General features: G+C 59.3%; 194 protein-coding genes, 3 tRNA genes, 1 other RNA gene and 2 pseudogenes (1 of these 200 running past the window's edge). 110 read left to right on the plus strand and 90 right to left on the minus strand.

Annotated features, from left to right (window positions below):
- Positions 1–6 precede the first annotated feature (6 nt).
- From purF to hisP, 6 genes are all read left to right on the plus strand, one after another.
- A complete protein-coding gene (gene purF / locus ACJ8HB_RS05710) occupies positions 7–1,524 on the plus strand; it encodes an amidophosphoribosyltransferase (protein WP_033653751.1) in 1,518 nt (505 codons plus the stop codon).
- Positions 1,525–1,655: 131 nt separating this feature from the next.
- A complete protein-coding gene (locus tag ACJ8HB_RS05715; RefSeq protein WP_033635347.1) occupies positions 1,656–2,228 on the plus strand; it encodes a UbiX family flavin prenyltransferase in 573 nt (190 codons plus the stop codon).
- 304 nt (positions 2,229–2,532) lie between these two features.
- Positions 2,533–3,315 (plus strand): histidine ABC transporter substrate-binding protein HisJ, encoded by a 783-nt coding sequence (hisJ, locus tag ACJ8HB_RS05720; RefSeq protein ID WP_033635346.1) that lies wholly within the window; start codon positions 2,533–2,535, stop codon positions 3,313–3,315.
- An 82-nt stretch (positions 3,316–3,397) separates the two neighbouring features.
- Positions 3,398–4,084, plus strand: a complete 687-nt coding sequence (locus ACJ8HB_RS05725) for a histidine ABC transporter permease HisQ (protein WP_033635345.1) — start codon at positions 3,398–3,400, stop codon at positions 4,082–4,084.
- Positions 4,081–4,785, plus strand: coding sequence for an ABC transporter permease (locus ACJ8HB_RS05730; protein ID WP_047571193.1), 705 nt, complete (start codon positions 4,081–4,083; stop codon positions 4,783–4,785). Before ACJ8HB_RS05725 ends, ACJ8HB_RS05730 begins: the two co-directional genes overlap by 4 nt.
- A 21-nt stretch (positions 4,786–4,806) precedes the next feature.
- Complete coding sequence (hisP, locus tag ACJ8HB_RS05735) at positions 4,807–5,580, plus strand: histidine ABC transporter ATP-binding protein HisP (RefSeq protein WP_004936098.1); 774 nt, start codon at positions 4,807–4,809, stop codon at positions 5,578–5,580.
- 7 nt (positions 5,581–5,587) lie between these two features.
- On the opposite strand, the gene ACJ8HB_RS05740 is transcribed toward hisP, so the two are convergent.
- The 3 genes from ACJ8HB_RS05740 to yfcG all read right to left on the minus strand — a co-directional run bounded on the left by ACJ8HB_RS05740 (position 5,588) and on the right by yfcG (position 7,629).
- Complete coding sequence (locus ACJ8HB_RS05740; protein ID WP_033648057.1) at positions 5,588–6,502, minus strand: TIGR01777 family oxidoreductase; 915 nt, start codon at positions 6,500–6,502, stop codon at positions 5,588–5,590.
- Positions 6,503–6,518: 16 nt separating this feature from the next.
- Positions 6,519–6,890, minus strand: coding sequence for a dihydroneopterin triphosphate 2'-epimerase (gene folX, locus ACJ8HB_RS05745; RefSeq protein ID WP_033635340.1), 372 nt, complete (start codon positions 6,888–6,890; stop codon positions 6,519–6,521).
- Between the two features lie 109 nt (positions 6,891–6,999).
- A complete protein-coding gene (gene yfcG, locus ACJ8HB_RS05750) occupies positions 7,000–7,629 on the minus strand; it encodes a GSH-dependent disulfide bond oxidoreductase (RefSeq protein ID WP_033653754.1) in 630 nt (209 codons plus the stop codon).
- A gap of 233 nt (positions 7,630–7,862) precedes the next feature.
- On the opposite strand from yfcG, the gene yfcE reads away from it, so the two are divergent.
- Together yfcE and yfcD are read left to right on the plus strand one after the other, a co-directional pair.
- Positions 7,863–8,414 (plus strand): phosphodiesterase, encoded by a 552-nt coding sequence (gene yfcE / locus ACJ8HB_RS05755; protein ID WP_047571196.1) that lies wholly within the window; start codon positions 7,863–7,865, stop codon positions 8,412–8,414.
- 99 nt (positions 8,415–8,513) lie between these two features.
- Positions 8,514–9,059: an NUDIX hydrolase YfcD gene (gene yfcD / locus ACJ8HB_RS05760; protein ID WP_004936086.1), complete on the plus strand. Its 546-nt coding sequence runs from the start codon at positions 8,514–8,516 to the stop codon at positions 9,057–9,059.
- A 54-nt stretch (positions 9,060–9,113) separates the two neighbouring features.
- Here yfcD and ACJ8HB_RS05765 read toward each other — a convergent pair whose 3' ends face one another.
- Complete coding sequence (locus ACJ8HB_RS05765; protein WP_004936083.1) at positions 9,114–10,133, minus strand: LacI family DNA-binding transcriptional regulator; 1,020 nt, start codon at positions 10,131–10,133, stop codon at positions 9,114–9,116.
- 310 nt (positions 10,134–10,443) lie between these two features.
- Between ACJ8HB_RS05765 and ACJ8HB_RS05770 the strand changes: the two genes are divergently transcribed.
- From ACJ8HB_RS05770 to ACJ8HB_RS05810, 9 genes are all read left to right on the plus strand, one after another.
- Entirely contained in the window at positions 10,444–10,887 is a 444-nt protein-coding gene (locus ACJ8HB_RS05770) for a PTS sugar transporter subunit IIA (RefSeq protein ID WP_047571198.1), read from the plus strand.
- 92 nt (positions 10,888–10,979) lie between these two features.
- Positions 10,980–11,261, plus strand: coding sequence for a PTS sugar transporter subunit IIB (locus ACJ8HB_RS05775; protein ID WP_025303676.1), 282 nt, complete (start codon positions 10,980–10,982; stop codon positions 11,259–11,261).
- Positions 11,262–11,284: 23 nt separating this feature from the next.
- The gene (locus ACJ8HB_RS05780) at positions 11,285–12,664 is read left to right on the plus strand and encodes a PTS ascorbate transporter subunit IIC (RefSeq protein ID WP_004936074.1); all 1,380 of its coding nucleotides are present in this window, start codon (positions 11,285–11,287) and stop codon (positions 12,662–12,664) included.
- 13 nt (positions 12,665–12,677) lie between these two features.
- Positions 12,678–13,529, plus strand: a complete 852-nt coding sequence (locus tag ACJ8HB_RS05785) for a transketolase (protein WP_047571200.1) — start codon at positions 12,678–12,680, stop codon at positions 13,527–13,529.
- Positions 13,522–14,481, plus strand: coding sequence for a transketolase family protein (locus ACJ8HB_RS05790; RefSeq protein WP_033635335.1), 960 nt, complete (start codon positions 13,522–13,524; stop codon positions 14,479–14,481). Before ACJ8HB_RS05785 ends, ACJ8HB_RS05790 begins: the two co-directional genes overlap by 8 nt.
- A gap of 223 nt (positions 14,482–14,704) precedes the next feature.
- On the plus strand, positions 14,705–15,244 hold the full coding sequence (locus ACJ8HB_RS05795; RefSeq protein WP_033635334.1) for a hypothetical protein: 540 nt from the start codon (positions 14,705–14,707) through the stop codon (positions 15,242–15,244).
- A complete protein-coding gene (locus ACJ8HB_RS05800; protein WP_041036067.1) occupies positions 15,241–15,663 on the plus strand; it encodes a putative T6SS immunity periplasmic lipoprotein in 423 nt (140 codons plus the stop codon). Before ACJ8HB_RS05795 ends, ACJ8HB_RS05800 begins: the two co-directional genes overlap by 4 nt.
- Before the next feature lie 133 nt (positions 15,664–15,796).
- Positions 15,797–16,189: a polymorphic toxin type 44 domain-containing protein gene (locus tag ACJ8HB_RS05805; protein WP_072008404.1), complete on the plus strand. Its 393-nt coding sequence runs from the start codon at positions 15,797–15,799 to the stop codon at positions 16,187–16,189.
- Positions 16,167–16,613 (plus strand): hypothetical protein, encoded by a 447-nt coding sequence (locus ACJ8HB_RS05810; protein WP_047571758.1) that lies wholly within the window; start codon positions 16,167–16,169, stop codon positions 16,611–16,613. The genes ACJ8HB_RS05805 and ACJ8HB_RS05810 overlap by 23 nt, the downstream gene beginning before the upstream one ends.
- 111 nt (positions 16,614–16,724) lie before the next feature.
- On the opposite strand, the gene pta is transcribed toward ACJ8HB_RS05810, so the two are convergent.
- Entirely contained in the window at positions 16,725–18,884 is a 2,160-nt protein-coding gene (pta, locus tag ACJ8HB_RS05815) for a phosphate acetyltransferase (RefSeq protein WP_033653759.1), read from the minus strand.
- Positions 18,885–18,958: 74 nt separating this feature from the next.
- Positions 18,959–20,161: an acetate kinase gene (gene ackA, locus ACJ8HB_RS05820; RefSeq protein ID WP_025303669.1), complete on the minus strand. Its 1,203-nt coding sequence runs from the start codon at positions 20,159–20,161 to the stop codon at positions 18,959–18,961.
- A gap of 358 nt (positions 20,162–20,519) precedes the next feature.
- Between ackA and yfbV the strand changes: the two genes are divergently transcribed.
- The 4 genes from yfbV to ACJ8HB_RS05840 all read left to right on the plus strand — a co-directional run bounded on the left by yfbV (position 20,520) and on the right by ACJ8HB_RS05840 (position 24,215).
- Complete coding sequence (gene yfbV / locus ACJ8HB_RS05825; RefSeq protein ID WP_004936061.1) at positions 20,520–20,975, plus strand: terminus macrodomain insulation protein YfbV; 456 nt, start codon at positions 20,520–20,522, stop codon at positions 20,973–20,975.
- 141 nt (positions 20,976–21,116) lie between these two features.
- Positions 21,117–21,611, plus strand: a complete 495-nt coding sequence (locus ACJ8HB_RS05830) for a YfbU family protein (RefSeq protein ID WP_016926898.1) — start codon at positions 21,117–21,119, stop codon at positions 21,609–21,611.
- A 17-nt stretch (positions 21,612–21,628) separates the two neighbouring features.
- Positions 21,629–22,285: a sugar phosphatase gene (locus ACJ8HB_RS05835; RefSeq protein ID WP_047571204.1), complete on the plus strand. Its 657-nt coding sequence runs from the start codon at positions 21,629–21,631 to the stop codon at positions 22,283–22,285.
- A 79-nt stretch (positions 22,286–22,364) separates the two neighbouring features.
- The gene (locus ACJ8HB_RS05840) at positions 22,365–24,215 is read left to right on the plus strand and encodes an SLC13 family permease (protein ID WP_071883829.1); all 1,851 of its coding nucleotides are present in this window, start codon (positions 22,365–22,367) and stop codon (positions 24,213–24,215) included.
- A 27-nt stretch (positions 24,216–24,242) separates the two neighbouring features.
- On the opposite strand, the gene yfbR is transcribed toward ACJ8HB_RS05840, so the two are convergent.
- Together yfbR and ACJ8HB_RS05850 are read right to left on the minus strand one after the other, a co-directional pair.
- A complete protein-coding gene (gene yfbR, locus ACJ8HB_RS05845) occupies positions 24,243–24,842 on the minus strand; it encodes a 5'-deoxynucleotidase (protein ID WP_025303666.1) in 600 nt (199 codons plus the stop codon).
- Between the two features lie 107 nt (positions 24,843–24,949).
- Positions 24,950–26,164: a pyridoxal phosphate-dependent aminotransferase gene (locus tag ACJ8HB_RS05850; protein ID WP_004936047.1), complete on the minus strand. Its 1,215-nt coding sequence runs from the start codon at positions 26,162–26,164 to the stop codon at positions 24,950–24,952.
- 855 nt (positions 26,165–27,019) lie between these two features.
- Here ACJ8HB_RS05850 and lrhA point away from each other — a divergent pair.
- The 14 genes from lrhA to nuoN all read left to right on the plus strand — a co-directional run bounded on the left by lrhA (position 27,020) and on the right by nuoN (position 43,738).
- Complete coding sequence (gene lrhA / locus ACJ8HB_RS05855) at positions 27,020–27,964, plus strand: transcriptional regulator LrhA (protein WP_033653761.1); 945 nt, start codon at positions 27,020–27,022, stop codon at positions 27,962–27,964.
- 707 nt (positions 27,965–28,671) lie between these two features.
- A complete protein-coding gene (gene nuoA, locus ACJ8HB_RS05860; protein WP_033648046.1) occupies positions 28,672–29,109 on the plus strand; it encodes an NADH-quinone oxidoreductase subunit NuoA in 438 nt (145 codons plus the stop codon).
- A gap of 15 nt (positions 29,110–29,124) precedes the next feature.
- On the plus strand, positions 29,125–29,799 hold the full coding sequence (locus ACJ8HB_RS05865) for a NuoB/complex I 20 kDa subunit family protein (protein ID WP_004936039.1): 675 nt from the start codon (positions 29,125–29,127) through the stop codon (positions 29,797–29,799).
- 96 nt (positions 29,800–29,895) lie between these two features.
- Complete coding sequence (nuoC, locus tag ACJ8HB_RS05870; protein WP_004936036.1) at positions 29,896–31,692, plus strand: NADH-quinone oxidoreductase subunit C/D; 1,797 nt, start codon at positions 29,896–29,898, stop codon at positions 31,690–31,692.
- Between the two features lie 2 nt (positions 31,693–31,694).
- Entirely contained in the window at positions 31,695–32,246 is a 552-nt protein-coding gene (gene nuoE / locus ACJ8HB_RS05875) for an NADH-quinone oxidoreductase subunit NuoE (protein ID WP_033635327.1), read from the plus strand.
- The gene (gene nuoF, locus ACJ8HB_RS05880) at positions 32,243–33,589 is read left to right on the plus strand and encodes an NADH-quinone oxidoreductase subunit NuoF (RefSeq protein ID WP_015378579.1); all 1,347 of its coding nucleotides are present in this window, start codon (positions 32,243–32,245) and stop codon (positions 33,587–33,589) included. The genes nuoE and nuoF overlap by 4 nt, the downstream gene beginning before the upstream one ends.
- A 76-nt stretch (positions 33,590–33,665) precedes the next feature.
- Complete coding sequence (gene nuoG / locus ACJ8HB_RS05885; protein ID WP_049234003.1) at positions 33,666–36,404, plus strand: NADH-quinone oxidoreductase subunit NuoG; 2,739 nt, start codon at positions 33,666–33,668, stop codon at positions 36,402–36,404.
- Complete coding sequence (nuoH, locus tag ACJ8HB_RS05890) at positions 36,401–37,378, plus strand: NADH-quinone oxidoreductase subunit NuoH (RefSeq protein WP_004936022.1); 978 nt, start codon at positions 36,401–36,403, stop codon at positions 37,376–37,378. Before nuoG ends, nuoH begins: the two co-directional genes overlap by 4 nt.
- Positions 37,379–37,392: 14 nt before the next feature.
- Positions 37,393–37,935: an NADH-quinone oxidoreductase subunit NuoI gene (gene nuoI / locus ACJ8HB_RS05895; protein WP_025160170.1), complete on the plus strand. Its 543-nt coding sequence runs from the start codon at positions 37,393–37,395 to the stop codon at positions 37,933–37,935.
- Between the two features lie 13 nt (positions 37,936–37,948).
- Positions 37,949–38,506 (plus strand): NADH-quinone oxidoreductase subunit J, encoded by a 558-nt coding sequence (nuoJ, locus tag ACJ8HB_RS05900; RefSeq protein WP_019453717.1) that lies wholly within the window; start codon positions 37,949–37,951, stop codon positions 38,504–38,506.
- The gene (gene nuoK, locus ACJ8HB_RS05905) at positions 38,503–38,805 is read left to right on the plus strand and encodes an NADH-quinone oxidoreductase subunit NuoK (RefSeq protein WP_004936014.1); all 303 of its coding nucleotides are present in this window, start codon (positions 38,503–38,505) and stop codon (positions 38,803–38,805) included. The genes nuoJ and nuoK overlap by 4 nt, the downstream gene beginning before the upstream one ends.
- A complete protein-coding gene (gene nuoL / locus ACJ8HB_RS05910; protein ID WP_047571209.1) occupies positions 38,802–40,649 on the plus strand; it encodes an NADH-quinone oxidoreductase subunit L in 1,848 nt (615 codons plus the stop codon). Before nuoK ends, nuoL begins: the two co-directional genes overlap by 4 nt.
- 95 nt (positions 40,650–40,744) lie before the next feature.
- Positions 40,745–42,274, plus strand: coding sequence for an NADH-quinone oxidoreductase subunit M (gene nuoM / locus ACJ8HB_RS05915; protein ID WP_033648043.1), 1,530 nt, complete (start codon positions 40,745–40,747; stop codon positions 42,272–42,274).
- 6 nt (positions 42,275–42,280) lie between these two features.
- Positions 42,281–43,738 carry an NADH-quinone oxidoreductase subunit NuoN gene (nuoN, locus tag ACJ8HB_RS05920; RefSeq protein WP_033635324.1) on the plus strand — a complete coding sequence of 486 codons (1,458 nt, stop codon included), beginning with the start codon at positions 42,281–42,283 and terminating at the stop codon, positions 43,736–43,738.
- Between the two features lie 59 nt (positions 43,739–43,797).
- Here the strand turns inward: nuoN and ACJ8HB_RS05925 are convergent, their stop codons facing one another.
- Positions 43,798–44,673, minus strand: a complete 876-nt coding sequence (locus ACJ8HB_RS05925) for a LysR family transcriptional regulator (RefSeq protein ID WP_041036055.1) — start codon at positions 44,671–44,673, stop codon at positions 43,798–43,800.
- A 288-nt stretch (positions 44,674–44,961) separates the two neighbouring features.
- Here ACJ8HB_RS05925 and ACJ8HB_RS05930 point away from each other — a divergent pair, with 288 nt between their 5' ends.
- Together ACJ8HB_RS05930 and ACJ8HB_RS05935 are read left to right on the plus strand one after the other, a co-directional pair.
- Positions 44,962–46,197, plus strand: a complete 1,236-nt coding sequence (locus tag ACJ8HB_RS05930) for an MFS transporter (protein ID WP_047571211.1) — start codon at positions 44,962–44,964, stop codon at positions 46,195–46,197.
- 130 nt (positions 46,198–46,327) lie between these two features.
- Positions 46,328–46,837, plus strand: coding sequence for a DUF1097 domain-containing protein (locus tag ACJ8HB_RS05935; RefSeq protein WP_047571213.1), 510 nt, complete (start codon positions 46,328–46,330; stop codon positions 46,835–46,837).
- On the opposite strand, the gene ACJ8HB_RS05940 is transcribed toward ACJ8HB_RS05935, so the two are convergent.
- Entirely contained in the window at positions 46,817–47,800 is a 984-nt protein-coding gene (locus tag ACJ8HB_RS05940; protein WP_047571215.1) for a LacI family DNA-binding transcriptional regulator, read from the minus strand. The genes ACJ8HB_RS05935 and ACJ8HB_RS05940 overlap by 21 nt on opposite strands.
- A 268-nt stretch (positions 47,801–48,068) precedes the next feature.
- On the opposite strand from ACJ8HB_RS05940, the gene idnO reads away from it, so the two are divergent.
- The 8 genes from idnO to menE all read left to right on the plus strand — a co-directional run bounded on the left by idnO (position 48,069) and on the right by menE (position 56,329).
- The gene (gene idnO, locus ACJ8HB_RS05945; protein ID WP_033648038.1) at positions 48,069–48,833 is read left to right on the plus strand and encodes a gluconate 5-dehydrogenase; all 765 of its coding nucleotides are present in this window, start codon (positions 48,069–48,071) and stop codon (positions 48,831–48,833) included.
- Positions 48,834–48,855: 22 nt separating this feature from the next.
- Positions 48,856–49,887, plus strand: coding sequence for an L-idonate 5-dehydrogenase (gene idnD / locus ACJ8HB_RS05950; RefSeq protein WP_039565013.1), 1,032 nt, complete (start codon positions 48,856–48,858; stop codon positions 49,885–49,887).
- 81 nt (positions 49,888–49,968) lie between these two features.
- Positions 49,969–50,280, plus strand: a complete 312-nt coding sequence (gene elaB, locus ACJ8HB_RS05955) for a stress response protein ElaB (protein ID WP_025303653.1) — start codon at positions 49,969–49,971, stop codon at positions 50,278–50,280.
- Between the two features lie 380 nt (positions 50,281–50,660).
- Entirely contained in the window at positions 50,661–52,337 is a 1,677-nt protein-coding gene (gene menD / locus ACJ8HB_RS05960) for a 2-succinyl-5-enolpyruvyl-6-hydroxy-3-cyclohexene-1-carboxylic-acid synthase (RefSeq protein ID WP_047571217.1), read from the plus strand.
- Entirely contained in the window at positions 52,334–53,104 is a 771-nt protein-coding gene (gene menH, locus ACJ8HB_RS05965; protein ID WP_047571223.1) for a 2-succinyl-6-hydroxy-2,4-cyclohexadiene-1-carboxylate synthase, read from the plus strand. The genes menD and menH overlap by 4 nt, the downstream gene beginning before the upstream one ends.
- Positions 53,105–53,115: 11 nt before the next feature.
- Positions 53,116–53,973: a 1,4-dihydroxy-2-naphthoyl-CoA synthase gene (gene menB, locus ACJ8HB_RS05970; protein WP_033635308.1), complete on the plus strand. Its 858-nt coding sequence runs from the start codon at positions 53,116–53,118 to the stop codon at positions 53,971–53,973.
- Positions 53,973–54,956 (plus strand): o-succinylbenzoate synthase, encoded by a 984-nt coding sequence (gene menC / locus ACJ8HB_RS05975; protein WP_047571224.1) that lies wholly within the window; start codon positions 53,973–53,975, stop codon positions 54,954–54,956. The genes menB and menC overlap by 1 nt, the downstream gene beginning before the upstream one ends.
- On the plus strand, positions 54,944–56,329 hold the full coding sequence (gene menE, locus ACJ8HB_RS05980) for an o-succinylbenzoate--CoA ligase (RefSeq protein ID WP_060427559.1): 1,386 nt from the start codon (positions 54,944–54,946) through the stop codon (positions 56,327–56,329). Before menC ends, menE begins: the two co-directional genes overlap by 13 nt.
- 43 nt (positions 56,330–56,372) lie before the next feature.
- On the opposite strand, the gene katA is transcribed toward menE, so the two are convergent.
- Positions 56,373–57,809 carry a catalase KatA gene (gene katA / locus ACJ8HB_RS05985; protein ID WP_047571225.1) on the minus strand — a complete coding sequence of 479 codons (1,437 nt, stop codon included), beginning with the start codon at positions 57,807–57,809 and terminating at the stop codon, positions 56,373–56,375.
- A 338-nt stretch (positions 57,810–58,147) separates the two neighbouring features.
- Here katA and ACJ8HB_RS05990 point away from each other — a divergent pair, with 338 nt between their 5' ends.
- Positions 58,148–58,687 (plus strand): YfaZ family outer membrane protein, encoded by a 540-nt coding sequence (locus ACJ8HB_RS05990; protein ID WP_004935943.1) that lies wholly within the window; start codon positions 58,148–58,150, stop codon positions 58,685–58,687.
- A gap of 47 nt (positions 58,688–58,734) precedes the next feature.
- Here the strand turns inward: ACJ8HB_RS05990 and tyrP are convergent, their stop codons facing one another.
- Positions 58,735–59,943 carry a tyrosine transporter TyrP gene (tyrP, locus tag ACJ8HB_RS05995; RefSeq protein WP_033653776.1) on the minus strand — a complete coding sequence of 403 codons (1,209 nt, stop codon included), beginning with the start codon at positions 59,941–59,943 and terminating at the stop codon, positions 58,735–58,737.
- A 245-nt stretch (positions 59,944–60,188) separates the two neighbouring features.
- Here tyrP and ACJ8HB_RS06000 point away from each other — a divergent pair, with 245 nt between their 5' ends.
- Both ACJ8HB_RS06000 and ACJ8HB_RS06005 read left to right on the plus strand, forming a co-directional pair.
- Positions 60,189–61,385, plus strand: a complete 1,197-nt coding sequence (locus tag ACJ8HB_RS06000; RefSeq protein ID WP_047571228.1) for a nicotinamide mononucleotide deamidase-related protein YfaY — start codon at positions 60,189–60,191, stop codon at positions 61,383–61,385.
- Between the two features lie 489 nt (positions 61,386–61,874).
- Positions 61,875–62,027: a Hok/Gef family protein gene (locus tag ACJ8HB_RS06005; RefSeq protein WP_033648029.1), complete on the plus strand. Its 153-nt coding sequence runs from the start codon at positions 61,875–61,877 to the stop codon at positions 62,025–62,027.
- Positions 62,028–62,086: 59 nt separating this feature from the next.
- Here the strand turns inward: ACJ8HB_RS06005 and yfaE are convergent, their stop codons facing one another.
- From yfaE to ubiG, 4 genes are all read right to left on the minus strand, one after another.
- Complete coding sequence (gene yfaE / locus ACJ8HB_RS06010; RefSeq protein WP_047571230.1) at positions 62,087–62,347, minus strand: class I ribonucleotide reductase maintenance protein YfaE; 261 nt, start codon at positions 62,345–62,347, stop codon at positions 62,087–62,089.
- A gap of 3 nt (positions 62,348–62,350) precedes the next feature.
- The gene (nrdB, locus tag ACJ8HB_RS06015) at positions 62,351–63,481 is read right to left on the minus strand and encodes a class Ia ribonucleoside-diphosphate reductase subunit beta (protein WP_047571232.1); all 1,131 of its coding nucleotides are present in this window, start codon (positions 63,479–63,481) and stop codon (positions 62,351–62,353) included.
- A 67-nt stretch (positions 63,482–63,548) separates the two neighbouring features.
- Positions 63,549–65,837, minus strand: coding sequence for a class 1a ribonucleoside-diphosphate reductase subunit alpha (nrdA, locus tag ACJ8HB_RS06020; RefSeq protein ID WP_033635301.1), 2,289 nt, complete (start codon positions 65,835–65,837; stop codon positions 63,549–63,551).
- 438 nt (positions 65,838–66,275) lie between these two features.
- Positions 66,276–67,001 (minus strand): bifunctional 2-polyprenyl-6-hydroxyphenol methylase/3-demethylubiquinol 3-O-methyltransferase UbiG, encoded by a 726-nt coding sequence (gene ubiG, locus ACJ8HB_RS06025; RefSeq protein ID WP_004935909.1) that lies wholly within the window; start codon positions 66,999–67,001, stop codon positions 66,276–66,278.
- 212 nt (positions 67,002–67,213) lie between these two features.
- Between ubiG and gyrA the strand changes: the two genes are divergently transcribed.
- Positions 67,214–69,856 (plus strand): DNA topoisomerase (ATP-hydrolyzing) subunit A, encoded by a 2,643-nt coding sequence (gene gyrA, locus ACJ8HB_RS06030; protein WP_060388057.1) that lies wholly within the window; start codon positions 67,214–67,216, stop codon positions 69,854–69,856.
- A 163-nt stretch (positions 69,857–70,019) separates the two neighbouring features.
- Complete coding sequence (gene rcsC, locus ACJ8HB_RS06035) at positions 70,020–72,881, plus strand: two-component system sensor histidine kinase RcsC (RefSeq protein WP_047571234.1); 2,862 nt, start codon at positions 70,020–70,022, stop codon at positions 72,879–72,881.
- A gap of 61 nt (positions 72,882–72,942) precedes the next feature.
- On the opposite strand, the gene rcsB is transcribed toward rcsC, so the two are convergent.
- The 4 genes from rcsB to ACJ8HB_RS06055 are packed head-to-tail and all read right to left on the minus strand — an operon-like array spanning position 72,943 to position 77,925.
- Complete coding sequence (rcsB, locus tag ACJ8HB_RS06040) at positions 72,943–73,593, minus strand: response regulator transcription factor RcsB (protein WP_004935900.1); 651 nt, start codon at positions 73,591–73,593, stop codon at positions 72,943–72,945.
- Positions 73,586–76,288: a phosphotransferase RcsD gene (gene rcsD, locus ACJ8HB_RS06045; protein ID WP_094859989.1), complete on the minus strand. Its 2,703-nt coding sequence runs from the start codon at positions 76,286–76,288 to the stop codon at positions 73,586–73,588. Before rcsD ends, rcsB begins: the two co-directional genes overlap by 8 nt.
- A 20-nt stretch (positions 76,289–76,308) precedes the next feature.
- Positions 76,309–77,463: an MFS transporter gene (locus ACJ8HB_RS06050; RefSeq protein WP_033653783.1), complete on the minus strand. Its 1,155-nt coding sequence runs from the start codon at positions 77,461–77,463 to the stop codon at positions 76,309–76,311.
- Positions 77,464–77,517: 54 nt separating this feature from the next.
- Positions 77,518–77,925 (minus strand): DUF4186 domain-containing protein, encoded by a 408-nt coding sequence (locus ACJ8HB_RS06055; protein ID WP_094859988.1) that lies wholly within the window; start codon positions 77,923–77,925, stop codon positions 77,518–77,520.
- A 238-nt stretch (positions 77,926–78,163) separates the two neighbouring features.
- Here ACJ8HB_RS06055 and ACJ8HB_RS06060 point away from each other — a divergent pair, with 238 nt between their 5' ends.
- From ACJ8HB_RS06060 to ACJ8HB_RS06070, 3 genes are all read left to right on the plus strand, one after another.
- Positions 78,164–78,349, plus strand: a complete 186-nt coding sequence (locus tag ACJ8HB_RS06060; RefSeq protein ID WP_125460720.1) for a hypothetical protein — start codon at positions 78,164–78,166, stop codon at positions 78,347–78,349.
- A 272-nt stretch (positions 78,350–78,621) separates the two neighbouring features.
- Entirely contained in the window at positions 78,622–79,752 is a 1,131-nt protein-coding gene (ompC, locus tag ACJ8HB_RS06065) for a porin OmpC (RefSeq protein WP_033635297.1), read from the plus strand.
- Positions 79,753–79,904: 152 nt separating this feature from the next.
- Entirely contained in the window at positions 79,905–80,321 is a 417-nt protein-coding gene (locus ACJ8HB_RS06070) for a VOC family protein (protein WP_047571241.1), read from the plus strand.
- Here ACJ8HB_RS06070 and ACJ8HB_RS06075 read toward each other — a convergent pair.
- On the minus strand, positions 80,315–80,893 hold the full coding sequence (locus ACJ8HB_RS06075) for a TetR/AcrR family transcriptional regulator (protein ID WP_047571243.1): 579 nt from the start codon (positions 80,891–80,893) through the stop codon (positions 80,315–80,317). The genes ACJ8HB_RS06070 and ACJ8HB_RS06075 overlap by 7 nt on opposite strands.
- 107 nt (positions 80,894–81,000) lie before the next feature.
- On the opposite strand from ACJ8HB_RS06075, the gene ACJ8HB_RS06080 reads away from it, so the two are divergent.
- The 4 genes from ACJ8HB_RS06080 (at position 81,001) to ACJ8HB_RS06095 (ending at position 82,252) form a co-directional block, all read left to right on the plus strand.
- Positions 81,001–81,468 carry a nuclear transport factor 2 family protein gene (locus ACJ8HB_RS06080; protein ID WP_025303631.1) on the plus strand — a complete coding sequence of 156 codons (468 nt, stop codon included), beginning with the start codon at positions 81,001–81,003 and terminating at the stop codon, positions 81,466–81,468.
- 127 nt (positions 81,469–81,595) lie between these two features.
- On the plus strand, positions 81,596–81,925 hold the full coding sequence (gene osmE / locus ACJ8HB_RS06085; protein ID WP_033635291.1) for an osmotically-inducible lipoprotein OsmE: 330 nt from the start codon (positions 81,596–81,598) through the stop codon (positions 81,923–81,925).
- Positions 81,926–82,082: 157 nt separating this feature from the next.
- Positions 82,083–82,170: transfer RNA gene (locus tag ACJ8HB_RS06090), tRNA-Ser, on the plus strand.
- A 6-nt stretch (positions 82,171–82,176) separates the two neighbouring features.
- A tRNA-Thr gene (locus tag ACJ8HB_RS06095) sits at positions 82,177–82,252 on the plus strand.
- Between the two features lie 133 nt (positions 82,253–82,385).
- On the opposite strand, the gene ACJ8HB_RS06100 is transcribed toward ACJ8HB_RS06095, so the two are convergent.
- The 4 genes from ACJ8HB_RS06100 to ttrS all read right to left on the minus strand — a co-directional run bounded on the left by ACJ8HB_RS06100 (position 82,386) and on the right by ttrS (position 86,539).
- Entirely contained in the window at positions 82,386–83,534 is a 1,149-nt protein-coding gene (locus ACJ8HB_RS06100) for an acyltransferase family protein (RefSeq protein WP_094859987.1), read from the minus strand.
- Positions 83,535–83,912: 378 nt separating this feature from the next.
- Positions 83,913–84,155: a DinI family protein gene (locus tag ACJ8HB_RS06105; protein WP_004935803.1), complete on the minus strand. Its 243-nt coding sequence runs from the start codon at positions 84,153–84,155 to the stop codon at positions 83,913–83,915.
- Positions 84,156–84,246: 91 nt separating this feature from the next.
- On the minus strand, positions 84,247–84,846 hold the full coding sequence (ttrR, locus tag ACJ8HB_RS06110) for a tetrathionate respiration response regulator TtrR (protein ID WP_047571245.1): 600 nt from the start codon (positions 84,844–84,846) through the stop codon (positions 84,247–84,249).
- Positions 84,821–86,539 (minus strand): tetrathionate respiration histidine kinase TtrS, encoded by a 1,719-nt coding sequence (ttrS, locus tag ACJ8HB_RS06115; protein ID WP_202394186.1) that lies wholly within the window; start codon positions 86,537–86,539, stop codon positions 84,821–84,823. The genes ttrR and ttrS overlap by 26 nt, the downstream gene beginning before the upstream one ends.
- A gap of 229 nt (positions 86,540–86,768) precedes the next feature.
- Here ttrS and ttrB point away from each other — a divergent pair, with 229 nt between their 5' ends.
- From ttrB to ttrA, 3 genes are read left to right on the plus strand one after another with little or no spacing between them, the layout of a single operon-like run.
- Complete coding sequence (ttrB, locus tag ACJ8HB_RS06120; protein ID WP_047571248.1) at positions 86,769–87,506, plus strand: tetrathionate reductase subunit TtrB; 738 nt, start codon at positions 86,769–86,771, stop codon at positions 87,504–87,506.
- Entirely contained in the window at positions 87,503–88,528 is a 1,026-nt protein-coding gene (gene ttrC, locus ACJ8HB_RS06125) for a tetrathionate reductase subunit TtrC (RefSeq protein ID WP_047571250.1), read from the plus strand. Before ttrB ends, ttrC begins: the two co-directional genes overlap by 4 nt.
- Positions 88,521–91,592 carry a tetrathionate reductase subunit TtrA gene (ttrA, locus tag ACJ8HB_RS06130; RefSeq protein ID WP_094859986.1) on the plus strand — a complete coding sequence of 1,024 codons (3,072 nt, stop codon included), beginning with the start codon at positions 88,521–88,523 and terminating at the stop codon, positions 91,590–91,592. The genes ttrC and ttrA overlap by 8 nt, the downstream gene beginning before the upstream one ends.
- A 47-nt stretch (positions 91,593–91,639) precedes the next feature.
- Here the strand turns inward: ttrA and ACJ8HB_RS06135 are convergent.
- The 4 genes from ACJ8HB_RS06135 to ACJ8HB_RS06150 form a co-directional block, all read right to left on the minus strand.
- Positions 91,640–91,769, minus strand: a non-coding RNA gene (locus tag ACJ8HB_RS06135) — RtT sRNA.
- Positions 91,770–91,803: 34 nt separating this feature from the next.
- Positions 91,804–91,880: transfer RNA gene (locus ACJ8HB_RS06140), tRNA-Pro, on the minus strand.
- Positions 91,881–91,958: 78 nt separating this feature from the next.
- On the minus strand, positions 91,959–93,740 hold the full coding sequence (yejM, locus tag ACJ8HB_RS06145; RefSeq protein WP_047571252.1) for an LPS biosynthesis-modulating metalloenzyme YejM: 1,782 nt from the start codon (positions 93,738–93,740) through the stop codon (positions 91,959–91,961).
- A 9-nt stretch (positions 93,741–93,749) separates the two neighbouring features.
- Positions 93,750–93,977 (minus strand): YejL family protein, encoded by a 228-nt coding sequence (locus ACJ8HB_RS06150; protein ID WP_004935782.1) that lies wholly within the window; start codon positions 93,975–93,977, stop codon positions 93,750–93,752.
- 210 nt (positions 93,978–94,187) lie between these two features.
- Here ACJ8HB_RS06150 and yejK point away from each other — a divergent pair, with 210 nt between their 5' ends.
- Complete coding sequence (gene yejK, locus ACJ8HB_RS06155) at positions 94,188–95,195, plus strand: nucleoid-associated protein YejK (protein ID WP_039565050.1); 1,008 nt, start codon at positions 94,188–94,190, stop codon at positions 95,193–95,195.
- A gap of 84 nt (positions 95,196–95,279) precedes the next feature.
- Here yejK and rplY read toward each other — a convergent pair whose 3' ends face one another.
- Positions 95,280–95,564: a 50S ribosomal protein L25 gene (rplY, locus tag ACJ8HB_RS06160; protein WP_004935776.1), complete on the minus strand. Its 285-nt coding sequence runs from the start codon at positions 95,562–95,564 to the stop codon at positions 95,280–95,282.
- 162 nt (positions 95,565–95,726) lie between these two features.
- Entirely contained in the window at positions 95,727–97,484 is a 1,758-nt protein-coding gene (locus ACJ8HB_RS06165) for a DEAD/DEAH box helicase (protein ID WP_047571255.1), read from the minus strand.
- Positions 97,485–97,801: 317 nt separating this feature from the next.
- Between ACJ8HB_RS06165 and rsuA the strand changes: the two genes are divergently transcribed.
- The 3 genes from rsuA (at position 97,802) to ACJ8HB_RS06180 (ending at position 100,692) form a co-directional block, all read left to right on the plus strand.
- Positions 97,802–98,515 carry a 16S rRNA pseudouridine(516) synthase RsuA gene (gene rsuA / locus ACJ8HB_RS06170; protein WP_033648013.1) on the plus strand — a complete coding sequence of 238 codons (714 nt, stop codon included), beginning with the start codon at positions 97,802–97,804 and terminating at the stop codon, positions 98,513–98,515.
- Between the two features lie 41 nt (positions 98,516–98,556).
- Positions 98,557–99,753, plus strand: a complete 1,197-nt coding sequence (locus ACJ8HB_RS06175; protein ID WP_025303559.1) for a Bcr/CflA family multidrug efflux MFS transporter — start codon at positions 98,557–98,559, stop codon at positions 99,751–99,753.
- 594 nt (positions 99,754–100,347) lie between these two features.
- A complete protein-coding gene (locus ACJ8HB_RS06180) occupies positions 100,348–100,692 on the plus strand; it encodes a YejG family protein (RefSeq protein ID WP_004935763.1) in 345 nt (114 codons plus the stop codon).
- A gap of 8 nt (positions 100,693–100,700) precedes the next feature.
- Here the strand turns inward: ACJ8HB_RS06180 and yejF are convergent, their stop codons facing one another.
- From yejF to ACJ8HB_RS06225, 9 genes and pseudogenes are all read right to left on the minus strand, one after another.
- Positions 100,701–102,311, minus strand: coding sequence for a microcin C ABC transporter ATP-binding protein YejF (gene yejF / locus ACJ8HB_RS06185; protein WP_047571257.1), 1,611 nt, complete (start codon positions 102,309–102,311; stop codon positions 100,701–100,703).
- Between the two features lies 1 nt (position 102,312).
- A complete protein-coding gene (locus tag ACJ8HB_RS06190; RefSeq protein WP_015378535.1) occupies positions 102,313–103,338 on the minus strand; it encodes an ABC transporter permease in 1,026 nt (341 codons plus the stop codon).
- Positions 103,335–104,426: a microcin C ABC transporter permease YejB gene (locus ACJ8HB_RS06195; protein ID WP_094859985.1), complete on the minus strand. Its 1,092-nt coding sequence runs from the start codon at positions 104,424–104,426 to the stop codon at positions 103,335–103,337. The genes ACJ8HB_RS06190 and ACJ8HB_RS06195 overlap by 4 nt, the downstream gene beginning before the upstream one ends.
- A gap of 9 nt (positions 104,427–104,435) precedes the next feature.
- On the minus strand, positions 104,436–106,244 hold the full coding sequence (locus ACJ8HB_RS06200; RefSeq protein ID WP_039565061.1) for an extracellular solute-binding protein: 1,809 nt from the start codon (positions 106,242–106,244) through the stop codon (positions 104,436–104,438).
- Between the two features lie 89 nt (positions 106,245–106,333).
- A pseudogene (locus ACJ8HB_RS06205) lies at positions 106,334–107,919 on the minus strand (cyclic di-GMP phosphodiesterase).
- A gap of 151 nt (positions 107,920–108,070) precedes the next feature.
- Positions 108,071–108,319 carry a hypothetical protein gene (locus ACJ8HB_RS06210; protein WP_125460721.1) on the minus strand — a complete coding sequence of 83 codons (249 nt, stop codon included), beginning with the start codon at positions 108,317–108,319 and terminating at the stop codon, positions 108,071–108,073.
- 12 nt (positions 108,320–108,331) lie between these two features.
- Positions 108,332–108,907, minus strand: a complete 576-nt coding sequence (mepS, locus tag ACJ8HB_RS06215; RefSeq protein WP_033635277.1) for a bifunctional murein DD-endopeptidase/murein LD-carboxypeptidase — start codon at positions 108,905–108,907, stop codon at positions 108,332–108,334.
- Positions 108,908–109,317: 410 nt separating this feature from the next.
- Complete coding sequence (locus tag ACJ8HB_RS06220; protein WP_033653795.1) at positions 109,318–110,028, minus strand: phosphatase PAP2 family protein; 711 nt, start codon at positions 110,026–110,028, stop codon at positions 109,318–109,320.
- Positions 110,029–110,105: 77 nt separating this feature from the next.
- The gene (locus ACJ8HB_RS06225) at positions 110,106–111,080 is read right to left on the minus strand and encodes a CobW family GTP-binding protein (RefSeq protein WP_033648007.1); all 975 of its coding nucleotides are present in this window, start codon (positions 111,078–111,080) and stop codon (positions 110,106–110,108) included.
- A 318-nt stretch (positions 111,081–111,398) separates the two neighbouring features.
- Between ACJ8HB_RS06225 and ACJ8HB_RS06230 the strand changes: the two genes are divergently transcribed.
- Complete coding sequence (locus tag ACJ8HB_RS06230) at positions 111,399–111,707, plus strand: type 1 fimbrial protein (RefSeq protein ID WP_033635274.1); 309 nt, start codon at positions 111,399–111,401, stop codon at positions 111,705–111,707.
- A gap of 62 nt (positions 111,708–111,769) precedes the next feature.
- On the opposite strand, the gene ACJ8HB_RS06235 is transcribed toward ACJ8HB_RS06230, so the two are convergent.
- Positions 111,770–113,242, minus strand: coding sequence for a mannitol dehydrogenase family protein (locus ACJ8HB_RS06235; RefSeq protein WP_047571264.1), 1,473 nt, complete (start codon positions 113,240–113,242; stop codon positions 111,770–111,772).
- Positions 113,243–113,535: 293 nt separating this feature from the next.
- Here ACJ8HB_RS06235 and uxuA point away from each other — a divergent pair, with 293 nt between their 5' ends.
- A complete protein-coding gene (gene uxuA / locus ACJ8HB_RS06240) occupies positions 113,536–114,726 on the plus strand; it encodes a mannonate dehydratase (RefSeq protein WP_033635272.1) in 1,191 nt (396 codons plus the stop codon).
- A gap of 43 nt (positions 114,727–114,769) precedes the next feature.
- On the opposite strand, the gene yeiP is transcribed toward uxuA, so the two are convergent.
- Together yeiP and mtr are read right to left on the minus strand one after the other, a co-directional pair.
- Positions 114,770–115,342, minus strand: coding sequence for an elongation factor P-like protein YeiP (gene yeiP, locus ACJ8HB_RS06245; RefSeq protein WP_033635271.1), 573 nt, complete (start codon positions 115,340–115,342; stop codon positions 114,770–114,772).
- Between the two features lie 126 nt (positions 115,343–115,468).
- A complete protein-coding gene (mtr, locus tag ACJ8HB_RS06250; RefSeq protein ID WP_047571265.1) occupies positions 115,469–116,713 on the minus strand; it encodes a tryptophan permease in 1,245 nt (414 codons plus the stop codon).
- Between the two features lie 262 nt (positions 116,714–116,975).
- On the opposite strand from mtr, the gene ACJ8HB_RS06255 reads away from it, so the two are divergent.
- On the plus strand, positions 116,976–117,230 hold the full coding sequence (locus tag ACJ8HB_RS06255; RefSeq protein WP_015378527.1) for a YkgJ family cysteine cluster protein: 255 nt from the start codon (positions 116,976–116,978) through the stop codon (positions 117,228–117,230).
- Here the strand turns inward: ACJ8HB_RS06255 and ACJ8HB_RS06260 are convergent.
- From ACJ8HB_RS06260 to ACJ8HB_RS06275, 4 genes are all read right to left on the minus strand, one after another.
- Positions 117,227–118,402, minus strand: a complete 1,176-nt coding sequence (locus ACJ8HB_RS06260) for a sugar efflux transporter (protein WP_047571267.1) — start codon at positions 118,400–118,402, stop codon at positions 117,227–117,229. The two genes, ACJ8HB_RS06255 and ACJ8HB_RS06260, sit on opposite strands and share 4 nt — an antisense overlap.
- A gap of 155 nt (positions 118,403–118,557) precedes the next feature.
- Positions 118,558–121,032, minus strand: a complete 2,475-nt coding sequence (torA, locus tag ACJ8HB_RS06265) for a trimethylamine-N-oxide reductase TorA (protein WP_033648002.1) — start codon at positions 121,030–121,032, stop codon at positions 118,558–118,560.
- Positions 121,033–121,044: 12 nt separating this feature from the next.
- Positions 121,045–122,205, minus strand: coding sequence for a NapC/NirT family cytochrome c (locus ACJ8HB_RS06270; RefSeq protein WP_033648001.1), 1,161 nt, complete (start codon positions 122,203–122,205; stop codon positions 121,045–121,047).
- A gap of 232 nt (positions 122,206–122,437) precedes the next feature.
- Positions 122,438–122,860, minus strand: coding sequence for a nucleotide triphosphate diphosphatase NUDT15 (locus ACJ8HB_RS06275; RefSeq protein ID WP_033635266.1), 423 nt, complete (start codon positions 122,858–122,860; stop codon positions 122,438–122,440).
- 247 nt (positions 122,861–123,107) lie between these two features.
- On the opposite strand from ACJ8HB_RS06275, the gene fruB reads away from it, so the two are divergent.
- From fruB to fruA, 3 genes are read left to right on the plus strand one after another with little or no spacing between them, the layout of a single operon-like run.
- Positions 123,108–124,241 carry a fused PTS fructose transporter subunit IIA/HPr protein gene (gene fruB / locus ACJ8HB_RS06280; RefSeq protein ID WP_033635264.1) on the plus strand — a complete coding sequence of 378 codons (1,134 nt, stop codon included), beginning with the start codon at positions 123,108–123,110 and terminating at the stop codon, positions 124,239–124,241.
- A complete protein-coding gene (fruK, locus tag ACJ8HB_RS06285; RefSeq protein WP_004935702.1) occupies positions 124,238–125,179 on the plus strand; it encodes a 1-phosphofructokinase in 942 nt (313 codons plus the stop codon). Before fruB ends, fruK begins: the two co-directional genes overlap by 4 nt.
- A gap of 11 nt (positions 125,180–125,190) precedes the next feature.
- Entirely contained in the window at positions 125,191–126,876 is a 1,686-nt protein-coding gene (gene fruA, locus ACJ8HB_RS06290; protein ID WP_060427530.1) for a PTS fructose transporter subunit IIBC, read from the plus strand.
- 60 nt (positions 126,877–126,936) lie between these two features.
- Here the strand turns inward: fruA and nfo are convergent, their stop codons facing one another.
- Together nfo and ACJ8HB_RS06300 are read right to left on the minus strand one after the other, a co-directional pair.
- Positions 126,937–127,776, minus strand: coding sequence for a deoxyribonuclease IV (gene nfo, locus ACJ8HB_RS06295; protein ID WP_033635262.1), 840 nt, complete (start codon positions 127,774–127,776; stop codon positions 126,937–126,939).
- Positions 127,777–127,875: 99 nt separating this feature from the next.
- Complete coding sequence (locus tag ACJ8HB_RS06300; protein WP_047571270.1) at positions 127,876–128,949, minus strand: YeiH family putative sulfate export transporter; 1,074 nt, start codon at positions 128,947–128,949, stop codon at positions 127,876–127,878.
- A gap of 193 nt (positions 128,950–129,142) precedes the next feature.
- On the opposite strand from ACJ8HB_RS06300, the gene ACJ8HB_RS06305 reads away from it, so the two are divergent.
- The 3 genes from ACJ8HB_RS06305 to ACJ8HB_RS06315 all read left to right on the plus strand — a co-directional run bounded on the left by ACJ8HB_RS06305 (position 129,143) and on the right by ACJ8HB_RS06315 (position 132,010).
- Entirely contained in the window at positions 129,143–129,340 is a 198-nt protein-coding gene (locus ACJ8HB_RS06305; protein WP_033647996.1) for a hypothetical protein, read from the plus strand.
- Positions 129,341–129,446: 106 nt separating this feature from the next.
- Complete coding sequence (gene yieE / locus ACJ8HB_RS06310) at positions 129,447–130,313, plus strand: DNA-binding transcriptional regulator YeiE (RefSeq protein ID WP_047571272.1); 867 nt, start codon at positions 129,447–129,449, stop codon at positions 130,311–130,313.
- Positions 130,314–130,531: 218 nt separating this feature from the next.
- Positions 130,532–132,010: an amino acid permease gene (locus ACJ8HB_RS06315; RefSeq protein WP_033635259.1), complete on the plus strand. Its 1,479-nt coding sequence runs from the start codon at positions 130,532–130,534 to the stop codon at positions 132,008–132,010.
- A gap of 45 nt (positions 132,011–132,055) precedes the next feature.
- Here the strand turns inward: ACJ8HB_RS06315 and ACJ8HB_RS06320 are convergent, their stop codons facing one another.
- On the minus strand, positions 132,056–133,156 hold the full coding sequence (locus tag ACJ8HB_RS06320; RefSeq protein WP_039565091.1) for a GGDEF domain-containing protein: 1,101 nt from the start codon (positions 133,154–133,156) through the stop codon (positions 132,056–132,058).
- Between the two features lie 355 nt (positions 133,157–133,511).
- Here ACJ8HB_RS06320 and ACJ8HB_RS06325 point away from each other — a divergent pair, with 355 nt between their 5' ends.
- Together ACJ8HB_RS06325 and ACJ8HB_RS06330 are read left to right on the plus strand one after the other, a co-directional pair.
- On the plus strand, positions 133,512–134,594 hold the full coding sequence (locus ACJ8HB_RS06325) for a FecCD family ABC transporter permease (RefSeq protein ID WP_047571274.1): 1,083 nt from the start codon (positions 133,512–133,514) through the stop codon (positions 134,592–134,594).
- A complete protein-coding gene (locus ACJ8HB_RS06330; RefSeq protein WP_033647994.1) occupies positions 134,591–135,379 on the plus strand; it encodes an ABC transporter ATP-binding protein in 789 nt (262 codons plus the stop codon). The genes ACJ8HB_RS06325 and ACJ8HB_RS06330 overlap by 4 nt, the downstream gene beginning before the upstream one ends.
- Before the next feature lie 33 nt (positions 135,380–135,412).
- On the opposite strand, the gene ACJ8HB_RS06335 is transcribed toward ACJ8HB_RS06330, so the two are convergent.
- The 6 genes from ACJ8HB_RS06335 to ACJ8HB_RS06360 all read right to left on the minus strand — a co-directional run bounded on the left by ACJ8HB_RS06335 (position 135,413) and on the right by ACJ8HB_RS06360 (position 142,354).
- Positions 135,413–136,366 carry a siderophore ABC transporter substrate-binding protein gene (locus tag ACJ8HB_RS06335; protein WP_047571276.1) on the minus strand — a complete coding sequence of 318 codons (954 nt, stop codon included), beginning with the start codon at positions 136,364–136,366 and terminating at the stop codon, positions 135,413–135,415.
- 55 nt (positions 136,367–136,421) lie between these two features.
- Positions 136,422–138,410: a ligand-gated channel protein gene (locus ACJ8HB_RS06340; RefSeq protein ID WP_033653805.1), complete on the minus strand. Its 1,989-nt coding sequence runs from the start codon at positions 138,408–138,410 to the stop codon at positions 136,422–136,424.
- Between the two features lie 243 nt (positions 138,411–138,653).
- The gene (locus ACJ8HB_RS06345; RefSeq protein WP_060427528.1) at positions 138,654–139,649 is read right to left on the minus strand and encodes an ABC transporter permease; all 996 of its coding nucleotides are present in this window, start codon (positions 139,647–139,649) and stop codon (positions 138,654–138,656) included.
- Positions 139,646–141,157, minus strand: a complete 1,512-nt coding sequence (locus ACJ8HB_RS06350; RefSeq protein WP_094859984.1) for a sugar ABC transporter ATP-binding protein — start codon at positions 141,155–141,157, stop codon at positions 139,646–139,648. Before ACJ8HB_RS06350 ends, ACJ8HB_RS06345 begins: the two co-directional genes overlap by 4 nt.
- 157 nt (positions 141,158–141,314) lie before the next feature.
- A complete protein-coding gene (puuR, locus tag ACJ8HB_RS06355) occupies positions 141,315–141,872 on the minus strand; it encodes an HTH-type transcriptional regulator PuuR (protein ID WP_016927000.1) in 558 nt (185 codons plus the stop codon).
- Positions 141,873–142,069: 197 nt separating this feature from the next.
- A complete protein-coding gene (locus ACJ8HB_RS06360; protein ID WP_164146184.1) occupies positions 142,070–142,354 on the minus strand; it encodes a hypothetical protein in 285 nt (94 codons plus the stop codon).
- On the opposite strand from ACJ8HB_RS06360, the gene ACJ8HB_RS06365 reads away from it, so the two are divergent.
- Both ACJ8HB_RS06365 and ACJ8HB_RS06370 read left to right on the plus strand, forming a co-directional pair.
- Complete coding sequence (locus tag ACJ8HB_RS06365) at positions 142,268–143,686, plus strand: glutamine synthetase family protein (RefSeq protein ID WP_047571280.1); 1,419 nt, start codon at positions 142,268–142,270, stop codon at positions 143,684–143,686. The two genes, ACJ8HB_RS06360 and ACJ8HB_RS06365, sit on opposite strands and share 87 nt — an antisense overlap.
- A gap of 534 nt (positions 143,687–144,220) precedes the next feature.
- Positions 144,221–145,588, plus strand: coding sequence for an APC family permease (locus tag ACJ8HB_RS06370; RefSeq protein WP_033647989.1), 1,368 nt, complete (start codon positions 144,221–144,223; stop codon positions 145,586–145,588).
- 70 nt (positions 145,589–145,658) lie between these two features.
- On the opposite strand, the gene sbcB is transcribed toward ACJ8HB_RS06370, so the two are convergent.
- Both sbcB and ACJ8HB_RS06380 read right to left on the minus strand, forming a co-directional pair.
- Positions 145,659–147,086: an exodeoxyribonuclease I gene (gene sbcB / locus ACJ8HB_RS06375; RefSeq protein ID WP_033635248.1), complete on the minus strand. Its 1,428-nt coding sequence runs from the start codon at positions 147,084–147,086 to the stop codon at positions 145,659–145,661.
- Between the two features lie 90 nt (positions 147,087–147,176).
- Positions 147,177–147,365 (minus strand): DNA polymerase III subunit theta, encoded by a 189-nt coding sequence (locus tag ACJ8HB_RS06380; protein WP_033635247.1) that lies wholly within the window; start codon positions 147,363–147,365, stop codon positions 147,177–147,179.
- Positions 147,366–147,884: 519 nt separating this feature from the next.
- Here ACJ8HB_RS06380 and ACJ8HB_RS06385 point away from each other — a divergent pair.
- Entirely contained in the window at positions 147,885–148,994 is a 1,110-nt protein-coding gene (locus ACJ8HB_RS06385; RefSeq protein ID WP_047571760.1) for an SDR family oxidoreductase, read from the plus strand.
- Positions 148,995–149,028: 34 nt separating this feature from the next.
- Here the strand turns inward: ACJ8HB_RS06385 and ACJ8HB_RS06390 are convergent, their stop codons facing one another.
- Positions 149,029–149,775, minus strand: a complete 747-nt coding sequence (locus ACJ8HB_RS06390; RefSeq protein WP_004935623.1) for a S24 family peptidase — start codon at positions 149,773–149,775, stop codon at positions 149,029–149,031.
- A 176-nt stretch (positions 149,776–149,951) separates the two neighbouring features.
- Here ACJ8HB_RS06390 and ACJ8HB_RS06395 point away from each other — a divergent pair, with 176 nt between their 5' ends.
- The 3 genes from ACJ8HB_RS06395 to tmaR all read left to right on the plus strand — a co-directional run bounded on the left by ACJ8HB_RS06395 (position 149,952) and on the right by tmaR (position 152,359).
- Positions 149,952–150,719, plus strand: coding sequence for an N-acetylmuramoyl-L-alanine amidase (locus tag ACJ8HB_RS06395; RefSeq protein WP_033647986.1), 768 nt, complete (start codon positions 149,952–149,954; stop codon positions 150,717–150,719).
- A 94-nt stretch (positions 150,720–150,813) separates the two neighbouring features.
- Complete coding sequence (locus ACJ8HB_RS06400; protein ID WP_047571282.1) at positions 150,814–151,881, plus strand: FUSC family protein; 1,068 nt, start codon at positions 150,814–150,816, stop codon at positions 151,879–151,881.
- A 160-nt stretch (positions 151,882–152,041) separates the two neighbouring features.
- Positions 152,042–152,359 (plus strand): PTS system regulator TmaR, encoded by a 318-nt coding sequence (gene tmaR, locus ACJ8HB_RS06405; RefSeq protein ID WP_004935612.1) that lies wholly within the window; start codon positions 152,042–152,044, stop codon positions 152,357–152,359.
- 158 nt (positions 152,360–152,517) lie between these two features.
- Here the strand turns inward: tmaR and ACJ8HB_RS06410 are convergent, their stop codons facing one another.
- Together ACJ8HB_RS06410 and ACJ8HB_RS06415 are read right to left on the minus strand one after the other, a co-directional pair.
- The gene (locus ACJ8HB_RS06410) at positions 152,518–153,306 is read right to left on the minus strand and encodes an ABC transporter substrate-binding protein (RefSeq protein WP_033655109.1); all 789 of its coding nucleotides are present in this window, start codon (positions 153,304–153,306) and stop codon (positions 152,518–152,520) included.
- Positions 153,307–153,328: 22 nt separating this feature from the next.
- Positions 153,329–154,510: a M20 aminoacylase family protein gene (locus tag ACJ8HB_RS06415; RefSeq protein ID WP_094859983.1), complete on the minus strand. Its 1,182-nt coding sequence runs from the start codon at positions 154,508–154,510 to the stop codon at positions 153,329–153,331.
- A gap of 138 nt (positions 154,511–154,648) precedes the next feature.
- Between ACJ8HB_RS06415 and ACJ8HB_RS06420 the strand changes: the two genes are divergently transcribed.
- The 8 genes from ACJ8HB_RS06420 to araD all read left to right on the plus strand — a co-directional run bounded on the left by ACJ8HB_RS06420 (position 154,649) and on the right by araD (position 163,577).
- Positions 154,649–155,602 carry a LysR family transcriptional regulator gene (locus ACJ8HB_RS06420; RefSeq protein ID WP_094859982.1) on the plus strand — a complete coding sequence of 318 codons (954 nt, stop codon included), beginning with the start codon at positions 154,649–154,651 and terminating at the stop codon, positions 155,600–155,602.
- Positions 155,603–155,887: 285 nt separating this feature from the next.
- Positions 155,888–156,955 carry an erythritol/L-threitol dehydrogenase gene (locus ACJ8HB_RS06425; protein ID WP_019453591.1) on the plus strand — a complete coding sequence of 356 codons (1,068 nt, stop codon included), beginning with the start codon at positions 155,888–155,890 and terminating at the stop codon, positions 156,953–156,955.
- Positions 156,956–157,090: 135 nt separating this feature from the next.
- A complete protein-coding gene (locus tag ACJ8HB_RS06430; protein ID WP_015378502.1) occupies positions 157,091–158,008 on the plus strand; it encodes an ABC transporter substrate-binding protein in 918 nt (305 codons plus the stop codon).
- Between the two features lie 54 nt (positions 158,009–158,062).
- Positions 158,063–159,553, plus strand: coding sequence for a sugar ABC transporter ATP-binding protein (locus ACJ8HB_RS06435; RefSeq protein WP_049200535.1), 1,491 nt, complete (start codon positions 158,063–158,065; stop codon positions 159,551–159,553).
- Positions 159,550–160,539, plus strand: coding sequence for an ABC transporter permease (locus ACJ8HB_RS06440; RefSeq protein ID WP_094859981.1), 990 nt, complete (start codon positions 159,550–159,552; stop codon positions 160,537–160,539). Before ACJ8HB_RS06435 ends, ACJ8HB_RS06440 begins: the two co-directional genes overlap by 4 nt.
- A gap of 8 nt (positions 160,540–160,547) precedes the next feature.
- A complete protein-coding gene (locus ACJ8HB_RS06445; RefSeq protein ID WP_047571291.1) occupies positions 160,548–162,035 on the plus strand; it encodes an FGGY-family carbohydrate kinase in 1,488 nt (495 codons plus the stop codon).
- Positions 162,022–162,891: an L-ribulose-5-phosphate 3-epimerase gene (locus ACJ8HB_RS06450; RefSeq protein ID WP_047571294.1), complete on the plus strand. Its 870-nt coding sequence runs from the start codon at positions 162,022–162,024 to the stop codon at positions 162,889–162,891. Before ACJ8HB_RS06445 ends, ACJ8HB_RS06450 begins: the two co-directional genes overlap by 14 nt.
- Positions 162,885–163,577: an L-ribulose-5-phosphate 4-epimerase gene (araD, locus tag ACJ8HB_RS06455; protein WP_033632583.1), complete on the plus strand. Its 693-nt coding sequence runs from the start codon at positions 162,885–162,887 to the stop codon at positions 163,575–163,577. The genes ACJ8HB_RS06450 and araD overlap by 7 nt, the downstream gene beginning before the upstream one ends.
- 6 nt (positions 163,578–163,583) lie before the next feature.
- On the opposite strand, the gene ACJ8HB_RS06460 is transcribed toward araD, so the two are convergent.
- The 4 genes from ACJ8HB_RS06460 to ACJ8HB_RS06475 form a co-directional block, all read right to left on the minus strand.
- Complete coding sequence (locus tag ACJ8HB_RS06460) at positions 163,584–164,588, minus strand: LacI family DNA-binding transcriptional regulator (RefSeq protein ID WP_047571297.1); 1,005 nt, start codon at positions 164,586–164,588, stop codon at positions 163,584–163,586.
- Between the two features lie 420 nt (positions 164,589–165,008).
- Entirely contained in the window at positions 165,009–165,434 is a 426-nt protein-coding gene (locus ACJ8HB_RS06465; RefSeq protein ID WP_047571300.1) for a cupin domain-containing protein, read from the minus strand.
- 10 nt (positions 165,435–165,444) lie between these two features.
- A complete protein-coding gene (gene grxB / locus ACJ8HB_RS06470) occupies positions 165,445–165,939 on the minus strand; it encodes a glutaredoxin 2 (RefSeq protein ID WP_223307187.1) in 495 nt (164 codons plus the stop codon).
- A 133-nt stretch (positions 165,940–166,072) separates the two neighbouring features.
- Entirely contained in the window at positions 166,073–166,372 is a 300-nt protein-coding gene (locus tag ACJ8HB_RS06475; protein WP_047571301.1) for a putative quinol monooxygenase, read from the minus strand.
- Between the two features lie 124 nt (positions 166,373–166,496).
- Here ACJ8HB_RS06475 and ACJ8HB_RS06480 point away from each other — a divergent pair, with 124 nt between their 5' ends.
- Together ACJ8HB_RS06480 and ACJ8HB_RS06485 are read left to right on the plus strand one after the other, a co-directional pair.
- Entirely contained in the window at positions 166,497–167,081 is a 585-nt protein-coding gene (locus ACJ8HB_RS06480) for a TetR/AcrR family transcriptional regulator (RefSeq protein ID WP_052133492.1), read from the plus strand.
- Positions 167,082–167,411: 330 nt separating this feature from the next.
- Positions 167,412–167,801 (plus strand): hypothetical protein, encoded by a 390-nt coding sequence (locus tag ACJ8HB_RS06485; RefSeq protein ID WP_047571303.1) that lies wholly within the window; start codon positions 167,412–167,414, stop codon positions 167,799–167,801.
- 249 nt (positions 167,802–168,050) lie between these two features.
- Here the strand turns inward: ACJ8HB_RS06485 and ACJ8HB_RS06490 are convergent, their stop codons facing one another.
- A complete protein-coding gene (locus ACJ8HB_RS06490; protein ID WP_047571305.1) occupies positions 168,051–168,962 on the minus strand; it encodes a LysR family transcriptional regulator in 912 nt (303 codons plus the stop codon).
- A gap of 107 nt (positions 168,963–169,069) precedes the next feature.
- Here ACJ8HB_RS06490 and ACJ8HB_RS06495 point away from each other — a divergent pair, with 107 nt between their 5' ends.
- Complete coding sequence (locus tag ACJ8HB_RS06495; protein ID WP_047571307.1) at positions 169,070–170,377, plus strand: serine hydrolase domain-containing protein; 1,308 nt, start codon at positions 169,070–169,072, stop codon at positions 170,375–170,377.
- Between the two features lie 91 nt (positions 170,378–170,468).
- Here the strand turns inward: ACJ8HB_RS06495 and ACJ8HB_RS06500 are convergent, their stop codons facing one another.
- From ACJ8HB_RS06500 to ACJ8HB_RS06565, 14 genes are all read right to left on the minus strand, one after another.
- Positions 170,469–171,242: an ankyrin repeat domain-containing protein gene (locus ACJ8HB_RS06500; protein WP_047571308.1), complete on the minus strand. Its 774-nt coding sequence runs from the start codon at positions 171,240–171,242 to the stop codon at positions 170,469–170,471.
- Positions 171,243–171,390: 148 nt separating this feature from the next.
- Positions 171,391–172,149 (minus strand): ankyrin repeat domain-containing protein, encoded by a 759-nt coding sequence (locus ACJ8HB_RS06505; RefSeq protein WP_047571310.1) that lies wholly within the window; start codon positions 172,147–172,149, stop codon positions 171,391–171,393.
- Complete coding sequence (locus ACJ8HB_RS06510; RefSeq protein ID WP_047571311.1) at positions 172,146–173,648, minus strand: hypothetical protein; 1,503 nt, start codon at positions 173,646–173,648, stop codon at positions 172,146–172,148. Before ACJ8HB_RS06510 ends, ACJ8HB_RS06505 begins: the two co-directional genes overlap by 4 nt.
- Before the next feature lie 528 nt (positions 173,649–174,176).
- The gene (locus tag ACJ8HB_RS06515) at positions 174,177–174,524 is read right to left on the minus strand and encodes a DUF3088 domain-containing protein (protein WP_047571313.1); all 348 of its coding nucleotides are present in this window, start codon (positions 174,522–174,524) and stop codon (positions 174,177–174,179) included.
- A gap of 165 nt (positions 174,525–174,689) precedes the next feature.
- A complete protein-coding gene (locus tag ACJ8HB_RS06520) occupies positions 174,690–176,105 on the minus strand; it encodes a Na+/H+ antiporter NhaC family protein (RefSeq protein WP_047571315.1) in 1,416 nt (471 codons plus the stop codon).
- Positions 176,106–176,126: 21 nt separating this feature from the next.
- Complete coding sequence (locus ACJ8HB_RS06525) at positions 176,127–177,287, minus strand: trans-sulfuration enzyme family protein (RefSeq protein ID WP_047571317.1); 1,161 nt, start codon at positions 177,285–177,287, stop codon at positions 176,127–176,129.
- A 22-nt stretch (positions 177,288–177,309) separates the two neighbouring features.
- Complete coding sequence (locus tag ACJ8HB_RS06530) at positions 177,310–178,620, minus strand: L-cysteine desulfidase family protein (protein WP_047571762.1); 1,311 nt, start codon at positions 178,618–178,620, stop codon at positions 177,310–177,312.
- A gap of 602 nt (positions 178,621–179,222) precedes the next feature.
- On the minus strand, positions 179,223–180,302 hold the full coding sequence (gene lptG, locus ACJ8HB_RS06535; protein WP_047571319.1) for an LPS export ABC transporter permease LptG: 1,080 nt from the start codon (positions 180,300–180,302) through the stop codon (positions 179,223–179,225).
- The gene (lptF, locus tag ACJ8HB_RS06540; protein ID WP_047571321.1) at positions 180,299–181,369 is read right to left on the minus strand and encodes an LPS export ABC transporter permease LptF; all 1,071 of its coding nucleotides are present in this window, start codon (positions 181,367–181,369) and stop codon (positions 180,299–180,301) included. The genes lptG and lptF overlap by 4 nt, the downstream gene beginning before the upstream one ends.
- 28 nt (positions 181,370–181,397) lie before the next feature.
- Positions 181,398–181,964: a YtfJ family protein gene (locus ACJ8HB_RS06545; RefSeq protein WP_033635227.1), complete on the minus strand. Its 567-nt coding sequence runs from the start codon at positions 181,962–181,964 to the stop codon at positions 181,398–181,400.
- A gap of 20 nt (positions 181,965–181,984) precedes the next feature.
- On the minus strand, positions 181,985–182,854 hold the full coding sequence (locus tag ACJ8HB_RS06550) for a hypothetical protein (protein WP_047571323.1): 870 nt from the start codon (positions 182,852–182,854) through the stop codon (positions 181,985–181,987).
- Entirely contained in the window at positions 182,851–184,188 is a 1,338-nt protein-coding gene (locus ACJ8HB_RS06555) for a lipopolysaccharide biosynthesis protein (RefSeq protein ID WP_047571325.1), read from the minus strand. The genes ACJ8HB_RS06550 and ACJ8HB_RS06555 overlap by 4 nt, the downstream gene beginning before the upstream one ends.
- 72 nt (positions 184,189–184,260) lie before the next feature.
- Entirely contained in the window at positions 184,261–185,055 is a 795-nt protein-coding gene (locus ACJ8HB_RS06560) for a hypothetical protein (protein WP_047571328.1), read from the minus strand.
- A gap of 30 nt (positions 185,056–185,085) precedes the next feature.
- Entirely contained in the window at positions 185,086–185,811 is a 726-nt protein-coding gene (locus tag ACJ8HB_RS06565; RefSeq protein WP_047571331.1) for a lipoprotein, read from the minus strand.
- Positions 185,812–186,185: 374 nt separating this feature from the next.
- Here ACJ8HB_RS06565 and ACJ8HB_RS06570 point away from each other — a divergent pair, with 374 nt between their 5' ends.
- Entirely contained in the window at positions 186,186–186,917 is a 732-nt protein-coding gene (locus ACJ8HB_RS06570; protein WP_041035915.1) for an ATP-binding protein, read from the plus strand.
- A 69-nt stretch (positions 186,918–186,986) separates the two neighbouring features.
- On the opposite strand, the gene spt is transcribed toward ACJ8HB_RS06570, so the two are convergent.
- Genes spt through ACJ8HB_RS06590 form a run of 4 tightly spaced genes read right to left on the minus strand, consistent with a single transcriptional unit; the run spans position 186,987 to position 191,088 of the window.
- Positions 186,987–188,159 (minus strand): serine palmitoyltransferase, encoded by a 1,173-nt coding sequence (gene spt, locus ACJ8HB_RS06575; protein ID WP_047571334.1) that lies wholly within the window; start codon positions 188,157–188,159, stop codon positions 186,987–186,989.
- Positions 188,146–188,406, minus strand: coding sequence for an acyl carrier protein (locus tag ACJ8HB_RS06580; RefSeq protein ID WP_015378483.1), 261 nt, complete (start codon positions 188,404–188,406; stop codon positions 188,146–188,148). The genes spt and ACJ8HB_RS06580 overlap by 14 nt, the downstream gene beginning before the upstream one ends.
- Before the next feature lie 31 nt (positions 188,407–188,437).
- Entirely contained in the window at positions 188,438–189,352 is a 915-nt protein-coding gene (locus ACJ8HB_RS06585; protein WP_047571336.1) for an NAD-dependent epimerase/dehydratase family protein, read from the minus strand.
- Positions 189,349–191,088, minus strand: coding sequence for a fatty acyl-AMP ligase (locus ACJ8HB_RS06590; RefSeq protein ID WP_047571338.1), 1,740 nt, complete (start codon positions 191,086–191,088; stop codon positions 189,349–189,351). The genes ACJ8HB_RS06585 and ACJ8HB_RS06590 overlap by 4 nt, the downstream gene beginning before the upstream one ends.
- A 737-nt stretch (positions 191,089–191,825) precedes the next feature.
- On the opposite strand from ACJ8HB_RS06590, the gene ACJ8HB_RS06595 reads away from it, so the two are divergent.
- From ACJ8HB_RS06595 to ACJ8HB_RS06605, 3 genes are all read left to right on the plus strand, one after another.
- Positions 191,826–192,950: a hypothetical protein gene (locus ACJ8HB_RS06595; protein ID WP_047571340.1), complete on the plus strand. Its 1,125-nt coding sequence runs from the start codon at positions 191,826–191,828 to the stop codon at positions 192,948–192,950.
- A 219-nt stretch (positions 192,951–193,169) separates the two neighbouring features.
- Positions 193,170–193,535: a diacylglycerol kinase gene (locus ACJ8HB_RS06600; protein ID WP_033635218.1), complete on the plus strand. Its 366-nt coding sequence runs from the start codon at positions 193,170–193,172 to the stop codon at positions 193,533–193,535.
- A gap of 92 nt (positions 193,536–193,627) precedes the next feature.
- Positions 193,628–194,527 (plus strand): LysR family transcriptional regulator, encoded by a 900-nt coding sequence (locus ACJ8HB_RS06605; RefSeq protein WP_047571342.1) that lies wholly within the window; start codon positions 193,628–193,630, stop codon positions 194,525–194,527.
- Here the strand turns inward: ACJ8HB_RS06605 and ACJ8HB_RS06610 are convergent.
- Positions 194,502–195,308: a substrate-binding domain-containing protein gene (locus ACJ8HB_RS06610; RefSeq protein WP_043147694.1), complete on the minus strand. Its 807-nt coding sequence runs from the start codon at positions 195,306–195,308 to the stop codon at positions 194,502–194,504. The genes ACJ8HB_RS06605 and ACJ8HB_RS06610 overlap by 26 nt on opposite strands.
- A 27-nt stretch (positions 195,309–195,335) precedes the next feature.
- The gene (locus ACJ8HB_RS06615) at positions 195,336–196,631 is read right to left on the minus strand and encodes an MFS transporter (protein WP_047571345.1); all 1,296 of its coding nucleotides are present in this window, start codon (positions 196,629–196,631) and stop codon (positions 195,336–195,338) included.
- A 439-nt stretch (positions 196,632–197,070) separates the two neighbouring features.
- Between ACJ8HB_RS06615 and ACJ8HB_RS06620 the strand changes: the two genes are divergently transcribed.
- Both ACJ8HB_RS06620 and ACJ8HB_RS06625 read left to right on the plus strand, forming a co-directional pair.
- Positions 197,071–197,424, plus strand: a complete 354-nt coding sequence (locus ACJ8HB_RS06620; protein ID WP_047571347.1) for a type II toxin-antitoxin system RelE/ParE family toxin — start codon at positions 197,071–197,073, stop codon at positions 197,422–197,424.
- A 4-nt stretch (positions 197,425–197,428) separates the two neighbouring features.
- Positions 197,429–197,731 (plus strand): XRE family transcriptional regulator, encoded by a 303-nt coding sequence (locus ACJ8HB_RS06625; protein WP_033635213.1) that lies wholly within the window; start codon positions 197,429–197,431, stop codon positions 197,729–197,731.
- Positions 197,732–197,993: 262 nt separating this feature from the next.
- On the opposite strand, the gene ACJ8HB_RS06630 is transcribed toward ACJ8HB_RS06625, so the two are convergent.
- From ACJ8HB_RS06630 to ACJ8HB_RS06640, 3 genes and pseudogenes are all read right to left on the minus strand, one after another.
- Positions 197,994–199,346, minus strand: a complete 1,353-nt coding sequence (locus ACJ8HB_RS06630) for a salicylate synthase (RefSeq protein WP_223307188.1) — start codon at positions 199,344–199,346, stop codon at positions 197,994–197,996.
- A pseudogene (locus tag ACJ8HB_RS06635) lies at positions 199,344–200,852 on the minus strand ((2,3-dihydroxybenzoyl)adenylate synthase); the annotation flags it as partial. The pseudogene ACJ8HB_RS06635 and the gene ACJ8HB_RS06630, both read right to left, overlap by 3 nt.
- 135 nt (positions 200,853–200,987) lie before the next feature.
- A complete protein-coding gene (locus ACJ8HB_RS06640) occupies positions 200,988–203,174 on the minus strand; it encodes a TonB-dependent siderophore receptor (RefSeq protein ID WP_060427494.1) in 2,187 nt (728 codons plus the stop codon).
- Positions 203,175–203,329: 155 nt separating this feature from the next.
- Between ACJ8HB_RS06640 and ACJ8HB_RS06645 the strand changes: the two genes are divergently transcribed.
- The 4 genes from ACJ8HB_RS06645 to ACJ8HB_RS06660 are packed head-to-tail and all read left to right on the plus strand — an operon-like array spanning position 203,330 to position 208,977.
- Positions 203,330–204,874, plus strand: a complete 1,545-nt coding sequence (locus ACJ8HB_RS06645) for an ABC transporter substrate-binding protein (RefSeq protein ID WP_080298857.1) — start codon at positions 203,330–203,332, stop codon at positions 204,872–204,874.
- Positions 204,871–205,842, plus strand: coding sequence for an ABC transporter permease (locus ACJ8HB_RS06650; RefSeq protein WP_047571351.1), 972 nt, complete (start codon positions 204,871–204,873; stop codon positions 205,840–205,842). The genes ACJ8HB_RS06645 and ACJ8HB_RS06650 overlap by 4 nt, the downstream gene beginning before the upstream one ends.
- Positions 205,835–208,231, plus strand: a complete 2,397-nt coding sequence (locus tag ACJ8HB_RS06655) for an ABC transporter ATP-binding protein/permease (RefSeq protein ID WP_052133495.1) — start codon at positions 205,835–205,837, stop codon at positions 208,229–208,231. Before ACJ8HB_RS06650 ends, ACJ8HB_RS06655 begins: the two co-directional genes overlap by 8 nt.
- On the plus strand, positions 208,228–208,977 hold the full coding sequence (locus ACJ8HB_RS06660) for a thioesterase II family protein (RefSeq protein WP_072021619.1): 750 nt from the start codon (positions 208,228–208,230) through the stop codon (positions 208,975–208,977). Before ACJ8HB_RS06655 ends, ACJ8HB_RS06660 begins: the two co-directional genes overlap by 4 nt.
- Here ACJ8HB_RS06660 and ACJ8HB_RS06665 read toward each other — a convergent pair.
- Positions 208,962–210,494 carry an MFS transporter gene (locus ACJ8HB_RS06665; RefSeq protein WP_052133497.1) on the minus strand — a complete coding sequence of 511 codons (1,533 nt, stop codon included), beginning with the start codon at positions 210,492–210,494 and terminating at the stop codon, positions 208,962–208,964. The genes ACJ8HB_RS06660 and ACJ8HB_RS06665 overlap by 16 nt on opposite strands.
- A 190-nt stretch (positions 210,495–210,684) precedes the next feature.
- Here ACJ8HB_RS06665 and ACJ8HB_RS06670 point away from each other — a divergent pair, with 190 nt between their 5' ends.
- The 8 genes in view from ACJ8HB_RS06670 to ACJ8HB_RS06705 are tightly spaced (each overlapping or abutting the next) and all read left to right on the plus strand, a layout consistent with a single transcriptional unit that may run on beyond the window.
- Entirely contained in the window at positions 210,685–218,133 is a 7,449-nt protein-coding gene (locus ACJ8HB_RS06670; protein WP_094859979.1) for a non-ribosomal peptide synthetase, read from the plus strand.
- Positions 218,130–219,170, plus strand: coding sequence for a hypothetical protein (locus tag ACJ8HB_RS06675; RefSeq protein ID WP_094859978.1), 1,041 nt, complete (start codon positions 218,130–218,132; stop codon positions 219,168–219,170). Before ACJ8HB_RS06670 ends, ACJ8HB_RS06675 begins: the two co-directional genes overlap by 4 nt.
- Positions 219,167–221,389, plus strand: a complete 2,223-nt coding sequence (locus ACJ8HB_RS06680; protein WP_094859977.1) for a bifunctional Gfo/Idh/MocA family oxidoreductase/class I SAM-dependent methyltransferase — start codon at positions 219,167–219,169, stop codon at positions 221,387–221,389. Before ACJ8HB_RS06675 ends, ACJ8HB_RS06680 begins: the two co-directional genes overlap by 4 nt.
- The gene (locus tag ACJ8HB_RS06685; RefSeq protein WP_052133504.1) at positions 221,382–222,092 is read left to right on the plus strand and encodes a VOC family protein; all 711 of its coding nucleotides are present in this window, start codon (positions 221,382–221,384) and stop codon (positions 222,090–222,092) included. Before ACJ8HB_RS06680 ends, ACJ8HB_RS06685 begins: the two co-directional genes overlap by 8 nt.
- The gene (locus ACJ8HB_RS06690) at positions 222,092–223,492 is read left to right on the plus strand and encodes an FAD-binding oxidoreductase (protein ID WP_060422555.1); all 1,401 of its coding nucleotides are present in this window, start codon (positions 222,092–222,094) and stop codon (positions 223,490–223,492) included. The genes ACJ8HB_RS06685 and ACJ8HB_RS06690 overlap by 1 nt, the downstream gene beginning before the upstream one ends.
- A complete protein-coding gene (locus ACJ8HB_RS06695) occupies positions 223,489–228,900 on the plus strand; it encodes a non-ribosomal peptide synthetase (protein WP_094859976.1) in 5,412 nt (1,803 codons plus the stop codon). Before ACJ8HB_RS06690 ends, ACJ8HB_RS06695 begins: the two co-directional genes overlap by 4 nt.
- Positions 228,897–230,663 (plus strand): ABC transporter ATP-binding protein, encoded by a 1,767-nt coding sequence (locus ACJ8HB_RS06700; protein ID WP_047571354.1) that lies wholly within the window; start codon positions 228,897–228,899, stop codon positions 230,661–230,663. Before ACJ8HB_RS06695 ends, ACJ8HB_RS06700 begins: the two co-directional genes overlap by 4 nt.
- Positions 230,660–230,686: the 5' portion of an ABC transporter ATP-binding protein gene (locus tag ACJ8HB_RS06705; RefSeq protein WP_072265211.1), read on the plus strand. 1,707 nt of this gene lie beyond the right edge of the window; 27 of the gene's 1,734 nt are visible here — the first part of the coding sequence; it begins with the start codon at positions 230,660–230,662; its stop codon lies beyond the right edge, outside the window. Before ACJ8HB_RS06700 ends, ACJ8HB_RS06705 begins: the two co-directional genes overlap by 4 nt.

The following is a 230,686-nucleotide window of genomic DNA, read 5'->3' on the forward strand; positions in this document are numbered from 1 at the left end:
GACAACATGTGCGGTATTGTCGGTATCGCCGGTTTCATGCCGGTAAACCAGTCGATTTATGATGCGCTGACGGTGCTTCAGCACCGTGGCCAGGATGCCGCAGGCATCGTCACCATTGACGCCCACAACGGGTTCCGTTTGCGCAAAGCCAACGGCCTGGTGAAGGATGTGTTTGAGGCGCGCCATATGCAACGCTTGCAGGGCAACATGGGCATTGGCCATGTGCGTTACCCGACGGCCGGCAGCTCGAGCGCCTCTGAGGCCCAGCCTTTCTACGTCAACTCGCCGTTCGGCATTACGCTGGCCCACAACGGTAACCTGACCAACGCCCATGAGCTGCGCCAAAAGCTGTTCGAAAGCGGCCGCCGCCATGTCAACACCACCTCCGACTCGGAAATCCTGCTGAACGTGCTGGCCAGCGAGCTGGACCGTTTCCCGCACTACCCGCTGGAGGCCGACAACATCTTTACCGCGGTCGCCGCCATGCATCAGCAACTGCGCGGCGCTTACGCCTGCGTGGCGATGATCATCGGCCACGGTCTGCTGGCGTTCCGCGATCCGAACGGCATTCGCCCGTTGGTGATCGGCAAGCGCACGCTGGAGGATGGCCGCAGCGAGTACATGGTGGCTTCCGAAAGCGTGGCGCTGGATACCCTGGGCTTTGAGTTCCTGCGCGACGTGGCGCCGGGCGAAGCGGTGTATATCACCACCAAGGGCCAGCTGTTCACCCGCCAGTGCGCAGAGAATCCGAAAACCAACCCGTGCCTGTTCGAATACGTTTATTTCGCGCGCCCGGACTCCTTTATGGACAAGATCTCGGTCTACAGCGCCCGCGTGCGCATGGGCCAGAAGCTGGGCGAGAAGATTGCCCGCGAGTGGGAAGATCTGGACATCGACGTGGTGATCCCGATTCCGGAAACCTCCTGCGACATCGCGCTGGAGATCGCGCGCATTCTCGAGAAGCCCTACCGCCAGGGCTTTGTGAAGAACCGCTACGTCGGCCGCACCTTCATCATGCCGGGCCAGCAGGCGCGTCGTCAGTCGGTGCGCCGCAAGCTGAACGCCAATCGCGCCGAGTTCCGCGACAAGAACGTGCTGCTGGTGGATGACTCCATCGTGCGCGGCACCACGTCGGAACAGATCGTCGAAATGGCGCGCGAAGCGGGCGCCAAGCGGGTGTACCTGGCTTCCGCCGCGCCGGAAGTGCGTTTCCCGAACGTTTACGGCATCGACATGCCGAGCGCCAACGAACTGATCGCCCACGGGCGCGAAGTGGATGAAATCCGCCAAATCATCGGCGCCGATGGGCTGATCTTCCAGGATCTGGACGATCTGATCGAAGCGGTGCGCGAAGAGAACCCGGACATCACCCAGTTCGAATGCTCGGTGTTCAACGGCATCTACGTGACCAAAGACGTCGATCAAAGCTATCTGGAATACCTGGAGTCGCTGCGCAACGACGACGCCAAGGCGCTGCGGGTGCAAACCGAAGCGGAAAATCTGGAACTGCATAACGAAGGCTAACCGCCTGCGTTGATCCATCAGGGTGCATCGCCGCGTCTGCGGCGGTGCGCCTTGCTCCTCTGACTTGCTTATCCCTCGCCATTGCGGCAAAGTCTGCCTGATCTTACTTTTTACGGCAGAGGCCATTTTCCATGAAACGACTCATCATCGGCATTTCCGGCGCCAGCGGCGCTATCTACGGCGTGCGCCTGTTACAGGTTTTGCGCGACGTCGCAGAGGTGGAAACCCATCTGGTGATGAGCAACGCGGCAAGACAGACGCTGGCGCTGGAAACGCCGTACAGCCTGCGGGAAGTGCAGGCGCTGGCCGACGTGGTGCACGATGCGCGCGACATCGCCGCCGGCATCTCCTCCGGCTCCTTCAAAACCCTGGGCATGGCGATCCTGCCATGCTCAGTCAAAACGCTGTCCGGCATCGTCAACAGTTACAGCGACGGGCTGCTGACTCGCGCCGCCGACGTGGTGCTCAAAGAGCGCCGCCGTTTGGTGCTGTGCGTGCGGGAAACGCCGCTGCATTTGGGTCACCTGCGGTTGATGACCCAGGCGGCGGAGATGGGGGCGGTGATCATGCCGCCGGTGCCGGCGTTTTACCACCAGCCGAAAAGCGTGGAAGACATCATCGATCAGACCGTCAATCGGGTGATCGATCAGTTTGATATCGAACTGCCGGCCGATCTGTTCACCCGTTGGCAGGGCGTTAGTTAACATTTTAATCCCCAAATTGGTACATTTGTGCAACACCGCACTGAATTAGGGCGGCGCATGCACCATAATGATCCTACTTCATCACGTTCACTGTTTCATGGCGCCGCCTTGTCGCGGCTGCCAGTGGCGCGGCCCCGAGCGGCCGATTTAATTTTGCGGTTATCGTCCCAGGAAACAGTATTGTGAAGGCCGGAGCCGTTCCCTCCGCCCGTAGCACCTAATGTGGCACGATTACTGCAAATTGATTTGGTGGGGAAAAGTAATGCCCGTAGTGGCATCAAAAAAATCAATTTGAGGGTAATTTATGAAAAAGCTGGTTAAGGTTCTTCCTTTAGTCTTGGCTTTGGCGGCCGCAAACAGCGCATTCGCCGCTATCCCATCGACATTGAAGATCGGCACCGATCCGACTTATGCGCCGTTTGAATCCAAAAACGCCAAAGGCGAGCTGGTCGGCTTCGATATCGATTTGGCCAAAGAGCTGTGCAAACGCATAAATACCCAATGCACCTTCGTGGAGAGCGACTTTGACGCGCTGATCCCATCCCTCAAGGCGAAGAAAATCGACGCCATCATCTCTTCGCTGTCCATCACTGAAAAACGCCAGCAGGAAATCGCCTTTACCGACAAGCTGTATGCCGCCAACGCGCGTCTGATCGCGCCGAAGGGCTCCAAGCTGTTGCCTACCGTGGACGCCCTGAAAGGCAAGAGCGTGGGCGTGCTGCAGGGCACCACCCAGGAAGCCTACGCCAACGCCATGTGGCAGCCGAAGGGCGTCACCGTGGTGCCTTACCAGAACCAGGATCTGGTCTACGCCGATCTGGCGTCCGGGCGCATCGACGCCGCCTTCCAGGATGAAGTGGCGGGCAGCGACGGCTTCCTGAAACAGCCGCCGGGCAAAGACTACGCGTTCGCCGGCGAATCGGTGAAGGATGACAAATTCTTCGGCGTCGGCACCGGCATGGGGCTGCGCAAAGCCGATACCGAGCTGAAAGCGGCGCTGGACAAAGCCTTCGCCGAAATGCGCAAAGATGGCACCTACGATAAATACGCGAAAAAGTACTTCGACTTTGACGTCTACGGCGGGTAATCCGCTAACCGTTCCATGCTGTGACTGCGGGGCCGGTGTGCCGGCCCCGATGGTTCGGATCCTAGACCACAGGGTGAAGTAGATGCTGCAAGGCTATTCCCAACTGATTTTCGAGGGGGCTCTGGTGACGCTGGAGTTGGCCCTCAGTTCCGTATTGTTGGCGGTGGTGATCGGGTTGATCGGCGCCGGCGGCAAACTCTCCCACAACCCCCTTATTTCCGGCCTGTTCGGCGCTTACACCACGCTGATCCGCGGCGTGCCCGATCTGGTGCTGATGCTGCTGATCTTTTACGGTCTGCAAATCGCGCTGAACAATATCACTACGCTGCTGGGCTTCTCGCAGATCGATATCGATCCGCTCGGCGCCGGCATCATTACCCTCGGTTTTATCTACGGTGCTTATTTTACCGAGACCTTCCGCGGCGCTTATCTGGCGGTGCCGAAAGGGCAGATCGAAGCGGCGACGGCCTACGGCTTCAGCGGCGCGCAGATCTTCCGGCGCATTCTGTTCCCGGCGATGATGCGTTTCGCCTTGCCGGGCATCGGCAACAACTGGCAGGTGATCCTGAAGGCGACGGCGCTGGTGTCGATCCTCGGCCTGAACGACGTGGTGAAAGCCACGCAGCTGGCGGGGAAAGGCACCTATCAGCCGTTCTTCTTCGCCATCGTGGCCGGCGTGGTGTACCTGATCTTCACGACCGTTTCCAACGGCGTGCTGCTGTGGCTTGAACGGCGTTACTCACTGGGCGTCAAGAGGGCCGAGCTATGATCGAGATTTTGCAACAGTATTGGCAGTCGCTGCTGTGGAGCGACGGCTACCGTTTCACCGGCGTGGCGGTAACGCTGTGGCTGCTGATCGCTTCGGTGGTGATGGGCGGGCTGCTGGCGATCCCGATGGCGGTGGCGCGCGTCTCTTCCATCCGCTGGGTGCGTTTCCCGGTGTGGCTCTATACCTACGTGTTTCGCGGCACGCCGCTGTACGTGCAGCTGCTGGTGTTCTACTCCGGCATGTACAGCCTCGAGATCGTGCGCGGCAGCGAGTTTCTCAATGCGTTTTTCCGCAGCGGGCTCAACTGCACCATCCTGGCGCTGACGCTCAACACCTGCGCCTATACCACCGAGATCTTCGCCGGGGCGATCCGCTCGGTGCCGCACGGTGAGATCGAGGCCGCCAACGCCTACGGTTTCTCGCGCTTCAAGATGTATCGCTGCATCATTTTGCCTTCGGCGCTGCGCACCGCGCTGCCGGCCTACAGCAACGAAGTGATCCTGATGCTGCACTCCACCGCGCTGGCGTTTACCGCCACCGTGCCGGATCTGCTGAAGATTGCGCGCGACATCAACGCCGCGACCTATCAGCCGTTTTACGCTTTCGGCATCGCGGCGGTGCTGTACCTGATCATCTCCTACGTGTTAATCAGCCTGTTCCGCAAGGCTGAAAAACGCTGGATGGCACACGTTAGTCAATGATAAATGACGGGAAGAAAAACCATGTCTGAGAATAAATTAGCCGTCACGGAACTGCACAAACGCTATGGCGACCACGAAGTGCTGAAGGGCGTCTCGCTGGCGGCCAACGCCGGGGATGTGATCAGCATCATCGGCTCCTCCGGCTCCGGCAAAAGCACCTTTCTGCGCTGCATCAACTTCCTCGAGAAGCCGAGCGAGGGCTCGATCAGCCTGAACAACGAAGACATCCGCATGGTGCGCGACAAAGACGGCCAGCTGAAGGTGTTCGACAAGAAGCAGCTGCAGCTGCTGCGCACCCGCCTGACCATGGTGTTCCAGCATTTCAACCTGTGGAGCCACATGACGGTGCTGGAGAACGTGATGGAGGCGCCGGTGCAGGTGCTGGGGCTGAGCAAGGCCGACGCGCACGAGCGCGCGGTGCGTTATCTGGATAAGGTGGGCATCGATGAGCGGGCGCGCGGCAAATACCCGGTGCACCTGTCGGGCGGCCAGCAGCAGCGCGTCTCTATCGCCCGCGCGTTGGCGATGGAGCCGGAAGTGCTGCTGTTCGACGAACCGACGTCGGCGCTGGATCCCGAGCTGGTGGGCGAGGTGCTGCGCATCATGCAGAAGCTGGCGGAGGAGGGGAAAACCATGGTGGTGGTGACGCACGAAATGGAGTTTGCGCGCCACGTTTCCAACCACGTGATCTTCCTGCATAAAGGGTTGATTGAAGAACAGGGGCCACCGGCCGAGCTGTTCGGTAACCCCAAAAGCCCGCGCCTGCAGCAGTTCCTGTCCGGCGCGTTGAAGTAACGTCAGATCAGCGGGCTTCGGCCCGCTGATTAATCACGTCATCCAGCGCCTGCTCCAGCTCCAGATAGCGGAAGTGGAAGCCGGCCTCCTCCAGCCGCTTCGGCACCGCCCGCTGGCCGCCGAGCACCAGCACCGCCGCTTCCCCCATCAACAAACGCATGACGAACGCCGGCACCCGCAGAAACGCCGGGCGATCGAGCACGTTGGCCAATTGGGCGGCGAACTGCTCGTTATGCACCGGGTAGGGAGCGACCATGTTGAACGGGCCGGTGAGCGTGGCGTGATCCAGCAGATAAATAATGCCGTTGACCATGTCGTCGAGATGGATCCACGGCAGGTATTGGCGGCCGTCGCCGATCGGGCCGCCCAGCCCGAAGCGGAACGGCGGCAGCATTTTGGCCAGCGCGCCGCCCTGCGGCGCCAGCACCACGCCGGTGCGCAGCAGGCAGACGCGGGTGGCGTCGCTCTGCGCCTGCAGCGCCAGCGCTTCCCAGCGTTGGCACAGCTGGTGGGTGAATTCGTCGTGCGGCGGCTCCTCTTCGGTGACCACCGCCTGCCCCTGATCGCCGTAGTAGCCAACGGCGGAACCGGAAATCAGCACGCCGGGCGGCGTGCTGCCGGCCTTGATCAACTGCGCCAAGCGTTCGGTCAGATCCCAGCGGCTATGACACAGCCGCTGCTTCTGCTGTGCGCTCCAGCGCTTGTCGGCGATAGGTTCGCCCGCCAGATTGATCACCGCATCGAAGTCATCCAGCGACTGCCGGTCGTCCAGCGTGCGCCAATAGCTCGGCTGGTCGCCGAGCCGGGCCCGGGCCCGCCGTTCGTCTCGCGTCAGTACCGTAATATGGTGAGAAAGCGCCAGCAGCCTAGCCGTCAGGCTGCTGCCGATCAATCCCGTTGCGCCGGTGATCAGGATCCGCATGGTCGACCTCCCTGAGTTAGTCCCTGCGATAGCTCATGGTCATGGAGACAGAATCGGCGTAGCGCAGAGCCAGAAGTTTATCTATCTCCACTTCAGCATAGGTCACCCAGGCGTGTTCTTTTACGATATCGAGCACATCCTGCGTTAATTTTTCCAGCAACGCGAAACGGTTATCTTCCACATGGCGGATGATCGCTTTGGTGATGGTGCGGTAGTTGAGCGCATCGGCGATGTCTTCGCTGTTGCGCGCCTTGTCCGCCGGGTAGTGGATCACCACGTTGATCAGGATGTCCTGTCGGTTGTTGATTTCCTCTTCCTTGATACCGATGAACGTGCGCAGCCGCAGATTTTTAATGCGAATAACGGCGTCGGGTTGACTGAAAGACATCAGAGATTCTCCATAGGTCTGATTATTGGCGTTCAGAATACACGGAAAGTAGGGAAATGATAACGCAGGGACGATGTGACTCCCCGGTGGCGGGGAGTCGGGGAGGCACTTAGCCCTGTTCGGCCAGCTTATAGGCGCGCTCGGTCGCCGGGCGGTTGCTGATGCGTTCGAACCAGTTGCGCACCGCCGGGTAATCTGCCAGATCGATGCGCTGGCGCGGATGCGACACCACCCACGGGTAGGTGGCGATATCGGCGATGCTGTAGTTGTCGCCGCCCAGGTATGGATGTTTTTGCAGTTCGGCTTCCAACACGCCATACAGCCGTTTGGTTTCCAGCTGGTAGCGCTCAATGGCGTAAGGCACCGGCTGCGGCGCGTAGTGGTTGAAGTGATGATTCTGCCCGAGCATCGGCCCGAACCCGGCCACCTGCCAGAACAGCCACTGCAGGGTGGCGGCGCGTTCGCGCAGGCCCTTGCTCAGCAGTTTGCCGGTCTTCTCCGCCAGATACAGCAGGATTTCACCGGACTCGAACAGGCTGATCGGCTCGCCGCCGTCCACCGGTTGCTGATCGACGATCGCCGGGATTTTGTTGTTGGGAGAAATGCTCAGAAAGTCCGGTTTGAACTGCTCGCCGGCGCTGATGTTTACGCGATGGATACGGTAGGGTAAGCCGACCTCTTCCAAAAACAAGGTGATCTTGTGACCATTGGGAGTAGGCGCGTAATACAGGTCAATCATGTTGCCTCCTGCGGTAAGGTGATCTGTAATTCATTACACGTTGCTGCGGTCTTCGCCGCGCACAAAGGTATATCAGAGATCCAACAATAGCAGCTAAGGATAGCAGGCTATGTGGGATTCGTCCGATGCTATCTGCGCGGCTGGATCACAATTCTCCATCGGGGCGGGCGGCGGTTTGCCGCACGGCGCCGGCGCGGTAAAATGGCGCTTATTTCCCTCTATAGGACAAGGTTATGAAGCTGATGTTCGCCTCGGATATCCACGGCTCGCTGCCGGCCACCGAACGCGTGCTGGAATTGTTTGAACAAAACGGCGCCGACTGGCTGATTCTTCTGGGTGATTTGCTGAATCACGGCCCGCGCAACGCGCTGCCGGCCGGGTATCAGCCTGCTCAGGTTGCCGAACGATTGAATCGCTATAGCGACAAGATCATCGCCGTTCGCGGCAATTGCGACAGCGAGGTCGATCAGATGCTGCTGACGTTTCCCATCGAGGCGCCCTGGCAACAGGTTTTACTGCAAAAAAGACGATTGTTTTTGACCCACGGTCACCTTTATCATCCCTCGGCACTGCCGCCGTTATCCCGCGGTGACGTCCTGGCCTACGGCCATACGCATCTGCCGCAGGCGGAGCGGCAGGGTGAGATCTATTGCTTCAATCCGGGCTCGGTCAGCATCCCCAAAGGGGGCTTTCCGGCCAGCTACGGCATGTTGGATCGGGGCACTTTGAGCGTGCTGACGCTCGACGACGGCAAGGTCGTCGCGGAGGTGGCGTTAACACGCTAAACGCACTAATTTATACACACACAATAAAAATCTTTGAAAAGCACTCATTGATTAACCAGCGCGCGGGATGCATCGCGCCAAAATAGAAGGTTTTAGAGGATGGCGGAACAGGGTCAGGCTGCAGATACCGAATGGGTTGATATCGTCGACGAGCAAAACGAGGTGATTGCGCAATCCAGTCGTCAACAGATGCGGGCGGAGCGGCTGCGTCATCGTGCTACCTATATTGTGGTGCATGATGGGATGGGAAAAATTCTGGTGCAGCGTCGCACCGAGATCAAAGACTTCTACCCGGGCTGGCTGGACGCGACGGCGGGCGGCGTGGTGCAAAGCGGTGAAAACGTGCTGGACTCGGCGCGCCGCGAGGCGGAAGAAGAGCTGGGCATCGCCGGCGTGCCTTTCGCCGAACACGGTCTGTTCTACTTCGAAGAAGAGCAGTGCCGGGTGTGGGGCGCGCTGTTCAGCTGCGTATCGCACGGCCCGTTCGCGCTGCAGGAAGAAGAAGTGGCCGAGGTGTGCTGGCTGACGCCGGAAGAGATCACCGCGCGCTGCGACGAGTTTACTCCGGATTCGCTGAAGGCGCTGTCGCTGTGGCTGACGCGCAACAACGAACAGGATTACGGCAAGCCGCTCGACAATCACTGAGACGCCAACGCGTAAGAAAGCCGGTCATCGACCGGCTTTTTTTATGGTGCGGATTCAGCAGCTGTCGCGGCGGCACAGCGTGGCGGGCAGGGAGCCTGCCGGCTGCCAGGGCTGCTCGTTCAGCCGCGCCAGCAGCGCCTGGCCGGCTTGAATGCCGATGTCGCGATGCGGAATGGTCATGGTGGTCAGCGGCGGCTGGCACACCCGGCTGAACTCGCTGTTGCCGAACCCCACCACCGCCAGATTGTCCGGCACCTTGATGCGCCGCCGCTGGCATTCATACAGCGCGCCGCCGGCCAGTTCGTCCGAGGCGCACACCAGCGCGTCCAGCTCCGGCCAGGCCAGCAAGAATTCCGGCAGCTGCTGCGCGCCGGTGCTGAAGCTGGCGGGCTGCGCGGCGTTGATCACCCGATGCGGCGACATATGATTCCGCAGCAGCGCCTTGTGCCAGCCCTGCAGGTGCTGCTGGAAGATCCACTGTTCCTGGTTGGCGCACAGCAGCCCGATGTTCTGATAGCCGCTGGCGATCACCGTTTGCGTCAGCTGATACATCGCCGCCACGTAGTCGATGCCGATGCTCATGTCGATCGGATCGGCGCGTACGGCGCCGATCTCCACCACCGGAATGTTGGCGGCGATCAGCGCGTTGCGGGCGTTTTGCGAATGCTCGACGCTAAGCAGCACCGCCGCCGCCAGGTTGTAGGAAAGCAGGGTCTCCAGCAGCTTCTCTTCGCGCTCCAGATGGTGCTGCGATTCCGCCAGCATGATGTGATAACCGGCCGGCTGCAGCACTTTCTGCAGGCCGGCGAACATCTCGGCGCAGCCGGATTCGGACAGGCTGGGCACCACCATGGCGATGGTGTAGGACGAGGCCGACGCCAGCGAGCTGGCGGCCAGGTTGGGCAGATACCCCAGTTCGCTTACCGCGGCTTCAATCTTCTCGCGCAGTTTGTCTGAAACCTGCTCCGGCGTGCGCAGCGCGCGCGACACCGTCATGGTGCCGACGCCCGCCAGCTGCGCTACGTCAGCCAACGTCACCCTGCCCGTGCTGCGTCGTTTTTTACCGATCGACATGCCTAATCCCGACTGAAATGCGCGCGCGGCGCATAAAAATGGTGAGGGCGGGAAGCCGACGGCGCGGCTTCGACGATCCCCGTATGCGGCACATTCTACCCCGTTACCCGAAAGAGCGAGAAAAAATTGTGGTTAACCCCATGCCGCGCCGCGGCGTTTTGATAGCGCTATCACAGATCTGCATGATAGCGCTTTGGTAGCGCTATCTTTGTGATATCCATCACTGTGTGGACGGGAGGGGTTGATTAAAGTTTTACCGTCGTCGGTGAATTAATCACCGGCCGAAACCATCAACCTTTAGGAGGGTAACGTGCTGAAAGAGTGGCTGACCGCCGATCATATACAGCTGTGCGAACGGGTGGAGGACTGGCGCCAGGCGGTCACGCTGAGCGCGCAGCCGCTGCTGCAAGACGGCGTGATTACGCCGAATTACCTGACGGCCATCTTTGATCAGCAGGAGAAGCTCGGCCCTTACTTCGTCCTGGCACCGGGCATTGCCATGCCGCACGCCCGGCCCGAAGAGGGTGCCAACGCGTTGGGATTATCGCTGTTGAAGATCCATCAGGGGGTGAATTTTCATTCCGCAGATAACGATCCGGTTCAGGTGGTGGTGATGCTTTCGGCGCCCGACGGCGACAGCCACATCGAATTGATTTCGCAACTGGCGGAATTATTTTCAGACAATCAGGCCATGGCGGCGTTATTTCACGCCAAAGATAAACGGCAAATCGAGGATATTATCGCCCGCTATTAACGCTTAATCACCAGGAATACCATCAATGCTAACAACGCCGGGAATATGACCGGCGGCGCTACCCTACACGCTAAATTCAACAGGTGGATATTATGAAAATCATGGCGATCTGCGGTTCCGGTCTCGGCAGCAGTTTTATGGTGGAAATGAACATTAAAAAGGTGCTGAAAAAGATGGGCGTGGAGGCCGAGGTCGAACACTCCGATCTGTCGTCCGCCACCCCCGGCGCCGCCGACGTGTTCGTGATGGCGAAAGACATCGCCGACAGCGCCAGCGTACCGGCCGAGCAGCTGGTGGTGATCAGCAACATCATCGACATTAATGAGCTGGAAGCCAAGCTGCGCGCTTACTTCGAAGCCCACTCAATCATCTGAATAAAACGATTGGCGAGGTGGATATGTTTATCCAGGAAACGCTTAAGTTTGTGGTGGATATATTAAAGGTGCCTTCGGTGCTGGTCGGGCTTATTGCGCTGATCGGTTTGCTGGCGCAAAAGAAATCGTTTTCCGACGTGGTGAAAGGCACGGTAAAAACCATTCTCGGCTTTATCGTTTTAGGCGGCGGCGCCACGGTATTGGTTGGGTCGCTCAATCCGCTGGGCGGCATGTTCGAACATGCGTTCAATATTCAGGGCATCATTCCGAATAACGAAGCCATTGTCTCGATCGCGCTGGAGAAATACGGCGCCTCCACCGCGCTGATCATGGCGTTCGGCATGGTGGCGAATATCGTGGTGGCACGCTTCACCCGGCTGAAATACATCTTCCTGACCGGCCACCACACTTTCTACATGGCCTGCATGATCGGCATCATCCTGACGGTGGCGGGCTTCGAGGGCGTGCAACTGGTGTTTACCGGCGCGCTGACCCTGGGGCTGGTGATGGCGTTCTTCCCGGCGATCGCCCAGCGCTATATGCGCCGCATCACCGGCAACGACGATATTGCCTTCGGCCACTTCGGCACCCTGGGCTACGTGCTGTCCGGCTGGATCGGCTCGAAGGTGGGTAAAAACTCGCGCTCGACCGAAGAGATGAACCTGCCGAAAAACCTCAGCTTCCTGCGCGACAGCTCCATTTCGATCTCGATGACCATGATCGTCATCTACCTGATCCTGGCGATCTGCGCCGGGCGGGCCTATGTGGAAAGCGAGCTCAGCGGCGGCCAGAACTACCTGGTGTATTCGATCATTCAGGCCATCACCTTCGCCGCCGGGGTGTTCATCATCCTGCAGGGTGTGCGCCTGATTCTGGCGGAAATCGTGCCGGCGTTCACCGGCTTCTCGGAAAAACTGGTGCCTAACGCGCGGCCGGCGCTGGATTGCCCGGTGGTCTATCCCTATGCCCCCAACGCGGTGCTGATCGGCTTCCTGTTCAGCTTCCTTGGCGGATTGGCCGGGCTGTTCCTGCTGGGGCAGCTGAAGATGGTGCTGATCCTGCCCGGCGTGGTGCCGCACTTCTTCACCGGCGCTACCGCCGGGGTGTTCGGCAACGCCACCGGCGGGCGGCGTGGCGCGATGCTGGGCGCCTTCGCCAACGGGCTGCTGATCACCTTCCTGCCGGTATTGCTGCTGCCGGTGCTGGGGGCGTTGGGCTTTGCCAACACCACCTTCTCCGACGCCGACTTTGGCGCGATCGGCATCCTGCTGGGCAACATGGCGCGCTTTATGTCGAAGGAGATGATCATGCTGGCGATCGTCGCCGTGTTCGCGCTGTTGGTGGCGCATAACTTCCTGGGAAAACGCAAAGGCGCGCCGGCCGCTGACCGCGTCGAGAAATAACGAGGGCAGACTGATGAACTACACAACGAGCGAAACGGAAATTGAAGAGCTGCATATCCTGGCGCGTGCGATCCGCCTGGAAACGCTGAAGGCGCTGACCGGGCTGGGCTTCGGCCACTACGGCGGCTGCATGTCGGTGGTGGAGACGCTGGCGGTGCTGTATGGCAGCGTGATGCGCATCGATCCGGCGGATCCGGACTGGCCGGAGCGCGATGACTTCGTGCTGTCGAAAGGACACGCCGGCCCGGCGCTGTACAGCACGCTGGCGATCAAGGGCTACTTCCCGCTGGCGGAGCTGAAGACCCTCAACCAGAACGGCACGCGTCTGCCGAGCCATCCGGACCGGCTGCGCACGCGCGGCGTGGACGCCACCACCGGCTCGCTGGGGCAGGGCGTGTCGATCGCCGCCGGCATGGCGTTGTCCCATCGGCTGGCGGGGCACCGCAATCGGGTGTTCAGCATCCTCGGTGACGGGGAACTGAACGAAGGGCAGTGCTGGGAGGCGTTCCAGTTTATCGCCCACCACAATCTGAACAACCTGACGCTGTTCATCGATTACAACAAGCAACAGCTGGACGGCGCGCTGGACGAGGTGATCCAACCGTTCGATCTGGCCGCCAAGTTCCGCGCCTTCGGCTTTGAGGTGCAGACCATCAAGGGTGACGACATCGCGGCGCTGCTGGCGGCGGTGGCGCCGGCGCGCGGCGGCGAACAGCGGCCGCTGGCGATCGTGCTCGACAGCATCAAAGGGCAGGGCGTGGCCTATCTGGAAAACCTGTCGAACTCTCACCACCTGCGCCTGACGCCGGACGTGCAGCAGGAAATCGAAAAAGCCATCGCCGAACTGGAGGCCGCCCATGTTTAACGTAGTGACGCAGTTGGAAAACGATGCCGTCGAAATGCGCAAAGTCTACGCCGGCGCGGTGCGGCGGCAGATTGAGGCGGGCGCGCCGATCATCGCGCTGGAGGCGGATCTGATGAGCTCGATGGCGATGGACGGCGTACACAAGGATCACCCGCAGCACGTGATCAACTGCGGCATCATGGAGGCCAATGTGATCGGCGTCGCCGCCGGGCTGTCGCTCACCGGCCGGGTGCCGTTCGTGCATACCTTTACCGCCTTCGCCAGCCGCCGCTGTTTCGATCAGCTGTTCATGTCGCTGGATTATCAGCGCAACAACGTCAAGGTGATCGCCTCCGACGCCGGGGTGAGCGCCTGCCACAACGGCGGCACCCACATGTCGTTCGAGGACATGGGCATCGTGCGCGGGCTGGCGCATTCGGTGGTGCTGGAGGTGACCGACGCCACCATGTTCGCCGACATTCTGCGCCAGCTGATGGATCTGCGCGGCTTCTACTGGGTGCGCACCATTCGCAAGCAGGCGACGCGCATCTATCAGGAGGGCTCGCGCTTTACCATCGGCAAGGGCAACCTGCTGCGCGACGGCGACGACATTACGCTGATCGCCAACGGCATCATGGTGGCGGAGGCGCTGAAGGCGGCGCAGAGGCTGGCGCAGCAGGGCGTCAGCGCGGCGGTGATCGATATGTTCACCCTCAAGCCTATCGACCGTGAACTGATCAAAACTTACGCGGCCAAGACCGGGCGCATCGTCACCTGTGAAAACCACAGCATTCATAACGGGCTGGGATCGGCGGTGGCGGAGGTGCTGGCGGAAGAGTGCCCGACGCCGATGCGGCGCGTGGGGGTGAAGGAGCGTTACGGCCAGGTGGGCACCCAAGCGTTCTTGCAACAGGAGTATGGCCTGACCGCCGAGCATATTCTGGAGGCCGCCGGGCAGTTGCTGCAAAAATAGTTCTCGAGTCAATCACAACAGCTGTAACGAATGAGGTCTGGTGCTATGTATAAAGCACATACCTTCCTGCCCAGTATCTGAGTTATGACTCACGCGTTATCAACTGAGAAGCCCCTTAGGGGGCTTTTTGTTTTTAATGGATAATAGATGGCCAATGCTTGGGTAAAAAGAGATAATAAAAACAGTCTAATAAATACAATAAGTTATATTCATGGAGTGAATAATGATAACAGCAAGAGGCTCGTTCAGAAGGCTGACGCTAGGCGAGATCACGCTATCCCGTTTTCTCTATAAAAATGCCATCGACTACAGTCTTGTTAAAGTGCATAACGCGAGCTATTTCCCGTTTGGTTTGCAGAATGAGGAAACGGCCGTTACGCCTAATGGTGAACTTTATTGGCCTGAAAAACACTTCAGGGAAGATTTTTCCACAGAAACAACGCGCTACCTATGGTGGTTCATGCATGAAATGGCCCACGTATGGCAGTATCAGATGGGGATGAACGTCCGGCTGCGGGGAATAATGAGCTGGGCGGTAACTTATAAATACTCGCTGCCTGATTACTACTCCTTAGCTGATTATGGTATGGAGGCACAAGCCAGCCTTCTTGCAGATTACTTCATCCTTTCTCGTTATGGCAAAGAACGGTGGTTTGAGGTGAAACTGATGCAAGGTATTATAGGTCCAGACTTGAAAAGCCGTTATGAGCATGTTTTGAAAGGATTTCTTAATGCTCCTGCCGACAGGAAAAACCTGAAATGAGAAGAATCTATACCCTCATCATGATGATGTTGCTCAGTGGCTGTATGCTTGAAAAGCAACGTTTTTACGCTGCGGATATTACGCTGCGGGGAAATGATCTCTGTTTCTCTTTACCGCAAGCCTACCCAACACAGAGTGGCAGGGTCAGTCTGGTCAGCATCGCTATTGAACAACGGTTGGATAGCCAAACGCATGAGCTCTGGCGTAGGACCACTCTACCACCGAAGCCCGTTGAGACGATTACGCCCGGCCAATGTATCCCATACTCGTTCAAGGCATTTGAGAGCAATGTGCCATACACCGTGGCAATCAGTACCGTAGATCCTCAGGATGCAGATTCCAAACGTTTCTGGCAGCGCAGTTTCTCGCTGAAAATCAGCGACGGACAGATTTTGCAGGTTATTGCCAGTGCGGAGTAATAAAGCGAGAGAAGGGATGAATGAAATGACAAGGACGGCAATGTGTGTGAAACGAAGCGATAGGCATAACGCTTGAGAGAGTGCCGTTGGGTTTCTGCACCATAAATTACATTCGGCTCTCAAGGAGGAGATTATGGCCGTGGTTCCATTACTGCCGCCAGGCGGTTTTACTGTTCTTGCCAGAAACTTGCGTGAGGCGCGCAGGCAGGGGCAACCTCGCAACATGGCGCTGCCAGGTACTTATTATTGGTTCTACCAGCAGGTAAAAAATCGGGGCCCTTGGGATTACAAACAGCAAAATCGCGCATTGGCTAACTTTGGTAATTTCAATTATGGTGCAACCGGTACTGCGGCTGGAATTCCCGCAGAAATTTTATTGATGGGCGCCGGATTTGCTCAGTCACGGGCAGGAACATCTCGGTCAGAATGGAGTCATTGGTATCAACGCCCGCCGTATGGTGACGACCCTCAGGATCAATATTGGATCAAGCAAGGAATTGATTATGCAAATCGGCATGGTTACTAAATGGGCTCATCGGCTGCTGACGGCAATTTTGTTGGTTATTGTCGTCGGATTGACGGGGTACTGGTATGCCACCCGCGATACTTATGACGATAAGCTCTATAGCAAAAAGCAGTTGACCGACGATATTTGGCTCTACATCACCGAGTACCAGAATGCGGGGGCTACCGACACGGATGTGTATCGTTACTATTTGAACCGAAGCCTGGATGGGGACCCTATCAAAGTGCTGGGGCAAAGCGCGCCAATCTTGACGGCGGATCGGGCTGATGCAACTATCCGTGGTGAGGGAAACCGCATCACCATCAATTTTTCCGGCAAGGTGTATTCCTTTACGAATTCGGCATTTTTCTATGCCACGAACAGCCAAACACCCATCATGCCCACCATTGATTTTTCTGCACGGGGCGTCAGCGCCTGGCGATGATGGTGGGTGCAGCGGATTTGGCGGATATTGTCTAAAACAGCATAATCACCAAGAATATCAGGCATAAAAAAGCCAGTCAGGATTACCTGACTGGCTTTTTTTAACGGTTTATTACGCCTTGGCGGCGGCAGCGTCAGCCTGGGAAGACTGGATCGCCGTCAGCGCGACGGTGTAGACGATATCGTCAACCAGTGCGCCGCGCGACAGGTCGTTCACCGGCTTGCGCATGCCTTGCAGCATCGGCCCGATGGAGACCAGGTCAGCGGAACGCTGTACCGCTTTGTAGGTGGTGTTGCCGGTGTTCAGATCCGGGAAGATGAACACGGTCGCCTGGCCGGCTACCGGTGAGTTCGGCGCCTTGGACTTGGCAACGTCGGCCATGATGGCGGCGTCGTACTGCAGCGGGCCGTCGATGATCAGGTCCGGGCGTTTTTCCTGTGCCAGACGGGTCGCTTCGCGCACTTTCTCGACGTCGCTGCCCGCGCCGGAGTTGCCGGTGGAGTAGGAGATCATCGCCACGCGCGGCTCGATGCCGAAGGCCGCGGCGGAATCCGCAGACTGGATGGCGATTTCAGACAGCTGCTCGGCGGTCGGATCCGGGTTGATCGCGCAGTCGCCGTAGACCAGTACCTGGTCAGGCAGCAGCATGAAGAACACGGAGGACACCAGCGAGCTGCCCGGCGCGGTTTTGATCAGCTGCAACGGCGGGCGGATGGTGTTGGCGGTGGTGTGAACCGCGCCGGAGACCAGACCGTCGACTTCGCCTTGTTCCAGCATCAGGGTGCCGAGCACCACGTTGTCTTCCAGCTGCTCGCGCGCGACCACTTCGGTCATGCCCTTGCTCTTGCGCAGCTCAACCAGACGCGGCACGTAGTTTTCACGCACGGCGACCGGATCGACGATTTCGATGCCTTTGCCCAGCTCAACGCCTTGCGCTGCCGCGACGCGCTGGATCTCTTCCGGGTTGCCGAGCAGCACGCATTCCGCGATGCCGCGTTCGGCGCAGATGGCCGCCGCTTTCACGGTGCGCGGCTCGTCGCCTTCCGGCAGCACGATGCGCTTGCCGGCTTTACGCGCCAGCTCGGTCAGCTCGTAACGGAACGCCGGTGGAGACAGACGGCGCGAACGCTCGGAGGTGGCGGTCAGCGAGTCGATCCACTCGGTGTTGATGTGGCTGGCCACGTAGTTCTGCACTTTCTCGATGCGCTGGTGGTCGTCCGCCGGCACTTCGAGGTTGAAGCTCTGCAGGCTCAGCGAGGTCTGCCAGGTGTTGGTATCGACCATGAACACCGGCAGGCCGGTCTGGAAGGCGCGTTCGCACAGCTTCTTGATCGGCTCGTCGATGGCGTAGCCGCCGGTCAGCAGGATGGCGCCGATTTCCACGCCGTTCATCGCCGCCAGGCAGGCGGAGACCAGCACGTCAGGACGGTCTGCGGAGGTCACCAGCAGAGAGCCTGGGCGGAAGTGTTCCAGCATGTGCGGGATGCTGCGCGCACAGAAGGTCACGGACTTCACGCGGCGGGTCATGATGTCGCCTTCGTTGACCACGCGGGCCTTCAGGTGGCGAGCCATGTCGATGGCGCGGGTGGCGATCAGATCGAAGCTCCACGGCACGCAGCCCAGAACCGGCAGCGGGCTGTTGGCGAACAGCTGCGCAGGATCGACGTGGGCGATGCTGGCTTTGGTGGAGTCGTCGAAGATTTCGGACAGGTCAGGACGGGTGCGGCCCTGATCGTCGACCGGTGCGTTCAGCTTGTTGATGATCACGCCGGTGATGTTTTTGTTCTTGCTGCCGCCGAAGCTGGTGCGCGCCAGTTCGATGCGCTCTTTCAGCTGCGCCGGGGAGTCGTTGCCCAGCGCCAGCACGAAGACGATCTCGGCGTTCAGGGTTTTGGCGATCTCGTAGTTCAGCGCGTTGGCGAACTGATGCTTGCGGGTCGGCACCAGGCCTTCGATCAGCACCACTTCCGCGTCTTTGGTGTTCTCGTGGTAACGCGCCACGATCTCTTCCATCAGCACGTCTTGCTGGTTGGAGCTCAGCAGGCCCTCAACGTAGTCCATGCGCAGCGGTTCGGCCGCCGGGATGGTGGAGTTGCTGCGGATGATGGTGGTGGTCTGGTCGAGCGCGTTGTCGCCGGTGCGCGGTTGAGCGATAGGCTTGAACACGCTCAGACGAACGCCTTTTTGCTCCATGGAGCGGATGACACCCAGGCTGACGCTGGTCAGGCCGACGCTGGTGCCGGTGGGGATCAACATAATAGTACGTGACACAGAATAGTCCTCTTCACGATTAACATGAGGCTAAAACAACACCGTCAGCCTGGGCTGACGGTGTTTTGAGAGCATTACGCGGTCAGGCGGGATGCGTCCTGCGCGATGACCAACTCTTCGTTGGTCGGGATCACCAGCGCCAGGCGGCTGCCGTCTTTGGTGATGGCGCCGGATTTGCCGAAGCGAGCGGCCATGTTGCGGTCGTGGTCGATTTCGAAGCCCAGCAGGCCCAGTTTGTTCAGGGTCAGCTCACGCACCATGCCGGCGTTCTCGCCGATGCCGCCGGTGAAGATCACCGCGTCCAGACGGCCTTCCATCAGCGCGCTGTATGCGCCGACGTATTTGGCCAGACGGTGGCAGAACACGTCCATGGCGCGTTTGGCGTCGGCTTTGCTGTCGTAGTTGTCTTCAACGTAACGGCAGTCGCTGGTGACTTCGGTCAGGCCCAGCAGGCCGGATTCTTTGGTCAGCATCTTGTTGATCTGGTCAACGCTCATGCCCAGAGAATCGTGCAGGTGGAAGATGATAGCCGGATCGATGTCACCGCTGCGGGTGCCCATCACCAGGCCTTCCAGCGGGGTCAGGCCCATGGAGGTGTCAACGCACTGGCCGTTGCGCACTGCGGTAACGGAACCGCCGTTGCCCAGGTGGCAAGTGATCACGTTCACTTCTTCTACCGGCTTGTTCAGCATCTTCGCGGCTTCCTGAGTCACGTAGAAGTGGCTGGTGCCGTGCGCGCCGTAGCGGCGAACGCCGTGGTCGCGATACAGGCTGTACGGCAGGGCGTACAGGTAAGATTCTTCCGGCATGGTCTGGTGGAACGCGGTGTCGAACACGGCAACGTTCTTGTCGGCCAGGTTAGGGAAGGATTTCAGCGCTTCCGCGATGCCGATCAGGTGAGCCGGGTTGTGCAGTGGTGCAAACGGCACGGAATCTTTGATACCCTGCAGAACTTCGTCGTTGATCACGGCGGAAGCGGTGAACTTCTCGCCGCCGTGCACGATGCGGTGGCCGATAGCGGTCAGCTGCGCAGAAAGCTCTGGTTTTTGTGCCAGAATAGTATTAACAATGAAGTTCAGCGCTTCGCTGTGTGCAGCGCCGGCCCCCAGGGCAGCTTCGTGTTTGGCGCCGTCCATTTTCCACTTGATGCGAGCTTCAGGCAGGTGGAAACACTCGGCCAAACCGGAGAGGAATTCGTCGCCGTTAACGGCATCGATGATGGCGAATTTCAGAGAAGAACTGCCGCAGTTAAGAACCAGTACTAGCTTACTCGACATGGAAGTACCTACTTAAATAGTCGTGTTGTTAAAAGAAAATCGAAAACACGTGGTGAATTAATCGTCAATCAGACAACAAGCGTAGCGCATAGTGCCGATGACATTTATGATTAACATCATGTGACGTGCACAAATCACAGGATGATGGAAAAACCGATGATTTCTCTGCGGTTTAAATAATCTTGATTTTTATAGGGCTAAAAGTTGACAAAGTTTGCGTCATCTTCTACCGGCCACAAGGCCGGCTTAGGATACCGATAGCCCGGTGTAAACACAAAATAAATTTAAAGCTTCAAATTTTTTAGTATGGTCTCTGGCAGCACGCTTTTAGTTTCTTTACGTGACGTTGAGGTACGCAATGACGAGCAAACCGTCCGGTTCCGTAAGCTGGTTTCAGGTCTTCCAGCGCGGGCAGCATTATATGAAAACCTGGCCGTCGGACAAACGTCTGGCACCGGTCTTTCCGGAGAACCGCGTTGCGCGTGCCACCCGTTTCGCTATCCGTTTCATGCCGCCGTTGGCGATTTTCACGCTGACCTGGCAGATCGCTCTCGGCGGCCAGCTCGGCCCGGCGATCGCCACCGCGCTGTTCGCCTGCAGCCTGCCGATGCAGGGGCTGTGGTGGCTGGGGCGCCGTTCGGTCACGCCGCTGCCGCCGACGCTGCTGCAATGGTTCCATGAGGTGCGCAACAAGCTGACGGAAGCCGGGCAGGCGGTGGCGCCGCTCGAAGGCACGCCGACCTATCAGACGTTGGCCGATCTGCTCAAGCGCGCTTTCAAGCAGCTGGACAAAACTTTCCTCGACGATCTGTAAATGAAAAAGGCCGCGTTGTGCGGCCTTTCTCGTCAAAGCGCCAATAACCCCGGTTTAAATCAAAGAACGGTCGAGTTGTGATTTCCTGCGTTCTTGCGCTGTGCGATGCTCCCGCCATCACACAGAAATGAGGAAATCCTGATGGAAATGACCAACGCCCAGCGGCTGATCCTGTCGAACCAGTACAAGATGATGACCCTGCTCGATCCGGACAATGGCGACCGTTATCGCCGGTTGCAAACCATCGTCGAACGCGGCTTCGGTTTGCAAATGCGCGAACTGGATCGCGACTTCGGCGAACTGAGCGAAGAGGTGTGCCGCACCATCATCAACGTGATGGAGATGCACCATGCGCTGCAGGTTTCCTGGGGCAACCTGAAAGAGAAGCAGGATCTGGACGAGCGCCGCCTGGCGTTTCTCGGCTTCGACGCCGCCACCGAGGCGCGCTACCTGAGCTACGTGCGTTTCCTGGTCAGCACCGAGGGGCGCTATACTCACTTCGATTCCGGCAGCCACGGTTTCAACGCCCAGACCAAAATGTGGGAAAAATACCAGCGCATGCTGGCGATCTGGCTGGCCTGTCCGCGCCAGTATCACTTGAGCGCCGTTGAGATAGCGCAAATCATCAATGCTTGATTAAGAAGAGGTTTTCTGTGGAGTGTAAGGGTTTTCTGTTCGATCTTGATGGCACCCTGGTGGATTCGCTGCCGGCGGTAGAGCGCGCCTGGACGCACTGGGCCGAACGCCGCGGCGTCAACCCGCAAGCGGTGCTGGACTTCATTCACGGTAAACAGGCCATTACTTCTCTGCGCCACTTTATGCCGGGCGAAAGCGAAGCGGAAATTCAGCGCGAGTTCGAGTTGCTGGAGCAGGCCGAAGCGCAGGATACCGACGGCGTTCGCGCGCTGCCGGGCGCGATTGCGCTGCTGGATCGCCTGAACGCGCTCGGCATCCCTTGGGCGATCGTCACCTCCGGTTCGGTGCCGGTGGCGGGCGCTCGCCGCCAGGCCGGCGGTTTGCCGCAGCCGGAGGTGTTCATCACCGCCGAGCAGGTTAAACACGGCAAGCCGCAGCCCGACGCCTATCTGCTGGGCGCCGAGCGCCTGGGGCTGGCGCCGCACGAGTGCGTGGTGGTTGAAGACGCGCCGGCCGGCATTCTCTCCGGCCTGGCCGCGGGCTGCCAGGTGATCGCGGTCAACGCGCCGGCGGATACGCCGAAGTTGGAGCAGGTCGACCTGCGGCTGGATTCGCTGGCGCAGATCGCCGTCGATAAAACGGCGCAGGGCGCGATCGTTCGCCGGCTGGCCTGAGCGGCATTATCTTCACCCTAATTGATTAGACCCCGCTTCGGCGGGGTTTTTTTATGCTATTTTTTAGGCCCTTGGACATTTGCCGGATGAGGCCGTTTTGAACAGCGAATTACTGTGGGTGCTGAGTTTACTGCTGATTGCCATCGTGCTGTTTACCACCAACAAGCTGCGTATGGACGTGGTGGCGCTGTTGGTGATCATCGCCTTCGTGCTGAGCGGCACGCTCAGCCTGCAGGAGGCGACGGTCGGTTTCAGCGATCCCAACGTGATTTTGATCGCCGCGCTGTTCGTGATCGGCGAAGGGCTGGTGCGCACCGGCGTGGCCTATCAGGTCGGCGACTGGCTGGTGAAAGTGGCCGGCAGCAGCGAAACCAAAATGTTGATGCTGCTGATGGTGACGGTCGCCGGGCTGGGCGCGTTCATGAGCTCGACCGGCGTGGTGGCGATCTTTATCCCGGTGGTGCTCAGCGTGACGGCGAGAATGAAGATTGCGCCGGGGCGGCTGATGATGCCGCTCAGCTTCGCCGGGCTCATCAGCGGCATGATGACGCTGGTGGCCACGCCGCCCAACATGGTGGTCAACAGCGAACTGGTGCGTGAAGGCATCCATGGTTTCGGTTTCTTCAGCGTGACGCCCATCGGTCTGGCGGTGCTGGCGCTGGGCGTCGGTTACATGCTGATCGCTCGGCGTTGGCTGGGCAGCGGTGACACGGGCAAAGCCGGCGATGACTGGCAGCGCCGAACCTTCCGCGATTTGATCCGCGACTACAAGCTGACCGGCCGCGCGCGGCGGCTGGCTGTCCGCAGCGCTTCGCCGCTGATCGGGCGTTCGCTGGATGAGCTGCACCTGCGTGCGCGCTATGGCGCCAACGTGGTGGGCATCGAGCGCTGGAAACGCTTCCGGCGGGTGATGGTCAGCGCTTCCGGCAGCACCGAGCTGCGCGAGGGCGACGTTCTTTTAATCGACATGTCGGACAGCCAGGTCGATCTGCGCGAATTCTGCGGCGAGCAGCGGCTGGAGCCGATGGTGCTGCGCGGCGATTACTTCTCTGAACAGTCGCGCAACGTCGGCATGGCAGAGGTGTCGCTGATCCCGGACTCGGCGCTGCTGGGCAAAAGCCTGCGCGAAGCGGCGTTCCGCAGCCGCTACGATCTGAACGTGGTGGGCATCCGCCGCCACGGCGAGACGCTGGGCGGCAAGCTGGTGGACGAGCCGCTGGAGCTGGGCGACATCTTGCTGGTGATCGGCGACTGGAAGGCGATCCGTCAGCTGCAGGCCAAAACCCACGACTTTATCGTGCTCAATCTGCCGGCCGAAGTGGACGAAGTGGCGCCGGCGATCACGCAGGCGCCGCACGCGCTGTTTTGTCTGGCGCTGATGGTGGCGATGATGCTGACCGACGAAATCCCCAACCCGATCGCGGCGCTGATCGCCTGTCTGCTGATGGGCAAGTTCCGCTGTATCGATATGGAAAGCGCCTATAAATCGATCCATTGGCCGAGCATCATTTTGATCGTCGGGATGATGCCGTTTGCGCAGGCGCTGCAAAAGACCGGCGGGGTGGATCTGATCGTCAGCGGGCTGATGGACGTCGCCGGCGGTGCGGGGCCGCGCGTGATGCTGCTGTGCCTGTTCGTCTTGTGTGCCACCATCGGCCTGTTTATTTCCAACACCGCGACGGCGGTGCTGATGGCGCCGATCGCCATCGCCGCCGCGCGCGAAATGGGCGTTTCGCCATACCCGTTCGCGATGATTATCGCCATCGCCGCGTCCGCCGCCTTTATGACGCCGGTTTCTTCACCGGTCAACACGCTGGTGCTGGGGCCGGGCAATTACAAGTTCGGCGATTTCGTGCGTCTCGGCGTGCCGTTCACCCTGCTGGTGATGGCGGTCAGCGTGATTGTGGTGCCGTGGCTCTACGGCTTTTAACGGCGCAGCGAGGCTGCGCCGGCGGGGTTACAGCGAGCTGTCGAGGCTGATTTCGTCCAATGACAGGCTGAAGCTGGGGATGAACACGTCCATGAAGTAGTCCATTTCCGGGCTGCGGCGCTGTTCCAGGGTTTTATCCAGCCGCGCCTTGGCCAGGGTGAATTCGTTGTTGCCGGCAGAGAGTTCCTCTAGGCATTTCAGGTAGGCGCACAGCGCGTCCGCCTGCTTCACCACCTGCTTTTCATCTTCGCTGTAGTAGTGCTCATCGAGAATGGTGCGAAAATCGTTGCGCAGCTCCGCGGGGATCATGTCCAGCAGCTTTTGCTGGGCGATCTTTTCGATCTTCTTGTATTCGTGGGCGATCTGCGGATTGTAGTACTTGATCGGCGTCGGCATGTCGCCGGTGATCACTTCGCTGGCGTCGTGGTACATCGCCAGCAGCGCAACGCGGTCGGCGTTGAGGTTGCCGTTGAATTTGCGGTTCTTGATCACCGCCAACGCGTGGGCGACAAAGGCCACCTGCAGACTGTGTTCGGAAACGTTCTCGGTACGCACGTTGCGCATCAGCGGCCAGCGGTTGATCAGTTTCAGGCGGGACAGATGGGCGAAGAAATGGCTCTGGCTCATGGTGCTCTCTTTAACGGCAAGTGAGGGCCCCATTGTGAAGCAGTGACGGCGAATTTTGCAACCGGGCAGTGAGAGAAGGGCGCAACAAGGCGCTGCGCCCCAGGCGATTACTGGTGGTAGCCTTCCAGGAAGCGGCCCAGCTTGCCGACCGCCATTTCCAGCTCGTCTACGCGCGGCAGGGTGACGATGCGCACGTGATCCGGATAAGGCCAGTTGAACGCGGTGCCCTGCACCAGCAGCACTTTTTCCTGCAGCAGCAGATCCAGCACCAGCTTCTGGTCGTCATGGATGTTGAAGCGCTTGGCGTCGATGCGCGGGAACATGTACAGCGCGCCCTGCGGCTTCACGCAAGAGACGCCCGGGATGTCGTTGAGCAGCTCCCAGGTGCGGTTGCGCTGTTCGTACAGGCGGCCGCCGGGCTGAATGAACTCGCTGATGCTCTGATAACCGCCCAGCGCGGTCTGAATGGCGTGCTGCATCGGCACGTTGGCGCACAGGCGCATCGAAGCCAGCATCTCCAGCCCTTCGATATAGCCTTTGGCGTGCTTCTTCGGCCCGTTCAGCACCATCCAGCCCTGGCGGAAGCCCGCCACGCGGTAGGTTTTCGACAGGCCGTTGAAGGTGACGGTCAGCAAATCCGGCGCCAGCGCGGCGATCGAATGGTGCTCGGCTTCGTCATACAGGATCTTGTCGTAGATCTCGTCGGCGAAGATGATCAGGTTGTGTTGACGGGCGATCTCGACGATCTGTTCCAGCAGCGCTTTGCTGTAAACCGCGCCGGTCGGGTTGTTCGGGTTGATGATCACGATGCCGCGGGTGCGCGGGGTGATCTTGCTGATGATGTCGTCCAGATCCGGGAACCAGCCGGCCTGCTCATCGCACAGGTAGTGCACGGCCTTGCCGCCGGACAGCGATACCGCGGCGGTCCACAGCGGGTAGTCCGGCGCCGGCACCAGCATTTCGTCGCCGCTGTTGAGCAGCGCCTGCATGGATTGGACGATCAGTTCCGAGACGCCGTTGCCAATGTAGATATCCTCAACGGTCACGTCACGCATGTTGCGCGCCTGATAGTGCTGCATGATCGCTTTACGCGCCGAGAAGAGGCCCTTGGAGTCGGAATAGCCTTGCGCCGTGGGCAGATTGCGGATCACGTCGACCAGGATTTCGTCAGGGGCGTCGAAACCGAACGGGGCAGGGTTGCCGATGTTCAGTTTCAGGACTTTGTTGCCTTCTTCTTCAAGACGTTTAGCTTCTTTAAGCACCGGGCCGCGAATGTCATAGCAGACGTTGTCCAGTTTGCTGGATTTCTCAATGGGGGACATAAAAAGTTGAGCCTTTTGCTGGGATAGGGGCGCTCCTACCGTGGGACGCCGCAACCCGCCCAATGTACTCCTGGCGTAGTTGCTTTTGAAGGGTTTTGCACGCCTTTGGTGCAAATGCATGTCGTAACGGGAGATTTTAGTTATGATAAGCAAAGGTAAAGTTATTTTGTGGTTCATAATTTCATGAACTATAATTTTACTAGGGTTTTGTTCTGTAAAATCCCGCATCGATAAACGCGACGTGCCGGCGATCGCGGCCGGCAGCAGTGAACTGATAAGCCGAAAGTGAGAATGGGCTTCAATAAACTGTAAAGGAACGATAATACCGGAGTTGTCTGATAGCGGGTTGTCGGTTAGCGCACCACACTAAGAAAATGGCATATTTACATTAGCTTTACTTTATATTTTAGCTTAAGCATTGTTTATGTGGTTATAGGATTATTATTTAAAGTAAAAATCTTACTGATTGAATTTATTAAATTCATTGAGTAGTAACACGAAGTCGGTAGCGTTAATTATTTATCTTTTTTGCTCTGTAATGCAGTCTGGTCGCCGGTTGATAAGGGTTCTCAGTAGCACGAATGGAGTGGAAATTAGGCAGTATGAATGAGTAAAATCTCAGGTTCGGTGGGGGTTTTCCCTTTCCACCGATATTCAGCCCCCCGCGTTCTATAAGCACCATCGATAGATCGCATTTTAAAAAGCGATAGAGGTAACGAATCATAAGTAATTTTTTTGCCCTCCACTTATGAGTGGGGTACTGTCATAACAGGCTCCGTCCTTTTCAACGGCGTCTGAGAAACACACCAGGGTAGTAGTTCGTAAATTAGAATTTAAAAAAGTGAAGAATACACTATGACAACTGCAAATCGTCCGATACTTAATCTCGACCTCGATCTGCTAAGAACCTTTGTTGCGGTTGCTGATTTGAATACCTTCGCGGCGGCGGCCGTCGCCGTATGCCGTACTCAATCAGCCGTCAGTCAACAAATGCAGCGATTAGAGCAACTGGTCGGCAAAGAACTGTTTGCCCGCCATGGGCGCAACAAACTCCTGACTGAGCATGGTATTCAGCTTCTCGGTTATGCCAGGAAGATCCTGCGCTTTAACGACGAAGCCTGTACCTCGCTGATGTACAACAATATTAAAGGTGTTCTGACCATCGGCGCTTCCGACGACACCGCCGATACCATTCTGCCTTTCCTGCTGAACCGCGTGACCGCCATCTATCCGAAGCTGTCCATTGACGTGCGCGTAAAGCGCAGCACGACGATGGTCGATCTGCTGGAAGAGGGCGAAATCGATCTGGCGGTGACCACGGCCGATCCGGCCGGGCACCCGCACATCGTGCTGCGCACATCGCCGACGCTGTGGTACTGCGCCGCCGATTACCACTATCAGGCCGGCGAACCGATCCCGCTGGTGGTGATGGATGAGCCAAGCCCGTTCCGCGCGCTGGCGATCAAGCAGCTGGACGAAGCCGGTATCCCGTGGCGCATCGCCTACGTCGCCTCCACGCTGTCCGCGGTGCGGGCGGCCTGTAAGGCCGGCCTGGGCGTGACCGCGCGGCCGATCGAGATGATGAGCCCCGACCTGCGGGTGCTGGGGGCGGTGGAAGGTTTGCCGCCGCTGCCGGATACCCAGTATGCGCTGTGCAAAAACGCGCAGTGCAGCAACGAATTGGCGATGGCCATCTTCAGCGCAATGCAGGGCGGCAATGACGGTTATGGCTTCAACGGCGCGGAAGCCGGTCTCCAGGGCGATCAGGATGACGCCAGCCTGGTGGACGAGGAAGAATAACGCCGCGGCGTGATATCTGATGAAAACCTCCGCTTCGGCGGAGGTTTTTTTTGCCCTTTTTTTGGGGATTTTTACTGTTATAGGGATTTAATGACGATTTTGTTATGAGTTGGCTGTTTTACTAACTTTTGAGCGTTGCTGAAAAGAGAGTTTGGCCGGGTTTAAGACGTTGAGTGTGTTTTTTGAGCAATAAGATTGAATGGGTTAAAGGCATGGTAATAGAAGGGTTATTTTGTTAGCTTATAGCGGCCGTTTTTGCGGCTTAATTTGAGGAAAATTGTTAAAGGGCCACACTTTTTTTGAGGATTTATGCTGAAAACGTGTCCTGGATCAAAAAAATACCCCTAGGTAGTGAGTGGAAGAACAGGGAATTCCTGAGACAATGGTATAGTAAAACTGAAATGTGCACGTTGGTTTATATCTATCTGTTTCTACACAAAAATTAACTGACACGATTTAGCCAGCCCCTGGCGCATCAAATGTTAATCAAATGATACGTATGTAAACTAGTGTGTAGATACTTTTGTCAAAGTTGACAAAAGGTTATAGAAAGGAGTAAAAAGCCCACAGAAAAACGCTGCCTAACTCGCTGTAAAAGCAGTTTGTTTGTGTGGTTATTTATCCTTCCCTTAAATCGATGTGGCGCACTAACTGCCGGTGACAAGAGCAGCGCGATCGACGCCACTTTTGATGAGTAAGCATAGAGTATGTCAACAACCACTGAAGTTATCGCTCATCACTGGGCGCTCGCCGTATTTCTCGTCGTGGCTATCGGGCTCTGCGGCTTAATGCTGCTGGGTGCGTTCTTCTTGGGCGGGAGAGCCCGGGCGCGCGCCAAACACACCCCGTTTGAATCAGGCATCGACTCGGTCGGCACGGCGCGCATGCGCTTGTCCGCCAAGTTTTACCTGGTGGCCATGTTCTTCGTTATTTTCGACGTTGAAGCCTTATACCTGTACGCCTGGTCGGTCTCGGTTCGCGAGAGCGGTTGGGTAGGCTTTATCGAAGCCGCCATTTTCATTTTGGTGCTATTGGCCGGTCTGGTTTATCTGGTGCGCGTCGGCGCGTTGGATTGGACTCCGGCGCGTTCCCAACGCCGCAGCAAACCGAGCACGATCACTAACACCAACAGTCATCCGCAGTAACAGCGAGGCATTAAGATGGACTATACGCTCACCCGCATAGACCCGAACGGTGAGAACGACCGTTATCCCCTGCAAAAACAGGAGATCGTCGCCGATCCCCTGGAACAACAGGTCCACCGCACGGTTTACATGGGTAAACTCGAACATGCGCTGCATGACATGGTGAACTGGGGGCGTAAAAACTCTATTTGGCCGTATAACTTCGGCCTTTCGTGCTGTTACGTGGAGATGGTGACGTCGTTTACCGCCGTTCACGACGTGGCGCGTTTCGGTGCGGAAGTACTGCGCGCCTCCCCGCGTCAGGCTGACCTGATGGTGGTGGCCGGTACCTGTTTCACCAAGATGGCCCCGGTCATCCAACGCCTGTACGAGCAGATGCTGGAACCTAAGTGGGTGATCTCGATGGGCGCCTGCGCCAACTCCGGCGGCATGTACGACATCTATTCCGTGGTGCAGGGCGTGGACAAGTTCCTGCCGGTCGACGTGTACATTCCCGGCTGCCCGCCGCGTCCGGAAGCCTACATGCAAGCGCTGATGCTGCTGCAGGAATCCATCGGCAAAGAACGTCGCCCGCTGTCGTGGGTTGTCGGCGATCAGGGCGTTTACCGCGCCAATATGCAGTCTGAAAGAGAGCGTAAACACGGCGAGCGCATCGCGGTGACCAACCTCCGGACGCCTGACGAGATTTAAGACGTTCATTTAACGTCCATCTTAGTGCGCTATTGGTTAACACAGCGAAAAGTGAAACTTGCGGCGAATAACCCTTTAGTGTGGTGAAAAAAAATTATGACAGATTTGACGACGCACGACGCCTTGCCTGCCTGGCAGACCCGAGATCACCTTGATGACCCGGTGATCGGCGAACTGCGCAACCGTTTTGGGCCGGAAGCCTTTACTGTTCAGGCTACCCGTACCGGCATGCCCGTGGTATGGGTTAAACCTGACCAGTTGCTGGAAGTAATGACGTTCCTGAGAAAACAGCCGAAGCCGTATGTCATGCTGTTCGATCTGCATGGCGTGGACGAACGTCTTCGCACCCACCGCGATGGCCTGCCCGCTGCGGATTTCTCCGTTTTCTACCATCTGATTTCCATCGAACGCAACCGCGACATCATGCTGAAGGTGGCGCTGTCTGAAAAAGACCTGCACGTGCCGACGGCGACCAAGGTGTTCCCGAACGCCAACTGGTACGAGCGCGAAACCTGGGAAATGTTCGGCATCACCTTCGACGGCCACCCGCACCTGTCGCGCATCATGATGCCGCAGACCTGGGAAGGGCACCCGCTGCGCAAGGACTACCCGGCGCGCGCCACCGAATTCGATCCTTTCGTGCTGACCAAGCAGAAAGAAGATCTGGAGATGGAAGCGCTGACCTTCAAGCCGGAAGACTGGGGCATGAAGCGCGGCACCGAGAACGAAGATTTCATGTTCCTCAACCTCGGCCCGAACCACCCGTCCGCGCACGGTGCGTTCCGCATCATTCTGCAGCTGGACGGCGAAGAGATCGTCGACTGCGTGCCGGATATCGGCTATCACCACCGCGGCGCCGAGAAGATGGGCGAGCGCCAATCCTGGCACAGCTACATTCCGTACACCGACCGTATCGAGTACCTCGGCGGCTGCGTGAACGAAATGCCTTACGTGCTGGCGGTCGAGAAGCTGGCCGGCATCAAGGTGCCGGAGCGCGTCGACACCATCCGCGTGATGCTGTCCGAGCTGTTCCGCATCAACAGCCACCTGCTGTACATCTCCACCTTCATTCAGGACGTCGGCGCGATGACCCCGGTGTTCTTCGCCTTTACCGATCGACAGAAAATCTACGATCTGGTGGAAGCGATCACCGGTTTCCGTATGCACCCGGCCTGGTTCCGCATCGGCGGCGTTGCGCACGATCTGCCGCGCGGCTGGGATCGCCTGCTGCGTGAATTCCTCGACTGGATGCCGAAGCGTCTGGACTCCTACGTGAAAGCGGCGCTGAAGAACAGCATCCTGAAAGGCCGTTCCATCGGCGTAGCGTCTTACAACGCCAAAGAAGCGCTGGAGTGGGGCGTGACCGGCGCCGGCCTGCGCGCCACTGGCGTCGAGTTCGACGTGCGTAAATGGCGTCCGTACTCCGGCTACGAGAACTTCGACTTCGAAGTGCCGGTCGGCGACGGCACCAGCGACTGCTACACCCGCGTGATGCTGAAGGTGGAAGAGCTGCGCCAGAGCCTGCGCATCCTCGAACAGTGCCTGAACAACATGCCGGAAGGCCCGTTCAAGGCCGATCACCCGCTGACCACGCCGCCGCCGAAAGAGCGCACGCTGCAGCACATTGAAACGCTGATCACCCACTTCCTGCAGGTTTCCTGGGGCCCGGTGATGCCAGCCAACGAATCATTCCAGATGATTGAAGCCACCAAAGGGATCAACAGCTACTACCTGACCAGCGACGGCAGCACCATGAGCTACCGCACCCGGGTACGTACGCCGAGCTTTGCGCACCTGCAGCAGATCCCATCGGTCATCCGTGGCAGCCTGGTTTCCGACCTGATCGTCTATCTGGGTAGTATCGATTTTGTTATGTCAGATGTGGACCGCTAATTATGCACTCTCAAAAAGACAATCACGCAGTCAATGATGCGCTCGAGCCCATCAACGCAGCCGCTCCTCAGAGCGGCGTTGATGCATTTGTACTGAGTGCGGAAGAACGTGATGCGATCGAGCACGAAAAGCATCATTACGAGGATCCGCGCGCCGCTTCCATCGAAGCACTGAAAATTGTGCAGAAGCAGCGCGGCTGGGTTCCGGACGGTGCGATTTACGCCATCGCGGAAGTGCTGGGCATCCCCGCCAGCGACGTAGAAGGCGTGGCCACGTTCTACAGCCAGATTTTCCGTCAGCCGGTAGGACGTCACGTGATCCGTTATTGTGACAGCGTTGTTTGTCACATCACCGGTTACCAGGGCATTCAGGCCGCTATCGAGAAGAAGCTGAACATCAAGCCGGGTCAAACCACCTTTGATGGCCGCTTCACGCTGCTGCCGACCTGCTGTCTGGGCAACTGCGATAAAGGGCCGACCATGATGATTGATGACGACACTCACAGTCAGCTGAAGCCTGAAGATATCGAGACGCTACTGGAGCAGTATCAATGACCAAGCACATTGTACGCACTCCCGAAACGCATCCGCTGACCTGGCGGCTGCGTGATGACAAGCAGCCGCTGTGGCTGGACGAATACCGCAGCAAAAACGGCTATGCCGGCGCGGAAAAGGCCCTCAAAGGCCTGGCCCCGGACGAGATCGTCGGCCTGGTGAAAGACTCCGGGCTGAAGGGCCGCGGCGGCGCGGGCTTCTCCACCGGTTTGAAGTGGAGCCTGATGCCGAAGGACGAATCCATGAACATCCGTTACCTGCTGTGTAACGCCGATGAAATGGAGCCGGGCACCTATAAAGACCGCCTGCTGATGGAGCAGCTGCCGCACCTGCTGGTGGAAGGCATGCTGATCTCCGCCTTCGCGCTGAAAGCCTACCGCGGCTATATCTTCCTGCGCGGCGAGTACATTGAAGCGGCGGCGCACCTGCGTCGCGCCATCGCGGAAGCCACCGAAGCCGGCTATCTGGGCAAAAACATTCTCGGCACCGGATTTGATTTCGAGCTGATCGTGCACACCGGCGCCGGCCGTTACATCTGCGGCGAAGAAACCGCGCTGATCAACTCGCTGGAAGGCCGCCGCGCCAACCCGCGCTCCAAGCCGCCATTCCCGGCCAGCGCCGGCGTGTGGGGCAAGCCGACCTGCGTCAACAACGTCGAAACGCTGTGCAACGTGCCGGCCATTTTGGCGAACGGCGTGGAGTGGTACACCGGCATCTCCGGCAGTGAGGACAAAGGCACCAAGCTGATGGGCTTCTCCGGCCGGGTGAAAAATCCGGGCGTTTGGGAGCTGCCGTTCGGCACCACCGCGCGCGAGATCCTGGAAGACTACGCCGGCGGCATGCGCGACGGTCTGCGCTTCAAAGCCTGGCAGCCGGGCGGCGCGGGGACCGACTTCCTGACCGCCGATCACCTCGATCTGCCGATGGAATACGGCGCGATCGGCAAAGCCGGCAGCCGTCTCGGCACCGCGCTGGCGATGGCGGTAGACCACGAGATCGGCATGGTGCCGCTGGTGCGTAACCTGGAAGAGTTCTTCGCCCGCGAGTCCTGCGGCTGGTGTACACCATGCCGCGACGGCCTGCCGTGGAGCGTGAAGATCCTGCGTGCGTTGGAAAACGGCGAAGGGCAGCCGGGGGATATCGAAACCCTCGAACAGCTGTGCCGTTCCCTCGGCCCGGGCAAAACCTTCTGCGCCCACGCGCCAGGTGCCGTAGAGCCACTGCAAAGCGCGATTAAATATTTCCGTGAAGAGTTCGAGGCGGGCATCGCCGTGCAGCACTTCGGCAACGCCCATGCGATTGGCGGCATTCAGCCGAACAATCTGCTGAAGCAGCGCTGGTAAGCCGACTCGCCCGAACACGGCCAGAATTTTTGATTAACGCCTGCCGCAAGGCAGGCCACTTGGAAGCATGCTGACTATGGCTACGATTCATGTAGACGGCAAAGAGTATGAGGTAGACGGAGCGGACAACCTGCTGCAGGCTTGTCTCTCCCTCGGCCTTGATATTCCTTACTTTTGCTGGCATCCGGCGCTGGGAAGCGTCGGCGCTTGCCGCCAATGTGCGGTAAAGCAATACCAAAACGCGGAAGATACGCGCGGCCGTTTGGTGATGTCCTGTATGACCCCGGCATCCGACGGCACCTTCATCTCCATCGATGACGGCGAAGCGAAGCAGTTCCGTGAAAGCGTGGTCGAGTGGTTGATGACCAACCACCCGCACGATTGCCCGGTCTGTGAAGAAGGCGGTAACTGTCACCTGCAGGATATGACGGTAATGACCGGCCACAGCTTCCGCCGCTACCGCTTCACCAAGCGCACCCACAACAACCAGGAGCTGGGGCCGTTTATCTCGCATGAGATGAACCGCTGCATCGCCTGCTACCGCTGCGTGCGTTACTACAAAGACTATGCGGACGGCACCGACTTCGGCGTGTACGGCGCGCACGATAACGTCTACTTCGGTCGCCCGGAAAGCGGCACGCTGGAAAGCGAGTTCTCCGGCAACCTGGTGGAAGTGTGCCCGACCGGCGTATTCACCGACAAAACGCACTCCGAGCGCTACAACCGTAAATGGGACATGCAGTTCGCGCCGAGCATTTGCCAGCAGTGCAGCATCGGCTGTAACACCAGCCCGGGCGAGCGCTATGGCGAGCTGCGCCGTATCGAAAACCGTTACAACGGCAGCGTGAACCACTACTTCCTGTGCGACCGCGGCCGCTTCGGTTACGGCTACGTCAACCAGAAAGATCGTCCGCGTCAACCGCAGCAGCTGCGCGGCGATGACTGGATCACCCTGAACGCCGAGCAGGCGATGCAGGGCGCGGCGGACATCCTGCGTCAGGCGAAGAAAACCATCGGCATCGGCTCCCCGCGCGCCAGCCTGGAAAGCAACTTCGCACTGCGCGAGCTGGTCGGCGCCGAGAACTACTACACCGGTATCGCTCAGGCGGAGCAATCACGCCTGGCGCTGATGCTGAACGTGCTGAAGAACGGCGGCGTCCATACGCCGGCGCTGCGTGAGATCGAAGATTACGACGCGGTGCTGGTGCTGGGCGAAGACCTGACGCAAACCGGCGCGCGCATCGCGCTGTCCGTGCGCCAGGCCGTCAAGGGCAAAGCCCGCGCGATGGCGGCGGCGCAACGCGTGGCCGACTGGCAGATCGCGGCGGTGCAGAACATCGGCCAGCACGCCAAGTACCCGCTGTTCACCACCAACGTCGACAACACCCGCCTGGACGACATCGCCGCCTGGAACTACCGCGCGCCGGTGGACGAGCAGGCGCGGTTCGGCTTCGCCATCGCTCACGCGCTGGACAGCGCGGCGCCGGCGGTGAACGATCTGGCTGAAGGCCTGAACAAGAAAGTCGATATCATCGTGCAGGCGCTGACCGGCGCACGCAAACCGCTGATTATTACCGGCAGCAACGCCGGCAGCGAAGCCATCATCGAAGCGGCGGCCAACATTGCCAAAGCGTTGAAGGGCCGCGGTTCCGACGTCGGCATCACCTTCGTGGCGGGCGCAGCCAACAGCATGGGCCTGGCGATGATCGGCGGCGGTTCGCTCGATCAGGCGCTGGAACAGCTGGCGAGCGGCGCAGCCGATACCGCCATCGTGATGGAAAACGATCTCTATCGTCATGCGCCGGCGGCGCAGGTGGACGCGGCGCTGGCCAAGGTCAACAACCTGATCGTCGCCGACCACCAGCGCACCGCGATCATGGACAAAGCCAACCTGATCCTCTCCTCGGCCAGCTTTGCCGAGAGCGACGGTACGCTGATCAACCAGGAAGGCCGCGCGCAGCGCTTCTTCCAGGTATACGATCCGGCTTACTACGACGACGCCAAGAAAAATCAGTTCACCGTGATGCTGGAAAGCTGGCGCTGGATGCACTCGCTGCACTCCACCTACACCAGCCGCCACGTGGACTGGACCCAGCTCGATGACGTGATCGCCGCTTGCGTCGCCGCGTTGCCGCAGCTGCAGGGCATCGTCGACGCCGCGCCGGACGCGACTTTCCGCATTCGCGGTCAGAAGTTGGCGCGTTCGCCGCACCGCTCCAGCGGCCGTACCGCCATGCGCGCCAACATCAGCGTGCACGAGCCGCGTCAGCCGCAGGATAAAGACACCATGTTCGCCTTCTCGATGGAAGGGAACAACAGTCCGCTGGCCGATCGTCAGCAGATCCCGTTCGCCTGGGCGCCAGGCTGGAACTCACCGCAGGCATGGAACAAGTTCCAGGCCGAAGTGGGCGGCAAACTGCGCCACGGCGATCCGGGCGTGCGCCTGATCGAAGCGGGGGAGGGCAGCCTCGGTTACTTCGACCGCGTGCCTGCCGCGTTCAATCCGAACGACGGCTGGCGTGTCGCGCCGTACTACCACCTGTTCGGCAGCGACGAAATGTCGCAGCGCTCTCACGTGATCCAGCAGCGCATGCCGGAAGCCTACGTGATGGTCAACCCGGCCGACGCGGCGACGCTTGGCGTCAACGCGGGCAGCCTGGTGGAGTTCAGCTGTGCGGGCCAGACCCTGCGTCTGCCGGTGCGTCTGAGTGAAACCCTGACCCAGGGCCAGGTTGGTTTGCCGCTCGGCTTGCCAGGGATCCCGCCGATCTTGGTGGGTGCTAAGGTAGACAATCTGCGGGAGGCGGCACGATGAGCTGGTTTACCCCTGAGGTGATCGACATTCTGATCGCCATTCTTAAAGCGGTCGTGATCCTGTTGGTGGTCGTGGCGTGCGGGGCATTCATGAGCTTCGGCGAACGCCGCCTGCTCGGCCTGTTCCAGAACCGCTACGGACCGAACCGCGTAGGCTGGGGCGGCTCGCTGCAGCTGGTCGCCGACATGATCAAAATGTTCTTCAAGGAAGACTGGGTGCCGAGATTCTCCGACCGGGTGATCTTCACCCTGGCGCCGATGATCGCCTTTACTTCCCTGTTGCTGGCATTTGCCATCGTGCCGGTCAGCCCGACCTGGGCGGTGTCCGATCTCAACATCGGTATTCTGTTCTTCCTGATGATGGCCGGCCTGGCGGTGTACGCCGTGCTGTTCGCCGGATGGTCGAGCAACAACAAATACTCGCTGTTGGGCGCGATGCGCGCCTCCGCGCAAACCCTGAGCTACGAAGTGTTCATCGGTCTGTCGCTGATGGGCGTGGTGATGCAGGCGGATTCGTTCAACATGCAGGCTATCGTTGAATCCCAGGCGCACGTCTGGAACGTCATTCCGCAGTTCTTCGGCTTCGTGACCTTCGCGATCGCCGGCGTGGCGGTGTGTCACCGTCACCCGTTTGACCAGCCGGAAGCCGAGCAGGAACTGGCCGACGGTTACCACATCGAATATTCCGGCATGAAGTTCGGTCTGTTCTTCGTGGGGGAATACATCGGTATCGTCACCGTGTCCGCCCTGATTGTGACGTTGTTCTTCGGCGGCTGGCAGGGTCCGTTCCTGCCGCCATTCATCTGGTTCGCGTTGAAAACGGCCTTCTTCATGATGATGTTCATCCTGATCCGTGCCGCGCTGCCGCGTCCGCGTTATGACCAGGTGATGTCCTTCGGCTGGAAAGTGTGCCTGCCGCTGACGCTGCTGAACCTGCTGGCAACCGCCGCGGTCATTTTGTACAACGCTCAATAAGGGGTGAATAAACCATGACATTGAAAGAGTTAGTGGTTGGTTTCGGCACCCAGGTGCGCAGCATTTGGATGATTGGCATGCATGCCTTCGCCAAGCGCGAAACCCAGATGTATCCGGAAGAACCGGTTTACCTGCCGCCGCGCTACCGTGGCCGCATCGTGCTGACGCGCGATCCGGACGGCGAAGAGCGCTGCGTCGCCTGTAACCTGTGTGCGGTGGCCTGCCCGGTCGGCTGTATCTCGCTGCAAAAAGCGGAGCAGAAAGACGGCCGTTGGTATCCGGAGTTCTTCCGCATCAACTTCTCGCGCTGCATTTTCTGCGGCCTGTGCGAAGAGGCTTGCCCGACTACCGCTATCCAGCTGACGCCGGATTTCGAACTGGGCGAGTACAAGCGTCAGGATCTGGTGTACGAAAAAGAAGATCTGTTGATCTCGGGGCCGGGTAAATATCCGGAATATAACTTCTACCGGATGGCCGGTATGGCGATTGACGGCAAAGCCAAAGGCGAAGCCGAAAACGAAGCCAAACCGATCGACGTCAAAGGTCTGTTGCCCTAAGGAGCCAGCAAGCATGGAAATTGCATTTTACCTGGCAGGTTTGATTGCGGTGGCCGCGACGATTCGCGTGATCACCCATACCAACCCTGTGCATGCGCTGCTGTATCTGATCGTCTCGTTATTGGCGATCTCGGCAGTCTTCTTCTCGCTCGGCGCCTACTTTGCCGCCGCGTTGGAAATCATCGTCTATGCGGGCGCCATCATGGTGCTGTTCGTGTTCGTGGTGATGATGCTGAACCTCGGCAACGTGCAGCAGCAAGAGCGCGACTGGATGAAGCCGACGGTGTGGATCGGGCCTGGCCTGCTGTCGCTGGCGCTGCTGGTGGTATTGATCGTCGCGATCCGCAGCGTATCCGACCAGGGTATCAGCGGCGAGATGGTCGATGCGAAGGCGGTGGGCATCAGCCTGTTCGGGCCTTACGTATTGGCGGTTGAGCTGGCTTCAATGCTGCTGTTGGCGGGTCTGGTTGTCGCCTTCCATATCGGCCGCGAGCACAAGCCTGGCGAGGTGCTGAGCAACGCGCCGGCGAGTGGCGAAATGGCGAGAAGAAAATCGGAGGAGCAAGCATGATCCCTCTTCAACACGGCCTGATTCTGGCGGCTATCCTGTTTGTGCTCGGGCTGACCGGGCTGCTGGTGCGCCGCAACCTGCTGTTTATGCTGATCAGCCTGGAAGTGATGATCAACGCTGCGGCGTTGGCGTTTATCGTGGCGGGAAGCTACTGGGGCCAGGCGGACGGGCAGGTGATGTACATCCTGGCGATCAGTCTGGCGGCAGCCGAGGCCAGTATCGGCCTGGCGCTGCTGCTGCAGCTCTACCGTCGTCGTCATACCCTGAATATTGATACTGTCAGTGAGATGCGCGGATGAACCTATTATATTTAACAATTCTGCTACCGCTGATCGGGTTCCTGCTGTTGGCATTTTCCCGCGGTCGTTGGTCTGAGAACACGGCGGCCACCGTCGGCGTGGGCTCTATCGGCCTGGCTGCGCTGGTCACGGTGTATGTGGCGATGGATTTCTTCGCCCAGAAAGCCGCCGGCGTACAGCTGTTCGAGCAAAGCCTGTGGACCTGGATGGCCGTCGGCAACTTCAATATCGGCGTGACCCTGGTGCTGGACGGCCTGTCGCTGACCATGCTGTCGGTGGTCACCGGCGTCGGCTTCTTCATCCACATGTTCGCCTCCTGGTACATGCGCGGTGAAGAGGGCTATTCGCGCTTCTTCGCTTACACCAACCTGTTTATCGCCAGCATGGTGGTCTTGGTGCTGGCGGACAACCTGCTGCTGATGTATCTGGGTTGGGAAGGAGTGGGTCTGTGCAGCTACCTGTTGATCGGCTTCTACTACAAAGATCCGGCCAACGGCGCGGCGGCGATGAAAGCCTTCATCGTGACCCGCGTGGGCGACGTGTTCCTGGCGTTCGCGCTGTTCATCCTCTACAACGAGCTGGGCACGCTGAACATCCGCGAGCTGATGATCCTGGCGCCGCAGAAACTGGCGGTGGGCGATACGGCCATCACCTGGGCAACCCTGATGCTGCTGGGCGGCGCGGTCGGTAAATCGGCGCAGCTGCCGTTGCAAACCTGGTTGGCGGACGCGATGGCGGGCCCAACCCCGGTTTCCGCACTGATCCACGCGGCGACCATGGTGACCGCGGGCGTCTATCTGATCGCCCGTACGCACGGCCTGTTCCTGATGGCGCCGGAAGTGCTGCACCTGGTGGGCATCGTCGGTGCGGTCACCCTGCTGCTGGCCGGCTTCGCCGCGCTGGTGCAGACCGACATCAAGCGCGTGCTCGCTTACTCCACCATGAGCCAGATCGGTTACATGTTCCTGGCGCTGGGCGTGCAGGCATGGGACGCGGCGATCTTCCACCTGATGACCCACGCGTTCTTCAAGGCGCTGCTGTTCCTGTCGTCCGGTTCGGTGATCCTGGCTTGCCACCACGAGCAAAACATCTTCAAGATGGGCGGCCTGCGCAAGAGCATCCCGCTGGTGTACGTCTGCTTCCTGGTGGGTGGCGCGGCGCTGTCTGCGTTGCCGCTGGTCACGGCCGGCTTCTTCAGTAAGGACGAGATCCTGGCGGGCGCGATGGCCAACGGCCACATCAACCTGATGGTGGCCGGCCTGGTCGGCGCATTCATGACCTCGCTGTACACCTTCCGTATGATTTTCATCGTGTTCCACGGCGAAGAGAAAATCAAAGCGCATGCCGGTAAAGGCATCACTCACCACCTGCCGCTGCTGGTTCTGCTGGTGCTGTCCACCTTCGTTGGTGCGATGATCGTGCCGCCGTTGCAGGGCGTGCTGCCGGAGACGACCGAGCTGGCGCACGGCAGCGTGCTGACGCTGGAAATCACCTCCGGCGTGGTGGCTATCGTCGGCATTCTGCTGGCGGCCGCGCTGTGGCTGGGCAAACGCAGCCTGGTCAACAACATCGCCAACAGCGCGCCGGGGCGTTTCTTCTCGACCTGGTGGTTCCATGCCTGGGGCTTCGACTGGCTGTATGACAAAGTGTTCGTCAAGCCGTACCTGGGCATTGCGAAGCTGCTGCAGCGCGATCCGCTGAACTCGCTGATGAACCTGCCGGCCGTCTTCTCCCGCTGGGGGAACCGCGGTCTGACGGTGAGCGAGAACGGTCAGGTGCGTTGGTATATAGCGTCTATGGGTGTGGGTGCAGTGGTCGTATTGGCTCTGTTGATTTTGGTTTAATTGAATAATTTAAACAGACGCATTTTTCGGGCGTAGCGCCGGGCAGGCGCTACGTACAAAGTTTGAAATTATTCGTATAAGGGACACAAAACGCCATGCTATTACCTTGGCTAATTCTTATCCCCTTTATCGGCGGTCTGCTGTGCTGGCAGCTTGAGCGCTTCGGTACTAAGGTGCCGCGCTGGATAGCGCTGATCGCAATGGGGCTGACGTTGGCGCTCTCTCTGCAGCTGTGGCTGCAGGGCGGCTATACCTTGACCACGCCGAAAGGCATTCCGCAGTGGCAGAGCGAATTCCTGCTGCCGTGGATCCCGCGCTTCGGCATCTCCATCCACCTGGCGCTGGACGGCCTGTCGCTGCTGATGGTGGTGTTGACCGGTCTGCTGGGCGTGCTGGCGATCCTCTGTTCCTGGCGTGAAATCCAGAAGTATCAGGGCTTCTTCCACCTCAACCTGCTGTGGATCCTGGGCGGCGTTATCGGCGTGTTCCTCGCCATCGACATGTTCCTGTTCTTCTTCTTCTGGGAAATGATGTTGGTGCCGATGTACTTCCTGATCGCGTTGTGGGGCCACAAGGCGTCGGACGGTAAAACCCGCATCACCGCGGCGACCAAGTTCTTCATCTACACCCAGGCCAGCGGTCTGGTGATGCTGATTGCGATCCTGGGCCTGGTGTTCGTGCACTACAACGCCACCGGCGTGTGGACCTTCGATTACGAAGACCTGCTGCAAACGCCGATGTCCCACAACGTGCAATATCTGTTGATGCTGGGCTTCTTCATCGCCTTCGCGGTGAAAATGCCGGTGGTGCCGCTGCACGGCTGGTTGCCGGACGCGCACAGCCAGGCGCCGACCGCAGGTTCCGTCGATCTGGCGGGCATCTTGCTGAAAACCGCGGCCTATGGCCTGCTGCGTTTCAGCCTGCCGCTGTTCCCTGAGGCTTCGCACGAGTTTGCGCCAATCGCCATGTGGCTGGGCGTGATCGGCATCTTCTACGGCGCCTGGATGGCGTTCGCGCAGACCGACATCAAGCGTCTGATCGCCTACACCTCGGTCTCGCACATGGGCTTCGTGCTGATCGCCATCTACACCGGCAGCCAGTTGGCTTATCAGGGCGCGGTGATCCAGATGATCGCGCACGGCCTGTCCGCCGCCGGTATGTTTATCATCTGCGGCCAGCTGTATGAGCGCCTGCATACCCGCGACATGCGTCAGATGGGCGGCCTGTGGGGGCGTATCAAGTTCATCCCTGCGCTGTCGCTGTTCTTCGCTGTGGCTACGCTGGGGATGCCGGGTACCGGTAACTTCGTCGGCGAATTCATGATTCTGTTCGGCAGCTACCAGGTGGTGCCGGTGATCACCGTGATTTCTACCTTCGGTCTGGTGTTCGCTTCGGTTTACTCGCTGATCATGATGCAGCGCGCTTACTACGGTGCGCCTAAATCCGACCAGCCGCTGCAGGGCATGACCGCGCGCGAACTGTTCATCATTCTGCTGCTGGTGGTGTTGCTGGTTCTGCTGGGGGTTTACCCGCAGCCGATTCTGGATACTTCCAACGCGGCGATGAGCAACGTGCAACACTGGTTTGGTTCGTCAGTTTCAGCAATTTCAACAACAAGGCCGTAATTCGCCATGACAATAACTCCTCAACAACTGATCGCACTGCTGCCGCTGTTGATCGTCGGATTGACGGTGGTGGTTGTGATGCTAGGCATTGCGTGGCGACGCGACCACTTTATCAACGCCACCCTGACCGTGATCGGTCTCAACCTGGCGCTGCTTTCGCTGTACTTTGTCGGCCAGGCAGGCCCAATGGACGTCACCCCGCTGCTGCGGGTTGACGGTTACTCGATGTTCTACACCGGGCTGGTGCTGCTGGCGAGTCTGGCGACCTGCACCTTCGCCTATCCGTGGCTGGTCGGCTATCCGGATAACCGCGAAGAGTTCTACCTGCTGGTGCTGATCGCCGCCATGGGCGGCATCCTGCTGGCGAGCGCCAACCATCTGGCTTCGCTGTTCATCGGTATCGAGCTGATCTCGCTGCCGCTGTTCGGCCTGGTGGGCTACGCCTACCGCCAGAAGCGCCCGCTGGAAGCCGCCATCAAGTACATGCTGCTGTCCGCCGCCGCGTCGTCGTTCCTGCTGTTCGGCATGGCGCTGCTGTATGCCGAATCCGGCGATCTGTCGCTGGCCGGCCTCGGCAAGAGCCTGCAGGAAAACATGATGCATCAGCCGCTGATCCTGGCCGGCATGGGCATGATGATCGTCGGTCTGGGCTTCAAGCTGTCGCTGGTGCCGTTCCAACTGTGGACGCCGGACGTGTATCAGGGCGCGCCTGCGCCGGTCTCGACCTTCCTGGCGACCGCCAGCAAGATCGCGATCTTCGCGGTCGTGATGCGTCTGTTCCTGTATGCCCCGGCCGCCGACAACGAAGCGCTGCGCATGGTGCTGTCGATCATCGCGTTCTGCTCTATCTTGTTCGGTAACCTGATGGCCATCAGCCAGACCAACATCAAGCGTCTGCTGGGCTACTCGTCGATCGCTCACCTGGGCTACCTGCTGGTGGCACTGATTGCGGTGCAAACCCATCAGCTGTCGCTGGAAACCGCCGGCGTTTACCTGGCCGGTTACCTGTTCAGCAGCCTGGGCGCCTTCGGCGTGGTCAGCCTGATGTCCAGCCCGTACCGCGGTCCGGATGCGGATTCACTGTTCTCTTATCGCGGTCTGTTCTGGCATAAGCCAATCTTGTCCGCGGTGATGACGGTGATGATGCTGTCGCTGGCCGGTATCCCGATGACGCTGGGCTTTATCGGCAAGTTCTTCGTGATCGCGATGGGCGTCAGCGCACACCTGTGGTGGCTGACCGGCGCGGTTGTGGTAGGCAGCGCCATCGGCCTGTACTACTACCTGCGCGTGACCGTCAGCCTGTTCCTCAGCGCGCCGGAATCGCTGCAGCGCGATACCCCGAACAACTGGGCGTTGACCGCCGGTGGCGTCGTGGTGCTGATCTCCGCCGCGCTGGTGCTGCTGCTGGGCGTCTATCCGCAGCCGCTGATTTCGCTGGTGCAGATGGCGCAGCCGACGTTCTGATAACGCTTCAAACGATAAAAAGGTCGCTTCGGCGGCCTTTTTTTATGGGGAAACGGCACTCAGCCGTAATGGGCGCTAAACGAGGTTTCCAGCGCCTGCACTACCGCGCGCACGCGGGCGGCGCGTTGCAAATCGGGATGCAACACCAGCCAGATATCCACCCAGTCTTTGTTCTCCGGCAACAGGCGCACCAGCTCCGGGTCTTTGTCCGCCAAAAACGCGGAGAGCAGGCCGATGCCCAGCCCGCTGCGGGTAGCGGAACGCAGCAGCAGCTGCGAATTGCATTGCAGCACCACGTTGGGCTCGTGCAGGGCCTCGCCGCAGAAATTGTTCCAGTGGCGCGGCACCAGCTCGCGCGGGAACATCAGCAGATCGTGGCCGCGCAGCTGCTCGCCCCTGAGCGGCATGCCGCGCCGTGCCAGGTAGTGTGGGCTGGCGTACAGACCCATTTCGATGGTGGCTAAGCGTTTGATGATCAGCTCATCGTCATCGGGGCGGGCGCCACGGATCGCCAGATCTGCGCCGTGGTAAGAGATATCGGCGATGTTCAGCGCCGTTAACAGCGTGACGGTGATGGCGGGGTAGCGTTCCCGCAGATCTTGCAGCGCCGGCATCACGAAGGCTTCGGCCAGGGTATCGGTGGTGGCGATGCGCACGTTGCCGCTCAGGCTTTCGTCACCGCTGGCGGCTTTGCGGTTGATCGCCTGCACCGCATTTTCCATCTTCATCACGTCCGCCAGCATTTGCTCCCCCAGCGGGCTGAGGGCGAAGGATTTCGGCGTGCGGATAAACAGCTTGGAGCCGAGCGCATCCTCGAAAGCGGACAGCCGTCGACCGACGGTCGCCTGATCGACATGCAGCTGGCTGGCGGCTTTGCGTAGCGTGCCGCAGCGCGCGACGGCCAAAAAGAAGCGCGCGTCGTCCCAATTTATCATGCCATTTCCTCTCTGCAGATTTGTCGGCGCCGTAGGAAACAGGCCGGGCCGGACGAATGATAACGGGTTATATCATAAAGCGTTGCTCTGCCCTGGGGGAGAGAAAGACGGCTAGCGGCCTGCACATCGGCGGTTATTTCTCCGGTGATGCAAGAATGCATCAGGGTGATTCATTCTTGACGATACTTCGCCCGCCGCCGTAACGCTATGATAAGCCCCGTTCCCGGCCCGCCGGGTGAGAAAGATGTCGATGGCAGGCCGCCGTCTGCCGACTTTGGGAGTTGAAACATGTCAGAAAATACCGCCAGCCAGATCGCGGCGCCGCAAAATGCTCAGGCGTCGCGCAGGACCATTTTATTGTTCCTGGCGCTGGCTTTGATGTCGGCATTGCTGAACAGCAGTGCGCCGACGCCGCTTTATCCGCTGTATCAGCAGCAGTTTGCGCTGAGTTCCGTCAGCCTGACCGTCGTTTACGGTGCCTACGCCGCCGGCGTACTGATCTCTTTGTTCGGCGTCGGCAATCTGGCCGGCAAAGTGAAGGATTTGCGCAGCGTGATCGTGCCGGCATTGCTGGTGGTGTTGAGCGGTGCGCTGCTGTTTGCGCTGGCGGATACCTTTGTCATGATGCTCATGGCGCGACTGCTGGCCGGGGTGGGCACCGGGGCATTGACCGGGGCGGCAAACATCGCACTGGTGCGTTTTGGGCCACAAGACGGCGGTAAAAACGCCGCGCTGATCGCCACGTTGTCCTTTACCACAGGGTTGGCGCTGGGCCCGATCTTCAGCGGCATCGCTTTGCAGACCGGTTTTCATCCCACGACGCTGCCGTTCGCTTTCATCATGGTCATTGCCGCCGTGGCGGCGTTGGGCGTGATGTTCTCGTGGCCGCGTGGCGTGGTCGCGGCGCCGACCCGTGCTGCGCCGACGGCGACAGAAAAAAGCACGCTGCTCGATGGCCTGCGTATCACCGGCGGTAAATTCTTTGTCTGTGCCGGGGCGCTGTTTATCTGTTGGGCCCTGGCCGCCAGCATTTTGGCTATTGGCCCCAGCGTGGCGGAAACGCTGTTAGGCATGCACCAGCGGGGCGTCTTTGGCTATGCGATTGCGGTGTATCTGTTGATCGCCGGTATTAGCCAGATCCTGAGCCGCCGACTTAACGCCCGTCATTCGCTGTTGTTCGGTTGCCTGGCGCAGGTGCTGGCGGCGGTGGTATTCGCTGCGGCGATCCAATGGCATTCACTGTGGCTGGCGGCTGCGGGTCTGGTGGTGGCCGGCTATGCTTACGGCGCCATTTTCGTCGGCAGTGCGACCCTGGTAAACCTGATTTCGCCGCTGGCCAGCCATGCGCGTTTGCTTTCACTGTTTTACGTTATCGCTTATATCGCCAACTGGGTGCCGATCTTGCTGGGGATCGTCGTCGACCGTGTTGATCTGCAGCAGGCAACCCATCTGCTGTTCCTGAGCAGCACCACGGCATGCCTGTTGTTGGCATGGATGACGGTACGTGTAGGGTTCCCACGTTAATAATTTTGTGATTTAAGTCTCTTTTATTTAATTAATCATTCTTTAATTGCATTTATATTGTGATTTTAATCACATGAAATGACCGGCTTTCGGGTAAACTGCGCGCTTTCTTTTTGCCGCGGATCACTTTATGAACGTTCTTTTCGCCATTGCCGTTACTACCGGGATCCTCTCCGGCGTTTGGGGCTGGGTTGCCGTCAGCCTGGGGCTGATCGGTTGGGCCGGTTTTCTCGGCTGCACGGCGTATTTCGCCTGCCCGCAGGGCGGGCTGAAAGGGCTGTTGATCGGCGCGTTAACCTGCTGCAGCGGCGTCTTCTGGGCAATGGCGATCATCCACGGCAGCGAACTGGCGCCGCAGTGGGAACTGCTGGGGTATCTGCTGACCGGCGTCGTTGCGTTCCTGATGTGCATTCAGGCCAAACAGCAGTGGCTGGGGTTTGTGCCCGGCACCTTTATCGGCGCCTGTGCGACCTTCGCCGGCGGCGGAGATTGGCCGCTGGTGACGCTTTCTCTGTTGGTGGGCTTGCTGTTTGGCTATGCGATGAAAAACAGCGGTCTGTGGTGGGCGGCGCGTAGCGAAAAAGCCCGTGCCGTACAGCCGGTCAGCCCGAATGCCGGCTCAAACGGTGCCGCCGAGTGAGAGGCGGTAGTGCAGATCGTGGCGCTCGGCGCAGGGTTCGCCCGCGATCCGCAGCAGCAGCATTTCAGCGGCGGTTTTCCCCATGTCAAAGCGCGGCGTGATCACGCTGGCGATGCCCGGCGTGGTCGCCTGGCCAATATCCAGGCCGTGAAAACCCGATAGCGCAATCTCCTGCGGCACGCGCACGCCGAGACGCAGGCAGGCCTGCAACACGCCCACCGCCAGATCGTCGTTGGTGCACAGGATACCGTCCAACTGCGGGTAGCGTTCGCGCGCCATCGCCAGCATGTCGGCGCCGATCGAAACCGAAGAGACCCGATGCGGTGTGATCTGGCGCGGTGTTTGCCCCTGAGCCGCCATGGCGCGGCAGTACCCCCGATAGCGTTTATTGTCGCGGGCGTCTGACATGGCGCCAAAGTAAACGATATGCCGTTTGCCGCTGGCGAGCAGCGCTTCGGTCATGTCATACCCCGCCTGTTCATTATCAAACCCCACCGCAATCCGCCCTGGCGGCGCGTCGAGATCCATTACCTGCGCGAGGGGGATTTTGGCTGCGCCGAGGTAGGTCTCTGCGCGCAAGGTATGCGCAGAGTCGGTGAGGATCAGCCCGGCGATCGGGTAGCTCAACAGCTGTGCGATCTGCTCTTCTTCCCGCTGCGGGCTGTAATCGTAGTTCACCACCAGCGTTTGGTAACCCCGCGCTTGGGTAACGGATTCGATGCCGGCCAGCAGGTCGGCGAAGATCTGGTTGTTGAAGGAGGGGATCAGTACGCCGATGCGCGGTTTTCTGCCGGCCTGTGCGGTATCGGCATCTGTGACGTTCAGCTCCCGCATGACCTGCACAATGCGTTCGGCGGTGTCGGCCGCCACTTTTTCCGGCGTGCGCAGGAAGCGGCTGACGGTCATTTTGGTCACGCCGGCCAATTGCGCGATGTCCTGTAGCGTAACGCGGGGGTGTTTCATTCGGTGGCCTTCACGGGCGGCGCGGCAAGGGCGGATAGCGGTATGTTAACAAATCGATTTGGCGATAACAATGAATGCGTTCCTATTGAAAATATCTATTTTTCAATTGGATAACTGCTTTTTGCCCGCTTGCTGCCTGCGTGAGATCACGTTAAGGGTAACAGGGTTTCGTAACATGATGTTCAGTGATTTCCATCACGTTTTTACCGGTAACAATCGGCTGAGATAGAGGCCTGTCCGATTGGAGGCCTGATGGCCGGGAATCACCATGAATAATCTGTTTTCACTGGATAACAAAATTGTCTTGATCACCGGTGCCTCGCGCGGTATCGGTTTTCTGCTGGCGCGCGGCCTGGCGCAGCAAGGCGCGCATATTCTGGTCAACGCCACCACCGACGAACATGCCCGGCATGCCGCCGATCGCCTGCGCGAAGAGGGCTTGCGCGCCGATGCGGCGGCGTTCGACGTCACCGATTCCCAGGCGGTGCATGCCGCCATCGATCGTATCGAAGCGGATATCGGCGCGATAGACGTCTTGATCAACAACGCCGGCATCCAGCGCCGTCACCCGTTCACCGAGTTTCCGGAGCAAGACTGGGACGACATCATCGCCGTCAACCAGAAGGCGGTTTTCATCGTGTCGCAAACCGTGGCGCGTTATATGGTGCCGCGCCGGCGCGGCAAGATAGTCAACATCGGCTCGATGCAAAGCGAGCTGGGGCGGGACACCATTACCCCTTATGCGGCCTCCAAGGGCGCGGTGAAAATGCTGACGCGCGGCATGTGCGTGGAGTTGGCGCGCTACAACATTCAGGTCAACGGCATCGCCCCCGGCTACTTCAAAACCGAGATGACACAGGCGCTGGCCGACGATCCGGCCTTCACCGCCTGGCTGACCCAACGCACGCCCGCCGCACGCTGGGGCGATCCGCAGGAGCTGATCGGCGCGGCGGTGTTCCTGGCCGCCGACGCCTCCGCCTTCGTCAACGGGCAACTGCTGTTTGTCGATGGCGGCATGTCGGCGGCGGTGTAACCTTTTTTCGTGGAGTGTTGAGATGAAAATTCAAACCCAGTCCTGCGTGGTCAATGGCAAACGCGACGTGGCGGTGATTGCGCAAGAAGTGGATTACCGGGGGCAGGGAACGCTGGTGAAAATCAACCGCGGCGGCATCTGCGGCTCGGATCTGCATTACTTTCAGGAAGGCAGGGTCGGCAATTTTCAGGTGCGCCAGCCGATGGTGCTGGGCCATGAGGTGATCGGCGAGGTGGTCGCCAGCGATTCGCCGCAGCTGCCGGTCGGGCAGAAGGTGGCGCTCAATCCCAGCAAACCCTGCGGGCAGTGCAAATACTGCCTGGCGCAGCAAAGCAATCAATGCGTCGAGATGCGTTTTTTCGGCAGCGCGATGTATTTTCCGCACGTCGACGGTGCTTTTACCCAATACAAAGTGGTGGACAGCGCGCAGTGCATTCCTTACGGCGCCGATCGCGACGACAGGGTGATGGTGTTCGCTGAACCGCTGGCGGTGGCGATCCACGCGGCGAAGCAGCCCGGCGACGTGACGGGGAAAAAGATCTTCGTGTCCGGCGTCGGCCCGATCGGCTGCCTGCTGGTGGCGGCGCTGAAAGCGCTGGGCGCCGCCGAAATTGTCTGTGCCGATCTCAGCCCGCGCTGCCTGGCGATCGCCAGGCAAATGGGGGCCGATCGGTGCCTGCATGCTGCGGACGACGATGTTAGCGGTTATCAGCAGGACAAAGGGTATTTCGACGTCGCCTTCGAAGTGGCGGGGCATCCGCAGTCGCTGCAGCGCTGCCTGGAGATCACCCGCGCCAAAGGCACCGTGGTGCAGGTGGGGATGGGCGCCAGCTTCCCCGATTTTCCGCTGATGTTGTTGATCGCCAAGGAGTTGAACCTGCTCGGATCCTTCCGCTTCGTGGCGGAGTTTGCGCTGGCGGTGGCGTGGCTGGCCGACGACGTGGTCGATCCGCTGCCGTTGCTGTCGGCGGAGTTCGCCAGCGGGCAACTGGCGCAGGCGCTGGAGTTTGCCGGCGATAAGCGCCAGGCCGCCAAGGTGCAATTGGTGTTTTAGGGTAAAAGTCCGATGGCCGCAGGCGGCGATCCTTGTCTATAGTGTAGGAACGCTTAATTTTTCAACCACGGAGATCTCACTATGGCAAGACATACGGATGCTGAGCAAACTACGCTGGATGACGATCTGAGAATGCTGACCGAGACGCTGGAAGAAGTGCTGCAATATACCGGCGATCGCGCGGATCAGGCCTACATCGACATCAAGTCGCACGCCGAGCAGGCGCTGAGTGAGGTTAAGGCGCGCTGGGCGAACACCGGCGAATCCTACTATGCGCGCGCCAAAGAAGCGGTGCACCGCACCGACGACTACGTGCGGGATAAACCCTGGCACAGCGTAGGCATCGGCGCCACCGTCGGGCTGGTGCTGGGGCTGCTGCTGGCCCGTAAATAAATCACGGCATCGGGGCGGCGCAGGCCGCCTCGTGCTTTTCTGCAGGCTGTGTTGTTCATCTCGCCGTTTCCCCGCTGGCTTTCCCTTATCCCGCCTATACTTCCCGCTAGCCGCCGTCGGAGCGTCTCTATTTCCCTTGTTTTTGTATGGACGGATTGAGCCGGCGCCGCCGCAAGTGTAAAGTGTTTGTGTGTTTATTGTTTGTTTTTTGTTCTAAATCAAATAATTATCTGGTGTAAACACCCAGGGATATACGGCGTTCTTGCGCTGGCGCAAAAGCCGTGAAAATAACACCTCATATAATACAGAGCGTAACTACAGGCGCGGCGTCCGTCGGCTGCGCCGGAGACGATCTCTGCTAACTGACTTGTGAGCGAACTATGTCGACAAGTGTTTTTAATCGCCGGTGGGCGGCTGTGCTGCTCGAGGCGCTGGCCCGCCATGGGGTGCGGCATGTTTGTATCGCTCCGGGATCGCGCTCCACGCCGCTGACGCTGGCCGCCGCGGCTAACCGATCGTTTATCTGTCATACCCATTTTGACGAGCGCGGGCTCGGCCATCTGGCGCTTGGGCTGGCGAAGGCGGCGCGTGAGCCGGTGGCGGTGATCGTCACGTCCGGCACCGCGGCGGCCAACCTTTATCCCGCGTTGATCGAAGCCGGCCTGACCGGTGAGCGGCTGGTGTTTCTCACCGCCGATCGGCCGCCGGAGTTGATCGACTGCGGCGCCAATCAGGCTATCCGTCAAAACGGCCTCTACAGCAGCCACCCGACGCTGGCGATCGATCTGCCGCGTCCTACGCCGGATATTCCGGCCGCGTGGCTGGCCTCCAGCGTCGACAGCGCGATGGCGCGCCTGCAGCACGGCGCTTTGCACATCAACTGCCCGTTCGCCGAGCCGCTGTACGGCGGCGACGAACGTCACTATGCCGATTGGTCCGCCGCGCTGGGCGACTGGTGGCAGAGCGATCGTCCGTGGCTGCAGGAGAGCGAGACGCATGCGGCGCCATTGCCGCAGCCGGACTGGTTCTTCTGGCGGCAGAAACGCGGCGTGGTGTTGGCCGGGCGCATGAGCGCGCAAGAGGGCGCGCAGGTGGCCGAATGGGCCGCAACGCTGGGCTGGCCGCTGATCGGCGACGTGCTGTCGCAGACCGGGCAACCGCTGCCCTGCGCCGATTTGTGGCTCGCTCATCCGCAGGCGCAGCGCGTACTGCAAGATGCGCAGCTGGTGGTGCAGTTCGGCGGCAGCCTGACCGGCAAACGCCTGCTGCAGTGGCAGGCTCAGTGCCGGCCGGAAGAGTATTGGGTCATCGACGAGCTGCCGGGGCGGCTCGATCCGGCCCAGCACCGGGGGCGGCGCCTGCGCGCCGGCGTGGCTCAGTGGTTGGCGCAGCACCCGGCGCCGCCGCGCCAGCCTTGGGCCGCCGGGCTGGCCGTGCTGGCGGATAAAGCGCTGACGGCGGCATCCACGCATCTGCACGATAACTTTGGCGAAGCGCAGCTGGCGCACCGCCTGCCGGAGCTGCTGCCGGAGAACGGCCAGCTGTTTCTCGGCAACAGCCTGGTGGTGCGGCTCATCGATGCGCTAACGCCATTGCCCGTCGCCTACCCGGTATTCAGCAATCGCGGCGCCAGCGGCATCGACGGCCTGATCTCCACCGCCGCCGGCGTGCAGCGCGCCACAGCCAGACCGACGTTGGCGGTGGTGGGCGACCTTTCCGCACTGTATGACCTCAATGCGCTGGCGCTGCTGCGCCAGAGCTCGGCGCCGACGGTGCTGATCGTCGTCAACAACAACGGCGGCCAAATTTTCTCGCTGCTGCCGACGCCGGAAGAGGATCGTCAGCGCTTTTACTGCATGCCGCAGAACGTCGAGTTCAGCCACGCGGCGGCGATGTTCCAGCTGGGTTACGCGCGGCCGGAGAACTGGAGCCAGCTGCAACAGGCGGTTGAACAAGGCTGGCGGCGCGGCGGCGCCACGCTTATCGAACTGCAGGTGCCGTCGAGCGCGGGGGCCGAAAGCCTGCAATACCTGGTGCAACAGATGGCGGTGCAATGATGCTGGCGACGCGAATTTTGCAACAGGGCGAAGCGGACCGCCCGTGGCTGGTGTGGCTGCATGGCCTGCTCGGCAACAACAATGAATGGCGGGTGATCGCCGCACGCTGCCCGGAATGGCCGTCGCTGGCCATCGATCTGCCCGGCCACGGCGATTCCGTGGCGGTGAGCTGCCGCGGCTTCGACGACATCAGCGCGCAGATTGCCGCCACGCTGCAGCTGCGCAATATCGAACGCTATTGGCTGGTGGGCTACTCGCTCGGCGGGCGCATCGCCATGTATCACGCCTGCCACGGCCGCCATGCCGGCCTGCAGGGGGTGATCGTCGAGGGCGGCAACCCGGGGCTGGGGGACGAAGAGCAGCGCCGCCGGCGCTGCGAACAGGATGCGCTGTGGGCGGCGCGTTTTCGCAGTGAGCCGATCGCCGAGGTCCTGGCGGACTGGTATCAGCAGCCGGTGTTCAAAGAGCTTAGCCATGTGCACCGCCAGGCGCTGATCGCCGCGCGCTCGGTCAACAGCGGCCCGGCGATCGCCGACATGCTCGAAGCCACGTCGCTCGGGCGGCAGCCCTATCTGGCGCCGCAGCTGCGCCAACTGACCGTGCCGCTGCAGGTGCTGTGCGGTGAGAACGACCCCAAATTTCAACGGCTGGCGCGCGACGCCGGGTTGCCGTTGCGCATCGTGCCGCAGGCCGGGCACAACGCGCATCTGGCCAATCCGCAGGATTTCGTCGCCGAGCTGCAGACCTTTCTCGTTAACCCTGGTTAAAGGAACCGAACATGCTTTATCCGAATGAAGAACAGCTGTATGCCGCCATCGCCTGGCAGGATTGCACCGGCGATTTCGAAGACATTCTGTATCACAAGTCCGCCGACGGCATCGCCAAAATCACCATTAACCGGCCGCAGGTGCGCAACGCGTTTCGCCCGCAAACGGTTAAAGAGATGATCGACGCGCTGGCCAACGCCCGTTACGACGACGGCATCGGCGTCATTATTCTGACCGGCGCCGGCGATAAGGCCTTCTGCTCCGGCGGCGATCAGAAAGTGCGCGGCGATTACGGCGGCTATCGCGACGACAGCGGCGTGCATCACCTCAACGTGCTGGACTTCCAGCGCCAGATCCGCACCTGCCCGAAACCGGTGGTGGCGATGGTGGCCGGCTATTCGATCGGCGGCGGCCACGTGCTGCACATGATGTGCGATCTGACCATCGCGGCGGATAACGCCATCTTCGGCCAGACCGGCCCGAAAGTGGGCTCGTTCGACGGCGGCTGGGGCGCGTCTTACATGGCGCGCATCGTCGGCCAGAAGAAGGCGCGCGAAATCTGGTTCCTGTGCCGCCAGTACGATGCCGCCGCCGCGCTGGACATGGGGCTGGTCAATACCGTGGTGCCGCTGGCCGATTTGGAAAAAGAGACGGTGCGCTGGTGCCGCGAAATGCTGCAGAACAGCCCGATGGCGCTGCGCTGCCTGAAGGCGGCGCTGAACGCCGACTGCGACGGCCAGGCCGGTTTGCAGGAGCTGGCGGGCAACGCCACCATGCTGTTCTACATGACCGACGAAGGGCAGGAAGGGCGCAACGCGTTCAACGAGAAGCGTCAGCCGGACTTCAGCAAATTCAAGCGTAACCCGTAATGAACGGGGTAAACCGCAGCGCGGCGCTTTACCGTTACAGCCTGCCGATGGAGGCGGGCGTGGTGCTGCGCAATCAGCGGTTGAAAACGCGTGACGGATGGGTGGTGCAGCTGCGTCAGGGCGAGCGTGAAGGCTGGGGCGAGATCGCGCCGCTGCCGGAATTCAGCCGGGAAACGCTGGCGCAGGCCGAACAGGCCGCGTTGGACTGGCTGCAGGCCTGGTTGGCGGGCAACGAACCGGATGACAGCGCGCTGCCTTCGGTGGCCTTTGGGCTCAGCTGCGCGCAGGCCGAGCTGCAGCAGCGCTTGCCAACGCAGGCGGATTTCCGCAAGGCGCCGCTGTGTACCGGCGATCCGGATGAGCTGTTCGAGACATTGAACGCCTTGCCGGGCGAGAAAGTTGCCAAGGTGAAGGTGGGGCTGTATGAGGCCGTGCGCGACGGCATGATCGTCAACGTGCTGCTGGAGGCGCTGCCGGATCTGCGGCTGCGGCTGGACGCCAACCGCAGCTGGACCCGCGCCAAAGCCGACGGCTTCGCCAAATACGTCAACCCGGCGTGGCGAGATCGCATTGCCTTTTTGGAAGAGCCCTGCAAGACCCGTGATGAATCGCGCGATTTCGCCCGGGCGACCGGCATCGCCATCGCCTGGGATGAGAGCGTGCGCGAGGCGGACTTTGTGGTGCAGGCCGAGCCGGGCGTGGCGGCTATCGTGATCAAGCCGACGCTGGTCGGCAGCCTGGCGCGCTGCCAGGCGCTGGTGGCGCAGGCACATGCGGCGGGGCTGACGGCGGTGATCAGTTCCAGCATCGAGTCCAGCCTGGGATTAACCCAGCTGGCGCGCATCGCCCGCTGGCTGACGCCGGACACCGTGCCGGGGCTGGACACGCTGGGGTTGATGCAGGCGCAGGTGCTGCGGCCTTGGCCGGGTAGCGCATTGCCGCTGCTGGATGCCTCGGCGCTGGAGTGCCTATGGCGCCGTTAAGCGATTGGCCATGGCGGCACTGGGCGCGCCTTCAACCGCAGGCGACGGCGCTGCTGCTTGGCGCGCGGCCGCTGAGTTGGCTGGCGTTGCAAGGCCAGGTGGATGAGCTGGCGGCGGACTTCCAGCACCAGGGCGTGGAGCCGGGCTGCGGCGTGGCGCTGTGCGGTAAAAACAGCTACCCGCTGCTGTTGGCCTATCTGGCGCTGCTGCAATGCGGCGCACGCCTGTTGCCGCTCAATCCTGCCTTGCCGACGCCGCTGCTGGCACAGCTGTTACCCGAATTGGACATCATCTTTGCCTTCGGCCCGGATCCGTTGCCGGCGCTGCCGGAAGAGGTGATTCGATTGACGCCGCCCTCGACCGAGCCGCGCTGGCCGAACCTGCCGATGTGGGATGCGCAACGTCTGGCGACGCTGACGCTGACCTCGGGCTCCAGCGGCCTGCCGAAAGCGGCGGCGCACAGCTACGCCAATCATCTGGCCAGCGCCGCCGGGGTGTTGCGGCTGATGGATTTTCAGCGCGAGGATTGCTGGCTGCTGTCACTGCCGCTGTTTCACGTCTCCGGCCAGGGTATCGTCTGGCGCTGGCTGGCGGCGGGGGCGCGGCTGGCGGTGCGCGAGATGCATCCGCTGGCCGAGGCGTTGGCGGGATGCACGCACGCCTCGCTGGTGCCGACACAGCTCTGGCGGCTGCTGGCGCAACCGCTGACGGGCATGACGCTGAAAGAGGTGCTGCTCGGCGGCGCCATGATCCCGGTGGAGCTGACCGAACGGGCGGAAGCGGCGGGGATCCGCTGCTGGTGCGGCTATGGGCTGACCGAACTGGCTTCCACGGTGTGCGCCAAGCGCGCCGATGCGCGGCCGGGCGTCGGCCTGCCACTCAGCGGCCGCGAGGTAAAACTGGTGGACGAAGAGGTCTGGATCCGCGCCGACAGCCTGGCGCTCGGCTACTGGCGTCATGGCCAGCTGCAGCCGCTGGCGGATGCACAGGGCTGGTTCGCGACCCGCGATCGCGGCGCGATGGCCGAGGGGGAACTGCGCATTTTGGGCCGGCTGGACAACCTGTTTTTCAGCGGAGGCGAAGGGGTGCAGCCGGAGGATATCGAACGCGTGTTGGCGGCGCACCCGCAGATCTCGCAGGTGTTTGTGGTGCCGGCGGCGGACGCCGAGTTCGGCCAGCGGCCGGTGGCGGTAATCGACGGCGATCCGTCGCTGTCGCTGGCGGCGTTGCTCGCCTGGTCGCAGGACAAGCTGGCCAATTTCCAACGCCCGGCGGCGTTGCTCCCGCTGCCTGACGAGCTGAAAAACGGCGGCATCAAGATTTCGCGCCGCCAGTTGCAGCAATGGGTGGCGCAGCGCCTCTCTCAGGCATAAAAAAGCCGCCCGAAAGGGCGGCTGAGTGGATGACGGCAGGGGGTTATTTCAGCCCCAGCGCCCTGGCGACGCCGGCGCCGTAGTCCGGGTGCACCTTGGTGAACAGCTCGACCTGACGGCGCTGGATTTGCTCCGGCACCTGCGACAGTTCGCCGGCGATGCGGGTGAACATGCGCTGGTGCTCTTCGGCGCTCAGCAGGTTGAACAGCGCGCGTGGCTGGCTGTAGTAATCGTCGTCTTCACGATGGTTCCAGTGGTCGGCCGCGCCCTCAATGCTCAGCGGCGGCTCGCTGAAGTCCGGCTGCTCCTGGAACAGGCCGAAGCTGTTTGGTTCGTAGGTGGCGCCGTTGCCGCTGTTGCCGTCCACGCGCATCGCGCCGTCGCGATGGTAGTTGTGGAACGGGCATTTGGCGCCGTTCACCGGGATCTGGTGGTGGTTGACGCCCAGGCGATAGCGGTGCGCATCGCCATAGGAGAACAGACGGCCCTGCAGCATTTTATCCGGCGAGAAACTGATGCCCGGCACCACGTTGGCGGGGTTCATCGCCACCTGCTCAACCTCGGAGAAGTAGTTGTCGGGGTTGCGGTTCAGCTCGAAATAGCCGACGTCGATCAGCGGATAGTCGCCGTGCGGCCACACCTTGGTCAGATCGAACGGGTTGTATGGCGTCTGCGAGGCTTCGTGTTCCGGCATGATCTGAATTTGCAGCTTCCAGCGCGGGAAGTCGCCGCGTTTGATCGCGTCGAACAGATCGCGCTGTGAGCTTTCGCGATCCTTGGCGATGATCGCTTCCGCTTCGTCATCCATCAGGTTTTCAATGCCTTGCTCGCAGCGGAAGTGGAATTTCACCCAGAAACGCTCGTTGGCGGCATTGATAAAGCTGAAGGTGTGGCTGCCGAAGCCGTGCATGTGGCGATAGGATTTCGGAATGCCGCGATCGCTGAAGTCAATGGTCAGCTGGTGCAGCGACTCCGGCAGGTGGGAGAAGAAGTCCCACTTGTAGACGGGGTTGCGCAGGTTGGTATGCGGATCGCGTTTCACCACGTGGTTGAGATCGGGGAATTTCAGCGGATCGCGCAGGTAGAACACCGGCGTATCGTTACCCACCAAATCCCAGTTGCCTTCTTCGGTATAGAACTTCATGGCGAAGCCGCGAATGTCGCGTTCGGCGTCGGCGGCGCCGCGTTCACCGGCGACGGTGGAGAAGCGGATGAACATGTCGGTCTGTTTGCCGACCTCGGAGAAGATCTTGGCGCGGGTGTAGCGGGTGATGTCGTGGGTGACGGTAAAGGTGCCGTAAGCGCCGGATCCCTTGGCGTGCATGCGGCGCTCGGGGATGACTTCACGGTCGAAGTGGGCCAATTTTTCCAGGAACCACACGTCCTGCAACAGCATCGGGCCGCGTTTGCCTGCGGTGATCACGTTATTGTTATCGACAACCGGGGCGCCGGCTGCGGTGGTCAGTCCTTTCTTGCTCATCACTTGCTCCTTATCGTAGTGCAGTTAAGTAAAGACTCGGGCGGTTTAAGCGTTCATCAGCATAGTCCTTTGGCGGGGCTTCTTCCCCTGACCTTGGTCAAAGCCACTACTAGTTGTAGCCCTATTGCCGAGCGACGGCAAATAGGTCTCGGTTATCGTTGGCATTGCCTTGACGAATATAGAATCTTGTTTGCAAATATTTACATTTATTTGATTATTGAAGAATTTTTTCGCTTTTATCCCTTAAATACTCATTGCGCTTTGGTATAGACTCGTGACGTTATTATTATGCGTTGATTCGATCATTCGGTACGGATGACAAACCAGAGGGAAAGATGATGAAAAAGACTTGGGTCGCGTGCGCGGCAGGATTGCTGTTGGTGACCGGCGCGGCGAACGCCATCAGCGTGTCGGGCGAAGCCGGGCAGCACTACACCAACCTGGGCGTTGGCATGAGCACCGGCTCTTCTGGTCTGGGCCTGACCGGCAACTGGGCGCGCAGCGACCACGACGGTAACGTCGGCAGCGTGGGGCTGAACTTCGGCGTGCCGCTGGGGCCGTTGACGGCGACCGTGGGTGCCAAAGCGCTGTACCTCAGCCCGAAAGACGGGAAGAGCGGCGGGGCGGTGGCGCTGGGCGGCGGCCTGGAGTGGGAGATCAACCGTTACTTCAGCCTGCACGGCGAAGGGTACTTTGCCCCTGAATCCTTCACCAGCGGCGTGAAAGCCTATAACGAAGCCAGCGGCGGCCTGCGCTGGAAGTTCCGTCCGCTGAGCGTGGACGTGGGCTACCGTTACATGCAAATGGAAGGCAAAGACGGGCGTCGCGACAACACGCTGGCCGATGGCCCTTACGTCGGCGTGGGTCTGAGCTTCTGACGCTGTGAAAAAGGGGCCTTCAGGCCCCTTTGTTCTTTCTGTTCCGCTTACCCTACCGCCGGCAGCATGCCGCTGGCGATGCCCAGTTGAATGGCGATCACCGTCACCCCGCAGACAAACACCAACGCCAGCGCCGGCGTACCGCCCCAGACGCGATACTGCGCCTGATGTTTTTTGCGCGTTTTCCACACCAGCAGTGAAGGCAACAGCAGCGCCAACACCGACAAGGCAATGGCGGCGAATCCTAGCGCCAGCACGAAGCCGCGCGGATAGAACAGCGCAAAGGCCAGCGGCGGCAAGAAGGTGATGGCGCCGGTTTGCAGGCGGCCACGCACGTTGTCTTGCCGCTTGAACAGGTCGGCCAGGAAATCGAACAGCCCGAGCGCGACGCCGAGGAACGAGGTCGCCAGCGCCAGATCGGCGAACAGGTGCACCGCCAGTTCAACGTGCGGCGAAGCCACCGCGTCGCGCACCGCCTGCAACAAACCGTTCAGCCCGGCCTGCTGCGCCAGAATGCCGACGAAGGTGTCGGAGCTGATGCTGCCCAGCGTTGCCAACTGCCAGAAGATGTAGGCCATCAGCGGGATAGCGCTGCCGATGATAAACACCCAGCGCAGTTTGCGAATGTTGCCGCCCATATAGTTGACGATGCTCGGCACGCTGCCGTGGAAGCCGAAAGAGGTGAAGATCACCGGAATAGCCGACAGCGCCAGGCCTTGCTCCAGCGGCAGCGTCATCAGGTTGGTTTGGTGGATATTCGGCAACATCAGGCCTAGCATCACCACCAGAAATACCACTTTGGCGCTGAACAGGATGCGGTTGAACAAATCGACCGAGTGGGTACCGATGCATACCACGCCGCCGGCCACCAGGGTGAACAGCAGAACGCCGAGCGACACCGGGAAGTCCTGCGACGTCCACTGGCTGATGCTGGTGGCGAGCAGTTCGCCGGCGCCGCTGATGTAGGCGGCGGTGAGGGCGTACATCAGGAACATCATGCTAAAGCTGGTCAGCCACTGGCCGCCGCCGCCAAGATAACGTTTGGCGAGGGTGCCCAGACCGGTATCCGCCTGCTCATGCTGGTAAACCTCTACCAGCAGCAGCGCGGTGTAACACATCAACAGCCACAGCCCGACCAGTAAGGCCAGCGTGACGCCGAAGCCGACGCCGGCCGCCGCCAGCGGCATCGCCAGCATCCCGGCGCCAATGGTGGTACCCGCCACGATAAAAACACTGCCAAGAGTGCGATTCTTCACGTTTTTTCTCTACCAACCGAAAGATTTTGAAAATTATAGGTAACGATTTATGAGGATGGCAGGATAGTGGAAGCCCTAATTTGTGTCAAACCGACGTTACGCATGATGTACATTAATATTTACATTGCGGCGAGCTGCATGGCACATGAGGAACGGGCCCATGGCTGAAATTATCCGCAGGCGGCTAGTGAAAAGTTATTTACGGGCTTCTATAGTGGAATGACCAAAAAATGTGGGAGAGATCAATGTTAAGGGTGGAGATGCTCAGCACCGGCGATGAGGTGCTGCACGGGCAAATTATTGATACCAACGCCGCCTGGCTGGCGGACTACCTGTTCCAGCAGGGGGTGCCGATGAGCGGGCGTGAAACGGTCGGGGACAGCCTCTCTGCGTTGATCGAGATCCTGCAGGAACGAAGCCATATCGCCGATGTGCTGATCGTCAACGGCGGCCTGGGGCCGACCAGCGACGATCTCAGCGCGCTGGCCGCCGCCAAAGCCTGTGGCGTAGAGCTGGTTGAACGGGCCGACTGGCTGGCGCGCATGGAAGCCTATTTCGCCGAGCGCGGGCGGCCGATGGCCCCTTCCAACCGCAAGCAGGCGCAGATCCCGGCCAACGCGGAAATGCTGGATAACCCGGTGGGCACCGCCTGCGGGTTCGCGCTGCAGCTGAACCGATGTCAGATGTTCTTCACCCCCGGCGTGCCGTCGGAATTCAAAGTGATGGTCGAACAGCAGATCGTGCCGCGTCTGCGCCAGCGCTTCACCTTGCCGACGCCGCCGCTCTGCCTGCGCCTGACCACCTTCGGCACCTCCGAGAGCGATCTGGCCGCCGAGCTGGACGGTATGCCGCTGCCGCCGGATGTGGTGCTGGGTTACCGTTCCTCCAGCCCGATCATCGAGCTGAAGCTGACCGGGCCGGAAAGCCGGCGTGCGGAAATGGAGCTGGCCTGGCGGCGCGTGCGCGAGGTGGCGGGGGACAACTGCATCTTTGAAGGCACTATCGGGTTGCCGGCGACGCTGACACATCGCCTGAATCAGCAAGGGCTGAAGCTGGCGTTGAGCGAGCAGTTCAGCGCCGGGTTGATCAATCTGCAGTTGCAGAGCGAAGGAGCGCCGCTGGCGGGGGGAGAACTGCTGCCGGCGCACTGCATCGAAACGCTGGAAACCACGCTGGCGCGCGCCCGCTCGCTGGCGGAATTGACCGGCGCGCCGTTGGTGTTGGCGGTCAGCGCCATGTGCGACGATCAGGTGAGCATTGCGCTGCATACGCCGCGCGGCGGGATTGGCCAGACGGTGCGTTATCGTGCGTCGCGCCACGGCCTGCGGCTGCGGCAGGAGTCGGTGGCGATGCTGGCGCTGGATATGCTGCGCCGCTGGCTGAATGGGGGCCAGGCGTGCGGTAAAAACGCCTGGCTGGAGGTGGTGGAAATTATCGAGTGACGGTCATGGCGCCGAGTTGCCGGCGTCACGGATTTGCTGCAGCCGTTCGGACGCCAGACGTGAAAGGTGTATCGCCGCCGCGCCCCGCGTTTGCGGATCTTGCACCATAGTCCTTGAGCGCCTGCGCGGCGAAACCGTACTGCAGATCGCGGAAACGCTGGGATATGCCTCGCCGAGTAATTTTATCTCCATGTTTCGCAAAGCCTTTGGCGATCCCCCGGCGTGTTATTTTTCCGCGTCGGCAGGAAAGGGGCGTTAAGCGAAATACTTTGAGGATAGTTATATATCCCTGATTAATCATAATCTTATAGGGGATATTCGCGGCGAGGGAATGCTGTTACTCTTTTGGCGGGTGCTTGAGACTGTTCGTCTTGGGCATTGTGTGACAAGGCGGATAGATGAAAGCCCCAAACTGACTCTCAATCAGAATGGGGCTGCCCTAACGCCTAGACACCGTTATGGTAGCCCCTTCACAGCAAGGAGGCAAGCATGCGCTTAAGGCATGTGCTTCATTCGCTAACCGTTGTATGTATTACGGTTTTGTTATTTATCTGGATGATAAGAGACTCGTTGTGCGAGCTGAAAATCTACCAGGAAAATATCACTATCCTGATCAGGTTGGCGTGTGAGGTGAAGCGGTAATCATAGGGCGGGGGCAACCCCGCCTTCTGGTCTCCAGGCGCGGTTTCCGGCACCCGACTTTACATTTCCAGCTCGATATCCGTCAGCGGCATACAGCAGCAGGGCAGGATCTCGCCGGCGTTGATAAACGCCAGCGGCTGTTGGCGGTAGGCCACTTCGCCTTTCACCAGCTTCAGGCGGCAGGCGCCGCAATAGCCGGAGCGGCATTGGTACTCCACCTGCACGTCGTGCAACTCCAGCACGTCGAGCAGGCAGCTTTCACTGTTGGGGCAGGAGAGCTGCGTGCCGGCGGAGCGCAGCGTTACGATTGGCGTCGCCATCGCTTACAGTTCGAAGTCGCTCAGGTCGTCGGCGTTGATCTCCGAGTCGATCTGGCCAACCAGGTAGGAGCTCACTTCCACTTCCTGCGGCGCCACCTGCACGTTGTCGGACACCAGCCAGGCGTTGATCCACGGGATCGGGTTGGAGCGGGTTTCGAACGGCAGACCGAGGCCGACCGCCTGCATGCGGATATTGGTGATGTACTCCACATACTGGCACAGGATGTCTTTGTTCAGGCCAATCATCGAGCCGTCGCGGAACAGGTATTCCGCCCACTCTTTTTCCTGCTGGGCAGCCAGCACGAACAGATCGTAGCACTGCTGTTGGCATTCCTCGGCGATCTCCGCCATTTCCGGATCGTCGGCGCCGGAACGCATCAGGTTCAGCATGTGCTGGGTGCCGGTCAGGTGCAGCGCTTCGTCGCGGGCGATCAGCTTGATGATTTTGGCGTTGCCTTCCATCAGTTCGCGCTCGGCGAACGCGAAGGAGCAGGCGAAGCTGACGTAGAAGCGGATCGCTTCCAGCGCGTTCACGCTCATCAGGCACAGGTACAGCTGTTTCTTCAGCGCGCGCAGATTGACGGTGACGGTTTTACCGTTCACCTGGTGGGAGCCTTCACCCAGCAGGTGATAGTAGCTGGTCATCTCGATCAGATCGTCGTAGTAGCCGGAGATGTCTTTCGCGCGCTTTTTGATCTCTTCGTTGGTGACGATGTCGTCGAACACCAGCGCCGGATCGTTGACGATATTGCGGATGATGTGGGTGTAAGAACGGGAGTGGATGGTCTCGGAGAATGACCAGGTTTCCACCCAGGTTTCCAGCTCAGGGATCGAGATCAGCGGCAGCAGAGCGACGTTCGGGCTGCGGCCCTGGATGGAATCCAGCAGCGTCTGATACTTCAGGTTGCTGATGAAGATATGCTTCTCGTGCTCCGGCAGCGCCTGGTAATCGATGCGATCGCGGGAGACGTCAACTTCTTCCGGGCGCCAGAAGAAGGAGAGCTGTTTTTCGATCAGCTTTTCGAAGATTTCATGCTTTTGCTGGTCGAAACGCGCAACGTTTACCGACTGGCCGAAGAACATTGGCTCTTGCAGCTGGTCGTTTTTGGTCTGAGAAAAAGTGGTGTAAGCCATAAGCCTGAATCCATCGTAACGTGGCTAAATGAAGGGGCCGGAAAATTCCGGCCCGCTAGGTCAAACTTTAGATCTTGCAGGCGCCGCTTTCGCAGTCGTCATCGCCGGCCTTGGCAGGCTGCAAATCTTCCTGGGCGTCTTCCGCACCGTCGCGGGTGTTTTGGTAGTACAGCGTTTTCACGCCGAACTTGTAGGTGGTGAGCAGGTCTTTCAACAGCTGCTTCATCGGCACCTTGCCGCCCGGGAAGCGGGTCGGATCGTAGTTGGTGTTGGCCGAAATCGACTGGTCGATGAATTTCTGCATCAGCCCCACCAGCTGCAGATAGCCGTCGTTGCTCGGCATTTCCCACAGCAGCTCGTAGTTGTCTTTCAGACGCTCATACTCCGGCACCACCTGGCGCAGGATGCCGTCTTTCGACGCCTTGATGCTGATGTGGCCGCGCGGCGGCTCGATGCCGTTGGTGGCGTTGGAAATCTGCGAAGAGGTTTCCGATGGCATCAGCGCAGACAGGGTCGAGTTGCGCAGGCCGGTTTCCTGGATCTCTTTACGCAGGGTTTCCCAGTCGTAGTGCAGCGGCTCGCTGCAGACCGCATCCAGGTCTTTCTTGTAAGTGTCGATCGGCAGGATACCCTGCGAATAAGTGGTCTCTTTGAACCACGGGCAAGCGCCTTGTTCCTGAGCCAGGCGGTTGGAGGCTTTCAGCAGGTAGTACTGAATGGCTTCGAACGTTTTGTGCGTCAGGTTGTTGGCGCTGCCGTCGGAGTAGCGCACGCCGTTCTTCGCCAGGTAATAGGCGAAGTTGATAACGCCGATGCCCAGGGTGCGGCGGCCCATCGCGCCACGGTGCGCGGCCTTGATCGGATAATCCTGGTAATCCAGCAGGGCGTCGAGTGAGCGCACCGCCAGGGTCGCCAGCTCTTCCAGATCGTCCAGGCTGTCGATCGCGCCCAGGTTGAAGGCCGACAGGGTGCACAGCGCGATCTCGCCGTTTTCGTCGTTGACGTCTTCCAGCGGCTTGGTCGGCAGGGCGATTTCCAGGCACAGGTTGGACTGACGCACCGGCGCGATCTGCGGATCGAACGGGCTGTGGGTGTTGCAGTGGTCGACGTTCTGGATGTAGATGCGGCCGGTAGAGGCGCGCTCTTGCATCATCAGCGAGAACAGCTCAACCGCTTTCACGCGCTTCTGGCGAATGCTGTCGTCTTTCTCGTACTGGGTGTACAGGCGTTCGAATTCGTCCTGATCGGCGAAGAACGCGTCGTACAGCCCCGGCACGTCGGACGGGCTGAACAGGGTGATGTCTTCGCCCTTGATCAGACGCTGGTACATCAGGCGGTTCAGCTGCACGCCGTAGTCCATGTGACGCACGCGGTTGCCTTCAACGCCACGGTTGTTTTTCAACACCAGCAGGCTTTCCACTTCCAGGTGCCACATCGGGTAGAACAGCGTTGCTGCGCCACCGCGCACGCCGCCCTGCGAGCAGGATTTGACGGCGGTCTGGAAGTGTTTGTAGAACGGAATACAGCCGGTATGGAAGGCTTCACCGCCGCGGATCGGGCTGCCCAGCGCGCGGATGCGGCCGGCGTTGATGCCGATGCCGGCGCGCTGCGAAACGTATTTCACAATGGCGCTGGAGGTGGCGTTGATGGAATCCAGGCTGTCGCCGCACTCGATCAGCACGCAGGAGCTGAACTGGCGGGTTGGGGTGCGCACGCCGGACATGATCGGCGTAGGCAGCGAAATCTTGAAGGTGGAAATCGCGTCGTAGAAACGTTTGACGTAGTCCAGACGGGTTTCACGCGGGTAGTTGGAGAACAGGCAAGCGGACACCAGCATGTACAGGAACTGGGCGCTTTCGTAAATCTCGCCGCTGACGCGGTTCTGCACCAGATACTTGCCTTCCAGCTGCTTGACGGCGGCATAAGAGAAGTTCATGTCGCGCCAGTGATCGATAAAGGAATCCATCTGCTCGAACTCTTCAGCGCTGTAGTCTTCCAGCAGATGCTTATCGTATTTGCCCATCTCGACCATGCGCGTCACGTGAGCGTGCAGCTTCGGCGGCTCGAACTGGCCATAAGCCTTTTTACGCAGGTGGAAGATCGCCAGGCGAGCGGCCAGGTACTGATAGTCCGGCGCATCGCGGGAGATCAGATCGGCTGCGGCTTTGATGATGGTTTCGTGAATGTCGGCGGTTTTGATGCCGTCATAAAACTGAATGTGTGAACGCAACTCTACTTGAGAAACCGAGACGTTGTGTAATCCCTCTGCGGCCCAATCGATGACCCGGTGGATTTTGTCGAGATTGATGCGCTCTTTACGGCCATCGCGTTTAGTTACAAGCAGACTTTGGTTCATGTGGTGTTTTACCTGTCCGTATGGTGCCCCTAAGCAGAAGTGTAGTCGCTCTGCTCAGTATGTAAACACTATATATAGGGGTTGTATGTCGGTGAGGTAACAAGATAGTGAGAAAAAACGGCGTTTGCAAGTGAACAAAACCGGCCTAATTTGTGGATAACTTGGGGGTGAAATGTAACTTGCCGTTCGCAGTGCGCGCCGTGACTGGCGCGACAAGCTTGTCAATAAGCGCGATCAGATTTTACTGAAAAACTGAAAAAATCGATCGTTTGGCGCTTTATTAAACGTTAGAAAAAAACGGCATATTGATCTGTTTTAATATTCTAAAAAACTGTTTACAACGGGTATTTTGAGCGAAATCGCGGAAATTAGGTATTTTTCCGAATACGCCAACGGCGCCGCCCCCCGGTAATGCAGAGCCGGCGCGGTTTACAGAGCTTAACCTTCGTGCTGGGTGTGCACCATGTAGTTCACGTCAACGTTGCGCCCAAGCTTGAAATGATCGGTGATCGGGTTGTAATGCAGGCCGATCATGTGCTTTTCGCGCAGTGGCGTGCCGTCGACCCAGCCGATCAGTTCGGAAGGGCGAATGAACTTCTTATGATCGTGGGTGCCCTGCGGCACCATCTTCAGCACGTACTCCGCGCCGATCACCGCCATCAGCCAGGCTTTGGTGTTGCGGTTGATGGTGGAGAAGAACACGTGGCCGCCCGGTTTCACCAGCTGGGCGCAGGCGCGCACCACCGAGGCCGGATCCGGCACGTGCTCCAGCATCTCCATGCAGGTGACCACGTCGTAGCGTTGCGGGTTGGCCTGAGCGTGGCTTTCCACCGTCTCCTGCACATAGGTGACGTCCATGCCGCTTTCCAGCGCGTGCAGCCGCGCGACCTGCAGCGGCTCCGCGCCCATGTCCAGCCCGGTCACCTTGGCGCCTTCGCGCGCCATGCTTTCCGCCAGAATGCCGCCGCCGCAGCCCACGTCGAGCACCTGCTTGTCAAAAATGCCGCCGGCGCGCTGCATGATGTAGTTCAGGCGCAGCGGGTTGATGCGGTGCAGCGGTTTGAACTCGCCTTCCAGATCCCACCAGCGGGAGGCGACGGCCTCGAACTTGGCGATTTCCTGGTGGTCAACGTTTTGCACTCGGCTGGATGATTCTGCGTTCATGGGCTTGTCTGGCTCCTTGTTCTCGTTGCGCGGATTATACATGTTCCGGCGCGGCATCGTCTGCGCCGATGCGTTTTTAGCGCACTTATCTGCACAATTTCCGTGAAACAGCGGCGGTTATTTTCCCGTAAAGCGTGCTTTGTGATATAGTTTTACACCTTTGCCACTATGGCAGCGGGCAGATGAATCATTAGTAGAGGGATAGCAGCTCCATGAGCGACCTTGCCAGAGAAATCACACCGGTAAACATCGAAGACGAGTTGAAAAACTCGTATCTGGACTATGCGATGTCCGTTATTGTCGGACGTGCGCTGCCAGATGTTCGTGATGGACTGAAGCCGGTTCACCGCCGCGTTCTGTACGCGATGAGCGTATTGGGTAACGACTGGAATAAACCATACAAGAAATCGGCCCGTGTCGTCGGGGACGTGATCGGTAAATATCACCCACACGGTGACAGAGCGGTTTACGACACTATCGTGCGTATGGCTCAGCCGTTTTCACTGCGCTACATGCTGGTGGACGGTCAGGGTAACTTCGGCTCCGTCGACGGCGACTCCGCTGCGGCGATGCGTTATACCGAAGTGCGCATGTCCAAGATTGCTCACGAACTGTTGGCGGATCTGGAAAAAGAAACCGTCGACTTCGTGCCTAACTATGATGGCACCGAGCAGATCCCGGCCGTCATGCCGACCAAGATCCCGAACCTGCTGGTCAACGGCTCGTCGGGCATCGCCGTGGGCATGGCCACCAATATCCCGCCGCACAACCTGGCGGAAGTCGTCAACGGCTGCCTGGCCTATATCGACGATGAAAACATCAGCATCGAAGGGCTGATGGAACACATCCCGGGGCCGGACTTCCCGACGGCGGCGATCATCAACGGCCGTCGCGGCATTGAAGAGGCCTACCGCACCGGGCGCGGCAAAGTCTACCTGCGCGCGCGCGCGGAAGTGGAAGCCGACGCCAAGACCGGGCGCGAAACCATCATCGTTCACGAGATCCCGTATCAGGTGAACAAGGCGCGTCTGATCGAGAAGATCGCCGAGCTGGTGAAAGAAAAGCGCGTGGAAGGCATCAGCGCGCTGCGCGACGAGTCCGATAAAGACGGCATGCGCATCGTGATCGAAGTCAAACGCGACGCGGTCGGCGAAGTGGTGCTGAACAACCTGTATGCGCTGACGCAACTGCAGGTCACTTTCGGCATCAACATGGTCGCGCTGCATCAGGGCCAGCCTAAGCTGCTGAACCTGAAAGACATCCTCGAAGCCTTCGTGCGTCACCGCCGCGAAGTGGTTACGCGCCGCACCATCTTCGAACTGCGCAAGGCCCGCGACCGCGCCCATATCCTGGAAGCGCTGGCTATCGCACTGGCCAACATCGATCCGATCATCGAGCTGATTCGCCGTGCGCCGACCCCGGCCGAAGCGAAAGTCGCGCTGGTGGCGCAGCCGTGGGATCTGGGCAACGTCAGCGCCATGCTGGAGCGCGCCGGTGACGACGCCGCCCGCCCTGAGTGGCTGGAGCCGGAGTTCGGCATCCGCGACGGCAAGTACTACCTGACCGAGCAGCAGGCTCAGGCGATTCTGGATCTGCGCCTGCAGAAACTGACCGGCCTGGAGCACGAGAAGCTGCTGGACGAATATAAAGAGCTGCTCAACTTTATCGCCGAGCTGATCTTTATCCTGGAAAGCCCAGAGCGCCTGATGGAAGTGATCCGCGAAGAGCTGGTGGCAGTCAAAGAGCTGTACAACGACGGCCGCCGCACCGAGATCACCGCCAATACTTCCGACATCAACATCGAAGACCTGATCAACCAGGAAGACGTGGTGGTGACCCTGTCTCACCAGGGCTACGTGAAGTATCAGCCGCTGTCCGACTATGAAGCGCAGCGCCGCGGCGGCAAAGGCAAGTCTGCGGCGCGTATCAAAGAAGAAGACTTTATCGATCGTCTGCTGGTGGCCAACACCCACGATACGATCCTGTGCTTCTCCAGCCGTGGCCGCCTGTACTGGATGAAGGTGTACCAACTGCCTGAAGCCAGCCGCGGCGCGCGCGGTCGCCCAATCGTCAACCTGCTGCCGCTGGAAGCCGATGAGCGTATCACCGCCATTCTGCCGGTGCGCGAGTATGAAGAAGGGCGCCACGTGTTCATGGCCACCGCCAGCGGTACCGTGAAGAAAACCGCGCTGACCGAGTTCAGCCGCCCACGCAGCGCCGGCATCATCGCCGTCAACCTCAACGAGGGTGACGAGCTGATCGGTGTCGATCTGACCGACGGCAGCAACGAAGTGATGCTGTTCTCCGCCAACGGTAAAGTGGTGCGCTTCCCGGAAACGCAGGTGCGTTCGATGGGCCGTACCGCGACCGGCGTGCGCGGCATCAACCTCGGCGAAGGCGACAGCGTGATCTCGCTGATCGTGCCGCGCGGCGAAGGCGACATCCTGACCGTCACGCAAAACGGCTTCGGTAAACGTACCGCCGTGACCGAGTACCCGACCAAGTCGCGCGCCACCCAGGGGGTTATCTCCATCAAGGTGAGCGAGCGTAACGGCCAGGTGGTCGGCGCCGTGCAGGTGGAAACCAGCGACCAGATCATGATGATCACCGATGCCGGCACGCTGGTGCGTACCCGCGTTTCGGAAGTCAGCGTGGTGGGCCGTAACACCCAGGGCGTGACGCTGATCCGCACGGCGGAAGACGAAAACGTCGTCGGTCTGCAGCGCGTGGCCGAGCCGGTGGAAGACGAAGAGCTGGACAGCCTGGAGCCGGGCGCGGAAGCGGTGGAAGAAGACACCACGCCGCTGGACGATGGCGACGACGCGGCTGAGCCGATGGACGACGACAACGTTTAAAGCAAAGGGCGTCGGCATGCCGGCACCATGATGCACTGCGACAAAAGGGTCTGGCAGCGATGCTAGGCCCTTTTTCAGTTATATGGTTTAATTGGCGCACCGAGCCGCCGGCCGCTGCGCCGGCGACAGCGTGCGCCGCCACTGACTTTCGTATGGTATCCGATTGAAATACTTAGCCTCTTTTCGAACTACGCTGAAGATATCCCGCTATCTGTTCCGGGTACTGGCGATTTTGCTGTGGTCGTTGGGTGCGCTGCTCACCACCTTTTATATTCTGAATATCCTGCATCAGAAAGAATCGGACATCCGGCAGGAGTACAACCTCAACTTCGACCAGGCGCAGGGCTACATCCGTCACTCCGCTGACATCATTCGCGACATCAAGTATATGGCGGAAAACCGCCTCAACGGTTCGGTCAGCGGCCTGGACATGTTCAGCGGCGTGATCCCCGGCAAGGGCAGCCCGCCGCAATTCTTTCCGCTGTACCCGGAGTCCAACTGCGCGCTGAGCACCACCTATCGCAGTTCGCTCGATTCGCTGAGCGGCCTGATCCAGTATTGGAAAGAGAACTTCGTGGCGGCCTACGATCTCAACCGGGTGTTCTTCATCGGCGGCGACAGCCTGTGTATGGCGGAGTTCGGCGGCGGCAACGCGAGCGCCAATCGGGAAAACATGCTGAAGTTGCTGCACGAGCGCATTCTGAAATACCGCAACGCCAAGAATCTCGACAAAGACAACAACCTGTATTGGATCAGCCCCAGCGCGCAGCGGCCGGACGTCGGTTATCTGTACGTGCTGACGCCTCTCTATATCGGCAACAAGCTGGAGGCGTTGCTGGGCATCGAGCAAACCGTTCGGCTGGAAGATTTCGTTACCGCCGGCAACCTGCCGATCGGCGTCACGCTGCTGGATGAGAACAACGAGCCGGTGCTGCGCCTGGCGGATGGCGAACGCTATGCCGCTGCGCTCAACAGCTACCCCGAAGAGCATGCCTACTTCGGTTATGTCGACAATTACCGCGACCTGATCCTGAAGAAAGCGCTGCCGCCTTCTTCGCTGAGCATCGTCTATGCGCTGCCGGTGAAAAGCGTGGTGGAACGCTTCAAAATGCTGATCCTCAACGCGCTGTTGCTGAACCTGTTGTCGGCCATCGTGCTGTTCACGCTGGCGTGGCTGTTTGAGCGCAAGATGTTCCTGCCGGCGGAGGACAACGCCTTCCGCCTGGAAGAGCACGAGCAGTTCAACCGCAAGATCGTCGCTTCGGCGCCGGTGGGCATCTGTATCCTGCGCATCAGCGACGGCACCAATATTTTGAGTAACGAGCTGGCGCACAACTACATCAACCTGTTGACCCACGAAGATCGCGATCGCATAACGCGCATCATTTGCGAACAGCAGGCGAATTTCGTCGATGTGATGACCAGCAACAACAACAACCTGCAGATCAGCTTTGTCCATTCGCGCTACCGTAACGAAGAGGTGGCGATTTGCGTGTTGGTGGACGTCAGCGCGCGCGTGAAGATGGAAGAGTCGCTGCAGGAGATGGCGGCGGCGGCGGAGCAGGCCAGCCAGTCGAAATCGATGTTCCTGGCCACCGTCAGCCATGAGCTGCGCACGCCGCTGTACGGCATTATCGGCAACCTTGATCTGCTGCAAACCAAGGCGTTGCCGCAAGGGGTCGATCGGCTGGTCAATGCGATGAACAACTCTTCCGGCCTGCTGCTGAAAATCATCAGCGACATTCTCGATTTCTCCAAAATCGAGTCCGAGCAGTTGAAGATTGAACCGCGCGAGTTCTCCTGCCTGGAGGTGATCACCCATATCGCCGGCAACTATTTGCCGCTGGTGGTCAAGAAACGTCTGGGGCTGTACTGCTTTATCGAACAGAACGTGCCGGAGCGCATCTTCGGCGATCCGGTGCGGCTGCAGCAGGTGCTCTCCAACCTGGTGAACAACGCCATCAAGTTCACCGATACCGGCTGTATCGTGCTGCAGGTCTGCACCCGCGGCAGCTACCTGGAGTTCAGCGTGCGCGATACCGGCGTCGGCATCCCGGAGAAGGAGATTTCGCGCCTGTTCGATCCGTTCTTCCAGGTGGGGACCGGCGTGCAGCGTCATTTCCAGGGCACCGGCCTGGGATTGGCGATCTGCGAGAAATTGGTCAACCTGATGGACGGCGACGTCTCCGTCGAGTCCGAGCCGGGCCTGGGCAGCTTGTTCAGCATTCGCATTCCATTGTTTAACGCCCAGTTCCCGATCCCGCAGGCCAGCGATACCTGGCAGGGGCGTCGGCTGTGGCTGGATATCCGCAATCAGCGGCTGGAAAGCTACCTGATGGCGATCCTGGGCGGCTACGGCGCCGATATCCAGCGCTATGACGGGCAGGAGACCGCCGCGGGAGAGGTGCTGCTCAGCGATCATCCGCTGATGCTGGATGCGCCGCTGCTGGCTCAGATCCAATTCTCCACCGAGCATATTGGCCCATCACAGGAAACCCGGCCGGGCTATTGGATGCACAGCACCTCCACGCCGCGTGAAACGCTGACCTTGCTTAACCGGTTGTTCGGCGTCGGCAGCGGCGCGGCAGAGGCGCTGGTGCAGCTGCCGGTGCCCGCCAAGGCTAGCGCGGCGGACAACGGCGATATTCATCTGCTGGTGGTCGACGATCATCCGATCAACCGTCGCCTGTTGTCCGATCAGCTGGGATCGCTGGGATATCAGGTGGTGACCGCCAACGACGGCGTCGACGCGCTCGGCGTGCTGAAACAGCATCGCGTCGATATTGTGCTGACCGACGTCAATATGCCGAATATGGACGGTTATCGTCTGACGCAGACGCTGCGGCAGATGCAGTTCAGCGCGCCGGTGATCGGCGTGACGGCGAACGCGCTGGCGGAAGAGAAGCAGCGTTGCCTTGAGGCGGGTATGGATAATTGCCTGTCGAAACCGGTCACGCTGGAGACGCTGGAACAGACGTTGGCTTACTACAGCCAGCAGGTGCGCTACAGCCGCAGCGAGGCTTGAAAAGCAAACAGGCACGGCGAATGCCGTGCCTGTTTGGCGTTAACCTGCCGTGAGTCAGGCTTTAGTCTTTGTCCAACGGCGTCATGCTGACGGAGGAGAGGTAGTTGAGCAGGGCGATGTCGTTCTCGACGCCCAGCTTCATCATCGCCGATTTCTTCTGGCTGCTGATGGTTTTGATGCTGCGGTTGAGCTTCTTGGCGATCTCGGTCACCAGGAAACCTTCGGCGAACAGGCGCAGCACTTCGCTCTCTTTCGGCGACAGGCGTTTGTCGCCATAGCCGCTGGCGCTGATCTTCTCCAGCAGTTTAGAGACGCTTTCCGGCGTGAACTTCTTGCCTTTCTGCAGGGCGGCCAGCGCCTTCGGCAGATCGGTCGGCGCGCCTTGTTTCAGCACGATGCCTTCGATATCCAGATCCAATACCGCGCTCAGGATCGCCGGGTTGTTGTTCATGGTCAGCACGATGATCGACAACTGCGGATAGTGACGCTTGATGTACTTAATCAGCGTGATGCCGTCGCCATACTTGTCACCCGGCATCGACAGATCGGTGATCAGCACGTTGGCGTCCAGCTTGGACAGATTGTTGATCAGTGCGGTTGAGTCTTCGAACTCCCCAACGACATTCACCCATTCAATTTGCTCAAGTGACTTCCGGATGCCAAACAGTACGATAGGATGGTCATCAGCAATAATTACGTTCAGGTTATTCATGTTGTTGGCTACCTTGCTTCAGCAGTCTGCTGACGAAAAAATCAATCTGACTGATGTTATTCTCGATCTCGGGCGCATCACCTTCTGCGATGCGCTGTTCTAACGATTCGCACAGCTGCTTGCCGGGAAGCAGATTTAACATGGCAAACACGCCTTTCAGGCGATGTGCGGTTTGTGACAGCGCATTGAAATCACTGCTGCCCGCCTCAGTATACAGTTTTTTGACATCGTCGGGTACTGTATCGACAAACAGCCCATAGTAATCACTTGATTTCAATTGTTTTTCATAGAGTTGGATATCTTCTGAACTCAATGAAAGCGGGCTTTCTTCCTGTTCCAGCGCGGCCATTTGCTGTTCGATCAGTATCAGCACGGCGTCGATTAATGCGCCGTTCAGGTTGTAGTTCACCCGAATGTAGCGTTTATCCAGCGCTTGCCAACCCGGCTCATCGGTCGCCAGCAGCAGGGTGTAATCATCGGCTCTCTGCGGGTTATCGGTCAGCAGCACGTCATAATCGCGATTGACCGCGCGATCGTCGGCGACGAGGCAGTCGGCGCCGTAGGCCTGTAGCAGACGGGTCACGATGCCGCGCACTTCATCCGACGTGACGTCCAGCAGGGCGGTGACGCCGTCGAGCAGTTTTTCCTGCTCCTGCGGCTCTTTTTTCTCCATCTCCATGGCGACGCGAATGGTGTAGCGAGTGCCGATATCCACCTTGCTGCGAATGTCCAACTGGCCGTTAAGCTTCTTGCACAGCTGATTGCACAGGAAGAAGGTGAGGCCGGAACCGTGGTTGAAGCGATCCACCAGCGTCTGGCTGAGGAACGGATAGTTGAGGTTGCTGATCTCTTCGTTGGAGATGCCGGAGCCGGTGTCGTTGATTTGGAAAATCAGGCGGTCAGGGTGCTCGGGCTCATGGTCGATAACCAGTGTAACCTTGCCGCAGGCGGTGGTGATAATGGCGTAATGCACCAGCAGCGAGATCACCTTGCGCAGCGCGTTGGCGTCGCCGATATAGTTCTGCTCGACGTCCAGCTGGAAATGCTTGAACAGCGCCAGCCCCTTCTGATTAAGGGCGGGCAGGGCCTCCAACAGCAACTCGTCGATCATCGCCGTCGGGCTAAACGGCTCGCGCGAGGGTTGCCAGTCCTGGGTTTCCAGCCGGGTCAGCAGGGTGATGTTATCGATCAATTCCAGCACCGAAGCCGACGCCGCCGTCAGCTGGCCCAGCAGCGCCTGCTGCTGTTCCTCATCCGGCCTGCCGTGCAGACGATCGACCAGATCGTGCATCTGGCGTACCGGCTGATTCAGCTCAATGCCCAGGTTGTGCAGCATCAGCTTGCGCGCCTGAACGTTTTTGTCGTATTCGCGCCGTGCCTGCTGCAGCCGCTTGTTCACCATCACCTCTTTATCCTGATCGTGCATCAGGAACAGGTAGGTGTCCGGCGACAACTGGCTGCGGAAGATGCGGATTTCATACACCTCGTTGTTGACCGTCGCCTGGATCACCCCGTGATGCTGTTCGGCCATATGGGCGATCTTTTGCAGACTGAGGTGCGGCAACAGGTGCTCTGCGATTTTATTGCTGGCGATCACCGCATTGTTGGCGAAGCTGTAGACCAGCAGGCCGGAAGGCAGGCTGGAGACGATTTCCTGATTCAGCGCGCGCTCGGCCTCCAGTTCCACCGCCATGTTTTCGCTCGGGCGAATGTACTGGCGGCGGATAAAGTAGATGCTCAGCATCGACAGCGCCAGCAGCAGCAAGTTGACCGCGATCAGCCAGATGTTGTTGCGCAGCAGGTCGATGGCCAGATTGATGGCCGAAACGCGATATACCACCTTCAGCGGCGCATTGGGCAGGGCGGCGCTGAACTCCACCCAGCCGCCGCTCATCGTCGCATGGGTGCCGAGGACGGTTTCCGCCGGGATGGTGCTGTCGTCGAGATCAACCTCGTCCGGCTGCAGCAGGAAATTGGCGCGGGCCAGATTGGCCGGAATGATGTCGTTGATCGGCAAGTCGAAGGCGATCACCGTCGCCAGATGCCCTGGCTGATTGAAAGTGGTGCGAATCGAGAACGAATAGGCGTTCTGGAAGCGCTGCTTGCGCAGATCGGAAAAGCTCTCGCGCTCGTCGAGCATATTGGCCTGCTGCAGCATCTCGGCGCGGCGTTCGTCCGCCGAGGTGGTCAGGTAGCTTTCCCGAAAGCGCGAAGCCAGCTCTTTGAGCGGCTGGGTGGTGATCAGGCTGAGGCTGTTGTCCTGACCATTGAGGTAATACATGGCGTAGTTTTCGGTCTTGGCGCCCCAGCGGGTGTCCAGGTAGTCCGAGATGTTGGCGATCATCGCCAGCGTGCTCTCGTCATGGCTGCCGAAGATCACCGCGTCGGTTTTCTTGTGCGGTTTCTCGATATAATAGACGTCGGGCCGCAGGCGGGTTTCCTGCAAACCGGGATCGACATTCTGCGCCGGCGCATTGCCGAATTTGTCATAGACCTGATAGGTCATATAGCGGTAGGTATCGATGCGCTTTTGCAGCGAACCGGCAATGCTGTTCAGCGCGTACTTCTTTTCCGCCAGCCAGGCATTGGTGTAGTTGTAGCCATACAGGCCGATGCCGATCGTCAGCAGCACGATAAACAGCAGGAAGCAGCGGGTAATGTTGCTGGAGCTGATGGTCAATTGTTTATTTTGCATAGTGGCTGCGCATTCCTGAATCAGCGAGTGACGGCCCTGGCGCTGGCGGTCACCGCCAACAGCAGAGCGGCTACACAGGCGAAGGCCACCGTCAGGCTGGAAAACTGAGCGATGAAGCCGATCAGCGCCGGGCCGGCCAGAATACCGGCATAGCCGACGGTGGTGACGGAGGCGATCGCCAAATTGGCCGGCATGTCGCGCTGGTTGCCTGCAGCGCTGAACAGGATCGGCACCACGTTCGAGGCGCCCAGGCCGACCAGCATGAAACCGACCAGCGACACGGTGGCGTGATTGAAGGCGATGGCCAGACTCAGGCCGAGAGCGGCGCACAGGCTGCCCAGCAGCAACACCCGGTAGCGGCCCAGCGAGTTCACCACCCGATCGCCATTGAGGCGACCGAGCGTCATGGTGATGGAAAACAGCGCATAGCCCAGACCGGCCTGGCTGTGTTCGACGCCGCGCAATGTGGTGAGGAACAGCGCGCTCCAGTCGAGCATCGATCCTTCCGCCAGGAACATGATGAAGCAAAGAATGCCGATGAACATCACCCAGCCGCGCGGCAAGACGAACATCGGCCCGCCGTCGTCGGCGCCGCTCTCACGCAGCAAATGGCGGCTGGCGAGCGCCAGCAGCACTATCACCGCCAGTACGGTAAGCAGGGTGGATTGCAGCGGCGTCAGCCCCAGCCACAGCAGCGCGCTGACGCCGCCGGCGCCGGCAATGCCGCCGATGCTGAAGAAACCGTGAAAGCCGGACATCATCGCCTTGCCGCTGGCGCGTTCGACGATCACCGCCTGAACGTTCATCGCTACGTCGATCATGCCGATCGCCGCACCGAACAGCAGCAGCGCCACGGCCATGCCGCCGAGAGAGTCCATCAGCGCCAGCAGCGGCAGATCGATGCACAATCCCAGCCCCGCCATCAAGATCACCGCGCGGCAGCCCAATTTGCCGGTCAGGAAACCGGTCAGCGGCATCGCCAGCATGGAGCCGGCGCCGATACAGAGCAGCAACAGGCCGAGCGAGCCGTCGTCGATGCCGATGCGTGCTTTGGCGAAGGGGACCAGCGGCGCCCAGGCGGCCATGCCGAGACCGGCGACGAAAAAGGCCAGACGGGTGGCGATCTGTTGAGGAACGCCGGGCGTTTGCTGTTCATTGCACAAGGTGGCTGTCATGTAAGCGTCAGGATCTTGGGTCAAAAGAATGGTGAAAGTTACTGACAGTTTTTATCACAATCCGCGATCCGGGTCGAAAATATTCGTGCCTGATATATCCCTGGCGCCGCCTCTGCGCACCAGCCACAGCGCGATAGCCTGGATAATATAGTCCTTTTGCCGCTCGTCCAGTGCGACGCCCTGCGGTATGCCGTGCCACTTTTCCAGGCAGCCGCGGCAGCAGGTGGCGGTGGCGTGCTGGGCGACGAATACCGGGTGGCCACGCATCGGCGTTTGCTTGCCGTCGTTTTTAGGGTGGGCGGCGGCCAGGCGGCGATCGATAAAATCGCGGGCATGGCTGAGGATAAGGGGTAATCCCTTGCCCTCGAGATAAGCCTGGTCTTTGGCATTTAAACGGAAGCGAGCGCGGAAGGGGGAACTTTGCAGCCGCCGCCACAGCACGTCGGGTTGAAAGGGCATCATGAATTTTACTCGCTGAAAGTGCGCTTTTTTCAGATTACCAGAACTGAAACTCTGCGGCTAATTGTGCCTGCGGCGGGAAATAATCGGCAAGATAAAGCACGAAATGAAAAGCAAGCTCAATTTGTAGGCTAAAATAAGGAAAAAGATTAGCGATTAGTGCGGCGGTAAATTAGTGAAACTATATCATTGGGTTATTTATTTGCTTGCTATTTGTGCGAGTCGAAATTGTGAGGGGAGTATGGAGGGAAATAAAAAACCGGCCAGAAGCCGGTTAAAAGGAATGCAGAAATTATCTTCCGATAATGAAGGTAATAATGAAAATAATGATGATAGCGAAGTGATTATAGCGGCTGCGTGTGGGGCGCGTTTTGGCACAATGTGCTTATTGCCCGTCTCAATTGTATGGTTGGCTTTTTTTTCTTAAAGATATGTATAACTACATGATTTTTTATCAATTAATCTATTCTTTGTCTTTAAGTGCTTTATTTTGTTTGTCTGTAAGGTTTTGTGAAAGTTCGCGTGTATTTACATTTCGAAACCTTTATTAATTACACTGAAACACTATCGGATACTTGGTATCATTTTCTTTCTGGATTAATATAACCCTTGTTACCAGAATGGTAATGCACAGTCGTGCTAATAATGCTCGAAAAGGGCAGTGGCCGTAGCTCGACATAATTAACGAGGATAATAACGATGAAACTTCGAGTACTCTCTCTGATGGTACCCGCACTGCTGGTTGCAGGCACAGCAGGCGCGGCGGAAATCTACAACAAAGACGGTAATAAACTGGATTTGTACGGTAAAGTCGACGGTCTTCACTATTTCTCCAGCAACAACGGCGTGGACGGCGATCAGTCTTATATGCGTTTTGGCCTGCGCGGCGAAACGCAAATCAGCGATCAGCTGACCGGGTACGGCCAGTGGGAATATCAGGCGAACCTGAACCACGCTGAAAACCAGGACAACAAGAACTTCACCCGTTACGGCTTCGCCGGTCTGAAATTCGGCGACTACGGCTCCTTCGACTACGGCCGTAACACCGGCGTGCTGTACGACGTCGCGGCGTATACCGACTTGCAGCCTGAGTTCGACGGTATGACCTACGGCGCCGACCAGTTCATGTTCCAGCGTTCCAGCGGCCTGGCGACCTACCGTAACAACGACTTCTTCGGTCTGGTTGACGGCCTGAACTTCGCCCTGCAGTACCAGGGTAAAAACGGCAACGGCGAAGAGACCAACAACGGTCGTGACGTCCTGGGCCAAAACGGCGAAGGCTACGGCATGTCCATGAGCTATGACATGGGCTACGGCATCAGCGCCGCGGGCGCCTTCTTCAACTCTCGCCGCACCAGCGAGCAGAACGGCGCCGGCGCGTACCGCAATATTATGGGCCGCGGCGACAAGGCGGAAGGTTACTCCGGCGGTCTGAAATATGACGCCAACGACGTTTACCTGGCGGTGATGTTCACCCAGTCCTACAACGCGGCGCGTTTCGGCAGTTCCGACAGCAGCGTTTATGGCTACGCCAACAAGGCGCAGAGCTTCGAAGCCTACGCGCACTACCAGTTCGACTTCGGTCTGCGTCCGTTCGTGGGCTATAACCAGACCAAAGGTAAAGACCTGGGCCGCGCCGGCAACGGCAAGGACTACGGCGATCAAGATCTGGTCAAATTCGTCGACCTGGGTGCGACCTACTTCTTCAACAAAAACATGTCTACCTATGTTGATTACAAAATCAACCTGGTGGACAACAACGATTTCACCGACGCTGCCGGCATCAACACCGACAACGTGGTTGCCGTGGGCCTGGTTTACCAGTTCTAAGCACCAGCGTGTGAATGACACAGCGCGGCCTTCGGGCCGCGTTTTTTTTTGCCGGTAAAAAGCACGGATTGATCCGTTGTCGGCATGGGAAGCGCTTCGGATCGCCTCCGCTCGGCCTACGCTGTCAGTACAGCAAACAGAACGGAGGTGATATGGAACTCAAGATCGATAAGGTGATCGAAACGGTGCTGTACGTCAGCGACATTGAACGCGCGGACGCTTTTTACCGGCAGGTGCTGAAGCTGCCGGCAATGGTCGCCAATGAACGGTTTCGCGCCTATAACGTCGGCGATTGGAGCGTACTGTTGCTGTTTATCGAGGGCGATTCGCTGCGCGGGGCGCAGTATCCGACCGGGTTTATTCCCGCGCACGATGGCGTGGGGCCGGCGCATATCGGGCTGGCGGTGGCGAAAGAGCAACTGCCGCACTGGGAACGGCATCTGGTGGCCAACGGTGTGGAGATTGAGGGGCGAATGCGCTGGGAACACGGCGGGGAGAGCATTTATTTTCGCGATCCCGACGCCCACCTGCTGGAACTGGTGACGCCGGGCATCTGGGCCAATTACTGATCGAACCCGCCTTGCGCCAACATGTCCAACGCGGCATTCAGCACCTGCAGCGCGGCCTGCGGTTGCCGCTCTAGCTGCACTCTGACGATGGCACCGTCGATCAGCATCGCCAGCATTGCCGCCCGCTGTTCCCGCTGCGGCCCGGCGGGCAGGTGGCGCGCCAGTTCATCCGCCATCTGCCGCTTATGCCGGCCGGCGATGTGCAGGCTTTCCGGCAGCAGATCGGCTATCTCCACCGCAGTATTGATAAACGCGCAGCCGCGAAAGCGCGGATCGTCGAACCATTCCGCCAGGCAGGGCGCCAGCGCCGGCAGCAACCCGCCGGTCTGCGCTACATGGCGGGCCAATGATGTGCTGAACCAGCTGAGCCACTGCTGATGGCGATAGGTCAAAAACGCCGTAATCAAATCGTTCTTGCTGGGAAAGTGGCGGTAGAAGGTCACTTTGGTCACGCCCGATTCTTTGATGATGCGATCGATACCGGTGGCGCGGATCCCTTCTTGATAAAACAGATCGTGCGCCGTCAGCAGGATGCGCTGGCGGGCGGGCAAGGCGTTGAGATCGGCGGTCATCATTTTCTCCGGGGCTATTTTCGAGTGATTGTAGACAACTCTGTCTACTTGCGCTAGCGTAAAGGTGTAGACAGAGTTGTCTACATGCCTTCACTCAGGAGATGAACATGAGCATTAAACCCCCATTGCCGCCTTTTACCCGCGAATCCGCCATCGAGAAGGTGCGGCTAGCGGAGGATGCCTGGAACAGTCGCGATCCCGAACGCGTATCGCAGGTGTATTCCCTCGATACCCACTGGCGTAACCGCGCGGAGTTTGTCGACGGCCGCGCGGCGGTGGTCGGCTTTTTGCAACGCAAATGGGCGAAAGAACTGGAGTATCGGCTGATTAAGGAGCTGTGGGCGTTTGACGGCGCGCGCATCGCGGTGCGTTTCGCCTATGAATGGCGCGACGATTCCGGCAACTGGTATCGCAGCTTCGGCAATGAAAACTGGGAGTTCAATCAGGAGGGGCTGATGATCAACCGCCATGCCTGCATCAACGACATGCCGATTCGCGAACAGGATCGGCGTTTTCATTGGCCGCTCGGCCGGCGCCCGGACGATGTTCCAGCGCTGAGCGATTTCGGTTTTTGAATCTGCTGGCGCGCCGGCGATGGCCTCTAGGGTGCAAAAGCGCACCGATCGACAAAGGGGAATTTGTAGAAAAGCCTTCCCGCTTCTAGACTTAGGGAACAACAAATGCACTCCAAGAGGACAAGCTATGACGAAGAAGTTGGTTTTGGCCGTCGGCACCGCGGCGGTATTTTCCATTCTTGCCGGTTGCACCACCTATGATCGTGCAGCCAGTTATGTCAATGAGCCGGTGGTCAGCGATGTCAAAGTAGGGATGACCAAGCAGCAGGTGCGGGCTATCGCCGGTCCGCCGTCGACGTCCGCTACGCTGATCCATGCGCAGGGCACCTGCGACACCTATGCGGTGGCGCCGCGCGACGGCAAGGTGCAGACGTACTTTGTCAGCTACAACGACACGGGCCATGTCATGAACAAGGGCTATCAAACCTGTTCAGACTACGATTCTCAGCCGAAATAATCGCGTTTCGGCCGACCAAAAAAGCCTCGCTTGCGCGGGGCTTTTCATTTTTTAAGCGTTTAAGGCCTGAAGTTTAGGCAACTGCGCCGCCCATGCCATTTTTTTGCATCAAAACGATAGACATTTCATAACGGTATCGCTAATATCAGCGCCCATTGGAAGGATGGCCGAGTGGTTTAAGGCAACGGTCTTGAAAACCGTCGAGTGTAACAGCTCCCAGAGTTCGAATCTCTGTCCTTCCGCCAAATTCAGCCGGCTTAGCTCAGTAGGTAGAGCAACTGACTTGTAATCAGTAGGTCACCAGTTCGATTCCGGTAGCCGGCACCATGACAGAGGCCCCAGCAGCAATGCTGGGGCTTTTTGTTATGGATTTTTACTGGAAGCGCCACGAGAATGAATTTCTCAGGTGGCGTCGAAGTTAATCGATAAGCATGCCATCAGATTGAGTGTCGATAGGCAATTACTGAAGCGCGACGGCTTTCGTTTGGTTGCGGTTAATAAGCATTTTGCCGAGTTTGATGCCTGGTTTCTCGATAAAGTGATACAGCAACGTTGCGATACCATAAGTGAGCGGGAGAATGATTCCTGATGCAACAACGAACCGCATCACTGAAGAAAGTTCGGCAAATGATGTGTTTGAGAGCAAATAGGCTACGACCGGTAGAACTATCAATAGATGAAGCAAGTAAACTGAGTATGAGACATCTCCCAGAAATACGCTGAAACGGTTTGTCAGGCACCAACGTGGCAAGCGCAGCGCACGTGACCACTTACTCTCTTCACTACGAGTCCAAAGCATCATGATCATCATTAAGATCAGACCTATCTGAGCGAGCAAATGGTATTTATTCAATTCGTGTGGCAGATATGCGCTACCCAGTACGGTTAACAAAGCAAAAGCGACATATCGAACACTCTTTCTGCGGATTGATTCAGCCATTAGCATACCCGCGATAAATAAGTTCAGCTTTATTAGGATCATGGAAGGCATAGGGAACGCGGCAAAGTAGTCCGGTACTAAAAACTTGACGATTCCGCACAGCAAGACAATCGTGAGGCATGCTCTGGCAAATCCCAGTTTCAAGACTGTCAACATAATGAATGGGAAAAGAAAGTAGAACTGCATTTCCAATCCGATACTCCAGTCGGGGAGTACCGTATTGAAGGAATAATCAGGCAGAAAGCCAAATATAAAGGTGACGTGTGTGAGTACGTTCAAAAATGAATGGTCGCTATAGCGTGAACTGTTGGTTTGCGTTTCGCTGTAGAAATGGCCAATGATGTCTCTGGCTTCACCAAAGTAGCTACCGAATGCGATCGCCAGAACTAGTAAGACATAGTAAAGCGGCGCGATGCGGAAGAACCGTCGAGTCCAAAATTTTTTAAATGTCGATGAGTCGTTCCAGGGTTCTTTTGCCTTACGTTCAACATAATTTTTGGCCATCAGATAACCCGAAAGTAAAATGAAAAGATCTACACCGATTGCTGGATCAGAAAGAATGGGAGGGCGAAAGCTGGTTAGAATGCATATGTGGCCTAGAACAACCCAAAGTGAGGCCAAGCCGCGTAAACCTTCAAGTTCCTGTGACCACTTTTTAGCAGGTTGCATAAGGAGAAGCCCCTAAATAAATTTTCATCAATAATTCCAATGGGTTGGTGGTTATTTTAGATATTATAGCATGAGACCTCGCATGAGGTTAGCTGGTAAATTCTGAATGTAAACCATAGGGTTAAAAAGGTTTTTCGCTACCATAGGCCTCGAAATTATTCAATTGTGCGAGCGATAGTCGGCGGGGAGCACATATGAGCATTGCATACCTAACCGTAAGCCCTATGCTTTTTGAAAGTCTTTATTTCTCAGAAGGAGTGCAGGATAGTGTAGCCGTCAGATAAAAATGTCGCCATGCTGCCTTGTTCGTATAAACCAGCCTGCTGGTGCTAGGTTCAGGCTTGGCTATTAGTCTTGGGCTACGGTTGAGGCCGCTTATCAAATATCAGTGACCAGCCACTGATCCGCTTCTTCGAACATCTCTTCCAACATTCGGTTCAGCTTCTCACGATCGCTTTTGCTGGCGTCGGAGTTCAGGCCGTTGGCCTGCATCGGCTTCACGCGCACGTCAGCTTCCGGGAACAGTGCATGCACGCGTTTTTCCAGCTCGTTGCGAATAATCTCGGCGGCGTTGGGTAACCCAGCGACGTTGCGTTTGTCGTATACCAATTCTACAAACATGTCTCACCTGTAAGTACTGATTTAATGTACAGTATTCTGGCCTGAGGAAGACCGGTTGGCAAGAGGGGGCGTGGAATTTTGCATGATGCGTTCATTCTTGCGCGGAGTGTGGTAAATCCTGCAGCTGAATCACCAATTCCGCCAGGCTGGCGGCCTGCATTTTCTCCATCACTTTTGCCCGGTGAACCTCCACGGTGCGCAGGGCGATATTCAACCGCTCAGCCATTTCCCTGTTCATCATGCCCCGCACCACCAGCTGCGCAATGTCGCGTTCTTTCGGCGTGAGCGTGCGGTAGCGGCCGCAAGTTTCATGGCGTTGCCAGGCCTCGGCGGAGACCTGCTGCGCCCGTTCGAGGGCGGCGATCAGCGGTTCAGCGGCGATCGGTTTTTGCAGGAAGTCCACCGCGCCGTACTTCATCTGCTCCACCGCCATCGGCACGTCGCCATGGCCGGACAGGAACACCACCGCCAGCGTGCTGCCGCGGCGGCGCAGCTCCCCGTAAACCTGGTGACCATCGAGCTTCGGCATCCGCATGTCCAGCAAGACGATCCCGGTCTGAAACAGGTCCGCCTGCGCCAGAAAATCGGCGCTGTCATTCCAGCATTGCACGCCGTGGCCGAGGCTGGTCAGCAAAAAATGGCAGGCGTCGGTGACGGCGACGTCATCATCCACCAGATAAATTAGCGACATGGTTTTCCTCGTTATCCAATATGAAATGCAGCGTTACGCACAGCCCGTTGCGGCTGTCGGGAGCCGGGCGGTTAGCCAGGCGGATTTCGCCGCCGCCATAGCGGGCCAGGCGCCGGCAAATGGCTAACCCCAGCCCCATGCCGCCGGCCTTGGTGGTGTTGAAGGGGCGAAAAGCCTGTTCCAGCCCGGCCGTTGTCATGCCGCCCGCGTTGTCCTGCAGATGCAACTCCATCGCCCGTTCGCTCTTGGCGGCGGAAAGCCAGACGGCATTGGCCCCGGCCTGCGCCGCATTCAGCAGCAGGTTCGCCAGCAACTGTTCCAGCAGCGCCGGCGGCAGGGTTAGCGTCAGCGAAGGCGCCACGTTATTGAACAACGTCAGGTCGGGATAGCGCTGCGCTAGGCGCAGCAGCGTCCACACCCGCTCGGCGGTTTCGCTTACCGCGGTGGGGCGCCAGCGCGTTTGGTCTATCGCCTCCGCGGTGGGCTGCACCCACTGGCGCAGGTTATGAATCGTCTCGCCGCCGCGCTGCGCCTGCCGGTCGATATTTTCCAGCGGCCCCAGCAGCGGATGCCCGGCGTCCGTGTTGCGCAGTTGGATCAGGCAGCCCTGCGCATAGTGGCGAATGGCCGCCAGCGGCTGGTTGAGCTCGTGCGCGAAGCCGGAGGCCATCTCCCCCAGCACGTTCAGCTGCCTGGCGTTTTCCAGCGCCCGTTCCTGCCGCCGCAGTTGCTCGTCGGCGCGGAGCAGCTGTCGCCCGCGTCGGCGTACCAGCAGCGCGATCCAGATATGGTTGACGATCAGCAGCACCAGCAGCGCCAGCGACAGGCCGACGGCCGTCTGATGCTGGATCAGCCAGCTCTTGATATCCAGCCACAGCCGCCGCTGTTCCGGGTGCTGATTGACGGCGCGCAGCAGCGCTTCCACCTCGCTGGTCGAGGCCGGTGCGCCCCACAGGAACGGAGACTGGGGCGGTGCGGTCAGCAAGGCCCTCGCCACCGCATCCACCAGTGAGTTATCCAGGCCGGGCAGGGCGGCGAACGACCAGTTGGGGTAAAGCGGCGTGCTGGTGACGCAGGGAGCCGACGTGGCCTGTTGCAGCAGCGGGCGAAAATCCGCCGGGTTGATCAGGCCTTCCTTGCCCATTTTCTCCAGCAGGCAGACCGGGACGATGGCGGCCTGAATGGCGCGCTCGCGCAACAGATAGAGCAGGGCGTCGGCAGGGAAGCCGGTAAAGCGCAGGTGAAAATCGCGCTCGGGCCGTATGCCAGCGTCGCTGAGCGCCTTATAGCCGGTCAGATAGCCGCCGAAGGCCTGCGGATCGATGGCGCCCACCGTTTTTCCCATCAGCGCCTGCGGCGTCGTAATGCCGCTGTCGCGCCGCACCAGAATCACGCTGCCGATGATGTTGCCCGTTGCCCGATCGCCGTTGGCGGCGCGCAACGACGCCAGCCAGCGCAGATGATAGTGGCTGTTCAGCTGCACAAACTGCGCCGGATTAGTGACCACGAACTGCACGCTGCCCCGATTGACCGCTTCACGCATCTGCGCCAGATCGAGCGGCCGCAGGTGGAAGCGCTCACCGCCGACGCTGCCGTTGAGCCTGTCGATCAGCGGCTGCCAGTCACGCTCGGTCGCCGCATCGCCGCGCATCGCCAGCACGCCGATCGCCCACTCGCCCGCCTGTGCCGCCATCCCCCAGCTGAGACTGAACAGCAGTAATAACACGACCCTCACGGCCCCTCCTGATGGGCAATTTGCCTGCCGCCACTTGTTTTAGATCAACGTTGGGTTCGGTATGTGGTTAACCACAATAGAGCTGAGCCCAATGTCATTTTTACACTGTAAATCATCGACATTGTTTATTCATCTAACGGGCATCAATAGCGTGATCGGGGTGATGCCCAGGGCGTGGGAGAGGCGCATGGATTTCGGTAAACGGCAGTTTTTGCAGCGGCTGGGCGTGTTGACGGCGGGGGCTTCGCTGATCCCCGTGGCGGAGGCCGGGCTGACGTTAGCGCCGACGCGGCGCGAGGGGGATGCCAGCCGCCGCTACGCGATGCTGATCGATCTGCGGCGCTGCGTCGGGTGCCAGGCCTGTACCGTCAGTTGCGCCATTGAAAACCAGACGCCGCACGGGGAGTTTCGCACCACGGTAAACCAGTACCAGGTCAGCCTCGCAGACGAAGCGGTGGCGACCAACGTGCTGCTGCCCAGGCTGTGCAACCACTGCGACAACCCGCCCTGCGTGCCGGTGTGCCCGGTGCAGGCCACCTTCCAGCGCGAGGACGGGATCGTGGTGGTCGACAACAAACGCTGCGTGGGTTGCGCCTATTGCGTGCAGGCCTGCCCGTACGATGCCCGTTTTATCAATCACGCCACCCAAACGGCGGACAAATGCACCTTCTGCGTACACCGGCTGGAGGCGGGATTGCTGCCGGCATGCGTGGAGTCGTGCGTGGGCGGGGCGCGGATCATCGGCGATATGCGCGATCCGCACAGCACGCTGAGCAAGCTGCTGCGGCGTCACGAGGCCGAGATCAAAGTCCTCAAGCCGGAGAACCAAACCGCGCCCCACGTGTTTTATCTGGGGCTGGATGACGCCTTCGTCACGCCGCTGCCGGGGCGGGCGCAGGTCGCCTTATGGGGAGAGGGACGATGAGCCGCCAACTGATGATCGCAGAGGTTTTGAGCCAGCCGCAGGCGGTGAGCTGGCTGCCGTGGGCCGTGCAATATTTCTTCTTTATCGGCATTGCCGCCTGCGCCGCGCTGCTGGCCTGCGTGTGGCGCTGGCGCGGTGGAGACAACGCCGCACATTTGGAGCGCGCGGCGCTGTTTATCGGGCTGACGTGCGCCATCACCGCGCCGCTGGCGTTGACCGCCGATCTGCATCAAACCGCCCGTTTCTGGCATTTTTACGCCTACCCGACGCCCTGGTCGTGGATGCCGTGGGGCGCGCTGTTCTTGCCGTTGTTTACCTTGCTGATCGGCCTGTGGTTTATCGCGATTGAATTTACACGGCTGACGGGCAGACCGGTTGCGCTGTTGCGTGGGATCGCGCCCGCCTGCGCGCTGGTGGCTATCGGCCTGCTGTTGTACACCGGGCGCGAGGTTTCCGTCGTGCGCGCCCGCCCAATCTGGTTCAGCTACGCATTTCCGATCGTGATGTTCCTCAGCGCGCTGCAGGCGCTCTTGGCTCTGTTGCTGTTGGCGATGCGCAAACGGCCCGGCCTGCAGGCGCCGCTGGCGCGCGGGATGCTGCTGACGCTGCTGCCGCTCGGCGGGGCGATCCTGCTGTGGGTGTGCGGCGATACGCTATCCGGCGCGGCGGTACACCACTGGCTGCAGACGCAGGCGACGGCGCGCCAGTATGCTGCCGGCTGGATCGCGCTGTGGGGGCTGGCGCTGGCGTGGGCCGCCTGGGCGGCCTATCGACGTTTGCCGCGCGGCGGCGCGCCGCTGCTGGTGGCCGGCGCGCTGGGGCTGAGCTGGCTGATGCGCTGGACGCTGTTGATCGAAGTGCAAACCATCCCGAAATACAACGCGTCTTATTCCCCCTATAGCCTGCCGCTTGGTACCGATGGCTTGCTGGCGATCGTCGGCACTTTCGGGCTGTGGCTGGCGTTAATGATCATGGTGCGTGAAGCACAGGCGTTTTTACTGCGGAGAAAACAACATGGCTAAACTCACCCGGCGTCAGTGGTTGAAAGTGGGCCTGGCCTTCGGCGGGCTGTCCGCTTTCGGCCTGAGCTATCGCGAGGTCGCCAAACGGGCGATCGACGGCTTGATTCACGGCACCTCAGGGCGCGTGACTCTGGATCGCATCAACGGCAACTCTCTGCAGCCCGAAGGGCGGGCTATGCCGGAATGGCAAGGCAATCCGCAGCAGGCCATCTCGATGACCCAGTGCTTCGGTTGCTGGACGCAATGCGGCGTGCGGATACGGGTGGACAGGCAGACCGACCGGGTACTGCGTATCGCCGGCAACCCGTATCATCCGCTGTCTCAGGAGCGGCACCTCGATTCTGCGTTGCCGCTGCAGGACGCGTTGGCGCAGCTGGGCGGGGAGAGCGGCCTTGACGCGCGTTCCACCGCCTGCGCGCGGGGCGCTACGCTGCTGGAGGGGCTTTACAGCCCGCTGCGCGTGCTGGAGCCGATGAAACGCGTCGGCAAACGCGGCGAGGGCAAGTGGCAGCGCATCAGCTTCGAGCAGTTGATCGCCGAAGTGGTGGAGGGCGGCGATCTGTTCGGCGAGGGGCATGTGGACGGCCTGCGGGCGATCCGCGATCTGGAAACGCCGATCGATGCCCGACAGCCGGGGCTGGGGCCGAAAGCCAATCAGCTGCTGGTGACCAACGCCGGTGATGACGGGCGCGACAGCTTCCTGCGGCGCTTCGCCCAGAACAGCTTCGGCAGCAAAAACTTCGGCGCGCACGGCGCTTACTGCGGGCTGGCCTACCGCGCCGGTTCCGGCGCGTTGATGAACGATCTGGACAAGAATCCGCACGTGAAACCGGACTGGGAACAGGTCGAATTCGCGCTGTTTATGGGCACCTCGCCGGCGCAGTCCGGCAACCCGTTCAAGCGTCAGGCCCGGCAGTTGGCCAGCGCCAGATTGCGCAGCGAATTCCGCTACGCGGTAGTGGCGCCGGCGCTGCCGTTGACCACCACGCTGGCGGACGATCATGGCCATTGGATCCCGATACTGCCGGGCACCGACTCGGCGCTGGCGATGGCGATGATCCGTTGGATCCTCGACAATCGGCGTTATCAGGCCGGTTATCTCGCCATCCCGTCGGAGGCGGCCATGCAACGCGCCGGCGAGAAGAGTTGGACCAACGCCACGCATCTGGTGATCGCCGAGAGCGAGCACCCGTTGGCGGGGCAGCATTTGACGCAGGCCCATCTGAACGGCGCCGAGTCGGCGTCGCCGCTGGTGGTCAACGGCGCGGGGGAACTGGTGGCGGCCGAGACGTGCGACAGCGCCGAGCTGTGGGTAACCCGCACGGTGACGCTGCTCGACGGCGCGCAGGTGGCGGTGAAGAGCGGCTTTCAGTGTCTGAAAGAGGCGGCCGACAAGTTGTCGCCGGAAGCCTACAGCCGGGAATGCGGCGTACCGGTGGCGCGCATCGCGGCGCTGGCCGAGGCCTTTACCGCCCACGGGCGCAAGGCGGCGGTGATCGCCCATGGCGGGATGATGGCGGCGAACGGGTTTTACAATACCTGGTCGGTGATGATGCTCAACGTGTTGATCGGTAACCTGAGCCTGGCGGGCGGGGTGTTCGTCGGCGGCGGCAAATTCAACGGTTTCGCCGAGGGGCCGCGCTATAACCTGGTCGAGTTTCCCGGCCTGGTAAAACCGAAGGGGTTGAATATCGCGCGCAGCAAGGCCGCCTATGAAACCTCCGACGAATACCGCGAAAAAGTGGCGGCGGGCGTTTCGCCCTGGCCGGCCAGGGCGCCCTGGTATCCGTTCGTCGCCGGGCAGTTGACCGAGCTGCTGACGTCGGCGCTGGCGGGATATCCGTACGGGCTGAAAGCCTGGATCTCGAACATGACCAACCCCCTGTACGGTATCGCCGGGTTGCGCGGCGTGGCGGAAGAGCGGCTGAAAGATCCGGCGCGTTTGCCGCTGTTTATCGCCATCGATGCGTTTATCAACGAAACGACGGCATTGGCCGACTATATCGTCCCGGACACCCATAACTTTGAGAGCTGGGGATTCAGCGCCCCCTGGGGCGGCGTCGCCAGCAAGGCCACCACTGCGCGCTGGCCGATAGTGACGCCGGCGACCGCGAAAACGGCGCAAGGGCAGCCGATCTCCATGGAGGCGTTTTGCATCGCCGTCGCCAAACGCCTGGCGCTGCCGGGGTTCGGCGATCGCGCTATCGGCGACGGCCGGGGCGGGCTGCTGCCGCTCAACCGCGCCGAGGATTATTATCTGCGCGCCGCCGCCAACGTGGCGTTTGCCGGCAAGGCGCCGGTGCCGGCCGTGAGGGAGGAAGAGCTGGCGTTGAGCGGCGTCGATCGCTTGTTGCCGCAGCTTGCGCAGACGCTGCGCGCCGATGAGATCGGCCGCGTGGCGTTTATCTACAGCCGCGGCGGCCGCTTCGCCGGTCATGACAGCGGCCGCCGCGACGGCAGCGTGGGCAACCGCTGGGAGAAGCCGCTGCAGATCTGGAATGCGGAAGTGGCGAAGCACCGGCATGCGATTACCGGCGAGCGTTTCAGCGGCTGCCCAACCTGCTACCCGGCGCGTTTGTCTGACGGCCGTGCGGTGGAAGAACTCTACCCTGAGCGGCAGTGGCCGCTGCGGCTGATGTCCTTCAAATCCAATGTGATGAGCAGCTCCACCGCGGTGATCCGGCGCCTGCACGACGTGAAGCCGGTGAACCTGGTGGCGCTGAACCCGGCGGACGGGGCGCGTTTCGGCGTTCAACACGGTGATTGGGTGAGCATCAGCACCCCGGGCGGCAGCCGGGAGGCGCAGATCAGTCTGCTGGCGGGTGTGATGCCCGGCGTGATCGCGGTGGAACACGGCTACGGCCACCGGGAGATGGGCGCCAGCCAGCACTACCTGGACGGCGAGCCGCTGGCGATGGATAAGCGCATTGCCGCCGGCATCAATCTCAACGATCTGGGGTTTGCCGATCCGACGCGCGAAGTGCCGAACACCTGGCTGGACTGGGTGACCGGTGCGGCGGTGCGCCAGGGGATTCCAGCGGCGATCGTCAAGCTTTCCGCGTAAACGACGGACGAAAAAAAACCTGCTGTAACAGCAGGTTTTTTTGAATTTGGTCGGCATGAGAGGATTATGCGCATCTTCGATGCTTGCCCTGCGGGCCGTTGCTAAAGCAACGTGGTCTCACTACGTTCGGCTCAAACCTCCTTCGGAGATTCTCATCCTCTCAGTGTGCAGACGAAAAAAAACCTGCTGTAACAGCAGGTTTTTTTGAATTTGGTCGGCATGAGAGGATTCGAACCTCCGACCCCCGACACCCCATGACGGTGCGCTACCAGGCTGCGCTACATGCCGACGCTATGAAAAATCATACTACCGATTCCCGATGTTAATGCAAGCGCCTCGCCTCTTGATTGCTTTAGTTTTAAGCAGTTAGTTGGCGATAAAGCGTTTTACATCGGTCAGCACCTGCAACAGCAGAGCAAGCTGCGGTTTCTCGTCTTTTATTTCATCGCCGTTCTGATCGTAGACGCGATAGTTGCCGCTGTTGTCCAGCATCAGCGTCTGCGTCGGCGTGATGATCACCAGCTGATTGCCATCGCCGGTAGCGATCCAGTCGTTGCGGCGCTGGGCGGTGAACAGATCTTCGCCCTGCGAATAGTCTTTCGGCGCGGTCTTCACGTGCAGCAATCGTTGCATCAGGGTGCGCATCACGTCGTTATGGCCGGTCAGCTTGCTGATGGTCTGCGCCGGGGTGCCCGGCCAGTGGATCACCAACGGCACCTGCAGCTGCGCCTGGTTGAAGCCGGTGCCGGCGCCCCATTGGCCTTTGCCGCTGTCGTTGAACTCGACGCCGTGCTCGGCGGTGATCACCACCACGGTTTTATCCAGCAGGCCGCGCTGTTTCAGGGTGTCCAGCACCTGGGCTATCTGGGCGTCCACGTCTTGCGCGCCGGTGCGATAGCGCCGAATAAAGTCGGCCGGAGCCGGGGTTTTGTCGCCTTCGACAGCCTCGGCGCCGCTGAAGCTGATATAGGAGAACCACGGCTCTTTGCTACCCTGATCGGCCAGCCAACGCTGCCATTGCTGCGTGGTTTGCGCGTCGCTTTGCGGCGCCGGCGTCGGCAGCGAGAAGTCGGTCAACAGCGCCTGACGGTACAGGCTGGCGTTGAAGCCATCGGAGGAGAACAGCCCCAGCTGGTAGCCCCGATCGCCGAGCGCAGCGATCAGCGCCGACGGCTTGCGGCCGGCGAGCACGCTGTCCAGATAGGTCGGGGAAATGCCGTAGAACAGGCCGAACAGCCCGGTATCGGCATGGTTGCCCGAACTGTAATGATCGCTGAAACGCACGTTTTCCTGGGCGAAGCGCGTCAGCGCCGGCATGTCCTGCGCCACGTCTTTGGCGCGAATGCCGTCCACCACGATCATCAGCAGGTTATAGCCGCTGCCTTTATCGCCGTAGCTGAGATCGCTGAGCGGATACTCTACTGCCACCGCTTCCGGATTGCCCTGTTGCATCAGGCGGCGCTCATACGCTTGCTGGTCGAGCAGGCCGTGTTTTTCGAGGAACTTGCGCGCGGTCATCGGGTACGAGAGCGGCAGGTTGGCTCGCTGCATGGTGATCGGGCGATAGAAGTTGGCGTCGGCCCAGATGTAAATCAGGTGCGACGCGAAAAAGGCGCTGATAAACAGCGCCGCCAGCGGTTTGCCGAAGCGGCGGCGGTTCAGGCTGCGCAGCTTCTGCCAGCTCCAGGTGGCGAACAGCATCTCCACCAGGAAGATCGCCGGCACGCAGATGAACATCAGTTGCCAGTCGCGCGACAGTTCGCTTTGGTCCGGGTTGACCACCAGATCCCACACCACCGGATTGAGGTGCAGGTGGAAATGGGAGAACACTTCGCTGTCGACCAGCAACAGCGTGAGCCCGATGGTGGCCAGCGCGGCGGAAATAAATCGCAGCAGCCGCTGCGACATCACCACGAAGGTGAGCGGGAAGATCACCAGCAAATAGCCGGCGAACACGATAAAGCTGAAATGCCCCAGCAGGCTGACAAAGGCATAAACCCGGCCCAGCAGGGATGCGGGCCAGTCGGTGACAAACAGGTAACGGCTGCCCAGCCCAAGGGCGAGCAAAATGTTGAATAAGGCGAACCAGTGCCCCCAGCTGATCATCTGGGAGACTTTTTCACGATAACGCTGACGGTTTGTCACCATAAGTCAATATTAATGTGCTTTATCTTCACGGACAGAAGCCTGCAGGGCTTCCGCGAACGATCTCGCCAGGGTTTTCCGCTGCGCGGGGGCAACGCTGGTGTTGATCAAATTAGTGACCATATTGCCCAGCACCATCAGGGAAAGATCGGTGGGGGTATGGTGTTTTTCCAGAACATTGACCAGCTCTGAGAGCAGTTGTTCAACGTGTTCGTCACTGTAACGGGATGATTGTGGCATAAAATTGCGCTTAGTAATCTGCAAAGTGCCCTATCTTACCGTATAGGGCAGTGATTTTCCGCTCTTTTATCACTTCCTGTCATTCGGGAAATTGTTCGCCCGCGCCGGGGCTGCCCCTCGCAGCGCCTTTCCGGTTTGCCGCGGTTTTTAGTATTGCAGGGCGGGGCCTTCAGTGTTTGAATACGCGCCTAAAGAACAGGAGGATTTACCATGAGTCTGGATATCGACCAGATCGCTCTGCACCAGTTGGTGAAACGCGACGAGCAAACGCTGGACGTGGTGCTGCGCGATTCCTTGCTTCCCACCAACGCGGCGGTGGAAGAAATGATGACGGAACTGCATCGCGTCTATAGCGCCAAGAGCAAGGCCTTGGGCCTGTTCAACGAAGGCAGCGAGCTGGCGGAAGCGCTGCGCACCTGCCGCAAGGACGATAAGGACTTTCTGGCCTTCAGCCGCGCGGCGACTGGCCGCCTGCGCGACGAACTGGCGAAGTATCCGTTCGCCGAAGGCGGCGTGGTACTGTTCGGCCAATACCGTTATCTGGCGGTGGAGTATCTGCTGATCGCGGTGTTGAACAGCCGTAACAGCATGCGCGTCAACGAAGAGCTGGATATCAACACCACGCACTATCTGGACATCAACAACGCCGATATCGTCGCGCGCATCGATCTGACCGAATGGGAAACCAACCCGGAATCGACCCGCTACCTGACCTTCCTGCGCGGGCGCGTGGGCCGCAAGGTCGCCGACTTCTTCATGGATTTCCTGGCGGCGTCCGAAGGGTTGGACACCAAGGCGCAAAACCGTGGGCTGCTGCAGGCGGTGGACGACTACTGCGCCGATGCGCAGCTGGACAAGAACGAGCGCCAGTCAGTGCGCCAGCAGGTGTACAGCTACTGCAACGAACAGCTGCAGGCGGGCGAAGAGATTGAGCTGCAGGCGCTGTCGCAGGAGCTGTCGCCGGTCGGCGAGAAAGACTTCATGCAGTTCTCAAGCGAGCAAGGGTATGAGCTGGAAGAAAGCTTCCCGGCGGATCGCGGCACGCTGCGCCAACTAACCAAATTCGCCGGCAGCGGCGGCGGCATCAGCCTGAACTTCGACGCCATGCTGCTGGGCGAGCGCATTTTCTGGGATGCGGCCACCGACACCCTGACCATCAGAGGCACGCCGCCGAATCTGCGCGATCAGCTGCAGCGCCGGACCGGCAGCGGCAAGTAAGCGCGCCGAATCGCAGACAATAAAAAACGCCGCAATTGCGGCGTTCTTTATTTCGGCGTCCCGAAAGGTTCGAAAACGTAGCGATTAAACGCGAACGAAGTCGATGTGAGCCAGTTTTGGCTTGAACGGGTGACGCTGTACAGCCTGAACCTTAACTTTGGTTTCTTTACCGTCGATAACCAGAGTTACTGCTTCGCTGTAGAATTCTGGTTTAGCTTCCATGTTCTTGACAGAATCATGGTCCAATTCGATGGAAACTGCAGCTTCTTTGCCACCGTAAACGATAGCTGGGAATTTGTTTGCTGCACGCAGGCGGCGGCTCGCACCTTTACCCTGGTCTTTACGTACTTCTGCATTGATAGTGAACATTGTTTTTTCTCTTAAAAGAAAATTTACCCTGCTACAGGCGACCCAAGTAGCAAGTTCGGAATTCCGCTTTAACGCTGGGCAGGCCCAGGTAAAGCGCGCGGCATTTTAACGGAAAGCCGCCTGCAGGGCAACGAAAACCTGCCCAGATTGAGGGTCGTTCGCTCAGGCCAACTGATTGGCGCGGCGGAAACGGCCTTGATAATCGAACACTTTCTCGCGCACCTGCCAAAACTGCCCGCGTTTGCGCGCCACCACGAAATCCGGATGGCGCAGCGCCTGCTGTTGCGCCAGCACGTCGGCGGCGGTGTGCCAGGCGAACGGCACGCCCGGCGCGCGCTGGTGCGGGCGCAGGAACAGCATTTCGAACGCTTTGCGCTGCGCCGGCGTTTGCAGGCGGAAACGCTCGCTGGTGCTGGTGCCGTCCTCGTCGTAATAGGTGGCCTTCAGCCATTCGCCCTTGTCGTCGCGGCCGCTCTGCAATTCCATGCCGCCGCAGCGCAGCACCAGCGCGTCTTTCAGCTTCAGCGCCGCCTTCAGCATGTCATCGGGATCGACCAGCACCTCCTGGCACTGATGGCAGCGGCGCGCGGCGATGTCGTTCTCCGCGCCGCAGTGCGGGCAGCTCTTGAACCGGAAGCGGTAATCGCACTGTTCGCGGTGGCCGTCGTCGTCTTCCAGCCAGCCCTGACAGCGGCGGCCGTAGTGCTCGATGATATCGCCATTCTCGGTGCACTTGCCCCAGAACAGGTTGGCGAAGCCGCAGGCCGGGCAGAACACCTGCACCGGCTGGCTGTCGCCGTGCGGCTTGCTGACGCCGACCTCCGGGGTGAACAGATCGTGCGGGTTGCCGGCGTAGTCGAGGATCAGGCAATCCTCCTTGCCGGGCGCCAGCCGCAGCCCGCGGCCGACGATCTGCTGATACAGGCTGACGGACTCGGTCGGGCGCAGAATAGCGATCAGATCGACGTGCGGCGCGTCGAAGCCGGTGGTCAATACCGCTACGTTGACCAGATAGCGCAGCTGCTGCTGTTTGAACGCCTCGATCAGCGCATCGCGCTCGGCGGGCGGCGTTTCGGCGCTGACCAGCGCGGTCTCGCCGTTCGGCAGCAGGCCGTGGATCTCGCGGGCGTGCTCGACGGTGGCGGCGAAGATCATCACCCCTTTGCGATCTTGGGCGTACTCTACAATCTGGCTGATGATATGCGGCGTGACGCGGTTTTGCCGCTTCAGCTCGCGGTTCAGATCCGCTTCGCTGAACAGGCCGTTGCTTCTGGCCTCCAGCCGGCTGAAATCGTACTGCACGATCGGCATGTCCAGCCGCTCAGGCGGCACCAGGAAGCCGTTCTTAATCATGTAGCGCAGCGGCAGCTCGTAGATGCAGTCGCGAAACAGGCTGGCGCCGTCGCCGCGGGTGAAGCCGTGGTAGTGATACTGGTAAATCCAGCCCTTGCCCAGGCGATAGGGCGTGGCGGTCAGCCCCAGCAGCCGCAGCTGCGGGTTGGTTTTCTGCAAATGCTGGATGATTTGCTGGTACTGGCTGTCGTCGTCGTCGCTGATGCGGTGGCATTCATCGACGATCAGCAGCGAGAAGGCGCCGTCGAACAGCGGCAGGTTGCGCGCCACCGACTGCACGCTGCCGAACACCACCTTGCCGGCGCTCTCTTTTTGTTGCAGGCCGGCGGCGAAGATGTCCGCTTCCAGGCCGTAGGCGCAGTATTTGGCGTGGTTTTGCGCCACCAGTTCCTTGACGTGCGCCAGCACCAGCACCCGCCCGCGGGCGCGCTTCGCCAGTTCGGCGATCACCAGGCTTTTGCCGGCGCCGGTCGGCAGCACGATCAGCGCCGGTTCGGGGTGCCGCCGGAAATGATTGATGGTGGCTTCGACCGCTTCCAGTTGGTAGGGGCGTAGGGTAAAGGCCATAAATGAACGCCGTAGGTTGGAATGGGCCGCCGGGAAGCGGTTTTGTCACCTCTGTTCCCACAGAAAGCGTGACATTTTACGCCCGGGCGGCCGAAAAATTTCCATTATTATGCCTTCTGCGCGCGCGCGGTGCGAGAAGCGTGAAAATTACCCCTGTCGGGCAACGCGTTGTGCCGCTATACTCGTGTGACAGCAATCGCTGTTCCCCCACGCGATTTCCCCCCTGAACCTGCCATTTGCACCCGGTGCAACGGCGGGCGTCATATTTTGGCAATACGATCAATGCGATCATAACAACGACAGGCAAAGCAGATCCCATGCGATTGGACAAGTTTTTATCTCAGCAGTTAGGCATCAGCCGTGCGCTGGTCGCGCGCGAACTTCGGGCTAAACGCGTCACCGTTGACGGTGAGGTGGTGAAGAGCGGGGCGATCAAACTGACCCCGGAGCAAGAAGTGGCGTTCGACGGCAATCCGCTGCAGCAGCAGAACGGCCCGCGCTATTTCATGCTCAACAAACCGCAGGGCTACGTCTGCTCCACCGACGATCCCGATCATCCGACGGTGCTGTATTTCCTCGATGAGCCGGTCGCGTACAAGCTGCACGCCGCCGGGCGGTTGGATATCGACACCACCGGGCTGGTGCTGATGACCGACGACGGCCAGTGGTCGCACCGCGTCACGTCGCCGCGCCACCACTGCGAGAAAACCTATTTGGTCACGCTGGAGCACCCGTTGGCGGAAGACACCGCGCAGCGTTTCGCCGAAGGGGTGCAACTGCACAACGAGAAAGATCTGACGCGGCCGGCGACGTTGGAGCAGGTCGACGAGCGCGTGGTGCGCCTGACCATCAGCGAAGGGCGCTACCACCAGGTGAAGCGGATGTTCGCCGCCGTCGGCAACCGGGTGATCGAGTTGCACCGTGAGCGCATCGGCGCCATCGTGCTGGATGACGATCTGGCGCCGGGTGAATACCGCCCACTGACCGAAGAAGAGATCGCCAGCGTGGGTGCGCCGCACCTGCAGGACTGATAACCGATCATTGATTGCGGCCGATTAAGGAGTCGTGGAACGTGCAACAGAACCGAACCTCTCATCTCGGTTTGATTTTCATTCTGGGCCTGTTGTCCATGTTGATGCCGTTGGCGATCGACATGTACTTGCCCAGTATGCCGGTGATCGCCGCCCAGTTTGGCGTCGAGTCCGGCAGCGTGCAGATGACGCTCAGCGCCTATATGCTCGGCTTTGCCTTCGGGCAGCTGTTCTATGGGCCGATGTCGGACAGCATCGGCCGCAAGCCGGTGATCCTGTGGGGAACGCTGATCTTTGCCATCGCCGGCTGCGCCTGCGCCATGGCGCAGTCTATCGATCAGCTGATCGGGCTGCGTTTCCTGCACGGTCTGGCCGCCGCCGCCGCCAGCGTGGTGATTAACGCCCTGATGCGCGACATGTTCACCAAGGATGAGTTCTCGCGCATGATGTCGTTCGTCATTCTGGTGATGACCATCGCGCCGCTGCTGGCGCCGATGATCGGCGGTGCGCTGCTGCTGTGGTTCAGCTGGCACGCCATCTTCTGGACCATGGGCGCCGCGGCGCTGATCGGTTCACTGCTGGTGGCCTTGTTCATCAAGGAGACGCTGCCGAAAGAGCGGCGACAACGGTTCCACCTGCGCACCACGCTGGGCAACTTCGGTTCGCTGTTCCGCCACAAGCGGGTGCTGAGCTACATGCTGGCCAGCGCCTTCTCGTTTGCGGGCATGTTCTCGTTCCTCAGCGCCGGGCCGTTCGTCTACATCGAACTGAACCACGTTTCGCCGCAGCACTTCGGCTACTATTTTGCGCTGAACATCGTCTTCCTGTTCCTGACGACGCTGATTAACAGCCGCAACGTGCGGCGGTTTGGCGCGGTCAAGATGTTCAAGCTGGGGCTGCTGGTGCAGCTGGCGATGGGGCTGTGGCTGCTGGCGGTAAGCGCCGTCGGCCTGGGCTTCTGGGCGCTGGTGATCGGCGTAGCGGTCTACCTGGGGTGCATCGCGATGATTTCCTCCAACGCCATGGCGGTGATCCTGGATGATTTTCCGCATATGGCGGGCACCGCGTCTTCCCTGGCCGGCACGTTGCGCTTCAGCATCGGCGCGCTGGTGGGGGCGGTGCTGTCGATGGCGCCGGGCAAAAGCGCCTGGCCAATGGTCACCTCGATGGCACTGTGCAGCATCGTGGCGGTGCTGTTCTACGTTTACGCCAGCCGGCCGCGCGATCGCGCAGCCTGACGTTCTCCCGACTCGGGGCGTTTCGCCCCGCAGCGTCATGGGGTTGCGCCCTGCCATTTCAGGGTGCAACCGGCAATGAATAATTTGTTGCTAAATATATGCCTGCTAATTAATCGGTCATTTTCCCATCTGTGTGCTTTTTGTTAAAAAACTCCGCCATCGTGCCGCCCGATATTCCCCGGGAGGCGCGGCGTTCTGTCGGCTGCGCCGCGCGAGTGGTTTGTATTAGGATTGATGTAAATCAAGGCATTAGCAGGAGAGGCTGCGCTAACGTGGCGGGTGAAATGTTTCTTCAATGTAAAAATATGGCGACGGAAAAGTAGTCGCATTGCAAGAAAAAAGAGTTGAGATCGCTGCGGGAAAGGGTTACATATAACGCAAAAATGCGAGCTGAGTCGCAAAATGCCGTGAAATAACACCGCACGGCGCGCCAAAAAATGGCGCGGCATCGGCAAGCACGGGGTCAGGTTAATGGTTTGCGGCAAAATTTACATTTAAATAACATTTGTGCGCGGCAGAGTCGGGAGTCAACGGCTATAACTTAGTAACCCTGTCAGGTAAAAGTGTTTCACCTTTTCAAACTAGGGATTTCATGTGGAGAGTATCCAACTTTCGGTAGTGCATCGCTTGCCGCAAAGTTATCGTTGGCTATCCGGTTTCACCGGCGTGAAGGTCGAACCGATTCCGTTTAACGGAATAGACGAAGATAACAACCTGATTGGGCTGAAGTTGCTCAGCCATGAAGGGGCCGAGGCCTGGCAGGTAATGCAACAGCTCAATCTGTCGCTGCAGGAGATTCAGGTCGACTGCGCGATTGTCGAATGGGAAGGAGAGCCTTGCCTGTTCGTGCAGCGCAGCGACGAGAGCGCCACCATGTGCCGCCTGAAAAACGTCGGCGCCGCGATCGCCGAACCGCTCAGCGCACAGTACCCCTTCTGAATTCGCCGCTAATCCGCCAACTGCAGCAGTTGACGGGTATAGTCGGCGGCGGGCGCCGCGAAAATCGCCCGGCAGTCTCCCTGTTCAACCACTTCTCCCTGTCGCAGCACGATGACCTGGTGGCATAGCGAACGCACCACCTGCAGGTCATGGCTGATGAACAGATAAGCCAGCCGGTGGCGTTGCTGCAGCGATTTCAGCAGCGTCAGGATCTGCGCCTGCACCGATTTATCCAGCGAAGAGGTCGGCTCGTCGAGGATCAGCAGCTGCGGCTGCAGGATCAGCGCGCGCGCGATGGCGATACGCTGGCGCTGCCCGCCGGAAAACTCGGTGGGATAGCGGTGGCGCAGCTGCGGATCCAGGCCGACCTCCTGTAACACCTCGATCACGCGCTGTTCCCGCTGCTCGGCGCTAAGCTGCTGGTGCACTTCCAGCCCCTCGGCGATGATTTGCTGCACGTTAAGGCGCGGGTTCAGGGCGGAATAGGGATCCTGGAAGACGATTTGCATCCGGCTGCGGTAGGGCAGCATCTGCTTCATCGTGAGCGGATGCAGCGGTTCGCCGTCGAACCAGATGGCGCCCTGCGAGGCCAACAGGCGCAGCAGCGCCAGCCCGGTGGTGCTTTTGCCCGAGCCGGATTCTCCCACCAGCCCCACGCTTTCCCCGGCACGCAGCTCGAAACTCAATGATTTCAATGCATAGTGATAATCCACCGTGCGGCGCAGCAGGCCGCGGCGAATGGGGAAGCGCACCTGCAGGTTCTCCACCTTGAGCAGCGGCCGCTCGTCGCCGGGGCGCCCGTTGGCCGCGGCAGGCAACGGCAGCGGTTCACCGACGTCTTCGGCGGCCAGCAGCTGCTGCGTGTAAGGATGCTGCGGCCGGCTGAACAGCCGCGCGCGGGCGTTTTGCTCCACGCAGCGCCCCTGGCGCATCACCGCCACGTTGTCCGCCAGGCGGCGCACGATATTCAGGTTATGGGTGATGAACAACAGCCCCATGTCCATCTCTCGTTTCAATTCTTGCAGCAGCGTCAGGATCTGCGCCTGGATAGTGACGTCGAGCGCGGTGGTGGGTTCGTCGGCGATCAGCAGTTTCGGTCGAGTCAACACCGCCATGGCGATCATCACCCGCTGGCGTTCACCGCCGGACAGCTGATGCGGATAGTCCTGCAGCCGGCTTTTGGCCTGGCGGATGCCGACGCGCTCCAGGCACTCGACGATCTCCGCGCGCGCGGCATCGCGCCGCAGGCCGCGGTGCAGCATCAGCACTTCCGCCAGCTGTTTCTCGATGGTGTGCAGCGGGTTAAGCGACACCATCGGCTCCTGAAAGATCATCGCGATCTGATTGCCGCGCACCTTGCGCAGCGCCGCTTCCGGCGCATGCAGCAACGAATCGCCGTTGAACAGAATGTCGCCGGCAGGGTAAACCACCGGCGGCGCGGGCAGCAGGCGCAGTATCGACAGGGCGGTGACGCTTTTGCCGGAGCCGGATTCCCCTACCAGCGCCAGCGTTTCCGCCGGCGCGATTTGCAGCGAGAGTTCGTTGACCACCGGCGTGACGGTGTCGCCTTGGCGAAAGGCGATGCTGAGATCCTGAATAGCGAGCAAAGGAGTGGCCATATCAATGCGCCTTGCTGGGGTCAAAGGCGTCGCGCACCGCTTCGCCGATAAAGATTAATAACGACAGCAGCACCGCCAAGACCAGGAAGGCGGTGATGCCGAGCCACGGCGCCTGCAGATTGTTTTTGCCTTGCAGCAGCAACTCACCGAGCGACGGCGAACCGATCGGCAGACCGAAACCGAGGAAATCGAGCGACGTCAGGGTGGTGATCGAGCCGCACAGGATAAACGGCAGGAAGGTCAGCGTCGCCACCATGGCGTTGGGCAGCATATGGCGGGACATGATAACGCGATCCGGCACGCCCATGGCGCGCGCGGCGCGGATGTAGTCAAAATTGCGGGTGCGCAGGAATTCGGCGCGCACCACCCCCACCAGGCTCATCCAGCCGAACAGGATGGTGATGCCGAGCAGCCACCAGAAATTGGGCTGGACGATGCTCGACAGCAGAATGATCAGAAACAGCGTCGGCATGCCCGACCACACTTCGATAAAGCGCTGCCCCCACAGATCGAAACGCCCGCCGTAATACCCTTGCGTCGCGCCGACGCACACGCCGATCAGGCTGGAAAACAGCGTCAGCGCCAGGCCGAACAGCATCGAGATGCGAAAACCGTACAGCACCCGGGCCAGCACGTCGCCGCCGTTGCTGTCGGTGCCCAGCAGGTTGTGACGCGAAGGCGGCGAGGGGAAGGGCACTTCGGTGGCGAAGTTGATGGTGTCGTAGCTGAAGCGGATCGGCGCCCACACCGCCCAGCCGTGCCGTTCGATCTGCCGCTGCACGAACGGATCCTGATAGTCGGCTTCGGTATTCAGTTCGCCGCCGAAGGCGGTTTCGCTGTAGCTAATCATAAACGGCAGGTACAACCGGCCTTCATAACGCACCAACAGCGGTTTGTCATTGGCGATCAGATCGGCGGCCAGGCTCAGGGTGAACAGCACCAAAAAGATCCACAGCGACCAGTAGCCGCGGCGGTTGCGGCGAAAGCGCGCCCAGCGCGCCTGGTTGATCGGGCTAAGGCGGCTCATTGGCGGGCCTCGAAGTCAATGCGCGGATCGACCAGGGTGTAGGTGATATCGCTGAGGATATTCAACAGCAGGCCGATCAGGGTGAAGATATACAGCGTGCCGAACATCACCGGGTAGTCGCGCTGCAGCGTGGCGTCGTAGCCCAGCAGCCCCAGGCCGTTGAGCGAGAACATCACCTCAATCAGCAGCGAGCCGGTGAAGAACATGCTGATAAAGGTGGCCGGAAAACCGGCGATCACCAGCAGCATGGCGTTGCGGAACACGTGGCGGTACAGGATCTTTTTCTCATTCAGCCCCTTGGCGCGGGCGGTGGTGACGTACTGCTTGCGGATCTCGTCGAGGAACGAGTTTTTGGTCAGCATGGTCAGGGTGGCGAAGCCGCCGATCACCGTCGCCAGCACCGGCAACGTGATGTGCCACAGGTAGTCGGCGATCTTCGCCGGCCACGAGAGGGTGTCGAAGTTGCTGGAGACCAGGCCGCGCAGCGGGAACCAGTCGAGGTAGCTGCCGCCGGCGAACAGCACGATCATCAGGATGGCGAACAGGAAAGCCGGAATGGCGTAACCGATGATGATCAGCGTGCTGCTCCAGGTATCGAACGCGCTGCCGTTGTGGACGGCCTTGCGGATGCCGAGCGGGATCGACACCAGGTAGATGATCAGCGTGCTCCAAAGGCCCAGCGTGATGGAGACCGGCAGACTCTGGCCGATCAGCTGCATCACCGAGGCGCCGCGAAACAGGCTGTCGCCGAAGTCGAAGCGCATATAGTTCCACAGCATGGTGAAGTAGCGCTCGTGCAACGGTTTATCGAAACCGTAACGTTGGGTGATCTCGGCGATCACCTCCGGATCCAGACCGCGCGAACCGCGGTATTGGCTGTCGCCAGCCGCGATGCCCGCCCGGGCATGGCCCAGGCCTTCGCTGACGCCGCCGCTGCCAAAACCGCTGCCGTGCCCCAGCTCAATGGCGGCAATGGCCTGATCGACCGGGCCGCCGGGCGCAATTTGCACGATAAAAAAGTTGATGGTGATGATCGCCCACAGCGTGGGGATCACCAGTAACAGTCTGCGTATCAGATAGGCCGCCATTCCGACTCCTTATTGCCGTTGAGCCGGTAAACGCGCCGCCTTGTTGACGTCGTACCACCAGTTATCGAAGCCGATCGCATAGGCCGGGCGGATCGACGGCGTGGAGAACTTGTCCCAATAGGCGTAACGATCGTGGTTGGAGTACCACATCGGCAGCATGTAGTTGTTCCAGGTCAGCACCCGATCCAGCGCGCGGCCGAGCGGCAACAGGGCCTTTTCGTCGCCCTGATGGGCGGCGATTTGCCTCACCAGGCTGTCGACCGCCGGATCTTTGACGCCGGCCGTGTTGTAGCTGGAATCGATGTACTGCGAATCCCACAGGATTTGCAGATCGGCGCTGGGGAACGGCATCGCCATATATACGGTCGACATCATGTCGAAATCGCGTTCACGCATGCGACGGGTGTACTGCGAGGCGTCAATTTCGCGAATTTGCATCTCGATGCCCAGCCGCTGCAGGTTGTGGCGGAAGGGTAATACGTACTGGAAGTTGCTGCCGCTCAGCAGCATCAGTTCGAAGGTGAACGGCTGGCCGGTTTTGGCGTTGACCAGCTTTTGATTTTTGACCACCCAACCGGCTTCTTTCAGCAATTGGGTCGCCTTCAGCAGGTTTTGCCGATCGTTGCCGCTGCCGTCGGAGGAGGGCGGCTGGTAGATGCTGGTAAACACCTCCGGCGGTATCTGGCCTTTGAGCGGCGCCAGCAAGGCCAGTTCGGCGGCGTCCGGGTAGCCGCGGGCGGCGTAGGCGGTGTTTTGGAAATAGCTGTCGGCGCGCTGATAGGCGTTGTAATACAGCGCCTTGTTCATCCAGTTGAAGTCGAAAGCCAGGCCGATCGCTTCCCGTACCCGACGATCGGCGAACAGCGGTTTTTGCAGGTTGAACGCCAGCCAGCGGGTATTCTGCGCCGCCTGATTGGTCTCATCCTGCTTGATGATGTAGTTGCGCGCGAAGTTGCCGCCCTGATACTGGGTGGCCCAGCTTTTGGGTGACGGCTCGATGCGGAAATCGTAAGCGCCGGCCTTGAAGGCTTCCAGCGATACTTTATCGTCCAGGTAATAATCGTAGCGAATGCTGTCGAAGTTGTAGCGGCCGCGGTTCACCGGCAGGTTGGCGGCCCAGTAGTCGCGCACTCGCTGGTAGGTGATGTATTGGCCGAGGCGGTAATCGGCGATTTTATACGGGCCGCTGGCGAGCGGCGGGGTGCTGAGCGGTTCGTTGAGCTTATGGTTTTTCCAGAAGCTTTCCGGCAATACGCGCAGGCTGAGCAGGCTGAGGATTTGCTCACGGTTGGCTTTAGGCAGCTCGATGCGCACCGTCAGCCGGGAAATGGCCTTGACCGTGACGCCTTTGTAATAGGAGCGAAACTGCGGTACGCCTTCGGTCATGAATTTATTGAAGGTAAAGGCCACATCGGCGGCGGTGATCGGGCTGCCGTCCTGGAAGCGGGCGCGGGCGTTGATATCCAACTCCATCCAGCGCATGTCGGCCGGGAAACGGGCCGATTCGGCAATCAGCGGATAATAGCTGCCGGGTTCGTCGTCGGAGTTGGTGAACAGCGTATCGTACAGCTCCATCGTACGCTCGCCGGGCACGCCGCGGGTAGCGAAGCGGTTGAAGTTGTCGTAGGTGCCGATGGCCGCCAGCCGCACGTCGCCGCCTTTGGGTGCCGCCGGGTTGACGTAGTCGAAATGGCTGAAGTCGGTGGCGTATTTCGGTTCACCGAGAAGGGCGAAAGCGTAGCTTTCGTTGAGGGCTTCGGCCCGCAGACCGAAACTCAGTGCCGAGAGCACCAGAGCAGCGAAAATGCGCACGGACATCAGACGGTAAGCTCCTGCTGTGGAATAAAGTACAACCTGCGCCCAGCATAACATTCTTCGGGCGGGCGCAGGGTAAAGATGCTTAAAGACTAACTATTTTTTTCCTGATAATCAAAGACCTGATGAGCATTGCAGTAAGCGACGAAATTGTCGATGCTCAGCGGCTTGCTGAAGTAGTAGCCCTGCATGAAGTTAACGCCGTGTTCTTGCAGGAACTGCATCTGCTCGGCGGTTTCCACGCCCTCGGCCACCGTCAGCATTTTCAGCTTTTTCGCCAGCGAGATCACCGCATCCAGCACCGGCGCGGTGACCGTGTCCTGGCCGATGGTGTTGACGAAGCCACGGTCGATCTTCAGGTAATCCATGGTGAAGCGCTCAAGATAGATCAACGCGCTGTGCCCGGTGCCAAAATCGTCCACCGCGATCTCGATGCCCTGTTTGTGCAGCCAGTCAAACTCCGCCAGCGCACTCTCTTCTTCCACCATGCCGCGCTCGGTGATTTCAAACACCAGCGTAAAGTAATCGCCCGGCAGCTGCGTCAACAGTTCATACACGTCCTGGTGGAACGACGGCGCGCTCAGGTGGGCGGGGGAGATGTTGAGCCCGACCTTGCCACCCGCGGCAGCGCTTTGGCGAGCTGCGGCGCATCTTCGGCGATCAGCCTGAACAGGTGGCGGGTGAGCGGCACGATCAGCCCGTTGCTTTCGGCGTAGGGGATAAAGACGTCGGGCGGGATGCGGCCTTCGATCGGATGCTGCCAGCGGATCAGCGCTTCCAGCCCGCCGATGCTGTTGCTGTCGGTATGGAACACCGGCTGGTATTCGATAAAGAACTCGTTGCGCTTGATGCCGCGCAGCAGTGCGCGTTCCGGGCTTTGCCGCAGCAGCAGCATGTAATAGCAGAGTACGCCGATCATCAATGACAGCACCAGGCTGCCCAGCAGCGTCAGGCGAATGTCGTTGGGGGTCAGTTTCTCGTTGTAGAACAGGATGGTCAGCGGCAGATTGGGCAGCGTCAGTTTATCCGCCTTGCCCTTCGGCAACTGATCGACCGGCATCAGGTTCGGGCTGAAGGTGGTCAGCGCGCGGTTGCCCATCACGATGGCGATGCCCGGCGCCTGTTCGTCGTGCGAGGTGAACAGCAGATAGGGCATCAGATCGATGTCCAGCGTAGCGAGGATGCCGGTGGCCTTTTCGTCGGGATGCCGCAGCCAAACCGCAACCGCCGGTTTGTTCGGCACGATCGGCGTGCCCTGCTGCAGCTTGAGATCCAGGGCCAGATTCCAGTCGATATCCTGGTAGAGATTTTTCATCGGCAACATCATGTCGCCGGTGGCGGAAGAGCAATAGGCGTAGCCGTCTTTCACCAACAGGAAGGTGCGCACGCCGCTGGTAAAGGCCGCCTGGTAGGTAATATCCGACTGGCTTGAGAGGCAAGGCTTGGCCAGCAGCGGCATCATTTGCTGCATCACCGTCTTCAGGTGCGAGATATAACCCAGCGTGAACTTTTGCGTGCGCGCTTCGACCTTATGTTGATATTGCGTGCGCTGGTGGTTAATCAAAGAAAGCGTGACCGCGGTGAAGAGCGTAAAAAATACCAGGGCGGCGACGCCGCTTTTAGCCAGGCTGCGCTGTCGGTGAGACACGCTGCGGGCAAAAGCTCTTTTCAAGCCCATAACCGAGTCCTCTGCAACAGGGCGTCAGGGGTGTCGCGCAGCCATTTAATGGATTGTGCCAACGGCTTTTTTTTCATTTTTGCCTTTTTATCCCGTACCAACCGGCGGCGTTGTTTAAATATGCGGCGTCGCCGACAGAAATATAATGCGCTTATTTTAAGCGGAAACGTTTTAAATAACGCCGGGGCGCCGTTGCCGTCATCTGACGATAATAGGCGAGTTTTTCCTCGATGGCGCGATTTCCTGCCAACAGTTTATCAAAATAATGGCGTGCGGCAGCGTTAAGCGGAGAAAGATGGCGATAAGGCAGGGAGCAATCTTGATGATATCTGTTAGACAACCAAAAAAAACGCCGCCCGTAGGCGGCGCTTATCGCTCGTTTGGTATTCAGGATCTTCAAGGCATTGCGCCGTTAACCGTTGGTCAACACCCGGCGCGCTTCTCGATAACGTTTATTCCAATAGTTATCGGTCAGCTTGGAAATCATGACCCCACTGCTGGTGGAGGCGTGAACGAACTGATCGTTACCTAAATAGATGCCGACATGGCGCCCGGTAGAACCGGCGCGGAACAGCACCAAATCGCCGACGCGCAGCTTGGTGCGCTGGATTTTCTTGCCGAGATCTTCCTGTTCATAGGTAGAACGCGGTAAATCCATGCCGAACTGTTCGCGGAAGGTGCGCTGAACAAACGCCGAGCAATCGATGCCGCGCTTGCTGTCACCGCCTAAACGGTAGCGAACGCCTTTCCAGTCCGCGTACTGATCCATAATCTTTGACTTGACGTCAACGTTGCGGACCATCGCTTCGAATTCATCCTGAGAGGCTTGCAGTAAAAGACCGTCTTTGTCATTAACTGCACGCATCTCAGTTTGTGCGTTATTCAAGTTCGAAGTGTGAGTCGAGCTGCATGCGGAGAGCATAACCGCAGCGGCAATTGCAGGGACTACCCGCAAAAAATATCTCAGAAACGGTTGAGATTTGACCATTGTTGTTGTTTTCCCTTGAAGTCCTTAACGACGAAAGTCGCTACCTGAAAAATGCCAAACGAAACGAGCCTAGTCCGCACCTGTTGCATCGACAACCAGTTACCGTTGAAAACGTGCGAGAACGCACATTTTTATCGGATTCCATACTGATTCGACTTAAACCAGGCACAAACGCATCTGAGATTACCGGAACAAATAGGGGATTGCGAGCCTTTTTCCAGTCTTTTTTATATGAATTTGTGATGTAACATAATGTAAATCTTCATATAAAAAACGCCAATTGTCCGATGTATGAATCTGGCGTGAAATCAGGTTGCAAAAGCGTTAACGGGCGGTGACGATATTTTGCGCTCAGCGAAGGGATTAAGGCCGGGAGGCGAGCGCCTCCCGGCATGAGTCATAGACGCAAGTTATGGTTGGCCGGGGCGATGCTTGCCGGGCAACAGGCGATTCAACCGATCGACGATCCAGTCGCTGCAAGGCGTCATCAGCACCCAGCTGGCGCCAACCAGCACCACTGACAGCGAGCCGACGGCGATATCGGTAAACCAGTGGGCGCCAATCATCACGCGTGGCAATGAGAAGAGCAGCGTAATCAGCAGGGCGACGGCGAAGGCGCGGCGGCCGAAATAGCGCAGCATAAAGCAGGAAAAAATAATCAGCATCATGCCGTGGTCGCCGGGGAAGCTGTCGCTGGAAGCGTCCTTGGTGGGGATGCCGGTCAGCTCGCTGACGCGATAGATATTGTCGAAGGTCAGGGTGGGGCTCGGATGCTTCACCGGCAGCAGGTGGCCAAGCTGGTTCAGCACCACGGCGGTCAGCAGCATCACCACGCCGGTGATCACCAGGCGTCGGCGGCCGGCGGCGTCCTGCTTCAGGTAGAAGTACAAATACAGCAGGCCCATGGCGAGCAGCGAAATCACGTCAAACGCGCGGTTGTTGGTGATGGCGACCAGGTGCAAAAACGCCGGGTCGGTGGCCAGATGGCGGTTAAAGAAGAAAAAGATCGCCGAGTCCAGGGTAAACCAGCCGCCGTGATTGGCCGGCAGGAACCAGGACAGGAACAGCGCAACGCCCAGTAAGTTGAAGAGGAGAATGAGGGGTAAATTGCGGCGTGTCATGACATAACCTGTTGGCAAAATGAAAACGAAATAAAACCCGGCCGCCCTGCGGCAACCGGGGGGCAACGGTACGGGGTCTAACTTAAACGAATCTTAAACAAGGCGGATTGCAGGGCGTTCCAATCGGCATTTTCGCTGTGGATAAGCTCAATTCGGCTGTCGAGCGGCGCGACCGGGCGGGTTTCGATGTTGAGATCCTGTCCCTGACGATTGATCAGCAATGTGCCTTCGGGGATGCGCACCGCGCCTTTGGCGCGTTCTACCGGCGCGAGTCGCACCCATTCCATAAAGCCGACGGTGTCGAATTGGGTGTCGCCGTCAAAAATCCAGCCGCAGCTGGTGAAGCCTTGCCCCTCGTTCAACGCTCGCCGCCAGCGGGCGTGCTCCGGCAGCCGCAGTGCCGCCAGCCCCTGCGTTTTCGCCTGACCATGATGATGCTGCGCGTCCGGCAATTCTGTACGATTCGTGCGCGGAAGTGACAACAGCGCGACATCCGCTTCGCCTTGCGCGATGGCATAACAGGGCCGCCGCAGCGGATCTTGCGCCCTCCAGGCCTCCAGCGCCCGCCTGTCTTCCGGCTGATAGGTATCGCTTTTGCTGGCCAAAATAACGTCGGCCGCGGCCAACTGATCGCGGAAGTTTTCGTTGTCGCGGTAGCGGGGCTGGCTGAGCTGGCGGGCATCCAGCAGGCACAGGGTGGCCTGCAGATCGATCCAGCCGGCATAGCTCTCCTGGGTCAGCAGCGATAGAATTTGTTTCGGATGCCCGAGCCCGGTCGGCTCGATCAGCAGCCGATCCGGTTTGGCCTGCTGTAACAGCATATTCAAGCCCACCTGCATCGGCAGGCCGTTGACGCAGCACATGCAGCCACCGGGGATCTCTTTGAGCACCGCGCCGCTGTCTGCCAGCAGCGCGCCGTCGATGCCGATCTCGCCGAATTCATTGACCAATACCGCCCAGCGCTCATGTTCGGGTTTATGAGCCAGCAAATGGCGGATAGTGGTGGTTTTACCGCTGCCGAGGAAACCGGTAATCAAATTGGTTTTGGTCATTAATAATTCCTGGAGCAAAAATTAACCTGCTTAATAAATGAGTTACGCAGCCTTATCGGTGAAACCGCCGCGATTTAATTTGTGCTCTATCTCGCAAATTTTGCACGTCACCATGCGCTTTTCAACCGACAAAATCCACCGTTCATAACAAGAAAATTCTTAGATAAAACCCTGTATTAGATGCGGTTAACTTTTGTTAGTAGCTTGTTTTTACATTGTTAATGACGCGATTAACGATCAAATCTCGTCCCTTTCCTTGCGATTATTCCTAACAAGATCCTCTATGGTTAAATTGGCTTAACTAAAAATGAGGTTGCCATGAATACCTTTCGGTTATTTTTGATCGTAGGAATGTTGTTTTCATGGACGGCAGTGAGTCATGCAGGAGTGGCCGGCGGGGTAATTCGCTTCGTCGGTTCTATCGTTGAAAGTCCTTGCACGGTCAATATTGCAGATTCTAAGGCGAATACGCAATGTTACCGCAACGGCCAGCGTTATCAGGCCCAGCAAGCGTTGTCAGGTTTTGATACTACACGCAAAGAACTTCCGCTAAATCTAGGCACAACCGAAATGAAGTGGGTAGACCAACAGAAGAAACTCGCTGTTATGACGGTCGTTTATCGTTAAGTCGTTCCGCCATGCCGGCGTAACGTTACGCCGGCATGGTTATTCTCGGCCCTGCAGGCTTCTCACCGCAGCACCCACTCCTTCACCGTTTCACGCGCACCGCGATCGCGCAGCGACAAATAGGCTTGCGTCACCGCGTCGGCAAACGCCGCATGCGTTGCCAGCGATTCGCCGAACACCGATTTCAGCGCCAGCAGCGCCGTTACGCGCCGCCGATCGTCCGGCGTAGCGGCAATAGTCTGTTGCAGTACGTCTGCCAGCGGATCGCGAATGTCGATCGGCTGACCGGCGTCATCGACGCCGCCGACGTAACGCATCCAGCCCGCCACGCCCAGCGCCAGCCCGCTATAGTCGCCGCCGTGCCGCAGATGCCAGCGCACCGCGTCCAGCAGGCGCTGCGGCAGCTTCTGCGAACCGTCCATGGCGATCTGCCAGGTGAGGTGTTGCAGCGCCGGGTTGCTGAAGCGCGCGATAAGCTGTGCGGCGTAGTCGGTCAGACTGATGCCGGTAACGCTCAGGGTGGGCGCCTGTTCGTCCAGCATCAACCGCAGGGCGGCGCGACGGTAGTGTTCATCCGCCATGCACTCGTTGATATAGCGGTAGCCACCCAGGTAGCCGAGGTAAGCCAGGAACGAGTGGCTGCCGTTCAGCATGCGCAGTTTCATGTGCTCAAACGGCAGCACATCGCTGACCAGCTGGGCGCCGGCCAGCTCCCACGCCGGGCGTCCGGCGGCGAAGTTGTCTTCCACCACCCATTGAATAAAGGGCTCGCAGGCGATGGCGCATTCGTCGCGCACGCCGCCCAGCGCGGCGGCAATCTCATCCAGCGTGGCCGGCGTGGCGGCCGGCACGATGCGATCCACCATGGTGCAGGGGAAGGTGGCGGCGGTGGCGATCCAATCGGCGAGCGACGGATCCCGCGCCTGCGCCAGATCGAGCACCGCCCGGCGCAGCACGTGGCCGTTCTCCGGAATATTGTCGCAGGAGAGCAGGGAGAAGGCGGGCAGGCCGCGTTCGCGCCGCAGCCGCAGCGCCTCCACCAAAATGCCGGGCACGGTCTGTGGCTGATGCGGCCACGCCAGATCGGCGACGATCCCCGGATGCTGCCGATCCAATCGCCCGCTGCCGGGCTCGATGCAGTAGCCTTTTTCGGTGATGGTCATCGAGACGATCGCCACCTGCGGCTCGGCCAGTTTCTCCAGCACCGCGGCGATGCCCTCCAGCTTGCGGTGCAGGCTTTCATGCACCGCGCCGACTACGATGGCCTGATGGCCGTCCGCGCCTTTCTCCAGCACGCTGTACAGATGATCCTGTTGCCGCAGCGCCTCAAACAGCGGCACGCCGCCGGACAGGCTGATCTCGCAGATGCCCCAGTCGCCGCCGTGGGCGTTCAGCACCCGATCGGTCAGCAGCGCCTGATGCGCGCGGTGGAACGCGCCGAAGCCAAGGTGCACGATGCGGCTGCGCAGAGCCCGGCGGTCATAGCCCGGCTGCCGGACGGCGCCCGGCAATGGGGTGTTGGCGATCGTTTTCATCTCATCTCCAAAGCATGTAAGACAGCTGGCGGGCCAGTTGCGCCAAGTTAGCAGACCAGTTTTCTGCCACATCGGCAGGGGGGCGCCGGCGATAAAAAACTGCGACCAGTGTAAGGATGTCGGCCAGCTAAAGGAATTGGTCAGTCCAAAATAAGCCAGAATCGTGAAGTGGATCAACCAATGAGGGGTTCGGTTTTGACAGCGCAGGGCGAAAGAGTAAGTTAAAGGTAGCTGACATCTAAATTAAACTGGTATAACAGCATCGCGGTGCGAGACAGGCATAAGGACAAAACATGGAACAAACATGGCGTTGGTATGGCCCGAACGATCCGGTCTCTTTGGACGACGTGCGTCAGGCCGGGGCGACCGGGGTGGTGACGGCGCTGCATCATATCGCGAACGGCGACGTCTGGCCGATCGATGAGATCCGCGCGCGACAGGCGCTGTTGGCGGAAAAGGGGCTGGTGTGGTCGGTGGTGGAGAGCGTGCCGGTGCATGAGGAGATCAAAACCCACAGCGGCGACTGGCGGCGGTACATCGCCAATTATCAACAGTCGCTGCGTAACCTGGCGGCCTGCGGCATCGACACCGTCTGCTACAACTTCATGCCGATCCTCGACTGGACGCGCACCGATCTGGCCTATCCGCTGCCGGACGGTTCCAAAGCGCTGCGCTTCGATCAGATCGCCTTCGCCGCGTTCGAGCTGCATATCCTGCAGCGCGCCGGCGCCGAGGCCGATTATACGCCGCAAGAGCGCAGTCAGGCGGCGGCCTATTTCGCCGCCATGAGCGAGGAGGAAAAAAACCGGCTGACCGGCAACATCATCGCCGGGCTGCCGGGGGCGGAAGAGGGCTACACGCTGGAACAGTTCCGCCGCCGGTTGGCGGAGTACGACGGCATCGACAAGGCGCGGCTGCGCGAGAACATGGCGGTCTTTCTGCGCGCCATCGTGCCGGTGGCGGAAGAGGTCGGCATCCGGCTGGCGGTGCACCCCGACGATCCGCCGCGGCCGATCCTCGGCCTGCCGCGCATCGTCTCCACGATTGAAGACATGCAATGGCTGAAGCAGACCGTCGACAGCATCTATAACGGCTTCACCCTATGCACCGGTTCCTACGGCGTGCGCGCCGACAACGATCTGGTGCGGATGATTGAAACCTTTGGCGATCGCATTCACTTTACCCACCTGCGCGCCACCTGCCGCGAGGAGAACCCGAAAAGCTTCCACGAAGGGGCGCACCTGCAGGGCGATGTGGACATGGTGGCGGTGATCGAAGCGATCCTGACCGAAGAGTTGCGTCGGCAGCGGGCGGGCGATCGGCGGCCGATCCCGATGCGCCCCGATCATGGGCATCAGATGCTGGACGACTTGAAAAAGAAAACCAATCCGGGCTATTCGGCCATCGGGCGGTTGAAAGGGCTGGCGGAGCTGCGCGGCGTCGAGCTGGCGCTCAAGCGGCGTTTTTTCCCGGAGTTGCCGTAGCGGAAAATGAAACGGGGCCGCGTTCCGGCCCCGCTGGCGTCGACTAGTCGGCGCGGCTCATGTAGCGGCGTTCGGCGATATGAATGCGAATTTTGTCGCCAGCGCTGAGGTATTCCGGCACGTGGATCACCAGGCCGGTCGCCATGGTGGCCGGTTTGTTGCGGGCGCTGGCGGAAGCGCCTTTGATGCCCGGCGCGGTCTCGACGATTTCCATATCCACGGTCTGCGGCAGCTCCAGCGCCAGCACCTGGCCTTCCAGCGTCAGCACCTGCATGCCCGGCAGGCCGCCTTCCGGAATGAACAGCAGCTCGTCTTCGATCTGGTCTTTCTTGAAGATGTACGGGGTGTAGTCTTCGTCATCCATGAACACGTATTCTTCGCCGTCGATATAGGAGAAGTTCACCTTGCGGCGCGACAGGGAAATGGTGTCCAGGATATCGTCGCCCTTGAAGCGTTCTTCCACTTTCAGGCCGGTGCGCACGTCGGAGAAGCGCATTTTGTACAGGGTGCTGGCGCCGCGGGCGCTTGGGCTCTGCACGTCGATATCTTTTACCAGCAGCAGCTTGCCGTTGTAGCTGATCGCCATGCCGCGCTTAATTTCGTTAGCTCTTGCCATTTCAATTCATCCGCAATGAAGAGTATTAGAGAAGTTGCGACAAGGTACTCGCGCCGCCGATTTCAGGCAATAGCCCGGCGTAAAAACAGTGCGGGAAAGGGAGGGCGATCGCCCTCCCGTCGGGGATTAGCGGAAGACCGGCAGCAGGCCGAACAGCGAAAGAATATGCGCGGCGGCGTTGATCAGGCCGAACAGGATGACGAACAGGATCACGCCGTTGCCGCCCGGTGCGCGGTAACCGGCCTGCGGGTGGCGGCGGCGGCTGGCGCGCGCCATCAGCGCCGGCACGATCACCGCCCAGACGGTGGCCGCCAGCCCGGCGAAACCGATGGCGTACAGGAAACCGTTCGGGAACAGCAGCGCGGCCAGGGTCGGCGGCACAAAGGTCACCAGCGCGGTCTTGCTGCGTCCGACGGCGTCGTCCTTGAACTTGCAGAAGTCTGCCAGGTAGTCGAACAGGCCCAGCGACACGCCGAGGAACGAGCTGGCCAGCGCCATATAGGAGAAGGCGTTCAGCAGTTGGCTGACGGTCTGGCTGCTGGAGACGTTGCCCATTTGCTTGAGCAGGCTGCCGATGTTGCCGCCCTCGGCGATCACTTGCTTAAAGGCGTCGCGCGCGATATTGCCCTGGATCACGTACTGCCACAGGATGTAGATAGCCAATGCCAGCAGGGTGCCGTACACCAGGCTGCGCACCACGGAGCCGCTGTCCTTATGGTAATACTTCACCAGCCCGGGAATGTTGCCGTGGTAGCCGAATGAGGTCAGCAGGTAAGGCAGCGCCGCCAGGGCGTAAGGCAGATAGCTGGCCTGGTCATCGCCGGTGTTGAACAGCACCGCGGGCTGCACCTGGGTGAACATGTCGCCCACCGACATCACGAAGGTGATCACCATACCGCCGATCAAAATGGTGCTCAGGCGGTCGACCGCGCGGGTGGAGAGCCAGACGATAAACGCCACGACCAGCGCGAACACCAAGCCGGCGGTGGTCTGGCCGACGCCGACGATGCCCTCCAGCGTGTGGGCGATGATCGAGCCGCCGGCGGAGATATAGGCGTAGGTCAGGATATACAGCACGAATGCCACCGACAGGCCGTTCACGGCGTTCCAGCCTTTGCCCAGCAGATCCTTGACCATGGTGTTGAAGCTGGCGCCGCTCGGGTAGTGCAGCGTGGCTTCGAGGATCATCAGGCCGGAAAGCAACATGCAGGCCCAGGTATACACCAGCAGCGCGACGGAGCCGCTGAACCAGACACCGGAAGTGACGATCGGAATGGAAAACATGCCGGCGCCAACGGCGGTTCCGGCAATGATCATCGCGCCGCCGAGGATGGAAGGGCGGGCCAGCTTCTGGATGGTGTCCGTAGACATGCGTGCTCCTGAGGGATGGGTTCTTTTGTACTAGCTCAATGGTACATGGGCGCATGGCGCATGTAAAGCGTGGTAATTGCACGTTTCACGCGTTTTTGTCTTTAAATTAAGGTTTGTTGGGCGTTTTTCGCCATAGGATGCAGCCGGCCGGCGCAGGGCGATGAGTGTAAAGATCGCCGGGACGCAGGGATTCTGCTGGCGGCCGCCGCGCGCGGCTGCTATTGTCGCGCTTCTTTTCCCCAGCCCACCAGGAGTAGCGCTGATGGACTGTCGCAGCGACTGCGGCGCCTGCTGTATCGCGCCGTCAATATCCAGCCCGATCCCCGGCATGCCGAACGGCAAGCCCGCCAATACCCGCTGCATTCATCTGGATGAACGGCTGCGCTGTGGCCTGTTTCATTCGCCGCTGCGGCCGAAGGTGTGCGGCAGCCTGCAGCCGAGCCGCGACATGTGCCACGATCACCGCGATCAGGCGCTGATTTATCTCGCCAGGCTGGAAGCGGACACCGCGCCTTAAGCTTCCCTCAACCGCCACAGACACAGCGTCGCGCCTGCCGCCATCGCCAGCGCGGCGTAAAACACCGCATGGTAATTCCAGATTTCCGCCACCGCACCGGCGATGGTGCCGGCGATGACCCAGCCTACCCGAATGGTGTTGGTGAACAGCGTGGTGGCCGTGCCGGCCTGACCGGGCATCAAATCCTGAAAGTAGAGCATGCCGATGCCCGCCAGCACGCCGATAAACGCCGCATTCAGCAGCTGCAGGGCAATCAGCGGCCAACTGCCGGTGATAAACAGCAGGCCGCAATAGAACAGCACGCCGGCGACCACCGCCCCGCGCATCAAACAACGCTTGCCGCAGCGTTTCGCCACCATGCCGGCGAGCAGCATGATTGGGATCTCCAGCCCGGCGGCGGCACCCATCAATATCCCGGCCAGCCGCTCCGGCAGCCGCAGCTCGTGCACCACATACAGCGGCATGTTGATCAGGTACATGCTGTTGGCGGTCCACATCAGGGTGCAGGCGACGAACAGCAGCAGCGAATCGCGGCGATGCTGCCGCGGTGCGGCCAGGGGCGCGTTCGTCGCCGCGGTTTTCGGCATCGAAGGCAGCCGCTTCCACACCAGCAGGCCGCACAGCACAAAGGCCGCCGCGCCCGCCAGATACATGACCTTAAAGCCGAAGCCCAGCGCCAGCGCGAAGGCGATCGGCGGGCCAATGACCCAGGCAAGGGAAACCTGGGCGCGCATGATGGAGGTGAACATCACCGCCTCGCGCCCGGTGCGATCGGCATGCTCGCGCGCCAGCGCAAACATCTGCGGATTGGCGGTGGAGCCGAAGCTGGTGAGCAGCACGCCGACGAGCAGCAGCAGGTAATAGTTGCGGCTCCAGGCGAACAGCGTGAACCCCAGCGCACCCAGCATGCAGCAGAGGAAGATCAGTGATTTGCGGTCGCCTTGTTTATCCGAACGGCCGGCGAGAAACTGGCTGACCAGAATGCCGATCACCGCGCTGCCGGTAAAGAACAGCCCGACCAGCGCCGGCCGTACCTTGACCTCGGTTTCCAGAAACAGGCTCAGCGTCGGGGTTTGCAACGCGCCGGCGATGCCGGTCAGAAACGCCACCGCCAAAAAGGCCAGCGAAGTGAGATCGGGCGCGCGTCGCGTTACTGCGGATGAAGTCGGCATGGCGGTTGATAATTCGTCGAAAAAGGGAGGTCGCGCGCATCATACGCCCGTTGAAATGAAACGCAAACCGCTCCCTTGCGGCGAAGGGTAAGCGGATATGTCGCGCGGCGACGAGGAAAAAAGGGGCGCGTTACGCGCCCCCGTTTATCACGGGATCAGGCGCCTTGCGGCACCGCGTGCGCGGTATTTTTCAATACCGGCCCCCGATACTTCTCGATCTGCAGCTGCGCCATCTGCCCGCAGTTGCCCTGCGCCAGGCTGGAAGAGCCGATGTCGAAGGTCAGGCAGTTGACGTTGCCGTTCTTGCATAGCGAGCCGGGCTGCGCCGGATCGGCCGGATCGAACCAGGCGCCTTCGCTGATGCGCACCACGCCCGGCCGCACGTCTTCGCTGACCACCGCCCCCACCAGGATCTGGCCGCGATCGTTGAACGCCCGCACCAGATCGCCGCCGCTGATGCCGCGCGGCTGCGCGTCCTGCGGGTGGATCAGGATCGCTTCACGATCCGCTACCGCGTATTTCTCGCGCAGCGGCGTGTTGTCGAGCTGAGAGTGCAGCCGATTGGTCGGGTGCGCGGTATTGAGCGACAGCGGATACTTGGCCGCTTCCGGCCCGCGATACCACTCGTGCGGCGGCATCCAGGTCGGGATGCCGGGGCAATCCTCGTAATGCATTTTGGCGATGGCGTCGGAGTAGATCTCGATCTTGCCCGACGGCGTGCCCAGCGGGTTCAGCAGCGGGTTGTCGCGATAGTCGGCGAAGCGCACCCACTGCTTATTGGCCTCCGGCACCGGGAAGCGCACGTAGTTGTTGGATTGCCAGAACATGTCGAACGGCGGCAGCGCCACCCGGGCGGCGCGCGCCTGGTTCTTCATGTCGTCGTACATGCCTTTCAGCCACTGGGTTTCGTCCTTGCCTTCGGTAAAGGCTTCCTGCACGCCCAGCCTGGCCGCCATCGCCGAGAAGATGTCGAAGTCGCTGCGCGACTCGTGCTGCGGCGGCACGCATTGGTGCATCGGGAACACGTAGAGCTGCGAATAGTCGCCGCCCATTTCCAGATCGTTGCGCTCGTAGCTGGTGGTGGCCGGCAGCACGATGTCGGCATGCTTGGCGGTGGCGGTCCAGTAAGGCTCGTTGACCACGATGGTGTCCGGCCGCTGCCAGGCTTTGACCAGGTTATTGGTGTCCTGATGCTGGTGGAAGGTGTTGCCGCCCGCCACATATACCATTTTCACCTCGGGGTAGGTGACCTTGGCGCCGTTGAAGTCGATGGTTTTGCCCGGGTTGCTCAGGCATTCGGCGATGCGCGCCACCGGGATCGGCGCCGGCGAGTTCTTCGGCGCGTTGCCGGCGGAGATGCCGGCGATGATGCCGCCTTTGGCGGTAGGGCTGCCGCCGGAGGAATAGTGGTAGCTGAAGCCGAAGCCGCCGCCCGGCAGGCCGATCTGGCCGAGCATCGCCGCCACCGTCACCAGCAGCCAGTGCTGTTGTTCGCCGTGGTGCTGGCGCTGAATGCCCCAGCCGCCCATGATCATGGTGCGGTGCTTCGCCATCTCGCGCGCCAGTTGGCGCAGCGTGTCGGCATCGACGCCGCTGATGTCGGCCGCCCATTCGGCGGTTTTCGCTACGCCGTCGCTCTCGCCCAGCAGGTAGGCCTGGAACTTGTCGAAGCCGACGGTGTAGGTTTTCAGGAAGTCCGGGTTATGCAACTTCTCGGTCAGCAGCGTGTGGGCGATGCCGATCAGCATGGCGCCGTCGGTATAAGGGCGCGGGGCGATCCACTGCGCATTGACGAACTTGGCGCTGTCGCTGTGCACCGGATCGATGCTGATCACCCGGGTGCCTTTCTTCTTCAGCGCCTCGAAGCCGGTCTGGCCGACGTGATCCGGCACGTTCCAGCTGTTTTTCAGCGTGACCATCGGGTTGCAGCCCCACAGGATCACCAGCTCGCTGTTCTCAATTACGTTCGGCCAGGCGGTCTGCTGTTCGTAGACCTCCATCGAACCGACCACGTGCGACATGATCACCTGCGCCGCGCCGGTGGAGTAGTCGCCGGCGTAGCCGAGGAAACCGCCGGTCAGGTTCATCAGGCGTTGCAGCAGCGTGCGGCTGTTGTGCAGCATGCCGACGCTTTTCCAGCCGTAGGAACCGGCGTAGATCGACTGCGGCCCGTGATCTTTTTGCAGGCGCGTGATCTCATTGCACACCAGCTCGGTCGCTTTGTCCCAGCTGACGCGCACCCACTCGTCGCGGCCGCGCAGCTCGGTGCGGCTGCCGGGGCCGCCCTCCAGCCAGCTTTTACGCACCATCGGGTATTTGATGCGGTTCTCGGCGTGCACCTGATAAGGCGCCATGGCGATCAGCTCATTCGGATACGGATCGTCCTGCACCGGCTGCACGCCCACCATCTTGCCGTCCTGCACGATGGCCTCGAACGCGCCCCAGTGGGCGCCGGTCAGAATGCCTTTCTGCGCCTGGCGCAAGGCGATGAACTGCGGCAGCGCTTCGCTGATGGCCTGCGCCAGCGCCGCTTTGGGCCATAGGCCCGCCAGCAGCGGGGCGGCGGCCAGCGCGGCGGCCCCGGTCAGGAAGCGGCGGCGGCTCATGGTTAACGGTTGTTGGTTGCTCATTGCGCTTCTCCCTTAAAGCTTGGCCGGTGCGGCAGGTGGCATGTCGCTGGCGTGTTTTTGTACGTATTGCGTCAGCACGCGCAGCTGTTCCTGCGTCAGCGAGGTGCGCGGCGCCATGCCTTTGATGACGCCAATCCATTGGTTGGCGTTGAAGCGATCGAGCGCGGTCAGCCCGTGGCAGCCGGTGCAGTTGGCCGACATCATGTCCGCGGCGTAGCGCCAGATTTTTTGCTGATCGTCAATCAACTGTTTACGCGGCAGCCACACCTGCAAAGAGACCTGATGCCAGACCAGGCCGGTTTCCGCATCGGTCTGGGTGGAGGCGGTCTTCAGCTGTTGGCGTGCGTCTTCACCCAGCAGCACGCTGAGGATGCGTTTGCCCTGCGCGGCGTAGAACACTTCGCTGACGCCGTCCTGCTGCCAGCCGCTCACGGTGGCCAGCACCTTGTCGCCATCCTGTTTCACCACCTGCACTTCGGTGGAAGGCATCAGGTTGCCGGCGTTATGGCTGTCGTCCGCGCTGAGGAAGAACGGTTCGGTGGCGATGGTGTAGAGGGTGGTGGCGTCCGGCGCGGTCAGCGCCGCGGCCTTCGCCAGCTCGGCGGCGCCGGCCTGGGTTTCGCCGCTCATGTCCGGCAGGATGTGGGCCACGCCCTTATGGCAATCGATGCAGGTCTCGCCCTGTTTGATCGCCACCGGGTGCTGCAGGCGCGCCTCGGGGCGCTGGGCGGTGATGTCCATGGCGTCGTAGCTGTGGCAGGAGCGGCAGGTGGCCGAGTCGTTCTCTTTCAGCGTTTTCCAGACCGACTGCGCCATCGCCAGCTTGTGCGCTTCGTATTTTTCCGGCGTATCGATGGTGCCGACCATTTCGCCGTAAATGTCTTTCACCGCGCGGATTTTGGTCCACAGGTAATCGATCGGCTGGTGCGGCACGTGGCAGTCGGCGCACTCGGCGCGGATGCCCTTGGTGTTCTGGAAGTGAACGCTGCCCTGATATTCGGCCAGCGGCTGTTGCATGGTGTGGCAGGAAACGCAGAAGGCGGTATCGCTGGTTTTATGGAATACGGTGGCGGTCCCGGCCAACAGCGCCGCGCCGAGGATAATCCCCAGCAGCAAAAGCCATAGCCATCCCCACCGGCGCTTTTTTTCAAAGCCAGTCAGTTTTTTGCTCATGGTAAACCCGCTTATAATTATGAATTTAAAATAAAATCTTGCCAAAAGGCCGCCGACCGGAGGTCAGAATGCCACGTCGATTGCAGGGGTAATATAGAAGAGGGTTAACCCCATAGGGTTATCCGTAGTCAAAAAAAGGGCATATATCGCAAAAAATAGCGTTATATTCTGGTGTATATAGCGATGGGGTCGAGCGGCAGGGGAAGCGAACGCAGGACGCGTTCGCGATGGCTCAGGCCGTGGGCAAATAGGGCTGGCCGCTCAGCCATAGCCGGATGGCGGTGCGGCTGGCTTCGAAATGCGGTTCCGGCAGGGCGTCGGGCGCGCACCAGCGCCACTCGGCGCACTTTTCGGGTTCTTTCAACTCGGCGCTGCCGCCGGGGTGATCCACCTGCAGGCAAACAGACACCGTGTGTTTGCCTTCGGCGCGCCAGGTTTGCAGATTGTTGCTGACGCCCACGAAGCGCGGCGGATCGATGAGCAGCCCGGTCTCTTCGGCGATTTCGCGCCGGGCGCACTGCTCGAAGGTTTCACCGGCCTCCAGATGCCCGCCGGGGATCGACCAAAAGGGCGCGTGGGAACCGCAGCGCTTGCCCAACAAAATCTCGCCCTGCGGGTTGACGATGATCACCCCGACGCCGGTCACTACGTTCATGCTTTTCTCCGTCAGCAAAGTTTCAGCACAGTATGTCATTTTGCCCCGGCGCTGACCAATGCGCCGGCGAAAGTGTGCGTAAGCTCAAAAATCTGCAATGGCAAAAGGGAGAAAGCTTGCTTTCGCCTTGCGCTGCTCACACACTCCTTGAAACGTTTCAGCGTTATCCGGCCGCTTGTGGCGAGCGGGTAACGCTCCTTTTTCTCAATGAAGCTGAAACGATTCAATTCAGCAGGAGAGGAGAATCATGTTCCAGTTGTCACCGCAAGACATTCATCTGGGCGCCGCTGCCGCCGATAAGCAGGAGGCCATCCGCCAGGTGGCCGCCGCCCTGACCGAAGCCGGCTGCGTCAGCGCCGGTTACGTGGACGGCATGCTGCAGCGCGAACTGCAGACGTCCACCTATCTGGGCAACGGCATCGCCATTCCGCACGGCACCACCGATACCCGCGATCTGGTGCTGAAAACCGGCGTGCAGGTGTTCCAGTTCCCGCAGGGCATCGCCTGGGGCGAAGGCCAGACCGCCTATGTGGCGATCGGCATCGCCGCCCGTTCCGACGAGCATTTGGCGCTGCTGCGCCAGCTTACTCACGTGCTGAGCGATGACGGCGTGGCGGAGCGGCTGGCGAAAACCACCTCCGCGGAAGAGCTGCGCGGCCTGCTGATGGGCGAGCAGCAGAGCGCCGAATTCCAGTTCGACGTTTCGCTGATTGCGCTCGACGTCGCGGCCGACAGCCTGATGACGCTGCAGGCGCTGAACGCCGGCCGGCTGCAAAAGGCCGGCGCGGTCAACGCGCAGTTCGTCAGCGATGCCATTACCCGCAAGCCGCTGAACCTGGGGCAGGGCATCTGGCTGAGCGACAGCGTTGAAGGCAACCTAGCCAGCGCGGCCACCGTCAGCCGCCCGGCGCAGGCTTTCGTGGAAGACGGCGAGCCGGTGGCGCTGCTGCTGACGGTGTCAGTCGCCGACGCGCAGCCGCTGGCGGTGCTTAACTACCTCAGCGATCTGCTGCTGGCCAACAAAGCTGAACGCCTGCTGAAGGCGGATGCCGCCGGGGTGCTGGCGCTGCTGACCAGCGAAGTGGCCGAAGAGAGCAGCGTACTGAGCGCCGAGTTCGTGATCCGCAACGAGCACGGCCTGCACGCACGGCCGGGCACGGCGCTGGTCAACGTGATCAAAAGTTTCAACAGTGACATCACCGTCACCAACCTGGACGGCAGCGGCAAGCCGGCCAACGGGCGCAGCCTGATGAAGGTGGTGGCGCTGGGCGTGAAAAAAGGGCATCACCTGCGCTTTACCGCCAATGGAGAAGATGCTGAAGCCGCGCTGAAGGCGATCGGCGAAGCGATTAATGAAGGACTGGGCGAGGGCGCAGCATGAGCAGAAGAGTAGCAACGATCACCCTGAACCCGGCGTACGATCTGGTGGGGTTTTGCCCGCAGATCGAACGCGGGGAAGTCAACCGGGTAAAAACCGCCGGCCTGCACGCCGCCGGTAAGGGCATCAACGTCGCCAAGGTGTTGAAGGATTTGGGCATCGACGTCACCGTCGGCGGCTTCCTGGGCAAAGACAATCAGGACGGTTTCCAGCTGCTGTTCAGCGATCTGGGGATCGCCAACCGCTTCCAGGTAGTGCCGGGCCGCACCCGCATCAACGTCAAGCTGACGGAAAAAGACGGCGAAGTCACCGATTTCAATTTCTCCGGTTTTGAAGTGACGCCGCAGGACTGGGATCGCTTCGTCAGCGACTCGCTGAGCTGGCTGGGCCAGTTCGACATGGTGGCGGTGAGCGGCAGCCTGCCGGCCGGCGTCGATCCCGATGCCTTTACCGACTGGATGACCCAGCTGCGCGCCAAATGCCCGTGCATCATTTTCGACAGCAGCCGCGAAGCGCTGGTCGCCGGGTTGAAGGCCTCGCCGTGGCTGGTGAAGCCGAACCGCCGCGAGCTGGAGATCTGGGCCGGCCGCCCGCTGCCGGCGCTGGCGGACGTGGTCGAGGCCGCGCATGCGCTGCGCGAGCAGGGCATCGCCCACGTGGTGATCTCCCTCGGCGCGGAAGGCGCGCTGTGGGTTAACGCCTCCGGCGCCTGGATCGCCAAACCGCCGTCCTGTGAGGTGGTCAGCACCGTGGGCGCCGGTGATTCGATGGTCGGCGGCCTGATTTACGGCCTGCTGATGCGCGAATCCAGCGAACACACCTTGCGTCTGGCCACGGCGGTAGCGGCGCTGGCGGTCAGCCAGAGCAACGTCGGCGTGACCGATCGTCCCCAGTTGGCCGCGATGATGGCGCGCGTCGATCTGAAACCTTTCAATCAATAGCAGGAGGCAGAATGAAAACGCTGCTGATGGTAGACAGTTCGCTGGGGCAGGCCCGTGGCCACCTGGCGAAACGCATGCTGGAGGCTGCCGCGGCCAAAACCGGCCTGACGCTGGTCGAGTCGCTGCAGGACGCCGAACTGGTGGCGGTGGCGGGGCAGTCGGCCCCGGCTGACGCCGGGCTGAACGGCAAATTGGTGTATGTGGGCAATGTAGAACAGGCGGTGCGTGAACCGGACGCTTTTCTGGCGCGCGCCAAGGCCGAAGCTGAAACCTATCAGGCGCCGCAGGCTGCGGTGCCGGTGAAAGCCGGTGGGCAAAAACGCATCGTGGCGATCACCGCCTGCCCAACCGGCGTGGCGCATACCTTTATGGCGGCCGAAGCCATTGAAAGCGAAGCGAAGAAACGCGGCTGGTGGGTGAAGGTGGAAACGCGCGGCTCCGTCGGCGCCGGCAACGCCATCACCCCGGAAGAGGTGGCGGCGGCGGATCTGGTGATCGTCGCGGCGGACATCGAGGTGGACCTGGATAAATTCGCCGGTAAGCCGATGTACCGCACCTCCACCGGCCTGGCGCTGAAGAAAACCGCCCAGGAGCTGGACAAGGCGCTGGCCGAGGCCGAGGTGTTCCAGCCGCAGCAGCGCGGTAGCGCGGCGCCGGCGGGTAAAAAGAAAGAGGGCAACGGCCCGTATCGCCACCTGCTGACCGGCGTGTCCTACATGCTGCCGATGGTGGTGGCCGGCGGCCTGTGCATCGCGCTGTCGTTCGTGTTCGGCATCAAGGCGTTTGAAGTCAAAGGCACGTTGGCGGCGGCGCTGATGCAGATCGGCGGCGGCTCCGCCTTTGCGCTGATGGTGCCGGTATTGGCCGGTTTTATCGCCTTCTCCATCGCGGATCGCCCTGGCCTGACGCCGGGCCTGATCGGCGGCATGCTGGCGGTGAGCACCGGCGCCGGGTTTCTCGGCGGCATCATCGCCGGTTTCCTGGCGGGTTACGTCGCCAAGGCGATCAGCAGCAAGCTGCGCCTGCCGCAGAGTATGGAAGCGCTGAAGCCCATCTTGATCATTCCGCTGGTGGCCAGTCTGATCACCGGTCTTATCATGATTTACGTGGTCGGTACGCCGGTGGCGAAAATCATGGAAGGCCTGACCCATTGGCTGCAATCGTTGGGCACCGCCAACGCCGTGCTGCTGGGGGCGATCCTCGGCGGCATGATGTGTACCGACATGGGCGGCCCGGTGAACAAAGCGGCCTACGCCTTCGGCGTGGCGCTGCTCAGCTCCTCGGTGTATGCGCCGATGGCGGCGATCATGGCGGCGGGCATGGTGCCGCCGCTGGCGATGGGGCTGGCGACGCTGCTGGCGCGCCGCAAGTTCCCGAAATCCGAACAGGAAGGCGGCAAGGCGGCGCTGGTGCTGGGGCTGTGCTTCATCACCGAAGGGGCGATTCCATTCGCCGCCCGCGACCCGATGCGCGTGCTGCCGTGCTGCATTGCCGGCGGGGCGCTGACCGGCGCGCTGTCGATGGCGTTCGGCGCCAAGTTGATGGCACCGCACGGCGGGCTGTTCGTGCTGCTGATCCCGGGCGCAATTTCGCCGGTGTTGCTGTACCTGGTGGCGATCGCCGCCGGTACGCTGCTGGCGGGCGTGGCTTACGCCCTGCTGAAACGTGCTGAAGTGCCGGCGGCCAGCGTGGCGTAACGGCGTCCAGCCATAAAAAAACCGGAGCCCAGGCTCCGGTTTTGTCGTTTTGGCGCCGCGTTACTGCTGCGCTTTCAGCCAGGCGATCTCTTCCGCCCAGATATCCGGATTTACCGTTTCCAGAATCAGCGGGATATTGTCGAAGCGCGGATCGCGCATGATGTAGCTGAACACCGTTTTGCCGATGTTGCCTTCCCCCAGGCTGTGGTGGCGGTCGACGCGGCTGTTGAACTCGCTCTTGGCGTCGTTCAGGTGCATGCCGCGCAGGTAGTTGAAGCCGACGATGTCGCCGAGCTGTTTGAAGGTGTGTTCGCAGTCTTCTTCGGTACGCAGGTCGTACCCGGCGGCGAAGGCGTGGCAGGTGTCGATGCAAACGCCGACGCGGCTTTTGTCTTCCACGCCGTCGATGATCGCCGCCAGATGTTCGAATTTGAAGCCCAGGTTGCTGCCCTGGCCGGCGGTGTTTTCGATCACGGCCGTCACGCCGGCGGTTTTATCCAGCGCGATGTTGATCGATTCGGCGATGCGCGCCAGGCACTTGTCTTCATCGATTTGCAGCAGGTGGCTGCCGGGGTGGAAGTTCAGCAGCGTCAGCCCCAGTTGTTCGCAGCGCTGCAGCTCGTCGATGAACGCCTCGCGCGATTTTTCCAACGCGTCGGCCACCGGGTGGCCCAGGTTGATCAGGTAGCTGTCGTGCGGCAGGATCTGCCCCGGCCCGAAGCCGTACTGGGCGCAGGCGCTCTTGAACTTATCGATCACGTCGGCGGCCAGCGGCGCGGCCTTCCATTGACGCTGATTTTTGGTGAACAGGGCGAACGCGGTCGCCTCCAATTCGTGCGCGCGGATAACCGCCTGATCCACGCCGCCTGACGCGCTGACATGTGCACCGACAAACTTCATCTTCATTCTCCTGTGTTATCGGTGACATTATGGCATTGATGGCGGGCGGAATAAATGCGGCCCGCCGAAGCGAGCCGCAGAAGGGGCAGAAGGGAGTGATTAGAGCCAGTGTTGCACCAGCTGGTTTATCGCGCCGCCGCCGACCAGCAGCCAGACGAACAGCAGCGTGGCCAACAGAATCGGTTTCATCCCGGCCTGGCGCACGGCGCTGATGTGGGTGGTCAGCCCCAGCGCCGCCATCGCCATCGCCAGCATCCAGGTGTCGGCGGTGATCAGGTGCTGCACCAGCGTGGCCGGCAGCAGGTTGAAGGAGTTCAGCCCGGCGACGGCGATAAACAGCACGGCAAACCACGGAATGGTGATGGCGGATTTTTCCGCCTTGCCTGCGCCGCCGCGGCTGATGTAGCCCGACAGCAGCAGCAGGAACGGCGCCAGCATCATCACGCGGATCATCTTGGCGATCACCGCCGCATTTTCGGCGTCAGGCCCGATGGCGTGCCCGGCGGCGACCACCTGAGCCACTTCGTGGATGGTGGAGCCGGCGTAGATGCCGAAGGTTTCCTGGCTGAACGGCAGCCAATGGAAGTGCTCGTTCAACTGATACAGCCACGGGTAGGCGAAGATCGCCAGGGTGCCGAACACCACCACGGTTGAGACCGCCACCGCCACTTTGCTGGAGTCGGCCTTCAGCACCGGCTCGGTGGCCATCACCGCTGCCGCGCCGCAAATGCTGCTGCCGGCGCCGATTAGCATCGCGGTCTGGCTGTCGATGCCGAACACTTTCTTGCCGAGCCAGCAGGCCAGCAGGAAGGTGGTGGTCAGGGTCAGCGCATCGATGATGATGCCGCTGGCGCCCACGTCGGCGATTTGCTGAAAGGTCAGGCGAAAGCCGTACAGGATAATGCCCAGACGCAGCAGGCGTTGTTTGGCCAGCTGTACGCCGCCGTGACAAACGGTTTGCCAGCGGGGATACAGCGTGTTGCCCACCAGAATGCCGAACAGGATCGCCAGCGTCAGCGCCCCCAGGCCCAGCTCCGCCACCCAGGGAATGTCGCCGGCCCAGACGGCCAGCGCGGTGAGCGCGCCGGTCAGCGCCAGCCCCGGCACCAGCCGCGGCAGGCCGAACAGCGGAAAGCGTCGCTCGGGGTAAGTATGAGTGGTATCAGTCGCCATAAAAGTCAGTCCTTCAGTCTGTTTCTTGCTGCCAAGAGTACGTTTGGGCTGAATAAAAGAGAAATTGATTATATATTTATAACCTATCTGAATAAGTGGTATTGCGTCAGGCATTGGCATACAGCCGCATTGCGGCTAGGGTGAGGAGGAGCGGCGAACCGCCGTCAACTTTCCAACTGAACAGGAGCAGGCGATGGATACCGACGATCAACGCAGAGAGCAGATAGACCGGGAAGTGGGCCGCGCGGTGCGGCGGTTGATTGAAGAAAATAAGGCGATCGACCGCGACCATCTCGTGGCGATGCTGCAATTGATACAGCGGGACGAAGCCGGCACGCCGCGCGAGGCGGCGCTGGCTGCGGCGGCGCAGCTGGTCGCCTTGGGCAAGTAGCGCGCCGAATTGGCCGTAAACGGGGTGGCCTCGCCGGGCTCCCCACAGCATGTTGACATCATTTTGCGGTTCTCTGGCAGAACCCTTTTTCATTACCGGGACGGCTATGCATATCACGTTGCGTCAACTGGAAGTCTTCACCGAAGTGCTGAAAAGCGGTTCGACCACTCAGGCCTCGGTGGTGCTGGCGCTGTCGCAGTCGGCGGTCAGCGCGGCGCTGGCGGATCTGGAGGGGCAGTTGGGCGTGCAGCTGTTCGATCGCGTCGGCAAACGGCTGGTGATCAACGAGCACGGCCGGTTGCTGTATCCCAAGGCGCTGGCGCTGCTGGAGCAGGCGGGGGAGATCGAGCAGTTGTTTCGCCATGACGGCGGGGCGTTGCGCATCGCCGCCAGCAGCACCATCGGCAACTACATGCTGCCGGAGATGATCGCCCGTTACCGCCGGGACTTTCCGGCCACGCCGCTGGAGCTGAACGTCGGCAACAGCCAGGACGTGATCGTGGCGGTGGCGGATTTCCGCGTCGATCTGGGATTGATCGAAGGGCCTTGCCATATGCCGGAGCTGGTGACGCAGCCGTGGCTGGAGGACGAGCTGGTGGTGTTCGCCGCGCCGGACAACCCGCTGACCCGTCAGCCGCCAACGCTGGAGGCGCTGGCCAATGCCCCTTGGATCCTGCGCGAGCGCGGTTCGGGCACCCGTGAGGTGCTGGATCATCTGCTGTTGGCGTACCTGCCGCATTTCCAACTGGTGATGGAGCTCGGCAACTCGGAGGCGATCAAGCACGCGGTGCGGCACGGCATCGGCATCAGTTGCCTGTCGCGGCGGGTGGTGGCGGAACAGCTGGCCAGCGGCGCGCTGGTGGAACTGCCGGTGCCGCTGCCGCCGCTGCGGCGCACCCTGTACCTGATCCGCCATCGGCAAAAGCACATTTCCAACGCCTTGCAGCGTTTTCTCAGCTATTGCGCGCTGTAATCGACAGCGCGTCACGCCCTCTGCTGCCGCGCAGGCCGAAGAAAGCATAAAAACCTGCGCGCGCTCACATTAATGAGAGTAAGTAAGGCCATAAGGGTCGCGGCTAATAATTGCCTCTGAATTATGAAGCTATCTTATATCAGTGCAATGTTGCTAGTTCACCGGCGGGTATTTGTTACAATCCGCCCTCATTTTTTCAAAGAGCAGATAGGGTACGAATGGCTCAGCAGGATATAAAAACATCGGGGCAGCAAGCACCCGGATTGCGCCGCGAGCTGAAAGCCCGGCATTTGACCATGATCGCCATCGGCGGCTCCATCGGCACCGGCCTGTTTGTCGCCTCGGGCGCCACGGTTTCTCAGGCAGGCCCCGGCGGGGCGCTATTGTCTTACGCTCTGATCGGTTTGATGGTGTACTTCCTGATGACCAGCCTGGGCGAACTGGCGGCCTTTATGCCGGTTTCCGGTTCATTCTCCACCTACGGCGCCAAATACGTGGAAGAAGGCTTCGGCTTCGCGCTGGGCTGGAACTACTGGTACAACTGGGCGGTGACCATCGCCGTTGACCTGGTGGCTTCGCAATTGGTGATGAGCTACTGGTTCCCGGACACCCCCGGCTGGATCTGGAGCGCGCTGTTCCTCGGCCTGATGTTCCTGCTGAACTACATTTCGGTGAAAGGGTTCGGCGAGGCGGAATACTGGTTCGCGCTGATCAAGGTCAGCACCGTGATTATCTTCATCGCCGTCGGCGTGCTGATGATCGTCGGCATTCTGAAAGGCGGCGAGCACGCCGGCTGGCAGAACTGGACGATAGGGGACGCGCCGTTCGCCGGCGGCTTCTCGGCGATGATTGGCGTGGCGATGATCGTCGGCTTCTCGTTCCAGGGCACCGAGCTCATCGGCATCGCGGCCGGCGAATCGGAGAACCCGGGTAAAAACATCCCGCGCGCGGTGCGTCAGGTGTTCTGGCGTATTCTGCTGTTCTATATCTTCGCCATTCTGATCATCAGCCTGATCATTCCGTACACCGATCCGAGCCTGCTGCGCAATGACGTGAAAGACATCAGCGTCAGCCCGTTCACCCTGGTGTTCCAGCATGCCGGCCTGCTGTCGGCGGCGGCGGTGATGAACGCGGTGATCCTGACGGCGGTGCTGTCCGCCGGTAACTCGGGCATGTACGCCTCTACCCGCATGCTGTACACCCTGGCGTCGGAAGGCAAGGCGCCGCGCATCTTCGCCAAGCTGTCGAAAGGCGGCGTGCCGCGCAACGCGCTGTATGCGACCTGCGTGGTGGCCGGGCTGTGCTTCCTGACCTCGATGTTCGGCAACCAGTCGGTTTACCTGTGGCTGCTGAATACCTCGGGCATGACCGGTTTCATCGCCTGGTTGGGCATCGCCATCAGCCACTACCGTTTCCGTCGCGGTTACATGCTGCAGGGGCGCGATCTGAACGACTTGCCATACCGTTCCGGGTTCTTCCCGCTGGGGCCGATCTTCGCCTTCGTGCTGTGCCTGATCATTACCCTGGGCCAGAACTACCAGGCCTTCCTGCAAGACAAGATTGACTGGTACGGCGTGACCGCCACCTACATCGGCATTCCGCTGTTCCTGCTGATTTGGTTCGGTTACAAGCTGTCGCGCGGCACCCGCGTCGTGAAGTACAGCGAAATGGAATTCCCGAAGATGGACGTGAAGTAATCTTCGGTGAGTGACACGCGGCGGGAGCTCCCGCCGCGTGTGGTTTTACTTTTTCCCGCCTTTGGCTTCCGCCAGCGCCTGCTGCGCCGAACTCATCAAATCTTCCACCGTCGCATAATCCTGCGTCAGCGCCAAAATGCCGGCGTTGAGTTGCATGTTCACCTCGCCGAACGCGCCAAAATCGTAGGGCGCTTCCAGCGGCGGCACAATGCGCGCCAGGAACTCGCTTTCCGCGCCGTAGGGCAGATCGTGCACCAGTATCAAAAACAGGCCGCCGGTGTAACGGCAGACGTAGTCGCTGGGGCGGATCAGCGTCTTGAGGCGCTCGCCGACGGTGCGCAGCACGTCGTCGCCGATCTGCACGCCGTGGCTTTGGTAAAGCGCCGCCAGCGGGCCGAATTCAAGAATGAACAGGTGAGAGATTGGCTGTGTCGTACCAGGGCGGCAGATGTTGCGCATCACCGCCTCGCCGCCCGCGCGGTTGAGGAAACCGGTCAGGCGATCGCGGTGGGACGCCTGCTGCTTCTCCCACGCCAGCGTGACGTGCTGTACCCGCTGGCGGTGGTAGCGCGCGATCATGCCATGGGCCAGCACCAGCCACAGCGGCGTGAGATCCGCCAGGACGAACAGGTTTTGCACGCGCGACAGCGGCGCCGCCAGCAGGTAGGGCAGCGTCAGCGCGATCACCTCAAGCAGCGCGAAACGCGGCGCGGCGGCATGGCGCTGCATCAGCCAGCAGGCCAGAGCGGTGATCGTCAGACCGGCGAACAGGATCAGCACAAAGCGGCCCGACAGCATCGCCAGCGCGGCGCTGGCGCCGACCAGCAGCATCCATAGCAACACCGTCACCAGCATGGCGTCCGGCCAGGCGGGTTGGCGCCTCTGCGCCAGCCAGGCGCGCCCGGCGGTCAGCAGCAGCAACAGCAGCAGCAGAACGATACCGACCAGCCGCTGGTTCAGCCAGGCGTACCCCACCAACAGCGCCGCCGGCCCCACGGCATTCAGCCAGGGAGTGAGAGGAGAGGGCGTCAGCGTGAGCCGCAGCTGGCGTTTAAACGGCTCGTCATCGGCGTGCAGCGGGCTGTGCAACAGCCAGTTCAGCAGCGCCGGGCGTTTGGGCGTTACCGCCGGAGATGGACTTCTCATTACAGCCTCGTCAATAAGGCCGCTCTTGCGGCGGCCTGAAGTTTTTTGCACGCTCGGTGCTGTGATTTTGGATTCTATGTGGTTTTTTCGTTATTTGTCAGAGTCTGGTCGGATCAGGAATAACTTTCAGAATAATGAACCTGCTGGCCGCAGCGGGGGTAAACGCGATGGATTGAAGAATGGCGTGGAAAAACAATTTATTACATTTCGATAACGCCGTTTTCACCTATTGATATGATTGATAAGTATTATCGTTTGCTTTATTGTTGACGGCTGCGCGCAGGCTGTCGCCGCGCGGTTTACGGCGGACGCTTTCGCGCCGCTGTCATGATGGTTGTAACAGGTATCTTAACGAATGAGCGTATCCACCGATCCCATGACTGACGCCAAGGGGCAACTCAACGCCGGCGTGATGGGGCGTTATCAGCATATTCTTCGCCATCGCCTGTTGATGATGGGCGTATTGGCACTGGCGATCCTGGGCTCGCTGCTGCTGGATTTCACCATGGGGCCGTCCGGGCTGTCGCTGTCGTCCTTATGGCAAACGCTGCTTGACCCCGCGGCGGCCGATGCCGGCACGCGGGTGATCGTCTGGGACATCCGCTTGCCTTACGCGCTGATGGCGGTGGTGGTGGGGTTTGCGCTCGGCCTGGCCGGGGCGGAAATGCAGACCATCCTGAATAACCCGCTGGCCAGCCCCTTTACCCTCGGCGTGTCTTCCGCCGCGGCCTTTGGCGCCGCGCTGGCGATCGTGCTCGGCATCGGCATTCCGGGCATTCCCGATCAGTGGTTCATCTCCGCCAACGCCTTTATCTTCGCGCTGTTCGCCGCGCTGATGCTCGACGGCATCACGCGCTGGACGCGGGTCGCCACCTCCGGCGTGGTGCTGTTCGGCATCGCGCTGGTGTTTACCTTCAACGCGCTGGTGTCGATGATGCAGTTCATCGCCAGCGAGGACACGCTGCAGGGGCTGGTGTTCTGGACCATGGGCAGCCTGGCGCGCGCCTCGTGGGACAAGCTGGGCATTCTGTTCGGCGTGTTCGCCGTGCTGCTGCCGCTGTCGATGATGAGCTCGTGGAAACTGACCGCGCTGCGCCTGGGTGAAGACCGGGCGGTGAGCTTCGGCATCGACGTGCGCCGTCTGCGGCTGACCACGCTGCTGCGCATCAGCATCCTTTCGGCGCTGGCGGTGGCGTTCGTCGGGCCGATCGGCTTTATCGGCCTGGTGGCGCCGCACATCGCCCGCATGATCTTCGGCGAAGATCACCGTTTCTATCTGCCGGCCAGCGCGCTGATTGGCGCGCTGGTGCTGTCGATGGCCTCGGTGGCGTCGAAAAATTTGGTGCCTGGCGTGATCATTCCGGTGGGCATCGTCACGTCGCTGGTCGGGGTGCCGTTCTTCCTGAGCATTATTCTGCGCCACCGGGGGAACGTATGAGCCAGGGCCTGCGAATAGAACACTTCTCGGCGGGCTACCCGAAGCGCCAGGTGATCGACGATCTCTCGGTGCCGATGCTGCCGCGCGGGCAAATCACCGTGCTGCTGGGGCCGAACGGCAGCGGCAAATCGACGCTGCTGCGCTCGCTGGCCGGGCTGAACCCGGCGCAGGGCAAGCTGTGGCTGGACGACGGCGATCTGATGCAGATGCCGTTCGCCCGTCGGGCGGAGAAAGTGGTGTATTTGCCGCAGTCGCTGCCCGCCGGGGTGCATCTGCACGTGCTGGAGTCGATCATCGTGGCGCAGCGCGCCTCGGGCGGCCGCAGCAACGCCGGCAGCGAAGCGGAAGTGATGGCTTTGCTGGAGCAATTGGGTATCGCCCACCTGGCGCTGAGCTATCTCGATCAGCTGTCCGGCGGCCAGAAACAGCTGGTGGGGTTGGCGCAGTCGCTGATCCGTCAGCCCTCGCTGCTGCTGCTGGATGAGCCGCTGAGCGCGCTCGATCTCAACTATCAATTCCACGTGATGGATTTGGTGCGCCGCGAAACCCGCAAGCGCAACATCGTGACGGTGGTGGTGGTGCACGACATCAACATCGCGCTGCGCCACGGCGACCACGTGCTGATGCTGCAGGATGGCGATCTGATCGCCGACGGCGCGCCGGATCAGGTGATTACGCCGCAGAGCCTGGCGCGGGTCTACGGCGTGCGCGGGCGTATCGAGCGCTGTTCGCAGGGCACGCCGCAGGTGCTGATAGACGGTCTGGTGAACCAGCCGACGATTTAATCCAAGAAAAAGCCCGGCATCGCCGGGCTTTCTTTATCGTGCTGCGTGGTTCAGCGCCTCGCTCACGCGTTCGACGACGTGCTGGGCGGTGACGATGCCGCCGGACAGATACACCTCGGCCGCCGGCAGGTAAACCACCTGGCCTTTTTTCACCGCCGTGGTTTTCTTCAGCGCGGTGCCGGTGAGGATCTTCTGCGGCGCCACCGCGTTCGGCCGCCCGGTCGCGGCGTCTCTGTCGATGACGAACAGCCAGTCCGGATTCAGTTTGGCCACCTGCTCAGGCGTCAGCTTGTTGCCGCGCACGTCTTTTTCGTCGGACTGCAGCGCAGACGCGAAGCCGAGGGCGTCATAGACGAAGCTGAAACGGCTCTTGGGGGCGTAGGCGCTGATCTTGCCGCCGGAGAACAGCACCACCAGCCCGCGCCCGGCCTGAGCGGCCTGCGGTTTGACCGCCGCGATCTGCGCATCCAGCTTATCGACCGCCGCCTGCGCCTGTTGCTGCTTATCGAACAGCTCGCCCAGCTGCAGCGTGCGCTGTTTCAGGCTGCCGAGCTGATCCTGCGGATCGACGGACATGTTCAGCGTCGGCGCCAGCGCGTTCAGCTCGTCATAGGCTTTGGACGCCCGGCCGGCGATCAGGATCAGATCCGGCTTGGCGGCGCGCAGCACGGCCATATCCGGCTTGAACAGTGTGCCGGCATTGAGGTATTTGTCGTCCTGATAGCGCTTCAGGCTATCCGGCAAGTTCTTGCGGTTGCCGGGCAGCGCCAGCGGCTCGACGCCCAGCAGCTGCAGCGTTTCCAACGAGGCGTAATCCAGCACCACGATGCGCTGCGGGTGCTTCTTCACCTCGGTGCTGCCGTTCAGGTGCTGGACGTTGACGGTGGCCGGGGTTGCGGCTACCGGCGTAGCGGTTTTACTGTGGCAACCCGCCAGCGCCATCGTGGCCAGCAGGGCAATCATCAGGGGGGAGCGGCGTAATCTCATGGGGCTTCCTCACGGTGATGGAATGAAAAGGGCGCGCAGCGCGCGCCCGGGGGCATCAGAAGTTATAGGTCATGCCGACGGTGTAACGGCGGCCGTCCAGCGTGGTGTTGTAGTGGTCGTAATCCACGGTCTTGTCGAGGATGTTGTAGACCCCGCCGGTCAGCTGCAGGTTTTTCGCCGCCTGGTAGCTCAGGCCCGCATCGACGAAGGTGTAGGACGGCGTGCTCTTGGCCATCGAGGTGCGGCTCAGGTAGTCAGAGGTGCGGCTGCGGAAGTTAACGCGCGACCACAGGCTGAGGTCCTGCGTGGCGCGCCAGTCCAGCACGGTGTTCAGCATGTGCTTCGGCATCTGGTTGAGCGCCTTGCCCTGGAACTCGCCGCTCTTCTGTTCGGAAGCGGTGTAGGTGTAGTTGGTGTTCCACTTCCAGTCTTTGTTGATCTGCCAGCCGAAGGTGGCTTCTACGCCGCGCATATTGGCTTTGTCGACGTTGACGCGATCGCTGATAAAGTCGTAGGACGTGCCGCCGATGGTGCAATCCGGCGTGTCTTCGCAGCGGCGCACTTCGGTGATCTTGTCTTTAAAGTCGGTGTTGAAGACCGTCACGCCGGCGTTAACGCCTTTCAGGCTATCCCACATCAGGCCGATTTCTTCGCTCAGGCTCTTCTCTGGCTGCAAATCCGGGTTACCGACGATGATGCCTTTACGCACGCCGCCGCCGGTGACCTGCCCCCAGTTAGGAGAGGATTGGCGCAGATCCGGCGATTTGTAACCGGCGGAGACGCCGCCTTTCAGCGTCCACTGTTCGGTCAGGTGCCAGACACCGTACATGCGCGGGGTCCAGTGGCTGCCGAAGTTTTCATCCTGATCCATGCGGATGCCGCTGGTCAGGCTGAAGTCGTTGGTCAGCGCCCATTCGTCTTCAGCGAACAATGCCCAGCTCCAGCGCGTCAGCTTGCTGAGACCTTGAGCCGATTCAAGCTGGTTGCCGCCGTCGCCCAGTTTTTCATAGCGGTATTGGCCGCCGAGGTTCAGCATGTGGGAACCCAGCTCGAACTGGTTCTGGGTGTTGAAGATGGTGTTGTAGGCCTTCATGTTACGGCCCGGGTTACCGGTTTCTTCGCGCTGCACGTAGCTGGTGGAGTTGCCGAAGTCATAATAGCCGTTGTGGGTCAGCGAGTAGTTGGTGCGCGTATACAGGCTTTCGCTGCGGGACGTCGGCGAGCATTTGCCTCTGCTGCAGCGCTCCGCCACCACCGATTTGCCCGGCGTGCTGTTGCGATCTTGCAGCGAACGGCCGATTTCGAAGTCGAATTCGTTTTTCTCGTCCGGCGTCAGGGTGAACACCGCGGTGCCGCTGCGCATGCGCTGTTCGTTGTAACCGTTGACGATTTTATCTTCCGCGCGGCGCGACAGCAGGCCGTTGACCCGCAGGCCGAGCAGCCCTTCAACCAGCGGGCCGGAGGCGTAGGCGTTGGTCTGGAACAGATCGCCGGAATCGCGGTTTTCCTGAATGGTGGCGTCGCCGTGCAGCGAGCCTTTCCACTCGGTGCGGGAGGTCTTGCGAGTGATGACGTTGATCACGCCTCCCATGGCGTCGGAGCCGTACAGCGAAGACATCGGCCCGCGCACCACTTCGATGCGCTCGATGGCTTCCATCGGCGGCAGCCAGCCCTGTTCGATGCCGGCGTTGTCGCTGTTCGGACGGGTGCCGCGGGTGTCGACGCGCTTGCCGTCCACCAGGATCAGGGTGTACTTGGAGGACATGCCGCGGATGCTGATGTCACTGCTGCTGGCGCCGCCGGTGATCACCACGCCCGGCACGTCTTTCAGCGCGTCGGTCACGTCGCGATAGGCCTTGTCTTCGATCTGCTGGCGCGGGATCACCGAGATGGAAGCGGCGGAGTCCTGAATTTTTTGCTGGAAGCCGGAGGCGGTGACGACCATGGTGTCCTGAGTGTCGTCCTGCGGCGCGGCCAGCGCGGCGGTGGCGCTGAGTGAGGCGATCACCAGAGCGGCGAGCTTGCTGTAACGTGGCGTTTCCATGAGGTAAACCTTTCCTGGATTGAAGTGAAAGTAATTAACCAATTGAATTTCTATGAAATTGTTCGTCTTTCGCTGAGAAATGCTTAGCTTCGTCAACGTTGCGTGAGGCTATTGTAAGGATTTTTTTCTGAATGTAAACGCTAATGATAATCCATATCATTTGTATGCTGGTTTTGCTGGCGGGAAAGGTTAACCGGATGAATTAAAGGGAAAAGCGGCGCAGCGGGCGTGCGCCGGGGAGGATCAGCGTTTTTGGATGTAGGTGATGGCCAGCGCCAGCGCCAGCACCAGGCCTTTGATAATGTCCATGGCGTAGTAGGGCACCGACAGCATCACCAGCCCGTTTTGCAGCACGCCGAGGATCACCGCGCCGATCAGAGTGCCGAGCGCATTAGGTTTGCCGGCCCCGGCCAGCGAGAAGCCGATATAGGCCGCCGCCACCGCGTCCATCAGATAGCCGCCGCCGGCGTTGACCTGCGAAGAGCCGATACGTGACGCCAGCAAGATGCCGCCAAGCGCCGCCAGCCAAGAGGAAATGACATAAGCGGTAACCCTGTAACGCACGGTGTGGATGCCCGACAGGCGCGCCGCCTCGGGGTTGCCGCCGATGGCATACATGCGGCGGCCATGCTTGGTCAACGACAGGAACAGCTGCACCGCCACGGTGACCGCCAGCATGATCAGCACGATCACCGGCACCTGGCCGAGGGCGGAAAACACCTCCGGGATCAGGCCTTCCGCCATGTCGCCATTCGGCAGCACCATGTTTTGGGTGATGGATCCGCCGTAGCTGTAGGTCATCGCCACGCCCTGGATCACGAACAGGCTGGCCAGCGTCGCCAGCATATCGGGAATTCTGAACACCACGATCAGCAGGGCGTTGAACAGGCCGACCAGCGTGCACAGCAGCAGCGTCACTACGATGGCGCCTGTGGTGCCGAACCCGTGCCAGACGAACAGCGAAATCACCAGCGCGTTGGCCAGCGAGGCGGTCGAGCCGACCGACAGATCGAAACCGCCAACCGACAGCGAGATAGAAACGCCGATGGCGATCACCGTCACGATGGCGATCGAACGCAGGATATTGATGATGTTGTTGGCATCGAGGAAGTTGTCCGACGCCAGGCCGAACAGGGCGATCAGCGCCGCCACGGTCAGCAGCATGCCCCATTTGTAGAGGAAATCGAACAGCTGTTGGCGCCAGGGCAGCGCAGGCCGCAGGGCTAATTCTTTACTCACGCAGGGGTTCCTCCGGTGGAATAGAGCAATAAGGTTTCTTCGTCGATGTCGGCGGCGTTCAACTCCGCCACGATGCGGCCGTCCCACAGCACGCAGATGCGATCGCACAGGCCAACCAGTTCGGCGAACTCGCCGGAGGCGTAAACCACGCCCTTGCCGGCGCGCGCCAGGCCGTCGATCAGGCTGAACAGCTCCTGCTTGGCCTTGATGTCCACACCCTTGGTCGGTTCATCGAAGATCAGCACTTCGGCGTCGCCGCGCAGCCATTTGCCGATCGCCACTTTTTGTTGATTGCCGCCGGACAGGCGCGCCAGCCGCTGTTGCGGGCCGGAGGCGCGAATGTTCAGGCGTTGCATGATCTCGCGCGCCCAGCGCAGCTCTTGTCGCCGACTGAACAGGCTCCAGCGCGAGAAGCTGTCGTCGGCGCTGACGCTCAGGTTCATCGGGATCGCCTCATCGATGAAAATGCCTTCTTTGCGGCGTTCCTCCGGCACCAGCGCCAATCCTTGTTCGACCGAGAGGTGCGGCGCGCGCGGCGCCCAGGGCTGCCCGCGCAGTTCGCCGCGCTCAAGCTGCACGGCGCTGGCGCCGAACAGCGCTTTGCACAGCTCGGTTTTGCCGGCTCCCGCCAGCCCGGCGATGCCGAGAATTTCGCCTTCATGCAGCCGCAGCGAAACGTCGCGCAGCTTGTGGCGATCGCGCAAGCCTTGCACCTGCAGCAGCGTTCGCTCGGCGTGCGGCGGGCGCGGCGGCGGGAAAATATCGTCCAGCCGATGGCCGAGCATCTTCTCGACGATCTGTTCGCCGCTCAGCCCGCGCATGGCGTCTTCGCTGACGCGACGGCCGTCGCGCAGCACCGTCAGCCGATCGCAAATGTCTCTCAGTTCGTGGATGCGGTGGGAAATAAATACGATGCCGATGCCTTCGGATTGCAGGCGGCGAACCACGTTAAACAGGCGCTCGCTCTCGGCGCGATCGAGCGGGGCGGTCGGTTCGTCGAGCACCAGAAAACGGCAGCGGTGTGACAGCGCGCGCGCCAGCAGCACCTGCTGTTTTTCCGCCAGCGTGCAGTCCGACAGCCGCCTGCGTGGGTTGAGCGGCAGCGCCCATTGCTGCAGCAGCTGCGCGGCGCGGCGGTGCAGTTCCGCCCAGTTCAGCCAGTGGCCCGGTTCGTTCAGCCAGTCCAGCATGATGTTTTCCGCCACCGACAGCGTGGGGATCAGCGCGACGTCGACCTCTTGCTGCACCACGTGAATGCCGTGGCGGCGCGCCTGCAGCGGGGAGTGGATCGCCACCGCCTGGCCGTCGATCAGGATCTCGCCGCGATAATGATCGTGGGCGCCGGAGAGGATCGCCATCAGCGTCGACTTGCCCGCGCCGTTGGCGCCGACCAGCGCGTGGATTGAGCCGCCCTGCAGCGTGAAGTCCACGTCCTGCAGCGCATTGAAGCCGGCGAAGGCGATCGAGATATTGCGCATCTCGAGGCGTGAAGGCGTTGCGGTTGACATAGGGTATTAAGGCCGTTTAGATGTTTAGATGGCTGTTATGCTCTGTTGTAACACAGATTACGCCGTTGGCAACCAACAAAATGGCATAACGGCGGTGGAAAACGCGTTGGCGGGTAGGGGCGCAACCCGCGTCAGGCTGCGCCGGTGCGATAAGCGGTCAGAAGGTGGTGGGGGTGTGTGCGCTGACGATGCGGCAGATGCGCGCCGAGGTATTGCTGAAGCTGTGCGGAATGCCGGTGTTGATGGCGTAACTCTGGCCGGCGGTCAGGCAGTAGCTCTGGCCGTTGATGGTCAGCACGATCTCGCCCTCCAGCAGGGTGCCGATCTCTTCGCCCTGGTGCTTGATCTTTTCACCGGTGGTGGTGCCGGGCTGGTAGGTTTCCAGCATCATCGCCAGGTTACGCGTCGGGCTGCCGTTGTGCACCAGCTTCATCGACACCCCCTGGCTGCCGATCTCAATCAGATCCTCGGCGTCGATCACCACGCGCGGCTCGTCGACGGCTTCCGGTTCGGCAAAGAATTCAGACAGCGACAGGCCATACACCTTCAGCAGCTTTTGCAGCGTGCTGATGGCCGGGCTGACCTTGTCCTGTTCGATGGTGCTGATCGCACTGTGGGTTAACCCGGACAGTTCGGCGACCCGGCGCTGCGACAAACCCAATTGCTGACGGATCTGCGACAGGCGTTTGCCCGGTGCCAAGCTGGCTTCGCTCATAGCGGTACTTCCTTCTGGTAGGGGCGACAGGCAGACATGAATATCGCTATCGGGCGCCTGTCTGGGCGATAACGATGCTGCATGATATCGGTAGTTAGGGCAGGTTTGGAAAATATATTGCCCATGTTCACTCTCGGTGCGTTGGACGAAATAGTTGACGTAAAAATGGCGGCAAGGCCTTTTCGGTCAATATTTTATCAATTTAGCAGCCGGAGGCGAATAATCAAACAGGATTGTAACATTTGCAAACCTATTCTGTTAAGACTATGTTTCATGGTGTGGATGTTATTTTGAGCGCCCGGCAGCGGCGCAGCCTGGCGAGAAATCCAATCATGTGTTGAATCGAACGGCGGACGGGCGCCAACGCGCCTTAAGAGCATAATGGCGGGTGACGTATGCAAACCAATAGCGCAGCAGTTGAAAATTTTGCACAGCATCATGAAGAGAGGCGAAGTAGCGCGTTCCAAAATGAGGTTGCTCATTATTTGGAACGCCATCCCGCCACGCAGTATGTCGATATCCTTCTCACCGATCTCAATGGTTCCTTCCGCGGCAAACGCATACCCGTCTCTGGGTTGAAAAAACTGGAAAAAGGCAGCTACTTCCCCGCGTCGGTGTTCGCTATGGACATCCTCGGCAACGTGGTGGAGGAGACCGGCCTTGGGCAAGAGCTCGGCGAGCCGGACCGCATTTGCCTGCCGGTGCCCGGCTCGCTGACGCCGTCGGCCGCCGATCCGCAGCATATCGGCCAGGTGCTGCTGACCATGCTGGATGAAGATGGCACTCCCTTTGACGTTGAACCCCGCAATGTGTTGAACCGCGTGTGGCAGGCGCTGCGACAGCGCGGCTTGTTCCCGGTGGCAGCGGTAGAGCTGGAGTTTTATCTCATCGATCGGCAGCGCGACGCGGAGGGCGATCTGCAGCCGCCGTGCGCGCCCGGCACCCAGGAGCGCAACACCCAAAGCCAGGTGTACTCCGTCGATAACCTGAACCATTTCGCCGAGGTGCTGAACGACATTGACGCGCTGGCGAAGCTGCAGGGGCTGCCGGCGGACGGCGCGGTGGCGGAGGCGTCGCCGGGGCAGTTCGAGGTCAACCTGCGTCATACCGACGATATCTTGCTGGCCTGCGACCACGCGCTGGCGCTGAAACGGCTGGTGCGGCTGGTGGCCGAGAACCACGACATGCACGCCACCTTTATGGCCAAGCCCTACGAGGATCATGCCGGCAGCGGCATGCACGTGCATGTCAGCATGCAGGACGGCGCGGGCAACAACCTGTTCGCCGACGACGAAGGCGAGGATTCGCCACTGCTGAAACAGGCGCTGGCCGGGATGATCACCCTGATGCCGGCGTCGATGGCGCTGCTGGCGCCGAACGTCAACGCCTACCGGCGTTTCCAGCCTGGGATGTATGTGCCGATCCAGGCCGCCTGGGGCCACAACAACCGCACCGTGGCGCTGCGCATTCCCTGCGGCGAACCGGAGAACCATCGGGTGGAGTATCGCGTGGCCGGCGCCGACGCCAATCCATATCTGGTGATGGCGGCGATCCTGGCCGGCATGCTGTACGGGCTGGACAACGCGCTGCCGCTGCCTGAGCCGGTGACCGGCAACGGGCTGGAGCAGGAGGGGCTGCCGCTGCCGATCCGCCAGAGCGACGCGCTGTACGAGTTTGAACATCAGCACGCGCTGACCCACTATCTGGGCGAGCGTTTCACCCAGGTTTATCACGCCTGCAAGACCGACGAACTGCTGCAGTTCGAGCGGCGGGTGACGGAAACCGAGATTGACTGGATGTTGAAAAATGCCTGAATGGGCGTATAAAGTAAGAGGTATGTGCGGCCGACCGGCCTGCCGGTAGTGGATTAATTCGCCTGCCGGGCCGGTTTTCCGCTCGATCGACAAAAAGAATTTGTATTTGAGGGCTTCCGGATCTTGTCATCCGGAGGCATTCTGGTGCAAAATATCTCAAATGCAGATAGCCGACGTTTTAACGCGTCGGTTATTTTTTTTGCATTAAGTTTTACCAACGTAGCGTTTCATACACCAAGCGAGGCCGGACACCGATCCGGATAGATAAATAGTTTCGTGCACGATCAAACAAAACTTTATGGTCGTGACTCATGAGGATTAGAAAGATGGGGCAATTTTTCACTTTAGCACCGGTGCCCGCCGGTTTCCGCTGTGGCCGCAGCGACTATGGAGCAGCCGAGGTTACCTCGACCCGTTATCCAGCTTACAATCCCCTTCTTTTAGAATTAAGTCGCTCGTTGCGAAGTTTCCCCGCAACCTTAAGTCTTGGCGTGTCCGCCATCCGCAAGGCTCAAGGTAAGGGGGGGCTGAACAATGTCCGATAACACCCTCAACGCCGCTCCGGCTCAGCGCACTCAGCTGCGTAAAACCCTGACTTTGGTTCCGGTAGTGATGATGGGCCTGGCTTATCTGCAGCCAATGACCATCTTCGATACCTTCGGCATCGTATCCGGCCTGACCGATGGTCACGTCGCGACCGCGTACGCCTTCGCTCTGCTGGCGATCCTGTTTACCGCCCTGAGCTACGGCAAACTGGTGAAGAAGTTTCCTTCTGCCGGTTCCGCCTACACTTACGCCCAGAAAGCCATCAGCCCGCACGTCGGCTTTATGGTGGGCTGGTCATCGCTGCTGGACTACCTGTTCATGCCGATGATCAACATTTTGCTGGCCAAGATTTACCTGGAAGCGATCTTCCCGGGCGTTCCGTCCTGGATTTTCGTGGCGGTGCTGGTCGGCTTGATGACGATTTTCAACCTGCGCGGTATCAAGCTGGTGGCTAACCTGAACTCCATCATCGTGGTGGTGCAGGTGGCGATCATGATCGTGTTCCTCGGCCTGGTGATCAACGGCGTTTACCACGGCGAAGGCGCCGGTACGCTGGTCAGCAGCCGCCCATTCTGGTCCGATAACGCTCACGTGGTGCCGATGATTACCGGCGCGACCATCCTGTGCTTCTCGTTCCTGGGCTTCGACGGCATCAGCTCGCTGTCTGAAGAGACCAAAGACGCGGAAAAAGTGATTCCGAAAGCCATCTTCCTGACGGCGCTGATCGGCGGCATCATCTTTATCGTGGTGTCTTACTTCGTGCAGCTGTACTTCCCGGACATCTCGCGCTTCAAGGATCCTGACGCGTCGCAGCCTGAAATCATGCTGTACGTGGCGGGCAAATTCTTCCAGTCGGTGATCCTGGTGTTCTCCTGCGTGACGGTATTGGCGTCAGGCATGGCGGCGCACGCGGGCGTTTCGCGTCTGATGTACGTGATGGGCCGCGACGGCGTGTTCCCGACTCGTTTCTTCGGCTATGTACATCCGAAGTGGCGTACCCCGGCGCTGAACGTGCTGCTGGTTGGCGCCATCGCGCTGTCCGCCGTGTCGTTTGACCTGGTGACCGCGACCGCGCTGATCAACTTCGGTGCGCTGGTGGCCTTCACCTTCGTCAACCTGTCGGTGATCTCGCAGTTCTATATTCGCGACAAGATGAACCGCACCGTGAAAGACACGTTCAACTACCTGATCCTGCCGGTGCTGGGCGCATTGACCGTCGGCGCGTTGTGGATCAACCTGGAAGCCAGCTCGATGACGCTGGGCCTGGTCTGGGCGGCCATCGGTCTGATCTACCTGGCCTTCGTCACCCGCAGCTTCCGTCTGCCGGTGCCGCAAGCGAGCGAAGACGCCGCCTAAGCGCGAGCCGTCTCCTCAGCCACAAAAAAGGCCGCATTCGCGGCCTTTTCCTTTTCTGCTTGCTGCGGGTTTACCCCACCAACTCTTTGCCGTAATCGAACAGCGCTTTCAACAGGGCGGTTTTCTCTTTGTCGCCTTCGTGCAGGTTATACAGCGATTCGAGCTGCAGTAGGTAACTCTGCACGCGCTCCGCGCTCAGCGCTTCCTGGCGGTGCTGCAGCCAGCGGCGCTGTTCGGCATCGTCCAGCGTATTCGGGTAGTTGCGCGCGCGGAAGCGGAACAGCAGCTCTTTCATGCGGCCGTCGCTGAAGGCCAGATCCAGCGCCGGCAGGTTCTGCGGCTTGGTCTGCTGGATAATCCTCATCGCCGCCTTGTCGGCGTCGCTGAAGAAGCCGTCATACAGCCGGGCGTCGACGTCGTCGGAGCCTTTGAACGGCTCGGCTTCGGCGAACAGCGCCACCACTTTCTCGCGCACTTCCGGGTGCTGTTTCAGCAGCTGCAGGTTTTGCAGGCAGGCCTGGCGATCGATGCCCAGCCGCTCGGCGTTCTCCGGCAGCAGGGTTTTGGCCGGCGCCAGCACCGGGCATTTGTTGATGTGCACCAGCTTGATCGGCACCGGCGCCTGATCCGGCGCCAGGTCGTCGCGGCGGGTGTACAGCCGTTCACGCAGCTGCTCGGCGCTCAGCGTCAACAGCGGCGTCATGTCGCCGGCGAGATCGCACATGATCACCGCGTTTTTGTTGTCCGGGTGCCAGGCCAACGGCGACACCCAGCTGGTGTTGCCGCGCGCCGCGCCAAACATGCCGGAGACGTGCACCAGCGGCGTCATTTCGGCGACGTCGATCAGGGCGTTCAGCTTGTGCTTGTTGCGGTGCTGCAACAGGAAATCGAACAGCCGCGGCTGCGCCTGCTTGACCAGCTTGGCCATGGCGATGGTGGCGTAAACGTCCGACATTGCGTCGTGAGCCTGCGTGTGCTCGACGCCGTTGGCGCGCGTGAGATGCTCCAGGCGGAAGCTGGGGAAGCCGTCTTCGTTTTCCGGCCAGACGATGCCGTCCGGGCGCAGGGCGTAGCAGGCGCGCATCACATCCAGCAGATCCCAGCGCGAGTTGCCGTTTTGCCAGCTGTAGGCATAGGGATCGTAGAAGTTGCGATAGAAGATATTGCGGCTCACTTCGTCATCGAAACGGATGTTGTTGTAACCGAGAATGCAGGTGCCGGCCACGCTGAAGGCCTGGTGGATTTGGCGGGTGAATTCGGCTTCGTTAACGCCTTTGGCGCGCGCCACCTGCGGCGTGATACCGGTGATCATCACCGCCTCGGGTTCCGGCAGGTAGTCGTCGGCCGGGGCGCAGTAGATGACCAGCGGCTCTTCGATAATGTTGAAATCCATATCGGTGCGCACGCCGGCAAACTGCGCCGGGCGGTCCAGCGACGGGCTTTTGCCGAAGGTTTCGTAATCGTGAATATAAAATGTGGCCGTTGCCTTGCTGCTCAAAATCGCGTCTCTTCAGTGGCGGATACAATATGCTCCTATTGTAACGGCGTAGGGAGCGATGCCAAGTGACGGTTAGCGAAATGCGCGCAATTACGCACGGCGATAGTAATCCAGCCGTTGATGAAAGTAGGGGAGCAGGTGGTCGGGGATCTGTCGTTCCGTTTCCGCCTGGGTCGAGGCGATGCCGTAGCGCTCATTGTAGATCACGCTGATGGCCAGCAAATCGGTTTCTATTTTTTCGCGTTGTGCCTGCGGTAAGCTATCCAGCTTTCGAGCCATCGTTATCTCCCTGTTAACCTTAGGGCATAATAGGATCGTTAGCGGGTCTTGTCCCTACCCATTCCGGGGGGCGCTTGATGCCTGTGAGCTGGGTTGCGTGCAAGGGGGCTGGCTGTGGCGAGCGGCGAGCTCGCTCTCCGGGTGGTGAGCCTGGAAGCGATCCGCCCGGTTATACAGCGAACAGGCGCCGCTTATCACCGCCCCCCAAAACAGGGCGCACAGCAGCAAAACCCCCAACCAGATTTTTTGGTTATAGGTCATAAGTCCTCCACGGACGATAAGAGAAATAACATTGACCGCTAAATTAAATCAGGTGCTACATCAATGGTATTTAAACGGCAGAGATTAATCATAAAATAGATGAGATTCTTTTGTTACTAAATCCACGTTGGATGTATCAAAAGATTCCTTAAGATAATATTAAGAGAAGTGATTTCTAGCGCCGTAATTCTATTTAATATTTGTTTAAATACCCGCAGATACAATCTCCCACATTCAATACCAATGTGGATGAAAATTATGAAAACGCTACTGTTGACCGGCGCTACCGGCTTTTTGGGTGGTGCGGTTCTCGAGAAATTATTGATTGAAAATCAGTCTGTTAATTATCTTTTACTGGTGCGCGCCGACGATGCGCAACAAGGGCTGGCCCGTATTCGCGCGAATATGGAAAAGTTTAATATCGACGCGAACCTGCTGTCTAAAATTACGATAGAAAATATATTGTTGGGCGACCTTTCCGAGCCGGCCGACTTTTTAACTGACGCACGTATTAACAAAGTCACGCACGTTATTAACTGCGCGGCCGTTGCTTCATTTGGTAATAACCCGCTCATTTGGAAGGTAAACGTAGAAGGCACTCTGGTCTTTGCCGAAAGAATGGCGCAGGTGCCGGGATTAAAACGTTTCCTGCACGTTGGTACCGCCATGTCCTGTTCGCCGGAGCCGGGTTCGCTGGTGGCGGAGAGCGGCGAGTTTGAGGAAGACGCCGAGCATCTGGTGGAATACACCCGTTCCAAATCCACCATCGAACAGCTGATGCGCCAGCGCTGCCCGCAACTGCCGCTGACCATCGCTCGTCCGTCGATCGTGGTGGGCCACACCCGCCTGGGCTGCCAGCCTTCCAGCAGCATTTTCTGGGTGTTCGGCATGGCGCTGATGCTGCGCAAATTCATGTGCTCGCTGCAGGACAATATCGACGTGATCCCGGCGGACTACTGCGCGGATGCGCTGGTGATGCTGATGAACAGCGAAACGCTGGAGAACGACGTTTATCACATCTCCGCCGGTGAGGAGAGCAGCGTCAGCTTTGCCGAAATCGACCGCGCCATGGCGGCGGCGCTGGAAAAGGCGCCGGTGGGCGATGAGTATGCGCAGGTGACCTATGACGCGCTGGTGAAAATGCGCCGCCAGCTGAAAGACATTTTCGGCCCGTGCAACGAGCGGCTGATGCTCAAGGCGATGCGCCTGTACGGATCGTTCGCCATGCTCAACGTGCGTTTCAGCAACGAAAAGATCCTCAAGCTGGGCATGCCGAAGCCGCCGCGCTTTACCGACTATATCGCCGGCTGCGTGCAGTCGACCCGCGGGCTGTCTATCCAGCAGCAGATGGTGGTGGACTTCAAATAACCGCCGGGCGCACCGTGCGCCCGAGGTTGCTCCGCTACCAGGACGAAGAGGACCAGAAGACGCGGCCGAGCACCACCAGTTGCTCCTTGCGCTGCTGATAGCTGAGATGCTCGTCCTGGTACTCTTCCCGGTTGAGGGAGCGGATGACGACGCCGCCGTCCGGCTGCTCGATCAGCACCTTCACCCGCAGCAAATTGCCGTGGCGGATGGCGTAGGTCTTGCCTTCGCGGATGCGCGTATCGTCGGTGTTGATGCCGACCACGTCGCCGTCCTGCAGACGCGGTTCCATGCTGGAGCCGGAGATGCGGATAATGCGCGCGGCGTTGACCGCCACCCCCATCTTGTGCAGATAGTAACGGCGGAAGATCAGCGAAAACTCCTCGCGATCGACGATTTCGTAGCAGCCGTCGCCGGCGGAAAAATCGATATCCAGCAGCGGGATCTCCACAAACTCTTCCTTGTCTTGTTCGGTATCTTCCCATACCACCGGTTTCAAACGGGCGGGCTGGAAGTCCGACTCCGCTGCCACGTTGTCAAACGGGCGTACCAGCTGCTTTTCGTGAAACACGTCGAACCAGCCCTTGGGCAAATTCAGCCTGGCCTCGATCCGCCTGGCCAGATTGTCGCCAAGATTGCGGGAGGATTTTTCCCCGATGATTTGGCTCAGCGTCGGCGCGGAAGACTCAACCAGCGTGGCGAATTCATTCTGGTTGACGCCTTGCCGGGCGTAGCGGGCCATCAATTCGCGCAGATTGTTGCGCCTGATTTCTTTAGTTTCCATCGTGCCATGATCGCACTCTTTAGCAAAAAGGTAAATAACGGTTTTGCTAAAAAACGCTTGCGCATAATTTAGCAATTAGCTAAAACAAAAAGGGTGAGCCAAAGGTTCACCTGTGCGGGGCGGCCTGTCATGATGAGGGGCCGCTCAGTGAAATCAAGCGAGAGAGGGACTTTACGATGTACAAGATTGATTACAATAGCTACCGATCGGTCGCCAGCTTCGGCCACCGCGTGCGTTTTCTGGTGCTGCACTACACGGCGCAAAACTTCGCCGACTCGGTGAAGTCGTTGACCGGAAAATCGGTCAGCGCACACTATCTGGTGCCGGATCCGACCGAAGCCACCTATCAGGCCGCCGGCTTCAGCGGCGTGCGCATTTTCAACCTGGTGGATGAGAACGAGCGAGCCTGGCATGCCGGCGCCAGCCAGTGGGGCACCCGCAGCAATATCAACGACACCTCGATTGGCATCGAGATTGTCAACCTTGCGAGCGGCGACGGTGGAAACATCACCTTCCCGCCGTTCAATCCGCAGCAGATCGAGGCGGTCACCCAGCTGGCGCAGAACATCCTGCAGCGTTATCCGGACATCTCGCCGGTGAACGTGGTGGCGCACTCCGACATCGCGCCGGGCCGCAAGAGCGATCCGGGCCCGCAGTTCCCGTGGCAGCAGCTGTATCAGGCCGGCGTCGGCGCCTGGTATGACGAAGCGACCAAGCAGCAGCGCCAGCAGGAATACTGCCGCCAGGGGCTGCCGGCGCAGGCCGAGCTGCTGAAACTGTTCGCCCAATACGGCTACGATACCTCGGCGGCGAACACCGCAGAAGGCTATCGTCAGCTGGTGCGCGCGTTCCAGCTGCACTTCCGCCAGCAGAAGTATGACGGCGTGATGGATGTCGAAACCGCCGCCGCTCTGCGCGCGTTGGTCGACAAGTACGCCGCCTGAGCCTGACCGCGAATGGGGGACGCCTCATTCGCCTTTTCCTTGCCGGGCTTCCTCCGCTAAAATAGCGGCCTGGCTGGTCTTTATCGGAGGCATCGTGCGCCTCGATCGAAAAATCTCTTCCCTTGAATTGCTGACCTATCGGCACTATCGCATCGTTCACGGCGTGCGCATTGGGTTGGCGTTTATCCTGACCTTTCTGCTGATCCGCTTGCTGGCGGTGCCTGAAGGCACCTGGCCGCTGATCACCCTGGTGGTGGTGATGGGGCCGATCTCATTTTGGGGCAACGTGCTGCAGCGGGCGCTGCAACGCATTGCCGGCACGGTGTTCGGCGCCGCTTCCGGCCTGATTGCTCTGTATCTGGAACTCTATTCGCTGCCGCTGATGCTGGCCTGGTGCGGCGTGGTGATGTTCGTCTGCGGTTACCTGACGCTCGGCAAGCGGCCGTATATGGCGCTGCTGGTGGGGATCACGCTGGCGGTGGTGTGCGGCGCGGGCGCCGGCGACATGCACACCGCGCTGTGGCGCAGCGGCGACGTGATCTTCGGCTCGCTGCTGGCGCTGCTGTTCACCAGCATCTACCCACAGCGCGCCTATATTCTGTGGCGCATGCAAATGGCGGACTGCCTGCAAACCGCCGCCCGCATCTACGGCGCGTATTTTTCGCCGAACGTTATCGAGCGGCCGCGGCTGGAGCCGCAGCTCAAGGATCTGTTGAATCAGGTGGTGAAGCTGCGCAGCCTGATCGTGCCCGCCAGTAAGGAAACCCGCATCCCCAAAGCGGTGTTCGAGGCGGTGCAAACCCTCAGCCGCAATCTGGTGTGCACGCTGGAGCTGATGGCCGACGCCTACTGGGCCTCGCGTGAAACGCACTTCATCATGTTGAACGCCCGCACGCTGCGCAGCACCCAGCTGCTGACGCTGAGCTCGCTGGAATCGCTGGCGGTGCTGATGCGCGAAGGGCCGCAGGAACAGCGGCAGGCGGCGGCGGGGCAGCTGGCGGAGATTGCCGGCGAGCTGAAAACGCTGATGCAGGAGGTGAGCCTCGGCCAGCACGGCGAAGCGCCGATTTACGGCTATGTCTGGCTCAGCATGGAGCTTGCGCAGCAGTTGGAAGAGCTGGGGGATCTGCTCCTGGTCTGCACCGCCGCCGGGCGCGAATAAGGGGTCAGATCATGAAGGCGGCGCTTTGGGTTTTGGCCGCCGGGGCAAAGTGGGTAAGATAAGGCAATCACTGTTGTGCCGGACCGCCACAAACCTGTATCTTGGTGCCATGTGGCCGTAAGCAAATGAATCTGTGTATTACTAAAGCAAGGGTATAAAGATGGATAATGCAAATAAGCCGAGTTTCCAGGACGTGCTGGAGTTTGTGCGTATGTTCCGCCGCAAAAACAAACTGCAACGCGAGATCGTCGACAACGAAAAGAAAATTCGTGATAACCAGAAGCGCGTGCTGCTGCTCGACAACCTGAGTGAGTACATCAAGCCCGGCATGAGCATTGAAGACATTCAGGGCATCATCGCCAACATGCGCAGCGACTACGAAGATCGCGTTGATGACTACATCATCAAAAATGCCGATCTGTCCAAAGAACGCCGCGAGCTGTCCAAAAAGCTGAAAGCGATGGGCGAAGTGAAGTAACCCGCTTTAGCGGGCCGGGCGTCCTGCCTGGCCCGCATCCTTATCCCGCCTGATTTTCCGTTCTTGCCGACGCTGCCGTTTCCGTTGGGGCGTTCCCCGGCGGCCGAAGGCGCCTCCCCATCCTGCAGGATCTGCAGGTGACCGCCGGGGAACGCTTGTTACTGCTCCGCACCGTACATGTCGAAGTCGAAATACTTGTCGTTGATTTTCTTGTAAGTGCCGTTGGCGCGGATCGCCTGCAGCGCGGTGTTGAAGGCGTTCAGCAGCGCGGTATCCTCTTTGCGCACTCCGATGCCGTCGCCGACGCCGAAGTATTTGCTGTCGTTCAGTTCGGCGCCGATAAAGGCGAAATCTTTGCCGCCGGGCGTTTTGAAGAACTCGCTGGCGCTGACGCTGGCCAGCAGCGACGCATCCAGCCGGCCGTTGGCCAGATCTTCGTTCACCTCCTGCTGGCTTTGGTAGGCGACCACGTTAACGCCGGCTGGGCGCCACAGCGCGTTGGCATAGGCCTCCTGGCTGGAGCCTTGCTGCACGCCGACCGATTTGCCCTTCAGCGAGGCGGCGGTAGGCTGCAGGTTGCTGCCCTTATGCGCCACCAGCCGCGCCGGGGCGTTGGAGACTTTGCTGGAGAAGGCGATCTGCTGCTGGCGCTGCGGTGTGATGGTCATCGACGAGGCGATGGCATCAAATTTCTTCGCCTGCAGGCCGGGGATCATGCCGTCCCAGCTGCTTTCCACCCACACGCATTTGGCCTGCATCTGGTCGCACAGCGCCTGGGCGATATCGACGCCAAAGCCGGTCAGCTTGCCCTGCGGGTTTTTATATTCCAGCGGCGGAAAGGTGGGATCGATGCCCAGCTTGATCACCTTGCCGCTGAATTCGCCGCTCAGCGCGGGAAAGCTCGCGGCCAGCGGCAGCAGCAACAACAGCCCTTTGATGGTTTTCATGTCATTTCCTCAGCGTTGGCGATTAAACAGTGGGGCGAGCCAAAAAGCGCTCGACCAATTTGACCCAGTAGGTGGCGCCTATCGACAGGTTGTCGTCATTGAAGTCATAGCCGGGGTTGTGCAGGGAATTGCCCGGCGTGGCGGGGCCGTTGCCGATCGAAATGTAGCTGCCTGGGCACTTCTCCAGCATAAAGGCGAAATCTTCGCTGGCGGTAAACGGCCGCAGCGTGGGGATAACCTGGCTCTCTCCGGCCCAGTCCAGCGCCACCGCGCGCGCCAGCTCGGTTTCTGCCGGGTGGTTCACCAGCACCGGGTAGCCGTGCCGGTAGTCGATCTCCGCGCGGGCGCCGAAGCTGGCGGCCTGCGCCGTGACCAGCTCGGTGATGCGCTGTTCCAGCTGCGCGCGCACCACCGCCGTCAGCGCGCGCACGCTGAGCGTCAGGGTGGCGGTCGCCGGGATTACGTTGGCGGCCTGGCCGGCCTGCATCGCTCCCACGGTGACGATCGCCGTTTCCTGCGGATCGATATTGCGCGCCACGATGGTTTGCAGGCTCATGACGATGGCCGCGCAGGCCACCACCGGATCGACGGTGCTCTGCGGCACCGCGCCGTGGCCGCCGTGGCCGTGCAGGGTGATGTGCACCGTATCGGCCGAGCACATCAAGGAGCCGCTGGCGAAGCCCAGGTGGCCGGTGGGGAAGCCGGGCACGTTGTGCATGGCGAACACCGCGTCGCAGGGGAAGCGCTCAAACAGGCCGTCTTCAATCATCACTCTGGCGCCGCCGCCGCCTTCTTCCGCCGGCTGAAAGATCAGGTGCAGCGTGCCGCTGAAGTTGGGCTGCCGCGCCAGACAGCGCGCCGCCGCCAGCAGCATGGCGGTGTGCCCGTCGTGGCCACAGGCGTGCATCACCCCGGCATGGGTGCTGGCATGCGGCAAGCCGGTGGTTTCGGCGATCGGCAGGGCGTCCATGTCGGCGCGGATGCCGAGCGATTTTCCCGGCCCGCGCTGCAATGTGGCGACAACGCCGGTTTGTCCTACGCCGCGCGTGACGCGGTAACCCCACTCCTCCAGACGCTGCGCCACCAGATCCGACGTCGCGAACTCCTGGAAGCCCAGCTCCGGGTGGGCGTGAATGTGGCGGCGAAGCGCGACCATCTCATCATGAACGGCGGCGATCTCAGGCAGTACGAGTGAAGGGCTCATCACGGTCTCCGGCAAAGGGTCCCGGCCAACGGGCGGGGAATGGGGCAGAGGGGTAGGCATCGAGACTAGCAAACTCCGTTTTTGCCGGGTAGCCGCCGTTCGGTTATGCTGACAACCTATGATTGTCAGGAGGTGAACATGAAACTGCACCAACTGCAGGCGCTGGTGGCCAGCGCCGACAGCGGCAGCATTCGCGCGGCGGCGCGGCATCTGGGGCTGTCGCAGGCGGCGGTGACCCGCGCGCTGCGCGAACTGGAGCAGGAACAGGCGCTGCCGCTGCTGATCCGCACCCCGACCGGGCTGGGCTTTACCCCCTACGGCAAAACCTTGCTGGCGCACGCCCGGCTGGTGCTGAACCAGCTGGAGCAGGCGCAGGGCGAAATGGCGGCGCTGCGCGGGCGCACGGCGGATCTGGTCAAGGCGGCGTTCACCCCCTGGCTGATGCTGACGGTGCTGCCGTCGGCGGTGATGGCGTTTCGCAGCAAGATGCCGGCGGTGCGGCTGGAACTGTCGGAAAGCCTGATGGCCAACGCCCAGTCGCAGCTGCGCGAGGGCACGATGGATTTCGCCATCACGCCGCTGCCGGCGTCGTCGGCGCCGCAGGAGTTCCACTGCGAGCCGCTGCTGGAGTATGAAACGGCGTACATGGTGCGGCGCGGCCACCCGCTGGCGCACAGCACCTCGCTGCATCAGCTGCTGGAACAGGATTGGGTGATGAGCTATACCCCGGAAAGTTTCGATGCGCTGTTCGACGAGGTGTTTCTCCGCCACGGCGTGCGCCTGCCGCGCCAGCGCATTATCCAGGCGCATTCGTTCGGCATGCTGCAGGCTCTGGTGGAGTTCGCCGAAATGTGCACCTGGTGCCCGCGGCCGATTGCCGCGCTGCCGCAGTTCGCCTCTCGCCTGCAGCCGCTGGCGCTGCGGGAGAGCTGCCGGCCGGTGCAGCTGAATATCGTCACTCGGCGCAACAGCATTCTAAGCGCCGCCGCCCATGCGCTTATCGACACGCTGGTGCGCACCCTGCGCCAGCAGGCGCGATCGTCGCGGCCGGAAGATCGTCAGATCTACGATCGCGTGCGCCTGCTGATTTAGCGGATCCCCTCGGATCGCCGATCCCGTAAATGGGATCGCGATCCGCATTTGTAGCATTTTTAGCCGCAATGTTAACGATATGTGATTTTGCTCAAATAATTATTTTTGCAGCTTTGGTTATATGTCACTCTATGTTCACGTTGTCATTTTGAGTTTTTCTGGGTGTTTGATGATTAATCTATTGAAATTTATCACTTTATAACGTTTGTTGTTTTTTGTTGGATAAAAATGACAACGTCAACATTAAGAAAATTCAAGCGTTTAATGAGTGTATTGGAGGAAGAGATGAGCCAGTTGCCGGAAAAAATGCGTGCGGTCGTTTGCCACGGCCCGCAGGACTATCGTTTCGAACAGGTGCCCACGCCGTTGCCGAAGGCGCGCGAGCTGGTGATCAAGGTGGAAGGTTGTGGCATCTGCGCCGGCGACTGCAAGTGCAAGAACGGCGCGCAGATGTTTTGGGGGGAGAACCCGTGGGTCAAACCGCCGGTGGTGCCGGGGCACGAGTTCTACGGCCGCATCGCCGCGCTGGGCGAGGGCGCGGAAGGCAAATACCAGCTCGGCGAGCGGGTGATCGCCGAGCAGATCGTGCCGTGCTGGGAGTGCCGCTACTGCAAATCCGGCAGTTACTGGATGTGTGAGACGCATAACATTTACGGTTTCCAAAAAGACGTGGCGGAGGGCGGCATGGCCGAGTACATGCGCTTTTCCGAGAACGCCATCGTGCACAAGATCCCGGAAAGCCTGAGCCATGAAGACGCGGTATTGATTGAGCCGATGGCCTGCGCCATTCACACCGTGGCGCGCGGCGACATCCAGCTGGACGACGTGGTGGTGCTGGCCGGCGCCGGGCCGCTCGGGCTGTGCATGGTGCAGGTGGCGCGCCTGAAGACGCCGAAGAAACTGATCGTGATCGACGCCATCGACGAGCGGCTGGCGCTGGCGAAAGAATTTGGCGCCGACGTGGTGATCAACCCGCTGAAGGAAGACGCCGACCAGATCGTCAAATCACTGACCGGCGGCTACGGTTGCGACGTGTATATCGAGGCCACCGGCGCGCCGATCGGCGTCACCCAGGGGCTGCAGATGATCCGCAAGCTGGGCCGCTTCGTGGAGTTCAGCGTGTTCGGCAAGGAAACCACCGTCGATTGGTCCATCATCGGCGATCGCAAGGAGCTGGACATCCGCGGCGCGCACCTGGCGCCCTACAGCTACGAAATCGCCATCGATCTGTTCGAGCGCGGGCTGGTGACTTCCAATGGCGTGGTTACCCACAGCTATTCATTGAACGACTGGGACGAAGCCTTCGCCCTGGCGGACTCGACCGATTCCATCAAGGTGATCCTGGTTCCCTGACCCTCCCGCTGTACCGCTGTTGCAGTCACGATCGCCGGCCCGCTCGCAATGGGGGGCCGGCCGGTCGGCCAAACGTAAAGACATGCTGTTGCTCTGATAACCACAACAAGAAGCTTCCCTACAGGAGAATTGGCTATGTTTTCATTATTCAAAAAGACCTTACCTTTTATCGTCGCCGGTGGAATGTTAGCGGCCAGCCATGGGGCGCTGGCCAAGCAAATCACTATCGGTATGTCGTTCCAGGAAATGAACAACGACTACTTCGTCACCATGAAGCAGGCGCTGGATCAGGCGGCGGCGGATATCGGCGCCAAGGTGTACGTGGCCGATGCGCGCCATGACGTCGCCAAACAGATCGGCGACGTGGAAGACATGCTGCAGAAGAAGGTGGATATCCTGCTGATCAACCCGACCGATTCGGTGGGGGTACAGTCGGCGGTGATCTCCGCCCACAAGGCCGGCGCGGTGGTGGTGGCGATCGACGCCCAGGCGGAAGGGCCGCTCGATTCGTTCGTCGGCTCGGAAAACTACGACGCCGGCTTCCAGGCGGGCGAGTACCTGGCGAAAGCGCTGGGCGGCAAAGGCAAGGTGGCGATCCTCGACGGCATCCCGGTGGTGCCGATCCTGGAGCGCGTGCGCGGTTTTGAAGCGGCGATGAAGAAATACCCCGACATCAAGATCGTCACCAAGCAAAACGGCAAGCAGGAACGCGACACTGCGCTGACCGTGACCGAAAACATGCTGCAGTCGGCGCCGGATCTGGCGGGCATCTTCAGCGTCAACGACGTCGGCGCGCTCGGCGCCCTGGCGGCGATTGAAAGCAACGGCGCCAAGGTCAAGCTGGTGAGCGTCGACGGCCAGCCGGAAGCCATCAAAGAGATCCTCAAGCCGAACTCGCCGTTCATCGCCACCTCGGCGCAGTTCCCGCGCGACCAGCTGCGTATCGCGCTCGGCATTGCGCTGGCCCGCTACTGGGGCGCCACGGTGCCGAAAACCGTGCCGGTCAAAGTGAAGCTGATCGACCGCAGCAATGCGGCCGGCTTTAGCTGGTAACAGCGGCCAGGTTCGCCCCGCTGCGGCGGGGCGTTCGGCGTGGAGGGCTATGCGGTGACACCTTTACTGGAACTGAAACGAATAAAAAAGAGCTTTCCCGGCGTGAAGGCGCTGGACGGCATCGATCTGGCCATTCAACGCGGCGAGGTGCACGCCCTGCTGGGCGAAAACGGCGCCGGCAAATCGACGCTGGTGAAAATCATGTGCGGCATCTATCAGCCGGATGAGGGCGATATTTTTATCGACGGCGAGCAGCGCCGCTTTAACAACTATCGCCAGGCGATCGAGGCCGGCGTCGGCATTATTTTTCAGGAATTCTCGTTGATTCCCTACATGAGCGCCATCGACAACATCTTCCTCAACCGGGAGATCAGGAACCGCTGGGGCCTGCTGGATCGGCGGGCGATGCGGCGCAAGGCCGAGGCCATTTTCAAACGGTTGACGGTGGCTATCGATCTCGATTGCCCGGTAGAGCAACTGAGCGTGGCGCAGCAGCAGTTCGTTGAGATCGCCAAGGCGCTGTCGCTGGAGGCGCGGGTGCTGGTGCTGGATGAGCCGACTGCCACGCTGACGCCGGGCGAGGCCGAACACCTGTTCAGCGTGATGAACGATCTGCGGCTGCTGGGCGTCGGCATGGTGTTTATCTCGCACCACCTGGACGAGATCTTCACCATCTGCGATCGCATCACCGTGCTGCGCGACGGCGCCTACATCGAAACGCTGGCTACCGGCGACACCAACGTGGAAGAGCTGGTGCGGCTGATGGTCGGGCGCAAAATCGAGAACGCTTTCCCGGTGAAACAGCACCCGGTCGATACCGCGACGGTGCTGCTGGAGGCGGAGATCCAGCGCGAGAAGCACGGCGCGACCGACCGCTTCCACCTGCACAAGGGCGAGATCCTCGGCTTCGCCGGGCTGGTGGGCTCCGGGCGCACCGAGACCGTCTCGGCGCTGATCGGCGCCAGCCGCTGCCACCGCAAACGCGTCAGCCTCGGCGGCCAACCGGCGGCGCTGCGCTCCCCGGCGCAGGCGCTGGCGCAGGGCATCGGCCTGCTGCCGGAGAGCCGCAAAACCGAGGGCCTGGTGCTGCCGTTCTCGGTGGCGCAGAACATCACCCTCAACCGGCACCACCGGCGCGGCAAGATCTTCGTCAGCGCCCGCCAGGATCGCGACGTGGTGCAGCGGCTGATCCGCGCCGTGGGCGTGAAAACCCCGGACGCCGAGACCGCCGTCAGCACCCTGAGCGGCGGCAACCAGCAGAAGGTGGTGATCGCCCGCTGGCTCAACAACGACTGCAACATCCTGATCTTCGACGAGCCGACGCGCGGCATCGACGTGGGCGCCAAGGCCGAGATCTACCAGCTGATGCAGCAACTGACCCAGCAGGGCATCTCCATCATCATGATTTCCTCCGAACTGCCGGAGATCATCGGCGTGTGTGACCGCGTGCTGGTGTTTCGCGGCGGCCACATCGTCGCCGAGCTGACCGGCGACGACATCGAATCCAACCACATCATGCTTCACGCGACCGGGAGTGCCTTATGATCGGAATTGAACAACCCGCCGTGGCGCGCCGCGCCGCCGGCCCCAGCTTCGGCAAGCGCTGGGAAAAACTGCTGCATCACCCGGCGGTCTTGCCGTTTATCGGCTTCGTGATCTTGTTCGTATTGATGAGCCTGCTGAACGACAGCTTCCTCAGCGTCAACAACCTGACCAACGTGGCGCGCCAGGTGTCGATCAATGCCATCATCGCGGTGGGCATGACCTGCGCCATCCTGACCGGCGGCATCGATCTTTCGGTGGGGCCGGTGATGGCGCTGGCCGGCTCGGTCGCCGCCGGGCTGATGCTGGCGGCGGTGCCCATTCCGCTGGCGATGGTGGCGGCGCTGGCGGTCGGCGCGCTGTTCGGCCTGGCCAACGGCGCCTGCATCGCCTACCTGCGCATGCCGCCGATCATCGTCACCCTGGCGTCGATGGGCATCGCCCGCGGCCTGGCGCTGCTCTATACCGGCGGCTACCCGATCTCCGGCCTGCCCGACGTGTTCTCCTTCTTCGGCCGCGGCACGGTGCTGGGCATCCAGGTGCCGATCCTGATCATGCTCGGCGTGTACGTGCTGGCCTGGCTGATGCTCAACCAACTGCCGTTCGGCCGCTACGTCTATGCGATGGGCGGCAACGAAGAGGCGGCGCGGCTGAGCGGCATCCGCGTGCCGCGCTACAAGATGCTGGTGTACGTGATCAGCGGCCTGACCGCCGCGCTGGCCGGGCTGGTGCTGACCTCGCGTCTGATGAGCGGGCAGCCCAACGCCGGCGAAGGCTTCGAGCTGGACGCCATCGCCGCGGTGGTGCTGGGCGGGGCGGCGATCTCCGGCGGGCGCGGCGCCATCGTCGGCACGCTGGTGGGGGCGATGATGCTCGGGGTGCTCAACAACGGCCTCAATCTGATGAACGTGTCGCCGTATATCCAGAACGTGGTGAAGGGTGGCATCATCCTGGCCGCCATCTACCTCAGCTCCGTGCGGCGCAAATAGGAGGCGCGATGGCAGTCTTTCTTGGCATAGACGTCGGCGGCACGGTGATCAAGGCCGGGCTGTACCGGGCAAGCGGCGAAGAGCTGGCGATCGCCGAGCGCGACGGCGCGGCGATTGCCGCCCAGCCGGGCTTCAGCGAACGCAATATGGACGCGCTGTGGGATGACGTTTGCGCAGCGATCCGCCAGACGCTGCACGCGGCGGGGCTGGATGCCGGGCAGGTGCGCGGCGTCAGCTTCTCTGCGCACGGCAAAGGGCTTTACGCCATCGATCGCCACGGCAAACCGGTCGGCAACGGCATCCTCTCTTCGGACAACCGCGCGGCGGCCACGGTGGCTGAGCTGCGCCGCGCCGGCGTGGACGCGCAGACCTACCCGCGCAGCCTGCAGCCGCTGTGGCCCAGCCACCCGGCGCTGCTGCTGCGCTGGCTGAAGCAGCGGCAACCGGCGCAGTACGCCGCCGTCGATCGCATCCTGATGGCACACGACTACCTGCGCTTTCGCCTCACCGGCGAGGCGGCGGCCGAGGTGACCAACATCTCCGGCAGCAATCTGTTTAACCAGCGCAGCGGCGCTTACGATCCGATGCTGATGGCGGCCTTCGGCATCGAAGAGGCGCAGGAGAAGACCGCGCCGGTGATCGGCTCGGCGCAGCTGGCCGGGCGGGTGACGGTCGCGGCGGCGGCGCAGTGCGGCCTGCGAACGGGCACCGCGGTGTACGGCGGCCTGTTCGACGTGGTGGGCGCGGCGCTCAGCTCCGGCGTGGCGGACGACCGCACGCTCAGCGCGGTGGCGGGCACCTGGTCGATCGCCACCTGCGTGACCGAGCGCATCATTCCCGCCGATTATCCCTACGCCTGGGGGCGCTACTGCATCGACGGCCGCTATTTCGTGCACGAAGGCAGCCCGACCTCGGCCGGCAACCTGGCCTGGTTCCTGCGCCAGTTCTGCGCCGACGACCGGCAGCGCTACGCCCAGTTCAACGCCTGGGTGGCCGAGCGCCGCGAGCAGCCCAGCGGGCTGCTGTTCCTGCCGTATCTGTACGGCTCCAACCTCGGCGGCAACACGCCGGGCGGGCTGATCGGCCTGAGCGCCCACCACGAGATGGCGGACGTAGTGCAGGCGATCTACCAGGGCATCGTGTTCTCGCACCTGATCCATCAGGAGCGCATGGTGCAGCTGAACCCGCGCATCGAGCGGGTACGCATGACCGGCGGGCCGACGCAGTCCGAGGTGTGGATGCAGATGTACGCCGACGCCGGCAACCTGCCGCTTGAGGTGGTGGAAACCCGCCAAAGCGGCTGCCGCGCCGCCGCCCTGTGCGCCGCCGTCGGCGCCGGGGAGTACGCCGGGTTCGCCGAAGCGATCGCCGCCGCGCCGCCCAAGCTGCGCTGTTATTATCCCGTGACCGCCGCCCATCGGCGCCTGCGCGCCCAGCAGGCGCGCTATCTGGCGGTCGCTCAGGCTTTGAGTGAGGTGACTGATGCAAACGACTAACGCCGCCTGTCTGGGGCTGTATGAAAAAGCGCTGCCCGCCGATCTGAGTTGGCCGCAGCGGCTGGCCACCGCCGCCGAGCTGGGCTTTGAATTTGTGGAGATGTCGATCGACGAACAGCCAGCGCGCCAGCAGCGGCTGGACTGGGATCGCCGCCAGCGGCTGGCGTTTATCCAGGCGCGGCTCGACAGCGGGGTGACGGTGCCGAGCCTGTGCCTGTCGGCGCACCGGCGCGATCCGTTCGGCAGCCATGACGCTGCCACCCGCGAGCGGGCGCGGGTGCTGATGAGCAAGGCGCTGGAACTGGCGACGGATCTCGGCATCCGCAACATCCAGCTGGCGGGCTACGACGTCTATTACGAACCCGCCGATCGCCACAGCCGCGCACGCTTTATCGAGGGCATGCAGTGGGCGGCGGCGCAGGCCGCCAGGGCGCAGGTGATGCTGTCGGTGGAGGTGATGGACACGCCGTTCATCAACAGCATCAGCAAATGGCGCGACATCGCCCGCCACGTTAACAGCCCGTGGTTCACGGTGTATCCCGATCTCGGCAACCTCAGCGCCTGGGGCAACGACGTCGCCGCCGAGCTGGCGCTGGGCATCGGCAGCATCACCGCCGTGCACCTCAAAGACACCGTCGCGGTGGGGCCGGGCAGCGCCGGGCAGTTTCGCGACGTGCCGTTCGGTGAGGGCTGCGTGGATTTCGCTCACGCCTTTGCCGTGCTCAACGCGCTCGGCTATCGCGGCCCCTACCTGCTGGAGATGTGGGCGCGCGAAGACGGGCAGGATAAGCAACGCATCGCCCAGGCCAAGGCCTGGATCGAACAACAGATGATTGATGGAGGCATCGCATGCTGAACGAACTCAAGCGGCAGGTGCTGGCCGCCAACCTCAGCCTGCCGGCATACGGGCTGGTGACCTTTACCTGGGGCAACGTCTCGGCGATCGACCGCCAGAGCGGGCTGGTGGTGATCAAGCCTTCGGGCATCGCCTACGAGGCGATGACGCTGGAGGATTTGGTGGTGGTGGATCTGGAGGGCAAGGTGCGCGAAGGGCACCGCAAGCCCTCATCCGACACCGCCACCCACCTGGCGCTGTACCGCGCCTTCGCCGACATCGGCGGCGTGGTGCACACCCACAGCCGCAACGCCACCATCTGGGCGCAGGCCGGGCAGCCGATCCCGGCGCTGGGCACCACCCACGCCGACTACTTTTACGGCGACATTCCCTGTACCCGGCCGATGAGCGAGGCGGAGATCGCCGGGGATTACGAGGGGGAAACCGGCAAGGTGATTATCGAAACCTTCAATCAGGCGGGGCGCGATCCGCAGCAGGTGCCGGGGGTGCTGGTCTACTCCCACGGCCCGTTCGCCTGGGGCAAGGACGCGGCGGATGCGGTGCACAATGCGGTGGTGCTGGAAGAGGTGGCGATCATGGCGATGGCGACGCGCCAGCTGGCGCCGGCCATCGCCCCGATGCAGCCGGAACTATTGGACAAACATTTCCTGCGCAAGCACGGCAAACACGCCTACTACGGGCAATAACGCCCGTCAGCGATTCAACAGCGAGCCGGTGAAGAACTCTCTGCGCACCGGCAACTCGCCGCGCGGGCTGTGAATGGCGCTGAACAGCAGCTCCGCGGCGATCTCCCCCAGTTTCTGCGTATCGTGATACACCCCCGGAATATGCAGGCCATAAGCGCCGGCGCGCGGCGGTTCGTCTATCGAGAAGAACTTCACCTGCTCATAAAGCCCCATCTCGTGGCAGATGGCGATGGCGCCCAGCGTGATGATGCCGTTCAGGCCGATGATGTAATCCGGGCGGTTCTCCGGCTGCGCCAGATAGGCGCGCACTTCGCTTTCCTGCGAGGTGAAATCGTAGTCGCCGTTGATGATATGAATCTCACGGCCGCCGCCCTGCAGCGCCGCGACGATGCCGGCGGTGCGCGTTAGCGTAATTTCCGAATCCGCCGGGCCGCCGATGATCAGCAGCTTCTTCTCCGGCTGCTCCGCCAGATAGCGCCCGGCCAAAACGCCGATCTCACGGTTATCGAGGAACACGCCGCTCAGCTGCTGATCGTAGAGATCGCGGTCGATCAGGATCAGCGGCACGCCGTACACCTCGGCCAGCTCGAGATAGGCGGGGCGGTAGCGCTTGTCGTCGCGCACCGCCGACAGCAGGATGCCGCGCGCCTTGTAGCCGAACAGCGCCTGAATGGCGCGCATTTCCGCCTCTTCGCTGCCGTCGGTGTCGAACAGCATGATCTGGTAGCCCTGCTGACGCGCAATGCGCGACACGGTCTTGATCAGGCCGGAATAGAACGGGTTGTACATGCTGCTGGTGACGATGCCGATAATCTGGCTGCTGCTGCTTTTCAGCCCCTGCGCGAACGCGTTGGGCACATAGTTCAGCTCTTTGGCGATGGCATGAATGCGCTCGCGGGTTTCCGGCTTGACCAGCTCGGGCTTATTGAAGGCGCGGGAAACGGTGATATTGGTCACCCTGGCGCGGCGGGCGATATCCACGATAGTGGCATTGGGATTGGCTTTCGACACCGTCTTTCCTTGCGTTATGCCTCAACAGATCCCTTATTGTAGGGAAAGGGCGAGGGCGGTGCTAGCGGGGAATGGGGGGAAGGATGGGGAGAGGGAAAATAATGGAATGAATATAGAGGTAATAATGTCGTTGGTTTATTAATTGTGAATTGAATCATTTTATGTGGCTTTATTTTGTTGAGGGGGAGTTTGGTAAGGTTTGTTGCATGGCCGAAGTTAGGCATCAATAATTGCTTTGTGCCAGAAGCGGACATAGCCAACTCCATGCAAGGCCAGACCTCATATTGTAGCTAGCGTTCGTTATCGATGAATGACTGATGCTCTGTTAATTGAAATACCCGCCAGCGTTAAATATGACTCGTAGCGCGCGCGGGCATTATGCCTTTGCTGGGAATAGTGATATCAGTGCATCGCCTGAGGCTAAATCTGCTTTTTGTTCCTTGCCATAAAGCTTGCGGCATCACCATCTTCTGGATCGACAAATATAATGTCGTCCGGGCTGCGGCGTGGGCTGTCTAACGACAGAAACACGACAGGCTCTTCAAGTAAGGTCGGCATGGCATGAATGACATTTCGTTCAAAGAACAGTAAATGACCCGGAGAAAATTCGGCCTCGTCACTGGGGTCTTCCATCCAGAATGTACCCCGGCCGGACAGAACATACAGATACTCATCGCATTGCTGATGGTAGTGGGGCTTGATGCCCTGATAAGCACGAAACACCCGACAACTTGCTTCAGGTCTGTCAGTAAGGTACTTATCAGCCAGCATGGTATCTGAACTTTCTGGCAGTAATTTTGCTATTTCTGTCGGAATGAAGCGTGCGGAGCGGGTGTTCATTTTCATATCAGTCCCTCTATATTGCCTGACGGAACAGTAAAGGAATGCCAGTCTGTGCCTCAAGACTGAGGGCATAATCATGGACAGCCGGCGAGAAAGTAAGTGCTTTGACAATGGACAGACAACGTAATACCGGCCACAGCAGAATGTCATTGATATCTGTCCGCTGCCGTTGCTGTATAAGCGAGACCAGCGCCTGAAGTTTGGGCGTTATTTCTTCCACTAATTCAGTTGTGCGCTCCATCAGTTCTGACCGGTTGCCGAACGCCTTTTCTTCCCGCTGCCGGTATGCGTCACGCGAAGTCGACGTCGAAAGTTCAGCAAAGTTGGCCATAGTGAAACGTGGAATGGCTAATTTAAGTGAAACCGGCCAGATATCCTTCAACCATGATTCTGTCTCAGGTGAAGGATCTGAGAAAAAGATGGGGATACCGATAGCATTGATATAGCGCACAATGTCGAGACTCTCTGTCATATGAGAGCCGTTTTCCTTTTCCAGAATGGGGACAATTTTTTCCCTACCAGACGGGTTGGGGCTTCGACCTCATCCTCCATGAGGATTGTTACCTCAACCGGCTCATTCATAATGGGTAAAGGCCATCCTTGCCCGTGTACAGAACGGACAATGATCGAGGCATACAGTTTCACGCTGCGCCTCCTGCCAGCGGATTAAGCACGATAATATCTGATGTTTCAATATATTGAGGGATGATGCTAAACAGTTGCGTGATATGCGGGGCGTTGAGATGTCGCTCCAGGAGTGCCTTACTTTTCCACTCTTCCGTCCAGACGAAACGGCGTGGATTCTCTGTATCACGATTGAGCTGATAGCTTATGCAGCCATCCTCTCCAAGCGTGGTGTTAATAACCGAGCGGAAAAGTTGTTCGACAAGCTCTTCAGTACCGGGTTTTGCAATAAAGATCGCAACGACAGGAACGGACATGGATAACTCCTTAGGGTAAAATTGCTTGTTACTAGCCAGTAACTTACTAAACAGTAATCTAACAAATGACAAAACTCAACGGGTTTGTTATCGTTACCCCATTCAGACAAACAGGATAATGGACATGTCAAAAAGAGCGGCCCGTTCCGCTGACACCCAGGAAAAATTACGCCGGGCGGCAATTAACGTTTTTGCCAGTAAGGGTTTCTATGAAACGAAAGTCAGTGACATTGTGGCTGAAGCGCAGGTGAGCCAGCCTGCGTTTTATCTGTACTATGCAAGTAAAGAGGCCGCTTTCGACAGTCTGGTTGATGAGTTTCGCACTGCCTTGCGGGAAGCAACGCGTCTGTGCCTCATTTCTCCGGGGTTAACCCCTGACGAACTGTATAAAGACCTCTGCCTTAGCTTTACACGCTTTCTGACCGTACTGACACAGGATCAGGCTTTGACGCAGATAGGTTTTTTCCAGCCCCGAAGCGGAGACGCCACTAAATTAGAAATGACCGGATGGATAACCGAAAACATGGAGCGTGAGCGTAGTGCCGGTATTTTACGCACCGATATACCTGTTCAATATCAGGCGGGGCTGGTGATTGGATTACTCGATCAAATGACCCGGATGGCTGAGGAAGAAGACAATACTGAGGATCTAGCGAAAATCTGCGCCAGAATATTTTGTGATGCGCTGGCCGTTGTTAAGGTTAAATGAGTTTTAGCTTAATCGACTTGCAGGTGCCGGTTAAATCTGTGGCAATTCAATCCGTGATGAGGCAATGAAGGTTATCGCTGAAGTATCTACTCAGTCCGTGCTGACAACCATAGAGAAAACTGGTCTCATGCCTGATATTTTGTTTGCTTACGACGCTGAGAACGCACTGCAGGAGCCAAGCTGACTGTCAGGCAGAGCTTGAGATTACACTAGGGACTAAGTTAATCAGTCCTGTCATCGCAACGCTAAATTAGCGTCAAGAAACGCTTTAGATTGTCGAAATATACATTTAGCGTTATCCCTGACAGTAAACAAAATGGATTGATCCGTATGAAGAAACTCTTACTTCTTTTTCCGCTGGTGTTTACTGCGCCGGTACAGGCTTCTGAAGTCACTGTAGGTCAGGTTTGCAAGGCTGCTTCTGCTGCGATGTTTGGCCGCGACTTTAAGCTCATGCAGCTGGATAAAGTCGAATCAGGTATTGCCTATGTACATTATATCCGGCAGAACGATGGTACCCGTTGGGCAATCAAGTGCAAACTTATAGGTGATCAAGTTATGTGGGCATCTGACAATCCTGACAGCACCGGTCGCTGGCGGGATGATCCTGCGGACAGTACAGTCAAATATGCTATTGATGGTAAAAAAATAATTATTACCGAGCTCTACAGTGACGGTTCCAGTACCACGAACTCTTATCCCTTGAAGCAACTAAAATGACTATGACTTGCTCTCCGTTGATTACGACACCTCAATGTTAGTCATGTAGTTGTGGGAGTTGCGAACTTCCGCTTCTCGCTCAAAGCTGCCCCTCAAATGCTGCCTATCAAAGCAATAAACCAGCACCAGTTGCGATGAGGCAAAGGCGGTGAAGGGCTCACTGGGGGAAAACAGCGAGCCCCGCCTAAGAACGATCGAAAAAACAACGCAGATGATGAGCCCTACGACCGTCTACCGGTAACAACACCGCTAATCTAGCAGCGGCTTTTCACCCCCAACCTCCCGCCACAACCCCGGCAACAACACTAACGTCTCATCAATCAGCGCCCGCCGGTCATTGCCCGGCTTCCAGATGGTTACCATGGTTTGGCTGATCCCCTGGCTGCCCACTTCGGTGCGCAGCGTGTTGACGTTTTCCCACCGTTCGGCATGCATATGCGTCGGTAGGAATCCCCAGCCGCAGCCCTGTTCAAGCAGGGTGCGCAGCATCTCAAGCTCGTTGGTGAAGATAGTATGCCCGGAAATTTGCAGGCGGCGCGCCACCGGTTCGTCAGAATCCGGGTGCATGATCACCTGTGGCGTGAGCGAGAGCTCCAGCAGCGAAAGCGGCTGTTCCGCGTTGGGGAAAAGCGTTTTTGCGGCGTAAAAATCCATCTCTATCGCCCCTAAGGCGCGCCACTCCATGGCGTCGCCCACGCTGCGGTTGCGCGCTTGGCAGATGCCCAGATCGGCCTGGCCGTTTGCCAGCAGGCTTTCCGCTTCTTCGCGCGAGGCGTTAATCAGGCTCAGGCGCGTGTTGCGCTGGGCCATGGCGGCAATCAGCGCCTGCAGCAGCGCGCGGGGCGTGAAGGGATCGTAGACCAGCGAGATTTCCTGCGTTGCACTCTTCGGCACGTCTTTGGCAAACGCCTCAAACGCTTTTACCTGGCGCATCAGCAGGTGCGCCTGGCGCTGCAGCTGTTCGCCTTCCGGCGTCAGGTGCAGGCTGCGCCCCTCGCGCAGGAACAGCGTATAGCCCAAGCCATCCTCAAGAAAATCAATCAAATCGCGCAGCGTCGTGCGGTCTTTGCCCAGCTTGAGCGCGGCTTTCGCCAGGCTGCCGTGCTCGGCCACGGCGGTGAAGGCTTCCAGTTGGGCAAAGGAATAAATCAGGCTCGGCACGCGGTTCTCCCGTCGATTTTTCGGGGGATTTTCCCCCATCAGGCGTTTTTTATTATAGGCCGCGTTTTTTTAAGCTGAACGCCTTCCTGAGCTAAGCGAGAAAAAATATGAAAAGCAAAGTGTTTAACCGCAGCCTGCTGGCGGGCGTTGTCATCAGTCTCTGCAGCGGCCTGTTGGCGCCCGCCGCGCTGGCCGCCTGTGCGGGTACCGAACTCAGCGTCTGTCCCGCGCCTTTCGATGCGCAATTGCCGGATACGCACAAGATGCTCACCTGGAGCCAGAGCGACCGGGTGATCGGTTTTCGTAACGACTATCGCAACTATGCGGGGGATGTGTTTCACCACGGCAACGCCGTGCCGCTGCTGGCCGCCGCTAAACCGTTAACCGACGCCAGCTATCGGGTGAATGGCAAAACCTACAGCCTGCAGGATTACCTGCAGCGCCAGAACGTCAGCGGTATGCTGGTATTGAAAGACGGCAAAATCGCCTGGAAATATCTGGGGCAGGGCAATACCGACTCTACCCTGTGGACGTCGCGCTCGGTGGGCAAATCCGTGGTCGCCACGCTGGTGGGCGTGGCGATTAAACAGGGCAAGATCAACTCGCTCGACGATCTCATCACGCAATACGAACCCGACCTGAAAGGCACCGCGTGGGACGGCGTGACCCTCAGGCAGCTGATCACCCACACCTCCGGCGTGGCGTGGAATGAGGATTACACCAACCCGAAATCGGACTTCGCGCAGCTGACCGAGTGTGAAGCCAGGCCGGGCACCTACGCCTGCGTGCGCAAGCTGGTGGCCGGCTTGCACCGAGCACACCCGGCCGGGCAGAACTGGTCTTACTCCTCCGGCGGCGCGTGGCTGCTGGGCGACGTGCTGGAGCGCGCCAGCGGCATGCCGCTGGCGGCCTATCTGCAGCAAAGCATCTGGCAGCCCTACGGCATGGCGAGCGACGGCGTGTGGCATGCCTACGCGAAAGGCCAGCATGACGTGGGCGCGCACGGCTTCAACTCCACGCTGGAAGACTGGGGGCGCTTCGGCGAGTTTATCCTGCATAACGGGACGTTGCCGAACGGCAAACAGATCTTGCCGGCTGATTGGGTAGCCCAGTCGTCCAACTGGACGCGGGCGGCTGGCTCGGTGTCGGCGGCCCATCCTGACGGCATTTACGGCTTCCAATGGTGGAACAACGAAGTGCCGGTGAATGCGGCCAACGTAGAACCCGCCCCGCAGGCCTCCCTGAAACATTCCCTGTGGGCGCTGGGGATCTTCGGCCAGATGATTATGGTGAATCAGGCTGAGAATCTGGTGATCGTCCAGTGGTCTACCTGGCTGCAGGCGGAGCCTTCTTTCAGCGCGCAACCGCTGGAGGCATCGCTGATGTTTAGTGCCATAGCGAAGGAATTGCGTTAACGTCGGCTGGGCAAGCAGGGGCTGGATGGCGGTTGCCATTCAGCCCCTGAACGGTATATTACATGTTTTCGACGTCGACCTTAGGGGAGTCTCAATTCTCTACAGGTAGTGGAGGCCAGTCACCACCCTTTTTAATTAATAACTCTTTTATCTTGTCAATTTTCTCTTTATCCTCGGCATCTCCTACGCCTCTATCTATAAAGCGCTGAAGCTGATTGCCCATAGTCCAACCAAACTTCCCTTTGATTTTACTATCCGCACCTCTCTCTAACAAAAGAATCGTATGATCAAACGAATGAGAATCCAATGAGCTTATTAACAAGGTGTTTCCCAATGAGTCTCTTGTATTTATGTCTGCGCCATAATCCAGCATCACCTTTAACGTTTCAGGGTTTTTGGCTTTGATTGTTTGGAATACAATGGGTTCATTGAATACCTTGTCTTTTGAGTTTGGCGGTAAACCGCCGTCGAGCATGGCTTTGACCCAAATCCCCTTGTCGGCTTTCATGACGAATTCCGCTGGGCTGCTCCCGCCCTCTGGTCTGGGTTGCAGCGGGTCTGCGCCACTTTTTACCAGGTCGGTTATTATTTTCAGCCTTTCCGGCGTGTTTTTATCATAGATTGAGTTCAACACCGACCAAAACAGCAGGGTCATGTCTGCTTTCACTGGTCGATTCAGTTCTTCCTTGCTTATAGAGGGAAGCTTCTCTTTCAGTTTCACTTCATCGCCAGCATAAATCAGCTGTGCGATGTCCAGCTGCCGGCCTTCAAAAAAATCCTGTGGCTCATATTCCATGCTTTTGTTGCATCCTTGCACCATGAGAACAGTAAACAGTAGCGCTATTGCCATTATCAATTTGCTCATATTCTCCTCCTGAGAATGGTGACATCCTCGTCTGTCTGGTCTTCAATCCGTTTGATTGCGTGGTCTATAGCGTGTTTATCGAAAACCAGATGTAACCTGACAGCTTCAATATAAATAACCGGCAGCTGTCAGATCTGCGTTGATGAAATTACTGCGTTTCCTTTGCTCCTCTCAAAAGCATGAGCTCGAGTATTTTCCTACACTGTTCATTGTATTCTGAGCCATCTTGGCTGTCTTTTATTTGCCGATTCACTGCTGTTAACAGCGAAAGATTGTTTATATTTACCGGGTTAGGATTTGCCCCTCGATTGAGCAGTAGGGTCATGTGCTCAAAGGCTGAGCTAAAAAAAGCATCCATTAATAAGGTTTGTTGCAAGGAGTCTCTGATATTTATATCCGCGCCATAATCCAGCATCACCTTTAACGTTTCAGTGTTCTTGGCTTTGATTGTTTGGAATACAATGGGCTCATTGAATACCTTATCTTTTGCGTTTGGCGGTAAACCGCCGTCGAGCATGGCTTTGACCCAAATCCCCTTGTCGGCTTTCATGACGAATTCCGCTGGGCTGCTCCCGCCCTCCGGTCTGGGTTGCAACGGATCTGCGCCAGCTTTTACCAGATCGGTTATTATTTTCAGCCTTTCCGGCGTGTTTTTATCATAGATTGCGTTTAGCACCGACCAAAACAGCAGGGTCATGTCTGCTTTCACTGGTCGATTCAGTTCTTCCTTACTTATTGAAGGAAGCTTCTCATTCAGTTTCACTTCGTCGCCATCATAAATCAGCTGTGCGACTTCCAATTGACGGCCTTCAAAAAAATCCCGTGGTTCATATTCCATGTTTTTTTTGCATCCTTGCACCATGAGAACAGTAAACAGTAACGCCATTGCCATTATCCACTTGGTCATATTCTCCCCCTGATAGTGGCGACATCCTCGTCTTTCTGATCTTCAATCAACTTTATTGTCTGGTCTATACCGTGTTTATCGAGCAGGGTTCCTGTCCCACCGGCAAGCGTGTGCGGTATGCCGGCGGCATCAGGCATCGCCAGTGACGACCACTCTTTCAAGGTGAAAGGCAATGCTACGCCCCAGGGTTTTTGCAAAGCATCGGGCAGGGCATTTTTTATAAGCTCATAGTCACTTTCGTTATTAACTTCCTGTAACGTAGTTAATAGTTCTCCCTCAACTCGATAGGCCTGTATGTTCTTGGCTGAACCAATCATCTCAGCTCCGTATCTTCCTACAGTTCCATGATGGAGTCCGGCTGCATTGAACGTCCATGCGGGTTTTCCACTGGTCATTGATGCGGCGGAGGCCATTCCCCCGCCCAATGAATGACCAGAAATATCGACGCCTGAGGAGTTCTTTACTTGTAATCCTATTTTAACCGCCTGCTTATAATAATCTGAGTTCGCCCCCATCCCCTGAGCACCATTATTTATCCAGTCATTCACATTTTTAATTCCTGACAAATCGCCCCTAAGGGCCTTTTTGGCGGCGCTGCCGATCCCCTGCGGGAACTCTGGCGCTCTTGATCCTCTGAGCACGACCGTTGGGTTCATCTCTTTACCAAAAACACCTTTATCAGGTTGATATACCCTTGCCAAAAAATCCGGCGATTCATCTCTGTCGAAGAGCATATTTCTGTTTAGCCCAATTTTACTCAGGGCCGCATTATCGTTACTGATATCTTTCCAGCCCTCGGGAACGCCGGGTGTATCCTTTAGCGGATTCGTGGTCTTGTAGATATTCTCCGCCAGCTTTGCCTTCTCGACGGCGACATTGTTTGCCGCCAGGCGTTCCGAGGCGATTCGGGCGTCCGGGTAGATACTCCGTTGCCCGCGGCCAATGAGGTATTTTCGCTCCTGCCAGCGTTGCGCCTTGGTCAAGGGGCCAGACACGACCGACTGTGAGGCTCTTCCACCTTGCGCCGGGATATCCGGGCCAAGGGCCGGTTTGGCCCGCGTGACTTGTGCGGGGAAGACGGACGGGCGCGCCCGGCGGCCGCCATAAGACTTCACGGCCTCTTCGTACCGCTTCACTATCTTGTCCACCGGGTAGTTGGGCTCTTGTCTCCCCTGCGGTATCAGGTAGCCGTCGATGTCGGCGTAAAATGGCCCCATCGTCGCCAACACGCCGGGCCGGGTTTCGACCGCTACGACAACGCCGCTCATCAGGTCGCTCTGCACTCTTGCGCGCAGGTTAGAGCTTATTCCGTTTTGCGTAACGCCGACTTCACGGCGGATCCGTTCGCCACCGCGAAAACCAGAAAAAAGCGACAGAATGTCATTGTCCGGCATGTATGAAAGGCCGTGACAGGCGCTGGAAGGGCTGACTATACGGGGGAATTCATCAGGTGAAATAATATCATCGGCGATATACAGCAGTTTCAAACGGGAAAACATAGTGTGTCTCTTCCTTTGCTTGCTGCGTCTTGGCCTGTTCAGGCGGGCGCTCGCACTCCTTGCACTCGATGGCCCCCTGAGGGGCATATTATCGAACGGCAGTCAGCGATAGCTAACGGCGCATAGGACACCAAATAAGGGATAATAACGGCTCAGGCCAATTTGTAAAGCCGGCCAAAGGTTAACCGGAAAGTTCTTGTTTTCCAAAGGTTGATACGGTTTTTTGAGCCCATCCCGCCACAATTGCAGCAACAAAGAATGCTCTTATGGGGCGCTCTGCTCTCAGGAAAGACATTGATAAGACGGTTTGCGCGCAATGCTATTGCCGGCTTGTCCGCCCGCTTCATGTGTCGCTTTCAATGCCGTTGCATGCTCCGGCGCGATCCGCGCCAGCAGCGGCGACGAGGGAGAAAAAGACACAATTGTAGCGAAAGCCAAGGGGACATGATGTCAGGGCTGTAGCCGCGGGCCACTTCCTTGCGGCCCGCCTCTGTCGCTATCCTCTGAATGGATAGCTTTCAGAACGTATTAAGGGTGCTTTTTAGGGAAAGCGTGCCGCGCCGATAATGTGGCGAGAATGTCGTTCAGCGTAGATAGGCACTCTCTACCGTGATATTCCGGCGCCGGAAATCCCGAGCGTTCTCCTCGAGGCAAAACCAATAGCGGCAGCGATTGATGTTGCTCGCCGGCCAGCTCGATAACGGCCTGTCTGGGTTTCTCAAAGCGGACGTAGGTCACTTCGATGGCGTTTGCCAATTCCGGATTTTTCGCCAGCAGCCCTTCCAGCAGCGTGCAGTCGGGGCAGAAGAACTGCTCTCCCGGATACTGGCCATCGTGAAATCCCATATTGAGTAAAAACAACCGATCTTTTTCCATAAACTTCTCCGTTTGTAATGGAATAGGTTCGCTATTCCGCGATGTGATGCCGTTAATGGCCTGGCTGTCAAAACGTTGAACGCCGGATTTAGCAACCTCTTGCCAAATGGACAGTGACCGGGGCCAGGCCGAAGGCCGACCCCGGATTGAGCATGATTGGCGGGCTTAAAGCGAGAAGCCGAGCGCCAGGTAAACCAGCAGCGCCAGCCCGCCGGTTACTAACGCGTAGGGGAACTGCGTCCTGATATGCTCAATATGCTCACAGTTGGTCGCCATGGAGGCCACGATGGCATCGCTGGATATCGGGGAGGTCATGTCGCCGAAGATAGAGCCGGCAATGGCTGCGCCGATCATATATTCCACCGGGATCCCCAGGGAGACGCCCAACTGCACGCCGATAGGGATCATGATCGCGAAGGTGCCCCACGAGGTGCCGGTGGCCAGCGACATCACGGCGCTGATCAGGAAGATGAAGCCGATCGAGTAGCCGGAGGGGATCACGCCGGAAGTGACGGCGGCAATATATTGCCCGGTGTTGAGCTCTGCGGAAATGTGCCCCATCAGAAAAGCCAGGATCATGATGGAGCTTATTTTCACCATGCTGGCGTAACCGATATATAACTCTTTGAAAAAGTTTTCGATATTCAGAACGCCACGCAGGGTAAACCAGATGAATGAAACCGCAGTGCCGAACATCACGCCGGAATAAACGGACATGGAGCCGCTGCCCCGGGAGAACTGGCCGTCACCGGTAATATAGAGTGCGATGGGCACCATCAGTACGGTGGAGAGGATAGGGATGAAAAAATTAAGCAACGAATTGCATGCCGGGTGATCGATCACGTCATCCTCCGGCCCGCTGTCGTCATCGTCGAGCGCGTCGGCATTGGCCTCAAAGCGGAGCTCCGCCTTTTTCATCGGCCCCCATGAAAAACCGGAAAGGATATAAAACAGCACCGAGGCAAGCGAGAACCATGCCATGATATTCCACACCATGGCGCCCGCTAAAATTTCAAAAGGTTCCCCGTCGATATATCCCTTAGCGATCTGCACGCCAATAACCCCCATCATTGCGGCGCCCCAACCGTTGATCATGACCGAGGAGCAGACCGAAACGCAGGATGTCTGGATAATGTAAGACATCTTCTCGGGAGACACCCGGTAGCGTTTGGCCAGGTCTTTGGTGGAGGCGCCGGCAATCAGCTGATTGATGGAGCTTTCAATAAAGATCAGTGCGGTGACGATCATCGCCAATAACTGCACGGAGCGTTTATTGGTGACGTAGTCGTTCTTCTCGGTTAAAAACTGCACCAGCCTTCTGACCCCGCCGGTAACCACAATGAGCCGCATAATGCCGCCGATCATCACCATGAAAACGACGGTTCGGGCATTGCCCGCAGAGGCGAAGGTATCAATGATGCCGTTCAGCGTGGCGCCAATCCCGCCGAGCAGGCTGTGATTGATAACGACGAAGCCGACAAAAATACCGGCCAGCAGCGACAGGATCACTTGCCGGGTAAAAATCGCCAGAAAAATAGTCACCAAAGGCGTGATGACGGTCCATATCCCGTAATCGTGCATTTTTCGTCTTCCTTATAATCGTCAAGAAATGCAGGAGAGAGCATGGTCGAGATCGCCGATCAGATCGCCGGCGTCTTCGATGCCGATCGACAGGCGAAGCGTGGTGTCATAGATGCCGATGGATTCCCGTTCTTCGCGGCTCATGGCGGCATGCGACATTGAGGCGGAATGGTTAACCATGCTTTCGACGCCGCCAAGGGATTCGGCCAACACGAAATACTTCAGGCGCGGCAGAAAGGCTTTCACACTCTGAATGTCGCCTTTCAAACGGACGGTGACCACGGCGGCCCCCGAACGCATTTGCTTTTGACACAGGGCGTATTGAGGATGTGATTTAAGCCCCGGGTAGCAGACGCCGACAATGGCGGGATGGTTTTCGAGGAATTCGGCGATGGTTTGCGCATTTTGGCATTGCCGCTGCATGCGCACATCCAGGGTTTTCAGGCCACGCAGCGCCAGGTAAGCATCGAACGGCGAGGCGATGGCGCCGACGGTCGTTTTGATGAAATCCAGCTGTTCGGCCAGATGTTGCCGGTTAGTAATCACCGCGCCGCCGATCAGATCGGAGTGCCCGCCAATATATTTGCTGGTGGAAAGCATCACGATATCGGCTCCCAGTGTCAGTGGGCGTTGATTCCAGGCGCTGGCGAAGGTGTTGTCCACGCAGGTGGTGATGTGCCGCGCTTTGGCGATCCGACAGACCTCCTGAATGTCGACCAGTTCCAGCAGCGGATTGGTCGGCGTTTCGATCCAGATCAGACGCGTATTCGCCTGAATGGCGGCGCTGACCGCCTGCGGATCGTTGAGATCGACATAGGTGAATGTCATTCCCGACGTCATTTTCCGCAGCTTTTCAAAGAGCCGCCAGGTGCCGCCGTAAACGCCGCACATCGCGATGACGTGTGAATCGCGGGGCAGTAATTCGAGGATCAGCGACGTCGCCGCCATCCCGGAGGCGGTCGCCGTGCAATAGATACCGTCCTCAAGCTCGGCCAACGCGCTTTCATAGGCGTTTCGCGTTGGGTTTGCCACTCTGGAGTAACAGAAATCGCCGCCTTCACCGAGGTTGGGTTGAATAAACGAACTGGCGGTGACGATGGGAGGAAATATGGCGTTATGCCCTGGGTCGGTTTGATTGCCTGCATGTACGGCCAATGTCGCAATAGAGGGTACGGGTTTCATAAATTAGCCTTTTTTGGTCTGATTATAGAGAGTGCGTTTTTTGGAATGTTTTATCCGACATGATTTGAATAATTTGTCTGTCGGTGTATTGCATGGCTGATGCGGCCAGCCGGCACAGGGCGTCGATCGTAGCTTCGACATCTTCATGCACGATGCCGTCATGCTGATTCGCCACCCAATGCTGTTTGGCCATCAGCACTGATTTGACGGCGCTTTCGGTCGTGCTGGAAACCTTCATGGCGCAGGTGGCAGATGCCCCGTCGCAGATAATGCCGCTGATGTCGCCAATCATGTTTTTAATGGCGCCGCTGATGATGGCGTAATCTTTGCTCAGCAGCCAGGCCATGCCGGCGGCGGCGCCCATTGCGGCAGTGGATGCTGCGCACAGGGCCGACAGGCGCGCGTAACGAGAATGAATGGAAATCGCGACCAGATGGGATAGGGTGACGGCGCGCACCAGTTCTTCTTCGCTCCGCTGCAGGTGTTTGGCCAGCGTCACGACCGGTATCGTGGCGGCGATGCCTTGATTGCCGGAGCCGAAATTGGTCATGGCCGGCATGGCGGCGCCGCCCATTCTGGCGTCGGAAGCGGCGACCGTATCGATGACGATGCGATCCTTAAGGGTGGTTTGACGAAAGATCTCGGCCCCGGCCAGGCGCAGGGCGCCATTGACATTCAACCCATACGGCATGTTCTGCCCCTCTGCGGACAACGCGCTATTGAGTTGGACGGCTTCTAGCATGAAGGCGATATCGTCGTAGGCGACGTGCTGAATAAAATCCACCGCCTCCCGAATTGAAAATCGCGGCGGCGTGGTTGAGTGACGATGGCCAACACGAGTTTGCGGCGCCAGATTCCCTGTCACGCCGTTGACAGATAAATGAGTAATCTGGGTATGGTTATCTTCGATAACTACCCGGCAACGCTTTATATCAGTAACGACGGTAATCTCGACGTAAATAAGCGAGTCGCTGTCCCGTGTTTGAATGCATACTTTGTTTTCATCGATTAATTTTTTGGCGCGAGTAATATGTTCAGGATTGACGTCGCGTAATAACTCCAACGCCAGTGACGCATCGCCGCCTACTGCGCCAATGGCCGCCGCAAGCTGCACGCCGTGGCCTGATATATTTGGCAGGCGGACGCCGTCAGCATTTTTATAGAGGTTTTTGGATATTTTCCCGAATATTTCAACAATATTTCCTTCGGCATGTTGGGCAGCGGTGGCGGCGGCAAAGGCGATGGCGATAGGTTCCGTACAACCCAAGGCTGGCCTGACTTCCTGCTTGAGCCAGGCGAGAAGAGAGTGAGAGGGAGTTATGTTTTCTATCATGGCGGAGACTCGTTTTAATATTTTTTTTAGGATATTACTGGCATTGGAGAAAAGCTTACCTTTTTTATCATTAATTTTATGGGTAAAGAGAATTTTTTTCTCTTTTGTTGTTTCTTTATGTTTTGATGTTTTTGTTATAACCAATTGATTTTTATTTATTTTTATTGATTTGTGTGAAAATGTTGTGATTTGCATCACAAAGATATTGGAGAATTTTTTACCAAGCAATGGCGTAATGGCGGGATTGTCTCACTGATTTTCCTTGATGTGGGGAAAATTTTATCGAAAAAATGAAAGACATGTTTATTTAAAATAGAATCAGGTTTGATGTTGAATGGTTATTCGCATGATGGTTAATTGTGAAAAATATGCTAAATTCGCATCCATCAACATATATAATGTGCTTTATCACATCTAGGCGAAGTCAATAATGTGGGGGATATTGCAGTAGATAGGGATAATAACCTGTCTCGATCCTATCAAAGCCGTTAGGCCGCTTGCCGCTCTTTTGGTGGCGAAGGCAAAAAACGTTCGACTTTCCCTGAGTTCGCTTCTTTGACGGCAAGCTATTGTGCTGTGCACGCCGTCGGCGAGTCTAAACCCTAACCCCGCCGATCAAACCGATAAACCAGCACTAACGCCAGCGCCAGGATCAGCAGCGGCGGGGCGAGGGCGGTGAAGGGCGCGTTGAGGGCGAACAGCAACCCCAGATTGAGAACGATCTGGTAAGCGATGTAGGTCAGCAACCCGATGATGACGCCAAGCGCTAACCGGCTGCCCATGCCGGGGGCGCGTGGAGCGGTGAAGGTAAACGGGATGGCCAGCAAAATCATCGCCAGCACCAGCAGGGGCTGGCCGAGTTTTTTCCACAGCGCCAGGCGGTATTCGGTGCTCGGCTGCCCCGAGCCCTGCAGGTAATCGATATAGCGCTCCAGCTGTTGCAGCGAGAAGCTGCCCGCCGGCAGGGTCAGCTCTTTCAGGCTCGGCACCGCGAACAGCGAGTGCCAGAGCAGGCTATCTTGCCGCGCAATCGTCTCCTTTCTGCCTTGCCAGCGTTTCAGCATCACGTTGTGCAGCAGCCAGTTGCCGTCGGCGGCGGTGCTGGCGCTGTCGGCGTAGATATAAGATTCCAGCGCGCGGTTGGCCTGATAACGGAAGATCTCAATGCCGTGGGGCTGGTCGTTCTCATCGACGGTCTTCACTGTCACAAACTCGTTGCCGCGCCGCGCCCACAGCGGGTTAACGGTGACGTCGTTATTGTTCGACTGCGCCAGGGCGTTGTTCTTCATCTGCAGCGCGCGTTGCTGCAGCGGCGAGGCCGCCCATTCATCGAGGGCGCCGAGCGACAGGTTCATCAGCAGCCCGGCGGCGAGCATCACCAGCGCGATGCGGAATATCGACATCCCGGCGGAGCGGATCGCGGTCAGTTCCAGGGTTTTCGACAGCTGCCCTAGCCCGACGATGCCGCCGAGCAGCGCGATAAACGGCCCCAGATCGACCAGGCTGCGCGGCAGGGTCAGCACGGTCACCAGCAGCGCCTGCTGCCAGCGGTAGCCGCCCGGGGTCACGTCCTCCAGCTCGTTGATCAGCGTAAAGGTGGTGAACAGCGGGATGAGCAGCCCGGCCGCGGCGGCGAAGCCGATGAACACGTTGCGGATCAGGTAACGGCTAAAAATAGTCATCGGGAGGGTTTCCGCAGCAGGGATAAGTCGCGCGTCAGCAGCAGGGCGATGCCGGCAGCCATCGCCAGCGGCACCAGCCAAACGCCGGGGATCGTCGGCAGAGAGCCGTTGGCGACCAGCGTGCGGCAAATGTTGCCGCCATAGAAAATCGCGGTAAACAGCACCGTCAGGGGCAGCAGCGCGGCATAGCGCCCCTGCCGCGGCTTGATGCGGCTAAAGGGGATCGCCAGCAGCACCATCAGCACGGTGGTCAGCCCGCGGCTTTCGCGCCATTGCAGTTCGGCGGCGTCACCCGGATCGGCGGAGCGCGCCAGCTCCGCCGGCGAGGCCGACTTGTGCCGGCTCTCGGCGCTGGGCACGAACGGTTTGAGCGCGATGTCGAAGTTGTCGTAGTTCTGCCCGTTGTCGTCGGTGCCCTGGCGATCCAGCACATAGGCGGTGCCGGTTTTCAGCCGCACGGCGGGGCTGGCGGGGGAGGCGTCGAGCACCTCCACCGACTGCGCGCGGTACAGGTTGGTGTGATGGCCGCCGCGCACATAAATCAGGGCGTCCGTCAGGTGGTTGGCCGTTTTGTCGACGTGATTGGCGAGGATCATGCGGCCGTTGCCGCTGACGTTGAATTTGTCGGCCTGCAGGTGGCTCACGTCCAGCACCGACTGCGACTCTTGCTGCAGCTGATAAATATTGGCGTACGCCCAGGGCCTGCCATACAGCGACAGCAGCGTGACCGCTATCGCCAGCGGCACGGCCAGTATCAGCACCGCCTTGTACAGCCGCAGCGGGCTGGCGCCGGCGGCCAGCATGGCGGTGATTTCCGCATCGCTGTACAGCTGGCTCAGCGCCACCGCCACCGAGACATACAGCGCGACGGGCAATATCATCTCCAGCGCGATCAGCGACTTATAGAACACCACGTCGGCCACCACCCGCAGCGCCAGCGTGCCGTTGGCGGCGTCGGTCAGGTAGCGCTGGGCGGAGTAGCTGGCGAACATAAAGATCAGAAACCCGGCGATCATCATCACCAGGCGGCGGATCTCAACCGTGATGTAGCGTTCAATCAAAGACATGCGTCATCGGCTCCCGGCGGCGTGCGCTTCATGGCGTCTCCCGCGCGATCAGCGCGCGCAGCAGGGCGATCACCTGGTCAACTTCCTGCGGGGTGAGTGCGCCGTCCTTCGCCCACTGCACGCGCCCGGCCTGGTCCAGCACCACGATGGTGGAGCTCTCCTCTGGCAGCCGCCAGGCCATGCGCCCCAGCCCGTCGCTGTCGACGATGAACTGCGCCCAGGGGTAATTCCGCTTGTTTTTCTCAATTTTGCCGCGCACGAAAAAGCCGGAGCCCGGGATCGCGTCGTCGGTGTTGACGATGGTGGTGGGCTGGAAGCGATCGCCCGGCAGGTTCGCGTCCTTGACGGCGTTGATCAGCAGCGAGTTCTTCTTCTTGGCGGAGGTGCGCCCGGCGATGTATTGGATCACCCGCACTTTGCCCGCCAGTTTTGCGCTGTTCCACGGCCGGTAGCTGAAATCGCCGTTGCGCAGCAGCAGTTCGCCGCGATCGGCGATGGCGATCGGCGCCACCGGCCGGCCCTGCACGAAGTTATGCGCGGATGCCGCCAGCGGCGACAGCAGCAGCGTGAAGATCAGCAAGCGACGCAACGTCATCATGGCTCCTTGCAACGCGCTTATCTGCCCGCCGCGACGGCCGGCGGGGAAAACGACAGCGGAAAGCGCGCCAGCAGCAGCTCCAGGCGCTGGCGAATGTCGATATCCAGGATCGCCGGCCGATCGTAGATATCGCCGCCGGCCAGTTTGTCCGCCACCATCACGTCGTGCCGGTCGCCCATCAGGCCGTTAATCGCCGCCAGGAAGCGCGAGATCTGCCGGGCCTCGCGGTTGTCGGGATCGATCGATCTCAGCGTGTCGTAAAACGACACCTGGCGGCTGACGATTTTGCGCACGTTGTGGAACTGGTGCCCGGTCAGCGCCGGGCTGGCGATCAGCGTCTGCAGCTGGCGCATCTGTTCCTGGCGGTAGGTGATAAAGCCCTGTGCGCTTTCCAGCCGGGTGTGGCGCAGCGCATAGCGCACGTACGACCACACCGGTTTGCTGAGCAGCAGCCGCAGCAGGTTGCCGTACAGCGTCAGGTTCTTCTGGTTGCCGTTGCGAAACGCGTCCTGAAAATGGCCGAGCACCACGGTGGTGGTGTGGAACAGGCGGTTGGCGCGGTGGGGCGCGCCGTACAGCTGCTGGGCGAAGCGCAGGTGCTTGTAGCGGGCGCGGATATATTTGTAGCGCATGCGGGTGGGCGCTGCCAACTGCGGATCTTTCAGGAAACCGTTCACCAGTTGCAGCAGCTCGCGGCGGGAAAAGCCGTCTTCCCAAAACTGCAGGCACAGCGCGTAGTTGTCCCGGATGCTCTCGGGGGAACACTGCAAATCAATCTGCTGTGGCAGGCTGATATTCGCCTCAACCAGGTCGTCTTCTTCCACCGCGACAAACAGCGCCTGGGTGGTTTCGGCGGAGAACTTCTTCCAATTATCGGTAGCGGTCATTGATTACTCTCTTTGGGCGCATTCAGCCCCAACATAAAGCGATTGCGGTAGGCGCCGATCGTCGGTATCAGGGATAACAGAACGTCTAAACATTGCCCCAGTAAATAAGCGAAGGCGGCGCCCTGCACGCCGAAGGCATACGCCATCGACACCAGCAGCGCAATGTAGGCCGCCGAGGCCGTCGCCTGCGCGATCAGGAAAGCGCGCTGCTTGCCTGCCATAAACAGTAAGGACTCCTGCGGGAAGCCCATCATGGAGACGATGATCGCGCCCAGCATGATTTGAATCAGGTCATAGGCTTCCAGGTATTGCTGCCCGAACACCGCGGAAATGAGCGGTTTGCCCACCAGCAGCATCAACACCGCGACGGCGAGACCGATGCCGCCGGCCAGCAGCGAGGAACGCAGGCCCAGCAGCCACGGGGTCTTGGTGCGCGGATCCAGGCGCATGATCTCCGGATAGAAGCTTTTCTCCAGCAGCTTGGCCGGGGTGCCCGTCGCATCGAAGAAGGTCATGGCGATCTTGAACAGCCCGGCGGCGGCCGGCCCGATCACCACGCCCACCAGCACGGTGGTGCAGGAGTTGCGCGCGGCCCAGATGGTGTGGGCGATGTTGGTGGTCCAGACGAAGTTCCAGGCGCCCTCGATGCGGCGCGCGACGTTGAACAGGCGCGGCCTCAGCGCGCCGTGGATATCGCGGCGGCGCAGCTCGCGCGCGGTGAACCACCAGAACAGCGTGCCGCCGATCAGGTTAGAGGCGTACCAGGTGACGATAAAGCCGGGGAATCCCAGATCGAAATAATAGGAGATGACGCTGCCCACCGCCTGCAGGAACGGCTTGATCGCCTGCTGAATGGCGATGAGATCGAAGCGGTTGAAGGCGCGCAGCACGCCGGTCGGCGTGGACGAGGTCATCGACGGGATCAGGGTGCAGTACAGCATGGCGAGCCAGAAGCTTTCGCTGTCCAGCCCCAGGGCGTGAGACAAGAAAGGCAGCATGATCATGCCGCCCAGCACGGCGATGACGCCGCTGGCGATATCCAGCCCGAAGGAGAAGGCGACGACGTCGCGGAAGCGCCCGGTGTTTTGATGCTCCAGCGCCGGGGTGCCGAATTGCACCACAAACTGCCAGGTCTGGAATTTGATGAAATCGCTGACCGCTTTGGTATAGGCCTGGATCACCACCAGCACGCCGAACATTTCAGGCGACATGCCTTTACCGGCGCAGGAGAGCGCCAGCAGGCCGAGCAGCGCGCTGGCCACGCTGCCGGAGCCTAAGTAGGCGGCATTACGTAAAATGGAGCGAAACGCGCCATCGGAAAACCACCGTTTCATAACCCAAACCAGCCGTTATCGTTGTTTTGCTGCATCTTGTGTTCCGCTGTCATGCGCTTGCCCTGTATGCGTTTAATAAACCTGAGTTTCTTCGCCGGCGTTTTCGCCGGGTTGCCCGATGTCGCTCTGTGGGCGCTTCGCGGGGTTCACCACGGCGGAAATGGCGTTGAGCGCGTTGCTCAGCACCTCGTCGTAAGGCGCTCTGGCGTCCAGCTCGATGATGCGCGCGCCGTTGTATTGCAGGCGCACCATGGCGGAAATCTTGTCCTCCAGCTCTTCATAGTTGTGATCGGGCTTGCGGGAAAACGCCGTATCGACGTCGATATCGAGGCGAATGATCAGCGCCGGCCGATAGACGGCCATGCGTTGATATAAACGGCGTTCGCGCGCCGCCAGGCGGCTCACTAGCCAGCCTTTTGCGCGTTCCACGCCGATGCCGGGCCCGTCGTAGTAAAAACCTGAAATTTCCGCCTGCGGGTAACGGTCGCTGATCACCAGCACGCCGCTCTGCGCCAGCCGCCGCACCTTGCGCAGGTTGGAGGCGCGCCACAGCGAAAAGCCGTACATGATCAGCGCCGCCCACAGCGCCGGCGGCCTGTTGCTCATGCGCTGGGTTTTATCGGATTTGGCCGCCAGGCGCCGTTCCAGCCACACGCCGATGAACGGCAACTTCTTGATTTTGTCGCCGTCTTCGCCGGAGATCAGCCCCAAATAGCGCCGCTCCGTGGGGCGATATTGCTGCAGGTTCTTGACCAGATCGGCGGTCAGCGTGGACTTGCCTGTGCCGTCGCTGCCCACCACGGCAATAAGCCCGGTGATGCAGGTGGAAGAGGTATTCTGTTCGGCGGTGAGTTTATTTTTTTTCATCTGTTTCGGTACGAAAAGGTTATTTGGCGGCTAGGCATTGGCGGCCCTCAGCGATATTTTAACGGCGCGCAGAGACTCGTCGAAAATACGATTGGCCGGCTCGCGGCCGTCTAAATCCAATATGTTAGCGCCGTTAAACGTCAGGTGCGGGATGACGGCGATCTTTTCACGCAACGCCGCCAATGAGTGATCGGGTTTGCGTGAATAGGCCGTTTGTTCGTCAATATCCAGCCGAATTAATAATAAGGGCTGATAAGACGCCATCCATTGGTAGAGGTTTTGTTCGCGCTTTCTCAGCCAGCGGATCCAGCGATTGCCGCCGGCGGTTTTCGCCAGCTGCGGGCCATCGAAACGAAACCCCGCCACTTCGGCCTGCGGATAACGATCGGTGATCAGCAATGCGCCGCTGCGGCTTTTCTTCAGCATGCGACGGAATTTATAAACGCGCCAATAGGAGAGTAAAAAAATCACCAGCGCCGTGGCATTATCCGGCGGCGTGGAAGGGCGCTCATGCACGCGCTCCGACTTCTTCAATAAATAACGTCCGAAGGGCGCGCCAATAATCGGCAGCGAACTGATCCATTCGCCGATGCGCCCGGAAGACTGGCCGAGATAAAGCAGTTCGGCGGGTTCTTGTGCCGATAAGGCGTTGACCAGGCGGGCGGCTAACGTGGATTTTCCCGAGCCGTCACAGCCGGTTATCGCTATTACGCGCACGGGCGAGCGATCAGATGAAGGTCTTATCTGCTGACTCACAATAATTGATCCAATGCGAAAAAAACTATTGTATTCCAATACGCCTTGGGTTCAAGATATTTATTGTGCTTTGCCGCGATAAAATAATGAGATGGGTATTCTTGTTCGTTATTTGAATTGATATTTATAGCGTTCGTTCTTGTTATTTTGTGCTAATTGTTGGTGCGTGGGCCGGTTTCGCTTTTTATGTTAATTTCCGGCCGGGCTAACGGCGAAAAAAGAGCAGGGCTTTTCAATTTTCGCTTAATGTTTTGTGCTTTTTTGGCGTCGCGTTACGGAAAATTTTTTTCCACGCGGCCGCCACGGCAATGATAAGCGGTAGTTCGCTTCAAATATGGCACGCCGTTTCTGGTGTATTGAAAGAGAGTCTTATTATGAGTGCAAAATTTCCGCCGCTGATTGCGGTTATCGGCAGCGACGGATCGGGTAAGTCCACCGTTTGTGAACATCTGATCGCGTATATGAAACATTATGGCCCGGCGGTGCAGGTGCATCTGGGCAAACAGGCGGGCAACGTCGGCCGCGCGGCGGCGAAGTTGCCGCTGCTCGGGCGCTCGGTGGGCAAGGCTATCGAGAGCAATACCAAAAAAGTCAAAACGAAAAAATCCCGCATTGGCCTGCTGCCGTCGGCGGTGATCATCGCTTTCGTGGGGCGGCGCTTGCTGCGGTTTCGCCGCATGCTGGCGTATCGGCGGCAAGGGTTCATCGTGTTGACCGACCGTTTTCCGCAGGCGCAGATCCCCGGCGCTTACGACGGCACGGTTTTTCCCGTCGACGTTGAAGGGAGCCGGTTTGTCCGTTGGCTGGCGGCACGCGAGCGGGCGGCGTTCCAATGGATGGCGGGGCAAAAACCGGATCTGGTGCTCAAGCTGAATGTCAGTCTGGCGGTGGCCTGCGCGCGCAAACCCGATCATCGCAAAGCGGCGCTGGAGAAGAAGATCGCCGTCACGCCGTTATTGACGTTCGAAGGCGCCGACATCGTGGATCTCGATGCCGATCGGCCGATCGAGGAGGTGCTTTCGGCGGCGGAAAAAGCCATCGCGGAATTTATGGCGGCGCAGGGTTATCGCTATTCCGCTGATGAAGTATCAACGGCTGCGCACTGAGGCGCGCATCGGTTCGGCAGGGCGGCGATGCCATTTTCGGCACCGCCGCCGCGGCCGAGAGGGAAGGCTTTATTTTTTCAGCGCCGCAAAGGCGCGCACGATGGTGTCTATTTCTTCATCGCTGTGCGCGGCATTGACGCTGCAGCGCAGCAGGGTAACGCCCGCCGGCGCGGCCGGTGGCAGCACCAGGTTTACATACACGCCGTGGGCGATCAGCTCGCGCCAGAAACGCAGCCCTTCTTCCTTCGAACCGATCATCACCGGCACCACCGGGCTGATGCGCGGCCCCAGGGTATACCCCAGCTCGGCGAGGCCGTGGTACAGGCGGTGCGCGTTGCTCCACAGCTTTTCCCGCAGTTCGGGATGGCGCGCGATTTTTTGCAGCGCCGTGCGCACCGACGCGATGCTCGACGGCGACGGCGACGCGGTAAAGATATACGGCCGGCTGCTGTAGCGCAGCACGTCCATCCCCTTGCCGCCGACGGCGAAACCGCCGATCGAAGCCAGGCTTTTGCTGAAGGTGCCCAGGATGATATCCACGTCTTGCTCGACGCCCAGCGCTTCGGCCAGGCCGCGGCCGTGCTCGCCCATCACGCCGAAGGAGTGCGCTTCGTCGACCAGCAGATACCCGCCGAGCCGACGCTTGATGTCGACGATTTCCACCAGCGGGGCGACGTCGCCCAGCATGCTGTAGATGCCTTCCACGATAATGATCGCCTCGCGCGCACGCTCGCCCAGGCGCACCATGCGGCGCTCCAGATCGGCGGCGTCATTGTGGCGGAAGCGAATAATCTCCGCGCCGCCGAGGGCGCAGGCGTCGTAAATGCTTGCGTGGCTGTCCGCGTCGATCAATACCACGGCGCCCGGCCCTGCCAGCGTGCTGATGACGCCCAAGTTGGCGGTGTAGCCGGTGGAGAACACGATGGCGCTCGGGCGATCGAAGAATTCCGCCAGCTCCCGCTCCAGCGTCAGGTGCGATCCGTAGCTGCCGTTCGCCATGCGCGAGCCGGTGGTGCCGGTGCCGAGCGCGGCCAGGGCCGTTTGGCCGGCGGCGATCGCCTGCGCATCGAACGTCAGGCCAAGGTAATTATTGGTGCCGGCGAGGACAATCTTTTGATCGCCGATGCGGCCCTGGGTGGCGGAATAGACTTCGTCGATGCAGGTGCCGAACGGATTCAGACCGGACGTTTGAAATTGTTCGCGGTCATTGGCGAGGCGCGCAAACTTATCATACAGTCCCATGGTTTTTCTCCAGATAAGGGCGCAGCGCGTCAAGCAGTTGCTCAGGCGTTCTGACATCAAGCAATATATTGATAGGAATGGAGATATCTAATTCATCTTCCAGCATCATCAGCAGATCCAGGACTCTGATGGATTCCAGGCCAAGATCATTGACGAGATCGCTATCAGGTTTTATTTCCACTCCGCCTTCGACGATACCTTGCAAACACGTCAGGATATAATCCATTACAGCATCGCGATTTAGCATAAGAACGTTGACACACCTCTATTTGGAATAATTAAAACAGCCCTTCGCGCAGCGCGCGCTCCAAACTTACCTGTGGAAACCAATTAATCTGTTGCGACAGCGCGTGATTACTGGCGGACCAGTCGTGATGGGTTAATTCGCGTATTTTGCTGCGCGTCAGCATCGGCTCCTGTTTTACCAGGCGGTTCCACACCACGCTGATATCCGCCAGGGCTTTCAGCAGCGGCAGCGGAATGCCCACCAGGCGCACCGGCCCGTGCCGCACGGCGGCGCCGATGTCCCGCAGGCGCAGCCAGTTATAGCCCTCGGCCACGCCGTCGCACAGTTCGTAAATATTCGGCTGCGTGGGTTCGGCCTGCACCCATTGGCTGACCGCCTTGGCCAAATCGCTCACGTGCAGAAAAGAGAGCCTGGCGTCAGGCGCGCCCAGCCGGGGCAGCACGCCGCGCAGCAGGCCGTTGAACAGCGGTTTCAGCTCTTTATCGCCGGGCCCGTAAACCGCCGTCGGGCGGAAAATCCCCAGCGCGATCTCGCCGGTGGCGGCGATGAGTTGCTGCTCGGCGGCCTGTTTTGAATGGGCGTACCAGGACAGCGCCGGATGGCGGGCCGCCAGCGACGACATGAACAAGAAGCGACGGCAGCGGCCGTTCTGTTTGGCCGCCTGCATCAGGTTCAGGCTGCCGGTGACGTTGCAGCGGGTGAACACCGCTTCCGCATGCCCGCGCACCTGGCCCGCACAGTGCACGACGCACTCCGCGCCGCGCACCAGCTCGGTGAGCGAGGGCCGATCCTCCAGCGCGCCGGGGATCCACTGCAGGTTGTCGGCGGCGGCTTTTCCCGCGCGCCGCGTCAGGGCGCGCACGTTAAACCCTTGCGCCAGCAGTTCCTGGACGATGTGCCGGCCGATAAAACCGGTCGCGCCCGTCACTGCCACCGTGCCGCTCATTGCGCGAAACCGGCAAGCTGCGGCATGTGCGGGTAGAGCGAGGCGCTCAGCCAGCGTTTTTTGGCCTCCGCGCGCGCGGGTTTGCCCGACGACGTGCGGGGAATGCTGTGCGGCGGCAGCAGCTCGATGTCCACCGCAATGCCGAACTCGCTTTGAATGCGCGCGCTCAGCGAATGCACGATTTGCTCCCGGCGTTCTTCCGAGCTGACTCGGCACTGGATTTGCAAAATGATCCTGGCCGCTTCGTCGTGCTCTTCGGTTACGAAGGCGATCGCATCGCCGGAACGGATTTCCGGTTCGGATTCCGCGACGTACTCGATATCCTGTGGCCAGATATTGCGGCCGCGAATGATGATCAAATCCTTCTTGCGGCCGGTGACGTACAGATAGCCGTCCAGCAGGTAGCCCAGATCGCCGGTATCCATCCAGCCGGTCACCTGAATTTGCTGTTGGGACTCGTCGTCGCAGAAATAGCCGTTCATCAGGCTGGGGCCGGAGATCGTGATATGGCCGACCTGGCGTTCCGGCAGCGGTTGCCCGGTTTCGCTGCGGATCTCGATGCGGTGGCCGGGCAGCGCTCGGCCGCAGTTGACGAAGGTCGAGACGGCGCGGGTTTTCTTGCCGGGCGCGACCGCTTTACCCTCGTACTCCAAAATATCGCGGTCGACCGCGTTGGTTTGCGGGCCGGAGCAGGGATCGGAAAAACTCACCGCCAGGGTGTTCTCGGCCAGGCCGTAGCACGGCATGAAGGCTTTGCTGTCGAAGTTGATGCTGCTGAAGTGTTCGCCGAACTGGCCGAGCAGCTCGGCCGGGATCGGCTCGGCGCCCACGCCCGCGACCCGCCAGCTGGAAAGATCCAGATCGGCCAGCTCTTTGGCGTTGCTGCGGCGCAGGCACAGATCGTAGCCGAACGGCGGGGCGACGGACACCGTACCGCGATTCTTGGCAATCAGTTTCAGCCACTGCATCGGGCGCATGGCGAAATCTTGCGTGCGCAGATAATCGACGGACAGCTGGGTCGCCACCGGCGTCAGCAGGAAACCGACCAGGCCCATATCGTGATAGAAGGGCAGCCACGAAACGCAGCGGTCGCCCGCGCGCAGCTTGATCCCGTCGCGACTGATCGCGTTCAGGTTCGCCATCGCCGCCCGCTGGGTAATGATCACGCCGCGTGGAAAGCGGGTGCTGCCCGAGGTGTATTGGAGATAGGCGATATCGTCGGGCGAAGGCGCCGGCAACGCGATCTCCGGCTCCGGCAAGGCGTTAAAGTCCGCATCGCTGAGGATGTGCAGCGCCGAGGTGTTTTCCGTGGCTGAGGCGATCAGCGGCGTCCACTCTTCGCTGCTGACGATCGCCGCGGGATTGCAGCTGGCGATCAGCCCTTTCAGTTTGGCGGTGTAGGAGTCGCGTTGGCCCACGCCCATCGGGATCGCCAACGGCACCGCCACTAGGCCGGCGTATTGGCAAGCGAAAAAGGCTTCGACGAATCCTGCGCTGGTTTCGGCGATCAGCGCCACGCGATCGCCTTTCTTGAGTTTCAGGGACAATAAACGCCGCGCGCCCGAGATCGCTTTTTGCTGCAGCGTGCGATATTCGAGAACGGTCACGAGTTGATTGCGACGGTCGTAAAAATTCATTCCCGTATTGCCCAGCGCCGCGTAATCCAACGCGTCCACTAAGGTGGGGAAGTCCGCATAGCGCATGGGAAGAGAATGAACGGAACTTGTTTCAGACATAGACAAACTTAGCCATAGATTAAAAATCACCAAAAGAGAAAATCACTCTTGGCGAGGTAATTGATGTTTTACTATGAATAGGTTTTGAATAAGTTTGTTATTCAACCATCTTCATTCCGCGAACAGCGTATAATGCCGTGCTTGAGGGCACGCCGGTTATTAACCGGTCAGAGCGTGAGTAGCCCGTGTTATCAGCCTTGAGCGGCACCCTGGCGATATACGAGAGACTATTGTAATATCCGGGCTGCGCCGTTCTTTAGCCTGTCTCTTTCGGGCAGGAAATAACTGTCGGCTCATAGGTTATGACCTCATGCATGGCTATCTTGGAACTTAAACACTTCCTAAACAGTATGCCGCAAGAAATCCAAAAGTGAACGATTCATTTAAGGCTAATCTTAAAAAGAGCATTAAGTGGTAAAGATGGCGGCACACCTCCTGATTAAAGTCGGTACACTAAAAGTGGCGGGTTTCTTTTGCCGTAACAGCACGAAATAATAAAAGAGCACCATTAGCGTAGCCTGGCTGCGCCGCTTTCTGTTTCCTTTTTTTATCAATTACGGACATCACAGGGTGAATGTCGGGCGCAATAATGCGCTGTTTCACAGGGGGTAATATTCGGTTTTTCTTATCATTGAACCGGAGGCAATACACAATCCAATAAATGAGAACAGCATAAAAAATGCTAAAGGCGTTGTCGCGTGCTTATTTAATTATTTTATTAAAACGTAAGGCTATTTATGATCCGTGTTGAGAAAGTTCTGAGTAAACGCGAACTTAAAGAATTTATTGCTTTCCCCTCGCAACTGTTTCGCGATGATCCGAACTGGATTGAGCCGCTGCATATAGAGCGCGAAGAGCATCTGTCAAAGAAGAATCCCGGCACCGACCATATTGAATGGCAGGCATGGGTGGCCAAAAAACAGGGCAAAGTCGTTGGGCGCATCACGGCGCAAATCGATGCTCTGCACCGGGAGCTGCATGGCGAGGATACCGGCCATTTCGGCATGATTGACGCCGTTGACGATCCCGCCGTTTTCAGCACCTTATTCACGGTGGCGGAGGAATGGCTGAGGTCGAAAGGCGCGCGCAAAATCACCGGGCCATTCAGCCTCAATATCAATCAGGAAAGCGGCCTGTTGGTCGAAGGGTTTGATACGCCGCCTTCCGCCCTGATGACGCACGCGAAGCCCTACTATGCGGCGCAAATAGCCCAGCAGGGCTACAGCGAAGGGATTGATTTGCTTGCTTATTGGATGAAAAGAACCGACCTGCATTTTTCGCCGTCGTTAACCCGGATGATGGATCAGGTGCGCAAAAAGGTGACCGTTCGCCGCCTCAACCGCAAGCGCTTTCGCGAGGAGATGCAGGTGCTGCGCGAGGTGTTCAACTCCGGATGGCAGCATAACTGGGGGTTTGTCCCGTTCACCGAGCACGAGTTCGCCACCATGGGGGATCAGCTGAAGTTCCTGGTGCCCGACGATATGATCCATATCGCCGAGGTGGATGGCGCCCCCTGCGCCTTTATCGTCGGTCTGCCGAACATCAACGAAGCGATTGCCGATCTGCAGGGGCGGTTATTGCCGTTCGGCTGGGCGAAGCTCTTGTGGCGGCTGAAAGTCAGCGGCGTGCGCACCGCGCGCGTGCCGTTGATGGGCGTGCGCCAGGAATATCAATTCAGCCGCATCGGGCCGATTATTGCGTTGCTGCTGATTGAGGCGCTGCGCGAGCCTTTTGCCAAGCGCAATATCGACGCGCTGGAAATGTCGTGGATCCTGGAAACCAATACCGGCATGCGGACGATTTTAGAACGCATCGGCGCGGTTCCCTATAAGCGCTACCGCTTATACGAGAAAACGCTTTAACCGGCTGATAACGCATCGCCTTTTCACGTTCTCAGAATAATAACCGCGCCGGGGCATTTTCGGGCGGTGCCGTTTCAGGGGCAGGGTGACGGCACGTGAGTGAATGCATCGTCGCCGCAAAGAGAACGGTTAAGGCCTTTAATTAATAAACTCGAGATAAATTCACGCCGCGTGATTTATTCGCGAGTGATTGTGGCAGTATTGACGAGAGCTGATTGCATGCCTGTGGAAAAGAAAAAAGGAATAAGCCGATTAACCTACAGCATAAGGAATTCCTGGGCCGGATTTATTGACGCCGTGCTTACCGAAGATGCGTTTCGCCAATTATTGGTTATTAACGCCATTTTACTGGTTGTTACATTTGGTTTAGATATTACAAATATAGAGCGACTGTTATTAATCGCCTGCAGTTTTCTGCTATTGGTGGTGGAGCTGCTTAATACGGCGATTGAAACCGTGGTCGATCGCATTTCGCTGGAATTACATCCGTTATCCAAACGCGCTAAAGATCTGGGCGGCGCTGCGCAGCTGGTGGCGGTGGTGATGACTATCATTATTTGGGGAATGGTGCTGCTGGGGCGATAAGGGCTTGGGTGGCTCAATTGCCAGGCCGGTTGCCGTGGCGCTATAAGCGGTTATCATCGTTGTTTTGCGTTCAGCAAGGAGAGTCGGCCGCTATGCCCGTGAATTTTGATCTCAACGATCTTTATGCCTTCCGCGCGCTGGTGGAGTACGGCAATTTTCGGCTGGCCGCAGAATCCATCTGCCTGTCGCAGTCGGCCCTGAGCCGCAGGATTGAGAAGCTGGAAAACGCGCTGGGCAGCAAACTGTTCGATCGCACCACCCGGCGCGTGACGCTGACGCTGTACGGGCAGGCGTTTGCCGAGCGTTCGGATCAACTGCTGATGAATGTCGAAGCGGTGTTGGCCGATATCGATAAGGTCAGCCAGGAGCGTACCGGGCTGGTCGCCGTCGCCACGGTGCCGTCGGCGGCCTACTATTTCATGCCCGACGTAATACGCCGTTTCCGGCTTCGCTATCCGCGCGTGCGCGTTAAACTGATCGACGGCAGCGCGGGTAATGTGATTGAGGCGGTCACCGGCGGCCAGGCTGACTTCGGCATCTGCTTTGCCGGGCGGCTGCAGCCTAACCTTGAATTTGTGCCGTTGGTGGGTGACGTTTACGTGGCCGCCTGCCGGCGCGACCATCCGCTCGCCGCTAAAAAGAGCCTCACCTGGCGGGAATTTTATCAGCAGGATTACGTGTCGCTGGATAAAACCTCCGGCAATCGCAATCTGCTCGATCAGCGCCTGGAACACCTCGTGCCGGAGCGCCCCAGCGTGTGCGAAACTCGCCATGTGACGACCATGCTGGGCATGGTTGAGGCGGGCATCGGCATTGCCGCCGTGCCCGCCATGTCGATGCCCGCTTCAGAGCATTCGGTGTTGACGTCGGTGCCACTGGTCGAGCCGGTGGTGAAACGCACCGTGGGCCTGATCCGGCGCAGCGGCCGCATGCAGTCTTTCGTCGCCGCCGAGCTGGAAAAGCTGATTACTGAACGGTATCACTCTGCCTGACCGGCTGCTGCGCCGGCACGCTTCGCATGCCGGTCGCGCGAATGGTCGGCTGTGCCTGAGAGGAGGCGAGGAACTCCAGCAGCGCTTTGCCTTCGCGGCGATGTTCCGCCTTGGCGGTTACCGCGCCGGCGAAGCGGGTGATGTACTGCACGTTTTCCGGCAGTTCGCCGATAAAGGTGACGCCCGCCACGGGCAGCAATTCGCTGACCTGCTGGAAGCCCAACGCGTATTTCCCCTGCGCCACTTCAGAGGCCACCGGAATGCGCTCAATCCTATGCGCTTTTCCTTTCACCTGTTCCTCGATGCCCAGCTTTTTGAACAGTTGGCCGCTGACGTAGCGGCCGCTGGCGCTGTCGGAATAGGCGAAAGAGTCGGCTTGCAGCAAGGCATTGCGCAGCTCGGCATCCGTTTTTATCGCCGGCTTGGGCGCGCCCTGTTTCACCACCATGCCGATCGGCGAATCGGCCAGCTCCACGCGCGAACCCGGCTGGATCCAGCCGCCTTTGTCCAGTTGGGTCAGCGCGTCGCCCACCATGATCACCACATCGGCTTGCTCTCCGCGCGCCAGCCGTGCGGGGATCGCCTGCGGCGTTTTCCCCATGGAAGGGCCGGACACCAGAATGATTTTGTCGCCGCTTTGGGCTTCATATTCCGGGGCCAGTTTCTCCAGCGCGGCCTTGAAGCCGCCGGAGATCATCACGGTCACGTCTTTGGCCAGCGCCGCGGTGCTGAAAGAGGCGCACACCAGCGCGGCGAGGATCGAACGAGTGAGTTTCTGCATGGCATTATTCCTTATGGCGATGGCGCGTTAGCGTGCGGTTTGCAGCGGCATGGCGATGCGGCGATACAGATACAGCGTCGCCAGCAATGCGCACAGCGCGGCGAAGCTCATCCAGTAGCCCGGTGAAGCCTTATCGCCGGTGTATTCGATCAACGCGGTGGAGATCACCGGCGTAAAGCCGCCGAACACCGCCGTCGCCAGGCTGTAGGCCAGCGAGAACCCGGCCACCCGTACTTCCGCTGGCATGATCTCGGTTAAGGCCGGGATCATGGCGCCGTTGTAGAGGCCGTAAATGAAGGACAGCCACAGCAGCACGGCCAGCATCATGCTGAAGCTGGGGGCGGCGGCGAGCAGGCTCAGCGCCGGGTAGGCGGTGGCCAGCGCCAGCAGCGTCATGGCGACCAGCACCGGTTTGCGGCCGAAGCGATCCGACAGCGCGCCGCCGATGGGCAGCCAGATGAAGTTGGAAATCGCGACCAGTAAAGTGACCAGCAAACTGTCGGAGGCGCTGAGCAACAGCACCTTTTTGCCGAAGGTTGGCGCATACACGGTGATCAGGTAAAACGCGGTGGTGGTCATGGCGACCATCAGCATGCCGGCGATTACCACCGGCCAGTTTTTCAGCAGGGTATTAAACACGTCGCGCATCGCCAGGTGGTGACGGCGGGCGGTAAATTCCTGCGTCTCTTCCAGCTTGCGGCGCAGGAGGAAGATGAAGGGAACGATCAGACAGCCGAACAGGAAAGGCAGGCGCCAGCCCCATTCGCGAATGGCACTTTCTTCCAGCGCCGCATTGAGCGCGAAGCCCATGGCCGCCGCCACCATGATCGCCACCTGCTGGCTGCCGGACTGCCAACTGGTGTAGAAGCCCTTACGGCCCGGCGTGGCGATTTCGGCCAGATAGACGGACACGCCGCCCAGCTCCGCGCCCGCCGAGAAGCCTTGCAACAGGCGCCCGCACAGCACCAGCAGCGGCGCCCAAAGCCCGATGCTCTGGTAAGAGGGGATCAGCACGATCAGGAAGGTGCCCGCGGCCATGATCGACAGGGTGACGATCAGCCCTTTGCGGCGGCCGACTTTATCGATGTAGGCGCCCAGCACGATGGCGCCAATGGGGCGCATCAGAAAACCTGCGCCGAATACCGCGAAGGTCATCATCAGCGAGGCGAACTCGCTGCTGGCCGGGAAAAAGGTGTGTGCGATGTAGGTGGCGTAAAAGCCGAACAGAAAGAAGTCGAACTGTTCCAGAAAGTTGCCGGAGGTGACGCGCAGGATCGCGCCGGCTTTGGCCCGGGTGGTCATGGGTGAGGTAGAGGAATGCATCTTTATCTCCAGTTTGTTATGGGCGCCTGACGCCGCGCCTGTTGCTGAAGACTCGCTCAGGAAAATAAACTAAATAAGCGCAATAAACGCATGGCGCGATGCGTTTGGCGCATCAATCGCCGTTAACAATGTTGCCTAACCTGATGTAACGTGGCGTTAACAAACTTATCGCTCACCGCCCGCGGCGCAGAGCGCCGAAAACGTTATGCGCATTTTGTGACAGGGTTCATAAAGGGGCGGCGGGGAAACGCCCCGTACCTCTGACCGATTGTTCGATACCGCTCGTAAAAAAGTGAATGCCTCGCACTGCGTTTGCAAAATGTCCGGATGTACGTTCAGCCTTGCAGTAACCACGAATGCTTTTGCATGCCATTCTGATGCCTCTCTGCTATAGCTTTACATCTATATAGTTGTTGATCTATATTTGCAGGGAGGTCCCGTGTGGGAAATTAAAACAACGGATGCGTTTGATAACTGGTTTAGCTCACTCCACGATGCCGATCGGGCTGGCGTGCTTGCCGCATTGATGATCCTGCGGGAAAAGGGGCCGAGGCTGCCCAGACCCTATGCCGATACGGTTAAAGGTTCGCGTTACAGCAATATGAAAGAGCTGCGCATTCAGAGCCGTGGCGAACCGTTGCGGGCATTCTTCGCCTTCGATCCGTACCGTATCGGCATTGTACTTTGCGCGGGCAATAAAGCCGGCAATGAAAAGCGTTTTTACGATCGAATGCTTCAGATTGCCGATCGGGAATTCACGAACTGGCTGAACACATTAAACGAGAAGGAGTGACGCGATGGGCAGAACGCTGGAACAGCTTATTGCGGATGAAAAGCCCGAGGTCGTGGCCAAAGCGCAAGCGCTGGCGGCGGACATCATGCTGAACATCCACCTTGCCGAGCTGCGCGAGAAGGTGCAGAAAACGCAGGTTGAAATGGCGCAGGCGCTGGGTATCCGGCAACCGACCGTTGCCGTGATGGAAAAACCGGGCCGCGATCTGAAACTGTCTTCGCTCAAACGCTATGTTGAGGCGGCCGGCGGCAAGCTGCGCCTGGATGTTGAACTGCCGGACGGCTCTCACTACGAATTTGTGCTGTAAGCGCTAACGGCAGAAAAGCAAAAATCCCGCTCGGGTTTCCCTGAGCGGGCTGTTCGCAATATGGCGCCTCCGATATCAGGAGGCAGCCGTGAAAGCAAAGAGGCTCAAGGCTGGATGTATGGGCGCTGCCGTTTGAGCCAGATAGCGTTAACAAGTCACCCGCCGTACCTTCGCGATAAACCATCCCCTGCTCAAAGCTGAAACGATATAATCATTCACATGGCTGATTTTAAAGGGCCATAACAGCCCTTTAAAATTATTCTCATTTATCTGGAATAATAAAACGGCTTACCGACTGTAATTTTTCGATGGTCTCTTCCAGCTCCCTCTCAGGCAACGATTGGTCAATAATCCCCGCACCAGCTTGTAACGCCACTCCACGACCATGCTTATAAAGCGAGCGGAGCACCAGCGCCGCATCCTTTTCACCCTGGCTATTGACCATGAACACGCTGCCGCTATAGGCACCGCGTGAGACCGGCTCCAGCCGCTGAATCGCCTCTATCGCCGAGCGCTTAGGTATCCCCGAAGCAGTGACTGCGGGAAACAGTGCGCCAAAGGCATCCCAGGCATTGAACTCTTTGCGAAGTTGTCCTTTTATCCGGGAGGCCAGATGCTGCACACTGCCACGCAGTGAGACATGCATAAAATCACTGACGTGGGTTGAATGGTTCTCACATAGGGGGATCAGTTCTTCAATGGCGAGCTTGACGGACACCGCATGCTCAGCAATTTCTTTCGTATCGTTACTGAGCACTTCGCGCAATCGCCGATTTTCGGCCTCGTCAGCGGTAAGTGCTCGCGTGCCGGCCAGTGGTTGAGTGCTGACAGCGCCAGAATCAGAGACTTCAACCACCGTCTCAGGGCTAAACCCAATGAAGTGATCGTCGTTCAATCGGGCAATAAACGAACGTGCCGGGGTATTGAACCGGCGGCCAACGTGATAGCTAGCTAATAAATCGACTGGAGCGGCAAGGGTTATTCGACGAGAAAGAATAATTTTCTGATATTCACCGCGCTGAATTTCTTCAACTGCCAGGGCAACGCGCTGGCAGTAGTCGCGCGCATCCTGTTCGCGAATCTGTTTGGCGATTGAAGCTTGCCATTGAGCATCAGGTTCTGGAAACACTGCAACACGATCCGCCGCCTGAACACGCTTCACCAGTTGCGATAAATCCTGATCAGAAGACGCGATCAGTTGTGCTTCCCCCGGCTTTAATTTGATTTGCACATGCGGGATAAAGAGGGTCAGCAGGGGCGTTGCCTCAGGTAAGTGTTTTGGCTGCACATCGTGTATCAGGTGTGAGAACTCGAAATGGCTCACACCATAAGCCTGCCAGTCGCTAAAGGGAATCGCATCCAGCGCCTGTTGCAGATTTGTCTGCCAGTTACCACCTTGCCAGCTCTTTTCCACCGCGTTGGGCAGGGTAAGTTCAGCACGATTACCATACAGTGAGATTTTTACCTGACTGCCTATTCCAATATCCCAGCATTCGTCGCGCTCATAGGCAATGTGACAATCAGATTCGTTCTTCAGCAAGTGATAAATGACATCGAGCGGGTCAGCCTGCAGGATGAGGGTATGGCTGGACTCACTGCTGTCCAGGGCAAGCATGGCAATATCCGCCAGCTGACGCTTATCGATCTTGCCAACGGCGGTTAATGGCCAACGCTTAACAGGTAATAACTGGTCAGGCAGTTTATTATTGCTGACACCTTGTCGCTGCAGGTAGCCACGTAAATCAGCCAGTGTCAGGTGGGTATCACCCGGTAAACAGGCACAGATACGTTCACCTAGGCGTGCATCCTCAACACCAATTACGACGCAGCTTGCCACATCAGGGTGATTAGCGATAAACGACTCAACCTCTGCGCAACCCACCTTTTCCCCGGCACGATTAATTTGCTCTTTGAGCCGACCTTCCACGACGAAGTTGCCCGCATCGGTCAGGCGCACCAGGTCACCAGAACGGTAAAAATGATCCGGTGTGAACGCCTGCAGGTTTTGCGCTTCAGCGCGATAATAGCCGCCGATAGTATAGGGGCCGTGGGTAAGAAGTTCACCGGAGACTTCGATTCCTACGGGAAGTCCATCCTGATTCACCACTCTTATTTGGTCCGCATCTGAAATCGGACGACCCTGAGTGTGTAAAATCACGTCATCGCTATCATCAAGCCGTGTGCAGCAAATCAGTCCCTCAGCCATACCGAAAACTTGCTGGAGCTGACAGTCAAAGGTGGGTTTGACTTTTGCTGCCAGTTGACTATCCAGCCGTGCTCCCCCTACCTGAATAAATTGCAAACTGGAGAGGTCGCTTTCATCCCATGCCCGACACTCCAGCCACAGGGTGACAAGCGGTGGTACCAATGCAGTAAAAGTGACTTTCTCCTGCTCAATAAGAGGGAACACTTCATCACAGCCTGAGGTTTGCGCTAGCACCACTTTGCCGCCTGAGAATAGCGTGCCCAGCACTCCCGGACAGGAGAGGGTGAAGTTGTGTGCCACAGCTAATGTCGCCAGATACACACTTTGGCTGGAAAGCTGGCAGATTTCCGCCATGCGGCGTGCGTTGTAAAAGTAATCGGCGTGCGTGCGTGGTATCAATTTGGGCGTACCGGTGCTGCCACCAGAAAGAAGGAGGAGGGCGATATCTTCAGCATGCGGTGCAGGCAAAGGCTGGGGCTCAGACTGGAACGCTGTCATCAGTGAGTCTGCATCGTCATGGATATTCACCGGCCAGCGTTGCATACCGGGATGTTTAACCGCCATATCCGATGCCAGTGTTTGATAGTCATGCCCAAGATAGTGATGAGGATAAAACCAGGCTTTGGGTTCTGCCAGTTGGCTCAAGGCATCAATGTCTGCCGCTTTCTGGCCAGGCATGGCAAGAATCGGGCGTGCGCCGAGACGGAACAGAGCGAACAGTGTTGCCACGAGGCCAATACAGTTTGGCAACTGCAGCAACACATTATCTTGAGAGCGAATCCCACGCGCGGCTAATCCCGCAGCAAGTCTGTCGGCCAGATTATCCAGCCCGGCGTAACTCAGATGCTGCTTTCCTGCCACCAGTGCGATGCTGGTGGGTTGCCGAATTGCCCACTGGCGTAACTGTTCGCCCAGAGGTTGATCGACCCAATAGCCATTTTGTCGATAGTGTTCACGCTCACTGTCACTCCAGGCGCTGTAACGTTGACGTTCGTTCATCATCTTTCTCCTTGCCGAAAAAGGATTGCCGACTACTGGCCGGCAATTACATCAAAAGTCCCAGCTAAATTTGGCAATCACCTGACGGCCTGCCCCCCAGAAACAGCCTGTGTCGGTGGAATAGCAACCCGCGACAACTTTGCGGTCCAGCAGGTTTTGTGCTGTCAGTTGCACTTTGCCACCGCGTAAAGAAGGATCGAGTTTGCCAAGCTCATAACGAATTGAAGCATCCATCAGGCCATAACCCCCGGTGTTAAACTGATTGTCCATGGTTCCTCCTTTGGTGCCGCCGCTGAAGCGCCCCCCCACAGCGACGCCTAAGCCCTCAACCTCTGTGCCTGCTGGCGCCTGCCAGTCCAGCCATAGCGCACCAAATGTCCGTGGTACGCGCAGTGGGGTTTTGCCTTCGCGGCCTTGAGTGTCCTGGGTGTACTTCACCTGCTGTAGTGTGTAGCTACCGATCACACTGAACTGTTCGGTTAAGGCACCCCGTGCCTCCAGCTCCAGCCCGCGTGCACGAATTTTTCCGCCCTGAGTCTGGAAAGCGGAATTCGCCGGATCAGTGCTCAGGCTCTTGTCCTGTGTCAGGTTGTACACAGCGGCAGAAAGCAGGGTCGTGGTACCCGGTGGCTGATACTTCACGCCAAACTCATAGAGTTCGCCGCGACTGGGTTTAAAGGGTTGTTGATCGCGAGAAAGACCGGCAACCGGCTGGAAAGATTGCGCCCAGGTGAAATAAGGCGAGATGCCATTGTTAAACAGATAATTCAGGCCAACACGTCCCGTGGTGGCCTGATCGTGTTGCTCGTAATTCTGGCCGTAGAGAAAATCTTTATTGATGATTTTGCTCCAGTCGTGGCGGATACCCACTGTGGTACGCCATTGCTGCCAGGCAATCTGGTCCTGCAGATAGACGCCCGTTTGCGTGGATGAAACGCGGCTATCCTGCCATAGCGCGGTTGGGCCAAATTCGGCGACACCATAGTCAGGATGATAAATATCAAGAGATGACACGCTGCCACTACCGTAGTCAGTATGGCCGCGCATATGGTCAACGCCCACACCCGTCAGTAACTCATGACTCAATGCACCGGTATCGAAAAAACCGTGGATCTGATTATCAAAATTGAGTGTGTTGTAATGCTCGTCAGAGACTGCGGTATTGCGGCTAATGGTGCGCATATCGTCGTTCAGACCTGACATGATCACTGCATCATAATTGGACGTTTCGCCGAAATAGCGACCTTTTAAGACCGTGGACCAGTCTTCGCTGAAATTATGGATGTAGCTGTAGCCCACCGTTGATTGCTTACGACTAAAGGTGTTGTGATTTGGCTCACCAGGGTAAGCATCCCGCGGCAGTTTGCCATTTGGGTTGGTGAACACCGTGCCATAGGCAGGCAAAGAAGTGATCACCCCTAAATCCGGGTCGTACTGAAAACGTGAGTAGAGCGTCAGACTGTTGTTGTCATCAGGATTAAAGGTGATGGAGGGGGCCAGCGCATAGCCTTTGAGTTTCGTGCCCTGCTGCATGCCGTCGGCGAGATGGCCGGTAGCGACGAAGCGATAGAGTACGCTTCCGCTGTCATTCACTGCCCCACCAAAGTCCAGGCCGACCCGTCCGTAATTCTTCGTACCACCTTCAACTTCTACATGACGAATCGTTTCACTCGTCGGCAATTTGCTGGTGAGTGCAATGATACCGCCGGGATTTGATAACCCATACAGCACGGAAGCGGGTCCGCGTAAGACATCGATCTGTTCCAGAAGGAAAGGGTCGATCTGCTGCACACCAAAGAGCAGGCCATTGGTATTGCGTAAACCATCCTGAAACACATCGGAATAGCCAGTGTCGCTGTAATTAAACCCGCGAATAGTGAACTGATCAAATGCGGTTACTCCGCCCCATTGCTCGGAAGCCACACCTGGCGTATACCGTAGCGCTTCATTAAGACTACGCGTGTTCTGATCATCCATCTGCTGTCGGGGAATTACCGAGATCGATTGCGGTGTTTCCACCAGCGGTGTCGTGGTTTTAGTTGCGCTGCTGCTTTCTTTTGCCGAAAGCCGGCCGCTATGTGATTCCTCATCTTGTGCGATGACCGTTATTGTTGAACTGTTCTGCTGCGGCTGCGCCCAGGCACTTTGCAACGCGAGGGTGAGTAAAGAAAGTGAAAGGCCCGTTACTGCGCGTTGTGTGATTTGTTTTCCTGCCAAATACGAAGCGGTGCGTTCCATAACAATCCTCTGCCTGATACAAATCAAAAGGTTTTCTTAATGCTTTTTTTGAGAATGATTATCAATAGCGTTGATTACTATGTAATGATATAACATATGATATGATCATTAATGAAGCGGAAATTTAATGATTTCGTTAAGGGAGATGCGGGGATATGAACCAGGGTTTAACCAGACGAACGCTGATAAAAACAATGGGTATTGGCGCGGGCATCGTGCTCAGTAATGGATTTTTACCGCTGGCATGGGCGGATGAACCCAAGCCGCAGCGAGGGGGAACACTGCGTGCTGCGTTCGCAGGTTCCAGCAGTGATTCTACCGATGTGTTGCGATCCACCAACAGTAATATCGACTATGTACGTTCACGCTTAGTGTGGGATTCATTAGCGGAAGTAGACAACCAACGTATCGTATGGCGCCTGATGGAATCAGCAGATCCTAATCACGATGCGACACGCTGGACCGTAAAACTTCGGCAGGGCGTCACATTCAGTGATGGTCGTCAACTCACCAGCAAAGATGTGATGTTCAGCCTGCGTACCTGGATGAGCCAGCCGGGTAGTCAAAGTGGCTGGCTGAAGCCACTCGACCTGACGGCATCACGTCTTGAGGATGATCACACACTGACATTGCAGTTGCACAAACCGGTGGGTTCATTTGATTTATTACTGGCGCAGTCAATCTTTATTTTTCCAGAAAATACGCAGGACTTTACTGCGGCAGTGGGGAGTGGGCCTTACACACTCAAATCTTGGTCACAGGATAAAAGTGTGCTGCAGGCGCGTTCAGACTATTGGGATGCGGCAAACGGTGGTCCGTGGTTGGATGAGATTCACCTCTACAGCGTAGGTGACACCACTGCACGCCTCAACGGTTTGAAAGCGGGGCAGTTTGATTATGTGGGGGGGATGGCGCTACTCACCGCGCGATCAGAGCAAGCTAATCCGGCAGTGAAACTGTGGCACTCTCCGAAATCGGAGATGAGCAATCTGGCATTTAGTATGAATCTCAGTAAGGCGCCCTTTAATCACGCCGCGGTTGTCGAAGCGCTGAAATATGCGATTGACCGGGAAACGATGGTACGCGCAGTGACCATGGGATTAGGCGAAGTCGCGAATGATGCCCTGGGCGCGGGGCAACCGTGGTTCAATGGGGAATTGCCTACCCGCCATTACGATCCTGAACGTGCCCGTGCGCTGTTGCAGAAGGCAGGCATAGCCTCTGTTGCCGCAAAGATACGCACCAGCGACTACGAATACGGTACGGCCGAAAGCGCTACATTACTGTTACGCCAGGTAAAAGGGACGGGATTTGATCTGCAACTGGACCGCGTTCCCGCTGCCGATTACTACAGCGATTTTAACCTGCTGCTGAATACACCATTACAAACCAATCTTTATCGCCCGATGCCGCTGCCCGTTGCGTTGCCATTCTATTATGGCCATGCGGCTCCCTGGTCATTCACCGGCCCGGCTACGCCGCAACTTGACGATCTGATGAATGCGATGCAGGCAGCACGCGGTGATGCGTTGCGCCAGCGTGTTGCTGATGTCCAGCACTACCTGTGGCAGCAGGGCGGTGACGCGATCTTTGCGCGAATTCCGTCTATTGCCGCTTCTGCACCAGGTGTGTTTGGCGTCAAAGCGGCTGGCTTCTTTGACTATCCGCTGCTGCGTGATGCCTGGCTGCGTTCAGCATGAAGTGTCAGGTTTTAATTAAACGCCTGCTATGGCGTGCATCGCAGGCGGTTTTCACTTTGTGGCTTCTTTCGGTGATGATCTTTTGTGCCATGTCGCTGGTTAAAGGTGATGCTGCCAGCCAGCGTCTGGCAGGGACGGGGAGCCGCGAGCAGGTGACGGCGTTACGCGCGCAGCTGGGTCTTGATCAGCCTTTAGCTGCACGCTATCTGCAGTGGGCCAAGGGTGTCATGCACGGTGACTGGGGGACCAGCTACTTAAACGGGCGATCCGTAAGTACGCTTATTCGCGAGCGTGGGGGGGCCTCACTGGCATTAGGGGCCAGCGCCAGCGTGTTGCTGGTGGTGATCGCCCTGGGCTTAGGCATCTATTGTGGGCTGCACCCAGGCAGTGTCATCGACAGGGGCATCAGTCTTCTTTCCCTGGGATTCGTGGCGTTACCGGAATTTGTGACGGGCACACTGTTGGTGATGGTGTTTTCGTTAACGCTTCACTGGTTGCCTGCGCTTTCGCTTCTCTCCCCGGGCCAATCGTTGTGGTCACAGTGGCCACTGTTTATTTTGCCAATAATGACACTGCTCAGTGTCGCGTTAGCGCAGAACATCAAATTGGTCCGCCTTGGTGTTATGCGTGCTTCTCAGTCTCCAGCCTGTGAATGCGCCCGGTTGAATGGAATTGCGGAATACCGCGTGGTATTGCACTGGATCCTGCCCGAAGCATTAGGCCACTGTTTACCGGTCCTGGCACGTTACATCACTTATCTGTTTGCTGGCGCACTGGTTGCAGAAACACTGTTTGGCTGGCCAGGCCTGGCAGCGGCACTTCTTAATGCCACGCTATCGCGCGATACGCCGGTGGTGATGGGCATCTCGATGGTGATGTGTACACTGACGGTGCTACTGAATCTCCTCGCGGATAGTTTGACCGCGTTGCTTAACCCCGCTGCTTTCCGGGGAGGGCGCGATGCGTAAATGGCCATATGCAGGATTCGTTTTCTTCAGCCTGATGGCATTCATAGGTCTTATCGGCCCCTGGCTGGCACCTTATGCGATCGATGAGATACGTGATATGCCCTTTGCTGCGCCAAATTCAACGGCGTGGATGGGGACAGATTATCTCGGCGCAGACGTCTTCAGCCGCCTGCTCAGCGGTGGTCAACAACTCTTATTGCTGGCCTGCCTGAGCGTATTACTGGCCTGGCTGCTTGGCGGGCTGTTGGGGATGCTTGCGGCGCTGAAAGGACGCTGGATTGAACGGATGTTGTTGGCGCTGGCTGACATCCTGCTCAGTATTCCGGGGCTGCTGTTACTGACACTGGTGGTTACCGTTAGCGGGCGCGGTTATACGGCCGCAGTGGTGGCGGCGATATTGGTGATGGTGCCCGATATTTTCCGTCTGGTTCGTGCCGCGACGTTGCAACAATTACAGCAAGATTACGTCGACATGGCGCGCTGTCGGGGAGAGTCACTGGCAGCGATTCTCTGTCGGGAGATCATGCCTAACCTGTTACCCCTGCTCAGTGCAGATATTGGCCTTCGCCTGCTGGCAGCCATTTTTATTTTGGCCACCGCCAGTTTTCTTGGGCTGGCGGCGCAACAACCCCTGGCTGACTGGGGGCTGATGATCATGGAGAACCGTCAGGGGTTATCGTTTCAACCCTGGGCAACCCTCGCGCCGATCTTTGCCATCCTGTTGCTGCTTATTCCTCTGAACCTGAGTCTGGATGGATTGTTTGTTTCTGCGCGTAGAAGATATGCGCCTCCGGTGGCCTCGTTTTCGCACGCACAAAGCATTGCCGATAGCAGGCTAAATATTCAACAGCTTAGCGTGGAACTTCCTGAACAGACGTTGATCAACACCGTTTCGCTGCAGATAAAAAGGGGTGAAATTGCGGCGCTGGTCGGTACTTCAGGCAGTGGTAAAAGCACTTTACTGCGTGCGGCACTGGGGCTCTTTCCCGACACCACAACTGCCATTCGCGGTGAGGTATGGCTCGCAGGGCAGTCGCTCTTTTCAATCAATGCCCGAGCATTGCGAAAGCTTCGTGCCCGGCACGTTGGCTTTGTGCCGCAAGATCCCCGTCTGAGTATGGTACCTTCGCAAACGCTGGGCGCGTATTTACGTTGGATGGCCGCCCGTCGCGGACTCACAGATGCTCAACGCGATCAGCAGGTGACGTCTCATTTCCGTCAACTGGGGCTGCCCGATGATGCGGCTTTTTTGCGGCGCTATCCACATCAAATCTCTGGCGGACAACTGCAACGCGTGATGGCAGTGGCCGCCATGCTTGGCTATCCTGGCTTGCTACTGATGGATGAGCCGACCAGCGCGCTGGATGGATTGAGTACCCAGGCGGTGATGCACTGGATCGCCTCAACTGCGCGCGCACATCAGATGAGCGTGCTGTTTGTCGCACACGATTTACCACAGGCGAGTCAGATAGCCGACCGGATTCTGGTGATGTCAGAGGGGGAAGTGGTTGAACAACAATCCACTCAGGCATTTTTGCGCACGCCTGATACCCAGGCCGGTCAGCGCCTGCTCAATGCCTGGTTGCCTTGTCCCTCTCCTGAGCAGGAAACCTCCTCTGCTCAGGTCGTCCTGCGTGCTGAGGCCGTAGAGGCCGCTTATGGCGGACGCACCGCACTGACCTCACTTCAGTTTTCTCTGAGACGCGGTGAGACACTGACCATTGCGGGCCGATCCGGCGGCGGTAAAACCACTCTTCTGCGCATTCTGGCAGGTTTACAACCTGATGCCAGCGGCACCTTAAGCCTGCATAACATGCCGCTGCCTCTCAGTATCCATCAACGCAGCCCGTCGCAAAAATGGCAACTGCAATATGTCGCGCAGAATCCCGCCAGCTCCCTGAATGCTTTCTATAGCGTGCGTGCGCTGCTGCGCCGTCCTCTGCGTCTTAGCGATCCCACATTAAGCGCTGAACAGTGTGAACAGAGGGTCATCAGCGTGATGGCGCAGGTCGGGCTTGAGGCCCATTTGCTTACTCGAAAACCGTCGCAACTCTCCGGCGGTCAGCAGCAGCGTGTGGCACTGGCAAGAGCATTAATTACCCGCCCTGACGTGTTGTTGTGTGATGAAGTGACCAGTGCTTTAGATGGGCCGACGCGTATGGGGCTGGTCCTGCTGTTGCAACAGTTGCAACAGCAGCAGGGTATCGCTCTGTTAATGGTGACTCATGATTTAACCCTTCCTGTACAGTTGGGCGGTTTGCTCATGGTGATCGAGCACGGGCGGGTTGTCGAACAGGGGCGCGTTTCCGAATTGCTTACACGGCCCACGCATTCAGTGACGTCCCGGCTCATTTCAGCAGCGCAACTCATAGAGGAGACTACGCGTTGACTTCCCCCTGGATACGAACATTAAGCGGATACATTAAGCCTGAGTTACAACTGTTTTGTCTGCCGCATGCGGGCGGCAACGCTGGGCTCTATCGCGGCTGGCGTGAACATCTTCCGCCGGAAATTGAATTGAATGTGATCTGCTATCCCGGTCGTCTGGAGCGTTGGCAGCATCCCATCCCCGCGACGATGCCGGAGCTGGTGGGGGAAGTCTCGCGGGCTATTGCTCCGCATCTTGGCGAGAACTGGGCTATTTTCGGCCACAGTATGGGAGCCGTTGTCGCGCATGAAACGATTCTGGCATTAAAATGCGATGATTTACCTCCACCGCAACTGTTGGCGGTCTCCGCCCGTGAGGCGCCGCAGTTTCATCAGCCCGGCCTTTTACATCAACAGGATGATGAAGCACTGTGCCAAGAGCTACTGCGCCTGGACGGCACCGATCCCGTGTTGTTGACCCTACCCGAGATGCGCGAACTCATTCTGCCCACGATGCGGGCGGATTATGCGTTGATTGAGCAGTGGCAGCTGAGTTCCAGACAGCTGCTGTCATGCCCCATCGCTGCCTTCATGGGCAGCGAAGATCCGGAACTTGATCAGATGCAGGCGGAAGGATGGGCAAGCTGGACAACAGCCAGTTTCACCCTGGACTGTTTTTGCGGTGGACATTTTTACTTCAGGGAACACCCACAGCCACTTCTTTCACGATTACTGGCACGCTTAAGTGCGATTCAGGCACTGTCCTGAGTCTGTTCCGGCTGTGGTTGTACCGGACGAATCAACCACAGTGCCGCCAGACCGGCGAGGGCACTTGCAACGGCGGCAACGCGGAATAAGAGGTTTAATCCATCTACCCATGCCTGCAAGGCCCGTTGCTGCAGTTCGGGCACGGCATTCAGCACATCAAACTGCGCGCTGCTGATGGCCTGAAGGGCTGATGCAGGCTGACTGATACCAGAGGCACTTAACAGGGAGAGCGGCAAAGCTTGCTGGATCACATGGTTGAGTAACAGTCCAAACAACGCGATACCCACGGCAGTACCGAGCGGGAAGAACGTATTTGCAGTGCCCGATGCAGCGCCAGCCTGACGCGCAGGAACAACACTAACAGCGAGATCCATCAGATGCGGCATGGTTAATCCTGCACCGATACCCAGCATCAACAGCAGCGGAAGGATCACCAGCCAGTCGCTGTGGATTTGCACATGGCTACTGAGGGTCAGACCGAGAGCCACAATGAACATGCCAATTGCCAGCACTATGCGGACTGGAATCAGTCTTGAAAGCGGACCACTTAATCCGGCGGCGACCACCATCGCCAGTGACTGACTCAAAAGAATCAAACCGGTGTGCCACGCCGAATAGTGCAACAGGCCGCTCAGCCAAAGCGTAATAAACGGCAGCAAGCCAAAACTGAAAATGCGGCCTGCAAAGCTGAGCAGGATTGCCGCCAGGAACGTAGGGATGCGAAACAAACGTAAATGCAGCAGGGCGTGATCGCCCCGCTGAGCCTCAATCCATAAAAACAATAAAGCCGAAGCGATCCCGATGAGCAGTGCGAGGCGGACAAAGGGAGTGGCATCAGATGAAAAGTTCAGTGCGGCGTAGTTGAGGCTAAACAGGCTGAGAGTGACGAAAACCGCGCCAGCGACATCGACAGGATAACGCGGTGCGGGTACGGGTTTTTCATCAACATGGCGCAGGGTGAGAAAAATGATCAGTAGTCCGACGGGGATGTTGATGGCAAACAGCCATGGCCAACTGGCCCATTGGATGAGTATGCCGCCAATCAGGGGACCAGTTGCTGCTGACACGGCTCCCCCTGCGGCAAATAACCCCACCGCGCTGGTGCGAACCTTGGGTGATTCACCCTCACAGGCACTGGCAATCAGTGCCAGCGCAGTCCCCAAGACCATGGCACCGCCAGCGCCCTGGAGTACACGGGCAACGATCAACGCATTGATGGTAGGCGCCATTGCGCAGCCCAATGAAGCCAAAACAAATAATCCATTACCACACAAAAAAATCGGGCGCCGACCCAACCGGTCGGAGATGGCGCCAGCCAGCAATAACAAGGCGGCGAAGCTCAGGGTATATCCATTAATTACCCACTGTAACTGTGCGAGATTGGTAAGGAAACCTTCACCTATTTTTGGTAGCGCAATATTCACGACCGTGATGTCCAGCGTCATGATAGCAGCACTCAATGCGGCCACCAGTGTGGTCCATCTACGATTTTTTGCCTGTTCTTCATTCATCAACATGCCGTTGTTCCTTGTTTTCATCCCGTCATTTACAAATTGTATTAAAAAACCACCATGATAATGATTATCATTTATATTTATCTTTAGTAACGTTATAACATATAAATATTTGCGGCAATACGTTAAGCCAACGCTGCGATATAAATTTTTTTAATGCCTTTATGATGTAATTGAGAGAAGGACAAGGACTATGGCAAGCACCCTTCAGCATAAAATATGCACAGATATGGCCCCCTTTCTCCCCGGCATATTGCCGGATCGACTCGCTAATGACTGCGACCTGATCGGCCTCGGGCTCGACTCGCTGGCGATGATGAAACTGGCCGCTATGTGGCGTCGGCAAGGTTACGATGTGTCGTTTGCCCGCTTGATTGAACAGCCACGCCTGGATGCCTGGTTGGCTTTGATGACGCAACAAACGCCATCCGCGGAGCAGGAAAAAAAGGCCGTGTTGCCAGGCACACATGAAAACGAACCTTTCCCTCTGGCGCTCATGCAGCATGCATATTGGGTGGGACGCGACAGTGCTCAGCATCTGGGGGGTGTTGCTGCGCATTTCTACCATGAGTTCGATCTACCGCAACTGGATGTTGCACGCCTGGAAAATGCGGTACATCAGTTGCTTGCCCGTCACGGTATGCTAAGGGTGGCCATTCTGGAGGAGGGGCAGCAGCAGGTTCTTGAACACGCGCAGTGGCCCGGGCTTAGGGAATATGATTTACGCCAGGAGGCAGCAGATATCGCCACCCTGCGAATGGAGGCGATTCGCGCCGCGCTGTCACATCGCCAGTTAAATATTGCACAAGGCGAGGTGTTTGATGTGCGTGTGACGCATAAGCCCGCCGCCCTCGGTGGTGGCTGCCGCCTGCATTTTAATCTCGATATGATCGCGGCGGATGCCATGAGCCTGCGCGTTCTGTTGGACGATCTGGCGAGGCTCTATCTGGAGCCGCAACAGCCGCTGCCTGTGCTGGATCTCTCCTATTGCCAGTATCAACAACTGCGCCACGCCTGGCTGCAGGAACCGCAGCAGCAGGCGCGCTACGCACAAGACAAGCAGTGGTGGCTGGAGCGTTTAGCCGATTTGCCTGGCGCACCGATGTTGCCCAGCGTTGGGTTAAACCCGGACAGTGCGCAGCAGACGGTGGTCCGTCGCCATCGCTGGTTTGATGCCAGGGCCCGTCAACAGCTGGAGGCCAGTGCGCGTGAACATCAACTGACCTTGCCGATGATGATTGCCGCTGCGTTTGCCGAAGTGCTGACCCAGTTCAGTGACGACGAAGATTTCATTCTTAACCTGCCGTTGTTCAACCGTGAACCGCTGCACACCAGCGTACCTGCGCTGGTGGGAGATTTCACTTCGTCAGTGTTGCTGGCGTGGCGGGGCAGCAACCCCGGCAGTTTCCTTGAACGCGCGCAGCGCCTGCAACAGCAGTTCCGTCAGGATGCGGCACATGCCTGTTTTTCCGGCGTAGAAGTGCTGCGTGAAGCGGCACGCGTGCGCGGTCAGCAGCAGTTTGCTCCCGTGGTATTTACCAGCGCTTTGGGACTGGGAGAGCTGTTCAGCGAACGCGTCCAGCAGGCCTTTGGGCAGCCCGGCTGGATTGTTTCACAGGGGCCACAGGTGTGGCTGGATGCACAAATTACCGAGTTAAATCAAGGTTTTCTGGTGAACTGGGATGCGCGTGAGTCCCGTTTTCCAGCGGGTATGCTTGATTTGATGTTCAATCAATTTACAGGGCTGATTGAGGCACTCATCGCCAGTGAGCAGGCGTGGCAACAGCCGGTGCAGAGTGCGTTACCCTCAGCACAACAGGTCGTACGCCAGCGGGCGAATGCCACCGATGCCCCTTTACCTGAGAGCGATTTGCACAGCGCTTTCTTTCGTCTGGCACAGCTGCAGCCGGAAGCGCCCGCGTTGTTTGGACCCCATCAGGTGCTCAGTTATGGTGAGTTGGCTAAACGTGCACGCCGCCTGGCGACCCATCTGCTCAATCAGGGCGTGCAGCCAGGGGAACTGGTGGCGATCGCTTTGCCCAAAGGACCGGAGCAGATCATTGCGGTGTTGGGGGTACTTGCCAGCGGTGCTGCGTGGCTACCGCTCAACCACCTGCAACCGGAGCCGCGCATTAAAGCCATCCTGCAAAATGCCGGGGTGAAACAGGTTATTGACCAACTACCGGATGAAGATTCGCGGCTCCCTCTGGCGGAAGTCACTCACAGCGATCCGCAGCATCTGGCTTACGTTATTTACACCTCTGGCTCAACCGGCACGCCGAAAGGGGTGGAGATCAGCCATCTGGCAGCTAAAAACACCATCGACGATCTTAACCGCCGCTATCCACTGGGCGATCGCATGCGCACTCTGGCGGTGTCGGCGCTGAGCTTTGACCTGGCGGTGTACGATATCTTCGCGCCGCTGTCAGTGGGTGGGGCGGTGGTATGCATTGAGGATGAGAGCTGGCGCGACGCGCAGCGCTGGGTGACGTTGATACGGCAGCATCAGGTCAGCGTACTGAACTGTGTGCCCGCCATTGCGGAGATGACGTTCACCAGTGCCGCTGCGGATAACCTGACGTTACCACTCAGGATTGTGCTGCTGGGCGGCGACTGGGTCCCGCTTGATCTGCCGAAGAAGTTACGCATGGTCGCTGAGCAGTGTCGCTGTATTGCGCTGGGCGGCACGACTGAAACGGCGATCCACTCGACGGTTCAGGAGATCACCACTGTGCCGGCTGAATGGCGCTCGGTGCCCTACGGATATCCGCTTAACAACGTTCGTTGCCGTGTCGTGGACAGCCTGGGCCGGGATCGCTGTGACTGGGTCAGCGGTGAACTGTGGATTGGCGGCGCAGGCGTTGCGCTGGGCTATCGCCACGATCCCGAGCGTACCGCCGACCGTTTTGTCGTAGAGAACGGTGAACGCTGGTATCGCACCGGCGACTTAGCACGCTATCACCCCAGTGGCTCTCTGGAGTTTCTGGGGCGGCGCGATCATCAGGTGAAAGTGCGGGGCTACCGTATTGAGCTGGGCGAAATTGAATCCGCGCTGATTTCCCACCCTGGCGTGGCACGCGGCATTGTTCTGCTCGATGATGAACAACATCTGGTGGCGGCCTATACCAGCCAGCAGCCGGTGGAGAGTGCGGCGCTGCGTCAGCATCTGCAACGTTATCTGCCGCAGGAAATGGTACCGGAACGACTGGTGGCACTGTCTGAACTTCCGCTCAGCCACAACGGCAAAATTGATCGCAATTTACTGCGACAGTTACTGGCCGACCTTACACCGGAAACGGCCCATACCTACGAGGCTGCCTTGCCAGGTGTAGAACAACAGGTGGCTGCGATCTGGCATAAAACACTCGGTATATTACCGGGTCGTCAGGATAATTTCTTCATGGCAGGCGGTGATTCACTGCTGGCTACCCGTGCCGTGGCAGAACTTCGTCGCCAGGGATTTAGCGATGTTACCCTTTCAAAACTCTTTGCTCATCCGGTATTGGCAGATTTCTGCCAGACATTGCGCGGCAATCAACCTACAACCGCCACGCCTGCCATCGTTCATGATGCTAACGGGCGTTACGATACCTTCCCGCTGACGGATGTGCAGCAGGCTTACCTGTTTGGCCGGGAAAGTGAGTTTGCGCTGGGCGGCATTGGCTGTACGTTCTATCGTGAATTTGAGGTTAATCATCTGGATCTCGCACAACTGGAGCGCGCGGTGAACCAGTTGATTGTGCGCCATGACATGCTGCGGGCGGTATTCAGTAACGGCCAGCAGCAGGTTCAAAAAGAGGTGCCGCACTATCAGATCCCGCTGTTCAACCAGCCGGGTGAAGATAACATTGGTCTGCAACGCGCAGAATATGCCTCACACAGCTTCGATCCACAGCACTGGCCGCTCTTTAGCGTCAGCGTGGCGCAGTGGGGTGAAGCGCATCGAGTGGCAATTGCTATCGACAACCTGATCCTTGATGCGCTCAGTATCCTGTTGTTCTATCAGGAACTGGACGCGCTCTATCATCAGCGTTCGTTGCCGACCGTCCCCGCTGTTCAGTTCCGTGATGCGCTACTGGCACGCCTGCCACAGCAGGCGCAACGTGAGGCTGCCTGGGACTGGTGGCGGCCACGTCTCGACCACCTGCCGCTGGCTCCGCAGTTGCCGCTGGCCCGGCAACCTGAAGCGATATCGGTACCGAAGTTTACCCGCCGTGAGTACTGGCTGGGTTCGGATCGCTGGCAGCAGCTGATGCGAAAAGCCCGCCAACACGGTGTAACACCTTCAGCGGTGATGCTCAACGCATTTGCGACAGTACTGCGGCGCTGGAGCCATCAGCCGGACTTTACCCTCAATTTGACCCTGTTTGATCGTCCTGAAGGCCACGATGATATGACCCGAGTGATGGGGGATTTCACTTCGCTGGTTTTGGTGCCGTGTCGTCATGCCGACGGCGGCTGGCTGGATGAAATTTGCCAGGTACAACGCGATATGTGGGGCGCGCTGGATCACCGTTCGCTCTCAGCCGTTGAGGTACTCCGTGAACTGGCTCGTCTGCATCAGGCGCCTGAACTGGTGATGCCGGTGGTGTTTACCAGCGCTTTGGGAATTAGCGCAGAACCGGAGCAGGGCATCTTCAGTCAACCCGTTTATGGCCTGTCACAAACGCCGCAGGTCTGGCTGGATCACCAGTTAACCGAGCTGGCAGGCGGTGTCTCGCTGGTCTGGGATGCGGTAGAGGCTCTGTTCCCGGCGGGTATGCTGGATGCGATGTTCACCGCCTATCAGCAGCTCATCCATCATTTATGTGACCATAACTGGCTGCAGTCACTTCCCGACCTCTTGCCTGTGCCCCAACGTCAGGTGCGAGAGGCAATCACTGCCGCCGCACATCACCCCTATGTAGCGGAAACATTGCATCACGCTTTTTTCCAGCAAGCCAGTCAGACACCGCAGCTGGTGGCGTTGATTTGGATGCAAGAGCAGCAAACCTGTCAGCTTTCTTATGCTGAGCTGGCACAGCAGGCGCTGAAACTGGCGCACTGGTTGCAACTGCAGGGGACGCTGGCGGGCGATAGGGTGGCGATTTCACTCCCGAAAGGCCCGCAGCAGGTGATCGCGGTGCTGGGGGTGTTGGCTGCGGGGGCCAGTTGGGTACCGATTGGTATCGATCAGCCACAGGCACGCAAACAGGCGATTTTGCAAAGGGCTGACGTACGGCTGATGCTCGATCAGAACACGCCCTTGACCGGCGATCAGGCCGTGCAGACGGAAGTCGCGGCGTTGGCTCATCCGGTAGCAATCTCCCCCCAACAGCTGGCGTATGTCATCTTCACATCTGGCTCGACCGGAGAACCTAAAGGCGTTGAGATGTGCCACGCCGCCAGCCATAACACGGTGCACGATTTGCGCCAGCGACTGGCGATACAGCCGCAAGACCGCATTCTGGCGCTCTCGGCACTCGATTTTGATCTTTCGGTATTTGATCTGTTTGCGCCGTTAGGCTGCGGGGCCGCGCTGGTGATGGTGGATGAGGAGTACCGTCGCGATGCAGCTCACTGGATACACTTAATACAAACTCATCGGGTCACCCTGTGGAATTCAGTGCCAGCGCTGCTGGAAATGCTGCTGACAGCCGCGCAAAACGTCACGTTGCCTGCGCTGCGGGCGTCGTTGATTTCCGGTGACTGGGTCCCCCTGTCGCTGCCAGAGAGATTACAAATGAGCGCCCCGGGATGTCGTTTACTGGCGTTGGGGGGCGCCACCGAAGCCGCTATCTGGTCAAACATTTTCCCGGTGACCACGATCAAACCTGACTGGCGTTCGATCCCATATGGCTACCCGCTACATAATCAGCGCTGGCGTGTGCTTAATGCGGTCAATGCCGATTGTCCTGACTGGGTGGAGGGCGAACTGCTCATCGGCGGTGCGGGTCTGGCTCGCGGCTATCTCGGCGATCCAGCGCTGACTGAGGCTCGTTTCCCTGTGCTTGATGGCGAGCGCTGGTATCGTACCGGCGACCGCGGCCGCTACTGGCCAGACGGTACGCTGGAGTTCCTGGGTCGACTGGATACGCAGATGAAGCTGCGCGGCCATCGCATTGAGGCCGGTGAGGTTGAACAGGCATTGCAGACGCTTAAAGGCATCGACCAGGCGGTGGTCTCATTGTGGCACGATGGCATCACACAGCGACTTGTAGCTGCCGTCGCCCCCCACACTCCTACCTGTGTCGAGCAGGATGAGGTATTCCATCCTGACAGTACTCAACGCGGTCTGCTGCAGTATGAATCGGCGGTGGCCGAACACATTCTGACGGAGCTCCTGCAACTGCCTGCGCAAGTCGGTGCAGTCTGGCAAGTGAACGCGCTTCAGCCCGATGAAAAGGGCGAGCAGGTGCTGCAGCTGTGGCTGAAATGGCTGGTGTCGCGTGGTGTGGTTCAGCCACAGGATACACACTACATTGCCACCGGAACTGCTGCCGTGATCGCCAGACCTGAAACGGCGCAGATCGTTGCGGCACGCACCCGTTATGCCAGCTGGCGCGCCATGTTGCGAGGTGAGCAAGACCATGTCGCACTGCTGACCGACAGCGTATTCAGCCCTGCCAGCCTGTCGGCCGCGGATGATGAGACACGGCAATGGTTGTCACAGCTGGCGCTGCATGTTAACAGCCTGCACCACCAGAGCGGCAAGCCGATCAACATCGTGGAACTCAACGGGGCCAGCGGTCAGCACAGTGCTGCGCTGCTGGCGCGCCTGCCGCAGGGCAGCGTGCATTACACCTTGCTTGAATCCTCCCCATTGGCGCTGGAGCAAGCGCGGACTCAACTCGCAAACAGCGGTCATCAGATCGATTTCTTGTTGCTGAATGAACTGTATGTGCCGGAAGAACTGCAAAACTCGGCTGACATCGTGCTGGCGGCGAATGCGTTGCACCGCTACGTCCAACCCTTACATGGGTTGAAGGCAGCTTCTCAGTTGCTGAGGCCTACAGGAGAGCTGTGGATGATGGAACGCCAGTGCCTGACACCGGTTGCCATGATCAGCGCCGGGCTGCTGGCGGGAGGATATGGCAATAGCAAAAAAGATCCGCTGCGTACTGGCGCGGTGTGGCAGCAACGAGCTCAGGCCAGTGGTTTTACATCCTGTGAGTGTAACCTCAGCGGTCTCGCCGCCACCTTAACTCTACGCCCTTCACATCATCATACGCTGCCCGATGACTGGTCGAGTCAGCTGGCGGAAAAACTGCCCAAAGCCATGGTGCCGGAGCGGTTGGTTCTGCTGACACATCTGCCATTGACCGCAAACGGTAAGGTTGATCGTAAGCGCCTGCAGTCACTGTATGACAATCTGCCCAGGTCACAACAACAGCAGGAAACACTCAGTGAAACTGAAGAAAAACTCGCTCAGCTATGGGGAACATTACTTGGCATTACGCCGCACATCGGCCGCCAGCAGGGCTTTTTTGAATTAGGGGGGGATAGTTTGCTGGCCACACGTCTGATTAACCTTATCCGTGATGAATTTGCCGTCGATATCGCGCTGCGAAAAGTCTTTAGCGCACCTGGCCTGCAGGCAATGGCTGCCGAGATTGAGGCACAGCAGGCTCAGGTTGCCACCATGGAAGGAGGTGTTCTGTGATTGGTATTTTGGGAGGATTTGGTGCCGTAGGCAGCGAGGTCGCACGTATCCTGCATCAGTGGGGGGAAACTTCGCTGCGCGTGGGAGGGCGTCACCCGCAACCTGTCGCCTGGGCACAAAGCTGCTATGTGGATGTGAGTGACGAAGAAAGTCTCATGGCTTTCGCCACCGACTGTCGGTTGATCGTGAACTGTGCTGCGCCTTCGGCACGACTGTCACAACAGGTGGCGAACCGACTGCACGCCGCAGGTATTCCGCTGGTTGACGCGGGCGGAATTGATTGCCCGGCAGCGTTAACACCTCCGGTTGGCCGGCATCCGGGCAGCGCGTTGTTCGCAGCAGGCGCATTGCCAGGTTTGTCCGGCATTCTTCCTGTGTGGCTGGCGCGTAAGCTGGGCCGCGTCGATGCGTTGCACTGCTGGTTTGGCGTGTTTGATCGTTTCACCCCAGGCGGAGCAGAAGACTATCTTGAGGGTGTGCTGCGCACGCCAGCCTCTCAGCATACCCTGCCGCGGCGACAGTCCAACGTCATCCTGCCTTTCTTTCCACGCCCGGTGCTGCTGCAGCCGTATGACGATGAGGAGTCGCTCCGGGTCACCGAACAACTGGCGCTTCGTTACAGTCGATGGTATCTCGCGCTTGATGGTGAACACCTGGCCCGCGCGTTAGAAACAGCGCGTGTATTACCACGAGAGGCAGCAATACAGGCGGTGGTGGAGGGGGCGACACTGGATGTGGCGGGTCGACATGCATGGGTTAACTTTTTGATCCAGGTAGATGGCGTGCGTCAGGGCACTAGCACCACGTTAACCTTATTGCTGAGAGCGCCGGGCATTGCTCAGTTAACCGCCGCCTGCGCGGCGGCATGCGCTAAATGGCTGCTGAAGTCACCTGAGCCAGTCCTGGGGCTGGCAGCCGAATGCATCGATATTGAAGCGTTCATGCTGCTGTTCTGCCAGGAGCAAACCGGTATTGATATTGAGTTGTTTGACCGCGGGATTGAGCATTTAAACGAAATGAGCGGAGGTGCGCTATGAACGCGGTACCGTTAAAGGTGCTGGTATGTGGCTCCACTTTTGGCCAGTTCTGGTTGGCAGCACTGCAGCGTTATCCACTGCGCTTTAAAGTGGTGGGGCTACTGGCGAGCGGCAGCGCACGTAGCCGTGATTGCGCGCAACGCTATGACATTCCGCTCTACACCGATATCGCCTCATTACCTGAAGACATTGACCTGGCCTGCGTGGTGTTGCGTGCTACCGTGATGGGCGGTGCAGGCAGCGTTCTGGCACAGCAACTGATGGCCAGGCGCATTCATATCATTCAGGAGCAGCCCGTACATCATGATGAGGTGGTGGCGAACCTGCGCTCAGCGCGTGAATTCGGTGTGCAGTATCGGGTCGGCAACCTCTATCCACATCTGCCGGCGGTGCAGCAGTTCATTCAGTCTGCCCACCGCCTACTGCGGCGGCAAAAGCTTCAGTTTATTGATGCTGCGTGTGCCAGCCAGGTGGCGTTCCCACTGATCGCGATACTGGTGGAAGCCCTTGGTGCACCTCGCCCGTGGCAGTTTCATGCCCAGGAGCAATTACCAGAGGCACCTTTCCAGGTGGTGCAGGGACAGTTGGCAGGAATCCCCTTAACGTTGAGTGTACATAACGAAGTCGATCCGCAGGACCCTGACAACCATTTCCAGCTGTTGCAACAGATCACGCTGGGCTTGCCCGCGGGACGGTTATCGTTGATCGATACACATGGACCCGTGATGTGGTTCCCGCGTTTGCATATCCCTGAGGCGGTAAAACGCGACCGCGATTTTAGCAGCCCGCAATCAGCACATCTGATGGAAGATACCAGCGCCATTATCGGCGAGGTCCAGCGTGCCAGCTGGCGCACCGCATTGGCGGAACACTGGCCAGAAGCCATTGCCCAGGATTTACTGGCGCTGGCGGAGAGCATCTTATCTCCTGAGGCCCCCCGCTGGAGTCCGCAATCCCTGTTAGCTCAATGTCAGATGTGGCAGGCGCTGACCAAAACACTCGGCTATCCGCGCCTAAATCCGGACCAGCGGTTTGAACCTCTGGCGCGTACCTTGCTGCCTGTCACCACCGGGCTGGAACCTAAAGCCACCCCACAGTGGGATTTTACCCAGCGGGCAGAGCTGCTGGTGAGTGGCATTACTGCTCAGCAGGTGACGGATTTTGTCGCGCGGATGGATGAAGCTTGCCTGAACGCCATGCTGTTTAGCCTGCAACAGGGAGGCGCGTTGACGCATCCCGATCAGGGTCACGACCTGCCAGGGATTTTGCAACAACTCCAGGTGGCCGAAGCGCATCACGCCCTGATTGGACGCTGGCTGATGCTGCTGGCCGATGCCGGTCTGGTGATGCAACGAGGCGCGCACTACTTTAGCCGACGAACGATCGGCTATACCGAGCTGCATCACAGCTGGCAGGCGGTGCACAGGGTGTGGGACAACCGCCTGGGCTCTGCCACTTTTATCGATTATCTGTGGCAAAACGCGGAAAAGCTGGGTGAGCTGATGTGCGGCGAACAGAAGGCGGCACTGTTGCTGTTCCCGGAAGGCCGTAACGATATTGCCGATGCGGTCTATCGCCATACCATCACCGCCCGTTATCTCAACACCCTGATTGCCGACTGGGTCCTGAAGCAGCTCAGCCAGCGAACGGCACCGCTAAAAGTACTGGAGATTGGCGCAGGCACCGGTGCCACCACCGAACGGGTACGGGAACGGCTGCATGAGGTGTATGGGGAAACGCCGCCGCTCAACTGGCTGTTTAGCGATGTCTCACGCTTTTTCTTGGTGAATGCGCAACAGCGCTATAGCCATCTCTCCTGGCTCTCGACTGCACTGATCGATATTGACCGCCCCCTGACCGAACAAGGCATCGCTGCAGATTCCCAGGATCTGCTGGTAATGGCGGGGGTACTGAACAATGCACGGAACAGCGAGCAAACCATTCGTTGGCTAGCGGAGGTGTTACAACCGGGCGGTGCCATGTTAATCACCGAACCGACGCGGGAACATCTGGAAATTCTCACCTCACAGGCCTTTATGATGCCACCACCACAGGATGACCGACAGCGCAGTGAACAGCGTTTTCTTTCACCAGAGCAGTGGCAGGATCTGCTACAGCGCGCCGGGTTGATTTGTGAGGCTTGCCTGCCCGACGAGGGGCATGTGCTCGCACCGCTCGGACAGCGCCTGTTTATCGCACGGAGGCCCGGCAATGCTTAGGTGCAGCCATATTCTCTGCAAAGTCGATAACATTCGTGACTGCGTAGCCCAGCTTGAACAGGCTGGGTTCAGCGTGCAGTGGGGGGGCGATCCGGCTCGGGCACACAATGCGCTGGTGTGGTTTGAAGAGGGACCGTTTCTGGAGTTCTTTGAACTGCCGCGTTGGTTCCGCTGGCTGAGCTATCCCTTTGGCTGGCGCTTCGGTTCCAGCGCCGGTCAACGTCTTAGGGGGTGGGCGCAGGCTGGCGAGGGCTGGTGTGATGTGGCGCTGGAACCTGAACAGTATCAGCCCGAAGCGCCACTTAGCCTGGATAACGTCAGTCAGCATTTGCGTCAGCAGGCGCTGGCAGGTTCGCGCGTCGTAAATGGCAGCCGTAAATCGGTACAGGGTGAAAGGGTGAACTATCGCTTTATGATGCCGCGCGGTAACCATCTGCCGTTTATCGTCTCTCATTACCACCCGCTGCAGCGGCCGGTTTGCGTCCGGCATGCCAATGGCGCACGCGCCGTGACCCGGGTGGATTTTCATATCCCGCTGCCCAGCCACCGCCAGTTGCAACGCCTGTTGCCTACGGACCGCTGGCTCAAGAGTCAGCACGGTGAGCGGCGCTATGTCAGCAGCGTGGTTTTACAGGGGTGGCAGGCACTGCCGCAGACATCCGAATTTATTCAGTCGTTATTTAACCCGTCGCAGGAGGCGTAATGCGTGAGCTATTTTCTGCCTTACAGCAGGTGCTGGAAGGGGATTTACTGTTGCCGCAGCATGCGGAATACGAAGTTGCACGCCGGGTACGCAACGCCCGTATTGACTGCCGGCCCACCGCGATTGTGCGCTGTGTCAGCGTGCAGGATATTCAACAGTCACTTCAACTGGCGGAGATTCAGCAACTGCCGGTTGCGCTGCGAGGTGGTGGCGCCCACGTGGCCGGTTACGGCACCTGCCAGGATGGGCTGGTGCTTGATCTGTCCCGCATGAAGCAGATCGCTATTGACCCGGATAAACGCCTGGCGCACGTCGCCCCTGGAACCACCTGGGGCGAACTGGATGCGGCAACGCAGGCGTACGGTCTGGCGGTACCCGGCCCGCGTAATCCCACGATCGGTATCGCCGGGCACACCCTGGGCGGCGGCGTTGGTGACCTGTCGCGCCAGTTTGGCCTGACCAGCGATAACCTGGTGAGCTGCGAGCTGGTTACGTTGTCCGGTGACGTGCTGGAAGTGAACCCACAGCACGATGCTGAACTGTTCTGGGGTTTGCGCGGCGCGGGCGCCAATTTTGGCGTGGTATCGCGTTTTACGTTTCAATTGCATCCCGTTGAGGGCGTCGTGGCCGGCGTGCTCGCGTGGCCCGCACGGGACATTCCTGTTGTGTTGCGCCGGGCACGTAACTGGCTGGCGCAGGCACCGGATCAGGCCTCGTTGATTGCCCTTGTCTGGACGGCACCGCCGCTGCCATTTTTGCCAGAATCACTGCATTTTGAGCGCAGTATCATGCTCATTCCCACCTGGTTTGGTGCGCCAGAGCAGGCGGAACAAGTACTTGCGCCCCTTAAGGTGGGCGCGTTGTGCGACACGCTGCAACCGATGCGTTACGTCGATTATCAGCGCCTTCTGCCCTCGGCGCCCAACTACCTACAGCAGCATGTTTACAACCGTGGCGAATTGCTGCGTGAACTGGATGATGACACGCTCGAACGACTGCTGGCGCTGTTCCAGCGTGCTGGCCCGAATTTCTCGCTGGTGTTTGGTGCACTTGGCGGTGCCATTGCCCGCGCCCCGGCGGGCGCAACTGCGTTTGCTCATCGAGATGCCAACTGGTTTGTTGAAGTCTGCGCCCAGTGGTACGGCGAGCCCGATAACCCAGCGATGCTTGCACCGGCCATTGAGGCCTGGCAACAGCTGCAAGCGGTGAGCTGCGGTCCTTACGCCAACCTGCTGCCTGACCATGAGCCGCGTTGGGCGCAGGCCACGTATGGCAGCGGCTGGGCACGCCTGGCGGCACTCAAACAGAGATTTGACCCGACTAATCGCCTGTGTTTTAACGTCAATATTCCGCCCCGGTCATCCCGCGCGATGGCTCCGGGCAAGGAGGATTTAGCATGACTGACCACTCCATCGCCTTTGAGCTGCTTCAACGCCTGCGCAACCGTGGCGCACAACTGTGGGAGGAGCAGGGCAAGCTAAACTACCGCGCGCCGCAGGGCGTGATTTCAGCGGATGATTTACACACGCTGAGGGCCCATAAAGCCAATGTGTTAGCCATTCTCGCAGGAGAACAGCAGCAGACCACGCTCATAGCCGATGAGACTGCGCGCTTCGCACCGTTTCCTCTAAGCCAGGTGCAGGCGGCGTATCTGGTCGGGCGTAATGATGCCTTTGGCTATGGCGGTGTGGCCTGCCATGTTTATCTGGAGGTGAATTATCCACTGCTGCAACATGCCAGAGTCAGCGCTATCTGGAATGAGCTGGTCGCGCGACACGACATGCTACGTGCGGTATTTGATCGCAGTGGCAGCCAGCGCGTTTTACCCGATGTGCCGGAACTGATCATTGACTGCGCGAGTAGCGGAGCGGAGCAGGGCGAAGCGCTGCTGGACAGCGTGAAGCAGCAGATGGGGCATCGACTCTATCAGCCCGAGCAGTGGCCGCTGTTCAGCCTGAGTCTGTCGCAGTTGCCGGCACGCAGCGTGCTGCATTTGTCGATGGACTTCCTGATTGCCGACTGGGCCAGTATCTGGCTATTGTTGGGCGAGTTTGAAGCGCGTTACCAGCATCCTGACCAGCCGCTGCCTCCGCTAAAGATTCAGTTCCGCGATTATCTGCTGGCGGAGCGCGGCATGGATGAGTCACCGGCGGCCCAACGCGATCGTGCCTGGTGGCAGCAGCGTATTCCTCAGTTGCCCGCCTCGCCGCAGCTCCCGTTGCTTGATACACAGGAACGACAGCCCGCACGCTTTACACGACGTTTTTTGCAACTGCCGGAGGAACGCTGGGCGGCACTCAAACAGCAGGCGGCACAGTGCGGTATTACCCCTACAGCGGCGGTGTTAACCGCCTATGCCAGCGTGCTGCAGCGTTGGTCTGCCAGCGAACACTTCTGCCTCAATCTGACGGTACTTAACCGCCAGCCGCTGCATGAGCAGGTGGATCGTCTGGTGGGCGATTTCACCTCGGTCAGCCTGCTGGAGGTCGATCAACGCCGTCCAATGAGTTGGGCGGAGCGCGCCAGCGCCATCAGCCAGCAATTGTATGATGACCTGGATCATCGCCTTTGTTCCGGCGTCGAGGTGATCCGTGAACTGGCTCGCGCCAAAGGGCGCGATTACGCTTTGATGCCTTATGTTTTTACCAGTGCCATCGGCCTGGTACCTGCCGATGCAGAAAACGCGTTGCAGGGCAAACTGGATGGACGTGGCATTACCCAGACGCCGCAGGTGTTTATCGACTGTCAGGCGATGGACAGTGCTGCCGGTTTACAGGTCAACTGGGATGTGCGCGACGGGGTATTCCCGTCGGGGATGATCGACGATCTGTTTGCGAGCTTTGAATCACTGCTGAATGCCATGGCGCAAGAAGATGCGATTTGGCAGCAGACCGCGCAGGTTGCACTCCCCGAATGGCAACGTGAACAACGGTTGCAGGTCAATGATACCCACGCACCGCTACCCGAAGGCGGGCTGCACCAGCCATTCTTCGCACAGGCTCACCTGACCCCGGATGCGCTGGCGGTGATCGATCCCCAGCAGCAGATGACTTACCGTCAACTGGCGGACGCAGCCTTGCGCATTGCCGGCCATCTGCAACGGCATGGCGTTGCCATCGGCGAACCGGTCGCGATCACGTTGGAAAAAGGCGTAATGCAGGCCGCGGCGGTGTTGGGTGCCATGGCTGTGGGGGCGGTCTGGGTGCCAGTCGATGTCTCACAGCCGGCGGAACGTCGCCGGCAAATTCTGGCAAACGCGGGTATCCAACGGGTACTGACCCAGCAACAGGTAGTAGAGTGCGGCGTCAGTGGAGAGTGGCGTATTGATGTGGATGCACTGAACGGCAGCGAGCCTCTGCTGGACCCACACGCGTCGCGCAGTAGCGATGCGGCCTATATCATCTACACCTCTGGTTCCACCGGCCAGCCCAAAGGGGTGGTTATGGGACATCAGGCGGCACGGAATACAGTTGAAGATATCAACCGACGTTTCGCCGTGCGGGCCACCGACCGCGTGCTGGCGCTGGCGCAACTCGGCTTTGATTTGGCGATTTATGATCTGTTCGGGCCGCTGAGCGTGGGTGGCGCGGTAATCTATCCTGAACCGGCACGCGCCACCAATCCCTCGCACTGGATTGAATGCATCGAATCACAACAAGTGACCCTCTGGAATAGCGTACCTGCGCTGATGCAGATGCTGGAGAGTGCGCTCCAGCACCAGCAACTGGCGAGTTTGCGACTGGCATTACTCTCAGGTGACTGGATCCCTTTAACGCTGCCGGAATCACTGGCGACGCGTCTGCCACAGCTTCAGCTGGTAGCGCTCGGTGGTGCGACTGAAGCAGCCATCTGGTCTAACTATCACTGCTGGCAGGGCCGTGATGCCACGTGGCGCAGCATCCCTTACGGTCTGCCGCTCAGCAATCAGGGTTTCCGCGTGCTGGATGACAACATGGCGGATTGCCCTGTGTGGTTGCCTGGCAATCTTTACATCAGCGGTGCGGGACTGGCGCAAGGCTATCTTAAAGATGCTGAGAAAACTGCGCGCCACTTTATCCATCATCCGCATGATCAACAGCGACTGTACTGGACCGGCGATCGCGCCCGCTATCTGCCGAACGGTGAACTGGAATTTCTTGGCCGCGCGGACAATCAGCTCAAAATCAAAGGGCACCGCATCGAACCCGGGGAAATCGAAGCGGCGCTTAGCGCTTTACCAGGCGTGGAGAGTGCTTGCGTGGTGCCCCATGGCGAAGGTAGCCAGCGGCAACTTCTGGCATTAGTCAGCGCGCAGCGTCAACCAGCGAACCCCGTGGATTACGACCGCCTGACAGATGGTATTGATACTGCAACCGCAGGTCTTGTGCAGAACATCACCGCTACGCAGTTACAACAGGCGATGACAGCCCTGGATGCTGTGGTATTACAACAGATGCGCGACACGCTGCAAGCTTATGGTCTTAATGATGAATTCAGTGAAGCTCAGCTACGAGAAACACCCGTGAATGCTCGCTTCTTCTGGCTGGTGCGCCGCTGGCAAGCGATGCTTGCGCAGGCTGGCGCTTTGCCTGATTACAGCTGGCAGCAGGTTGACGCGCTGTGGCAGCCTCTGCTCGATGGCCCGGCATTTCTGGCTTACATCCGCAGCAACCTGGAGAATCTCGCCGGGCTGCTCGAAGGGCGTGTTGATGCTCAGAAGCTGCTGTTCCCGCAGGGGCAACTGACCAACGTGCAAGCGCTGTATCGTGAAAATCTGATGGCGAAGTACCTGAACCAGGCAGTCAGTGCCCTGACGAGCCTGATTGCACAGCAGCGCGTCCAGCGGCCTTTACGTATCCTCGAAGTTGGCGCAGGCACTGGCGGCACGACGGCGGATGTGCTGGCAGCGTTGAGCGAGCAGACGATTGAATACCACTTTACTGATGTGGCGGCCTTCTTCCTGCCTGAAGCGCGTGCCCGCTACGGCCAACGAGCGGGCATGCATTTTGGCCTGCTGAATATTGACGATGATATTCGCTCGCAGGGCTATTGCCCGGAGAGCTTTGATATTGTGCTGGCCGCCGGGGTACTGGAAAACGCCCGTGACCAACGCCGGGCACTGGAAAATATCCAGTTACTGACCGCGCCACAAGGCTGGGTGATCCTGACGGAGCCGACGCGTGAATGTCCGTGGATCATGGCTTCTCAGGCATTCATGATGACGCCACCGGAAGACAGCGAACGTCAGCAGGAGAGCTATCTTGATCAGCATGGCTGGCAGGCGCTGATGCAATCGGTCAGCGGTGATCCGGTGCTGTGCCTGCCGCGACCAGGTCACGTGCTGCATTATCAGGGCTTCCATTTGCTGGCACAACAAATCAAACGCGATCGTCTGCCGCTGTATCCGCAAGTGCTGCTTGATGCGCTGCAACAGAAATTACCGCGCTATATGATCCCGGCGCAGATTCAGTCGGTTGCAGCACTGCCGCTAACGGCAAACGGAAAAGTGGATCGTAATACAGTCGTCAACTGGTGGGTGGAGGAGGCTGCAGAGCATGATACGCCGCCAGGCCTGCAACCGCAGGGGGATGCGCTTGAGCAGTTGCTGTGCCAGCATTGGGCTGAAACGCTCGGAATTAAACAGATCGCGCTCGACCAGGATGTGTATAACCTGGGGGCTGACTCGCTGATCATGGCACGCATGGCAGGCAAGTTGCGACAGGTGCTGGCCGCTGACCCCTGGCAGATGGGAGATATACCCTTTGACACTTTGCTGCGTCATATGCTGAATGGCCCAACGGTGCGCGCGCTGGCGCAGGCTATCCGTTCGCAGCATGCACCTGATGCGGCTGCCGCAGCGCCTCAAGCCGGAGAGAAACTGCAGCCAGAAATCGAGGGACGGGCTGAGGGCAGCAACGGTATTCTGCTGCCGATGGGGGGCGGGAGTGAAGGCCCGCTGCGGGTGGTGTTCCATGCCGGCCTGGGTACCATGGATTGCTTCCGCCCGATGCTGGCGGAGCTGGAGAAAGATCCACGCGGGCCGGTCATCGGCATTGTGATTGCCGATACCGCACAATATTGCGCCTTGTCCCCACAACAGGCGGTTGAGCGCATGGCAGATGATTACGCACAACGCCTGCTGGCCACCGGACATAGCCGCTTCCAGCTGATTGGCTACTGTCTGGGCGGGTTGTTTGCGGTAGAAGTGGCGCGTCGCCTCAGCGAGCAGGGCGCAGAAATCGCTGACCTGGTGCTGATCAGCAGCCATCCGGTGTTGTTCGAGGTGCAGGATGATCTGATGATCGAATCGCTGTTTATCCCCAATCTGCACATTACGCTGGCGCAGGCCGGTTTCGGTGAGGTTGATGGCGATGCATTAGTGAAGGGCTTTATGCAGGTGATTGAGCAACATCATGGTCGCATTCCGCAGGGTGCGCTGGCGCAGTTACCCGGCGCAGCAGGCTTGTTTTTCCAACAGATGCAGTCATTACCGATTGAAGAGCGTTTTGCGCGTTATGTCGCGGGTGTTGAACAGTTCACCGGTCAGCAGATGCCAGCCGAAATGGCACTGGGCCTGTTCCGCGTATTCCGCCAGAGTTTCCATGCCGCACACTTCACCCCCAGCACTTATGTCGGCGATATCCGCTTCCTGTTGCCCAATCAGGGCTCTGGATTCGCACCGGGTATGGATGACAATACGCTGAACTTCTGGCGTAACGTCTGCCTGGGCGATCTGCAGGTTACTTCGATTGCGGGTAATCACTTCAGTTGCATCGATACGCCCAACGCACAAGCCGTGGCGCAGCGGGTGAATGAGGGGCTGAAATGAAGTTACTGGGACAGCCTGGCAGGCTAGTGGCAAGCGTGCCGAAGGTGGCGCGCTCACTTAACCTGGCACTTCTTTTTGGCAGCGTGGCGGGCTTGCTAAACGTCAGCGGCATAGCGCTGCTGGCATGGGCGGTGACGCCATTACTGTCTGTCCCGATGTTACCACCGCCGTCATTTATCGCCCTCACCGGCAGTGTGCTGCTGTTGGTGCTGGCATTCTGGTTGCGCTTACAGGCAGAAGCACGGGCCCACGAAGCCAGTTATCAATTAGAGGAAGTGCTGCGCGGGCGTCTTGTGGAGCACCTCAGTTGTTTGCCGCTTGGAGTGGTACAGCAATGGGGCAGTGGGCGGTTACGTAAAATCCTCCAGGAGGATGTTAAAGCGCTGCATATTGCGGTGGCGGATGCGGTGCCGTTTATCGGTGCCAGTCTGAGTCAACCGCTGGCCGCGCTGCTGGTGCTGGCGCTGGTGCAGTGGCGGCTGGCGCTGGTGGCGTTGCTGTTTTTGCCGATAAATCTCGTGTGTATGGCAATGATGGCGCGTGAAAATCCCCAGCAACGCAACCGATACAATGAGGCCAGTGAGTCAGTCAATGCCGGGGTGATTGAACTGGTGCAGGGTATGGCGGTTATGCGTACCTTTGATAATGGCGCCGCGGGTTGGCGGCGCTTTAACGCGCGGCTGCAACAGTTTACGTCGGCGGTGGAAACCTGGATGGCAGGCAGCAAAGTGCCCTGGAAAATCAATCGTCTGGCAGGTGCCGCGTTACCGACGGCTGCGGTGCTGATGATAGCAGGTTTTGTGCTGTATCAAGCCGGGCAGGTTACCCTGGCGCAGTGGCTGCTGGCGTTGATGTTGGGTACGTTACCCATCAAAGCGCTCGAACCGTTAGTGCACCTGGCTAACTATCTGAATGACGCTGGCGCGGCCTCAGGCCGCATTGAAGAGGTGCTGCGGCAGGACGTGCTGCCAGAGCCACTACATCCGCAGCAACCGCAAGGACACGCACTCAGCCTGAACAAGGTCAGTTTTCACTACCCGGATCAGCCGCAGCCTGCACTCAGCGACGTGTCATTAACGCTCGCAGCGGGAACACGCTGTGCCATTGTCGGGGCTTCCGGTTCGGGAAAATCGACGCTGGCGCGCCTGATCCCGCGTTTTTATGACGTGACAGAGGGTAGCATTACACTGGGGGGGAGCGATATCCGCCAGATGCGCAGTGATGTGTTGTTGAAGCAGATGGCGCTGGTATTACAGGAGCCGTTTCTTATCAGTGGCACGCTGGAGGAAAATTTACGACTGGCTGCGCCCGAAGCCAGTGATGCAGCGTTGCAGCAAGTTATGGCCGCGACGGGGGTGAGCGAGATCGTTTCGGCACTGCCACAAGGATTAAACACGCAGATCGGTGAGCGAGGGAGCTCGTTATCGGGCGGCCAGCGTCAGCGTGTGACCCTGGCCCGCGCACTGCTGAGCAATGCGCCCGTGCTGGTGATGGATGAAGCAACTTCTTATCTCGATGCACACAACGAAAGGCATATTCAGCAGGCACTGGCGCAACTCGCGCCGGATCGCATTGTGATCACTATTGCTCATCGTTTGCAGACGGTCATTGACGCGGATGTGATTGTGGTGATGCACGAAGGCAGAGTGGCTGAGCAAGGCCGTCATGCTGACTTGCTGAAGCAGGGCGGTTATTACGCGCGTCTGTGGCAGCACTATCAGCTTGCCAGTCAGTGGACGTTAAAGCGCGAGGGAGAAGTATGATGCGCATTTATCACAACATGATT

The organism is Serratia sp. CY27727 (genome assembly GCF_052169275.1).
Classification (GTDB): domain Bacteria; phylum Pseudomonadota; class Gammaproteobacteria; order Enterobacterales; family Enterobacteriaceae; genus Serratia; species Serratia sarumanii.

Excerpts from the sequence above, each read along its gene's own strand:
- purF (WP_033653751.1), top strand. The coding sequence starts at position 7 with ATGTGCGGTATTGTCGGTATCGCCGGTTTCATGCCGGTAAACCAGTCG.
- ACJ8HB_RS05715 (WP_033635347.1), top strand. The coding sequence starts at position 1,656 with ATGAAACGACTCATCATCGGCATTTCCGGCGCCAGCGGCGCTATCTAC.
- hisJ (WP_033635346.1), top strand. The coding sequence starts at position 2,533 with ATGAAAAAGCTGGTTAAGGTTCTTCCTTTAGTCTTGGCTTTGGCGGCC.
- ACJ8HB_RS05725 (WP_033635345.1), top strand. The coding sequence starts at position 3,398 with ATGCTGCAAGGCTATTCCCAACTGATTTTCGAGGGGGCTCTGGTGACG.
- ACJ8HB_RS05730 (WP_047571193.1), top strand. The coding sequence starts at position 4,081 with ATGATCGAGATTTTGCAACAGTATTGGCAGTCGCTGCTGTGGAGCGAC.
- hisP (WP_004936098.1), top strand. The coding sequence starts at position 4,807 with ATGTCTGAGAATAAATTAGCCGTCACGGAACTGCACAAACGCTATGGC.
- ACJ8HB_RS05740 (WP_033648057.1), bottom strand. The coding sequence starts at position 6,502 with ATGCGGATCCTGATCACCGGCGCAACGGGATTGATCGGCAGCAGCCTG.
- folX (WP_033635340.1), bottom strand. The coding sequence starts at position 6,890 with ATGTCTTTCAGTCAACCCGACGCCGTTATTCGCATTAAAAATCTGCGG.
- yfcG (WP_033653754.1), bottom strand. The coding sequence starts at position 7,629 with ATGATTGACCTGTATTACGCGCCTACTCCCAATGGTCACAAGATCACC.
- yfcE (WP_047571196.1), top strand. The coding sequence starts at position 7,863 with ATGAAGCTGATGTTCGCCTCGGATATCCACGGCTCGCTGCCGGCCACC.
- yfcD (WP_004936086.1), top strand. The coding sequence starts at position 8,514 with ATGGCGGAACAGGGTCAGGCTGCAGATACCGAATGGGTTGATATCGTC.
- ACJ8HB_RS05765 (WP_004936083.1), bottom strand. The coding sequence starts at position 10,133 with ATGTCGATCGGTAAAAAACGACGCAGCACGGGCAGGGTGACGTTGGCT.
- ACJ8HB_RS05775 (WP_025303676.1), top strand. The coding sequence starts at position 10,980 with ATGAAAATCATGGCGATCTGCGGTTCCGGTCTCGGCAGCAGTTTTATG.
- ACJ8HB_RS05780 (WP_004936074.1), top strand. The coding sequence starts at position 11,285 with ATGTTTATCCAGGAAACGCTTAAGTTTGTGGTGGATATATTAAAGGTG.
- ACJ8HB_RS05785 (WP_047571200.1), top strand. The coding sequence starts at position 12,678 with ATGAACTACACAACGAGCGAAACGGAAATTGAAGAGCTGCATATCCTG.
- ACJ8HB_RS05790 (WP_033635335.1), top strand. The coding sequence starts at position 13,522 with ATGTTTAACGTAGTGACGCAGTTGGAAAACGATGCCGTCGAAATGCGC.
- ACJ8HB_RS05795 (WP_033635334.1), top strand. The coding sequence starts at position 14,705 with ATGATAACAGCAAGAGGCTCGTTCAGAAGGCTGACGCTAGGCGAGATC.
- ACJ8HB_RS05800 (WP_041036067.1), top strand. The coding sequence starts at position 15,241 with ATGAGAAGAATCTATACCCTCATCATGATGATGTTGCTCAGTGGCTGT.
- ACJ8HB_RS05805 (WP_072008404.1), top strand. The coding sequence starts at position 15,797 with ATGGCCGTGGTTCCATTACTGCCGCCAGGCGGTTTTACTGTTCTTGCC.
- ACJ8HB_RS05810 (WP_047571758.1), top strand. The coding sequence starts at position 16,167 with ATGCAAATCGGCATGGTTACTAAATGGGCTCATCGGCTGCTGACGGCA.
- ackA (WP_025303669.1), bottom strand. The coding sequence starts at position 20,161 with ATGTCGAGTAAGCTAGTACTGGTTCTTAACTGCGGCAGTTCTTCTCTG.
- yfbV (WP_004936061.1), top strand. The coding sequence starts at position 20,520 with ATGACGAGCAAACCGTCCGGTTCCGTAAGCTGGTTTCAGGTCTTCCAG.
- ACJ8HB_RS05830 (WP_016926898.1), top strand. The coding sequence starts at position 21,117 with ATGGAAATGACCAACGCCCAGCGGCTGATCCTGTCGAACCAGTACAAG.
- yfbR (WP_025303666.1), bottom strand. The coding sequence starts at position 24,842 with ATGAGCCAGAGCCATTTCTTCGCCCATCTGTCCCGCCTGAAACTGATC.
- ACJ8HB_RS05850 (WP_004936047.1), bottom strand. The coding sequence starts at position 26,164 with ATGTCCCCCATTGAGAAATCCAGCAAACTGGACAACGTCTGCTATGAC.
- lrhA (WP_033653761.1), top strand. The coding sequence starts at position 27,020 with ATGACAACTGCAAATCGTCCGATACTTAATCTCGACCTCGATCTGCTA.
- nuoA (WP_033648046.1), top strand. The coding sequence starts at position 28,672 with ATGTCAACAACCACTGAAGTTATCGCTCATCACTGGGCGCTCGCCGTA.
- ACJ8HB_RS05865 (WP_004936039.1), top strand. The coding sequence starts at position 29,125 with ATGGACTATACGCTCACCCGCATAGACCCGAACGGTGAGAACGACCGT.
- nuoC (WP_004936036.1), top strand. The coding sequence starts at position 29,896 with ATGACAGATTTGACGACGCACGACGCCTTGCCTGCCTGGCAGACCCGA.
- nuoE (WP_033635327.1), top strand. The coding sequence starts at position 31,695 with ATGCACTCTCAAAAAGACAATCACGCAGTCAATGATGCGCTCGAGCCC.
- nuoF (WP_015378579.1), top strand. The coding sequence starts at position 32,243 with ATGACCAAGCACATTGTACGCACTCCCGAAACGCATCCGCTGACCTGG.
- nuoG (WP_049234003.1), top strand. The coding sequence starts at position 33,666 with ATGGCTACGATTCATGTAGACGGCAAAGAGTATGAGGTAGACGGAGCG.
- nuoH (WP_004936022.1), top strand. The coding sequence starts at position 36,401 with ATGAGCTGGTTTACCCCTGAGGTGATCGACATTCTGATCGCCATTCTT.
- nuoI (WP_025160170.1), top strand. The coding sequence starts at position 37,393 with ATGACATTGAAAGAGTTAGTGGTTGGTTTCGGCACCCAGGTGCGCAGC.
- nuoJ (WP_019453717.1), top strand. The coding sequence starts at position 37,949 with ATGGAAATTGCATTTTACCTGGCAGGTTTGATTGCGGTGGCCGCGACG.
- nuoK (WP_004936014.1), top strand. The coding sequence starts at position 38,503 with ATGATCCCTCTTCAACACGGCCTGATTCTGGCGGCTATCCTGTTTGTG.
- nuoL (WP_047571209.1), top strand. The coding sequence starts at position 38,802 with ATGAACCTATTATATTTAACAATTCTGCTACCGCTGATCGGGTTCCTG.
- nuoM (WP_033648043.1), top strand. The coding sequence starts at position 40,745 with ATGCTATTACCTTGGCTAATTCTTATCCCCTTTATCGGCGGTCTGCTG.
- nuoN (WP_033635324.1), top strand. The coding sequence starts at position 42,281 with ATGACAATAACTCCTCAACAACTGATCGCACTGCTGCCGCTGTTGATC.
- ACJ8HB_RS05925 (WP_041036055.1), bottom strand. The coding sequence starts at position 44,673 with ATGATAAATTGGGACGACGCGCGCTTCTTTTTGGCCGTCGCGCGCTGC.
- ACJ8HB_RS05930 (WP_047571211.1), top strand. The coding sequence starts at position 44,962 with ATGTCAGAAAATACCGCCAGCCAGATCGCGGCGCCGCAAAATGCTCAG.
- ACJ8HB_RS05935 (WP_047571213.1), top strand. The coding sequence starts at position 46,328 with ATGAACGTTCTTTTCGCCATTGCCGTTACTACCGGGATCCTCTCCGGC.
- ACJ8HB_RS05940 (WP_047571215.1), bottom strand. The coding sequence starts at position 47,800 with ATGAAACACCCCCGCGTTACGCTACAGGACATCGCGCAATTGGCCGGC.
- idnO (WP_033648038.1), top strand. The coding sequence starts at position 48,069 with ATGAATAATCTGTTTTCACTGGATAACAAAATTGTCTTGATCACCGGT.
- idnD (WP_039565013.1), top strand. The coding sequence starts at position 48,856 with ATGAAAATTCAAACCCAGTCCTGCGTGGTCAATGGCAAACGCGACGTG.
- elaB (WP_025303653.1), top strand. The coding sequence starts at position 49,969 with ATGGCAAGACATACGGATGCTGAGCAAACTACGCTGGATGACGATCTG.
- menD (WP_047571217.1), top strand. The coding sequence starts at position 50,661 with ATGTCGACAAGTGTTTTTAATCGCCGGTGGGCGGCTGTGCTGCTCGAG.
- menH (WP_047571223.1), top strand. The coding sequence starts at position 52,334 with ATGATGCTGGCGACGCGAATTTTGCAACAGGGCGAAGCGGACCGCCCG.
- menB (WP_033635308.1), top strand. The coding sequence starts at position 53,116 with ATGCTTTATCCGAATGAAGAACAGCTGTATGCCGCCATCGCCTGGCAG.
- menC (WP_047571224.1), top strand. The coding sequence starts at position 53,973 with ATGAACGGGGTAAACCGCAGCGCGGCGCTTTACCGTTACAGCCTGCCG.
- menE (WP_060427559.1), top strand. The coding sequence starts at position 54,944 with ATGGCGCCGTTAAGCGATTGGCCATGGCGGCACTGGGCGCGCCTTCAA.
- katA (WP_047571225.1), bottom strand. The coding sequence starts at position 57,809 with ATGAGCAAGAAAGGACTGACCACCGCAGCCGGCGCCCCGGTTGTCGAT.
- ACJ8HB_RS05990 (WP_004935943.1), top strand. The coding sequence starts at position 58,148 with ATGAAAAAGACTTGGGTCGCGTGCGCGGCAGGATTGCTGTTGGTGACC.
- ACJ8HB_RS06000 (WP_047571228.1), top strand. The coding sequence starts at position 60,189 with ATGTTAAGGGTGGAGATGCTCAGCACCGGCGATGAGGTGCTGCACGGG.
- ACJ8HB_RS06005 (WP_033648029.1), top strand. The coding sequence starts at position 61,875 with ATGCGCTTAAGGCATGTGCTTCATTCGCTAACCGTTGTATGTATTACG.
- yfaE (WP_047571230.1), bottom strand. The coding sequence starts at position 62,347 with ATGGCGACGCCAATCGTAACGCTGCGCTCCGCCGGCACGCAGCTCTCC.
- nrdB (WP_047571232.1), bottom strand. The coding sequence starts at position 63,481 with ATGGCTTACACCACTTTTTCTCAGACCAAAAACGACCAGCTGCAAGAG.
- nrdA (WP_033635301.1), bottom strand. The coding sequence starts at position 65,837 with ATGAACCAAAGTCTGCTTGTAACTAAACGCGATGGCCGTAAAGAGCGC.
- ubiG (WP_004935909.1), bottom strand. The coding sequence starts at position 67,001 with ATGAACGCAGAATCATCCAGCCGAGTGCAAAACGTTGACCACCAGGAA.
- gyrA (WP_060388057.1), top strand. The coding sequence starts at position 67,214 with ATGAGCGACCTTGCCAGAGAAATCACACCGGTAAACATCGAAGACGAG.
- rcsB (WP_004935900.1), bottom strand. The coding sequence starts at position 73,593 with ATGAATAACCTGAACGTAATTATTGCTGATGACCATCCTATCGTACTG.
- rcsD (WP_094859989.1), bottom strand. The coding sequence starts at position 76,288 with ATGCAAAATAAACAATTGACCATCAGCTCCAGCAACATTACCCGCTGC.
- ACJ8HB_RS06050 (WP_033653783.1), bottom strand. The coding sequence starts at position 77,463 with ATGACAGCCACCTTGTGCAATGAACAGCAAACGCCCGGCGTTCCTCAA.
- ACJ8HB_RS06055 (WP_094859988.1), bottom strand. The coding sequence starts at position 77,925 with ATGATGCCCTTTCAACCCGACGTGCTGTGGCGGCGGCTGCAAAGTTCC.
- ACJ8HB_RS06060 (WP_125460720.1), top strand. The coding sequence starts at position 78,164 with ATGGAGGGAAATAAAAAACCGGCCAGAAGCCGGTTAAAAGGAATGCAG.
- ompC (WP_033635297.1), top strand. The coding sequence starts at position 78,622 with ATGAAACTTCGAGTACTCTCTCTGATGGTACCCGCACTGCTGGTTGCA.
- ACJ8HB_RS06070 (WP_047571241.1), top strand. The coding sequence starts at position 79,905 with ATGGAACTCAAGATCGATAAGGTGATCGAAACGGTGCTGTACGTCAGC.
- ACJ8HB_RS06075 (WP_047571243.1), bottom strand. The coding sequence starts at position 80,893 with ATGACCGCCGATCTCAACGCCTTGCCCGCCCGCCAGCGCATCCTGCTG.
- ACJ8HB_RS06080 (WP_025303631.1), top strand. The coding sequence starts at position 81,001 with ATGAGCATTAAACCCCCATTGCCGCCTTTTACCCGCGAATCCGCCATC.
- osmE (WP_033635291.1), top strand. The coding sequence starts at position 81,596 with ATGACGAAGAAGTTGGTTTTGGCCGTCGGCACCGCGGCGGTATTTTCC.
- ACJ8HB_RS06100 (WP_094859987.1), bottom strand. The coding sequence starts at position 83,534 with ATGCAACCTGCTAAAAAGTGGTCACAGGAACTTGAAGGTTTACGCGGC.
- ACJ8HB_RS06105 (WP_004935803.1), bottom strand. The coding sequence starts at position 84,155 with ATGTTTGTAGAATTGGTATACGACAAACGCAACGTCGCTGGGTTACCC.
- ttrR (WP_047571245.1), bottom strand. The coding sequence starts at position 84,846 with ATGTCGCTAATTTATCTGGTGGATGATGACGTCGCCGTCACCGACGCC.
- ttrS (WP_202394186.1), bottom strand. The coding sequence starts at position 86,539 with ATGGCGGCACAGGCGGGCGAGTGGGCGATCGGCGTGCTGGCGATGCGC.
- ttrB (WP_047571248.1), top strand. The coding sequence starts at position 86,769 with ATGGATTTCGGTAAACGGCAGTTTTTGCAGCGGCTGGGCGTGTTGACG.
- ttrC (WP_047571250.1), top strand. The coding sequence starts at position 87,503 with ATGAGCCGCCAACTGATGATCGCAGAGGTTTTGAGCCAGCCGCAGGCG.
- ttrA (WP_094859986.1), top strand. The coding sequence starts at position 88,521 with ATGGCTAAACTCACCCGGCGTCAGTGGTTGAAAGTGGGCCTGGCCTTC.
- yejM (WP_047571252.1), bottom strand. The coding sequence starts at position 93,740 with ATGGTGACAAACCGTCAGCGTTATCGTGAAAAAGTCTCCCAGATGATC.
- ACJ8HB_RS06150 (WP_004935782.1), bottom strand. The coding sequence starts at position 93,977 with ATGCCACAATCATCCCGTTACAGTGACGAACACGTTGAACAACTGCTC.
- yejK (WP_039565050.1), top strand. The coding sequence starts at position 94,188 with ATGAGTCTGGATATCGACCAGATCGCTCTGCACCAGTTGGTGAAACGC.
- rplY (WP_004935776.1), bottom strand. The coding sequence starts at position 95,564 with ATGTTCACTATCAATGCAGAAGTACGTAAAGACCAGGGTAAAGGTGCG.
- ACJ8HB_RS06165 (WP_047571255.1), bottom strand. The coding sequence starts at position 97,484 with ATGGCCTTTACCCTACGCCCCTACCAACTGGAAGCGGTCGAAGCCACC.
- rsuA (WP_033648013.1), top strand. The coding sequence starts at position 97,802 with ATGCGATTGGACAAGTTTTTATCTCAGCAGTTAGGCATCAGCCGTGCG.
- yejF (WP_047571257.1), bottom strand. The coding sequence starts at position 102,311 with ATGGCCACTCCTTTGCTCGCTATTCAGGATCTCAGCATCGCCTTTCGC.
- ACJ8HB_RS06190 (WP_015378535.1), bottom strand. The coding sequence starts at position 103,338 with ATGAGCCGCCTTAGCCCGATCAACCAGGCGCGCTGGGCGCGCTTTCGC.
- ACJ8HB_RS06195 (WP_094859985.1), bottom strand. The coding sequence starts at position 104,426 with ATGGCGGCCTATCTGATACGCAGACTGTTACTGGTGATCCCCACGCTG.
- ACJ8HB_RS06200 (WP_039565061.1), bottom strand. The coding sequence starts at position 106,244 with ATGTCCGTGCGCATTTTCGCTGCTCTGGTGCTCTCGGCACTGAGTTTC.
- mepS (WP_033635277.1), bottom strand. The coding sequence starts at position 108,907 with ATGGTCAAATCTCAACCGTTTCTGAGATATTTTTTGCGGGTAGTCCCT.
- ACJ8HB_RS06220 (WP_033653795.1), bottom strand. The coding sequence starts at position 110,028 with ATGACACGCCGCAATTTACCCCTCATTCTCCTCTTCAACTTACTGGGC.
- ACJ8HB_RS06225 (WP_033648007.1), bottom strand. The coding sequence starts at position 111,080 with ATGACCAAAACCAATTTGATTACCGGTTTCCTCGGCAGCGGTAAAACC.
- ACJ8HB_RS06230 (WP_033635274.1), top strand. The coding sequence starts at position 111,399 with ATGAATACCTTTCGGTTATTTTTGATCGTAGGAATGTTGTTTTCATGG.
- ACJ8HB_RS06235 (WP_047571264.1), bottom strand. The coding sequence starts at position 113,242 with ATGAAAACGATCGCCAACACCCCATTGCCGGGCGCCGTCCGGCAGCCG.
- uxuA (WP_033635272.1), top strand. The coding sequence starts at position 113,536 with ATGGAACAAACATGGCGTTGGTATGGCCCGAACGATCCGGTCTCTTTG.
- yeiP (WP_033635271.1), bottom strand. The coding sequence starts at position 115,342 with ATGGCAAGAGCTAACGAAATTAAGCGCGGCATGGCGATCAGCTACAAC.
- mtr (WP_047571265.1), bottom strand. The coding sequence starts at position 116,713 with ATGTCTACGGACACCATCCAGAAGCTGGCCCGCCCTTCCATCCTCGGC.
- ACJ8HB_RS06255 (WP_015378527.1), top strand. The coding sequence starts at position 116,976 with ATGGACTGTCGCAGCGACTGCGGCGCCTGCTGTATCGCGCCGTCAATA.
- ACJ8HB_RS06260 (WP_047571267.1), bottom strand. The coding sequence starts at position 118,402 with ATGCCGACTTCATCCGCAGTAACGCGACGCGCGCCCGATCTCACTTCG.
- torA (WP_033648002.1), bottom strand. The coding sequence starts at position 121,032 with ATGAGCAACCAACAACCGTTAACCATGAGCCGCCGCCGCTTCCTGACC.
- ACJ8HB_RS06270 (WP_033648001.1), bottom strand. The coding sequence starts at position 122,205 with ATGAGCAAAAAACTGACTGGCTTTGAAAAAAAGCGCCGGTGGGGATGG.
- ACJ8HB_RS06275 (WP_033635266.1), bottom strand. The coding sequence starts at position 122,860 with ATGAACGTAGTGACCGGCGTCGGGGTGATCATCGTCAACCCGCAGGGC.
- fruB (WP_033635264.1), top strand. The coding sequence starts at position 123,108 with ATGTTCCAGTTGTCACCGCAAGACATTCATCTGGGCGCCGCTGCCGCC.
- fruK (WP_004935702.1), top strand. The coding sequence starts at position 124,238 with ATGAGCAGAAGAGTAGCAACGATCACCCTGAACCCGGCGTACGATCTG.
- fruA (WP_060427530.1), top strand. The coding sequence starts at position 125,191 with ATGAAAACGCTGCTGATGGTAGACAGTTCGCTGGGGCAGGCCCGTGGC.
- nfo (WP_033635262.1), bottom strand. The coding sequence starts at position 127,776 with ATGAAGTTTGTCGGTGCACATGTCAGCGCGTCAGGCGGCGTGGATCAG.
- ACJ8HB_RS06300 (WP_047571270.1), bottom strand. The coding sequence starts at position 128,949 with ATGGCGACTGATACCACTCATACTTACCCCGAGCGACGCTTTCCGCTG.
- ACJ8HB_RS06305 (WP_033647996.1), top strand. The coding sequence starts at position 129,143 with ATGGATACCGACGATCAACGCAGAGAGCAGATAGACCGGGAAGTGGGC.
- yieE (WP_047571272.1), top strand. The coding sequence starts at position 129,447 with ATGCATATCACGTTGCGTCAACTGGAAGTCTTCACCGAAGTGCTGAAA.
- ACJ8HB_RS06315 (WP_033635259.1), top strand. The coding sequence starts at position 130,532 with ATGGCTCAGCAGGATATAAAAACATCGGGGCAGCAAGCACCCGGATTG.
- ACJ8HB_RS06320 (WP_039565091.1), bottom strand. The coding sequence starts at position 133,156 with ATGAGAAGTCCATCTCCGGCGGTAACGCCCAAACGCCCGGCGCTGCTG.
- ACJ8HB_RS06325 (WP_047571274.1), top strand. The coding sequence starts at position 133,512 with ATGAGCGTATCCACCGATCCCATGACTGACGCCAAGGGGCAACTCAAC.
- ACJ8HB_RS06330 (WP_033647994.1), top strand. The coding sequence starts at position 134,591 with ATGAGCCAGGGCCTGCGAATAGAACACTTCTCGGCGGGCTACCCGAAG.
- ACJ8HB_RS06335 (WP_047571276.1), bottom strand. The coding sequence starts at position 136,366 with ATGAGATTACGCCGCTCCCCCCTGATGATTGCCCTGCTGGCCACGATG.
- ACJ8HB_RS06340 (WP_033653805.1), bottom strand. The coding sequence starts at position 138,410 with ATGGAAACGCCACGTTACAGCAAGCTCGCCGCTCTGGTGATCGCCTCA.
- ACJ8HB_RS06350 (WP_094859984.1), bottom strand. The coding sequence starts at position 141,157 with ATGTCAACCGCAACGCCTTCACGCCTCGAGATGCGCAATATCTCGATC.
- puuR (WP_016927000.1), bottom strand. The coding sequence starts at position 141,872 with ATGAGCGAAGCCAGCTTGGCACCGGGCAAACGCCTGTCGCAGATCCGT.
- ACJ8HB_RS06365 (WP_047571280.1), top strand. The coding sequence starts at position 142,268 with ATGCAAACCAATAGCGCAGCAGTTGAAAATTTTGCACAGCATCATGAA.
- ACJ8HB_RS06360 (WP_164146184.1), bottom strand. The coding sequence starts at position 142,354 with ATGAGCAACCTCATTTTGGAACGCGCTACTTCGCCTCTCTTCATGATG.
- ACJ8HB_RS06370 (WP_033647989.1), top strand. The coding sequence starts at position 144,221 with ATGTCCGATAACACCCTCAACGCCGCTCCGGCTCAGCGCACTCAGCTG.
- ACJ8HB_RS06380 (WP_033635247.1), bottom strand. The coding sequence starts at position 147,365 with ATGGCTCGAAAGCTGGATAGCTTACCGCAGGCACAACGCGAAAAAATA.
- ACJ8HB_RS06385 (WP_047571760.1), top strand. The coding sequence starts at position 147,885 with ATGAAAACGCTACTGTTGACCGGCGCTACCGGCTTTTTGGGTGGTGCG.
- ACJ8HB_RS06390 (WP_004935623.1), bottom strand. The coding sequence starts at position 149,775 with ATGGAAACTAAAGAAATCAGGCGCAACAATCTGCGCGAATTGATGGCC.
- ACJ8HB_RS06395 (WP_033647986.1), top strand. The coding sequence starts at position 149,952 with ATGTACAAGATTGATTACAATAGCTACCGATCGGTCGCCAGCTTCGGC.
- tmaR (WP_004935612.1), top strand. The coding sequence starts at position 152,042 with ATGGATAATGCAAATAAGCCGAGTTTCCAGGACGTGCTGGAGTTTGTG.
- ACJ8HB_RS06410 (WP_033655109.1), bottom strand. The coding sequence starts at position 153,306 with ATGAAAACCATCAAAGGGCTGTTGTTGCTGCTGCCGCTGGCCGCGAGC.
- ACJ8HB_RS06415 (WP_094859983.1), bottom strand. The coding sequence starts at position 154,510 with ATGAGCCCTTCACTCGTACTGCCTGAGATCGCCGCCGTTCATGATGAG.
- ACJ8HB_RS06420 (WP_094859982.1), top strand. The coding sequence starts at position 154,649 with ATGAAACTGCACCAACTGCAGGCGCTGGTGGCCAGCGCCGACAGCGGC.
- ACJ8HB_RS06425 (WP_019453591.1), top strand. The coding sequence starts at position 155,888 with ATGAGCCAGTTGCCGGAAAAAATGCGTGCGGTCGTTTGCCACGGCCCG.
- ACJ8HB_RS06430 (WP_015378502.1), top strand. The coding sequence starts at position 157,091 with ATGTTTTCATTATTCAAAAAGACCTTACCTTTTATCGTCGCCGGTGGA.
- ACJ8HB_RS06440 (WP_094859981.1), top strand. The coding sequence starts at position 159,550 with ATGATCGGAATTGAACAACCCGCCGTGGCGCGCCGCGCCGCCGGCCCC.
- ACJ8HB_RS06445 (WP_047571291.1), top strand. The coding sequence starts at position 160,548 with ATGGCAGTCTTTCTTGGCATAGACGTCGGCGGCACGGTGATCAAGGCC.
- ACJ8HB_RS06450 (WP_047571294.1), top strand. The coding sequence starts at position 162,022 with ATGCAAACGACTAACGCCGCCTGTCTGGGGCTGTATGAAAAAGCGCTG.
- araD (WP_033632583.1), top strand. The coding sequence starts at position 162,885 with ATGCTGAACGAACTCAAGCGGCAGGTGCTGGCCGCCAACCTCAGCCTG.
- ACJ8HB_RS06465 (WP_047571300.1), bottom strand. The coding sequence starts at position 165,434 with ATGAAAATGAACACCCGCTCCGCACGCTTCATTCCGACAGAAATAGCA.
- ACJ8HB_RS06475 (WP_047571301.1), bottom strand. The coding sequence starts at position 166,372 with ATGTCCGTTCCTGTCGTTGCGATCTTTATTGCAAAACCCGGTACTGAA.
- ACJ8HB_RS06480 (WP_052133492.1), top strand. The coding sequence starts at position 166,497 with ATGTCAAAAAGAGCGGCCCGTTCCGCTGACACCCAGGAAAAATTACGC.
- ACJ8HB_RS06485 (WP_047571303.1), top strand. The coding sequence starts at position 167,412 with ATGAAGAAACTCTTACTTCTTTTTCCGCTGGTGTTTACTGCGCCGGTA.
- ACJ8HB_RS06495 (WP_047571307.1), top strand. The coding sequence starts at position 169,070 with ATGAAAAGCAAAGTGTTTAACCGCAGCCTGCTGGCGGGCGTTGTCATC.
- ACJ8HB_RS06500 (WP_047571308.1), bottom strand. The coding sequence starts at position 171,242 with ATGAGCAAATTGATAATGGCAATAGCGCTACTGTTTACTGTTCTCATG.
- ACJ8HB_RS06505 (WP_047571310.1), bottom strand. The coding sequence starts at position 172,149 with ATGACCAAGTGGATAATGGCAATGGCGTTACTGTTTACTGTTCTCATG.
- ACJ8HB_RS06510 (WP_047571311.1), bottom strand. The coding sequence starts at position 173,648 with ATGTTTTCCCGTTTGAAACTGCTGTATATCGCCGATGATATTATTTCA.
- ACJ8HB_RS06515 (WP_047571313.1), bottom strand. The coding sequence starts at position 174,524 with ATGGAAAAAGATCGGTTGTTTTTACTCAATATGGGATTTCACGATGGC.
- ACJ8HB_RS06520 (WP_047571315.1), bottom strand. The coding sequence starts at position 176,105 with ATGCACGATTACGGGATATGGACCGTCATCACGCCTTTGGTGACTATT.
- ACJ8HB_RS06525 (WP_047571317.1), bottom strand. The coding sequence starts at position 177,287 with ATGAAACCCGTACCCTCTATTGCGACATTGGCCGTACATGCAGGCAAT.
- ACJ8HB_RS06530 (WP_047571762.1), bottom strand. The coding sequence starts at position 178,620 with ATGATAGAAAACATAACTCCCTCTCACTCTCTTCTCGCCTGGCTCAAG.
- lptG (WP_047571319.1), bottom strand. The coding sequence starts at position 180,302 with ATGACTATTTTTAGCCGTTACCTGATCCGCAACGTGTTCATCGGCTTC.
- lptF (WP_047571321.1), bottom strand. The coding sequence starts at position 181,369 with ATGTCTTTGATTGAACGCTACATCACGGTTGAGATCCGCCGCCTGGTG.
- ACJ8HB_RS06545 (WP_033635227.1), bottom strand. The coding sequence starts at position 181,964 with ATGACGTTGCGTCGCTTGCTGATCTTCACGCTGCTGCTGTCGCCGCTG.
- ACJ8HB_RS06550 (WP_047571323.1), bottom strand. The coding sequence starts at position 182,854 with ATGACCGCTACCGATAATTGGAAGAAGTTCTCCGCCGAAACCACCCAG.
- ACJ8HB_RS06555 (WP_047571325.1), bottom strand. The coding sequence starts at position 184,188 with ATGAAACGGTGGTTTTCCGATGGCGCGTTTCGCTCCATTTTACGTAAT.
- ACJ8HB_RS06560 (WP_047571328.1), bottom strand. The coding sequence starts at position 185,055 with ATGAAAAAAAATAAACTCACCGCCGAACAGAATACCTCTTCCACCTGC.
- ACJ8HB_RS06570 (WP_041035915.1), top strand. The coding sequence starts at position 186,186 with ATGAGTGCAAAATTTCCGCCGCTGATTGCGGTTATCGGCAGCGACGGA.
- spt (WP_047571334.1), bottom strand. The coding sequence starts at position 188,159 with ATGGGACTGTATGATAAGTTTGCGCGCCTCGCCAATGACCGCGAACAA.
- ACJ8HB_RS06580 (WP_015378483.1), bottom strand. The coding sequence starts at position 188,406 with ATGCTAAATCGCGATGCTGTAATGGATTATATCCTGACGTGTTTGCAA.
- ACJ8HB_RS06585 (WP_047571336.1), bottom strand. The coding sequence starts at position 189,352 with ATGAGCGGCACGGTGGCAGTGACGGGCGCGACCGGTTTTATCGGCCGG.
- ACJ8HB_RS06590 (WP_047571338.1), bottom strand. The coding sequence starts at position 191,088 with ATGTCTGAAACAAGTTCCGTTCATTCTCTTCCCATGCGCTATGCGGAC.
- ACJ8HB_RS06595 (WP_047571340.1), top strand. The coding sequence starts at position 191,826 with ATGATCCGTGTTGAGAAAGTTCTGAGTAAACGCGAACTTAAAGAATTT.
- ACJ8HB_RS06600 (WP_033635218.1), top strand. The coding sequence starts at position 193,170 with ATGCCTGTGGAAAAGAAAAAAGGAATAAGCCGATTAACCTACAGCATA.
- ACJ8HB_RS06605 (WP_047571342.1), top strand. The coding sequence starts at position 193,628 with ATGCCCGTGAATTTTGATCTCAACGATCTTTATGCCTTCCGCGCGCTG.
- ACJ8HB_RS06610 (WP_043147694.1), bottom strand. The coding sequence starts at position 195,308 with ATGCAGAAACTCACTCGTTCGATCCTCGCCGCGCTGGTGTGCGCCTCT.
- ACJ8HB_RS06615 (WP_047571345.1), bottom strand. The coding sequence starts at position 196,631 with ATGCATTCCTCTACCTCACCCATGACCACCCGGGCCAAAGCCGGCGCG.
- ACJ8HB_RS06625 (WP_033635213.1), top strand. The coding sequence starts at position 197,429 with ATGGGCAGAACGCTGGAACAGCTTATTGCGGATGAAAAGCCCGAGGTC.
- ACJ8HB_RS06630 (WP_223307188.1), bottom strand. The coding sequence starts at position 199,346 with ATGCTTGCCCTGGACAGCAGTGAGTCCAGCCATACCCTCATCCTGCAG.
- ACJ8HB_RS06640 (WP_060427494.1), bottom strand. The coding sequence starts at position 203,174 with ATGGAACGCACCGCTTCGTATTTGGCAGGAAAACAAATCACACAACGC.
- ACJ8HB_RS06645 (WP_080298857.1), top strand. The coding sequence starts at position 203,330 with ATGAACCAGGGTTTAACCAGACGAACGCTGATAAAAACAATGGGTATT.
- ACJ8HB_RS06650 (WP_047571351.1), top strand. The coding sequence starts at position 204,871 with ATGAAGTGTCAGGTTTTAATTAAACGCCTGCTATGGCGTGCATCGCAG.
- ACJ8HB_RS06655 (WP_052133495.1), top strand. The coding sequence starts at position 205,835 with ATGCGTAAATGGCCATATGCAGGATTCGTTTTCTTCAGCCTGATGGCA.
- ACJ8HB_RS06665 (WP_052133497.1), bottom strand. The coding sequence starts at position 210,494 with ATGTTGATGAATGAAGAACAGGCAAAAAATCGTAGATGGACCACACTG.
- ACJ8HB_RS06670 (WP_094859979.1), top strand. The coding sequence starts at position 210,685 with ATGGCAAGCACCCTTCAGCATAAAATATGCACAGATATGGCCCCCTTT.
- ACJ8HB_RS06680 (WP_094859977.1), top strand. The coding sequence starts at position 219,167 with ATGAACGCGGTACCGTTAAAGGTGCTGGTATGTGGCTCCACTTTTGGC.
- ACJ8HB_RS06685 (WP_052133504.1), top strand. The coding sequence starts at position 221,382 with ATGCTTAGGTGCAGCCATATTCTCTGCAAAGTCGATAACATTCGTGAC.
- ACJ8HB_RS06690 (WP_060422555.1), top strand. The coding sequence starts at position 222,092 with ATGCGTGAGCTATTTTCTGCCTTACAGCAGGTGCTGGAAGGGGATTTA.
- ACJ8HB_RS06695 (WP_094859976.1), top strand. The coding sequence starts at position 223,489 with ATGACTGACCACTCCATCGCCTTTGAGCTGCTTCAACGCCTGCGCAAC.
- ACJ8HB_RS06700 (WP_047571354.1), top strand. The coding sequence starts at position 228,897 with ATGAAGTTACTGGGACAGCCTGGCAGGCTAGTGGCAAGCGTGCCGAAG.